This is a genomic window from Parabacteroides gordonii MS-1 = DSM 23371 (assembly GCF_000969825.1).
Classification (GTDB): Bacteria; Bacteroidota; Bacteroidia; order Bacteroidales; family Tannerellaceae; genus Parabacteroides; species Parabacteroides gordonii.
The window spans coordinates 896,873-1,127,558 of sequence record NZ_KQ033919.1 but is presented as its reverse complement, the minus strand read 5'-3'; the positions used below and the strand labels follow the sequence as shown (position 1 = coordinate 1,127,558).

Sequence of the window (230,686 nt, the reverse complement as noted above, 5' to 3'; positions counted from 1 at the left end):
GGCTTTCCAGTTGATGGTGCAGGTCAGTGGACGTGCGGGCAGGAGGGATAAGCGGGGTGTCGTCATTCTCCAGACTTCCCAGCCGGAGCATCCCCTGATACGGATGGTACAGCATTTTGCCTATAAGGAAATGGTCGCTTTACAGTTGAGCGAGCGCAGCATGTTCCGGTATCCACCCTATTACAGGTTGATCGTGCTGGTACTTCGCAGCCGGAACGAGACTATCCTGCAGGAAATGTCTGCCTTATATGCCGAGAAATTACGTGTTCGTCTGGGCGAACGAGTGTTGGGGCCTGTTACCCCTCCCGTAACCCGTGTACAAACGCTCCATATTAAAAAGATCATTATGAAGATCGAGATAGCCGCCGCCATAGCTCCTGTCAGGGAGATACTGGAAGCTGTCTATCTGGATATGCAGAATCAGATACCCTTTAAGCAGTTGATCGTACATTATGATGTAGATCCGGCTTAGTCGTTTAATTAAAAATAGAAAGGTTAGAGTTATGGAAAAGTATAAGGTTTTATTTGTTTGTCTGGGTAATATTTGTCGTTCTCCGTCGGCTGAGGCTGTCATGAAGAAACTGGTGAAAGACGCCGGGTTGGAGAAGTCGATATTTATAGACTCCGCCGGGATCATGGGATACCACGAAGGTGATCCGGCCGATCAGCGGATGAGGGCGCATGCTGCCCGCCGGGGATATGTATTGGATTCCATCTCCCGTCCTGTCCGCACGCAGGATTTTTATGATTTCGACTTGATCGTCGGCATGGACGACAGGAATATCGACGACCTGAAACGCAAGGCTCCGGATTTGGAGTCCGTAGCTAAGATACACCAGATGACCGAGTATAGCCGTAACAAGCTATACGATCACGTGCCCGATCCGTATTATGGAGGCGCCTCCGGTTTCGAGCTGGTACTCGATTTACTGGAAGATGCCTGTGGGGGACTATTGGAAACTATTTCTTCAGATCCGGATAACTGATCCGTGTATGGAACATCGTCTTTAGTTTATCAACGAAGACACTCTTTACTGTTTCCACATCCCGGAAAGTCAGCGGGGCACTCTTCAACAGGCCGTCTGCAATTTGCCCGTCAATGATCTTATCGACTAACTGCTTGATGCTCTCTTCCGTATGTTCTTTCAGGCTACGGGAGGCAGCTTCAACGGAGTCCGCCATCATTAATATGGCAGTCTCTTTGGAGAACGGGTTCGGCCCCGGATAGGTAAATGTTCCTTCGTCGATATCCTTTTCCGGATACTGGTTCTTGAATGAGTTATAGAAATATTTCGCTTTCCCCAGTCCGTGATGAGTACGGATAAAGTCGACAACGGCTTTAGGCAACAATGCCTTTTCTGCAATCCGTACCCCGTCCGTTACATGGTTGATGATCACTTTGGCACTCTGGTCGAAAGTGAGTTGGTTATGCGGGTTGACACTGCTCTGATTTTCAGTGAAGAAAGCAGGATTAGCCATCTTTCCTATATCATGGTACATCGCTCCTGTACGAACCAACTGGGCATTGGCCCCGATCTTGGCAGCCGCTTCCGAAGCCAGGATAGAAACCTGCAAGGAATGCTGGAAGGTTCCGGGCGCAGTCTCCGACAGCTTTTTCAAGACAGGTGTGTTGATATTGGAAAGCTCCACCAGGGTGATGCTCGACACGTAACCGAATGTCTTTTCCAGCATATATACCAGGATATAAGTAAACATCAGCAGGATGAAATTGATACCGAAATACAGGATCATCAACCAGTTGATCTTATTGAAATCGGCTTCCTGGTAGAGCGCCAGACTAATATAACATAATGTATAGGACATGAAGATTAGGAATGCGCAGCGGATCAGTTGCGAACGTTCCGACAGATCCCTCAGGCTGAATGTAACCACCATCCCGGCAATGATCTGCAACAGCAGGAACTCGTGCGGGAAAGGAACCATCAACGAACAGATCAGTACGATGACCAGATGGGTAAATAAAGCCGTGCGGGAGTCGAAGAAGGTACGCACAACGATCGGCACGATCGCGAAAGGCAGTATATACACATTAAACAAGCCATAAGTAACACAAAGTTCAGTCAGTACGCAACTGACGAATATGCACAGGATAAGGAAAAGCGCATTCCGCCTGTTATGCAGTATCTTTAACCGGAAAGACCACAGATACAACCAGAAACAGAAAATAAGACCCAATACCAGTACGAATTGTCCCCCCAAGATAATGCTCTGGCGTTGAGCACCTCCCGACTTGGTCTCGTGTACGATCTTAAGGGAGCGGAGTACATTGTAGGTATGGTTGTCGATAATCTCCCCCCTGTCGACAATACGTTCTCCGGCCTGTACCATCCCATTAGCCAGGGATACGCTGCGAAGTATATCCTCTTTGACTTTTTCCGACATGTCTTTGTCGTACGCAATGTTTTCAGTCAGGAAGTTATTGATGTCGCACGATTGCAGGACGGATTTATCCAGACGGGGCGGACAGTTGTTGATGATAAATTCGTAAGCCGTCTTGACCGTAAAGAAGTCGCTGGCATACCGGGAGTGGGCTACGTTGTTTTCCAACAGGTTGACCCGCTCGTATTTATCCTTTTTCAGATCGTCTAGCTCCTGCGATGAAATAATACCGTTCTTATATAGCTTGACAAGGCTGTTCTCGATATACTGCATATAAGCCGGTGTCGCTTTATGGCTCAAAGTGGTAGAGTAGGCCTCACGCAGTTTGTCTACTTCCGTGTTTTCGACGGTAGCATCCATCCGGAAGTAAGGTTCGAAATTCTTCAGTATGCTGTCTCTCTCCGCATCCACTTCCGCATCAGTCTTATAGATGGGGAAATCGCTCGGAGCGGTTAGTAATCCGTATCTCCAGGGCTTGCCTTCGTAGAACTGGTAGCGGAACTTTCCCTCACGCGGAAAAAAGTAGGCAATAAGCAGTGCCGCGACAATGAAATACACGGCAGGATGTATACTATAGTTTTTTAGCTTCATAAGTTTCTCATTTAAGGGCGAAATGTACGTAAAAAAGTTTATTAAGAGAAAAAAAAGGCCTACTTTTGCCGCATTATTATAGAATGAAAGAATTATGACTCAAAGGAAAGTTAGAGTCCGTTTTGCACCCAGCCCGACAGGGGCGCTGCATATCGGCGGTGTTCGTACAGCTTTATACAATTATTTATTTGCCAAACAGAATGGCGGAGATTTGATCTTACGTATTGAAGATACCGACTCACAACGGTTTGTTCCCGGTGCCGAAGCTTATATCATCGAAGCGCTGACCTGGTTAGGGATCAAGTTCGACGAAGGCGTGAACTTCGGCGGCGAATACGGCCCTTATCGCCAGAGCGAACGGAAAGCTATTTACAAAGAATATGTAGACCAGCTGTTGAACGACGGTCATGCTTATATCGCATTCGATACACCGGCGGAACTGGATGCCAAACGTCAGGAGATCGCCAATTTCCAGTATGACGCTTCGACACGCCTTCAGATGCGTAACTCGCTGACTCTTTCTGCTGAAGAAACAAAAGCGTTGATCGATGCCGGACATCAGTATGTAGTCCGTGTGAAGATCGAACCGAATGAAGATATCCATGTAAACGATATTATCCGCGGGGAAGTGGTGATCAACTCTTCTATCCTGGATGATAAAGTATTGTATAAATCGGCAGACCAACTGCCTACTTACCACCTGGCAAACATTGTGGACGACCATTTGATGGAAGTAACCCATGTGATCCGTGGTGAGGAATGGTTGCCCAGTGCTCCGCTCCACGTATTATTATACCGTTATTTCGGCTGGACGGAGACAATGCCGCAGTTTGCCCACCTGGCCCTGTTGCTGAAACCGGAAGGAAACGGTAAACTGAGCAAACGTGACGGCGACCGTTTAGGTTTCCCTGTCTTCCCGTTGGAATGGCACGATCCCAAGACCGGCGATATCTCTTCGGGATACCGCGAAAGTGGTTATCTGCCTGAAGCCGTTGTCAACTTCCTGGCTTTGCTAGGCTGGAACCCGGGCAACGACCAGGAAATGATGAGCATGGAGGAACTGATCAACTATTTCGACCTGACCCGTTGCAGCAAGGCCGGTGCCAAGTTCGATTATGAAAAGGGAAAATGGTTCAATCACCAGTATATCCAGAAAAAAGATAATAAGGAAGTAGCAGCCCTGTTCATGCCCATCCTGGTAAACCACGGCGTAAAAGCCGATCCGGGCTATGTGGAAAAGGTTGTCGGTATGATGAAAGACCGCGTATCCTTTATCAAAGACCTGTGGGAAGTATGTGCTTTCTTCTTTGTCGCTCCGACCGAATATGACGAAAAGACAACCAAGAAACGCTGGAAAGCAGACTCGGCAGCCCAACTGGCAGAATTAATCGAAGTGCTTCGCACCCGTGAACCGTTCGATATCGAAGGAACGGAAGAAGAGGTGAAAGCCTGGATTGAAAGCAAAGGATATCATTTAGGTAATATCATGAATGCAACCCGTCTGGCATTGGTTGGCGAAGGCAAAGGCCCTCATATTTTCGATATTACCGAAGCATTGGGAAAAGAAGAATCTATTCGTCGTATTCAAAGAGCGATTGAAGTGCTTAAATAAGTTATGTATAGTCTGGCAATCCACTTTTACGCATTTATTATTGCGTTGATATCTCCATTTCATAAGAAGGCCCGGATGATGCGTCTGGGGCAATGGAAGACGAATTCCGTTCTTCGCGAGAAGATCGACCGGAATGCAAAATATATCTGGTTCCATGCTTCTTCTCTGGGAGAATTCGAACAAGGCCGTCCGATGATGGAGAAAATCAAGGCGGAACATCCGGAGTATAAGATATTACTTACATTCTTTTCTCCTTCGGGATACGAGGTTCGTAAGAATTATAACGGGGCAGATGTCATTTGTTATCTGCCCTTCGATACGCCTTACCGGGTAAAGAAATTCCTGAACCTGGCCAATCCGGCTATCGCTGTATTTATTAAATATGAGTTTTGGGGGAACTACCTGCATGAGTTGAAGCACCGGAATATACCGGTGTATATCATTTCATCCATCTTCCGCCGCGACCAGTTGTTCTTCCAATGGTTCGGTTACCCGTACCGGAAAATGCTTTATTGCTTCACCCATCTTTTCGTGCAGGACGACCGTTCGGCTGAACTGTTGAAAGAGTTTGGTATTACGAATGTGACGGTTACGGGAGATACCCGCTTCGACCGGGTACTGGATGTACGCCGTCAGGCACGTGAAATACCGCAAGTAGAGCATTTCATATACGGTGAAAATGGCGAGAGGGCACAGACGCTTATTGCCGGAAGCTCCTGGCCGCAGGACGAGGAGATCCTGATCCCTTATTTCAATGAACATCCGGAAATGAAGCTGATCATTGCCCCGCATGAGATACATCGTGAACATCTGATGTATATCGAGTCGTTGCTGAAGCGTCCTTCCGTCCGTTTGTCGGATGTGATTCAGGATGAAAGCCTGCTTAAAGGCAAAGATTGTCTGATCGTGGACAGTTTCGGCCTTCTATCTTCCATCTACCGGTATGGCTCTATTGCTTATATCGGCGGCGGCTTTGGTGCCGGTATACATAATACGTTGGAAGCAGCCGTTTATGGCATCCCCGTCATATTCGGGCCTAAGTTCCAGAAGTTTAAGGAAGCCAAAGACCTGATCAAAGTCGGGGGAGGTTTTTCTGTCTCAGGTAAACAGGCTTTCTGCGATAAAATGGATGAGTTACTCACCTATCATGAAGTCCTGGAAGCTTCGGGCAGTGCTGCCGGACACTTCGTCGGTGACAATGCCGGAGCTACGGAGCAGGTGCTGAAGAAGCTCGGTTTGTAAAAGTAGTACCCACTAATATGTGTTCCCTATAAAATATAAAGCAGGCGTGTGAATTACCGCCTACTTTTAACACTAATCTATCGTCGTAAAATCTTTGGCTATCGAGTTGTGTAATACGCTATTTGGCAGTGTTGAGTCTGATGATAGTGTCGTAGGCGGGCTCGAAGAGTTCGAACTATGTTAACCCCCAGTGCAACTGGGGGTCATGTCGATCATCACCCGGTGAGCCTCGAAGAGGTTCAACCATAGCGTGTTGTTCGCCCCCCTTGGGGACGTACCATCCGGCATATATCCTAACCCCCAGTTGCACTGGGGGTTAATATTATTCGCCCCTTTCAGGGACGCTGCGTCACTAATTGGTTCAATATTTTCTATATATGAGTCTAATGATAATGTCGTAGGCGGAACAGGCATACATCCTGTCCCCAAACACTTCAACAAAAGTTTTTCAAAATAAATCCTTCAATCCTTCAGGATGAATGTATATATCTGATTATCTAATATTTACGGCTGAATGATTTTCTGCTATACGAAGGGAATTGTTTACATTTTCAAGCAAATACTTCATATTTCAGTCTAAAATTTATACTAGTTTTTAGTCCACTCTTTCAGGCAAAGAATAAGGATAGGATTAATAAGTAACAATGAGTTACATAACGACCTGTTAACATAAAGGATAGAACCTATTTGTTGTTTGTCAACTGTCATACGCTTGTATCACAGTTGTCGAACAAGCGTTTTACATATGTCAAACAAGCGTTCGAGAGCTGTCAAACAGAAAAGAAGAAAGGACTGTTGAACTAAAAGGCCAGCACTCATGTATTAGAATAGAATATGCAAACAGACAACCGACCGGTAGCTATTCGGTTTTTTTCTAATACAGGACACAACCTTCTATAAATGAAAAAATTTAAAATCCGGGATATATCCTTCATACAAATTATTTTCCTTCAGTCTTAGGATGATGATTATAAGCCATATAACAGTAAGGCTGAAGGATTGAAGGATTTATTTTGAAAAACTTTTGTTGTATGAATTGTTCGATTGGATAGAAGTTCAGTTCTTGACATACATGGTTTCTTTTTTCTATTCTCGCATGATTTTTTTACATTTGTCAAATTAAAACAGCAGGATTAGATGAAAAAACTATTTGAAACCGCCTTTCTTTGGAGTACTATATGTTGCCTTGTAATTGGTTTGTCCGCGTCTTCGCAAAAGAATGACTCGGAAGATACGATCGATGATTTAATCAGTAAAGCAGAAGAAATGCTTAAAATAGATCCTTCCAAAGCGATTTATTACTCTAATGTGGCGATAACCGAAGCACAGAAAAAGGGCGATAAGCGTCTTCTAGCCAAGGCACAGTCGACACTGGGAGAAGCTTATATGAATCAGGGTGATTTTGATATGGGTTTTGAATCGATGACCAATGCGCTGGAGAATGTTCCTTCTGACAGGCCTAACCTGAGTGCCTATATCTATGTGCGCCTTTCGGGTTGCTATACGAAGTTAGGGGACTTGGATGCTGCTTTTCAATATGTCGATAAGGCGATCGATATTTGTAAAGAAGCCAATGATCAGAAAAGTCTGGCAATGTGTTATAATGCTCGTGGACTGGTTTATATACTTGTGCCGGATAATAGAAAAGCGGAAGAGAACTTTAAGGCCGCTTTAGAGATAAACAGAGAACTGGGAGAAAGAAAGCTGGTGGCTGTAAACCTCAATAACCTCTGTTTATATGAAGGAGATACGAATGAAAAGATCCTGATGCTGCGGGAAGCGATTGCTATCAACGACTCGTTAGGTACTGTCTGGTCGTTGGGTGAAAATTATAATAATCTGGGGACACAGTATTTCTATGCCGGGGAGTATAAGAAAGGATTGGCTGCATTAGATACCGCAATGGTATATGCCCGTAAAATCAATGCGAAAGAATTGATTACCGATAATTATCGGTACGCTTCGTGGATCCACGAAGCGATGGGCGACTATATGCATGCCTATGCAAATCTGAAAGATCTCTATGATATGGAACAGAGCCTGTCTGCAAAAGATGAGATGAGACAGATAGAACTGAACCTCATTCAGAAACGTTTGAAAGCGAAAGAGCATGAAATGATAGTCCAGGAGCAGGCCTTTCAGATCAAGAGTCTGAGGATGCAGAGTTTTATAGCGATACTCATTGCCATTGCCGTATTACTTATATTATTATATGTAACTTTCCATACTCGCCAACAAAAGAAAATACAAATATTGGAAGCTTCCAGAAAACTGGAAGAGCAGGAGAGGGAACTGATTGCTTTGAAGCTGCAACAGGCAGAAGTGGAAACCCAGACCGCACAGCAGGAATTAGATTATAACCGGCACGAATTGACAAACTTCGCCTTTTTTGTACGTAGTCGCAATGACTTATTGGCCAACATTCAGTCGATGCTTAAAGAGAGTTATAAATTATCCGGCTCGGAAATGGATGCCCATCTAAGAAGTATCAATGCATATATATCCCAGTTCAACGCAAGGAATACTGAAACCGAATTATTAATAGATGAAGTGAATGCCCGCTTTATCGATAAACTATCCAAGCTCCATCCGGATTTATCGAAAAACGAACAACGCCTGGCCTCTTTACTTCGCATAGGCTTATCGACAAAAGAAATCGCATCCGTAATAGACTCGACCCCCAAGACCGTAAACATGGCCAGATACCGTTTGCGTAAGCATCTGAACCTGGAAACGGACGAGAGTCTGACTGAATATATGAAAAGTATATGATGTAGTATATCTGCATAGGTTAATATTCAGATAATCAGTATAGTTTAAAATGTGCTTGTAGATAAAAACAGACCGTTTTACAGTGATATGTAGAGATTAGATAGGCTGATAAAGTATTGACAGAAGAATCATAAACCGCTATTCTTGCAGCAAAACTTTATTAATTTAATCTAATTAAAACAGTCATGGGAATATCGCAATGTAAATCCCGGTTAACTACCGGTTCTTTCCTGAGGACATCGATTGTCTTGATGCTCCTTTCCCTTTTACCCTTTTTAGGTTTTGCTCAAAACGCAAATGTAAAAGGTATTGTTTATGATGAAACCGGAGCACCGGCCATCGGGGTGAACATCCTGAAAAAAGGAACAACTGAAGGGGCTACCACTGATATGGATGGTAATTTTGAGTTGTCTGTAAAGAAAGGGGATGTACTTCTTTTCTCTTATATCGGGTATACGACACAATCGGTGACCTATAACGGACAACCTCGTCTGGAAATCAGATTATCGGAAGATGCCGAAAAGCTTGATGAAGTTATTGTTGTCGGTTACGGTACAATGAAAAAGAGCGATTTAACGGGAGCTATTTCTTCGGTTAATGTAGATGAACTGACCAGTCGTGCAACCACTAATCCGGCAGAAGCGTTACAAGGCCAGGTGTCCGGTGTCAGTATCCAGAAGAAGGGGGGTAATGCCGGTGCAGGTATCTCGGTTAAGATACGTGGTGTGAAATCATTCGGAAACAATGAGCCTTTGTATATAATCGATGGCTTTCCCGGTGACATAAGTAATGTCAACCCACAGGATATTGCAGCTATGGAAGTGCTGAAGGATGGTGCGGCGGCTGCAATTTACGGTTCAACTGCTGCCAATGGCGTCATTATGGTGACTACCAAAAACGGAAAGAAAGGTGATTTGAAAGTGGATGTAAATGCTTATCTTAACTTTTCAAAAGTAGCCAACCAACTGGAACTGCTGAACTCCGACGGCTATGTGCAGGTACATAAGCAGATGTATGATAATTATAACCTGCAATATCCGAATAAGACTGTCGATTATCCGGCTTATATTACAAATTACCTGGCAAATCCTTCCTCTTATCCTAATACAAACTGGCAGGATGAGATGTTCCGTGGCGGGTTGACACAGAACTATCAGGTAAGTGTTCGCGGCGGAAGTGAAAAAGCCCGTTATTCCGTATCTTATAATCACTCGGATGATAAAGGTATCTTGTTGGGCAATAGTTTTAAACAGGATAATGCCCGTATGAAACTGGCCGTCACCAAGAATATATTTGATCTGGATGCCAACCTGTCTTTTATGGCTAAAGATGAAAAACAACCGCAGTACTCATTAAAAGAAGTATATGGTATTTCTCCGCTGGTATCGGTCTATGATGATACGAAAGAATATGGCTTCGGACTGACAGACCACGACGGTCTGCCCAGCAACCGTAACGTGATGGCTGATTACACTTATCGTCAGGGTGGCGGCAAGACATATAATATGGATGCAAATGCAGCATTGACGATCCATTTAGCTAAATGGCTGACTTTCAAGACGGCCTATTCTTATCGCGGCGAACATTATCGTTACAAACGTCATATGCCGGCTTATGTGGCAGACGTAAAGGCTAAGCAGGATTATCCTTCCCAATATGAAAAATCTTATTACTGGGAAGACCAGGTGATAGATAACGTCTTGACTTTTGATAAACAATTCAAAGATCACTCCCTGAATGTAATGGCCGGTAACTCTGTCCAGATACGTAAATATAACTGGAATGAAATACAGGTGGACGGTAAAACTACTGTGTATGAGGTAAAAGACGGGCAGTTGGTGACTTCTGAAAAACCGTCCGGATTTTTAGATCCTGATTTCGCCACTATCGGAGCGGGTAAAGGTGGAACTTATAGCGGAGACGGCTCATTGTACGATTATAACCGTGCCTCTTTCTTCGGCCGTGTGAATTATTCTTATGCCGGACGTTATATGCTTCAGGCTACGGTTCGTGCAGATGGTTCATCCAAGTTCGGTAAGGATAGCCGTTGGGGTGTTTTCCCGTCAGTTGCTTTAGGTTGGAGAATTACAGAGGAAGAATTTTTCCCGAAAGATGGTGTGATCAGCAATTTAAAACTGCGTGCCAGCTGGGGACGCTTGGGTAATGAGCAGGCTCTTGGTTACTATGATTTCCAGGCATTGATCACTAGCGGTAATGATATGTCGATGGGTAGTGTACAGGGAAATGGTTCAAGCCCTTGGCCGGGAAGTATTGCTACCGGGTTGGCTAACCGTAATCTGCAGTGGGAAACAACCGATACAAAGAACATCGGTTTCGACTATGGTCTGTTGAACGGTCGTTTGTCCGGTACATTGAACTATTATTATAACAAAACGGAGGATATGTTGATCACCAAGAAACTGGCTCCTTCTGTTGGATTGAATAATCCGGTTATGAACGTAGGAAAAATCCGTAACTCCGGTTTTGAAATGGAGATCAACTGGGCGGATAAAAAAGGTGACTGGGATTATAATGTAGGATTGAACCTGACAACAACAAGCAATAAAGTATTGGAACTTTCCGATCCGAAGCAGGCTTTATATGGCGATGGTTTGAAATGGGGTACGGAACACTTCCCGACTCAGACACTTGTTGGAGAACCTATTGCCAGCTTCTACCTGTATCGTGCGGATGGTATTTTCCAGAATGATGCTGAAGTATCAGCCCATGTTAATAAAGACGGTGAATTATTGCAGCCGAATGCCCGCCCGGGAGATATCCGTTTCCGTGATGTGAATGGTGACGGTCAGATCGACGAAGATGATAAGGAATCCTGTGGTTCCGGTATGCCGAAACTGGAAGCGAACCTGTCTGCCGGTTTCTCTTATAAAGGTATCGATTTCTCTTTCTTACTGGGAAGTGGCTGGGGACATAAACTGTATAATGGTAACCGTTATTTCTTTGAAGGAATGAGTTCGGGTACTAATATGCTGGCTTCTACGCTGGATGCATGGACAACGAATAATACAAATACGAATGTTCCCCGTGCGGTTTTGCAAGACCCGAATAATAACTCACGTGAAAGTGACCGTTTCCTGGAAAATGGAAACTTTGTTCGCCTTCGTCAATTGCAGATCGGATATACCTTGCCTGCTACAGTGCTGAAAAAACTTTTCGTCGATAAGTTAAGATTGTATGTAAGTGGCGAGAACCTGTTTACCATCACAAATTATAGCGGTATCGATCCGGAGTTCTCTACGGAAAAGATATTGAATACTGGTGTCGATAAAGAAATTTATCCGTTCACTCGTTCCTATATCGTTGGATTACAGCTTACATTCTAATTACAAATTATTTAAAATCACAAAGACAATGAAAAAGATAAAATATATCGTTGCTACTTTATTATTAATGGGAGCAATCACCGGTTGTGATGATTTCCTGACAGTGCAATCACCGGATCAACTGACAACCGATTCTTTCTGGCGTGATAAATCGGATGCGGAAGCAGGACTGGCTGCAGCCTATTCTCAACTGGAATCGTTTACCGATACCTGGAGCTTTGCAGAAGTAAAATGGCCGGTAGAGGCTTATCGTGAAGATATTGTGAACCTGGGTTCCGATGCCCTGAATTATCCGAACTGGGTAGAGCTGGCCAACTTTACTTATACGAATGGTAATTCCCAGTTCACTTATTACTGGCAGGATGCTTACAGGGGGGTAAACTACTGTAACCAGGTAATTGAAAATGTTCCGAATATTCCGGCAGATAAGATTACGGAAGAAGAACGGAATACGATTTTGAATGAGGCTCATTTCCTGCGTGGTTATTATCATATGAAACTTCTTTTGAACTGGAAGGAGATTGTTATTCGTGATGCTTATATCTCCTCGACCGACCAGTTGGATAAAGCGTTGGCTACACGTGAAGAAGCATGGGATTTTATTATCGGTGAATTGACCAAGGCTACTGCATTGCCGGAAACCCGTACTTCCGACCAGTTGGGACGTGCAACCAAAGGGGCTGCCTATGCTTATATCGGTTGGGCTCACCTGACAAGAGCTTATGAAGAATCTGCCAACAAAGACTCAGAATTAAAGGCTGCTGTAGATGCTTTCAATAATGTAAAAGGCTATGACCTGGTAAAGAACTTCAAATCTATGTTTGATGGTAGTAATAAGAATTCGCAGGAGGGTATTTTTGAGTTACAGATGTCGATGTCGGATGCGAATGGTGCCTGGTATAAAACACAGCTCCATCGCTGGATCGGCTGTTCCGAACTTTGGGGCTGGGATGAAATCCTTCCGAATAATATGTTGATGAATGAATACATGAAGGAAGGACAGATTGCAACGACAGGCCGTTACGACAGTCGTTTGTATGAAACGATTTTCTTCCAGTGCGATTATTTTAATGATCCGGAGGCCGGACGTGTATATGGATATACATATGATGAATGGTTTGAAGGTAAAAATAAGCCTGCATTCCGGAAATTTATGCCGACAGATTATGAAGGTATGGAAAACAATTACTTTGCACCGAATATTCCGCTGATGCGTTATGCAAATGTCCTGCTGATGAAAGCCGAAGCGTTGAATGAACTGGGACAAACAACTGAAGCTATTTCCCTGATCAATCAGGTGCGTGAACGGGCGGATATGCCGGATATGAAGGGAACGTCACAGGCACAGGTTCGTGAACAGATCGAACATGAACGACTACTGGAATTTCCGTTGGAAAACCTTCGTTTTTATGATCTTCGCCGTTGGGGTAAAACACAGGAAGCGTTGAAGGCGGTAGGACGTGACTTTAATCCTGATAAGAATAATTTCTATCCGATACCTATTCAGGAAATAAATACTAACAATGCGCTTCATTGATACAAGCCTGGTAAAAATAGCATAGACACAACTATAATTATAATCGGGTGTCTCTTCGCCTCATGCGGGAGGCACCCTTTCTTATTAAATCAATAATGTATGAAACATCTTTTTTATACGGCCAGTGCGCTTTTGGTGAGTCTCGCTTTGCAAGCCCAACCCAAAGAGTGGGAGAATCAACGGGTTAATCAGATCAACCGCGAACCGATACATGCTCATTTTGTCCCCTATTCTTCTGAAAAAGGGGCATTGCATAAGGATATATCGAAAGAACAGCGCTATTCCCTGAACGGAACCTGGAAATTTCATTATGCTAAAAATCCGGCCAGTCGTCCGGTTACTTTCTATGAAGAAGGTTACGATGTAACGGACTGGAAAGACATCGAAGTGCCCGGCAGCTGGGAACTTCAGGGCTTTGATGCTCCCATTTATACAGATACACGTTATCCGTTTCCGGCAGAGCCTCCTCATGTACCGACAGACTATAATCCGGTAGGTTCGTATGTCACGACCTTTACCGTACCGGCTGATTTTAAAGGGAAAGATATCTTACTCAATTTCGGGGGTGTCGAATCTGCCTATTATTGCTGGATAAACGGCCATTTTGTAGGGTATGCGGAAGACAGCCGCCTGCCTTCGGAGTTTCTGATTAATAAATATCTGAAGTCGGGAGAAAATACACTGGCTGTTGAAGTGTACCGATATAGCGACGGTTCTTATCTGGAAGGGCAGGACTATTGGAAATATAGCGGTATTGAGCGTGATGTAAGGCTGATCGCCCGTCCGCAGGAACGAATAAAAGATTTTGAACTATCTGCCGACCTGGTTAATGATTATCAGGATGGTCTCTTGAACGTAAAAGTGACGTTGGATAACCGGAAGATAAACAAAGGTACGGCTGTTCAGCTGAAAGTTCTTGACGGGATGAAGGAAATAGCATCCGAAAGATTTACCGTGAAAGCGAAAACAGACAGTCTTTTTGTCTTTACAGAACAATTCCCCGGTATCAAACATTGGACGGCAGAGACTCCTAATCTTTATTCGCTGGTTGTTAATACACTCGATAAACAAGGTAAAGTGACTGAATCTTTTGTACAGCGTTTTGGTTTCCGCAAGGTGGAGATGAAGAACGGAATGTTACAGGTGAACGGAACCCCGATCCTGATAAAAGGAGTGAACCGCCATGAACACGATATGCATAAAGGACGTTCTATCTCAGTGGAAAGCATGATTGAAGATATCCGTTTGATGAAACAGTTCAATATCAATGCGGTTCGTACCTGTCACTACCCGAACCATGAAGAATGGTACGACCTGTGTAATGAATATGGTCTTTACCTGGTGGATGAAGCAAACATCGAGTCACATGGTATGGAAGCTCATCCGGACGGAACACTTGCCAATATGGAGGGGTGGGATATTCCTTTTATGGAACGTATGGAGCGCATGGTGGAACGGGATAAGAATTTTACAGCCATTATAACCTGGAGCCTGGGTAATGAATCGGGATACGGCAAGCATTTTGAAACATTATACCATTGGACAAAGGAGCGTGATGCCAGCCGTCCGGTTCAGTATGAAGGTGGTGGTGTAAAAGGTTTGTCTGATATCTATTGTCCGATGTATGGTCGTATCTGGTTGCTTCGCCAGTGGGTGAATCAGCGGCAACCCCGTCCGCTTATCCTTTGTGAATATGCACATGCGATGGGGAATAGTGTCGGAAACCTGAACGATTACTGGGATCTGATTTATAAATACGATAACCTGCAAGGTGGTTTTATTTGGGATTGGGTCGACCAGACTTTCGCTATTAAAGATAAGAAAGGAAATGACATACAGGCTTACGGCGGTGATATGGGATTTGTCGGTATAGTAAACGACTCTAATTTCTGTGCGAATGGGCTGGTTGCTGCCGACCGTAGCTTGCATCCGCATATCTGGGAAGTGAAGAAAGTGTATCAGTATATGCATTTTGAAGGAGTGCCGTTCTCTGCCGGCCTGATTAAAGTGACCAACCGTCACGACTTCGTTTCTTCGGATGTGTATGATTATGTTTGGACTGTAAAAGCTGACGGAAAGATTATTTCTCAGGGAAAACTGGATGTTCCGGTTATTGCTCCGCATCAATCGGTAGAGGTGCCGGTTCAGATACCTGCTATAAAAGGAGAACCCGGAACAGAGTATTTCCTTCATATCTCAGCTTTGACAAAAGAAGAAACCCCTCTTGTCCTTAAAGGACATCTGGCAGCATCGGAACAATGGAAATTGCCGGTGGTATCTTCTTCGGTTTCTGTACCTGTATCTTCCGAAACATTGTCGACTATGGATGAGGCGGAAAATATGACAATCAAAGGGAAGGCCCTGTCGGTTGTCTTTTCAAAAAAGAATGGTGAGATAACCAGCTATGCTGTTGATGGTAATGATTATCTGTTGGAAGGACTCCGCCCGAATTTCTGGCGTCCGTTGACAGACAATGACGTTGCAAATAAATTGGGAAGCCGAAGCGAGACGTGGAAGAATGCCGGTAATGAATTAGTAGTAAAAGAATTCTCTGCCGATGTTTCTACAGATAAGAAGTCTGTGATCGTGAAAGTTTCGTATGATATGCCTTTGCAGGAGTCTTCCTGTTCCGTCATTTACACGGTATATGCCGACGGTATTATTAAGACGGCCTATTCTTTTGTTCCCGGTGAAAAACAACTCCCGGAAATACCCCGGGTAGGTATGCGTATGATCTTGAAAGGTGAATACGACCAGATGACCTGGTTTGGCCGTGGCCCACAGGAAAATTACTGGGATCGTAAATCGGGTGCCGATATAGATCTGTATAAAGCTTCTGTATGGGATCAGTATCATCCTTATGTACGTGCACAGGAGACAGCCAATAAATCGGATGTCCGCTGGGTGGCCCTTCAGAACCAGGCGGGAAATGGTATTCTGGTTAAATCCGCTTGCCTACCTTTGGGTATCAGTGCCTGGAACTTCCCGATGAAGGATATAGAATATATCCCATCCAGTATACAGCATATTCATGGTGGTAGCATTGAGAAGAAAGATATGGTCTGGTTAAATATCGACAAGCAGCAAATGGGTGTTGGCGGAGATAATACGTGGGGAGCCCAGACACATCCGGAATATACGATTACACCGGTCAGTCAGGAATATAGCTTCTTTATTATTCCTGTCGATAAACAAACAAACCTGGTTGAGATCTCTAAATTGAACAGATAATTTAAAGTAGTTGATATGAAACACAATTTGTTTATAGGTGCTTTATTGCTGGCTGTGATAGGATGGGGAGGTTGTTCTGTGCAGCAGCCAGCCTCTTCCGGAACAGCCGGTAAGTATAGTAACATATTAAACATACGTTATACGCCGGACTCCGTTTCTCGTTGTAGGGGATGGTTTACTGATGCCGGTGCATGGTATGGGTTTACTATACCGAAACAGGAGCAGTGGGTAAATGGTTTCTGTGGCCCTTTCCATCTGGATATGAATAAGCGACAGTGGCTTTCCGATGCTTTGGTGAAAGTCCGTTTCGACGGGGAGGAACCGGATGCCGTTTATACACCGGACTCGGTATCCTATTTTCCTGGAGAATTATATATGTCTTCTTCTTCCAAAACCGGACGCATAGAACAACGTCTGGTCTTTGTTGATAAATCGACGGCTTTGTTGACTTGTTCATCCGACCGGAAAACTTTACTCCGTTTTTCCGGAGAGGTCTTGCCTGGTGATGTTGTTTGTACGACAGATAAGAACAGGGTTTTGCTGACATGGCCTTCGGGTGAGGGAGTCGCTTTGACATTCAGTCCGGAAATGGGAATTCTTTCGTCGGAAAAGGGATATGAAACGTTGACACTTACCCCTGGGAGATCGGATGTCGTAATTTCTTTCTTTGAGAATGAAGCGTCTAGGCAATCTGTATTACACAGAGCTACTGTTGTGCAGGCTTCCCCTTCGGGATACCGTGAAGAGACGGCTCGTCGCTGGGAAGGTTACCTGGACAAAGTACTGCGTCCGGATATGCCGGAAGTTTATAACCGGATAGCCGTAAAAGCGGTTGTTACCTTGATAGCCAACTGGAAAAGTGCACGTGGAGATCTGTTTCATGATGGAGTTGCCCCCAGTCATGCGGTAGGTTACTTTATGGGCTTTTGGGGATGGGACTCCTGGAAACATGCAGTCGCTTTGGCACGTTTCGCTCCGGAACTGGCGAAGGATCAGGTTCATACCATGTTTGATTATCAGACACCTGAAGGGATGATTATTGACTGTATTTACAGTGATGCTTCTGAGAACAATGCTCGTGACAGCAAACCCCCTCTGGCTGCTTGGGCTGTGGATGAGATCTATAAAGCAACGGGTGATACTGCCTTTGTGAAAGAAATGTATCCTAAGTTACTTCATTACTATAAATGGTGGTTCACTCACCGTGACCATAATAATAACGGTATCTGCGAGTTTGGCTCTTGCGACGGAACCCTTGAAGCTGCTGCCTGGGAGAGTGGAATGGACAATGCAATCCGTTTCGATAATGCTGTTATGGTAAAGAATAGCGAGGGGGCATGGAGTATGGATCAGGAGTCTGTCGACCTGAACGCTTTCCTGGCACTTGAACATCGGTTGTTAACCAAACTGGCACCTGTTGCCGGAGCTGTTTTTGATGAACCGGATAAATTAGCACAGGTACAGGATTACTTCTTTGTTTCCGATCCGGGCTTCTTTTTTGATAAACGGCTGGATGGTACGTCTGTTATGGAGGAAGGAACGGAAGCTTGCATCCCGTTATGGGCAGAAATCGCATCGAAAGAACAAGCTGCTGCCGTAATGAAGATATTCAGTGATACGACGAAGTTTGCCACTTATATTCCTTTCCCGACAATTGCAGCAGATAATCCAAAGTTTATGCCGGCCGGTTATTGGAGGGGGCCTATCTGGTTGGATCAGGTTTATTTCGGAATATCCGGTATTCGCCGGTATGGATATAAAAAAGAGGCCGATGCCTTTACCGATCAGGTATTTACCCGTTTGCAAGGCCTGAAGGAAGACGCTCCTATTCATGAGAACTATGATACTCATAATGGGGGCCGTTTGAAAGCTCCTCATTTCAGTTGGAGTTCGGCACATTTGCTAATGCTGTATGAAGAATATGGTAAGTAAGATATAAATGTATAAAGGTGAAAAAGCTGTCTCATTATGAGGCAGCTTTTTTTATGAAATAGTATCTTTGCTTCCGTTCTTAATCTTTAATCAATAATAGTATGGTAAAAATAGTTCGTTTGTGTTTGGTTGTTCTCTGTGTTATTTCATCTTCCTGCAAGTCTGTGAAAGACCAGCCGGGAGACCAGCCTCTTTCCTCTTATGTAAATCCTTTTATCGGAGCGTCCACCAGTACGGAAGCTGGTGGTTCCTATCATGGACTGGGGAAGACTTTTCCGGGAGCTACGGCGCCTTACGGCATGGTACAGGTGAGCCCGAATACGATAACCGGAGGAGATAACGGGCCGGGGTATAGCTATGAACATACCTCTATCGAAGGATTCGCGTTTACGCAGATGAGTGGTATCGGCTGGTATGGCGACCTGGGGAACCTGTTGGTGATGCCGACTGTCGGCAAACTGCATACTTTTTCCGGAACCCAGGACGATCCAGATAACGGGTATCGTTCACGGTATGATAAAGCTTCGGAAAAAGCATCTGCCGGATATTATTCCGTTATGTTGACCGACTACCGGATTAAGGCGGAAGCTACAGCGCTGCCCCGCAGCGGTATGCTGCGTTTTACTTTTCCGGAAAGTAAAGAAGCACATATACAGATAGACCTGGCACGGAGAGTGGGAGGTACTTCTGTCTGGCAAGCTATAGAAATAGTGAATGATCATACCATCCGGGGTGAAATGAAATGTACGCCTGACGGTGGAGGTTGGGGAAATGGCGATGGAAAAGCAGATTACACCGTTTACTTCTACGCTGAATTTTCCCGCCCGTTTAAAACGCATGGGGTATGGTCGGCAGATATTCCTGACGGCTGGACACGCAAACGTCAGGATATTGAAAGCGACCGTTACCATGAAGTGGTGAAGAATGCCCGGATCATACCGGAGGTAACCTCTTTCGTCGGAAAGCACCTGGGTTTTTATGCCGATTTCGATACGGAGCAGAACGACCAGATCCTGATGAGAAGCGGTATCTCTTTTACGGGTATGATGAATGCGGAGGAAAATCTGCATTCGGAGATGAATAGCTGGGATTTTGACGATACATTGGCTAAATGTCAGTTACTCTGGGACGACGCCCTGGGTAAAGTGACCGTGTCGGGAGCTTCTGAAGATGAAAAGGCTATCTTTTATACGGCTCTTTATCATACTATGATCGATCCCAGGATATGCAGTGACGTGAATGGCGAATATACCGGAGCTGACAAGAAAGTACATGTCGCCAATAACTTCACGAAGCGGACTATCTTCAGCGGTTGGGATGTGTTCCGCAGCCAGATGCCTTTGCAGACGATTATCAATCCGGCTTTGGTAAGCGACCAGATCAATTCTCTGGTCGAGATAGCCGACCAGAGCGGGAATGAATATCTGGAACGCTGGGAGCTTCTGAACGCCTATTCCGGCTGTATGATCGGTAATCCGGCTATCTCTGTTTTATGTGATGCTTATTCAAAGGGAATTCGTTCCTATGACATAGATAAAGCCTATCGATATGCTTTGAATACTTCCCGTTTGTTCGGTAATAATGAAGCCGGATATACTCCGGGATCTATCTCCCATACATTGGAATATGCATATAGCGACTGGTGTATGGCTCGTTTGGCTGAATGGTTAGGAAAAGAGGAAGATAAAACTTATTTTGACAAGAGGGCAGCCACTTATTCGACGATTTACGATCCGGCGTATGGCTGGTTTCGTCAGCGGGATGATAAAGGTGTTTTTCAGGCCTTGCCGGAACAGGGACGCCTGGCGGAAGGATATGGTTGTGTGGAGAGCAATGCATATCAACAAGGCTGGTTTGTTCCCCATGATGTAGATGGTATGATAGAGCTGATGGGGGGACGTGAGAAAGTACTGGCAGACCTTACGGATATGTTTGAGAAGACACCGGACGGTTATTTATGGAATGAGTATTATAATCATGCCAACGAACCGGTACACCATGTGCCGTTCTTCTTTAACCGCTTGGGTGCTCCCGAACTGACGCAGAAGTGGACGCGCGATATTTGTAGGAATGCCTATAAAAACTCGGTACAGGGTTTGGTTGGGAATGAAGATGTCGGTCAGATGTCGGCCTGGTATGTGCTGGCAGCCAGTGGTATCCATCCGATCTGCCCGGGCGATCAACGGTATGAAATAACAAGTCCGGTATTTGAGAAGGTTCTCTTTAATCTCTCTCCGGAATATGCATCCGGGAAGACGTTTGTGATCGAGGCTCATAATAACAGTCCGGAAAATGTATATATACAAAGTGCCCGTCTGAATGGTAAGCCTTATGATAAATCCTACCTGATGCATGAAGATTTAGTAAAAGGGGGAGAGCTAGTTCTTGAAATGGGAAAAGCTCCTTCCGCATGGGGGCATGAATGAGTTGCTTCAGATAATAAAAGAGCCAATGGAACTTAAGTCCGTTGGCTCTTTTATTTATCGGGTATATATAAGATTATTCTTCGTTCTGGAACATCGGATCCCAAGCTGGCAGGCGGGTCGGTGTTTGTTTGAGAACATCTTTTACTTTATCTGTTATGAACTTCTTGTCAACCACCAGGCGGAACATATATTCGTTGAACCATTCGTCTGTCATGATCAGGTGTCCGTTATTGGCTCCCGGCCCCCAACTGTTTTCTACCATCCATTTCTTAGGCTTACCGTTAGCATCGAGGTCGACAGCCATTAATGTCATTGCGTGCGAAGAACCGCTGGCGAAAGTCTGGATACGCTGTTTCTTGTCCATGCCGAATGTAGTGCCCATCAATGAACCATAATCATAATAGTTGACATCCAGCAAGCCACGTTCGCGGTCGAAGAATTTGCCGACATCGCAGGAGAAATACATCATAGTGCTGTCCTTGATAGAGGCGATGGCCATTTCTTTGATATCTTCGATCGGAAGGTTTACGTATGTCCAGTTCTTTCCGTCGTAACGATGACGGTCGAAATCTATCTCATACAGTTTATAGTATTCGCGGCTCGGGTCGTTCATCAGCATGACATAATTGTTTGTCAGGTCTTTGCCTATGTATTCGTCGAAGAATGACTGGGGAGTATATTCTTTGGTTTCAACCGGATTGCCTTGTGCATCTTTTCGTGTCCAGGTAAATTTCGTAGGCGGTTCACCCAGGTTGAGTACCAGCATGCGGTAAATAGTACCCAGCATTTCCGTTTTGTTCTTTTCCAAAGCGGCTGGCTTGGTTCCTTTGGCTGACTGGTCACGTAGTTGCAAACCGAACTCTTTTAATTTGAGGCCGATTAGGTTTGCCATTCTTCCTGTGCTTTCGCTACTATTGGTTTCCACCATTACATCAGCAGGAACTACACCATATTTTCCCAGGATGTCGGATATTCCCGTGAACTGTCCGCCATCGCTAAGCGGGTTTTTGAATAACCATTCAACCATCTTGTCGTCCATCGGCTTTTCGCGTGTGTCGATGATACCTTGCAGGAACAGGTTGGCTTTTTCCAATTGATCCCAGAAGAAGGAGTAGTTTTGTGAAAACTGGAAATCTCCCATGTTGTATTTGGCTATAGCCTGTGCACGGAATACATTCAACCCGGTAAATAACCAGCAACGTCCGGATGATCTCTGGTTGGTGATGCCTTTGCTGTTTACTTTATTGGAGAAGTAAGTATCAAAGTTGTTTTTACTTTCAGCATTGACAGCTAACTTGTTGATGTCGTTATTGCTGATCGCATTGTGTATAGCCTTATCCGCCGCAGTCCCTTTGTAAGACTGTTTGATCTGTTGCAACATCTCTGTTGAAATACCTCCGTCGGGCTGTTGGCCATAGGCGGACAATGTGATCCCCAATGCCAGGGCTGTCATCCATAGGTTGTTTCGTTTCATGATATAGTTCGTTTATGTATTAAGTTTATTTGCAAATATAAGAAAAGTTGGCGGTAATCATTCAAAATCATGTATAGTAAACAGATATGTTGTCATTATTTGTGTTGAAGGAGATCGGAGAGAGGTTTATTCTGTTTGTGTGATAAAGTTAAGTATGTAATGAATAATATTTATTTGTATATTGATAATATTAAATATGTTGTTATATTTGTTGCGTAAAAGATAAATATAATGAATGAGCAAAAGAGAAGATTACCCTTGCAATGTCCTGCCTGCGACTCTCCGCTAAAAGTGGGCAGATTGTTTTGTGAGCAATGTGATACGGAAGTCTGTGGAAGTTTTGAACTTCCCGTTCTGGCAAAGCTGACGGAGAAGGAACAGCTTTTTGTGATTGACTTTATTAAATCCAGCGGTAGCCTGAAAGATATGGCTAAGAATATGGGGGTAAGTTATCCGACTGTCAGGAATGTATTGGATGATCTGATAGATAAACTAAATAAGATTGAATCATTATGAAAAAACAATGGATGAATTTTCTGATTAATCCGTTTGAGCGGATTGCCGGTTTTCAGGCATTAGGGTGGGGACTTTTAGGAATGGTCGTTTCTACCGTTATCTGTTATCTTTCCGGCTGGCATTATCACGGACTGTTACATTTTGGCCCGGCTCCTAATCCGGCTTGGTGGTGTTATGCTATCGAGCATTTGGTTGTCTGGCTCGTTCCGGCTTTGCTGTTTTATCTGGGCGGACTGATCTTGTCACGTTCACGGATAAGGGTGATTGATGTGTTGGGGACTGTCGCTTTTGCCCAATTGCCTTTTATTTTTATGAACTTGTTTAATATGTTGCCCCCTATACAAAATATGACCAAAGTGGATATGAATGTACCACCGACTGAACTTTTGGCTCAACCCGGCTTTCTGGCTGGTGTATGGTTGTCGCTGATCGGAGTGATATTTCTGGTGTGGGTATTGGTCTGGATGTTCAAAGCGTTAAAAGTTTCCTGTAATCTGAAAGGATATCCGTTAGGCATTCTTTATTGTGTGGCTGTGTTTGGCGGGGATATTCTTTGTCGCTATCTGATCGGTTTGTGTTATTAATATTTATAGGCATGGATCTTTTAGATAATTATATAGTTGGGATCATTTTGATTGTCACGGGTTTGATAGTTGTTAAATATCCGAGAATGCTTAATGTTATGACAAAAGAACGGCAGCGGAAAACTGATATGAATGCCGTTGGTCGTATGGCATGTAAATGTTTTTTGTGCATGGGACTTTGTCAGATCATAGGAGCTTTTTTCATGACAAAGTATGAGTTGTGGGCGTTTAATGGCTTGTTTAATCTTTTGCTTGTTATGATTGGGTCTGTTATTATAGTTGTAAAAGCAAACTCCCGTAAATATCGTAAATAATAATTTAGGCACGGATCACTATTCTTATATAAAGAATTATTTACGTAATCCGTGCCTGCATTATATTATTAATGTATAGTAATCCTTATTTCTTAGCCAGGAACTTCTTGCTCAGCCATTTTCTCACCGGTTCGTCATATAGTTTCAGGCATAGATAGGCGACTACTATATTTAAGGCAAGAACACCTAAGACCATCTGCCAGGTTTCTCCAAGAGTGAAAAGTTGTTTGTCGATCAACCAGGCATAGAACAGGTACATAAAAGGATAATGTATGATATAAAGCGGGAAAGAGATATCCCCTAAAAATTTACAAATCTTCGTAGACTTTATATCCGTTGTAGTTCCCGATGCTCCTAACCAAATGAGGATTGGGAAAACGATAATGATACAAAACGACTCGTAAAGTCCGTTTATGCAAATGGGATCAGTTCCTTCCAGGTAGGGTACGGAAAATAATCCCAGTAATATAATCGAACAAATCCAGAAAGCACCTCTTATCTTTATAGGCTTAAAGTTGCGGGATAAAAGCATACCCATAGAGAAGGGGAAAAGCATTCGCAATAATCCGCCTACAAAATTCACGCCGTCCAATGTCCAGCCCACTCCGATATTCCCATATCCGGAAACATTAAAGGAGGCAAACGCAGCCAGTGCCGCTCCCATCAAAAAGACTACTACCGTTAATGCTTTGGTAGACAAACGGCGAATAAACAAAGCGTAAAGAATATTACCGATGTACTCGAAGAATAAAGACCAACTGGGGCCGTTCAGCGGAAACATTTCGCCATTACCTCTGACGTCATAACTGGCCCCCGGTATAGCCGGAATGAAAAACAGGGAACAAAGCAGGGACAACATGACTGTGGAGATGGCTACATGTGTTCCGTCCCATTTTACACTGCCTTGAATGAGGAAAGTGATAAGACCCAGAACCGCTCCCATGATAACCATCGGATGGAGACGGATCAAACGGCGTTTAAAGAAATCTTTCAGGGTTAAACTTTTTGCCCAGCGGTCGTCGTAAGCGTAGCCGATAACGAAGCCGGATAGGATAAAGAAGAAATCCACGGCCAGATAGCCATGATTGATACCTCCGATCGTATCGCTGCCTCCGGCAAAAGCGTAGCCTTCGTACACATGGTACCATACGACTAAAAGGGCTGCCACCCCTCTTAATCCGTCGAGAAGGTCGTAATGAGGTTTAGTGTCTGTAAATGCAGCGGAAGAAATGTTTTGCATGATAAGAATTTGTTATTTAGATTATTATTGTTTGCTGTTACTTATGAAGTGCCAAAATTATAAAACTTATGCGTCTTAAAATTTGTCTTATGTCAAATTTTGCAGGTGAAGATTATTTCTGAGCTCTGAGGCGGCTGAGTGTAGACAATGTGATCCCCAGATAAGAGGCAATATATCCTAATTGTGCCCGCTGGCACACTTCCGGAAATTGTTGCTTAAACTCCTCGTACCTTTCTTTTGCAGACAAGGTAAGGTGTTCTTTGTGGGAACGGTGTAAACGTCTGTATTCGTTTTGATGAATAACCCTTCCCCAATTAGCTAATTCAATATTGGTTTGAAATAACCGGAGTAAATCAGTCAGTGATATTCTATATGCAATAACATCTTCAAGTGTCTCTACAAATTCTTCACTGGGCTTATTATAATATAATTCATCCATGCTGAAAACAATTCCACCTTCATCGGAGAAAGAGGTTGTTATTTCTTCTCCGTTTACCAACCAGAAAGAGCGGGTCATTCCTTTTTCTATGAAATAAGCTGATTTGCAAAACATATTAGCTTTGATCAGCTGGTGTTTTTTGGGGAAATGGCATAAGGTTACATTTTCTTTCAGTGTCCGTATGGTTTCATCAGAAATTGGATACGATGAGTTTATCTTGTTTATAATATTGATCATAAGTAAATCCTTAATTATTTTCCATTACTTACATTTACTTCTCCAATAGCAGTTTACGGAGTGCCGGAATATCTTCAACAATGTAGTCTGCTCCGGCTTCTGATAATTCTTTATAATCTCCGAAGCCATATAAAACGCCGATGGAGTCTATGCCAACGTTCTTTGCCCCGATAATATCGTGCTTCCTGTCGCCAATCATAACGACTGAACTCAAGTCTATGATCTTGTTCGATTGTAATATGTAGTCGATCACATCTGTTTTGGTGTGCAGGGAACCGTCCAGACCGCTTCCGGCCACAAAAGAGAAGTAATTGCTTAATTCGAAATAGTCCAGGATACGTTTGGCGAATATTTCAGGTTTGGAGGTCGCCAGTATTACTATTTTATCCTTTAGCCGGGCTTCTGCCAGGAATTCGCCGATCCCCGGATATAGCTTGTTTTCCAGGATTCCTTTCTTCTCATATCTTTCCCTGTATTTTTCAACGGCAATGGCGGCTTGCTCGTCTGTAAAATTGTAGAAGTCTTTGAATGAATCCAATAAAGGAGGGCCGATGAATGGTGATAATTCACGTAAATCATCAACCTGAATGCCAAAGTGATTTAACGCATATTCGACACAACGGGTAATCCCTGTTTCTGAGTCGGTGATTGTTCCGTCAAGATCTAAAAGGAGATATTTATATTGTTTCATTTATTGACAGATGTGAACCTATATGACAAGCCTGATAGGAGCGGTCATATAGGTTCATATTTTCTATTATTATTTATTTCTTTGTCGCCCAAACTAATCCATCCTGACGGATATGCCATGTGTTCCCGTCTGTTCCCGGTGCTGTTATTTCATACATGGAAGGAGTCTGGAAAAGCTGGATTTGCTTAGCCTGTTCAGCCGGGCAGAGCTCTTCCGGTTTGAGGGCCGCCACAGAAGGGGCATATCCTCCGAATGTAGCTGCATATTCATTCTGACGATAATACAAATTGCGAAGAAGCCATTTGATCTCATCGTTCGGATCTTTCACGAACGGAGTTTCTCCTGTACCGGCTACTTTATCCGAGATTTGTACAAATCCCCAGTACTCAGGCATGTGGATGTTGATTACACCTGTCGGGGCCCATACCCAGTTGTATTCGCGTATCTTGTCTTCCCCTTTGATGGGCACTTTCACGTATTTTCCATCCTGTACATCTGTTGTCCATTCCACGCGGGAGAAGTTTGTACGGATATGTTCACCGGCAGTAGGTTTATCCTTTCCTCTGGCTACCTGATAGATGGAAGACCACGGAATGAATACTTCCACGCTCCATGATTTGTCGGTATCTTTCGGATTATTCAATGTACCGTCTACATAAACAGCTGATTTCATCCCTGCAAACTCCCAGTTGTTCAGTACCTGTGGATTGTCACGGTACGGTTTAGTCAGATATAAATCCCACTCCGTACCCAGTGCGTTTACTTCATATTCCAGGTAATTGTGTGTGTCGTTTGTCGGGTTGAGGAATATTTCGAAATCGTTATCGTGATAGATAACGGCATCATGTTCTTTGATCGTAGCCCATACATGGGGTTCTTCCATCAGGACGGCAAAGTACATACCATTGTCGTCGTAAGTCATTTTTGCCCGTGTCTGCAAAAGCGGTTTAGGACGTTTGTCGCCTTCGATATCCACAAAGTCGTTTGTCCAGGGAATGGCATCCCATTCTTCCGGCGACAGCTTTCCATCTATTTTGATAGGAGACGGGGTTTTGTAACACACATAAGTCGGCGGATTGTAAGGCGCCTGTGGCGTGTAAGTAATCTCTTTCCCTTTATCTTGTGGTGCTTGTGCACAAGAAAGGAGTAATAATGCTGCGACAGGTGCAGTAAAGACTGTTTTCTTCATTTGTTGATTTAATTTAGAGTGTTTATTCTGATTTATTTTGAATCATTTCGACAGCCGCTCCCAGCCAGGTATCTATATCATCCGGATAATGTTGGTCGGAGCGTGTTTCGCTGCGTTTGTGACCGAGTCGTACGACAACGGCATTGAGGTCGGGGATGATGAAGATGTATTGTCCGAGGATACCACGCATATAGGGTATTTCCATGCCGTTGTATGTGAGGTGCCAGAACTGGAACCCGTAACAGTGGTTCGTCTCATTATATTCTTTGAACAGTAAACTGGTATCGGGAGTCGTTGCTTCCTTCAGGTAAGAAGAGGAGATAAGCTGCCTGCCGTTCCAGTCGCCCTCGTTCAGGATCAGCTGTCCGAAACGGGCAAAATCGCGGGCATTGCTATTGAAGCAACAATAAGCTTTTTCGATACCGTCTTTTTTATCCAGACTCCAGAGAGCGTCTTCTTCCGCATTCATCGGAGTCCAGAACTTGCGTGAAACATAGGAACTGATATTTTCCCCGGTCGCCTTTTCAACGATAAAAGCCAGTAGCTGTGTCACACCACTCTGGTAGATAAAGTTGACTCCCGGTTCCTCGATTTCTTTCATGCCGAATGCAATCTGTTGCAAATCATCGCCGTAATACAATTTTGTAGTAGGAGAGAAGGGGGAGGAATAGGCTTCGTCAAAGTCCACTCCCGCACTCATCGTAAGCAGATGGCGGAGAGTTAGAAGTTTCCCGTTGTATCCCTGGAACTCCGGGAAGAAGTCGCTGACCGGTTGGTCGACATCTTTTATGAAACCATCGTCAATGGCTGCTCCTATTGCCAACGAGACAATACTTTTTGCCATCGAGAAGGAGTTGCTGTGAGACTCCGGAGAGTAATCTTCCCAATATTGTTCAAAAAGCAACGTACTGTCTTTGATAATAACGTAAGCAACCGTTCCCAGTTGCTCGAAAACCGGCAGATACTTTTCCGGGATGGAAACAGTATTGTATGCCTCCGATTGTATCCAGGGCTGCGGATCACCGGCCTTTACCGTCCGGTTCTCAAATATCGGATACTGGTCGATCTTGGGAAGTAAATGCGTAAGGGCACGGCGCAGATAATAGTTGGAGGGCAATACCAGATAGCCTCCGATACAGCATACTATCAAAAGTATTGCCCATCCTGCTTTTTTCATTTATTCTGTTTCTTCTTTATACCAACTTGAATACATGTGGTAGTTTTTAGCAATTTTCTGATTGATCTCTTTGGCCTGTTCGGGATCTACCTTCTTGACGAACTTGGCAGGTACGCCGGCGTAAATGCTACCCGGTTCGACAATCGTTTTGCTCAATACTACCGAACCGGCGGCAACGATAGCCCCTTCACCGATCACGGCATGGTCGAGTACTACAGAACCCATTCCGATCAGGGCGCCGTTACAAATCTTGGCTCCGTGAATCGTTACGTTATGTCCTACCGAAACATCGTCGCCGATCTCTATCGTCGATTTCTCATACAATGTATGCAGTACGGAACCATCCTGGATATTCACTCCGTTACCGATACGGATCGAGTTTACGTCACCACGTAAAACCGTACCGAACCAGATACTGCAACCCTCTCCGATTTCAACATCGCCGATAATAGCGGCGTTGTCTGCTAAAAATGTGTCTTTACCGATCTTAGGGGTAAAGCCTCTTACTGATCTTATTATTGCCATTGTTTTTGTTTTAAATTTCTGCTGTTTTTTCTTTCAACCAGGCTTTTTCTTCTTCGTTCAGATGCGGGCTTAACAAGTCGTACACCATCTGGTGATATTTATTTATCCAGGCACGTTCCCTAACCGACAACATCGGTACCATGATCAATTTGGTATCGATATAGCATAAAGTCAGGGTGTCGAAACCATAGAACTTACCATATTCTGTTTCGCTGTCTTCGCGGATCAGGATCATATTTTCTGTACGGATGCCGTACTCACCGGTACGATACATGGCCGGTTCGTCGCTCATCACCATACCCGGTTTCAACGGAACAGGATTTTCTTCCATACGGATACTTTGCGGGCCTTCATGTACATTCAGGCAGTGTCCTATACCGTGGCAGGTGCCGTGAAGATAGTTGATACCTGCATCCCATAACGCTTTACGGGCAAGAACATCGAGCAGGCAACCACGAATGCCGGCCGGGAATTTGCATTTGGCAATTCCGATCATGCCTTTTAGCGTGCGGGTGAAATCTTTTTTCATCTGTTCGGTCGGTTCACCCAGTGCGACGGTACGGGTAATGTCCGTCGTCCCGTCCAGGTATTGTGCGCCCGAGTCCATCAGGAGCAGGCTTTCCGGTTTCAGTTCCACGTCGGTTTCGGGAGTAGGAGCATAGTGAACGATCGCACCGTGTCCGGCATATCCGGTGATCGACTCGAAGCTGTCCATGATATACTGCGGTTGCTCGGCACGCAAGGCTGTCAGGCGGGCGGAAGCATCCAGTTCTGTCACTTTTTCACCGGCAGCCAGTTTCTTTTCCAGCCAAATGTAGAAACGGGTCAATGCGATACCGTCTTTCACGGTAGCATTACGGAATCCTTTTATCTCTGTTTCGTTCTTGATACTTTTCAGATGGTTTGCCGGAGTGATGCCTTCGATGATCGTGCATCCTTTCGGCAGGGCATTGTAAAGGGAAATGTTCGTTTTGGCCGGATCGATAAATACACGACTGTTTTCCGGGAGACGGGAAAGATACTTTTGTATCATTGTGTAATCGGCCAGCACGACACCTTCCTTTTTCAGATTCTCAGAAGCTTCCGCCGTTATCTTTTTCGGGTCGATGAAAAGAACGCTTTCATCTTCGGAGATAAAGGCATAACTGATAACAACCGGGTTGTAAGTGACGTCCGTGCCACGGATATTGAATGTCCAGGCCACTTCATCGAGAGCTGCCAGTATTCCGCAATCAGCACCTTCTTTACGCAGGTGGTTGTTTATCTCATCCAGTTTTTCGTGGACGGCCTTACCGCTCAGTTCAACCGGCATTTCAAACAAGGGGTTACCGGGAACAGCCGGCCTGTCTTTCCAGATCAGGTCTATCAGGTCGTAAGCTGTCTCCAGCCTGATCTCTTTCCGTCTCAGTGCTTTTTCAAGTTTAGCGGCTTCGGCAACACTATAGGTCAGTCCGTCTGTGCCGACTGTTTGTCCGCTTTGCAATTCATGGAGCAGGAATTCCGGAATGGTCGGAGTTTCCGGCAATGCCAGTTTATATAATTCGATACCGGATCCTTCCAGTTGTATGCCGGCTTGCAGGAAATAACGGGAGTCAGTCCACAAACCTGCTTTATCAGCCGTAATCACCACTGTACCGGCCGATCCGTCGAAACCGGATATCCAGCCGCGTGACTTCCAGCGGTCGGCCGGATATTCACTCAGATGAGGATCGGAACTGGGAATGATATAAGCATCGATCTTTTTTTCTTTCATTACCTCCCTCAGGGCGGCAATACGTTCAGGGATATTTGTTTTCATCGCATTACTATTTAGTCAACGTTACTATTGGCAAAGTTAATAAATTATTGGGAAAGAAGGGCGTATTAAAGTAGGTAAATTCCCCTGACGATCTCACTGACGATCTTCGGACGATTGTTTGTGGCTGTATTTGGTTGATATATAGATGTTTGCTTTCGGTTTATTGAGCACTCGCTGACGATCTACTGACGATCTCACTGACGCTCTCTTAATATAATAAGAATATATATATAAAGACATAAAAGGAATTTTGATTTTGAAAAATTAGTGAATGGTCTTTTATAATAAATAATTGGCACAATAGTCTCAGCTTGCCGGGCTCGTTGTGCTGGCGTTTTGTCTTAGTAGTGCCGGGAGGGCGGGACAACTAAGGGAGTAACGTTGTTTTAGGGATAAAAAATTGTGTTATATCGAATTTTTCCGATCTTTGTAGGAATGAGTGAATATAAAGAGAGAATGAGTAAAAGTAATATTACAGATTTAAAAACAGTCCGTCTTAGTGAGGATGCTGACTCCGTAGTTCTTTTGGATCAGACCCAACTACCGGAGAAAGAGGTTTATTTGTCCCTTTCCAATGCGGAAGATATCTGGGATGCTATTTACAAACTGAAAGTTCGCGGTGCTCCTGCTATCGGGGTGGCAGCGGCCTATGGCATTTATGTTTGCAGCAAACAGATCGGGGCGGCTGGCTTTGACGACTTTTACCAGGAATTTAAACGGATAAAAGATTATCTGGCTTCTTCCCGGCCGACGGCTGTTAATCTGGTGGCTGCGTTGAACCGGATGGAGAAAGTCGTGTTGGATAACCGTCAGGAAGATATTCCGGCACTAGTCCGGCTGTTGCATGATGAGTCTGTGGCTATCCGGGAGGAAGATGCTGCGGCATGCCGTCGGATAGGAGAGAACTGTTTGGCTTTATTGAAACCGGGTATGGGGCTTCTGACGCATTGTAATGCCGGTCATTTGGCCGTCTCCGAGTATGGAACGGCTTTGGCTCCGGTTTATCTGGGGCAGGAGCGGGGGTATAACTTTAGGGTTTTCGCCGACGAAACACGTCCTTTGCTGCAGGGAGCCCGTCTTACGGCTTACGAACTTCAGCGTTCCGGAGTGGATGTTACGCTGATCTGCGATAATATGGCTTCTTCCGTTATGCAGAAAGGGTGGGTACAGGCTGTGATAGTCGGTTGCGACCGGGTGGCTATGAACGGTGACGTAGCCAATAAGATCGGAACATCCGGCGTTGCTATTCTGGCCCGTCATTACGGTATCCCGTTTTATGTGCTGGGACCGACCTCTACGATTGATAAGCAATGTCCTGACGGAAAGTCTATTGTAATAGAAGAACGAGCTCCGGAGGAAGTGTCGGAAATGTGGTATGCTCACCGGATGGCTCCCCGGGATGTTAAGATTTTCAATCCGGCTTTCGATGTTACACCTCATGAGTTGATAACTGCGATTATTACGGAAAAAGGAGTGGCCTATCCCCCATTTACGGATAGCCTTAGTGACTAGAAGGCAGAGCTTCTGACTGTTAAAGCATTCATAGAAAAAGAAAAAATACGAATTATTGTCGGAAAGTTTTGCTAATAACGAAAGAATCAGTAATTTTGCTGCCCATTTTGAGGATGTAATTAAAAACAATATAATAAATTAAATTATGATCGTAGTTCCATTGAAAGAAGGCGAAAACATCGAAAAAGCGCTGAAAAAGTTTAAAAGAAAGTTCGAAAAAACAGGAGTTGTAAAGGAATTGAGAAGCCGTCAGGCGTTCATCAAACCTTCTGTTGCCAAGAGAAAACAGAACATGCGTGCTGTTTACGTTCAGCAATTGCAGCAGATCGAAGAATAAATATCTTACCAAACTTGTTTTATTGAATTCTTATTCCTATTTTCGTTGCATAAAAGTTGATGCAACGCAGATATGTTGATAGATTCGTTTTTAGATTATCTTCGGTATGAGAGGAACTACTCCAATTATACGATAGGAGCTTATTCAAAAGATTTGCGCCAGTTTGAAGATTATGTAAAAAAGTATAAGGAAGGCATATTTGATCCGGTGGATGTCGATACGGATTTAGTGAGAAATTGGGTAGTCGTTTTAATGGACGAAAAGCTTTCTCCAGTGTCGGTCAACCGGAAATTAAGTTCTTTGAAGTCTTTTTTTAAATTCCTTATGAAGCAGGGAAGCATCTCTGTTAATCCATTAAGGTTAATAACCGGGCCGAAAACAAAGAAACCGTTACCTTATTTTATAAAAGACAAGGAAATGGAGTTTTTGCTGGACGGTGATGGATTTGGTGAGGATTTTGAAGGTGTAAGGAATCGTCTGATGCTTGAGATGCTTTACGATACAGGTATCCGCCGTTCGGAGTTGATAGGAATGCAAGATTCCGATGTAGACTGCGAATCGATGCAGATACGGGTAACAGGAAAGCGTAATAAGCAACGGTTGATCCCATTTGCAGAAGGATTAAAAAACTTAATACAAGCATACACTGAAGTTCGAAATCGTGAAGTTGGTTCGGAGAGCGGATGGTTTTTTGTAAGAAAAAACGGGGAACAATTATCGGCAGGTATCGTTTATACTATTGTAAAGGATAAATTGTCGGAAATCCCAACATTGGCGAAGCGTAGCCCTCATGTATTGAGACATTCGTTTGCAACAAGTATGTTGAATAATGGAGCAGAGTTGAATGCGGTGAAAGAGATACTCGGACACAGCAGTTTGGCTTCAACCAGCGTTTACACACATACAACCTTTGAGGAATTAAAAAAAGTGTATCATGCTCATCCAAGAGCGAAAAAAGAAGGAGGTTAATTATGGACATTAGAATTCAAGCAATCCATTTTGACGCAACAGCTCAGTTAGAAGCGTTTATTCAGAAGAAAGTTAGTAAGTTGGAGCAATACTTCGACGGCATAATATTAGCAGAGGTTACGCTGAAGGTTACAAAACCCGAATCAGCAAAGAATAAAGAAGCCGCTGTGCGTCTTATAATAAAGAATGGAGATTGTTTTGCAGAGAAAGTGAATGATACTTTCGAGGCGTCTATCGACGAATGTGTCGAAGCATTGGAAAAACAATTAGTTAAATTCAAGGAAAAAATCAGAGCCAAATAAAAAAAACGGTAGATAAATTTGGTATGTAAGAAATAATATCTAAATTTGCAGCCGTTTCGCCTACCCGACGAAACGGCTTCTTTTAGAAAAGAAGGTTCGCCTCTTTAGCTCAGTTGGCCAGAGCACGTGATTTGTAATCTCGGGGTCGTTGGTTCGAATCCGACAAGAGGCTCAAAAGAAAAGTTTTTGACATATTGGGCAGTTACCAGAGTGGCCAAATGGGGCTGACTGTAACTCAGCTGTCTTTCGACTTCGGTGGTTCGAATCCATCACTGCCCACTACTAAGAAACAATTCAAAACGAGAATTGGTTCGTGAAAGAATTAAAATTGCGGAAGTAGCTCAGTTGATAGAGCATTAGCCTTCCAAGCTGAGGGTCGCGGGTTTGAGCCCCGTCTTCCGCTCTTTTTATTTCGCCTGTGTAGCTCAGCGGTAGAGCACTTCCTTGGTAAGGAAGAGGTCCCGAGTTCAAGTCTCGGCACCGGCTCAAATGATGAATTTAGAACATGATCATTAATCAAATAAAGAACAATTAAGTTATGGCAAAAGAGAAATTTGACAGATCGAAACCACATGTGAACATTGGTACGATTGGTCACGTTGACCACGGTAAAACAACTTTGACAGCTGCTATCACAACAGTATTGGCAAAGAAAGGTCTTTCAGAACTGCGTTCATTCGATTCTATCGACAACGCTCCTGAAGAAAAAGAAAGAGGTATTACAATTAACACTTCTCACGTAGAGTATCAGACTGCAAATCGTCACTATGCTCACGTAGACTGTCCGGGTCACGCCGACTACGTAAAGAACATGGTAACTGGTGCTGCTCAGATGGACGGTGCTATCATCGTAGTTGCTGCAACTGATGGTCCTATGCCTCAGACTCGTGAACACATCCTTTTGGCTCGTCAGGTAAACGTACCGAGACTGGTTGTATTCATGAACAAATGTGACATGGTTGACGACGAAGAAATGTTGGAATTGGTTGAAATGGAAATGAGAGAACTTCTTTCATTCTATCAGTTCGACGGTGACAACACTCCTGTAATTCGTGGTTCTGCTTTAGGTGGTTTGAACGGTGACCCTGTTTGGGAAGATAAGATCATGGAGTTGATGGAAGCTGTTGACACTTGGATTCCGCTGCCTCCGCGTGATGTAGATAAACCTTTCTTGATGCCGGTTGAAGACGTGTTCTCTATCACTGGTCGTGGTACTGTTGCTACAGGTCGTATCGAAGCAGGTATCGTTAAGGTTGGTGAAGAAGTTCAGATCATCGGTCTGGGTGCTGACGGTAAGAAGTCTGTTGTAACAGGTGTGGAAATGTTCCGCAAACTGTTGGATCAGGGTGAAGCTGGTGACAACGTAGGTCTGTTGTTGCGTGGTATCGACAAGAACGAAATCAAACGTGGTATGGTTATTTGCCACCCGGGTAAAGTGAAAGAACACTCTCACTTCAAGGCTGAGGTTTATATCCTGAAGAAAGAAGAAGGTGGTCGTCACACTCCGTTCCACAACAAATACCGTCCTCAGTTCTATATCCGTACATTGGACGTAACAGGTGAAATTACTCTTCCGGAAGGAACTGAAATGGTTATGCCTGGTGATAACGTAACAATCGACGTTGAACTGATCTACCCGGTAGCTTGTAACGTAGGTCTTCGTTTCGCTATCCGCGAAGGTGGACGTACTGTAGGTGCTGGTCAGATTACAGAATTGATCGACTAATATTAAGACAATACTTATAGCCAGTCTTATTATGAGACTGGCTATTTTACGGAAGTAGCTCAGTTGGTAGAGCACTGGTCTCCAAAACCAGGTGTCGGGAGTTCGAGCCTCTCCTTCCGTGCTAAAAATCTATAGATTCGATGAAAAAGATAATTACTTATATTAAGGAATCTTATAACGAACTTGTTTATAAAGTTTCTTGGCCTACTAGAACAGAGCTTTCCAATAGTGCTGTGGTTGTTATGTTTGCTTCCCTTATAATTGCAGCAGTAATCTTTGTTGTAGACTTAGGCTTCGAAAGCGTAATGCGTTTCTTCTACGAGAAAATCTTTTAATCAGTTTTAGATATGTCTGATATCCAAAAGAAATTTTATGTTCTGCGTGCCATCAGTGGTAAGGAGAATAAAGTCAGAGAATATCTCGAGGCTGAGTTGAAGAACACAGATCTGAGTGAATATGTCAATCAGGTTCTGATACCTACGGAGAAGACTTTTACGGTGCGTAATGGTAAGAAAGTGATGAAAGAAAGAGCTTACTTACCGGGTTATGTATTAGTAGAGGCAGCATTGGTCGGAGAAGTCGCTCATCGATTGAGAAACATTCCCAATGTAATCGGATTTTTGGGCGGGTCTGATAACCCGGTTCCGTTGCGTCCTTCTGAAGTAAGCCGTATTTTAGGTACGGTCGACGAACTGCAGGATCAACAGGAAGAACTGGATATCCAATTTTATGTTGGCGAGAGTGTGAAAATCACTTTTGGACCGTTTAGCGGTTTCACGGGTGTGATCGAAGAAGTCAACGCCGAGAAAAAGAAACTTAAAGTGATGGTAAAAGTCTTCGGACGTAAAACACCGCTTGAGTTGGGCTATATGCAAGTTGAGAAGGAGTAACGCTTTTGTTACGAGAAGTGTTTTCTTTCTGTTATTGATGTTATATATCTAAATTTTAGAAAAATGGCTAAAGAAGTTGCTGGACAAATCAAATTGCAGATTAAAGGAGGAGCAGCAAACCCTTCTCCCCCAGTAGGACCGGCTTTAGGTTCTAAGGGTATTAATATTATGGAGTTTTGCAAGCAATTTAATGCCAGAACCCAAGACAAGGCTGGTAAAATATTACCTGTGGTAATTACTTACTATGCCGATAAGTCTTTCGACTTTGTCGTTAAAACCCCTCCTGTTGCTATCCAATTGCTGGAAGCATCTAAACAGAAGAGTGGTTCTGCAGAGCCGAATCGTAAGAAGATTGCTGAAATCTCTTGGGATCAGGTAAAAACTATCGCAGAAGACAAAATTGTCGACTTGAACTGCTTTACTGTTGAAGCTGCCATGAGAATGGTTGCCGGAACAGCCAGAAGTATGGGTATCACTGTTAAAGGGACATTCCCGGGTAATAATTAATAAACTTCAATTGAAATGAGTAAACTGACAAAAAATCAAAAGTTGGCTTTGGGCAAGATTGAAGCTGGGAAAGCATATACATTAAAGGAAGCATCAGCATTAGTAAAAGAAATTACTACTTCTAAGTTCGATGCATCTGTAGATGTGGATGTTCGTTTAGGTGTTGACCCCCGTAAGGCCAATCAAATGGTTAGAGGCGTTGTTTCATTGCCTCACGGAACTGGTAAACAAGTTAGGGTTCTCGCATTATGTACACCGGACAAGGAAGCTGAAGCAACTGCTGCTGGAGCTGACTATGTCGGCTTGGATGAGTATATAGACAAAATTAAAGGTGGTTGGACTGATATTGACGTGATCATCACTATGCCTTCTATCATGGGTAAAATCGGTGCTCTGGGTAGAGTATTAGGCCCTCGTGGTTTGATGCCTAACCCTAAAAGCGGTACGGTTACCAATGAAATCGGAAACGCAGTGAAGGAAGTTAAGCAGGGTAAGATCGACTTTAAGGTAGACAAAACCGGTATCGTTCATACATCAATCGGAAAGGTATCTTTCAATGCCGATCAGATTCGTGATAACGCGAAGGAATTTATTTCAACTCTTTTGAAGTTGAAACCGTCTGCTGCTAAAGGTACATATATAAAGAGCATTTATCTTTCTAGTACAATGAGCGCGGGTATTAAAATCGACCCGAAATCAGTTGAAGAAAACTAATTAAAATTATTGCACAATGAAAAAGGAAGATAAAGGCATAGTAATAAGCCAGCTTACAGAAACTGTAAAGGAATATCCTAACTTTTATTTGACTGATATCGAAGCATTGGATGCTGAGAAAACCAGCAAATTGAGAAGAGAATGTTTCAAGCAGGAAGTAAAGTTGGTTGTTGTTAAGAACAATTTGCTTAAAAAGGCTCTGGAAAATGTAGAAGGTGATTTTTCACCGCTGCAGATCGCTCTGAAAGGCAATACAGCTGTTATGTTTTCACAAGCAGCTAACGCTCCTGCTCGTCTGATCAAAGAATTTACCAAAGGTGCAAAAAAGGATGAAGTTGCAAAACCCGTGTTGAAAGCTGCCTACGTACAGGAAAGCTTCTACATTGGCGCTGAAAACCTGGAAGCCCTTGTAAATATCAAGAGCAAAAAAGAACTTATCGGCGACGTTATTGCATTGTTGCAATCTCCGGCGAAGAACGTTATTTCTGCTCTTCAGTCATCAGGACAAACTATCCACGGTCTGTTGAAGACTTTGGAAGAAAGATAATTTTTTAATTTACACAGATAATAATCATTTAAATATACAAAAAAATGGCAGATTTGAAAGCTTTTGCAGAACAATTAGTAAACCTGACCGTAAAAGAAGTTAGCGAACTGGCTACAATCCTTAAAGAAGAATATGGTATTGAACCTGCTGCTGCAGCTGTTGCTGTTGCTGGTCCTGCTGCTGGTGGCGCTGCTGCTGCAGAGGAAGAAAAGACTTCTTTCGATGTTGTATTGAAAGCAGCTGGTGCTAATAAATTGGCTGTTGTTAAGGCAGTAAAAGAATTAACTGGTCTTGGCTTGAAAGAAGCTAAAGATTTAGTTGATGGTGCTCCTAGCGCAATCAAAGAAGGTATTTCTAAAGCTGATGCTGAAGGATTAAAGAAGAGCTTGGAAGAAGCTGGAGCTGAAGTTGAGCTTAAATAGTATTTATAACCTGGTTGCCAGGTGATTTGGTTAAGAGTCTCCCTTAAGGAGATTCTTAACCTTTTTGTGTCTATAATTTCAATAAGTTCAATAAATTCCTTACTAGATGTCTTCAACAGCTGAAAACCAAAGAGTTAATTTTGCTTCGATTAAGAATCAGTTCCCTTATCCGGACTTTCTCGAAGTTCAATTGAAGTCATTCCAAGACTTTCTTCAACTTGACACACCTCCTGAAAAGAGAAAGAAGGAGGGATTGTATAAGGTGTTTGCAGAGAATTTCCCTATTGCAGATACCAGAAACAATTTTGTGTTGGAGTTCTTAGATTACTATATAGATCCGCCTCGTTATTGCATTGATGAATGTATTGCCCGCGGATTAACCTATAGTGTGCCTTTAAAAGCAAAGTTAAAACTATATTGTACGGATCCGGATCATGAAGATTTCGATACTGTTATCCAGGACGTATATTTAGGCCCGATCCCTTATATGACGGAACGTGGTACTTTCGTTATAAATGGTGCTGAGCGTGTTGTTGTTTCACAGTTGCACCGTTCTCCGGGTGTGTTCTTTGGTCAAAGTACACATGCCAACGGTACAAAATTGTATTCCGCACGTATCATTCCTTTTAAAGGCTCATGGATCGAATTTGCAACAGACATCAATAATGTGATGTATGCTTATATCGACCGTAAAAAGAAATTACCTGTAACCACCCTTTTAAGAGCTATTGGTTTTGAAGGCGATAGAGACATTCTTGAAATCTTTAATCTGGCAGAAGAAGTAAAAGTTTCGAAAGCAAACCTGAAGAAACTGATCGGCCGCAAGCTGGCTGCCCGTGTGTTGAAAACATGGGTGGAAGATTTCGTGGATGAAGATACCGGCGAAGTTGTTTCTATTGAACGTAATGACGTTATCATCGATCGTGAATCGGTTTTAGATAGCGATAATATTGAAGCTATTCTGGAATCTGGAACACAGAATGTATTATTACATCGTGAAGACCAGAATCTTTCAGATTATGCAATCATCTATAATACGCTTCAGAAAGACCCCAGTAACTCTGAAAAAGAGGCTGTTTTGTATATTTACCGTCAGTTGCGTAATGCAGAACCTGCAGATGAAGCAAGTGCCCGTGAAGTCATACAGAACCTTTTCTTCTCTGAAAAACGTTATGATTTAGGTGAAGTAGGCCGTTACAGAATTAACAAGAAGTTGAACCTTACTACCAGCGATGATGTAAAGGTTTTGACTAAAGAAGATATAATCGAGATCATCAAGTATCTGATTGAGTTGATCAACTCGAAAGCGATCGTGGATGATATCGACCACTTGAGTAACCGTCGTGTACGTACCGTAGGCGAACAATTGTACAACCAGTTCGGTATCGGTCTGGCCCGTATGTCTCGTACAGTACGTGAACGTATGAATGTTCGTGATAACGAAGTGTTTACTCCGATCGATTTGATTAACGCGAAGACTATCTCTTCTGTCGTTAACTCATTCTTCGGAACGAATGCTTTGTCACAGTTTATGGACCAGACAAACCCGTTGGCTGAAATTACTCATAAACGTCGTCTGTCTGCCCTTGGACCGGGCGGTCTGTCAAGAGAGCGTGCCGGATTTGAGGTTCGTGACGTTCACTATACGCACTATGGCCGTCTTTGTCCGATTGAAACACCTGAAGGACCGAACATCGGTTTGATTTCTTCTTTGTGTGTATATGCAAAGATCAATGACCTGGGATTCATTTCTACTCCGTACCGTAATGTGGTTGACGGTAAAGTAGACTTTTCTGAAGAAAGCCTGCAATACTATACTGCAGAGGAAGAAGAAGAAATGACAATTGCACAGGGTAATGCTCCGTTGGATGACGAGGGTAAATTTATTCTTGACAGAGTAAAAGCCCGTTTTGAAGCAGACTTCCCTGTTGTTCCGCCTTCAGAAATCGACTTGATGGACGTTGCTCCGCAACAGATTGCTTCTATCGCAGCTTCTTTGATCCCATTCCTGGAACATGACGATGCTAACCGTGCATTGATGGGATCTAACATGATGCGCCAGGCAGTTCCTTTGTTGCGTACGGATGCTCCGATTGTAGGTACAGGTATCGAGGCACAGGTTGCCCGCGATTCACGTACTCAGATCATGGCTGAACGTGACGGTGAAATTGTATTTGTTGATGCAACTTGTATCAAGATCAAATATGACCGTAGCGAAGACGAAGACTTTGTAAGCTTCGAAGATGCTATTAAGACATATGTTATCCCGAAATGGCGTAAAACAAACCAGAGCACCACTGTCGACCTTCGCCCGATCTGCCATCGTGGCCAGCGTGTGAAGACGGGTGATATCCTGACTGAAGGTTATTCAACTCAGATGGGTGAACTTGCTTTGGGACGTAATGTGAAAGTGGCTTACATGCCGTGGAAGGGTTACAACTATGAGGATGCTATCGTACTGAACGAACGTATGGTTCGTGAAGACTTCTTTACTTCTGTTCACGTGGATGAATATATCCTTGAAGTTCGTGAAACGAAACGTGGTATGGAAGAATTGACATCTGATATTCCTAACGTAAGCGAAGAGGCTACTAAGGATTTGGATGAAAGAGGTATCGTTCGCGTAGGTGCCCGTATCGAACCGGGTGATATCCTGATCGGTAAGATCACTCCGAAGGGTGAATCTGATCCTTCTCCGGAAGAAAAACTGCTGCGTGCCATCTTCGGTGACAAGGCTGGTGATGTGAAGGATGCTTCATTGAAAGCTACTCCGTCTCTTCGTGGTGTTGTTATCGATACGGCGTTATTCTCTAAAGCTGTTAAGAAACGTAAGTCCAGACTGACCGATAAGGCTATTCTTCCGAAATTGGATGAAGAATACGAAATGAAGATGGCCGACCTGAAAAATTTATTGGTGGATAAGTTATTGACTCTTACCAATGGTAAAGTTTCACAGGGTGTTAAGGACTATATGAATACAGAAGTAATTGCGAAGGGTGCTAAATTCTCCCGCAAGGCTCTGGAAGATTTGGATTATAATGCTGTTCAGGTTAGTAAATGGACTGCCGATGCTGATAAGAATGAACTTATCAAGCAGGTTATCCTGAACTATCTGAAGAAATATAAAGAACTGGATGCTGAACTGAGACGTAAGAAATTCGATCTTACTATCGGTGATGAACTGCCTACCGGTATTGTTCAGATGGCGAAAGTTTATATTGCTAAGAAACGTAAGATCCAGGTAGGTGATAAGATGGCCGGTCGCCACGGTAACAAGGGTATTGTTTCCAAGATCGTTCGTCAGGAAGATATGCCGTTCCTGGAAGACGGAACTCCGGTTGATATCTGTTTGAACCCGCTGGGTGTGCCTTCCCGTATGAACCTGGGACAGATCTTTGAAGCTGTATTAGGTTGGGCCGGTAGAACAATGGATGTTAAGTTTGCGACTCCGATCTTCGACGGTGCATCTCTGGATGACCTGAATGCAATGACTGATAAAGCGGGTATCCCTCGTTATGGTAAGTCTTATTTGTATGATGGTGGAACCGGTGAGCGTTTCGACCAGCCGGCAACAGTAGGTGTAACTTACTTCTTGAAGCTGGGTCACATGGTTGATGATAAGATGCACGCCCGTTCAATCGGTCCGTACTCTTTGATTACCCAACAGCCTCTGGGTGGTAAAGCTCAGTTTGGTGGTCAGCGTTTCGGAGAGATGGAAGTTTGGGCACTGGAAGCCTTCGGTGCCGCACATGTTCTTCAGGAAATCCTTACTATTAAGTCTGACGACGTTGTAGGACGTTCTAAAGCTTACGAGGCTATTGTAAAAGGTGATCCGATGCCACAACCGGGTATTCCGGAATCTCTGAATGTATTGCTTCATGAGCTGCGAGGTTTAGGTTTAAGCTTTACTCTGGATTAATTCAACAACAATATAAGTAGGTGAGTTTCGGCTCATCTACTTTATCTATTGATAACTCTTTATAAATAAACAATATGGCTTTTAGAAAAGAAAACAAGATAAAGAGTAACTTTTCAAAAATAACCATCGGTCTGGCTTCTCCTGAAGAGATTCTTGAAAACTCTAGCGGCGAAGTTCTGAAACCGGAAACGATTAACTATCGTACGTACAAACCTGAGCGTGACGGTCTTTTCTGCGAACGTATCTTCGGTCCGATCAAGGACTATGAGTGCCATTGCGGAAAATACAAACGTATCCGTTATAAAGGTATTGTCTGCGATCGTTGCGGGGTAGAAGTTACAGAGAAGAAAGTGCGTCGCGAACGTATGGGACATATCCATCTGGTGGTTCCGGTCGCTCATATCTGGTATTTCCGTTCTCTACCTAATAAAATCGGTTATCTGTTAGGCTTGCCTACCAAGAAACTGGATTCTATCATTTACTATGAACGTTATGTGGTTATTCAGCCGGGTTGTGTAGACACTGTTGCTGAATTAGACTTGCTTTCGGAAGAAGAATACTTGCAGATTCTGGATAACCTGCCTAAGGAAAACCAGATGCTGGAAGATACGGATCCTAATAAGTTCATTGCAAAGATCGGTGCTGAAGCCGTTTATGATTTGCTGGCTCGTCTGGATCTTGACTCTCTTTCTTACGAATTGCGTCACCGTGCAAGTACGGACGGTTCACAGCAGCGTAAGAACGAAGCGTTGAAACGTTTACAGGTTGTTGAATCTTTCCGTGCATCCAGAGGCCGTAACAAACCGGAATGGATGATCGTAAAGGTCGTTCCTGTTATTCCGCCGGAATTGCGTCCGTTGGTTCCGCTGGATGGTGGACGTTTCGCAACCTCCGACTTGAATGATTTGTATCGTCGTGTTATTATCCGTAATAACCGTCTGAAACGATTAATTGATATTAAGGCTCCGGAAGTTATCCTGCGTAATGAAAAGCGTATGCTTCAGGAAGCTGTGGACTCTCTGTTTGACAACTCTCGTAAATCGAGTGCTGTTAAGACAGATGCTAACCGTCCGTTGAAGTCATTGTCCGACAGTTTGAAAGGTAAACAAGGTCGTTTCCGTCAGAACTTGTTGGGTAAACGTGTTGACTACTCTGCCCGTTCGGTTATCGTTGTAGGTCCTGAATTAAAGATGCATGAGTGCGGTCTGCCGAAGAATATGGCTGCCGAACTTTATAAACCTTTCGTTATCCGTAAATTGATCGAACGCGGTATCGTTAAAACGGTTAAGTCTGCCAAGAAGATCGTTGACCGTAAGGAACCGGTTGTTTGGGATATCCTGGAATATGTAATGAAAGGTCACCCTGTGTTGCTGAACCGTGCACCGACACTGCACCGTTTGGGTATCCAGGCATTCCAGCCGAAACTGATCGAAGGTAAGGCTATCCAGTTGCACCCGTTGGCTTGTACGGCATTCAACGCCGACTTCGACGGTGACCAGATGGCTGTTCACTTGCCTTTAGGAAATGAGGCTGTACTCGAAGCACAGATGTTGATGCTTGCTTCTCATAACATTTTGAACCCGGCTAACGGTGCGCCTATTACCGTTCCTTCTCAGGACATGGTACTTGGTTTGTACTATATTACTAAAATGCGTCCTGGTACACTGGGAGAAGGTTTAGTATTCTACGGACCGGAAGAAGCTACAATCGCATACAATGAGAAGAAAGTGGACATCCACGCTCCGATCAAAGTGTATGTGAATGATGTAAATGAAAATGGTGAGATCGTTAAGGTGCTGACTGAAACATCGGTAGGTCGTTTGATGGTAAACGAATTCGTACCTGCTGAAGTTGGTTATATCAACGAAGTACTCGGAAAGAAATCTCTTCGTGATATCATTGGTAAGGTAATCAAGACTTGCGGCGTTGCCCGTACAGCCCAGTTCCTGGATGATATCAAGAACTTAGGATACTATATGGCATTTAAGGGAGGTCTGTCGTTCAACCTGGCCGACGTACTTATCCCGCCTGAAAAAGATGCACTGGTTAAGGAAGGTTATGATGAAGTGGAACAGATCCTGGCTAACTATAGCATGGGTTTCATTACCTTCAACGAACGTTACAACCAGATTATCGATACTTGGACACATGTCAACAGTAAGTTGTCTAATATCCTGATGAAGCAGTTGACTGCTGATAACGATGGATTCAACTCTGTATACATGATGATGGACTCCGGAGCCCGTGGTTCTAAAGAACAGATCCGTCAGCTGTCTGGTATGCGTGGTTTGATGGCAAAGCCGCAGAAGAGCGGTGCCGAAGGTGGTCAGATTATTGAAAACCCGATCCTTTCAAACTTTAAAGAAGGTTTGTCAGTGTTGGAGTACTTTATCTCTACCCACGGTGCTCGTAAAGGTTTGGCCGATACCGCGTTGAAGACTGCCGATGCTGGTTACCTGACTCGTCGTCTGGTAGACGTATCGCATGATGTGATTATCAATGAAGAAGACTGTGGAACATTGCGTGGTCTGATTTGTACAGAATTGAAGAATAACGAAGAAGTGATCGCTTCTCTGTACGAACGTATCCTGGGGCGTGTATCCGTACATGATATCCAGCATCCGCTTACCGGTGAACTGATTGTTGCTGCCGGTGAAGAGATCCGCGAAGATGCAGCTAAGATGATTCAGGATTCTCCGATCGAAAGTGTGGAAATCCGTTCCGTACTTACCTGTGAATCCAAGAAAGGTGTTTGTGCTAAGTGTTACGGACGTAACCTCGCAACAGGCCGTATGGTTCAGAAGGGTGAAGTCGTAGGGGTTATCGCTGCTCAGTCTATTGGTGAGCCGGGTACACAGTTGACACTGCGTACATTCCACGTCGGTGGTATCGCATCTAATATTGCAACAGAAAACAGTATTACATCTAAATATGACGGTATTCTGGAAATTGACGAACTCCGTGCTGTAGAAGCTACTGATGCGGCAACCGGAAAGAAACATCAGGTTGTTGTAAGCCGTCTGGCTGAAATGCGTATCGTTGATCCGAATACGAAGATCGTATTGCTGACTCACAATATCCCTTACGGTTCTAAATTATTCTTCAACAACGGAGATAAGATCAGCAAGGGTGACGTAATCATCGAATGGGACCCGTTCAATGCCGTTATCGTATCGGAAGTTTCCGGTAAGATCGAGTTCGAAAGCGTGGTAGAAGGTGTTACTTACAAAGTTGAAAGTGACGAAACTACAGGTTTGAAGGAAAAGATCATTATCGAATCTAAAGATAAGACAAAAGCTCCGGCTGCCCACATCGTAGATGAAAACGGAAACTACCTGAAGAACTACTCATTGCCGCTCGGCGCTCACGTTGTCAAAGAGAACGGTGATCCGGTTAAGGCTGGTGAGGTTTTGGTTAAGATCCCGCGTGCAGTTGGTAAGGCTGGTGATATCACCGGAGGTCTTCCCCGTGTTACTGAGTTGTTTGAAGCTCGTAACCCGTCTAACCCGGCTGTCGTTTCTGAAATCGACGGTGAAGTAGGTTTCGGTAAGATCAAACGTGGTAACCGTGAGATTACTGTAACTTCCAAACTGGGTGAAGTGAAGAAGTATATGGTACCTCTGTCAAAACAGCTTTTGGTTCAGGAAAATGACTATATCCGTGCTGGTATGCCGTTGTCCGATGGTGCAACAACTCCATCTGATATCCTTGCTATCAAGGGCCCGACAGCCGTACAGGAATATATTGTGAATGAAGTACAGGACGTTTACCGTCTGCAGGGTGTGAAGATCAACGACAAACACTTCGAAGTAATCGTTCGTCAGATGATGCGTAAGGTAGAAGTAGTCGATCCGGGTGATACTCGCTTCCTGGAACAACAGATTGTAGACAAACTGGAAGTAATGGATGAAAACGACCGTATCTGGGGTAAGAAAGTTGTTCTGGATGCAGGAGATTCTCAGACATTACAAGCAGGTCAGATTGTAACAGCCCGTAAGTTGAGAGATGAAAACAGTATGTTGAAACGTCGCGATATGAAACTTGTTGAAGTTCGTGATGCCGTTCCTGCTACTGCCAACCAGATCCTTCAGGGTATTACACGTGCTGCATTGCAGACAACAAGCTTTATGTCGGCTGCATCATTCCAGGAAACAACAAAGGTATTGAACGAAGCTGCTATCAACGGAAAGGTAGACCGTCTGGAAGGTTTGAAAGAAAACGTTATCTGCGGTCACTTGATCCCGGCTGGTACAGGCCAGAGAGACTTCGACAAACTGGTTGTTGGTGCTAAGGATGAATTCGAACGTATTTTTGCTAATCGTAAGAACGTAGTAGATTTCAACGCTATGGATAAAGACGACGAGTAAGAAATAAATATCGTACAATAGAAAAGGCTTCCGAATTGATTTTCGGAAGCCTTTTTGTTTTTAGTAATTTGGTTAATCAGGACATAAGCTTTACTTTTGTATGTAGGCTTTATAAATAAACATATTAAATATCATGAAAAAGATTTTGTTAAGTTTTCTGTCAGTGTTATTATCTGTCAGTTTTATGTCTGCCAAGCAACCGGAAGCACCTTTGCATGTGATGACATTTAATATCCGCATGGATACAAAAGAGGATGGAGCTAATCAATGGAGTAACCGTAAGGATCTGGCTGCCGATCTGGTAAAGTTCCATGAAGTCGATATCTTCGGTGCCCAGGAAGTTCTGAACCATCAGTTGAATGATCTTTTGGCACGTTTACCGGAGTATAGTTATGTGGGAGTAGGACGTGAAGACGGTAAGACAAAAGGAGAATATGCCCCGATATTTTATAAGAAGGATCGTTTCTCTCTTGAGGATAGCGGTAATTTCTGGTTGGCGGAAGATATGAATGCAGTGGGTAAGAAAGGCTGGGATGCCGCCTGTGAACGTGTTGCCACCTGGGGCGTATTTAAGGATAAGCTATCAGGTAAGAAGTTCTTTTTCCTGAACACTCATTTGGATCATATGGGAAAAGTGGCACGCCATGAAGGAGCTTCATTGGTTCTGGAAGAAGCCCATAAATTGGCTAAAGGACTTCCGGTTATTGTAACCGGTGACTTTAATGCCGCACCGGATGATGATCCTATCAAAGTGCTGACAGATAAGAATGATCCTCGCCATGTCACTCATTCGCGTGAAATAGCCTCTTTAAAATATGGCCCGGAATGGACATTCCACGATTACGGCCGTATACCGAACGAGAAGAGAGAATGGATCGATTATATTTTTGTAAAAGGAGACATTAAGGTATTACGTAACGGAGTGCTTACCGATACCTTGAATCATCTTTATCCTTCGGATCACTGCCCGGTCATGGCAACTTTGATCATTCAATAGAAGAGATTGATCTGTTGTAGGAATTGATCTTTATAATAATCACATTTACAACAGTTTTTAGATGTGTTTTAAATTGTTAATAATTGAAGTAATATTAGTTAATACGTAAATTGCGCTTGGAGTTTTTTTGTACAGTTTGTATCTTTGCATTGTTCAAAATGTAGTAATATGCATCTGGACAGAAAACCTTAGCCTAAAAGTCAGGATAATAAATATTAAACACAATAAGGTATTTTTTTTACATTGGTCTAAAGAATTGAGAATTAAAAACACAACTGGAAAAGGGTCGCCTGTGAAGGTGGCCCTTTTTATTTACAATATATTTCATGGAAACCTCTTATATCTGTATATTTGTATCCGATTAGTTAAACATAAAACATAAAAAGAAATGGAGAACGATAACAAACAATCTAATGAGATACAGGTAGAACTGTCTGAAGAAATGGCACAAGGCACTTATGCTAACCTGGCGATTATTTCACATTCAACTTCTGAATTCATACTTGACTTCATCCGCGTAGTTCCCGGTGCCCCTAAAGCACAGGTTAAGAGCCGTGTGATCCTGACTCCCGACAATGCAAAACGTTTATTCTTTGCTTTGCAGGATAACCTGGCCAAATATGAAGAGCAGATGAAAGGCGGAAGCGGTAATAAGACAGCCAACTTTGAAGATTTTATCCCGCCGATGGGAGGAGTTCAGGGAGAAGCTTAAATATCCCCTGCACTTTACGGGTAATAAAAAAGGATTGTTTCCAATACAGGGAACAATCCTTTTTTTAATTTCTAGACTTGTGTGTGTTACTCCATTTTCTTGTTGATAACAATGTGGCCGATGTAACCCAAAATAATAACTCCTAAACCAGCGATAAGGATGGTATTTGTTACGCCACCAGTAATAGCCGGTACTGCAAGAATGATTACACCGATCAAGAGTACGATTACCCCAAGATTTTTAATTAACTCGTTCATGGTTATAGATGTTTTTATAATTATTTTCTTTTCTACCGCAAATAAAGTAATAATAACCCGATTGCAAAAATATTTTAGAATAAAAATAATGAATCCATCGATTTTAGCTCCTATATTTGTAGGACTAACACAGTTATATATGATACGAATACTTTACTTGGTTTATTTATGGCTGTTTTTTGTACCTGTCTTTGTGGTGCTGACTATACTTACAGCCTTAACTGTTATCATCGGATGCCTGCTGGGAGGTGAGAAGATATTTGCCTATTATCCCGGGATGATCTGGTCGAGGCTGACCTGTTATCTGGCTCTCTGTCCGGTAAAAGTGAAAGGACGGGAGAATATAGACCGTAAACAATCTTATGTATTTGTGTCCAATCATCAGGGCGCCTTCGACATCTTTTTGATCTATGGTTTCCTGGGCGTTCCTATCAAATGGGTTATGAAAGCGGGGATAGGGAAGATACCTTTCGTCGGGGCTGCCTGCCGGGCTGCCGGTTTCATCTTTGTGGATAATTCAACACCTAAAGCGGCTGCCCGTAGTGTGGTGGAAGCTGAACGTTGTCTGAAGAACGGGGCTTCTGTTGTTGTCTTTCCGGAAGGTTCACGAACGTATGACGGTAAGATGATCCGTTTCAAGAAGGGAGCTTACCAGATGGCTTTGGATCAGCGTCTGCCAGTTGTTCCGATTACTTTGAATGGCCCTTTCGACGTGCTGCCGATCGGTTCGCTGGATATACACCGGCATAAGATGGAAATGATCATTCATCCGGCTATCTCGACGAATGATATGGATACCTCCCATAAAGGAATGCAACAGTTTGCGGATCATACGCAGGAGATCATTGCTTCCGCTTTATGGGATAAATATAAATAATTTCTTGTTACCAGGCTTTTAATATCCCCGTCTTGGTGACGCCCAGGCTGAAACCAACGCTTTTGCCTAACATGGTTCCTGTGTCTGCTGCGACCGATCCGGAGAATTTCCATCCCTGCAACTTAGGGTGGGTATAGTTGATATCAATCAAGCTGGATGTGCCGAATTTTTTATTCAGGAAAGGGAAATAAGAAGTCCCCCAACCATTCATCGCAGTAAATAAGACACGATAAGATAACTGTGTATTAATATCCCCTTCTGCTGCGAAATGCCAGCTTTTAACGCGGTTGTTTTTGAAACCTAAAGAACCGTCGGTATTATATTCCGGAGACGGGATCAGCGGAGAACCTATCCCTCTGTTGAAATAAGAAAAACCTGTCGTATACTCACCATTGTTATAATAATCGTCGTTTCCGCCTCCACGTCCGCCTTGCCATTTATCACGGTCGAACAGGATAAAATGCATAGGGCCGCTTTGATTCATTGTTACGAGATATTCGGCAACCACTTTGTTCAGCCAGGGAAGGAAAGGCAGGTCGAACTGTAATCCCCACAGCCCGTCTGTTTTATTGGCAAACTCCATGCCCGACTTATCGTTGAAATAATGCTGATAATAAATATGAGCTCCCCAGTCTTTCTCCGTGTAGCTTAATTTGAAGTCGTACGAACCGTAATGGCTTCCCAATACATTGATCTGATCGGACAATGTAGCATCACTACCACCTTTTTGTCCACATATCACCCGTATCATATCTTTAAAAGATTGAGGTTGTTTTCCGATCTTCGGATCGGTAGAAGTTCCTCCCCATTGGGCATAGTGTTGGACACCGGCTGTGAGAGACAAGGGAAAATCATTTTCCGTATCTTTAATTCGGAAGAAGAAAGACTTATGATGCCAAAGCACATTCTTGATATAGACTTGTTTGGAATTAGCGAAGTCTTTCAGATAGTCCGTATCGAATGACCTGCCGATAGCGAAATCACCTCTTACCTGCAACCAGCCTTTAGTCAGGGGAACCAAGGTAAACTCCGGCATACTCAGGTTGACTTCCGGTATGGGGCGCGCATTGGTGGATTGTACCATATCACCGGAGCTCAGATTCCGATCCCACAGTGAATTATATCTTTCCTTACTCCCCACACTGAACAACAAACTTTTATAACCTATCTCCGCATACGCCTGCTGAATGAATACATTACGATAGCGGGGCACGGCGGCTACAACATCCAGTCCGGCCCCCCAGCGAAAACCTTTGCCGAAATGTTGGTTATGGAATACGCCTGCATTCAGCAAACCGTTGCCTGCCTCTTGCGGAACAATGCCGTAACGGTTGCTAACCATCCAGAACGGCGTATTCGATCCGGTTGCAGCTGAACCAAACAATTCTGTTTTATAGATTGTAGCATCCTGGATATCGGTTGTCTGGGAATAACTGTCGTTCGATATGCCATATAAAATTATTCCTGCAAGTATAATGCGTAAGGCTTTCATTCAATTGATTTTTTGTTCGCAACAAAGGTAATGATTAAAATAATCTCTCTGCCGGGAGATTTAAAAAAGAAGCTTAAGCAATATAAAAATTCAAATATAATTGTACCTTTGTTTCCGTTCCTTGATTTACAACGTTTGATATGGATGAAAAACAGTTATTATTTGAATTTCTTGAAATCGAAAAGCGTAGACTTTCATTATCTTTGGGCGAATGCCAGCTCGACACCAAGCCTTTGGGCAAGAGCGAAACAGGCATAGTCTTCAAGGGCCGCATGAATGGGAACGACGTTGCCTTAAAGTTCTTTTTGTATAAAGGAGACGGTTCGGGAAAGGAGAAGTGGTTAAATAAGCTTAAAGCAAAGTATCTGACAATATCCCTGTTGGAGACAAGAAGTAATATTGTACAGTATGCAGACTTTGATACTGTGACCGTGCAGGGACAGGTAATCCCCGTGCTGGTTATGAAGTTGTACAGATGTTCGCTGGAAGAATATAGAAGTGTCCTGTCTGTGGACTCTTTTCTTAAGCTATTCCGTTTCCTTACTAATACGGTTCAGTTCCTGCATAGCATGGGCATTGTGCATGGAGCCATCAAACCCCGCAACATACTCGTAGACGACCATAATGATTTTGTGCTGACGGATATTGCAATGGCGGAGACTGCCGATCCGGACAATTCCGACATAACAGCGATAGGAGAAACCTTGCAGTGGTATGCATTCGGCAATACGAATAACGATACGGCTATCAGTAAGGTATTCCCCGCCCTGAAATTTTACGACCGCATAGTAGAACGCTGCCTGACGCAGGATACTCAGCAACGTTTCCATACGGTGGATGAGATGCTGGCTTTCGCAGAAATCCAGAAAGAACGGGATCCGAACGACTTGCTGAAGGAGTTCAGCCTGATCTGCCGTAAAAACTTTCCGAAAGAATTGCCGGAGTTTGTGCATTGCTCGGATCAGGCCAAGATTGTCAAGCTATTCTCGGAGTTTGTCGGGAAGAAAGAGTTTTTCGGAAGCAACCTTGTTTACTTTACCGATGTAGACAGGCATGTGTTTGCTCCTCAGATCTGTAAGAACGGCTATATCAAATTCGACAACTCGTCGCAGTTCCGGGTACTCGATATCTGGATCCACAGCGATAATGATATGCGGAACGACTATATCCTCGTACATCACTCCAACACGCTTCCGGAGAAGGTGAACGGCAAAGATGTCTACCGTTGGGCTGTTTATGAAGATCACATGCTTATCACCTGGGAAGAAGCGATGAACGGTTTTGCGGAATGTGAGGGCGACATCATCGCCTTAGACCGGAACAAGATCGAGTTCTACAACCGAATCCCCCGGGAAGGATATGTCTTTATCGCATTAAACCATCTGCATAGCCTGATCAGTCCGGCTAATATTTGTACGTTAAAGGATTACTTTTTCCGCTTTAGCTTTAACTACGTGAACCGTTACATTCTGGACGACATGAATAATATGACCAAGCTGCATGTGACGTCCCCAAGGAGAAAGTAAGATCATTGCCACCATTTTATCCACTCGAAGACTACATGGTAGGTTTGATCCCTGGCTGCCTTTTCGGAAAGGATCAGGTCGTGCATCCCGTTGGTTATAGTATCGCAAACGGTCAGGTAGCCTAATTGAGGCGCATATTCCTGGATATCGTGTACGTTCAGCACAATATCGGAAGACAGGTATTCATTATGCCATTCTGCGGTTTCCGGATAAGATTTGTCGGACGACATCACTAGGGTCGGCAATTCCAGTTTCAATCCCTTTTTCACCTGCCGCTGTCCTTCCTGGATGGCTTTTATCCAGCCGGCCTTTTTAGGATAGCCGTTGATCATCTTCCAGTTTGTATCATATTCCCATTCCCCTTTGAACTGTTTGAGCAGACTGTGCGCATAAGAGGCAATGCCATATCCCTGCACGGTCAGGTCGGGGAAAAATTTTCCGACAAATGCAACGACCGGGATCGCCACCTTTTCCATAAACCAACCGAAGTTCCAATCCAGGAAAGGGCTGTTCAAGATTAATCCGGTGACAGGGAGATTGTCTTTCTTACTTTCTAAATATAATGGCGTGATAAGTCCCCCGGTGGAGTGTGCCATCAACAGTATCTTTTTATTTCCTTCCGAACGGATGGTTGCCAGTGCCGTATCGATGTCTGCAAAATATTCCGTCAGGCTTTTGCAGTAGAACGGGGTTTGGTTCGGCAGGATGGAACGGCCGTACTTCCTGAGATCCATCGCATAGAAGTTGTAGCCATGTGCATTCACGCTGTCTCCCAATTGCTTCTGGAAGAAATAATCGTTGTAACCATGAATATATAGAACTGCTTTCTTTACATCCGGCAGTTGCGGCTTTTTTACAAGCGTGCAGACAACTTTCCCTTCATAATCATCCGGCATCTGAAAAGTACGGCGCACGTAATCATCACCGAGCACGTCGGGAACATATTGCGCGTAAATGCTTACTGCAAAGAGAAATACCAGGGAAGTAAGAAGTAACTTGCGTATCATAGCTGCTTTTCTTTTTATAACTATATCTTGTTTACCTTTGTTCAAGAGGCAAAGGTAGGAAACAACTAGTTGAAAAGTGCTTGTATTCTAATCTTTTTCTACCTTATAACTAACTCTTAATATCTATATTATTATTATTTTGAGCATGCCCAAATTTAATTTCGAGCTAGCATAAATTTAATTTTGAGCTAGCTCAAAATTGATTTTTAGCATGGGCAAAAGTATAAAAATATAGGAACAAAATATTAAAAGCATTTTATGTACAAACTAAAGAGTACCGTCCAGACAAATAAAATAATAAGAGGTACGCTTTGTTTCATAAAATAAAAGATTTGTGTACTTTTAGAACTTCATTGATAAATGATGCGAAAACAAACTCATTAGTGTTAATTAAACTCCTGTTATTATGATCAAAAGGTGGTTTATTGTTTTGGGAAGTATCCTGATTTTGTTGCCTGTGATTTCTTGTAGCACACGGGATAGTTCAAAGAAAGTTACCGAGAAAACGCTGGATGTGATCGATGGAATATCGGACGCGCTGAAAGACCGGGGGGAAGAAACCGGAGAGAAAGCTGCCGATGGTTTAGGAGAAGTAGGAAAAGGCGTCGGGAAATCTTTAAGTAAATTGCTGACGAAGAATGCCGACTCGATAGGGAAAGTTGCCGGGGAGATATTAGGGAAGGGGAGTGCCGGACTTATCGAAGGACTTCAAAATACGTTGTATTCTCCGGTGGAATTTGAGAACGGAAAGCAGAACTTCACGAAGGTTTCCTATCTGGGAGTATCTACGATAGATAAGAATGTCGTGATCTTTACGGATGATGTTATTGAGGTCGATAATCAAGTGGAGGTGGTTTGTTATAACGCAGATAATAAGCAGACCCAGGTTTTACAGGCGAGTTTTCCGTATTGTTCGCAGACGTGCGAAATTATCCTGACTTTAAAGGAGTTGAATCTGCTGAAAGAGGCACATCGACGGGTGGTTTCGATCAGACGCATTCAGGAAAAGTCGGTACAAGCCGCTGAATAGTCGTTTGTTTTTTTGTGGAATGAAAGAAATATGTATATTTAAGACTTTGTTAAATCAATAAGGGAAGATAGTTATGAGACGTTTTTATTATCTGTTGCTGGTTAGCTTGTGTTGTGCCGGTTTGTTCGCTAAGACCAAGAAAGCGGTGTATGTAATTGTCGATGGGGTTCCGGCCGATCAAATCGAAAGGCTTCATACGCCGGCCATATTCGATATAGCTTCGAAAGGCGCTTATAGCCGGGCATATACCGGAGGGGAGATAGGCGGATATTCACAGACGGCGACGATCTCGGCCATAGGTTATACCAATCTGCTGACATCGACCTGGTTCAATAAACATAATGTAGGCGGCAACTCCGACCTGCAACCGAATTATAACTACTGGACAATCTTCCGGATAGCCAAAGAGCAACCGAAAGAATATAAAACGGCCATCTATTCCAGCTGGACGGATAACCGGACTGTCCTGATCGGGGAGGGGAAAAAGGAGACAAACTATCTCAAGATCGACTACGTGAAAGACGGTTACGACCTGGACACCATCCGTTTCCCGAAGAAAGAGAAGGATTTGCATATCTTCGATATAGACGAACAAATCTCGAAAGATGCGGCAGAAGGTATCCGTAAGGATGCGCCCGACCTGAGCTGGGTATATCTGTGGTATACCGACGATGCGGGGCATATTGCCGGCAACGGAGCCTTTTTCGATGAATATGTACGGAAAGCGGACGATCAGGTTGCCCGTATCTGGGAAGCCGTGAAGTATCGCGAGGCCAATTTTGATGAAGAGTGGATGGTCGTAATCACTACGGATCACGGACGCGGAGAGAATGGTCACGGCCACGGGGGACAGTCCTGGCGCGAACGTACTACCTGGGTTTCAACGAATGTGCCGGTAAACAGCCATTTCACATCCGGCAGTTTGGCGATCACCGATATTGCGCCTTCCATTTGCCGGTTCATGGGTTTTGAGGTTCCGCAGCCTGTCTTGTGGGAGCAGGATGGCATGTCTTTTGTCGGGGATGCCGATATTTATGATTTGCAGACAATGCCTTATGACAATACGGTCGGGCTGTCCTGGAAATGTTATTCGGAAGATGCTCCGGTGAGTGTTTATGCCGCCGCCGCAAATAAATTCAAAGAGGGTGGGGAAGATGAATGGATCAAACTGGCGACGCTGCCGGCCGGGACGAAAAATTATACGGTCGACCTGCAAGCTTTGCCGGCATCGAAGTTCTATAAGTTTGTTGTCGCTGCTCCGGGTAATCATCTGAATCGCTGGTTGGAAAAATAGGTATATAAAATAAATAGTATGAAAAAAACTCTGTGTACTTCTGCATTATTGCTTTTAGCCGGACAGCCGCTTATGGCACAGGAACGTCCGAATGTTATTGTTTTTCTGGTCGATGATATGGGCCTGATGGATACCTCGTTGCCGTTTCTGACGGATGAGGCTGGTAATCCGGTTCGTTATCCGCTGAACGACTGGTATCAGACACCGAATATGGAGCGTATGGCTCGTCAGGGAATCCGCTTCTCTACTTTCTATGCGCAAAGTGTCAGCTCCCCTTCCCGTGCATCCATCATGACCGGACAAAACTCGACCCGTCACAGGACGACTAACTGGATCAATTCTGAAACGAATAACAAAACTCCTTTCGGCCCGACAGACTGGAACTGGAAAGGTATCTCGAAGAATGATGTAACATTGCCCCGTGTACTGCATGAGGCCGGATATAAAACGATCCATGTAGGCAAAGCGCATTTCGGTTGCCAGAACAGCGATGGGGAACTTCCGCAGAATATCGGTTTCGACGTGAATATAGCCGGTTCTTCTATCGGGCATCCGGGAAGTTATTACGGTGAGAACGGATATGGAAACATTAAAGGGCAAAAGGCCCGTGCCGTACCGGGATTAGAAAAGTATCATGGTACGGATACCTTCCTGAGTGAAGCCCTAACCTTGGAAGCGAATGAGCAGATCACCCAGGCTGTAGGGGAAAAGAAACCTTTCTTCTTATATATGTCTCACTATGCCGTTCATTCTCCTTTTGAGGCAGATAAACGTTTTGCCGGTCATTACAATGTTTCGGAGAAGCCTAAAGTGGCGGCTGATTTTGCTACCTTGATCGAAGGAATGGATAAATCGTTGGGCGATATTATGGATCATCTGGAAGAATTGGGCATTGCCGAGAATACGTTAATAATATTCCTGGGAGATAATGGTTCCGATGCTCCTCTGGGGGATGATAAAGGTTACACTTCTTCAGCTCCTTTGCGTGGAAAGAAAGGTTCCGAATTTGAAGGAGGAGTCCGCGTTCCGTTTATTGCCTGCTGGGGTAAGCCGGATATGAATAATTCGGTTCAGAAGCAATTACCGATTGAAGTGGGAGGAGTCCAGTTGCAGATGGGAACTGTAATGGATATTTACCCGACACTTGTCTCTTTGAGCGGAGCAAAAAATCCGAAGGGACATATTGTCGATGGCGTCGACCTGCGGGATCAATTGGAAGGGAAGAGAAACAATAGCCGTCCGGAGACTGTACTGATGCATTTCCCGCATAGCCACAGGGGAAGTTACTTTACAACTTATATAGAAGGAGATTGGAAACTGATCTATTATTATAATCCGGAAAATCCGTCTGAACCCCGTTGCCGTCTGTATAACTTGAAGAAAGATCCGGGCGAATCACTCGATGTATCGGAAAGAAATCCCAAATTACTGGTCAAGATGGTAAAAGCAATGACAACCCAACTCGATGCCGAAGGAGCACTTTACCCGGAAGATGCGAAGGGGAATGTGTTGAGGCCGGTTTATTAAAAGAGGGAGTAACAGAAACTTAGAGAAAAAATAACACGTAATGTGTTGTATACTCGGAAAAACTTCTTACCTTTGCCCCGCAAATTTTTAAGTACTAACAAATATAAAACAGCGTTTTATGAACAATTATGAAACCGTTTTCATTTTAACTCCCGTTTTGTCTGACGCACAGATGAAGGAAGCGGTAGAAAAATTCACGAACATCCTGAAAGAACAGGGTGCAGAAATCGTGAACGAAGAAAATTGGGGATTGCGCAAATTAGCTTATCCTATCGACAAGAAAACAACAGGCTTCTATCAGCTGGTTGAATTCAAGGCAAATCCGGAAACTATCGCTACTCTGGAAGTAAACTTCCGTCGTGACGAACGTGTAATCCGCTTCCTGACTTTCCGCCAGGATAAATATGCAGCAGAATATGCCGCTAAGAGAAGAAATCTGAAATCATCTAAAGAAACAGTAAAGGAGAATTAATCATGGCAGCAACTCAATCAGAAATCAGATATTTAACTCCGCCTTCAGTAGACGTTAAGAAAAAGAAATATTGCCGTTTCAAAAAGAACGGTATCAAGTATATCGATTACAAAGATCCTGAATTCCTGAAGAAATTCCTGAACGAACAGGGTAAAATTCTTCCGCGTCGTATCACTGGTACTTCTTTGAAATTCCAGCGTCGTATCGCTCAGGCTGTAAAAAGAGCTCGTCACTTGGCGTTGCTTCCTTACGTAACCGATTTAATGAAATAAAATAAAGAGAGGAGACAGAATATGCAAGTTATTTTGAAAGAAGATGTAATCAACTTAGGTTACAAAGACGATATCGTAACAGTAAAAGACGGTTACGGACGTAACTTTCTAATCCCCCAGGGTAAGGCAGTTATCGCTTCTGAGTCTGCAAAGAAAGTATTGGCTGAAAACATGAGACAACGTGCTCACAAATTGGCTAAGATCAAAGAAGATGCTCAGGCATTGGCTGCAAAGTTGGAAGGTGTTTCACTGACTATCGGTGCAAAGACCAGCTCAACAGGTACAATCTTTGGTTCTGTAACAAATATCCAGGTTGCTGAAGCTTTGGCAAAAGCTGGTCACGAAGTAGAACGTAAGATTATCTATATCAAAGAAGCTGTTAAAGAAGTTGGTAGCTACAAGGCTATCCTTAAACTTCACAAAGAAGTTTCTGTTGAAATTCCTTTCGAAGTGGTTTCTGAATAATTCAGTAACACAAGATAAAGTAAGAAAGCGAATCCTTTGGGGTTCGCTTTTTTTTGTTTTATGAACTATTAATCAGTAAAAAAACACTACATTTGCCCCAAATTTGCAATAAAACTTTAAGGTGGCAAAAATATCTTTTCTATATATAAATCTGCTGATAGCCTTGTTTCTGACTCTGCCTGTAGTTCAGGCCAGGGAGAAGACATTTACTGTTGTGATCGATGCCGGTCATGGTGGTAAAGACCCGGGCGCACGTGGTACTGTTATCGATGAAAAGGTGATCAATCTGTCTGTGGCTTTAAAGCTGGGAGATAAAATCTCGGCCAATCATGACGATGTAAAAGTTATCTATACCCGTAAAACGGATCGTTTTATCGAGTTGGATGAACGTGCTAATATTGCGAATAGGAATAAAGCTGATTTGTTTATATCGATACATACTAATTCCGTAAAAAAAGGAAGTACAGCTCGTGGTACGGAAACTTATACATTAGGTTTGGCCCGTACCGATGAAAACCTGGCTGTAGCTATGCGTGAGAACTCCGCTATTCTTCTGGAAGATAATTATCTTCAGAAATATGAAGGGTTCGACCCGAATTCCTCTGAGTCGTATATTATCTTCGAGTTTATGCAGAACAAGCATATGGAGCAAAGTATCAGCTTGGCTTCAGAGATACAGAAGTGTTTTACATCGGCCAACCGTGGCGACAGAGGTGTAAGGCAGGCCGGTTTCTTGGTATTGAGGAAAACAAGTATGCCGAGTGTCCTGGTCGAATTAGGGTATATCTCCAACCGGGAAGAAGAGCGCTTTATGAAATCGTCCGACGGGCAGAATAAACTGGCAAATGCGCTCAGTGATGCTTTTACCAAATATAAAAAGGAATACGACAGGAAACAGGGAGGAGTTTCTGCGGGAGCTAATACCCGGGTTGCTTCATCGCAGACACGCAGTGTCCCGGAAGTAAGCAGTGAACCGGAAACGCAGGATAACCTCTCCGATGCTCCGGTCGGTAGTGAGGAGTATATTCTTAACAGGAAAAAGAATACCTCAACCTCTTCGCAAAGAAAGCAATCGCAGCCTGCGGCATCGACTAAAGGAAAGTCGGATACGACAGGTAAAATAATCTATAAAGTGCAAATTCTTACGTCCGATAAAAAACTTTCTCCGGGGGCTAAAGTGTTTAAAGGATATAAGAATGTGAACTTCTTTGTAGAAAAAGGAATTTATAAATATACTTATGGCGAAACAACGGATTTTGATTCTATCAGAAAGTTGCGTCGACAGGTGGCTAAGGACTTTAAAGATGCGTTTATCGTAGCATTTAAAGATGACAAAAAGGTGAAATATTAAATAGAGAAACATATAATTTAAAGGAATGAAAAGTATACTGACCAAAGAGGCAAAGATCGGACTTGTAAGTATTATCAGTCTGGCATTGCTGTATTTCGGGATTAATTATCTGAAAGGGATAAATTTATTTAAACCGGTAAATCATTATTTCGTTACATTTCATAATGTAAAAGATGTGACTGTCTCCAGTCCTGTTTATATTGATGGTTTTAAAGTTGGATTGGTTAGGAGTATTGTCTATGATTATGAAAATACGGATAAAATAACGGTGGAGATCAGCCTGGATGATGAGATGAAACTGACATCCGGCAGTTATATTACGATTATTAAGACATTGCTGAGTGGAGGTGAGCTTCATATACATCTGAATAAATATGTAAAAGATTACCTGAAGCCCGGGGCAACCCTTGAAGGACGAATGGAAGAAGATATGATGCAGGCGGTGCAGGAGAAGATCTTGCCCGGTGTGGCAGAGCTTCTACCAAAGATCGATTCGATCCTGGGAGGCCTGCAAACGCTGATTACCCATCCGGCCATTGCTCAGTCATTGGATCATATTGAAAAGACAACGGGTAATCTGGAGGTATCTACCCGTCAGTTGAATACGCTCCTGAGTAAAGAGGTTCCGGGTATTGTTTCTGATCTGAAAGTGATAACAGGAAATTTTACTGAAGTAAGTTCCGGTTTGAAGGAGTTGGATCTGGCAACAACAGTAAATTCGATAAATGCTACTTTGGCTAACCTTCAGCTTACTACAGACAAGCTGAATAAGAAGGATAATAGTCTGGGCTTATTGTTGAATGACAGGAGTTTATATGATAATTTGGATAGTACGATGGTGAATGCATCCAATTTGTTGATAGACCTGAAGAAGAACCCGAAAAGATATGTTCATTTTTCTGTTTTTTAACTGAAAGGAATATTAAAACATCTAATGTTATTTAGAATTATTCCAATTAAAGAAAAAAATATACAACCCTGATTTCAGACTTGCTTAAGGCCTTTAGATAGAGGAGGATAACCTATTCTTGAGGTCTTTTTGCATGAGAAAGAGGAACGTAGTGTGGATAGCAAAAGTGTCCCAAAATAAAGGGCTCTTGATCGGAGTTGTGGATAAGTGCTTGCTAGTCAGGTGTGTTTTCATAACTGTCTGACACTAAATGGGATATTAAACATTCAAAAGAACCAAATAATTCGGAGCTTTTTTTTTCCGAATTAATTTCTAAACTTTGTAGTCGAAAAGAAATATAAAAGCTATAGTTGGGAGAGTAATAAATCATGCAGACTGAATATCAGACATTGTGGAATAAATGCCTCGCTGTTATAAAAGACATCGTGCCGGAGGCCGCTTTTAACACATGGTTCATGCCGATCATACCTCTATCGTATGAGGATAATAAATTTACGATTCAGGTACCGAGCCAGTTCTTTTACGAATATCTTGAAGAGAAATACGTAAATGTACTGAAGGTTACATTATATCGTGTTATCGGTCAGGGGACAATTCTTAACTACCGTGTTATGGTAGATAAGACGACTGGCGGTACAGTAGATTATCCGGCAGAGAATGGTTCAGTAGCAGTAAAGAAGATAACTCCCAAAGATGCAAACAAGGCTCCTAATCCATTTGTACAGACTGCACCTCAGGATTTAGATCCTCAGTTGAATCCCAAATATAACTTTGAGAACTATTTTGAAGGAACCAGTAATAAGTTGGTGCGTACTGCGGGTGAAGCCGTTGCCCAGAATCCCGGAAAGACAACATTTAATCCTTTATTCATATTCGGCCCTTCGGGAGTAGGCAAAACACACTTGTGTCATGCAATTGGTACCCGTATCCGTGAGCTTCATCCGGAAAAGAAGGTATTGTATGTTTCGTCTCATCTTTTCCGCGTACAGTTTACTGATGCGATCCGTAAAAATACAACGAATGACTTCCTGAACTTTTATCAGAATATCGATGTCCTGTTGCTGGATGATATCCAGGAATTGATCGGTATGGATAAAACTCAGAATACATTCTTCCATATATTCAACCATCTTCACCAATTAGGAAAACAGTTGATCCTTACATCCGATAAGGCTCCTGTCGACTTACAGGGGATGGAAGAACGTTTGATCACTCGTTTGAAATGGGGGTTGACTGCTGAGTTGAGCCGTCCGGATCTCGACCTGCGGAAGAAGATCCTTAAGAATAAGATCAATCATGACGGAATTGTTATTCCGGATGAAGTATTCAACTTTATTGCAAATAATGTAACAGAAAATGTTCGCGACCTGGAAGGTATTCTCGTATCCCTGATGGCGAATGCTGTTATCAATAATAAGGAAATAGACCTGCCTTTGACTAAACGTGTGGTTAGCCAGGCTGTTCGTCTTGAAAAGAAGCAACTGTCCGTTCAGATGATTCAGGAAATTGTATGTAATTACTTCAATCTCGATCAGGCGGTTATTCAGACGCGTTCCAGAAAGCGTGAAATTGTGCAGGCTCGTCAGATAACGATGTATCTTGCAAAAAAGTATACCGACTGTTCATTCTCCCATATCGGAAAGATTGTCGGAAAGAAAGATCATGCCACCGTTTTGCATGCCTGTAAAACGATCAAAGACCAGATGGAAACAAGCAAGTCTTTCCGTTCGTCTGTCGAAGAAATCGAAGTTAAGCTGAAGGGCTGAAAAAGCCTTAAAATATAGTAGAAAAGGATGCCATTTTATGTGGTGTCCTTTTCTGTTTTGGGAAACCATGAAATGTAAGAGGTTTTTATTTTGGAAAACTTTTTATGTGGCTTCGAAAGTTAATATGTTGATTTTCATAGGTGGTGTATTTTGAAACGGAAAACTTTCTATTATTTCCGATTTTAGTTGTTGAATAATTTGGCTAATAAATAAAGTATTCTTAAACTTGCACTATTATTAAATACAGTAATTATCGTGAACCATAAAACTTACACATTCGATGAAGCATTTAAGGCTTCACTGGACTACTTTACAGGCGACGAGCTTGCCGCTAAAGTATGGGTAAACAAGTATGCTTTGAAGGATGCATTCGGGAACATTTATGAGGAATCCCCTAATGATATGCATCGTCGGTTGGCAAGTGAAATTGCCCGTGTAGAGAAAAAGTATCCTAATCCGTTATCGGAACAGGAGCTTTTCGACCTATTTGATCATTTCCGCTATATCGTTCCGCAAGGAAGTCCGATGACGGGAATTGGCAATGACTACCAGATTGCCTCACTCTCTAATTGTTTTGTGATAGGGTTAGATGGAGAAGCCGATTCCTATGGCGCAATTATTCGGATCGATGAAGAACAGGTTCAGTTGATGAAACGTCGTGGAGGTGTAGGACATGATTTATCTCATATCCGCCCGAAAGGATCTCCCGTAAAGAATTCGGCTCTTACTTCAACCGGACTGGTGCCGTTCATGGAACGTTACTCTAATTCTACCCGTGAGGTAGCACAGGATGGACGTCGTGGGGCGTTAATGTTGAGTGTGTCGATCAAGCATCCGGATTCTGAATCCTTTATCGATGCAAAGATGACAGAAGGAAAAGTAACCGGTGCAAACGTGTCGGTGAAGATTGATGACGACTTTATGAACTCCGTAGTGAACGGTACTTCATATAAACAACAATATCCGATCGATTCGCAGGAACCTACTACGGTAAAAGAAATAGACGCTCCGGCTTTGTGGAAGAAGATCATTCACAATGCCTGGAAATCAGCCGAACCGGGCGTTCTGTTCTGGGATACTATTTTGCGTGAATCAGTTCCCGATTCGTATGCAGACCTGGGTTTCCGTACGGTTTCTACCAATCCTTGCGGTGAGATACCTCTTTGTCCGTATGATAGCTGTCGTTTGCTGGCTATTAATCTTTATTCATACGTGGTGAATCCGTTTACAAAGGATGCTTATTTTGATTTTGACCTGTTCAGAAAGCATGTAGCACTGGCACAGCGTATCATGGATGATATTATTGATCTTGAATCTGAAAAGATAGAAAAGATCCTCGAAAAAATAGACTCTGACCCTGAATCGATGGAAGTGAAGGAAACTGAACGTCATTTGTGGGAAAAGATACAGAAGAAAACATTGCAGGGACGTCGTACTGGTGTAGGTATCACGGCAGAAGGAGATATGATCGCTGCTTTAGGTCTGCGTTACGGTACGGAAGAAGCCACCGAATGTGCTGAAGAAATTCAGAAAACATTGGCGTTGGAAGCTTACCGTTCTTCTGTAATGATGGCTAAGGAACGCGGTGCTTTTGAAATTTACGATTCAAAACGTGAAGAAAAGAACCCGTTCATCAACCGTCTGCGTGAAGCTGATCCGGGACTATATGAAGAAATGTTGAAATACGGACGTCGCAACATTGCCTGTCTGACGATTGCACCTACAGGTACAACCAGTTTGATGACACAAACGACTTCCGGTATCGAACCGGTCTTCCTTCCGGTGTACAGACGTCGCCGTAAAGTAAACCCGAATGATGCTGATGCACGTGTCGACTTTGTTGACGAAACAGGCGATGCATTCGAGGAATATGTAGTATTCCACCATAAGTTCGTAACCTGGATGCAGGCTAACGGATATTCCGTTATCAAGAAATATACGCAGGAAGAGATTGACGAGTTGGTTGCTAAATCTCCGTATTATAAAGCGACCTCCAACGATGTGGACTGGTTGCAGAAAGTACGTATGCAGGGACGTATCCAGAAATGGGTAGACCATTCTATCAGCGTAACCATCAACCTGCCGGCTGATGTGTCGGAGGATCTGGTCGATTCTCTGTATGTGGAAGCATGGAAGTGCGGATGTAAAGGTTGTACCGTTTATCGTGACGGTTCGCGTTCAGGTGTATTGTTGTCGACTGAGAAGAAGGGCAAGAAAGACGATTGCAATTGCATGGAACCGCCTGTTATCGTAGCTACCCGTCCGCGTGAACTGGAAGCTGATGTTGTTAAATTCCAGAACAATCGCGAAAAATGGATTGCCTTTGTCGGCTTGCTGAATGGCCGTCCTTATGAGATCTTTACCGGTCTTGCAGATGACGACGAAGGTATCATGCTTCCGAAGAATGTATCGAAAGGATCGATCATCAAGAGCTATGATGAAGATGGACAGAAACATTATGACTTCCAGTTCAAGAATAAACGTGGTTACAAGATGACCATCGAAGGATTGGACGGTAAGTTCGACCCCGAATTCTGGAACTATGCAAAACTGATCTCCGGCGTGCTGCGTTATGGTATGCCTATTGATCAGGTTATCAAGCTGGTTCAGGGAATGGAACTGAACAACGAGTCTATCAATACCTGGAAGAACGGTGTGGAACGTGCATTGAAAAAGTACCTGCCGAACGGTACGGAACTGAAAGGACAGAAATGTCCGAACTGTGGACAGGAAACTCTTATCTATCAGGAAGGATGTTTGATTTGCACAAACTGCGGAGCATCAAAGTGTGGATAAGTGTAGTATAACAAATATTTTTAATGAATGCGGAGAGAAATTTCCGCATTTTTTATATCTTCGTGGCTGGAACTAAATTTGATACACATGAAAGTCACCTTTAATATAAACTTCCATACCGTTTGGGGGCAGAAGTTATGTGTAGTAGGATCTATTCCGGAGCTTGGCTCATGGGAGCCCGCTTTGGCTAAAGAAATGAACTACAAAGGGGATGGAAACTGGCAGCTTGAGCTGGATCTGGAACTTACATCGCCTCAACAGACTATAGAATATCGTTACTTTTTAAGTATAAATGACAAGCAGGTATTTGAAGAATGGGAGAAAAACCATCAGATAGTATTTGAAGGACATGCCAATCATTATACCTTGTATGACTACTGGCAGATACGTCCGGCTAATCTGGCTTTCTACTCTTCAGCTTTCACGAAAAGCCTGTTTGCTCATCCCTGTAACACCTATGAACGGGTGGTCAAAAGCGGGAAGAGGCTGACGATTAAGATATCGGCTCCCCGGGTGGAAAAGAATCAAAGCGTTGCCATCACCGGTAATCAGGAGTGTCTGGGAAACTGGCATCCTGACAAAGCGCTGATCCTCAGTTGCGACACCTTCCCTGACTGGCATATCGACCTGGATGCAAATGATATAGTCTATCCGTTGGAATACAAATTCCTGGTCTACGATAACGACAAACATCAGCCGTTATACTGGGAAGAAGATGAAAACAGAAAGCTCGAACTTCCCCCGCAGGATTTTGGAGAAACAGTTACTGTATCCGGACTCTATTTCCGCGACAACCTTCCTTTATGGAGATGTGCGGGAACCGTAATACCGGTATTCTCTCTCCGCTCCGAGCAAGGGTTCGGGGTAGGTGATCTTGGCGATCTCCGTATGCTGGTCGACTGGGCAAAGAAAACCCGCCAGCGTATCATACAAGTCTTGCCTATGAATGATACGACGATGAGCCATACGAAAGGAGACTCTTATCCATACAGTGCCATTTCTATTTATGCACTCCATCCGATGTATATCAGCTTGCCGTTGATGGGAGAGCTGAAAGATGCGGGAAGGACTGCCTTTTACAAGGCAAAGCAGGAAGAGTTGAATGCGAAAGATGCTGTCGACTACGAGGAAGCGGTAAAATATAAACTGGCTTATTGCCGGGAATTTTTCAGCCAGGAAGGTTCCGCTATCCTGTCCAGTCCGGAATATCAGGAGTTCTTTGCTCAAAGCCAGTCCTGGTTAGTCCCTTATGCCGCTTACAGCTATCTTCGTGATAAATATAAAACATCCGACTTTACCTGTTGGGGAAATAATGCGACCTATAATAAATCGCAGATACGTGAACTATGTTCGGAAGACAACGGAGCTTATCCGGAAATATCTTTCTATTATTTCCTGCAGTATATCCTGCATACACAATTCAAGTCAGTATCCGACTATGCACGTAAGAATGGCATTGTCCTGAAAGGTGATCTCCCGATCGGTGTGAACCGCACCAGTATTGATGCCTGGATAGAACCGCAATACTTCAATATGAACGGTCAGGCAGGAGCTCCCCCCGATGATTTCTCGGTGAACGGTCAGAACTGGATGTTCCCGACCTACAACTGGGAGGTGATGGAGAAAGATAATTACTCCTGGTGGAAGAGGCGTTTCCGCAAGATGAGCGATTACTTCGATAGTTTCCGTATCGACCACATCTTAGGCTTCTTCCGTATCTGGGAAGTGCCGCAGGATTATGTCCAGGGACTTTGCGGTCATTTCAATCCGGCGCTTCCCCTGACAAAAGAGGAGATAGAGCAATATGGTTTTACTTTCAATGAAGCCCGCTTTACGACTCCGCATATCAACCATAAATTCCTGCCGGAATTATTCGGTACCCTGTCGGAAGAAGTCGTAGGAACTTATTTGGCACAATCATCTTCCAATCATTTTGTGCTGAAATCATTCTGTGATACGCAGCGGAAGATCGAAGCCTTGTTTGCCGGAAAGACCGATGAAGCCTCTCTGCAGATAAAGGAAGGACTGTTCTCTATTGCTAATGAGGTTTTATTCCTTCGTGACCCGCAGGAAAAGGATAAATTCCATCCCCGTATTTCGGCCAGCCAGTCCTATATGTACAGTGAACTGAGTACATCCGACAGATATGCATTCGATCAATTATATTGGGAATTCTTCTATCATCGTCATAATGACTTCTGGAAAGCGCAGGCATTTAAACGTCTGACGCCTTTGGTGGCAAGTACCAATATGCTGGTATGCGGGGAAGACTTGGGAATGATCCCCGAATCAGTGCCCGATGTTATGAATAAACTTCAGATACTTAGCCTGGAGATCGAGCGGATGCCGAAGACCCCCCAGCGGGAGTTTACGGATATGTTCAACCTGCCCTACCATTCGGTTTGTACGACATCGACACACGATATGACTCCGCTCCGCAATTGGTGGAAGGAAGACCGTGAGAAGATACAGCGTTATTATAATAATGTATTGTTGCGCGAAGGACAGGCACCGGAAGAATGTACGGAAGATATAGCTACCCAGATCGTCACGAATCATCTGGCTACCAATTCCATGCTGACCATTATTCCGATACAGGACTGGTTTGCTATCGATGATGCGGTAAAGAGAAAAGATATCGAGTCCGAACGGATCAACATCCCGGCTATCCCCAATCATTACTGGCGTTACCGGATGCATATGCCTTTGGAGAAACTGATCGAGGCAGACAGCCTGAACAACAAAATTGCGGAACTAATTAGAAAGTCCGGAAGACGATAGATATCCGTTGGACATATAAGCGTCGGAAAACATCTCACAAAGGGCTGTGTCGAAAGTATTAAATAGCACTTTCGGCACAGTTTTTTTATTCTTAGTAAAATACCATAGTTCTGCATGAACTCTGGTTATTTTGGGCAAAGATAAGAATTATCGACAAATACTGCATTTATAATAGCTAATAATCAAGGTTTCTATAAAAAGAACAGTTATTTATCTGTTTTTCTCCCCTGTCGAAAGTACTGTTATGGTATCACGAGGCAAACCTTGTCATAGTTCTATGAATTGGTCTTTATTCATGTTCATGGGACTATCAAAAGATATTAATACTTCCAAAGATTAATTTTCATGGTTGATACCAGAGTTCATGCAGAACTCATTAAAACTAATAAAGCTTATGGCATTAAATGAACCCAAAAAACGCAGCATCGTCGCCACCCTCGTAGCTAACATGCTGACAGAGCGTGAAGACGACTTCACAGCCAACGTCACTTACGTGGCAAATCGCTCTATTGAAGACCTCTGTAATATTGCAGCAAACGGCAAAAGCAAGTTCACTGCATCCGAATTACTGGCCGCCCACAACGACCTGAAAGCAACTGCCAAAGAAGAATTATACTCAGGTTCTACCGTGGAATTCGGCTTGACAAATAACTCGCTTGGGATAGACGGCCCTTTCATCGGCCCGAATGCCAAATTCGATCCGGCAAAGAATAATGTGACCCTCCGCAGCACGCCTATTAAGGAAGTGAAAACGGATATGAAAGGTATCAATGTAATCGTAGGTGAAGTAGTGGAAGGCCTTCCGACCATCACTAAAGTGACTGATGTATTCTCCGGCTCTGTAAATGCTAAAATCACCCCGAGCAACACCCTCAACGGTGAAGGCAAGCGTGTCAAGATCGTGGGAGCTGAAGGTAACACCGTCGGTTTCTTCTTTGTCAACTCGGAAACCGAAGCGGAAACCGCTGTTCCAATGACAGCCGTTTCGCGTAACGATCCTTCTTATTTCTCTTTCATTATCCCGGCATTGGCCGATGGTAAATATTATTTGGAAATAGCTTCCCAATATGGCGGAAACACCAAACAATTGTTGAAAGACGTACGCCGTAACCGTTTCCCTTACCTGCTGACAGTGGGGGATGCTGGCGAGGACGATCGTCCTGTAATTGAATGATACTTTTTATACGATCACCGTATGCGCCCGTATACGATGATCGTATCCTCTCACATACGACCGTCGTATACGGGAACATACGATGTCCGTATACGAGCGCATACGACAATCGTATATGCACGGAACGAAACGGATCGATTTGCGTAACCTGCGCAAATATCAAAGAACTAGTACAATATAAACAAGCATTTATTTATGAAACAAATAATACAGAAATACCACCTCTGGCTGCTTTGCCTGATGGGGGCGATGATGCTTTTGCCGGATAGGGCATGGGGGAATGTTGAAATCCCTTCTTTTACCCGTGATGAGATAGGGTATACTATTGAAGTGAAAGGTGGAGATTATAGAGACGATGAGGATGTTCCTATTGTTTACAAAATGGACAAAGGGCTTGAATATTATTATTCGTATACAGGTGAATTGTTGTCTAAAGATGGTATTTATACTACAACAGTGAAAGCATCCCAATTTGATGAGGGGTTATTATCAATATCTCCCAGTATTTCTAAATCTATCAAAGATAATGAAACTCTGATTGCAGGTCTGAATTATGCAGCACAACTATTTAAAAGAACAGATAATATAGAGGTCGCTACGCTGCAAGATGGTGTTTGTGTAATAAGCGAAACGATAGGCTGTTATAATATATCAAACATAAATATAGAAGGATATGTTACCATCTGTTCTGAGGGAGGAGAAGAGATTAGCTTGTATAGTGTTCTCTTTGATGTTAAAAATGGCGGATGTTTGAACGTAAAAGACCTTGAGATTGATGGAAAAGTAATCGTAGCCGGAGGAACTGTTAATTTGGAAAATGTTAGCATTAAAGATTTAACAATGACCAATGGTGAACTTTTCGCAAAACGGGTCATGTTTAGCTCTACTTTGCTTATGTCGGGTGGAATGTCCACTATAACAGAAGGCCCTGGCGATGTTGCTGGTAACTTCTCTATTAATGGTGGAACTATGAATTTCAGCGGTAATGTGTCCCAATTGAATTTGCCTGAAGGGAGTACTGGTGTATTGAACATTACCGGAGGGAGCAATATCCTAGGAGTGGATGCAAAAGGTGGAACATTGAACATCTCGGATGGTATTATTGATAGGTTAAATGTTGGAGGTACTGCTGTGGTCTCTTTATCCGGCGGTAAATATCGCAGTATTAATATCTCGGATCCGATTGTGCCTGAAAATGTATTGGCCTCTGGTTTTGGCTATTATACGTGGGATAGAAGATTCCGCCCCGATTTACCTTTTTCAGCTTCTCTACTGAAAGATAATAAGATTAATTATCTCGTTGATGGTGTACAAGTGAAGAACAAAACGAATGCGGGTATTTACACGAATGCGATTTTTGAGGCTGCTAAAAAAGCAAATATCGGTCCCAACGGACGTGATGTCAGGGTAATTCGCAATGATGACTATTCTTATTCTACTGTTTATCGCTATGAAATAAATTCGGAAGTCGGCTTATGCTGGATGGCTATTGCTCTTAGCGGTTATGTTGGAATTTCCGGTGATAATGATTATAATGGAATAGAGTATTTGACTGTGGAGGGTGGCAGGCATAATGAAATCTCTCCATACTCGGACATCGTACTTACTAAAGATTTGGATATGTCTTCTTATGATTGGATTCCATTAGATTTGAATGTTACATTTGACGGGCAAGGACATAGAATAAACGGAGTGAAGGTAAAGCAAGCAGATGCAGCGTTTTTCTATAGTTGTCGTGATGTTTACAATTTGATTGTTTCCGGTACATTTGAGTATATCGAAGACGCTTATCCTTGGGGTGGTGGAGCTGTGGCTGGATTAGCGATATCTTGTCATGGTTGTATGATTAACTGTGGTGTTGAACAGAGTACTATTAATCTCTACGACGGAAAGGCATCACGTGATTATTATATTGGAGGTTTGATTGCTTCGTATGCTACATCTGTCCAAAACTGTTATGTGAATGCTGACATAAACGTTCGGTTAATATTGGATGAACACAAACTTCCAAACCCTATAGATCCGCGTAAAGGGTATATCGGTGGGCTTGTGGGATACAGTAGTAATACTTCCTATGAGACCAAATATGTAGGGAATTGTTATTTTAATGGATCTGTGAATGCTTCATGCCCAGAAGGTGTAAAGATAGTCAGAGATAATGATTTTATCGGAGGAAATTATGGGAAAGTCGATTGCAGTACTTGTTACATCGGAGATGAAGTTAGCGAAACTACCCTAAATGAAAATGTGGCTGCCCATAATGCAGCATTGCTTGAAGGTGAAATCGAGTGGAAAGAATGGGAGGTAGGAAGTAATGGTCCGGTTTATAAGAATAGCTTCTCCGTCATCGATTTTCCCCTCACCCTGAAAGCAGAAGGCCCCGGCACATTCGAGGGCTATTATCTGACGGGAGAAGAGGATGAGGAGGAAAAACATGATTTCCAGGCCGACACCACGATCATTTTTACAAATGCAAGAACTTTCCACGTTACGCCTAAGCCCGGCAAGGGAGCTACGTTGGTGGATGTCGTGGAAGTCGTGAAGAAACTGGAAGAGGGGGTGGAGAAGCTCGATTCCATTCCGCGGGAAGATATAAAGGCGAATGAAGAGCACAAGTTTCTGGCACAAAAATCCATCGAACTGGTTGCCCGGTTCCGTCTCGACACGTTGTATATCGAAAATGATACCACCGTATTGGGAGGATCGGATGAAATCACAAGCGTGGACAATGTGGAAATCTCCGCGCCCGGCTCGGAAGAAAATGAACCGGCAGTCGTGGAAATCGGTAACGTAACCGTCCAACCGAAAGAGGAGGGCGAAGGCGGCGAAACCCTCGAGGCCAAAACGACCATCACCGAAGAGGCAAACGTCATCCTCAAATTGTCGGGAACGAACAACCTCGGAACGCTCACCAACAATGGCAACGTGACCATCGAAAAGGGTGATAATGCCGCAGAAGTGTCATTGACAGCCAGGGTCATCAACACCGGTACATTAATCGACAACACCGGGTTGATCACGGAAGTGCTGGACGAAGACGAAACCCCGCTTCTTTCCGTGCTAAAAGAAGAAGATGCAGATAAAAATATCACACCAGGTGAAACCGCCTTTTTAAGTGCGAAAGCAACCGTTCCGGCCGGTGCAACCGTCACTTTCCAATGGCAACGCGGAAACGCAGGTACATGGACGAATATCGGAGAACCAACGGCCTACCCGGAACAGACTCCGGTGGTTACGCGAGCAATGAAGCTTGATACCGAGCCGGAAGCTGTTACTTATACGAATAGTTACAGCGAGCCATTGAACGCTCCCGGTACTTATGAGTATCGCTGCCGGATTAAGCGGGAAGTAACCGGTGGAACAGCGGTCTCTACCACGCTAAGCGTTTACGGCACGGTGACGGTAGAATCGAAAGCGGAGCCTGAACCTGATCCCACTCCCACGGTGGACAGTTACACGATCACCTTGCCGTCTGTGGTCGGTGCTACGACTGATCCGGTTGCCGGAGATTATACGGTAGAGGAGGGAAGCAGCTTCAGTTTCACGCTGACTTTGGATGCCGGATACAGCCAGTCCGCCCCGGTAGTGAAAGCCGGCAACGAGACGTTGCAGCCTGATGCCGACGGCCGCTACACGTTTGCGGATGTCTCTCGTGACCTGACGATCTCGATCACCGGCATCACGCCTGATCTTCCGACTTCGAATGCCAATATCAATATGCCCCTCCGGGTTTGGAGCCATGAGGGTGTGTTGAGGTTGTATTGCGAAACAAAGGAAGTAGCGCGGATCATCACGTTCGACGGCCGCCTCCATAAGACGTTGACCGTCTTAGGACACGTCACCGAAACGGATCTTCCGAAAGGCATCTATCTTGTACTGATCAAAGGAGAAGTTTTCAAACTTATGAATTAGGTGGGCTTCTAAACGAAGCAGCATGAAATAAGGAGGGTATGCCGGACGTCGGAAGGCGTTTTGAGCATACCCTTTTATTTTTGTAGATGTGATTGGTTCAGGCTTTTTCCCCTGACATATTGCAAACCCCGTTGAAACGAGCGTTCGGCTCGATTTCCAGCGATTGTGCAAATACATCCCCTTTAATATTGGCAGTAGCTTTCAGTACCAGTTTTTCACTGACACGTACGGAGCCTTCCACTTCTCCCAGCACCTCGGCATTGGCTGAAATAATATTACCGGTCACACGTCCTTTGGGGCCGATCACTATTTTCCCGTTGCAGTTGATATCTCCTTCTACCTGACCATCCAGTCTGAAATCGGTTTCTGTAATAATATTACCTTTAACGGTGGTTCCGGCGGCTAGGGTGTTATGTAGGCCACCGGCGGAATTTTCGTCTTTTTGTTTTATTCCCATCATATAAATACTTTGTTGCTTGTCTCGCAAATATAGGCTATTTTTTTTGCAGAGAGGACTTCTTTATCTACTTTTACAGATAAAATAACGTAAAATGACAGTACAAATAGAGCTGGAAACAATGAAATTCTATGCCTGGCATGGAGTATCCCCCCAGGAGACACGTGTCGGGAACACGTTTGTGGTGAACCTGATCCTGACTGCTCCCCTTGAAAACGCCGTTGCCAGCGATGATCTGGATGACACGATCAATTATGCCGAAGTGTATGCAATTGTCAAGGAAGAAATGGCTATCCCGTCGAAGTTACTGGAGCATGCAGCCGGACGAATCCTAAATGCGCTCAAAAGAGCATTTCCCCAACTGCTGGCTATCAGGCTGAAGCTCTCCAAGCTGAATCCCCCTTTTGGCGGGGATGTTTACAGTGCCTCTGTAATTCTGGAAGAAACCTACAGCTAGTATTTGAATAACTTTGTCTATCTTTGCATTTTTAAAGCACAAATAATATACACCATGGCATTTACCAATAACGTAATGATCGTTCGCCACGGCTTGATGGCGAAGTTAGTGAGACTTTGGAAAGAGAACCGTCTGCTCGATGAGATCGACCGTTTGCCCATAGAACTCAGTCCCCGTAAATCGAAAGTAATAGGCCGTTGCTGCGTACATAAGGAGCGTGCCGTGTGGAAATACAAAACACTTCCCCTGCTGGGATTTGACATGCAGGACGAGATAGATGAGCTGACGCCGCTATCGGAGTACGCTAAACGGGCTTTGTTGCGTCCGGAGAACAAGAAAGAGAACCTGATGTGTGTGGTCGACGAAGCCTGTTCTTCCTGTGTGCAGGTGAACTATGAGATCACCAACCTTTGCCGTGGTTGCGTGGCACGCAGCTGCTACATGAACTGTCCGAAAGATGCCATCCAGTTCAAGAAGAACGGGCAGGCACGGATCGACCATGATACCTGTATCAGCTGTGGTAAATGCCATCAGAACTGCCCTTACCATGCTATCGTCTATATTCCCATCCCTTGTGAAGAGGTGTGTCCGGTGAAAGCCATCAGCAAAGACGAGTATGGGGTGGAGCATATCGACGAGTCGAAATGTATCTACTGCGGTAAATGTATCAACGCCTGCCCGTTCGGAGCAATCTTCGAGATATCCCAGGTCTTCGATATCCTGCAACGCCTGCGTAACAAGGAACAGATGATCGCTATCGTGGCGCCTTCTATCCTGGCACAGTTCAGTGCTCCGGTCGAAAAAGTATACGGTGCGATCAAGGCGATGGGATTTGAAGAGATTGTGGAAGTCGCCCAGGGAGCGATGGAAACTACCCGCCGTGAAGCAGAAGAACTGAAAGAAAAACTAGAGGAAGGACAACCATTCATGACAACCAGTTGTTGTCCCTCATACGTACAGTTGGCCGAAAAGCATATTCCGGATCTGAAGAAGTATATCTCTTCCACAGGTTCTCCGATGTATTATACGGCACGCCTTGTCAAAGAGAAATATCCGGATTGCAAGGTCGTATTTATCGGCCCGTGCGTAGCCAAGCGCAAAGAGGTGAAAATGGATCCGGCTGTCGACTTTACGCTGACATTCGAGGAGATCGGTTCTATCCTGGAAGGACTCGATATCAAAGTGGAAGAGGCAAAACCATTCTCCATACTTTACAACTCCGTTCGCGAAGCACATGGTTTTGCCCAGAGCGGGGGAGTGATAAACGCCGTCAAGGTCTATCTGAAAGAGGCGGATGTAAACGCCGTACAGGTAGCCAACCTGACAAAAAAGAACGTCGCCCTGCTTCGTGCCTATGCCAAGACTGGCAAAGCGCCGGCACAGTTTATCGAAGTAATGGCCTGTGAGGGTGGTTGTGTGACCGGCCCTTGTACCCATACGGATAAGGTAACCGGACAGAAGCAGCTGGTAAAAGAACTTACTAAATACTAAACGACAATGACAAAGAAAATCTTATTCTCCTTTTCACTGGCGGGTGCTCTGCTGCTGACTGCATGCGGCCACCGGGAATTGCCGGCAATGGGGGATTACTCCGTGCAGGTATTCCACGATACGCCGGTGAAGTTTGCTCCCGACCAATACGAAGGGTATAACGAGGCAGGTGCAGACAGTATCTATCACCTGGTGAACGGGCGTATCATTCTGAAGAAGGTAACCTTGCCCGATTACAAACGCAACGTTTCCGTGAACCTGAAAGTGACGATCGCTTCCAACGGCGACCGCTGGGATAAATCAGGTTCCTGTTTCATCCTGCCGAAAGCGTCGGCGATCAATCTGCTGAATATCGCGAAAGGAGAGAAGCAATTCCCTGCTGTAGACAGTACGAAACTGGAAAATATGATCGGTATCGTTTCCGGTGAAGATTACGAGCCGACAGTCGAACTGATGCGTTTCATGACACCGTTCGGTGTAGGCCATTACAGCAGTGAGGACGATAGCCTGAGCCGTAAACGCAAGCCGGTTTATATCGACCAGTGGGCCGACAGTGTAAGTTGGGAACAGAACATCACCGACCTTTATCCTTTATTGGAAGGCGGCGCTTATGTGGGTATCTTTATCGACACATGGACTCCCGAAGGCTATATCGCTAGCGTGACGATCGATGTGGACGAGTCGGATATCTCTTGCGACGCATTGACAAAGAGACATGTCGAGCCGTTGATGAACACTGTTTACTACATCGGACAATCCTATCCCGATATCTTTGCCCGCAAAGACGTATCCACCGATTTCGTGATACCGGAAAGTGCGAAGAATGTACGTTTGAAATATATCGTAACCGGACATGGCGGGCATAACGGCGGTGACGAGTTCGTCCAGAAGCAAAATATTATCTCGGTGGATGGGAAGGAAGTGCTGGACTTTATCCCCTGGCGTAACGACTGTGCCTCTTTCCGCCGTTTCAACCCTGCTACGGGGGTGTGGCTGGAGAAACGTCTGGCTTCTTATATCGGTGAAAAAGGATATACGGAAAAAGAGGTGGAAGAACCTGTTGCTTCGTCCGACTTCTCCCGTTCCAACTGGTGTCCGGGTTCCGATGTCGTTCCTGAAGAGGTCGAACTGACCGATATCCAACCGGGTGAACATACGCTGACAGTCAGCATCCCCGAAGCCCAGCAAGTAGACGGTAATAAGCTGAACCATTGGCTGGTTTCCGCCTATCTGGTTTGGGATGAATGATTATGGTAGGGGCGGGGTCTGCCCGCCCTTTGCAACAATAATGTGACAATCCGGTGAGGGCGGGCCAACCCCGCCTCTACTATCAACCTGTTAAATCATTATTATTATGGATACATTATTACCTTTCGCCCTTTTGTGCTTCACCTCTTTTTTCACGTTGACAAACCCGTTAGGCACCATGCCCGTGTTCCTGACAATGACCAACGGCATGAGCGACGACGAACGCAAAACCATCGTACGCCGTGCCACCATCGTCTCCTTCATCACCCTGATGGTTTTTACCTTCTCCGGACAATTCCTGTTTAAATTCTTCGGTATTTCTACGAACGGTTTCCGTATTGCCGGAGGTATTATTATCTTTACCATCGGATTTGACATGCTTCAGGCACGTTATTCCAAGGCAAAACTCAAAGACGATGAGGTGAAAACCTATGTGAACGATATCTCCGTCACCCCGCTAGCCATCCCGATGCTTTGCGGCCCCGGTGCAATCGCCAACGGTATCATGCTGATGGAAGATGCGAATACGCTGATAAAGAAGATACTGCTAGTAAGCGTGATCGCTTCCGTCTACTTCATCACCTTCCTGATCCTTCGGGCATCGACCCGGCTGAACAAGTATATGGGGGAGACAGGCAACAACGTGATGATGCGTCTGATGGGGCTTATCCTGATGGTTATTGCCGTGGAATGCTTTGTAAGCGGTTTCAAGCCGATAATGGTCGATATATTGCAACAAGCTAACTTATGATAGAAGGAATACAGGTGATCGGCTTTGATGCCGACGACACACTTTGGATAAACGAAACTTATTTTCTGGAGACGGAGCAGAAGCTCCGTCTTTTGCTTGCCCCTTATGTAGACAGCGAAACTGTCTCGGCCGAACTTTTCCGTACGGAAAGCCGTAACATGCCTCTCTACGGCTATGGCGTGAAAGCCTATATCCTTTCTGTGATTGAAACGGCCATCCGCATCACCGACGGTAAAGTACCCGCCGGTATACTCGAACAGATCCTTATGCTCGGAAAAGAACAACTCACCAAACCTGTGGAGTTATTGGACGGGGTAGAAGACACCCTGAACGCCCTCGTTGGCCGCTACCGCCTGATCGTTGTAACCAAAGGCGACCTGCTCGACCAGGAGCAGAAACTACGCCGTTCCGGTATCGAACATCTGTTCCATCACGTCGAGATCATGAGCGATAAGACCGACCGCGAATACCGCGCCCTGCTCAACCACCTCGATATCCGCCCGGAAGAGTTCCTGATGATAGGCAACTCTGTACGTTCCGATATTATTCCCCCGCTAAATCTCGGTAGTTATGCCATCCATGTCCCTTATCATACCACCTGGGCACACGAATTAGTAGATGAACCGGTCGTAAGCCCGCGTTTTTATTCCGTAGACTCTTTGTGGGATGTAATTTCACTACTGTCTTAAAATATGGAAAGAAAATATTTTATGGCTCTGACCGAAGAATTACCGATTTACCGTGTGTCATATCGCCTATCATAAGTAAACCTGCCTGTCCCAGCCTTTGCCGCAGAACAGGCGAGTATAAGTTAAAACCTCCGCTCTTTTGCCTCTTTTGGATTTATTGGCTACCTTTGTCTCTTCCGATACTTGTCGGGTAAGAAATAAAGAGAAATGCATATTTGCTAAAAAATAGAAAGGAGAACAGTTATATGGATACTGCAATTAATAACACAAATAATTATTGGAGTGTGCTGAAAGATTTGAGCAAAGAGGCAAAACTTGATTTGATAGCTCGCTTAAGTAATTCTCTGCTTCATAAAGACAAGGAAAAAGTTGTTTCTGCTGATAGCTTTTATGGTGTATGGAAAGATGGTGATTCGGATGATGCCGATTTGCTGAATGAGACTATTAAATCGTCACGGAAGTTTAAGGATGATATAAAAGCATTCTGAAGTTATGAAGAAGTATTTACTTGATACAAATATTTGTATATTTCTTTTACGGGGAAAATACAATGTTAATAAGAAAATAGATACAGTAGGATTGGATAATTGTTATATATCCGAGATAACAGTTGCGGAGTTGAAGTATGGTGCCGAATTAGGACGTAGACAAGGATTACATCATCGGCAGCAGAGTTTGGACGAGTTTATATCTTCTATTCATGTTTTACCAATAACGGGTACTCTTAATTTGTTCGCATCTGAAAAGGTTCGGTTACGTTTGGCCGGTACTCCGGCAGAAGACAACTTTGATTTGTTGATAGGCTGTACTGCTATAGCTCATAAAATGATAATGGTAACAGAAAATTTGAAAGACTTTCAAAATCTATCCGGTATTCGTCTTGAAAACTGGATAATTAGGAATGGTTAAGTTTTACGATTATTAATATCTGCAAACTTCTTCTTCCCTTTTAAATAAAAACCAATAATCAAGCTATCATTTATCAACTCCGGGATAGTGCCGAGCGTCGTCTTAGCCAGATTCTCCCGGCGTTTCTCTGCATATTCAGGTTTCATATCGAAGAAAGCTTTTCTTGCTTCGTATACTGCTTTGGCATTCTGAACGTGGCCGCACAGCAGGAACTTCGTTGCAGCAATATAGTCGAGCCAGAAGCGGGCACGCATCACATGCTTCAAGTCTTTTTCCGGCAGATTCTTATAAAGCATCAACAGGTTGTTACGGAAGTTGAGGAAGGTCTTGCGCGGGCTTTCTACCTGCAGAGTGGCACCGCCAACGTGGTAAACGACCGACTGGGGCGTACATACCAGGCGATACCCCCGCGAACGCAGCCGCCAGCACATATCGATCTCTTCCTGGTGGGCGAAGAAGCCGGCATCGAGTCCGCCAACTTCCTTGTAGATAGTGGTACGGATAAACAGGCAGGCTCCGGTAGCCCAGAGGATATCTGCAGGTGTGTCGTACTGGCCTTCGTCTTTTTCTACAACATGCAACAGGCGTCCCCGGCAATAAGGGTATCCGTAGATATCCATATAGCCGCCGGCAGCTCCGGCATATTCGAAATAATCCTTGTTACGCTGTGCCCTGATCTTGGGTTGGGCGGCAACGATGGTAGAGTCGGCTTCCATTGCGGCCAGCGGGGCGTCGAGCCATCCCGGAGTTACTTCGACATCGCTGTTCAGCAGGACGGTGTATTCGTTGTTGATCTGCTTCAATGCCTGGTTATATCCTTCGGCAAATCCGTAGTTCTTGTCCAGTTGGATGATCCGTACGGCAGGAAATTTCTCTTTCAGCATATCGACGGACGCATCGGTAGAACCGTTGTCGGCAACGATTACTTCTGCCAGCTCGGCCGGGCTATAATCCATTACCGACGGCAGGAATTCTTCCATCAGCTTCGCTCCATTCCAGTTGAGGATGACGACGGCGACTTTTTTAGTATTACTCTGCATCTTCACGTTTGTATTTCCAGCGTTTATGTGTCCAGAGCCAGTAGGCCGGGTTGCGAAGGATCATCTTTTCAGTCATACGGGCGTATGATTCGGTGATCTCGTTTTCGGCAGTCTCTTTAGCGTGGGCGGTCATTAGCTTGAATTCGACTGTATAATAACCTCGTTTCACCTTCTGGACATCCAGGAAGATAACCGGGAGATCCAGCTTACGGGCGATGCGTTCGGCACCGTTCAGTATGGCGGTGTCCTGGTTGAGGAAAGTAGTCCAGTAATGCAAGTTGGCCTTGCTCGGTGTCTGGTCGGCTATGAAGATAACGATGTTCTTGCTGTTTTCACGTTTCAGCGTCATCATGTCGCGAACCGTGTCGTTCTTCTTCATCCCATACGAACCGAAGCGGGTGCGCAGGTAGATGAACAGGCGGTCGACTGCCTTATTGTTCAACGGGCGGTAGATCTGCCATAAACGGGAGTCGGTGAACACCAGGCTGGAGGCGCTGAACCATTCCCAGTTGCCGTAGTGTCCCATCAGCATCATGACCGTATTCTGTCCTTCAGCCTGCAGGCGGGTCGCCACTTCCGGGTTCTTGATGTGGGCACGGCGCAATACCTCTTCGGGGGAGATATGTGCCAGTTTGATGGTCTCGACAATGTAGTCGGCGAAATGATGATAGAAGGCTTTCTCCAATCGGCGCAGCTCTATTTCTGATTTGTCGGGGAAAGAGGCTTCCATATTACGGCGTACGACCCGTAACCTGTAACGGATCACTCTGTATATAAGTACGTACAGGATATCAGACAGTACATAAAGCACCGGCATCGGTAAGAATGCATGGAGCTTGGCCCATGCAAAGATCAATCCATATTGAATTTTATTCCACATATCAACCGATAGTTACTAGTTCGCAATTCAGTGCGGTACGGTCTTCATTCCATCCGGTCAGCGTCACCCGGCGGGTTTCGTTAACCAGTGAATTGTCGTAAGGTATCTCTACTTTAATATAGTTCTCAGTAAAGCCGTGCATCCGGCCGTCTTTGCGGGTATGCTCGAACAGGACTTCCGCCTGGCTACCGATATGGGCGTCATAAAAGGCATGTAGTTTCCTGTCGGAGATATCCAACAGTTGCTGGCTGCGGGCATGTTTCACTTTCGGGTCTACCGAATGGGCGATCTTCAGCGCCTGTGTGCCGGGACGTTCGGAATAGCTGAACACATGCAGCTGGCTTATATCCAGGCTGTCGATAAAGGTACGGGCATCTTCGAAGAACTCGTCTGTCTCGCCACGGGTACCGACAATCACATCCACGCCGATAAAGGCGTGCGGCATGATTTCTTTGATCTTTTCTATCTTATGACGGAACAGTTCGGTATCGTAACGGCGGCGCATCAGTTTCAGTACGTCGTCGCTTCCGCTTTGTAGAGGGATATGGAAATGCGGGGCGAAACGTTTGCTGGAAGCTACGAAGTCGATGGCCTCGTCCGTAATCAGGTTGGGCTCGATGGAAGAGATACGGTAGCGTACGATACCTTCCACTTCGTCGAGGGCGCGGATCAGGTCGATGAATGTTTCACCGGTAGACTTACCGAAGTCGCCGATATTGACTCCCGTCAATACGATCTCTTTTCCGCCTTTGCGGGCTACTTCCCGGGCCTGCTCCACCATGCTGGCGATAGTACCGTTGCGGCTTCGTCCGCGGGCAAAAGGTATGGTACAGTAGGAGCAGTAGTAGTCGCATCCGTCCTGTACTTTCAGGAAATGGCGGGTGCGGTCGTCTGCCGAGCAGGAAGGAGAGAAGCTACGGATATCTTTACTTTCGGAAGCGATGATGGCGCCATCACTTTCTTTCTTTTTCAGGTCGTCCAGATACATTAATATATCCAGCTTTTGTTCGGCGCCCAATACCAGGTCGACTCCTTCGATATGGGCTACTTCTTCGGGCTTGAGCTGCGCATAGCAACCGGTCACTACCATAAAGGCTCCGGGATGCTGCTTGCTGATCCGGCGGATGGCCTGGCGGCATTTCTTATCGGCCAGTTCCGTTACCGAGCAGGTATTTACAACACAAATATCTGCTTTTTCACCCGCACGGGCTTTGCGTACGCCCTGTTCTGCCAGTACCTTCCCGATGGTAGAGGTTTCTGCGAAATTGAGCTTACAGCCCAGGGTATAATAAGCAGCTATCTTATTTTCAAATACGGTTTTGTCTATCATTGCGATTGAATTATCGCGCAAATGTAGCGAAAATTATTGACATGTATGTTGTAGACGCTTTATGTGGGTTCAGTGCATGCCATTTAGATAACTAATAGCCAAGGAATGTTTTTCCCTATCATAAACTCCCCACATTTTTCACTTGCGTGGGGAACTTTCCCCACTACAATGGGGAATAATACCCATTATAATGGGGGAAAATACCCACTGTAATGGGGAAATACCTACTATAAGGAAGTTAAAACCAGGCTTCGCGATTAAATATAGAAAATAGTGAGGCTGAAATAGTGCGGAACCCTGACAAGGGTTTGAAGGCTCATCTCTGGCAAAAAACGAATCAGATTATAAATTCAAAACAATTTCTTAATAATAGGGGAATAGACCAATAAAGATTGTTAATAGTAGAGGGCGTAATGTCTATTTAGTTGTTTGTTTTTCTTATAGTACGTATATTTCGTACGAATTATTCGTATTTCAGTATGCGTTTGTAATAATGTATTCACAACAAACAAGAAGTCATGAAAAAATTAAATGCAAATCTGGCAATCATCCTTCTTACAATAGTAGGATGCACGGGATGCAATCAGTCCGGTTCCCAAACAGACGAGATTATCACGGTCGATGTCACCGCAAGTTATCCTGAAAAAGAACTGATCCTTCAGGACTTTATGGATGTAGAATACATTCCGCTGGAAACTTCCGACGAGTTTATTACCCACGGTATAGTGGAAGCGGTCGGTAAGCATGTCCTATTGATAAGAAACCGGAATGACGGGAATATCTTTGTTTTTGACCGGACAGGGAAAGGGGTAAGAAAGATAAACCGTCTGGGACAAGGTGCTGAGGAATATTCATCGGTTTCAAGGATTATTCTTGATGAGGATAACAACGAAATCTATGTCAAAGACCATTCTCCCAGAAAAATACTGGTGTATGACTTATCCGGTAACTTTAAGAGAAGTTTCAAATTTGCAGATACCGGTTATTATGATGACATTTTCAATTATGACCGGGATCATCTGATTTGCTATAAGAAATATTATACCCCGAAAGAAGACGAACAGGCCTGTCATCTGATTATCTCAAAGCAGGATGGAAGTGTCACCCATGAAATTCGTATTCCTTTTAAAGAATATGAAACACCGGTCATAACAAAGGATGAGTTGACTATTATGCCTGCATACTTCCTGACATCTCCCAGTCGTGGCAACTGGGCACTTGTAAATACGTCGTCCGATACGATATATAATTATTCGCCGGATAATAACCTGACTCCCTTTATTGTAAGAACTCCTTCTATACACGCTATGGAGACTAAGGTATTTCTGTTCCCGACTGTTATTACCGACCGTTATTGTTTCATGCGCGCTATGAAAAAGGAAGTAAACTTTACAACGTTCAAAGGATTCCCCAATACCGACCTGATGTATGACAAGCAGGAAAATGCTATTTTCCAATATACCGTCTACAATGATGATTATTCAAAAAAGAAACAAGTCTCATTAGGACAGGAAATAGAAGGAACCGTGGATCAGAAGATAGCTACCTGTTATTCTTTAGATGCCCCGGAGCTTGTTGAAGCCTACGAAAAGGGAGAGTTGAAAGGCAAGCTGAAAGAAATTGCGGCTGAGTTGGATGAAGAATCGAATCCGGTGGTCATGTTGGTGAAGTATAAGGGTTAAACTCAGTCTATCTGTTGTGTATCTGCCGGAGAGTCTTTATTTTTGCACAAAATATAAGCATTTGTGCTATGATACAAGAAAACTTCATTAAGATATACGAGAACAGTTTCAAAGAGAACTGGTCATTACCTGCTCTGACCGACTATAGTAAGAACGTTACTTTTACATTTGAAGATGTGGCGAAGGAAATTGCCCGCATCCATATTCTGTTTGAGGAATGTCAGATCCGCCGGGGCGACAAGATTGCTCTGATCGGGAAAGACAGTGCCCGTTGGTGCATTGTCTATATGGCGGCTGTTACGTATGGAGCGATTATTGTGCCTATCCTGCAGGACTTCAATCCGAATGATGTACATCATATAATCAACCATTCCGAATCTGTATTCCTTTTTGTCAGCGACCGTATCTGGGATTCACTGGAAGAAGATAAGATCGAGGAGATACGCGGTGTATTTTCCCTTTCCGATTTCCGTTGCCTGCATCAGCGTGACGGCGAGAGTATCCAGAAGCTGATGAAGTCGATGGATGAAAAAATGGCGGAGAAGTATCCGAAAGGATTTTCCAAAGAGGATATCAAATATGCCGAGCTGGATAATGACAAGGTGGTATTGCTGAACTATACTTCCGGAACCACCGGTTTCAGTAAAGGCGTCATGCTGACCGGTAATAACCTGGCAGGGAATGTGACGTATGCCATGACACTCGACCTGATGTATCGCGGCGACCGCGAATTATGTTTCCTTCCGTTGGCTCATGCTTATAGCTGTGCTTTCAACTTCCTTGTGCCGATGGCTGTGGGAGCCCATGTATATATGTTGGGTAAAGTTCCTTCCCCGAAGATCCTGTTGAAAGCATTTGAAGAGGTGAAGCCGAACCTGATCCTGACTGTCCCGTTGATCCTTGAAAAGATCTATAAGAAAATGATCCTTCCCCAGCTGAGCAAGACGACGATGAAGCTGGCCTTGAATATACCTTTGTTGGACTCACGTATCTATGCGCAGATACGCAAACATCTCGTGGATGCAATGGGAGGCCGTTTCCGTGAAGTGATTGTCGGTGGTGCCGCCATGAACCAGGAGGTGACGGATTTCCTTTATAAGATCAAATTCCCTTTTACGATCGGTTACGGAATGACAGAGTGCGGCCCGCTGATCAGCTACGATCATAACGATGAATACGTTCCGGGTTCTTGTGGACAGGTACTGAAAGGAATAATGGAAGTCCGCATCGATTCCGACGATCCATATAATAAGGTAGGGGAGATCCAGGTTCGCGGAGAGAATGTGATGAAAGGATATTATAAGAATGAAGAGGCAACGAAGAATGCCTTTACCGAAGACGGCTGGCTCCATACCGGCGACCTGGGTACGATCGATCATGATAACCGTATCTTTATCCGTGGCCGTAGCAAGACGATGATCCTGGGTGCAAGCGGACAGAATATCTATCCGGAAGAGATCGAGTCGAAGATAAACAACCTGCCTTTCGTGATGGAAAGTATCGTTATCGAGAAAAACGGCAAACTGGTGGCTTTGGTCTATCCCGATTATGACACTGTGGACGGTACCGGGATCTCGCATACCGACCTTCCGGTCATTATGGAGCAGAACCGGACTGAACTGAATAAACAGTTGGCTTCGTATGAATTTGTTTCGGAAATACAATTGTATCCTACAGAGTTTGAGAAAACACCGAAGAAGAGCATAAAGAGGTATTTATACAGTAATTACTGATAAATATTCAGGATAATCATACCAAACATATTCGTTTGGATTTATAGAAAAGAGAGTATGCTTAAAAAAACTTTTTGATATAGCATTTTAAGATACTCTCTTTTTATGTATTTACCTCTCTGTATTATCTGGGATTAGGCACGACACCGGGATTAATCAGTGTCTCGTCTCCGGATATCTGATGTGGTATTCGTAAGTCGGTTGGCTGGATAATCTCCCAGGGATGTGTACCGGCGTAACGACGATCCATCGGTTTATTATTGCGGAAAAGATCTTTCCAGCGGAAACCCTCATATGCTAGTTCAAGGCGACGTTCGTCAAGGACAACATCCAATATATCCGTATATCCCCGGGCTGTCATATTACTGGTTGTCATTAACTGCTCTCCGGAAAGACCGGCACGGCTACGAATAACATTCACGTCAGCTAATGCTGCTGTGGAATTGTTTAATTTTGCATAAGCTTCTGCTCGGTTTAAGATTATCTCTCCCCATCTGATCATCGGATAAGAACATAACATGGCATCCCCATCCTGATATGAGAACTTCGTGTTGAATATTTTTCTGTAGCTCATACGATTATTGGTTGCAGGGGTAATTGTTACGTTAATCTTATTCCCATTGTATGTGAAGAAGTATTTGGGATAAGTATTTATTATTTCTTCCTTAATATATATTTTAGCACTAGTGTTAGTGAAATAATCATCAGGGACAGGATTGTTTAATCCGGGATTATTACTGAAGATAATATATTTCCCCCCGGCATCTTCTGCGAGATAACGATATTGAGATCCGTAATACCTACTGGTGGGATTAGGAACCGGCCAATTAGCCATCCATTTGACATTTTCACCATTGAAAGTAACTCCAGGAGTAGGGATCGGCTGGAATAGATGGAAGTCTTTCCAACGTATATCATCGTCTGCATATCGGTTGAATAATTCGTACATAGGATCGGACGGATAAATCTCACCCCAACCAGCACCACTTGCTGGATCATTGAGATACATGGAGGCAACAGAACTATTCCCTTGAGTTTCGTTTGCAAGGTATCCAATGCACCAGAGTGTTTCCCGTGAGGTCTGTGTCCGTGTGAAGTAAGTGGCAAGATCAGGATCGAGAACGTCTTCCGGAGTTTTACCATTTAACATTTCATTTACGATATTTACAACATCTTGATTTCGGCCCATATAGAGGTATAATCTGGATAAAAGACCTTGGGCAGAACCTTTCCATGCGTAACTAGCATTGTCTGAACGACGATAATTACCCATTAGTTGAATTGCCTTATTAAGATCTTTTTCGATTTGGGCATAAACTTCTCCAATAGATGCCCTTGTTATTTCACCGGTTATAGATTCTTCAGTACGAAGTACGACTGCGGGATTGTCTGCGCCCTGGGAATATGGACGAGCAAACAGGTCGCAAAGATTCATATATACTAGGGCACGTAGAAAATAGTTTTCTCCAAGAATATGATCATTTTTTTCGGACAGTCCTTCAGTTCCTATTCTAATATTTGTATTTAAAATATTCAGTATAGAATAAGAAGAGTACCACATATAACGACATGTCGCTTCAGTATTCTGATCCGTATATTCATATGATTTCATAAAAGGGTCGGTGGTAACTCCGGCAATAAAAACGTTGTCACCCCGGAATTCGTTCATTTGAAACCAATTTCTTGCATAAACGTCTCTGCTGGATGAACCGCCGGCCATTCCCGAACGATTTGTTTTGAACCATCTGTAAGCTCCTATAGTAGCATATTCGATACCTGTTGGATCATTGGCCAATTGGTCTGAAGTCATAGTTGACTCAGGAGTCAAATCCATATCCACACAAGATGACAAGGATATGCCTAAAATAGTGGTTGCTAGTATTAAAAATTTATTTTTCATGATAAATGATCATTTTAGTTTATATTAGAAATTTAATTCAACACCGAGTGAAAAAGTTCGGTTAGACGGGTATATATAGTTAATAGAACCTGCGACATTGGAGATGCCACTTGCCGTAAGATCTGTTTCCGGATCAGGACCTGAGAATTTGCTGAATGTTAGCAGATTGTCACCACTGAGAAATACTCTGGCATTTTTGATATACAACTTGCTTAGCACCTTTTCCGGTATATTGTACCCAATATTGATATTACGTATACGTAAATAACTTCCATTTTCCAGGAAACGGGATGAAGGGTTTGTGGAATTTTTGTTACCACCATAAACCGGTAGCGGGTGAGTGGCAATATCTCCGGGTTTTTCCCATCTGCTCCATCCTAGACCATTATCTAATGACATCTGATTATATTGGGCCTGACGGCCGTCATTATCCATGGAAGCGCGTGCTCCGTTATAAATCTTATTTCCATATACGAATAAAATGTTCATACCGAAAGTGAAGCCTTTATAAGATAAGTTATTTAGTAAACCTCCTGAAAATTTAGGAGTAGGAGAAGAGCCCAGCCAATCGATTTTAGCTTTTGAATAGTCATTGGTTACGCCTCCGTCTTCTGAAGTCCAAAGGGGATCTCCGTTAGCCGGGTCTACTCCACGCCATTCCGGCATATACCAAGCATATAATTCATGCCCTTCTTCCAATCGTTGCCGTGCAGCGTCTGCCGCACCGACCATGATAGGTGTACCGGGTTTTCCTGGTTCACCTCCGGGTAATTTTTCCACTCGGTTTTTATTGAACCCGATATTGAATGAGGTTGTCCACTTTAGGTTTTTATTTTCAATATTTGTACTGGTTAATTGAACTTCAATACCCTTGTTACTGATCTTTCCGATATTTCTCAAGTAGCTGTAAAAACCGGTGCTGGGAGCTTCTGGAGCACTAAACAGAAGATCCGAGTTGAGGTTTCTGTAAAGATCGATACTACCTTCAAGCCAGTTGAAAAGCTTAAAATCTATACCTCCTGATGTCATTAAACATTTTTCCCATCCAAGGTCTGGGTTTGCAAGGCTCGAGGGTTGAGCTCCCGGATTACCTAGATAAGTAACACCTGAAAATGTGTAAGCGTCCATATAGGCAAAATCACCAATATCGGCATTACCTGTTAAACCAAAGCTTCCGCGAATTTTGAGGAATGTCAAAACTTTGTTTCCTTTAAGAAATTTTTCGTTGGAGGCTAGCCATCCGACACTCATAGAAGGAAAGAAACCTACACGATTATTGGGGGCAAAACGACTGCTTGCATCTGCGCGAAATGATGCTGTTGCGATGTATTTGTCGGAATAAGAGTAGTTTAACTGCGTAAAGGCAGACCAGGTCGCTCTCGGAGTTGCATAACCGCCTGTTGCACGCATAGTGGTTGCAGCACCGGCGGATACAATTTCCATTCCTATTGGTTGTTGATCGGCAGTTGCTCCAAATCTATAATCCCCTTTGTCTTCACTGAACTCATATCCTACAAGACCTCCCAAATCATGGTTCCCTATGCGATGTGAAGCTTTGAGGAGCGTTGTGTTTTTATAACCGCCTAGCGGATAGGAGGAGTTATCTTCTATATGACTTCCTTGAGTGATACCGTTCCAAGTCTGGCTGGCATCTCGTGAATCATAATAAACTTTTTCCCAACGTTGTGCCCGTTCTAAACGTACGGTATTGGTTGCTGTTAACCATGGGAGAATATGCCAATTAAGCACAAGATCAAGGTTCATGCGCGTGCCGCCTTCCTTATTATAATTATATTGGTAACCGTGCCAGGGATTCTGGCGGTTCGCATAAAACCATCTTTGGTCTGCTGTCGGTATCCCTGCAATATTGACAGGATCGCCGTTTTCGTCGAATGGGTTATCCCAGGGAATACCGCGATAAGCCATTTCACTGAATGTGTTTGACCAAAGGTTGTTTTTCTTGTTTTCACGCATGTTCATGCGAACGCTTAGATCAAGAGTACTGGAAAGTTGTGCGTTGAAATTTAAACGTATGTTGCTTCGTTTATAGGATGTACCGGGCATTGTCCCTTTTTGATTGTAATGGTTGAGACTGACCATATACGAGGTGTTTTTTGTTCCACCTGTAACTGAGGCATAGTAATCTTGGGCATTACCTGTTTTGAATGTGTTGCCTAACCAATCATAATTCCGTTGTTTGAGAGTTTGTGGAAAGTCTGCTTCGAAATTAGGTATCCCCCATGATTCCCATAGATTGTAGAGTTCTTCTCCATCCATGGGCTTGAATCTGCCGAAAAGAGCTTGAGTAAGGGCTGCATTCACTCTTACTGTTATTTTGGGTGCCTGATTCCGTTTTCCTTGTTTGGTGGTAATTACGATAACACCGTTTGCTCCTTCTGCTCCATAGATGGCAGTAGAACCGACATCTTTTAAGACTGTTACTGTTTCTACGTCGTTGGGATCGTAGGTACCCCCCGGGATACCGTCAACTACGAATAAGGGACTTTTCCCGGCGGTAATAGTTCCCACGCCGCGAATAACTAAATTAGCCTCCGAACCAGGGGCACCACTGCTGTTGGTTACCATCAATCCAGAGACTTTACCTTGAAGCATTGAGCCGAAGTCTGATGTAACGTTGTCAGTTATGGCTTCGCTGTTCAATGTGGTTGCCGAACTTGTCATTACAGCCTTTCTTACGCTTGTATATCCGATAACGACAACTTCATCCAGAACTTCACTGGACCCCATGACTACATTAATTGTAGTCCTGTCTCCTACGATTTCTTCGACTGTAGTGTATCCGACATATGAAAAGACTAATGTCGCATCAGAAGGTACATCGCTGAGTGTGTATCCTCCGTCAATATCTGTAACTGTTCCAGAAGAGGTTCCTTTAATTAAAATATTAACTCCGGGTAAGGTTTCGTTCCCATCGGACGAAGTTACCTTTCCTGTTACAGTTTTCTGGGCAAATGCAGTTCCGATTGTAAGGAAAAGAATTCCTATACAAATTAAATGCACTTTTCTGAATAATTGTAGATCCATGGTATTAAATTTAGATGGTTTATAAATAAAGTAAATAATTGATTCTCGGATTTTATGATAAGGATGTATTGTGTCAATATACTTCTATCAGGTAGTTTCTTGTGAAATAGGGGGTTATCACAGGATTTTCTCCGTCAATTTCGTAAGTTTTCTTTTCATCGGAAGTATATTCGCAAACGGTATATTTACGTTTTTCCAAACCACGTAATTCGATAGGCTCGCCATTCCATTGATCGGCATAAAATGCATAATACATTTTCCCGTCTTTATTAATTACATGGGTTTCCGGCTTATCATATGCAATATCATACAGGTTGATATAGTTTCCTGTAGAGATCATTTTGTCATTATAAATACTTACCCATTTTTTGTAAAGCTTTTCTTTTTCTGGTGTCAGAACGTAACTTTTACGAACATTGGGGTTATCTTTGGGATAGGTAAATTTTGAACCGATAACACCTCCGATTCCGATCTGGGTACCAAAATCATTTCCATTGTCACTCAATTCGACATGATCGGCATAATATGCCAGTTTATCAGAAATTGCTCTATAGGTCTTTGCTTTATGCCGTATTTGCCAACTGGATGTAGGATCTGATGATACTGCCTGATTCATAAATGGAATCATAAAGTAGTTGATTGCACAACCGCATGGACAAAATTGTACGACTGCATTGGGTTTGTATGTTCGTGCTTTTTCGTAAATGTTTTGGAAATATGTAGGCATTAGCTCAGACGATTGTTCCGGATATTCCAGTTTGCTGGTGCGATTGTAATCCGGTAAACAACAATTCATGTGCTGTCCATCGAGTTTAAGACCGTCAAAGTTCCATGTAACAATAAAACGTTCTAACAGATTGTTTGTATATTTCTCCGTTATAGGATTAATAGGAGATAAATAATAACTATCCCACCATGTGATATATTGTGGAGATCCCCATTGGGTTTTAAGTTTTATTCCCGGGTTTTCTTGTAAGACCTTTGTTCCCGGGTCTGCCGCCAAGGGAGCCCACCATAATTTGGCTTTCATTCCATACTGATGTATTGCATCGGTAATTTGACGCATGTCTTTGTCACCTCCGGGGAAACGAGAATTTGTTTCCCAGTCTCCTTCTGCTATCTGAAATCCGTCATCTACATCGACCCATTTGAATCCTAATTCCTTAACTTTAGGAAGAGTCCCGATTATTTCCTCAATAGTAAATGTGCGTTCATATCCCCATGCGCACCAAACAGCTTCATAAGCTTCAGGTTCGGGCTTGGGAAAGACTATGCCTTGAGTTTCCATATAACGGGAAAAACGATCCAGAGGTTCGTAAAAATCTCCGGTGTGAATGCCGATAAATGAATTGTAAGTCCGTAGGGTATCACCAGCAGCAAGTATTTCACGTCCTTCTTTTGATTCGTAAGTTAATGCAATAGATGCATGATTATCATGAGTGAGCCATTGGACAGGCATTGATATCATTTTCAATGTTTTCTCAGTCAGTCCAGTTACGATACCACCATCACGACGCCAGAGATCGATCATTGGTATACCACCTCCGTAATCAGAATCGTTCATTCCCAGGAAATTTTTTTTGTAATATCCGGGTTTTACTTCCAGAATCCAATCCATTCGACGACTGGTGGATGTCGGTTGGAACGACCAAACGGATGTATCGGCTACATCTATATGTAATTCATTCATTTTCCAGCCATTTACAGTAATATCTTTACTCCCTCTGTTTATGTAATAGGTTTCGATCAGGAGTATTTTTTCTAAATTTTCCGGAATAGTTATTTTTTGATGTTTTTCGATACAAAAGCCACCTTTGTTATAAGTTCCTGTTAATGAATAACCGGACGTATTTCCTTCTTTAAATTCTGATACATTTGTTAATTTAAAGAGTGAGGCTGTAAACTCTGTGGCTATTAAAGCATCTGATTCGATGAAATTATTATGAAAAGATGAGGTCGAATTATTGAGAGACGTTAACCTTGCTCTCATCATCTCATCTATCTCCAGTTGCAAGTCGCCGTTTTTTATTATTATGCCTTTACTGCATCCTGTACATAGCACTATTAATAATAAAAGCGATATAATGCTTCGTTGTTCTTTCATGATTTATTCTTTTTAATTTGTTTGCTTTATCTCTGTTTGTTCTCTTAAATACATCATCGGAGGACTAAAAAGCGCTTTATTCTATCGACATAGTAATCATCGCTAAAACAGCTAGCCCCATGCCAATCTGTGTGACGATATCCGGAACCACCGCATATATGATAAGTGACAATACCATGGTAAATAAAGGAGCCAATCCTTCCATTGGAGATACCAGAATGGCTTTTCCATATCGATAAGCATAAACTAGTGTTAACGCACCGACGGCATTGAGTAGCTGGATTAAAAAACTTTTTATTGCCCATTCCCAACTGAGATTAATCCCTTCTGCTTGCCAATTGGTCATATAATAAGCGACAGGAATTAGGCATATAGCAGTGAAGGCCATATAGACGAAGATACTTTCGGCTTGCATTTCGGTCTTATTCGCGAATTTCATTGTAAATCCCTGAATACCCCACATGATAAAGATCAATAAGGCAAAAAACAGCCATAGATAACCGGTTACGTGACTATCGGACTTGTCACCCTGCAACGAAAGGAAAAGGATCGCACAGAGTGCTGCTGCAATACCGAATAATTGTATACGGCCCGCCCGTTCTTTCAAGAAAACCATCGAAAGCGTGATCGTCACCACAGGAGCCATGGATATAAAAGGAAAGACAATATAAGCTGGACCGAAACGGAGTGCCTCGAAAAGAAGTAATTGCCCACCCGCACCGAGAAAACCGATCATACAGCCGAGTAGAATTGATCGGGCATTAAAATCGAATTTCCATTTAGCTGTACAGAGGGCACCAATGGCGCATGGGATCATGGCCAAAGCCCAGGCAATATAGGTAAAAGTAGCCGGAAATCCCGCTTTTTCAGGAATTTCGCTGAATGCTCCCCAGATACCCCATGTTATCATTGTGATACTGATGAATAACAACCATTTACGATTCTTCATATTATTAAAACTCTTGCTGTTGTTTTCGTTTTAATAGTTTAGCCGCATTCTCCCAATAGATCTTTTTCAAGACATCGTCGGGCAGATAAAAACCACTCAAAGGCCAGTAATAGCTGTTTCCAGGGCGGATGATGTGTTCATCAGCCGTTTCCAGTATCCGATAGACGGAGCGATACATGTTTACGCTCATTCCGTTGTCGGTACCGAACAAGATCCGGTCGGCATATTTCAGGATAAATGCGCGGGTTGCTCGCGGAGTTGCTGCCGATTCCGATACACGGGCCGCCAGATCGACATACAGGTTGGGATATTTATCGAGCAGTGTACTGAGGCGTGACAGATCGTGACTCATATTGAGATAATGGCAGGCAATAAAAGTTGTTTTCGGATTAGCTGCTACGGCACGTTCAAAACTTTGCATCAGTCCTTCGTATCCCAATTCTACCTGAGTCGTATCTACTTTCCACCGTGAAGCGTTCATTAAGCCGTCATTCGTTTTGTCGATTGGTAAGTACATCCAAATCGGATCAGCCATATGAATGCTGATTGGCATACCGAGCTCTCCACATTTTTCGAGCAAAGGTTTCAGTCGCGGATGGTCCAGATGAACGCCCTTCCCTTTTGTCGGAAAGGCATAAAGGTCGCCATCACCTTTGTCACCCATTTCTCCGATTCCGACAGCTCCCATACGATGGTTTCTTTCCAGTGCTTGTATAGCTCTTTTTTCCCAATCCGGTTCATCAAAACCTGTATAATCGAAACTGCACCATAATGCAAAGCGATCTTTGTAATCGCTATATTTTTCGACCAATACCTCGAATGCTTCCCCCTTGCTGTTATTGAGGATACTTGTAACTTGAACTCCCGCAGCATCCATGGATTTTACCCATTCCGCAACTTCTTTTTTATCTTTCGCATAATTGTGCGAATGCGCATCGAATACTGGATACTTGGCCTTTTGAGGAAAGGTTGCAGGAATATTGAATACGGAAATCGGTTTGTAGTCTTTCAACAACAAATGTTCCACATCCTGACCCGATATCTGGTTCAGGGAACCCCCTAATAGGGCACAGATAAATAACTTAATTGAAAGCTTTCTCATAATGATTTAATTTTAAAAAGTTTTTCAGCATTACTTCTGTAAATTTTCTTCAGTACATCGTCGGGCAGCTCGAAACCACTCAACGGCCAGTAATGGCTGTTGCCGGGAGTGATGATATGTTCGTCGTTACTTTCCAGTATTCGAAATACTGACCGATACATCTGTGCACGTCGGCCGTTATCCGTACCGAAAAGAATGCGGTCGGCATATCGGATAATGAATTCGCGCGTGGCACGAGGGGTTGCTGCCGATTCCGATACACGGGCCGAAATATCGAGGTAGAGATTGGGGTACTGGTCGAGTAGCCGTCCCAAACGTGGCAGATCATGATTCATATTCAGGTAATGACAGGCGATAAAGGTTGTTTTCGGGTTTGCTTTCAATGCATTTTCGAAATGTAACATTAAGCCGTCATATCCCAAGCAATTTGTTTTAGTAGTATCGATCCGCCAATTGGCAGAGTTCATTAATCCGTCGTTGTTTGCATCTATCGGCAGGTACATCCATATCGGTTCGCCCACATGAATATTGACTGGCATACCAAGGCTGGCACATTTTTCAAGCAATGGCTTCAATCGTGGATGGTCTATATGAATACCTCGCCCTTCTACAGGATAGCCATAAAGGTCGCCCTCTCCTTTATCTCCCATTTCTCCTACGCCGATCACTCCTAGTTTATGGTAGTGTACTAGTGAAGCTATTGCTCTTTTTTCCCAATCCGGTTCATCAAATCCTGTATAATCGAAACTACACCAAAAGCCGAAACGATCCGGATAATCACGATATCGTTCCATAAAAACATCGATCGGTTCACCTATCCAGTTGCAACTCATAATATGAGTAAATGCGATGCCTACCGAATCCATGGTATTGACCCATTCATCTACCTCTTCCTTACTCTTGGCATAATCATGCGAATGGGCATCTATCACCGGACATCGGGCTTTCTTTACTTCTACCTGTGGTATGCGGAATGCAGAAACCGGACGGTAATCTTTCAGTAGCAGATTCTCCACATTCTGTGCCCTTACTACCCCCTGGTGCACTATAATCAGCAGGTAAAAAATCCAAATAGTTTTATTCATAAAAAATCTGTATTTCATTTCTTGTTAATTATCGAAGGTTTACCATTTCGTATTTCTTTTTCAACATTTCGACTACCGGTGCTACTGCTGCAGGAAATACTTTGCGTAAATCTATTTCTTGACTGTCCGGTAAAATTCGCTTGAGTGCTTGCATGAAATGGTCTTTTATTTCGGTAGCCAGGTTTACTTTGCATATTCCGTGACGAATAGCCTCTCTTACCTGTACAGAAGGGATGCCGGAACTTCCGTGTAAAACCAGTGGAACTTCTGTCGCCTCACGGATTTCGGCTAATCTGTCGATTGCAAGCTGTGGTGTTTCTTTATAAAATCCATGCGCTGAACCAATCGCAACCGCCAGTGCATCAACTTTTGTAAGTGTTGCAAATTTCCGGGCCTCTTCGGGGGTAGTGAAGCCACCTTGTTGCGGTTGCCCGAGTTTAGCAATATACCCCAGTTCCGCCTCTACATTAGCACCATACGGCCGGGCCATTGCCACTACAGTCTTGGTAAGGGCTACATTTTCATCGAAATCTTTTTCACTGGCATCGATCATCACAGAATCGAATCCGGCATCAAGACATCTTTTTATAAAGGGAACGGAATTGGCATGGTCCAAATGTAACCATCCTTGCAAACCGAAATCGGCAAGTCCCTGGCGTCCCATCGTAACAGCCATCTCAAGTCCCATGTAGTCGATCGAGCTTTTAGTCAGTTGTAAAATAACAACTGACTGCGTTTGGGATGCCGCTTGCAGAATAGCCCACAATGTTTCGTAATTATAGAAATTGGTAGCCAAAACAGCTGATCGGTTTTGCCGGCATGTTTTCAGTGTTTCCTGTATGCTGCTTTTCATGTTTCTTTGTGGAAAATAAAAGTTATAACTGAATGGTTTGACCGAAGATTTCCAAAGCTCTTTTTTCGATCTCATTTTTATCGGTAAAGGCTCCAATGCCACCGGCTGCGGTTGTATTGATCGCTCCAGTCAGATTTCCCAGCCGCTGACATTCTGCCAGAGAGTATCCTTTTACATAACTGTAAACAAAGCCTGCATTGAAACTGTCGCCGGCACCGATCGTATCTATCACTTCTGTATTGAGGAAAGGAGATGCTTCTAGGGTTGTTCCATCTTTTTGGAACAGAATGGAACCTTGGCTACCACATTTTACAATACAGGCTTCTCCAATATATGGACGGATCTTTTCGATTGCTTCATGTAAGTCTGAAGTACCAGCCAAACCTTTCAATTCGGTTTCATTTGGCATAAAAAGTGTGACATAAGGCAAAATCTCAGTGTAATCAAGGTCCCATTTTTCCATTGGGTCCCATTGGGTATCGAGTGAAACAGTTATGCCGCGCTCTTTAGCTAGCTTGAGTATGCGAAGCAAATCGCGTTTGAGCCCTGATTGAATAAATATCGATGAGATATGGATATGTTTCGTGATTTCGAAAACCGATGGATCAATATCATTGAATCCCATTGTGTCCATACTACCTTGATAGGTAATATTGGCCCGGTCTTCTGCGTACGCCAAGACAATCGTCGCTCCGGTAGCGTATTGGTCTGTTTCGATTAAATAACGGGTGGAGACAGATCGTTTTTCTAGGCTTGTTTTTACCAGTTCGCCGAAGTTATCTTTCCCGATCATTCCCACAAAAGCTACTTTCATACCTAGGGAAGCAGCATTGGCTGCAAAAATCGCAGTGGAACTGCCCAGCGTAAGGAGCATATCGTCTGCAAATATTTCTTTGCCAATAACCGGCATGCTTTGGATATGATTCAGAATCAGATCAACATTGAGTTCACCAATCGCTATTATATCAAACTTTTTCATAACAATGAGTTATTTAGGTTTACCAGATTAAAAGCTTGAAAATATTTATCCATATCATGTTCAATACGGCAGGAGAGGGTCGTATGTGGGTCCATGCCAAGACGTGTCAAGTTATCGAAAAGAATTTGACGGGCCATAAAGGCTTCAGGGTGTTGCCAGATATATCGACAACAGGTTTTTATGATCCACGCGCGGCGGTCTGCTTGGAGCTCTTTAAAACTGCAGAGTTTTTCCTCGGGCTGAAGCCATTTTTGCCAACGACCGGATTCTCCAACCAAACGCTCGAGTGTTGAAGTTATATTGGATAATTGAGCGATCTGTCCCTCCTTATCCCGTGCTCTCTCTATTTGTTCCAGCTCTGCTAACCCTTCATATTCACTGATTGTAAATTCGGGTCCGACATTTGCAGCTCCGACCCCGGCTAATGGGTATGCTTCCGGGTTTGAAACTCCATCAGTATAATGTCCCTTTATATAGCTACCCAGCGGTCTTACTTTTTTTGTGAGTTTACGGGCTACGGACGTGTCAAAGGTTGTGGTGTGCAGATCTGTACCGACTTTGCCGACAATAAAACAGGGCCATACATCAGAAAGCCCACAAGAGTCCAGACCTGCTTTCAGATTTTCAAGAAAAGTATCGAAAACTGCTTCGTCTGCCAATCCTCCATGTACTTCTTCAGTTCCTACTTCGTACGATATTGCAGGTAAAGATCGGGCACGTCGGAATCGTTCCGTATGCTCAATAAGTTCCACTGTCCGTTCGACAACTACTTTTATATCGATCGTTTCTCCGTCCGGGAGAAAAATATCGACGGTAGGATCTACATGGATCAGATCGTAGCCGGCCAATATTGCATCTTCAAACGATTTTTTAACGCCATTCATCACTTTTTCCAAACTCCAGTGTTCTTTGGATTGGATATCCTTCAACCATGGACCTCCATGATCGATCGCTATAATATAGGTACCGTCGTAATCGACAGCAGCGGCTTCCTGTGCGAGAAGTTTTACAAATTGCTTTTGGGTTAGACCGGTATAACCTCCGTCACTATCTACTTGATTTAGGGTTGCAGCAAAATAGATTGGAGCATTATTTCGTTTGGCCGAGCGAAAAGAAGCTTTAATAACTGCTATTGAGTTTGGGCATACGGCGAAAATTGTTCGTTTAACTCCTGTCTGCTGTTCGAGTTTTGAAATCTGGTTTAATAAATGTTCTGTCTTTGTCATATTAGTTTTTATTATAGGTTGTCATACAAGATAACTCCTTCCACGATCCTTGAAATATTTCCGGAAACAGAGGGAGTGTCGGGGTTGAGGCCGATTTCAAGCGATTTGTAGAATCCCATCAGTTGTGCTACGATAACGTACGGAATACAGTCGTATATGGATGGACTATCGCCTTCACCGAAAATCACTTCGAGATCAGATTTTATACCTGTTGTCTTTACCGGTGTTTCCGAAACTATAATCTGTGCCGTCACTTTATTATTAGTGTTGATTTGTTTCACAAGGTCGGTTTCATACCGACGGATATGTTCATCTCCGGAAAATAGATAGACCAGGACCGTTTCTTTGTTAATAATAGCTTTTGGTCCATGACGGAAGCCAAGGAAAGAATCGAATTGGCAAACAATTTTTCCATCGGTTAATTCCTGTAGTTTCAGTCGTGATTCTTCTGCGATTCCTTTCAACTCTCCTGATCCTAAGAAGACTACACGTGAAAATTCACGTTTCATGATTTCCCGGATAATCGGAGCATAAGTGGACAGTATTTTTTGAGCTTTTAGGGTCAGTGACTGGATATAGGGCAATTGGGTATCTACATGTTGTATATTTGCGACTAGCAGGGCTGTGAGGAGCATACTTGAAAAGCTGCTGGTCATCGCTAAGCCCAAATCGTTTGTTTCGGGAGGTAACAACAGGAGCAAAGTATTCTCTTTGTCTGCATTCTTTGCAAGTTCCCCTTCTTTGTTACATGTAATGTAAATATGTGCCGTATGTTTACAGTATGTATTTACAATTTTGATCGCTCCTGCACTTTCCGGACTATTTCCTGATCTGGCAAATGAAATCAATAAAACCGGTTGATTTTCATTGATGTAAGCATGGTGGTTAGTGATAAGATCTGTGGTCGAAACTGATCTTGCTCCCCGAAAATTACTTTCCGACAAGACTATCTCTAAGATATTCCCGATATAGGCTGATGTTCCGGCACCAGTATAGATAATCTGGTAGTTCCGGTCGGTATATTGGGAAATAAAAGACTCGATCCTCACACGTTGTTGCAATACTAATTCATATACTTTCAACCACATTTCTGGTTGTTGCATAATTTCTTTGTAAGTAAAAAATTGATTGTCTTTCATCTTTTTATTATTGTTTTCTTTTGGGCAAAAATATTTCATTTCTTTACAGAAAAAGAGTCAAAACATTTGTTTTTTATTTCGAAAAATTAAACAATCCCTTTGGATTATATTGTAATATACTGTAAATGCGTGTGTTGTCTGTTTTTATGCGATGAAATAAAAACATTTCGAAATGTTTCGAAATTAATATTCTATTTGTTCTTTTTACTCAATAAAATTATTATTTTTGCAAATAATTCTTATTTCTAACAACAAAAATTGTAACAGTAATGAAATCAATAGGGTCGGCAAAAGAGCGTAGAGCTACTATTTTACAGGATTTGAATGAGAATCCAGAGATTTCTATCGAAAGTATGTGTAAGAAATTTAATGTTTCGGAAGTGACTATTCGAAAGGATTTGAATATTCTTCATGAACGAAATCTTTTGTTACGTACTCGAGGCGGTGCGATCCGGTTACCAAATACCAATGGGAAAAATAATGAAACATCCTTAAAATTAAAGGGCTTGTATAATTTTAAAGAGAAGTTGGCCATTGGAAAATTTGCAGCCTCTTTGATTCGTGATGGCGAGACTATTTTGCTTGATTCAGGAACCACAACTTTTGAAATTGCAAAAAATCTTCATCATTTAAAACATTTGACAGTTATTACGAATGCTCTTGATACTGCAATTGAACTTTTAAAGTATAAAAGATTTAATGTGATCTTGCTTGGAGGTCATTTACGCGAAGTATCGCATTCTACTGTCGGTCCTTTAGCAGAATCAAACCTGAAAGTTTTTTATTGTGACAAACTTTTTCTAGGTGTGGATAGTTTCAACATTGAATTTGGGTTATCTACACATGATATTGAAGAAGCTAATATTAATCAGACTATGTTTTCTATGTCAAAAGAGGTCATTGCAGTATTAGACTCAAGTAAATTCAATAAACGTAACTTTGTATTTATTGCTCCTGTAAACAAAATTCATACAGTTGTGACCGACAATAATATTCCATCAAATATCAAAACACAAATCAAATCGATGAATATAGCCTTATATACAGTGGAGCCATTTAGTATTCCATAGAATTTAGGTTAAGGTTCTATATGAATAAACTAGCTATGAGAATTATCTTGATACACAGATAGTTGCTCCTCTATCAAAAAATAGTTGAAAAAAAAATGTCTTATGTTGTACAACATATATAATTAATACATACATTTGCATCGTTTTACAACAAGAAGACATTATAGACCGTTTAAATTAAAGACAAAATGAAAAAGTTAGTTGCATTTGCTGCTATTGTTGCAGCCGTTTCTTTCACATCATGTGGTAACAAATCTGCAGAATCAAATGCTGAAGTTGCTGAAACTGAAACTACTGTAGAAGAAACTCCTGCAGTTGTAGAAGAAGAAACTGTAACAGAAGAAGTTGCTCCTGCTGAAGGTGATTCAACTGCTGTTGCTACTGAAACAGAAGCTGCTCCTGCTGAATAATATTCAGTAATCCAGTTAAAAGGACAGTCTGTATGCTTAAACATACAGACTTTTTTTGTTTATATACGGTATAACAATATGAAAAGAAATTTACTCATCTTTCCCGCAATAGCATTATTAAGTCATACTGTCGGTGCACAGACACCGGTCGATATGAACCTGTCATTACAGAATGTAGAGATACAAGGCAAACGTTTTGCCGGACTTAGCGGAGGAGAAGTCAAGCGCCTGCAGGTTGAAAACAATCTGAGTAGCCTGACCAATACGGTGTCGGATGCTTTTCGTCAGATGCCTTCGCTGGTTACGGATATCGAAGGAGGCGTAACCTACCGTGGTTCCAGTAAAGCCGGGATGCTTATCAACGGTATTCCGTATGGACTGCTGGAAGAATACAGCGGGGATGTTTTGATACAATTGCCGGCTTTATTCTTTAACCGGATTTCCATGTCAGCTTTGCCAGATATATCCTTTGTACCTGACGGGGATGCAGGGTTGTTGAATCTTGCGTCGGCAAACTATACGAAGGAAGATTCGCCGCTGACCGTTACGTTGGGAGCCGGATTGCAGGAACGCTATAATGCCGGAGCAATCGTCAATCTGCATCCGGGTAAGTTCCACATCGTGGGGAAATATAACTATCGGAAGGAATACCGCAAGCGTTCGTTCGATAAAACGACAAAGACGGAGACAGGGACAACCCTTATGAATAATAATGCTACCGCCCGCCCAGATGTACATCTGGCAGACCTGAGTGTCGGCTACGACCTGACTTCGAATGACCTGTTGACAGTATATGGTCTGTATCATCTGATGGATTACAGCCGTTACGGTGGTATCAATAATAAGGTTCTGAATCCGGATGGCAGCGTAAAGAACCAGATGACACGTCATCGTTATAATGACCAGCGCCAGGATGCCTATGCTTTGGAGGCACGTTGGAACCATCGTTTTGCCAATCCGCAGGATCAGTTGAATATCACATTCAACTATAACGATTTCGGATATGATGAGGATAACTATTATGAGAATGAGAAGCCGGGAACAGGTACAATTCTGAAAAAGGATAATATGTTCATCAACCAGGATAAGCATAATTACTTCCTGTCTGCCGCATTCAGTAAGTTATTTGCGGATGACTGGTACTTTAAAGCCGGCTATATCGGACGATTCAAAGATGAAAAGTATAACACGGAGACGAACGATATTAATATGAGTGATGATAGTTGGGTGCCTGTTGCCAATAAGTCATACGATTATTCATTCAACCGTAATACTCATTTATTGTATGCTTCCGTCGATAAACGTTGGCATCGTTTCTCCGCCGAAGCAGGTGTACAGGGGGAAGTCAATTCACAGGAACTGAAAGCAAATACGTTGAAAGAGGAAACTACCCGTTTCCATGTATATCCCCGTGTGAAGTTGTCGTTGCAGACCGGAAAGACCGGTAACCTGTCTTTAAGTTATCTGCAACGGGTGATCCGTCCTTATGGGGCTGACCTTAATCCTTTCATCCAGTACAGCGATCCTACTCATCTGGTGCAGGGGAATCCTGATCTGAAAGATGAGTTCGTCCATTCGTTGGAATTGTCTTATTTGCTGACTGCTGATCGCTTCCGTTTATCTCCGACAGTGTATTATCGTAATAAGTCGAACCGTATAATGGAAGTGGTGAATGACGAGTCTATTTGGCAAAAGACGAATGTCGGTCATAGTGAGGCGTTAGGTTTCGAACTTTCAGGGAACTGGGATCTGATCCGTCTTCTTTCTATCGGTTTTTCCGGTAATGTGTATCGGGATGAGATCGACGGTCGTACGGTAGGATATGACGCGAAGAAATCGATGGTTTGTACCGACCTGAAGGGGAGCATAACTTTCAATATCACTTCTACTACGGAATTACAGCTGGATGGTTTCTATATTTCAGATCAGCTGACACCGCAGGGGAAAGTGAAAAGCCACAGCAGTGTGAATGCCGGGCTTTCCCAGTATTTTATGAATCGTAAGTTACGTGCTAATTTAAGCATCAATAATATATTTGACGGCCTGGAAGAGACGACTATTATCGATACTGATAAAATGCAGATGGAACAGATCCGTAATCGTGATGCACGGGTTACGTGGCTGACATTGACATATAGCTTATAACAAGAAGTCCTCGTGCCAGGCACGGGGACTTCTTGTGTTTTACTCATCCTTTTTTCTTTTAGGGATATAAATTATCAGGCGGATGGACTGATCGTAAGTGAAGTAACTCCATACCCATTCTATCAGTACCATCAGTTTATTCTTGATTCCCAGGATGGAACGAAGATGTACCAGCATCCATACCATCCAGGCGATAAACCCTTGTAATTTTAACTTTTTCAGGTCGGCAACGGCTTTGTTACGTCCTACGGTTGCGAGTGTACCGAGGTTCACGTAATGGAAGGGCTTTAGTTTTTTACCGGCTTCCAGTTGTTTGAGATTCTCAGCCAGGAGGTTCCCTTGCTGGATAGCGACCTGGGCAACTTGTGGATGGCCGTTCGGATATTCTTCTTCTGTCTGGAAACAGACATCACCGATAGCGAATACATTCGTCTTTCCCTGCATCTGGTTGAACTCGTTTACGGTGATCCGACCGCCGCGGTTCAATAGTTCTTTATCGATATGGTCGAAGTGGGTGGCTGTTACACCGCTGACCCATACGAGTGTTTTTGTTGTGATAGTGGAGTTATCGTCCAATATGACTTTTCCGTCCTGGTAATCTATAACCCGCTTGTTGAGTATAATATTCACCCCCATTTCTTTCAGGAACTTTTCAGCGTTGGCAGAAGCCTCGGGTGACATTACTCCGAGCAATTTCGGGGAGCCTTCTATCAGATAGATATTCATATCCGATGGCTTCAAATCCGGATAATCTTTCGGCATGACGAACTTTTTCATTTCGGCCAGAACACCGGATACTTCAACTCCTGTTGCACCACCGCCTACAATAACGACATTCATCAGTGCCTGCCGTTCTTCCGGATCGGTGCAGATTGTCGCTTTCTCGAAGTTGGAAAGGAGTGTGTTTCTGAGTTCGAGAGCTTCCTGGATAGTCTTCATTGGCAATGCCTTTTCTTCAATGGTTTTGTTTCCAAAGAAGTTGGTGATGGTTCCGGAGGCGATTACCAGATAATCGTAGGTCAATTCGCCGATGGAAGTCTCGATCAGGTTACGTTCGGCGATAACGGCTTTCACTTCCGCCATCCGGAAATAGAAATCTTTTTGTTTCTGGAATATTTTACGGAAAGGAAATATGATCGATCCCGGTTCCAGTCCGGAAGATGCTACCTGATACAACAAAGGCGGGAACTGGTGGAAATTGTTTTTATCGATCAGGACAACCTGAAAGTTACTTCCTCTCAGCTTATTGGCCAACTTTAGCCCCCCGAAGCCACCCCCTATGATGACTACCCGTTTCTTATTTGTTTTTGCTATATTGAACCCCATATCTTTATGTTTTAGTTTATTGTAAAACAATTGAACAGAGGAATAAGTTGATAAATAAGAATGCTAAAGCCTTGATTTAAAAGATTGTTTCTTCGTCTTTTATTCTGTGGAAACAAGATACTGCCGGAAACCGTCGGAGTAGTCCGTGCGGTAATCCCCGTTCTCATCCGCATAGATGAAGAGATATTCCAGTTCGGGATGTTCCTGCTGGATTTTGCGGGCTTCCTCACGACCCATAGCCATAAAGGCGGTAGCGTAAGCATCGGCGGTCATGCAGTCGGGGGCAATGACGGTAGCGCTGAGGATGGGTTGGGCGGCTGGATAACCGGTACGCGGATCGATGGTGTGGGCATATTTCTTGCCATCTTTGATGTAGAAGTTACGGTAATCGCCTGAAGTGGCCAGGCCGTGACGACCACATAGGCGGACGATCTCCTGTAATTCCCGATTGGTTCCCATAGGATCGTCGGATGGTTTGGTAATGCCTATACGCCAGCATTCCCCTTTGGGGTTGACGCCTTTGGCTGTCGTTTCGCCACCAATGTCGATCAGGTAGTTTTCAATGCCTTTGCTATCGAAGAGACGGGCAATGACTTCACAACTGCAACCATCCCCCAAAGATGAACAATTCAGCAGAAGGCGGGGATCATCCTTTACAACCTTTTTCCCTTCCAGACGTACTTTCCGATAGCCGACAAACGAACGGACACTATCTATTATGGCGGGCGTGATATTGTCGCTTTTGCTGAAACCGAATCCCCAAAGATTTATCAGCGGGGCACAAGTGATGTCGTAAATACCGTTGGTCTGTTCGGATACTTCCATTGCTTTGTTGAATACTTCGACAAAGAGATCGTCCACTTCTATCTCTTTGTTCCTGTTCACCTGTGAGATAATGGAGGTAGAGTCGAATGTGTTCAGACAGTGGTAATAACGTTGAAGCTCAGCTTGTATTTCGTCTTCCAGCGATTCTGTGTACTCAAACTTGATAGTGTAGGGAGTATGGAGCATTCCTGCTACTTCAAAGTATTGTTTCGGTTGTTTGCAACTGTTCAGCAGGAGGATAATAAGGAAGGAGAAGGTGAGTGTAAGATGTCTGTGTTTCATATTATTTCGGATTGTAGACCGGTGATAAAGATTTGTGCATTCACTATGGCATAATTATGCCATAGTGAATGCACTTTTGTGCCACGCCGGATGCACATCTGTGCCAAGGCTATGGCACGATCGTGGCACAACTATATTCTTATAACCCCATAAGGATTTTCTTCAGGACAGTCTGTGCCGATATCTCACGGTTGGCGGCTTCCGGAATGACAATGCTTTGCGGGCTTTCGATCACGTCGTCGGTAACGATCATGTTACGGCGTACCGGCAGGCAGTGCATGAAATAAGCGTTGTTGGTTAGCGCCATCTTTTCCGTATCGACAGTCCAGGCACGGTCTTTGCTTAATACCTGACCGTAGTTCGGATCAGCATAAGCAGCCCAGTTCTTGGCGTAGATGAAGTCGGCACCTTCAAAGGCCTTCTTCTGGTCGTATTCCACGCGGGCGTTACCGACGAACTTCGGATCCAGCTCGTAACCTTCCGGGTGGGTGATAACGAACTCGTAGTCGGTAGCGTTCATCCATTCGGCGAAACTGTTGGGGACAGCCTGCGGCAATGCTTTCGGATGAGGAGCCCAAGTCATAACCACCTTCGGACGGGCAGTCTTTTTATATTCTTCGATGGTGATCAGGTCGGCGAAACTCTGCAACGGGTGGCGGGTGGCCGCTTCCATGCTGAATACTGGGCGACCGGAGTATTTGATGAACTCGGAGATAATCTTTTCGTTGTAGTCGTCTGCCTTGTTCTCAAAACGGGCGAAAGAACGTACGCCGATGATGTCGCAATAGCAGCCCATCACCGGAATGGCTTCAAGCAGGTGTTCGGGCTTGTCGCCGTCCATGATGACACCGCGTTCGGTTTCCAGTTTCCAGGCGCCCTGGTTCACGTCGAGTACCATCGTGTTCATCCCCAGGTTCATGGCAGCCTTCTGGGTAGAGAGGCGAGTACGCAGGCTGGAGTTGAAGAATATCATTAGCAGCGTCTTGTTCTTACCAAGAGCTGTGAACTGAAAGCGGTCTTTCTTAATCTCGAACGCTTCGTTAAGCGCCTGACGAAGGTCGCCTAAATCCTGTACACAAGTGAAATGTCTCATATCATTTATTTCTAATTTGTCCGTTACCGTTAATAATATATTTGTAAGTAGTCAATTCGGGTAATGCCATCGGCCCGCGTGCATGCAATTTCTGTGTACTGATACCGATCTCCGCCCCGAAGCCGAACTGGGCCCCATCGGTGAAAGCCGTCGACACATTGCTGTAAACACAGGCGGCATCTACTAGTTGCTGGAACAAAGATACGATTTCTTCCGACTCGCTTACGATACTTTCGCTATGTTTCGAACTGTATCGGGTGATGTGCTCCAGTGCCTCGTTGAGACTGGCAACCGTGCGGATGCTCATCTTATAGTCGAGGAACTCGGTACCGAAGCTGTCTTCCGTAGCCGGTTGAAGCAGTTCCGATGGATAAGAACCGACCAGAGAGTCGAATGCCGGTTGGTCGGCGTATATGATTACATGGCTGTCTTTTAGCTTATTGCAGATATAAGGCAGGTCGCCGAGACGATCTTGATGGATAATCAGACAGTCCAAAGCGTTACACACGCTGACACGGCGCGTCTTTGCATTGTTTACGATGGCTTGCCCTTTCTCCTTATCTCCTTCCTTGTCGAAGTAGGTATGGCAAATCCCGGCTCCCGTCTCGATCACCGGAACGCGGGCATTGTCGCGTACGAAGTTGATCAGCGAACTGCTGCCGCGTGGAATGATCAGGTCTACCAGTCCGACGGCATTTAACAGCTCGGTCGTAGCTTCCCGGTCAGGAGGCAATAGACAACAAACAGCCGGGTTAACGCCATGACGTTCCAGCACTTGGTGGATAATCCCGACCAATGCCCGGTTGGAATCGTCCGCATCTGAACCACCTTTCAACACGCAGGCGTTTCCACTTTTGAAACAAAGGGAGAATACGTCGAATGTCACGTTCGGACGTGCTTCATAGATCACACCTATTACTCCGAAAGGTACAGATACTTTGCGGATCACCATGCCGTTCGGACGGGTTAACTCACTCAGAACCTTGCCCAGCGGTGAGGGGAGTGTTGCTACATTCTTCATATCCCCGGCGATACCTTCCAAACGGTCGGCTGTCAGCTTCAGACGGTCGTATTTGGGATTAGCAGGATCCATACGGGCCAGGTCTTTCTCGTTGGCGGCTAGTACTTCCGCCTGTTGCTTTAGTAGCTCGTTGGCTGTATCGGTCAGGATGCTATTTCTAGCTTCATCGCTCAGTGTGATAAGCTGACGCGAAGCAGTAACACTTTGTTGTAATAGATGGTTGATTGCCATATTCTTTTCTTATTAACTGGTTCTAACTTTTCCTTCGGTAGCAATAGTCTCTGTCTAGTCCAAATACAGATAATCATAATGTACCAGCGGCTTGATGTCCCGTTGCCCGATCAGGGTCACTGCTTCCCGGCTATCGTATCCGGCACAGCCAACGCCTATCTGAATACCGTCTTCGCCGACTATCTTGACAATGTCGTTCTTCTCGAACTCACCTATGATGGCTGTCACGCCCACTAATAGCAGGCTTGTAGCCCGAGGGCCAGTCAACGCTTCTTCCGTCCCTTTGTTGATATGTATCTCTCCTTTGGCGAAACCTTCGGAGTGGGCGATCCATTTCTTTACGCTACTCACGGGTTTGGCAGCAGGAATAAACCGGGTGCAAACCTCCGTACTTCCCTTAACTAGTAGCCGGGGCAGAATGTTTTCCTTCTTTCCGTTACCGATGATGACGGTGATTCCTTCGTCGGCCACTTTCTGTGCGATACTGCATTTGGTGAGCATACCGCCCCTGCCGAATGACGACTTGCTGGTTTGTACATATTCCGACAGATCCTGTTTTCCGCCGTCGATTTCGCGGATCACCGTTGCTGCCGGATCGGAAGGATTGCCATTGTAAATACCGTCGATATTACTTAGGATAATAAGCGCATCCATCCCCATCATTGTTGCGATCAGGCCGGACAGCTCGTCATTATCCGTAAACATCAGTTCGGTTACGGAGATCGTATCGTTCTCATTGACGATCGGTATCACATTATTCTCAAGCATCACTTCCATACAATGCTTCTGGTTGAGATAATGCGTGCGGCTACCGAAGTTCTCCTTTGTCGTGAGCACCTGGCCACAGGCAATCTTATGCTCACGGAATAACTCGAAATAACGGTTTATCAGTTTAGCCTGTCCCACTGCCGAATAAAGCTGACGGGCTGAAACCGGATCGAGCTTCCTGCCGGGTTTCACCTCACTGCGTCCCGATGCGACCGCACCTGATGAGATCAGAACGACCTCTACACCATGTTGATGAAGTTCGGCAACCTGGTCGACCAGGGCCGACATGCGGGTGACATCTAATGAACCGTCTTTTCTTGTTAAGACGTTGCTGCCGATCTTTACAGCTATTCGTGTAAACTGATATGCCATTTTCATGTTCTTTAAGAATAGAAAGCTGCGTCTCTTTGTATAACAGGGAAACGCAGCTTGTATAAAGGAATGATATTATCTTATTTATTATCCTTGTCGCGTATTTCCACACGGCGGATTTTTCCGCTGATTGTCTTGGGTAGTTCATCTACGAATTCTACCACGCGGGGATATTTATAGGGGGCAGTGACACGTTTTACATGATCCTGCAACTCTTTGATAAGAGCTTCGCCTGCCCTGTCTTTATAATCTTTTGCCAGCACGATCGTAGCTTTGACCACCTGACCACGTATCTCGTCAGGCACACCGGTAATAGCGCATTCTACAACGGCGGGGTGTGTCATCAGGGCACTTTCTACTTCGAACGGGCCGATACGGTAACCGGAACTCTTGATCACATCGTCGGCACGTCCCACAAACCACAAGTAGCCGTCTTCATCACGCCAGGCTACGTCGCCGGTATAATACATGCCGTCGTGCCAAGCTTCGTGAGTCAGTTCGGCATCACGGTAGTATTCCTTGAACAGGCCTATCGGTTTCTTGTTGGTTGTATGGATTACGATCTGTCCTTGTTCACCGTCTTCTGCACGGCTTCCGTCAGGACGGATCAGGTCTACATCATATTGCGGGTTGGGAACACCCATAGAGCCGGGCTTCGGTTCCATCCAGGGGAAGGTGGCAACTGTAAGTGTTGTTTCCGTCTGTCCGAATCCTTCCATCAGCTTGATACCGGTGAGTTTATAGAAAGCATCGAACACAGCAGGGTTCAGCGCTTCGCCGGCAATCGTACAATATTGCAAGGAAGACAGATCGTACTTTGTCATGTCTTCGCGGATCAGAAAGCGGAAGATCGTAGGAGGTGCACACAAAGAAGTGATGCGGTAATCCTGGATCATCTGCAACATGTCGGCCGGCGTGAACTTCTCATGGTCGTAAACGAATACGGTAGCTCCCGCAATCCATTGTCCGTACAATTTTCCCCAGACAGCTTTTCCCCAACCTGTATCGGCAATGGTCAGATGCAGACTGTCGCGATGCAAGTTATGCCAGAAACTACCTGTTACGATATGTCCTAAAGGATAAGTGAAATCGTGTGCAACCATTTTGGGGTTACCGGTCGTTCCTGAGGTAAAATACATCAGTGAAATATCATCGTTGCTATTCGGATGGGACGGACGAACGAACGGAGACGCATCCGCTATTCCCTTGTGGAAATCTTCGAATCCTTCCGGTATCTCCGGGCCAACGGAAACCAATGTCTTGATACTCGGTGATTCCGGTAGGGCATCAACAATATGTTTGGTGATAACCTCTTCCCCGGCACAAACGATCATCTTGATATCGGCGGCATTATTACGGTAAATAATATCTTTCTTTGTTAAAAGGTGAGTAGCCGGAATAACAACCGCTCCCAGTTTATGTAATGCAATGATCGAGAACCAGAACTCATAGCGACGTTTCAAAATCAGCATCACCATATCACCCCGACCGATACCCAGCGACTGGAAGTAAGAAGCGGTCTGATCGGTATATTTTTTCAGGTCAGCAAATGTGAAGTCGATATGTTCACCCTGATCATTTGTCCAGCATAATGCTTTTTTATTCGGCTCTTCTGCAGCCCATGCATCTACTACGTCGTATCCGAAGTTGAAATTCTCGGGTACTTTTATTTTGAAGTTATTGATAAAATCTTCCTGCGACGCGAAAGTCGTCTGATCTAAGAATCTTTCTAACATAATTAAATTGTTCTTTTTAAAGTATTATAGCCAGAAAACTGACCTTTTCTCCGTCCAGAGCTTTCATGCCGTGTGGCAACTCGGAGTTGAAATATATACTGTCGCCTTCTTCGAGGATCAATTCTTTATTATTGATCTGCAGGAGCATGCGGCCTTTTAATACGAGGTTGTATTCCTGTCCCGGGTGCGAGTTCAGATAGATGGGCTCTTCTTCGGTTTTGGGATGAACGGTGACCATAAATGGATCGGCTTTACGTCCGGCAAAACCAGCTGCCAACGATTGATACTTGTAGGCTTTTGTACGCTCTACAGCGATACCTTTGCCTTTGCGTGTGATGAAATAAGAGCTCATTTTGGGTTCGTCGCCAAACATCAGGGTGGTGAGTTCCACTCCGTAGGCTTGTGATATCTGATGCAATATGCTAACTGAAATATCAACTGTGCCACTTTCCATCTGCAAATATTGCTCGGTGGTCAGGTTGCATACCTTAGCCATTTCTTCGGGGCTGATTTCCAGTGCATCCCGAAGTCCTGCCAGGCGTTCTGCTATTTGTTTTATCTGTTCGTTCATCTCCGTGGATTATTATTATATTTATGTTGCCCCAAAGTTATAAATAAAAAGCAAAATGACTAAGAAAATGTCGAATAGAATGTTATTTAGATATTTTCTTTGGAAATGAAAATGTTAAATCTTATATTTGTTTAAGTATGGGGCTTGAATTTGTTATCGCTAAACTTAAATCTAATATGTCGAAGTATGGTTTTTACTATAAGCTTTATTGAGTTTGCCCTTGAAATTGTAAGATTAATATAGTAAACGTATGAATGAAAAGATTGAATTTCTTTTTTTTGAAAATAAGCACCCGAACTTCTGTGTTTTTGTATTAATATTGAATTGGCATATACCTTGTTTTGAAATAGCTGAGTCTTCTGACAATACAGAATATGTAGAAATATATAATAAGATCCACCAATATGTTGTAACTGAAAAGCATTTTTTGGATAAAGATATATCTGTAAATATAATTGTTCATCAATGTGATGTTAAGAAAAAGTCATTGAATAAAATTCTTCGGTTAAAAGAAAACTTGGCTTTTCATGGCTACATAAACAAGCAGCGTGTTATTTATGCAACTAATATATTGCTGGATCCTTCTAACAAGTTGATTGAAGTAGTAGCAGAAGAAGCCAGTTTTAATAATTCCCGGACATTCGTGCGTAATTTCAAAGCTGTATATAATATGACTCCAAGCGAATATCGGAACCGTTATGGATTAAAGAAGTGCTGATTTTACTTATAAACAGTTCGTCGATAGGACAAAAACGATTTTGTCCTATGGTGGGTTGATAGTGTCTTCTGTATGCCTTGTATTTCCTTGGTCGGTGTCTTTTTTTGTCGTTTATTTGCATCAGAGAAAGAGATAAAAGTAAAAAGTGTTATAACGCATATTGAAATGACTAGGCATACCTTAATCTATGAAGAAAGAAAGAAGAAGGGATTCTTCTTTCAGGTAGTCTGGTAGAGACGTTTGTCAGACTACCTTTTCTAAGAAAGTTGTGCCTATGAAAAGGTTTACGTTTGATGTTAGTTGATCAACTGTTTTTTGTAATTTTCTCATAATAGTTGAATTTTGGTTAAATCGAAAAAGTCCCGGCTTGTGAAAGTCGGGACTTTTGTATACAAAAAAAGGATAACCTTTCGATTATCCTTTTCCTGAGAGCGGAAGACGGGGCTCAAACCCGCGACCCTCAGCTTGGAAGGCTAATGCTCTATCAACTGAGCTACTTCCGCAATTTTATTGGCTTTTGAAAAGTTAGTGGGCAGTGATGGATTCGAACCACCGAAGTCGAAAGACAGCTGAGTTACAGTCAGCCCCATTTGGCCACTCTGGTAACTGCCCCTATTATTTTCAATTGCAGTGCAAAGGTACGATTATTTTTGAAACCTGCAAGCGTTTACTCAGAAAAATGTATCATTTTTAGTGCAGTCACAGCAGCTTCATCCCCTTTATTTCCGTACTTACCGCCGGCACGATCTTCTGATTGTTGCATGTTGTCGGTAGTTAACAATCCGAAAATGAACGGGATATCATACATCAGGTTCAGTTCGGTAATACCCTGTGTAACGCCTGAACAAACGTAATCAAAATGTGGAGTATCACCTCTTACAACGCATCCTAAAACGATTACAGCATTCACATCTTTTGTTTCTGCCATACGTTTAGCACCGAAAGTCAGTTCGAAGCTGCCCGGAACACGTTTTACATAAATGTTTTCCGGTTTCACACCATGTTTCTCCAGTGTATTGCATGCACCTTCCAGTAATTTCTCTGTGATGTGCTTATTCCACTCTGCGACTACAATACCGAATGTCATTTCTGAACCGTCGGGTACACTGTTGAAGTCGTAGTCTGATAAATTTTGATAAGCTGTAGCCATAACTTTGTATTTAAAAAATAAAAGGATGCCTTTTTTGATGAGACATCCTCTTGTATAGTTTATATCGTACGATTCATATTATTTAGCAGCAGAAGCACGGGCGATATACTTATCGATATCAGCAGCTTCCATTGAGTTGAAATATTTTTCTTTGATCGTAGTGTATGCTTTAACAGCATCGCTGTATTGTTTCTGGTTTTCGTAAGCGATACCGGCTTTCTTCAGATAAACAGGGCTGATTACTTCATTGTCAGCGCTTTTTGCTGCTTTTTCGAAATAGCTGATACCTTCTTTGATGTTACCCATATTCACGTAGCAGTCACCGATCAAGCCGATAATAGCCGGAGATATCATGTTGTCGTCTCCGCTGAATGATTTCAACTTATCTAAAGCTTTTTCAGTTTCTCCCATTTTGAAGTAGCAGATACCGGCATAAGCTTTAGCCAGATTTCCGGAAGCTGTGCTACCATATTGGTCGATGATCCCTTCAAAGCCTTCGTAGTCGGCACCATTACCGTTCAATGCCAAAGCGAAAGAGTCCTTAGCGAAATATTGTTCTCCTTTAAATATAGCAGCGGCTGCTTTCTTTTGCTGAGGAATCATGTAACCGTGTTTAATTCCTAAAACAGCTCCAACAACGAGTGCGATAGCTATAATTCCGTAAATGATCTTTTTTGAATTGTTTTCAATAAACTGCTCCGATTTCGAAACAATTTCTTCTACTTCTAACTCCGTGTTGGTGTTTTTTTCCTTAGTAGCCATAATGTGTTATAGTTATTTATTATTTTATCCTGATTTATGCCAATGGCAATTCAAAGCGCAAAAGTAGTTTTTTTTACTGATATAATCTATACTTAGAAGTATATTTTTTAATTTTGTACGATTAATATGGTACAGATGATACTCAAAAAGCTTTCTATTCTTAATTACAAAAATATTCTTCAGTCGGAAGTATCTTTCTCACCCAAAATGAATTGTTTCTTTGGAAATAACGGGATGGGGAAGACGAATCTGTTGGATGTGATTCATTATCTTTCGTTTTGCAAGAGTCATGTAAATACTCCTGACAGTCAGATTATAAACAATGATCAGGATATGTGTGTGATCCAGGGTGAATATGATTATGAAGGAAGAGGGGAGGAGATCTTCTGCGCCATCCGCCGCCGTCAGCGGAAACAGTTCAAACGGAATAAGAAGGAATACGATAAGCTGTCGGAGCATATCGGCCTGTTGCCTTTGGTAATGGTTTCTCCGGCAGATTCGGATTTGATCCAAGGGGGGAGTGACGAGCGCCGTCGTTTTCTGGATTTGATTATTTCGCAGCAGGATAAACAATACCTGCATGCCTTGATCCAATATAATAAAGCGTTGCTTCAACGGAATATGCTACTGAAAAATCAAAGCATGGATGCTTCGCTCTATGAAGTATTGGAGATGCAATTGGGGATGTATGGGCGGATGGTCTTTGAAAAGCGCCAGTTGCTGGTGGAAAGCTTTATTCCGATCTTCAATGAGTATTATCAGACGATCTGTCGCTCTTCGGAAGTGGTCGGCTTGCGTTATATCTCCCAACTGGCAGGGAATGACCTGCCCGATTTACTGGCAGCCAACAGGGAGCGCGACCGTATTTTAGGCTATACATCCAACGGCATTCATAAAGATGAACTTGAAATGACTCTGAACGAACATCTGATCCGCAGGGTCGGATCGCAGGGACAGAATAAAACATACCTGATTGCTTTGAAGTTGGCTCAGTTTGCTTTCTTGGCAAGAAAGGGGCAGACTATCCCGATCTTGCTTCTGGATGATATCTTCGATAAACTGGATGCGGCACGTGTAGCGGAGATCATCAAGCTGGTGAGTGATGATAGCTTCGGTCAGATATTCATAACCGATACCAACCGGAAATATCTGGATGAGATCCTTTTGGCTATGGAGCATGATTATGCCTTGTTCAAAGTGGAGCAGGGAGAAGTTCAACCAATGGAGGATCCGGCATGAAGCGTAAAAATACACAAGCTATCGGCGAAGTCCTGAGAGATTTTTTCGAGGACAATACGGAATTATACGAAAAGATTCTGGAGATCCGTATCGAACGTGCCTGGAAGGAAGTGTTGGGGCCAATGGTTATGCAATATACCCGTAATATATATGTACGCGATCATATATTATATGTATCGCTTACTTCTTCGGTGCTGAGAAGTGAATTAACCTTGTGCCGCGATAGATTGGTGAAGAGTTTGAATGAATATGCCGGAGCAACCGTTATCCGGGATATTATTATCCGGTGATAATCTCGTTTTCCGTAATGATCATATCCATTTTCTTGTCGAACGGTTCGACCGGAACACTTTCCTGTAACTGAAAATCGAAACAAATACCGATCTTGGGTGCCTGTAAAGTCGATAACAGCCGGTCGTAATATCCTTTTCCCCGTCCCATACGGTTCAGTTGGCGATCGAAAGCGACACCGGGCACGATTATTAAATCTACATCTGATTCGGGGACTGTTGTTTCTGTGTCCTTCGGCTCAGGAATGCCGAAAGCTCCCGGAGTTAAGCTGTCGTAGCCTTTATAAGGTAAAAGACGGAGATCGTCGCCGACTACCAGCGGGAGAAGGAGTTGCTTTTTATCGAACCATTTTTCGAGTAATCCGGCTGTCTGGACTTCTCCGGGTATGGAGTAATATAAAGCAATACAAGAAGCCTGCCGGAAGAGTTCAGTCTCTTCCAGCCGCTTCCATATCTTTTCAGAGAAGTCAAGCAGTATAGTCTTCCCGTATGATTTCTTTAGCGAGGCTATATCTTTTCGGAGTTGTTGCTTGGCTGTCTGCAATTCCTTTGTCTGCATTTTCTTTCTCGATTGTAGGAACTGATTTCCCTTCGTTTATGATTTTGATCGCACGCAATAAAGTAGGGTCGTCCTTCAGGAAGATCGGATAAAATCCGGCTTCATCGAAGAAGTTACGTACGATGTATGCCTGCAACTGGTTCTCGATCAGCTTACCCGAAATATTAATCAGGTTCGGGCGTTTCTTGATGCCTTTGGTTGCTGCGAAGTTTGTAAAGTCATAAAGCAAAGGTTGCGACTGCAGGTACTTGTACAGATCCTGATAAGTAGCGAAAGAGGATAACTTCTCACGATTTCTGTCCGAATATTCAAGTGCATACAGATAAAGTGTTCCGCTGTTTACAATACTTGTGAAATAAGTTGTGATGCCACTGGTGTCGCGCGGAATAAAGATATCCGGCATGATGCCGCCGCCGCCATATACTGTTCTGCCGATCATGGTATGATATTTCTCCGTATGCGTATTCTTGATACTGTCGGCCGAGTCGAACTCACCATGAATGAAGCGGTTGTACAGATCCTGGTCATAATCGGCCGAGTCTCCCAGTTTGTAATCTTTCTGAATGCTTCGTCCCGAAGGAGTGTAATAACGGGCAATCGTCAGGCGTATTTCCGAACCGTCGCTCAGTTTGATTGGCGATTGAACCAGTCCTTTGCCATAAGTACGACGGCCAACGATCATTCCGCGGTCGTTATCCTGGATAGCACCCGAGAAAATCTCACTGGCGGAAGCCGAAAATTCGTCAGTCAGAACAACGATAGGAGTTTCCTTACAAGTCCCTGTTCCGTTAGTATAAACATCGTTACGCGGGAAAGCTTTCCCTTCCGTGTAAACGATCAGTCGTCCCTCCGGCATAAATTCGTTTACCATATTGATAGCCGCATCCATATATCCACCGGTGTTTCCACGCAGGTCGATAACGAATGAGTCACATCCCAATTCTTTCAGTTTGGCAATGGCCGTGATAAACTCGTTATAGGTTGTTCGTCCGAACTTGCTGACTTTGATGTAGCCGATCCCTTTGCTCACTTCGTAAGATACATCGACCGAGTTGACCGGTACGTCTCCGCGCGTTACATCGAAGTAAAGCAGATCCGGTGTGTCTCCACGTTTCACACCCAGCTTGACAGTACTGTTCTTTGCACCACGTAATGTGCGCATGATCTTAGCCTGGCTGGTACTGTTGCCGGAATAGATCGAGTCGTTAATCGTAATGATACGGTCGAACGGAAGCAGTCCAGCTTTTTCTGCCGGGCCTCCGGATATAACGCTGATCACGAGGATCGTATCAGTCTGCATATTGAAAGAGACCCCGATACCGCTGAATGAACCTTCCAGATCTTCGTTCACGATGGAGGCATCTTCGGCAGAAATATAAACGGAGTGCGGATCGAGTTCGCTGAATATTTTAGGAATAGTCCCTTCCACCAACGATTTCATATTTACAGTATCGACATATTGTTCGTCAATGATGTCGAGTATCGCATTTATTTTATTTCCGCTGGAAAACATCCGGCGTTTGCCGTTTTGTGTAAGAGAAAGATAATGGTTCCCGATAAAGATACCGAGAGCAATACTTGCTGCAATAATTACAGGCAACCAGATGGTCAGCCTTCTGTTCTTGTTCATAAAAACGTATATTTATTCGTTTATATCAATGTATTCTATACTAATTCCGGCACGATGCAATAAATTGCACCCGTCTTCCATCCGGTATTTTTCAGAATAGACAACACGTTTGATGCCCGATTGGATGATCAGCTTGGCACACTCTATACAAGGAGCCGAAGTGACATAGATCGTAGCACCCTTGCTGCTGTTTGATGATGCAGCCACCTTGGTTATAGCATTCGCCTCGGCATGTAACACATAAGGTTTGGTTACATTGTTCTCATCTTCACAGATATTCTCAAAACCGGCCGGTGTTCCGTTGTATCCATCGGAAATGATCATCTGGTCTTTAACTATCAGTGCTCCGACCTGACGTCGTTTGCAATACGAATTCTCTGCCCAGACTGCGGCCATCCGCAGGTAACGTTTATCCAGTTCGTATTGCTTTTCTGTTTTTTCGCACATTGTTTACCTGATTTTATCCTTAATTATTCAGCTAGCAAAGGTAAATATAATTGATTTAACTATTGTATGTTTAGCTATTTTTATATCAATTGCTATTTGCTTTCGGTTCAGCCTGTTTGATCCCGTTTCTGATGAGCAGGGCATCGATCGTCGGCTCCTGTCCGCGGAAGCGTTTATACAATATGGCCGGGTCTTCCGTTCCTCCTTTGGATAATATGTTTTCGCGGAACGAACGGGCTGTTTCCCGGTTGAATATCCCGGCTTCCTTGAATACAGAGAATGCATCGGCATCCAGCACTTCCGCCCATTTGTATCCATAGTATCCGGCTGCATAACCGCCGGAGAAGATATGTCCGAAGCTACTGCTCATCAATGTCCCGGGAACCTCCGGCACGATAACGGTCTGCGCCCAGGCCTGTTTCTCAAAAGTGATCACATCCCCTTCGAACGGGACGGTTTGTGTATGCCAGGCCATGTCGAGCAACCCGAAACTTAACTGGCGGCAACAGAAATAACCGGTGTTGAAATTAGATGCGTCCACCAGTTTACGGACGAGTTCCTGCGGGATCTTTTCCCCTGTTTCGTAATGTACGGCTATCTGATCCAGGAATTCTTTTTCCGTCAGCCAGTTTTCCATGAGTTGCGAGGGAAGTTCCACAAAATCGCGGTATACGTTCGTTCCGGAAAGGCTGGCGTATTTTTCTTCTGCAAACATTCCGTGCAGTGCATGTCCGAACTCGTGGAGTAATGTGTTTACTTCATCGAAAGTCAGCAATGATGGTTTCGTTTCGGTTGGCCGCGTAAAGTTCATCACGATAATGATTTGTGGGCGGCTGTCTTTTCCGTCAGCTTCGTGCTGTTGTTCCTTGATGCTGTTCATCCAGGCTCCCGACTGCTTTCCGTCGCGCGGATGGAAGTCGGTGTAGAGGATGGAGAGAAATTTGCCATCGGCATCATACACTTCGTAAGCATCGACTTCCGGATGATAGACCGATATCTCTTTGTTCTCCTTGAATGTGATACCGTATAGTTGCGTGGCAAGTCCGAAAACTCCCTTTTTAACATTGTTCAGTTCAAAATATGGACGTGTCATTTCATCGTTTACATCGAAACGGATATCTTTCAGCTTTTCCGAATAATAGCTCCAGTCCCAGGGCATGACGGTGATGTTTTCTTTTTCCGTTCCCATCGCGAATCCTTGTACGGCATTATATTCGTTGATGGCGACAGGCTTATAGGCAGCCAGCAATTGATCCAGCAGGTTATAGACGGTTGTCGGATTTTTAGCCATCGTATGCTTAAGCGAATATTCCGCATACGTGTTGTAACCCATCAGGCGGGCTATCTCCAACCGGATATTGACGATCTGGCGGATGATCTCTTTATTGTCATATTCATCTCCTTTGTTTCCGACGCTCATATATTCCCGGTACATCGCCTCACGCAGTTTGCGGGAATCGGCATAACGCATGAATGGAACGTAACTCGGTGCAGTCAGATTGAATAACCAGCCCTCTTTCCCTTTTTCTTTGGCACGGTGAGCGGCGGCTTCACGAATGCTTTCGGGCAGGCCGGACAAATCTTTCTCATCGGTTAGAAGCAGCTCGTACCTGTTTTTATCTTTCAATGCATTCTGGTCGAATGTCAGAGATAGGATACTCAGGTCTGTACTTAACTTGCGGTACTTCTCTTTGTCCTCCGGATTCAGGTTGGCACCACGAACAGAGAACGATTCAAATGTTTCTTCCAACAATTTGGCGTCTTCGGTAGAAAGGTTGAGCCTGTCTTTTTGTTCATACACGCTTTTGACACGTGCAAATAGCTTTTCATTCAAAAAGATATTATTGGAACTTTCCGACAGTTTGGGGGATATCCTTTGTGAGATCTCCATCATTTCGTCATCGGCTTCCGCATTCAGCACATTGAAAAAGGCTGAACTGACTTTGTTCAGCAGTTTGCCGCTTTGCTCCAGAGCAACGATTGTATTTTCGAAGGTTGCAGGCTGTGTTTCGTTGGCGATGGCCTGCACCTCGCTGTCGAGTTGCTTGATCCCTTCGTCGAAAGCCGGTTCGTAATGTTCGGTTTTTATCTCGTTGAAAGGAGGTGTATCGAATGGGGTGTTATAACTGAAGAAAAACGGATTATGAGTTGTTTGTGTCATATCTCTTATACATTATATATTATTATAGTCCATATTGCCGGAAACAACCTGTTTATTTCCCGGCACAAAGATGGAAAAAATAGCTGTGTTACTGAATAAATTCCCTTTATATTTCTAAATTCTGTTGCCAAACGGATCGCTTGCCGATAGTTATCTGCAGGCTTGTCGATAATTATCAACAAGCTTGCCGACAGTTATAAGCAGGCTTGCCGATAACTATCGGACAGTAATTTTGTTGGTGGAAAAGTCTGCCAGCATCAGCATTTGCCAACAATTGGTATACTTTAGCTTCCCGCTTTTGTTTTATAACTCCGGAAAGGGAGCTTTTGTTGTTTTCTTTACGGGTACATTTTTCTAAATGGTATACTTATCAGGCTTTTTTTTAGTCAGTCTAAGATATTCATACAGTAGCTTGTTTTGAGTTTTTAACAACTGTTCATGTGTTTGACAACACATTCATAGAAGTTCTTTATTTTCTAAGGGTTTATTTATCAATCATTTCGGAGTTGTAAAAAAAATCAGTTTCTAAATAAATATGAAAGCTGATTTGTTTTTTTTGTTTTTAAGTGATACATTTGATCTGTATATCATATCATTTTCATTATATGAGCATAAACTTAAAACCAAATACAATATGAGTTATCTTAAATTTGACAAGACTCTTATGACAAACCTGGAGGAGTCCCTGCCCAGGGAGATTCTCCGTACGAATCGTTCAGGAGCCTATCATTGTACCACTATCGCGGATTGTAACACGCGAAAGTATCATGGATTACTTGTCATTCCGGTGCCAGAACTAGATGATGAAAACCATGTGTTGTTATCTTCGTTGGATGAAACAGTTATACAGCATGGGGCTGAATTTAATTTAGGTCTTCATAAGTATCAGGGTGATAATTATAGTCCGAACGGACATAAATACATTCGTGAGTTTGAATGTGAGAAAGTTCCGACAACTATCTACAGGGTAGGTGGAGTTATTTTAAAAAAAGAAAAACTTTTTGTTCATCATGAAAACCGAATTTTGATTCGTTATACATTGCTGGATGCACATTCTGCTACAACGTTGCGTTTACGTCCGTTTTTGGCTTTTCGTAGTGTACGTCAGTATACGCACGAGAATGCACAGGCCAGTCGTGAATATCAGGTTGTCACAAATGGTATTAAGACATGTATGTATCCGGGATATCCTGAATTGTACATGCAGTTAAACAAAAAAAATGAATTCCATTTTCAGCCGGACTGGTATCGTGGTATCGAATATCCGAAAGAGCAGGAGAGAGGATATGATTTTAATGAAGACCTTTATGTTCCCGGATATTTTGAAGTAGATATAAAGAAAGGTGAAAGTGTTGTTTTCTCCGGAGGTGTTTCCGAGACGAATACACGTGCGCTAAAAAAGACATTTGAAGATGAAATGGAAGAGCGCACCCCACGTGATACATTCAAACATTGTCTCATCAATGCGGCTCATCAATTTTTGAATAAGCAGGGAGAGGAGTTTTATATTCTGGCAGGTTATCCTTGGTTTAAGTGTCGTGCTCGCGACATGTTTATATCCTTGCCGGGACTAACGCTGGCTATTGACGAAAAGTCTAAATTTGAAGTCGTGATGGAAACAGCCCGTAAAGCGGTGTATGCATACATGAATAATGAGACAAACGACCTGCGAGTTTATGAAATGGACCATCCTGATATCTTGCTTTGGGCTGTGTGGTGTATCCAGCAGTATGCCAAAATGGTGTCACGTGATGCATGTCGTGAGAAATATGGTGTATTGTTAGAGGATATCATGGCATTTCTTTGCAGCAACAAACATCCTAACCTGTCTCTGCTTGACAACGGTTTGCTGTATACTCGCGGAACAGAGAAGGCTGTTACATGGATGAATTCTACTGTTAACGGACGACCGGTAATACCTAGAACTGGTTTTGTTGTAGAAATTAATACTTTATGGTATAACGCTTTACGCTTTGTTGGCGAATTGCTGGGTGAGGCAGGAAATGAACAATTAAGTGCTGAATTATCTGTTTTGGCAGAAAGAAGCGGTAAGTCGTTTGTTGAAACATTTTTGAACGAGTATGGTTATCTGTTAGACTATGTGGATGGAAATATGATGGACTGGAGTGTCCGTCCTAATATGATATTTGCCGTAGCTTTTGATTATTCTCCTTTGAATGCCAGTCAGAAAAAAGGAGTGCTTGATATTGTAACGAAGGAATTGCTTACGCCAAAAGGTCTTCGTTCGTTGAGCCCGAAAAGTGGAGGTTATAATCCGAATTATGTAGGAGCTCAGATTCAGCGCGATTATGCTTATCATCAAGGCACTGCATGGCCATGGTTAGCCGGTTTTTATTTCGAAGCTTATCTTCGTATTTATAAAATGAGTGCTTTAGGCTTTATAGAACGCTATTTGATTGGTTATGAAGATGAAATGTCATCTCACTGTATCGGTTCGATTTCTGAACTGTTTGATGGTAATCCTCCTTTCAAAGGACGCGGTGCTGTTTCTTTTGCTATGAATGTGGCAGAAATATTGCGAGTGTTATATTTATTGAGTAAATACAATTATTAATAGGAGGAGCCAATATGAAAGTATTAATGTTTGGATGGGAATTTCCTCCCAAAATATATGGTGGTCTTGCTGTAGCATCTTATGGTATCACTAAAGGATTGAGTTTACAGGGAGATGTGGAAACGACTTTCTGTCTTCCGAAACCGACCGGAGAAGAAGAAGGTTTTTTAAACATCATAGGTATGAACCAGGTGCCTGTTGTGTGGCGTGATGTAGATTATGACTATCTTAAATCGCGGTTACCTCATTATATGACTCCGGAACAGTATTATGCTTTTCGCGATCATATTTATGCCGACTTTTCTCATATGCATGTCAATGATCTGGGATGTATGGAATTTGCCGGAGGTTATCCGGGAAATCTTCATGATGAGATCAATAATTTTTCTATTATAGCCGGAGTTATAGCCCGACAGCAGCAGTTTGATATAATTCATGCGCACGACTGGCTGACTTATCCGGCAGGAGTACATGCGAAACTGGTAAGTGGAAAACCATTATGTATCCATGTTCATGCTACCGATTTCGACCGTTCGCGTGGAAAGGTGAATCCAACCGTATATGGGATGGAGAAGAACGGTATGGATCATGCCGATTGTATCATGTGCGTATCGGAACTGACCCGTCAGACGGTTATCCGTGAATATCATCAGGATCCTCGTAAATGTTTCGCTATGCACAATGCCGTTTATCCACTTTCGCAGGAGTTGCTGGATATACCTCGTCCGGAGCATCCGAAAGAAAAAGTGGTTACGTTCCTGGGACGTATCACTATGCAGAAAGGACCGGAATATTTTGTGGAAGCAGCTGCATTGGTGTTGAAACGTTCACGCAATATTCGTTTTGTGATGGCAGGTTCGGGCGATATGTTGAACGCAATGATCAATATGGCAGCTGAACGTGGCATTGCCGACCGTTTTCATTTTCCGGGTTTCCAACGTGGACGCCAGGTGTATGAAGCATATAAAAACAGTGATGTGTTCGTAATGCCTTCCGTTTCCGAGCCATTCGGTATTGCTCCGTTGGAAGCTATGCAGTGCGGAACGCCTTCTATTATCTCAAAGCAGTCCGGATGCGGTGAAATTCTTGATAAAGTCATTAAGACGGATTATTGGGATATCAATGCAATGGCCGATGCTATTTATTCTCTTTGTACAAACGAGTCTCTTTTCAAATATCTTCAGGAAGAAGGAAAGAAGGAGGTCGATAGTATTACCTGGGAAAAAGTCGGTTTGCGAATCCGGGCACTTTATGAGGATGTTTTAAAGAATTACGGTAAATAATAAAACAATAACTAGATATGAAAACAATCTGTCTTTATTTTGAAATACATCAAATTATTCATCTGAAACGTTATCGTTGCTTTGATATAGGTACCGATCATTACTATTATGATGATTATGAAAATGAACGCAGTATCAGCGATATTGCAGAACGTTCGTATATTCCTGCTCTAACAACATTGCTTGAAATGGCAAAAGAGAATGGAGGGGCATTTAAAGTCGCATTTTCAATCTCAGGTGTGGCTATGGAGCAGTTGGAAGTGTATGCACCCAGAGTGATCGAACTGCTGCATCAGTTGAACGATACCGGTTGCTGTGAATTCTTGTGTGAACCTTATTCACACAGTTTGTCTTCATTGGCAAATGAGGAGTGTTTCCGGGAAGAAGTAGACCGTATGAAGAAAAAGATCAAACAGGTATTCGGACAAACTCCGAAAGTGTTCCGTAATTCAAGCTTGATCTATTCGAATGAAATTGGTGCTTTGGTTGCCAGCATGGGATTTAAGGGTATGCTGACGGAAGGTGCTAAACATGTTTTAGGCTGGAAGAGCGCTCATTATTTATATCATTGCGCATACAACCCGAATCTGAAGTTGTTGCTTCGTGATTTCAAATTATCGGATGATATCAGTTTGCGTTTCTCTAATTCAGATTGGAGTGAATATCCATTGTTTGCTGATAAGTATATGGATTGGATTGCTGCATTTCCTGAAGAAGAGCAGGTTATCAATATATTTATGGAACTTGGGGCTTTAGGAATTGCACAACCGCTATCTTCTAATATCTTGAGTTTCATCAAAGCATTGCCGGCTTGTGCAAAAGAAAGAGGAATTACTTTCTCTACACCGACGGAAATTGTTACTAAATTGAAATCGGTGGATCAGGTTGATGTTCCTTATCCAATGTCATGGATAGATGAAGAAAGAGATACCAGTTGCTGGTTGGGTAACGTGATGCAGCGTGAGGCATTCAATAAGCTTTATAGTGTAGCGGAACGTATTCACCTGTCTGACGACCGTCGTATCAAGCAGGACTGGGATTATTTGCAAGCAAGTAATAATTTCCGTTTCATGACTACAAAGAATACGGGGATTTGGTTGAATCGCGGTATCTATGATTCTCCTTATGATGCGTTTACGAACTATATGAATATCCTTGGGGATTTCATTAGCCGTGTCAATGCCTTGTATCCAATTGATGTAGATAATGAAGAATTAAACTCATTGTTGACTACAATTAAGAATCAGGGTATTGAGATCGAGACTCTTCAGAAAGAAGTAGATAAGTTAAAAAAGAAAGCTGCAAAAACTAAACAATAGCCTCTTCAATAATAAAAAAGCGCTGATAAACTAAAATTATCAGCGCTTTTTTATTTGTATGTATTCTTTTGAATGTTACTTATAGCTTGTTGTTGTAACAATAATCTTCATTGCTTCTGGCGTCTTGAGTAGCTTTACACCTGACGGAAGTAAGTAGTTGTTTATTGCAGCTGTGTAATAAGTTGTCTGACCATAATAGTTTTGTGACTCGCCAACAACACGATCTACCGGAACAAGAAGTAATACCATGTCTTTTTCCGGATTATTCTTTATATGTTCCTGCATCAGATTAGCTATATTACTAAAGTTATAAGAGCGGCTACTGTTTGAATATTCAGCACGGAAAGATGTATTACTATCTTCTATCTTATTGTTGACAAAGAAAGTAGCCAAAGAATCTTTGGGTAACAATAATAAGTTAGCCGGAGCACTCAATGCCCATTGCCAGTTTTCTTGCGGCAAAGCCTTTATTGTCAAAGGTATATTGTTGATTATACGATCATTGATTCTTTCTGCAATATCTTTAGCCGGAATAACCAACTGTGTATAAACACCAGCCGGAGTCTTCAGATAAGTAATTGAATCATTAGGTTGCAACAATGGACTCAAGTCGGTGGTATTCTCAAATCGATTTAACTGTAACACTTCTTTGGTTACGTTCAGCGTTTCACTGCTGTATACAGTCGAGTCCTGATTCTGGCTTCCTTTAACATTATATCTATAATAGATAGAAATAGAAGAATAGGTGATTTGAAGAATATTTCCGCTACCGTATGTATTGGTTATATATAATCCCGGGAAAAATTCGTTGAAATTCTCCTGGCTGCTGAATGTACCGCGATTATTAACCGTCTCATCATAAATCTTTTGTCCAAACGTTTTGGGCATCCGGATTGTGATGGTTGGAATATAAGTGTATTGATCATTATATTTATGGTTTCTTACACTATCAGGCACTGAATTATCATAAGCCGTATAAGTCTGCATCCCCAACGATTCCTGCATATTGCAATAATCTGTCGGATCGAAGTTGGTATAGAAATCTCTTTCCAGCTGTTTGGTTACCGGATATATCTGGGCACGCATAGGAGTTAATGAGTCACCAACCCATGCCTTATCCTGATACATAATTTTAAAATCGACAGAGTCAATCTGTCCGTTGATAGGTTCATGTTGGAATTTAAAATCATCCGGGCAGTAGAACTGACAGATATAATCAGACTTCACATTACCGTACAACGGATCATAAAACTCACCGAGTAGTCCATTAGTCGTTCTTGCATATACTGAATCCATCAGCAAGGTTGTCGCCTGCATCTGAAAAGTATCTACATATACGGGCATCTTGTCTCCGCCAGGCTGAATAGTCGAGCCAACCAGATTCAAATCATCACTACACCCACTCAGGATTGTTATTCCCAAGCCCAGGCCAATTAATAAAGGCTTGATCTTCATCATTTTTTTCTCTCACTTATTTAGAATCTAATACGACATCGTAAAATTCGTTGAATGCATCCATATAAGTTTCCGGCGACTGGTAAGGAAGGAACGGAGTATCCTTTTTGGTTGCAATATAGTCCAGAACATCCTGGTTGATCGTTTCACTACCTTGTATCACACCGTCGGCAAAGTCGATGGCCAGTTTAGTCAGGCCGGCGAAGCTGGTATCGGCTTTTATGCCTTTCAGATCGCTGTCTTTAGCCCCGTCTGTTTTTAGTTTGTTTGCAAACTCTTTTCTAAACGGTGTATTAAAGTCATCATTATAAATAGAATAGACTATTTTTGCATTTTTAAGACATGGATCGTCCGCGTACATTCTTTTTATGTATAATGCAGTCAGTGCAGAGATCCATCCGTGGCAATGGATCACATCCGGTATCCAGCGCAGTTTCTTTACGGTTTCCAATACGCCACGCACATAGAAGATTGAACGATCGTCGTTATCTTCGTACTCATTCCCATTGTCATCGCAGACAGTGTGTTTACGCTGAAAGAAGTCTTCATTATCAATGAAGTAAACCTGCATGCGTGCGGCCTGAATAGATGCTACCTTGATGATCAGAGGGTGATCTGTATCATCAATGATAAGGTTCATACCTGACAGTCGGATTACCTCGTGCAACTGATTACGTCGCTCGTTGATATTACCGAATTTAGGCATGAAAGTTCTGATTTCGCGACCACGCTCCTGAATGCCTTGCGGCAAGTTTCTGCATATTGTTGCAATCTCAGATTCGGGAAGGTAGGGTGTTATTTCTTGAGCTATAAACAAGATTTTTTTTGCATCCATTCTGTAAACTAGTTTTATAAAGACGGCACAAAGATAATAAATTTCTTTCATTTACGGTAATTATTTATTTGCTTTGCACCGTCAATAAGCATCTAAATGATGAAAATAGTAAACAGCATTCAAGAATTAAAGCGTTATCTAGCCGAAGAACGGCAGCATAACAAGCAAATAGGCTTTGTTCCTACTATGGGAGCATTACACAACGGACATCTGAGCCTGGTGAAGCGTTGCGTGGAAGAAAACGATGTATGCGTAGTAAGCATATTCGTAAATCCGACTCAGTTTAACGACAAAAATGACCTTGCCACTTACCCCCGGACATTGGATAAGGACAGTGCATTATTGGAACCGGTCGGTTGCGATTATGTATTTGCACCGACAGAAACGGAGATGTATCCCGAACCGGATACACGTACTTTTGATTTTGGAACAGTATCGGCTGTGATGGAAGGCGCGCGCCGTCCGGGACACTTCAATGGGGTTGCCCAGATCGTAAGCAAACTATTCTACGCCGTGGAACCCGACAATGCCTATTTCGGAGAAAAGGACTTTCAGCAGATCGCTGTTATCCGTGCTATGGTAAAACAGTTGAATATTCCGGTAAAAATTAACGCTTGCCCGATCCTGCGTGAGGATGACGGACTGGCATTAAGTAGCCGTAATGTACGTTTGACACCTGAACAACGTCAAAAAGCACCGTTAATAGCACGTACGTTAAAAGAAAGTACTAACTTTGCAGCCGGTAAAAGCGTGCAGGAGACGATTGATTATGTTGTGAATACGATTAATGCCGACCCTGTTATGCGCGTGGAATATTACGAAATCGTAGACGGGATCACGATGGAATCGATTAAAGACTGGTCGGATACCGAGTATGCAGTAGGCTGTATCACGGTTTATTGCGGTGAAGTCCGGTTGATCGATAACGTGAGGTATAAGTGATAATCAATTTATATAAAAAACGATGTTTATAGAGGTAGTTAAATCAAAGATTCACCGGGTGACGGTAACAGAAGCTAATCTGAATTATATCGGTAGTATTACTGTCGATGAGGATTTGCTGGATGCCGCTAACCTGATTGCGAATGAAAAGGTGGCTATTGTGAACAACAATAACGGTGAACGTTTTGAAACGTATATTATTAAAGGCGAACGTGGATCCGGTGTGATTTGTCTGAACGGTGCGGCAGCCCGTAAGGCACAGCCTGGCGATATCATTATCATCATGTCGTATGCCTTGATGGACTTTGAAGAAGCCAAAACATTTAAACCGGCTGTTGTATTTCCGGATACAGCAACAAATAAACTGATATAGAGCATCGGTAGCAGAATTTAGAATGTTTTTAAACAATAATAAAGAAGCTCGCCGGTCGTCGGCGGGCTTTTTTTGTGGCCTTGTGTTTTCTGTAGAATAAAGTTATAGAGTATGTACACTAATAAACAAATCTGGAATGTAAGTTATCCTATTTTCTTAAGCTTGTTGGCACAGAACATTATTAATGTGACCGATACGGCTTTTCTGGGTAGGGTAGGAGAAGTTGAGTTGGGAGCCTCTGCGATGGGTGGGCTCTATTATATCTGTGTGTTTACGATCGCTTTCGGGTTCAGTACCGGTTCGCAGATCGTGATGGCACGAAGGAATGGGGAACGGCGATACAGTGATGTAGGGCCGGTCATGATACAGGGCGTCTTCTTTTTGCTGGCATTGGCGGCTGTTATGTTCGCAGTGTCCCGTTTTTTTGCCGGGGATATTATGCGGTTCATGATTTCGTCGGATACAATCCTGAATGCTACGGAGGAGTTTCTGAACTGGCGTGTGTTCGGATTTTTCTTCTCTTTCGTAAATGTAATGTTCCGTGCCTTGTTTATCGGTATCACCCGGACGAAGGTGCTGACTTTGAATGCCATAGTGATGGCCCTGACGAATGTACTGCTGGATTACCTGTTGATATTCGGGAAAGGTGGTCTCCCTGAGATGGGAATCAAAGGAGCTGCAATTGCTTCGGTGGCTGCGGAAGCGGTCTCTATTTTGTTCTTTTTGATTTATACTTATTTGACGGTGGATATAAAGAAGTACGCTTTGAACCAGTTCCGTTCATTTGATGTCAAGCTGTTGAAGCGTGTACTGGATATCTCAGTTTTTACCATGCTCCAGTATTTTATTTCGCTCAGTACTTATTTCATGCTCTTTGTCGCTGTGGAACACCAGGGACAACGTGAGCTGGCTATTGCAAATATAGTAAGGAGTGTTTATATCGTTTTACTGATCCCTGTCAACTCCTTGTCGACGGCGACCAATACTTTTGTGAGTAACAGTATCGGTGCCGGTTATAAAAAACAAGTGATCCCGATCATTCGGAAAATTTCAAAAATATCTTTAGGTATTATGGCGGTGTTTGTGTGTATTGCATGCTTTTTCCCCTCAACGATACTGTCTGTCTATACGAATGATACATCTTTGATACAAGCTTCTATACCATCGCTTTATGTGATTTCGGGTGCTTTGCTGATCGCTGCCGTTGCTAATATTGTGTTCAATGGGGTGACAGGTACTGGTAATACACGTTCGGCTTTTGCGATAGAGGTCGTTGTGCTGGTCTTTTATTCCCTGTTCATTTATGTGGCAGGTATGCGTTTGGGGTTGCCTGTCGCCATTTGTTTCCTGACAGAAGTAATTTATTATACGGGTCTGTTGGTGGCAAGTGTAATTTATTTGAAAAAAGCAGCCTGGCAGAATAAAAAGATTTAGAGGTTTACATCCTTTTTCTTACCTTTGCACCCTATTACGTTAGAAATTAGAAAGAAAAAAATAAATACACATACAAATTATGTTTGAAAATTTAAGCGAAAGGTTAGACAGGTCGTTTAAACTGTTGAAAGGTGAAGGTAAGATCACCGAGATCAATGTGGCTGAAACACTGAAAGATGTGCGTAAAGCTTTGCTTGATGCCGACGTAAACTATAAAGTAGCCAAGTCGTTTACCGATACAGTAAAGGAAAAGGCGTTGGGACAGAATGTGCTTACATCTGTTAAGCCCAGTCAGTTGATGGTCAAGATTGTACATGACGAGTTGGCCAGTCTGATGGGTGGAACAGCTATCGATGTCGATCTGAAAGGATCGCCGGCTGTTATCCTGATGTCGGGTCTGCAAGGTTCCGGTAAGACTACTTTCTCCGGTAAACTGGCTAACTTGCTGAAAACGAAAAAGAATAAGAAGCCGTTACTGGCTGCTTGTGACGTCTATCGTCCGGCCGCTATCGAACAGTTGCGTGTGGTAGGTGAACAGGTAGGTGTACCTGTTTATATGGAACTGGAAAATAAGAATCCGGTAGAGATCGCAATGAATGCGATCCGTGAAGCCCGTGCGAAAGGCAACGACGTCGTGATTGTCGATACCGCCGGTCGTCTGGCTATCGACGAGCAGATGATGAATGAGATCGCTGCTATCAAGAGCGCTATCCAACCGGATGAAACCTTGTTTGTTGTTGACTCCATGACCGGACAGGATGCTGTCAATACGGCGAAGGAATTTAACGACCGTCTTGATTTCGATGGTGTAGTCCTGACTAAGCTGGATGGTGATACCCGCGGTGGTGCCGCCCTTTCTATCCGTACGGTAGTAGACAAGCCGATCAAGTTTGTCGGAACCGGTGAAAAGATGGATGCCCTCGATATCTTCCACCCTGAACGTATGGCCGACCGTATCCTCGGTATGGGTGATATCGTTTCGTTGGTAGAACGTGCCCAGGAACAGTACGACGAAGAAGAGGCAAAACGTTTGCAGAAGAAGATTGCCAAGAACCAGTTCGATTTCAACGACTTCATAGCCCAGATCCAGCAGATTAAGAAGATGGGTAACCTGAAAGAGTTGGCTTCTATGATTCCGGGTGTCGGTAAGGCATTGAAGGATATAGATATCGATGATAATGCATTCAAGAGTATCGAAGCGATCATCTACTCGATGACTCCGGATGAACGAACTAATCCGGCTATCCTGAATGGCACACGCCGCCAGCGTATCGCTAAAGGTAGCGGAACAACGATACAGGAAGTAAACAAACTGATCAAGCAGTTTGACGAAACCCGTAAGATGATGCGTATGCTTACAGCTGCTAAACCGGGAAGCAAGAAATTCCCTTCGTTTAAAAGATAAATATTAAAGATATATATTATGGAAGACAATCATTATCAATTACTGGACGGAAAAGCTGTTTCTGCACAAATGAAAAAAGAAATGGCAGAAGAAGTCGCCCGGATCAAAGCGGCAGGCGGTAAGATCCCTCACCTGGCTGCTATTCTGGTGGGTCATGACGGGGGTAGTGAAACCTATGTGGCCAGTAAAGTAAAGACTTGTGAAGAGATCGGTTTCAAATCGACTTTGATTCGCTATGAAGACGATGTGACTGAAGAAGAGTTGCTTCGCCGTGTAGACGAACTGAACAACGATCCGGATGTGGATGGTTTTATCGTACAGCTTCCGCTCCCGAAACACATTTCCGAACAAAAGATTATTGAGGCGATCGATTACCGTAAAGACGTCGACGGATTCCATCCGATCAATGTAGGACGTATGTCGATCGGTCTTCCTTGTTTTGTTTCTGCAACACCGGCAGGTATTCTGGAATTGTTGAAACGCTATGAAATAGAAACCAGCGGTAAGCATTGCGTGGTCTTAGGGCGCAGTAATATTGTCGGTAAGCCGATGGCTATGCTGATGATGCAGAAAAACTATCCGGGTAACTGTACGGTAACGGTTTGTCACAGTCGTTCCAATAACCTGAAAGAAATGTGTCTGAGTGCCGATATCATCATTGTAGCTTTGGGTGTTCCAGAATTCCTGAAAGCGGATATGGTGAAGGAAGGTGCTGTAATTGTTGACGTTGGTACTACCCGTATGCCGAGCAGCGTAACCAAGAGCGGTTATAAGCTGACTGGTGACGTGAAGTTTGATGAAGTGGCTCCGAAATGCTCTTATATTACGCCTGTACCGGGTGGAGTAGGGCCCATGACAATCATTTCATTGATGCGTAATACCCTGTTGGCTGGCAAAAAAGCAATTTATAAATAAATATTCTGCATATTTTTGCTCGAAAAGTTTGCAGAGTAAAAAAATACAGCTATCTTTGCAGCGTCTTAGAAAAAAAGATATACATGGTGGTTGTAGTTCAGTGGTAGAGCACCTGATTGTGGTTCAGGGTGTCGCGGGTTCGAATCCCGTCTTCCACCCGTAAAAACAAAAAAAGTCATTCCTTTTAGGAGTGACTTTTTTTTATTTCAGGTCAGGCTTACCTCTGATTGCCTATGTGAAATTCTGCTTTCTTCTCCACATGAACTATTTCTCCTGTTACCGGATGCTTGAACTCCAGGCTTTCGGCATGTAGATACAACCGGTCAGCCTTTTTTCCATATAATTCATCTCCAATGATAGGTGTATTCAGGCCTTCGGGATGGGCGGCATGCACACGCAGCTGATGGGTTCGTCCGGTAAGCGGGTAAAATACGATACGTGTATGATCCGGCTTACGTTCGAGTACCTGGTAGTTAGTCAAAGCCGGCTTTCCGTATTCTTTATTTACTACTTGGCGGGGGCGGTCTGTCGGGTCGGGGCATAGCGGCAAGTCGATGGTGCCTTCATCTGAGAGGACTGAACCGTCGAGCAGGGCAATATACCGTTTCTTTACTGTCCGGTTTTTGAATTGAGCCTGTAAGTTCTGATGAATGGTCTTTGTCTTGGCCACAAGGAGCAAGCCGGATGTAGCCATATCCAACCGATGCACGATCATGGGGCCGGTTGCGTCCGGGTAACGGGCGGCCAGTCGTTGGTAGACAGAGTCGAGATCCATCTTCCCCGGAACAGAGAGCATTCCGGCCGGCTTGTTGATCACCAACAGGTATTCGTCTTCCAGTAAGATTTCCAGTTCAGTATCACTGTGGATATTCTTGGAGAGCGGGTTGGACTCTACATCCAGCCCCTGCAACATGTGCTTCAGTATCGGTTCACACTTTCCTTTGCATGCCGGGTAGTAATAGCCATGTCGACGGATCTCTGTTTTCGGGGAATTTCCCCACCAGAACTCTGCCATCGCTATTGGTTTCAGGTGATGCTGGTAAGCGTATTGTAATAGCTTGGGAGCTGCGCATTCTCCTGCACCGGCAGGTGGAACCTTTTGTTCCGTTTCACTGAATATATCACATAGATCTCTGATTTCTTCCCGGGCATTCAATATACGGAACTGTTCGAAAAGCTGTTGTTGTAAAGTGGCGGAACGGTTTTTGCGTTCTGTTTTCAATTTCTCTATAACAGACTCGAACGCTTTTACTTTAGATTGTAAAGCTTCGATCCGGTCGTTCCATTGTTGCTTTAACCGCTTCAGTTCCGCTTTCTGAAATTGACTTTCGCGGATCATGTTCGCTAATTCGACTTCACTGGGATTGGTTTGCCGCTTACTTTCACGATCCTTTTGTGCCGCTTTCAGTTGTTCTTTCGCTTCGTTTACGGACTGTTCTGCCTGCCGGATTGTTTCCGTCAAATTGTTTTTGTTGTCGGTGTATTCCTTATCCGCCTGAAGTTGTTTGATCCGGGCATTGATTGCAGATATCCGGTCTTCTTCGAGACGAAAGAAACCCTGTGGTTGTTGCAGGTCATAGATCGGTGGAACGAAATAGCTGTGCAGGTTCTTTCCGGCCAGAATGCCGGAGAAGGCGGCCAGGAAACCAAGTTCGCCTGTTTCGGTCTGTACGGTCAGAACACCGAACATTTTTCCCTGTTCCAAATCATTCTCCCAATCCTTCCTGGACAAAAGATAAGCCTGCACTTCCTCTGCTGCAATTACAGAGAGGGGGTGAGGGGTATAATGGAATGGATAAGTGAATTGTTCCGGCAGGGGAATATTTGAAACTGAACGACCGAAAGAATGAAACTTATCCATTTTATCTGCGTGATCCTGCAAACATCTTACGAACTTTATCCTGACTTGACAGGAAATCGAGCGAATCGACAATATCTTCATAGTTTTCCCTGTCGGCTATCCGGGGAGCTACAATATCCAATACTTTCAGTTTGTCATCATCGAATGTATAGATAGACATCAACCGTATGCATTGCTGGCAGGAGAAATAGCGGTTGCCGACTCCGATACTTAACAATTCCAGTTGGTCGTCCTTGAAAGGCTTCGATTTGACTCTGTTATAGAGTTGCTGGAAGTCGTTGTTGCTGATCACTCTGCCGGGACGTACATGATTATTGTGAGGAGGCAATGGCCTGTCGTACTCGATCTCATTCGGTGGGTAAACGGCTACGGGAGGAACCGGAGTCTGGGGAGCATTATCTCCGTTGAACGAGTCCATGTTTGTCACCCTGTCATCCAGGAAATCAACTAAAATCACTGTCCGGGTTCCATAGAGAGGATCCACCTTGATAAATTCCCATTGTTCATATTCATGGTCGAAGCGACGGAAGTCCGGATTACCAAGTAAATTGGTTATCTCTCTCTTACTCATTCCTTTTTCTATTTTCAGGATGGCGTCTCTGGTCGTTTTGTAACTACCGCAACTACTAAAGAAAAAAGTTCCGATGAGCAGGGATAACGCTATTATTGCCTTCACTTTCATATTCTTTTTGTTTTATTTGGTGATAAGGTACCTTTTATTCGGGGATAAAGATAATCAATTCAATATATTCTTTTCGATATACCTACACCAATTGTGATGTTTTCCCCATTGATCGATCCGTTTTCTTCCTGACAGAGGAACAAACACATACGGGCAATGTCTTCCCCGAATGCCGGTGTTTGACCGGTAGTGATTGAATTGACTGTTATCTGCCATTCTTCCAGTGAAGCAGCAAGGGCGGATGTCAGCGAGAGGAGGCCTCCGGTTGTGACACTATTTGCCGATAGATTTATTATTCTTCCGTAAGGGTTTACTTCGCTTTGCGACCGGCGGTGAAGAGCGAGCAGGCGTGATGTGACGAAGGTCGATAGCAGATTGCCGGATAGTTGCTGTTCGAAATCATCCACGCTGGTTTCCGCGATCGGGCTCGTTTCGCAGGCGCATGCATTATTGACCAGTATATCCAGATCCCCCCAATCTTCCAGCATGTGTTGCAGGCAATTACCCAAAGATACCTTGTCGTTGATATTTGCGTGATAAAAGGTTGTGCCGGTCTTCTCGGCCAAGAGCTTTCCTGTCTCTTCATCCATACCGCCGAATGCAACCCGGTGACCTGCCATGCGGAATGCTTTTACAATCACTCTGCCGAGATCTCCGGTTCCTTCCGTAACAAAAACTCTTCTGGTTTTATGGAGTGTGTTTGCCTTTTTCTTACCGTAGCCGGTTGTTGTCCCGGCATTTTTTCTGGATCGGTATTCCTCATATTTCTTTTCCAGGTAGTTGTCTGCCATGATCTACTTACTTTTATAATATGTATGGCAAAGATACGTTTTTTATTTCTGAACCGATAAATCATTATCTTTGCAATAGGATGGATCTATTAATTTAAAAGAGAATATTATGCTTGCATATACATATAAAGAACACGGAAAATTCGAATTACAGGAGAAGCCAAAGCCCGAAATCCAGGATTCACGGGACGCGATCGTACGTGTGACGCTTGGCAGTATCTGTACCAGTGACCTTCATATCAAACACGGTAGTGTACCACGTGCAATACTGGGAATAACGGTAGGGCATGAGATGGTTGGTATTGTGGAAGAGGTCGGTTCTGATGTCACTTCAGTTAAGCCTGGTGACAGGGTGACTGTGAATGTCGAAACATTTTGTGGGGAGTGCTTCTTTTGTCAGAAGGGTTATGTCAACAATTGTACCGATCCTAATGGAGGTTGGGCTTTAGGATGCCGGATCGATGGTGGGCAGGCGGAATATGTTCGGGTTCCTTATGCTGACAGGGGTTTGAATTGCATTCCTGATACCGTTAGTGATGAGCAGGCATTGTTTGTCGGTGATGTACTTGCAACAGGTTTTTGGGCTGCACGCATCTCGGAAATTTCGGAGGATGACACTGTCCTTATTATTGGTGCCGGCCCTACCGGAATCTGTACTTTGCTTTGTGTGATGCTGAAGAAGCCAAAACGCATCATTGTCTGTGAGAAGTCGCCTGAAAGAATCCGGTTTGTCCGTGAGCGTTATCCTGAGGTTTTGATAACGGAGCCGGAAAACAGCAAAGAGTTCGTATTAAATAACAGCGATCATGGTGGAGCGGATGTTGTATTGGAAGTCGCGGGGAGTGCGGATACTTTTCGTTTGGCGTGGGAATGTGCCCGTCCTAATGCCATCGTCACTATCGTAGCTCTTTATGATAAACCTCAGCTCCTTCCTTTACCTGATATGTATGGCAAGAACCTGACTTTTAAAACTGGTGGAGTAGATGGTTGCGATTGTGCCGAGATTCTCAGCCTGATAGAAGAAGGTAAGATAGATACTACTCCTCTTATCACACATCGGTTTTCGCTGAATAAGATAGAGGAGGCTTACCGTATCTTTGAGAATCGATTGGACGGGGTTGTTAAGGTGGCGATATGTGAGCCGATTTGAATTCTCACTCTGCATCTTCCTCTAATGCCTCGATCAAAAAACTGACGGGGCGGAAGCCGTCATTGCATGAAATCATCGCAGACTTCTCATTTTTCATCCATCCATTATAAAAATTACCACCACCATGTGCCAAAGTCATAACAAAGGGAGACATGCTCTCCCACGCGCTATCACACATACCTTCAGGCTTCTTCCAACCGTTAGCAATAAAGACTCGCCCTTCCTTCATATCGCAAGCATGTTCCATCGGATTCTCATATTTCTCCATTAAATCTTGATAGCAAGCCATTCTTATAACGGTGATCTTACATTTTTTCATAACTTTTATTTATGTATTCTGCTGGTAGTATAACTATTTACTTACCGATGCAAAACCGCTCAAAAATATTCCCTAAAATCTCGTCATTACTGATCTGCCCCGTGATCTCGCCTAAATAATGCATGCACTCCCTGATATCCTGGCTTAGGAAATCGCCGGAGATATTCAGGGTGAGACCGTTTATCACACGCAGTATCGCTTCATGGGCCTTGGTCAGGGCTTCGTAATGGCGGATGTTTGTGACGATGACATCATTTTGCGAGAGCTCCGGCAAGGCGGCAGCCTGGATAAGGTGCTGCTTGAGGACTTCGGTATTTGCTTGCTGTTTAGCTGAAATATACAAGCGGTCGGCAGGTATCGTATTCAGTAACTGTTGCTTGGCTTCCAGTTCAGCAGGTGAGAGCAGGTCGGATTTGTTGAAAACAAGAATGACCTTTTTGTCTTCAGCTTTCGGGATGATTACTTTAGCTAGTTCTTCAATCTGTTCCGCAGGAGTGTTCAGGTCGATTACCCAAAGGACGATGGAGGCCTGGCTCAACTTTTGGAATGTACGTTCAATGCCGAGGCTCTCAATGGTGTCGTTGGTTTCACGGATACCGGCCGTATCGATAAATCGGAAGGTCACTCCCGAAAGATTGATCGTGTCCTCTATTACGTCACGTGTCGTACCGTGTATGTCGGAGACGATAGCCCGCTCTTCGCCAACGAGTAGGTTAAGAAGTGTCGATTTGCCGGCATTTGTCTCTCCGATAATAGCGACAGGGATCCCGTTTTTGATGGCGTTCCCGACACTAAATGAATCAGCCAGTTTATGGATCAGTTGCTCAATGGCGGTAGCCAGTTGCTTCAGGTTGTTACGGTTGGCAAACTCCACATCCTCTTCGCTGAAATCAAGCTCCAGTTCGATCAGGGAAGTGAAGTCGAGAAGCTGGCTGCGCAGCTTGGTCAGTTCGTTACTGAAACCTCCGCGCATCTGGTTGATGGCCAGTTTGTGCATTCCGGCAGAGGTGGATGCGATCAGGTCGGCTACAGCTTCCGCCTGGCTCAGATCCATTTTCCCGTTCAGGAAAGCCCGTTGTGTATATTCACCGGGAAGAGCAGAGCGGCATCCCTCTTCTATCAGTAACTGAAGGATCTGTTGCTGGATATAAACCGAACCATGACAAGTGATCTCGACGGTGTCTTCTCCTGTAAACGAATGAGGGGCGCGGAAGAGGGCGACAAGTACATCGTCGATCAACTCTTCCCCGCGACGGATACTACCGTAGCGTAAGGTATAAGCTTTCTGGCTCTGAAGATTCTTTCCTTCGACTTTGGGAACGAAGATCGTGTCACAAATTCTTATGGCGTCAGTGCCGGATACACGGATCACAGCTACTCCTCCGGCTCCGGGGGCTGTCGATACGGCACAGATAGTATCCTGATTGATCATAAAATTATATATCCTTATACGGTTATTAGTTCATATTCCTGAGTTCCGATTCCAATTTTTTCAGCATGTTCCAGTCCGGCCTGCCAGTTGGTTTCCGGGTGCATGATATGGAATTTGTCACAACCTTCCAAGTGATCATGATGAGGTGTTTCTGAAAGACGGTTGCCTGTTTCCAGGATCGGGGCTTTGATGACTATATCGGCACAAGCCTTGTCCAAAGCAACCGGATCGAATGAAGCTGCAATACCCAGATCCGGGACGATGGCCGCATCATTATGATTCCAACAATCACATTCGGGAGATACATTCATAATGAAACTGATATGGAAATGAGGCTTGTCCTGCAATACGGCTTGTGAGTATTCTGCTATTTTACAATTTAAGTTTACCGAAGTATCCCATGAACCGAGTACGGCACCGTCATATTGACAAAGGGCCACACATTGTCCGCAACCGACGCATTTGTCATAATCGATTACTGCTTTCCTGTTTTCATCCAGGCGGATAGCTTCGTGGCGGCAATGTTTTACACAGATATTGCAACCTTTACACATTTCCAGATCGATACGGGGTTGGGAGGCTCCGTGCAGTTCCAGCTTGCCCGCAACACTGGCACATCCCATTCCCAGGTTCTTCAGTGCACCTCCGAACCCGGTCTGTTCATGTCCTTTGAAGTGATTCATACTGATAATAATATCAGCGTCGGCAATAGCCGATCCGATCTTAGGAGCTTTACAGTATTCACCGTTTATTTCTATTTCACGGCATTCCGTTCCTTTCAGTCCGTCTGCGATGATTACATCACATTTGGCTGAAATAGGATTGAAACCATTTTCCATAGCACTTTCCAAATGATCCACGGCATTAGCACGCCGGCCCGAATACAATGTATTACAGTCCGTAAGAAAAGGTTTTGCCCCCAATGAGCGGAGCAAGGTTGCCATACGGGCGGCATAATTGGGACGAATGTAAGCCAGATTGCCCGGTTCTCCGAAATGGATCTTGATAGCCACGAACTGGTTCTGAAAATCAATATTTGTAATGCCGGCACGTTTTACAAGCCGTTCCATTTTATCCAGCAGGTTACTGGAGGGAGTCGTACGAAGATTCGTAAAGTAAACTTTCGATTTGTCCATTCTCTTATTGGTTTTATCATGCAAATGTACATGATTATCTCCATTCAACGAGTCCTTGAAAACATTATGTTTAAAAAAAATGTTTTTTATAAAGAACATTTTCTTACTATATCCGGTCTTCGTTTTTGGCATAATGTATTACATTTGTAACAAATAGTTTAGTTTATGGACATATACCAATTAAACCATCAGCAATTACTGAAGGGGATAAGATGCAATTTTCAGCGATATCTTTATAAGCAGATACAGTGGGATGATCGTCTGATTGGAATTTTTGGCTCACAGGGAGTAGGTAAAACAACATTATTGCTGCAACGGATCAAGCAGGTTTTCGATGATTCAGATAAGGCGTTATATTTAAATCTGGACAGTATTCTCTTTCAAAGGGAAAAGATGATCAATGTGGCCCTTCAGTTCCATAAGGCGGGGGGAACCCATCTTTTTATGGATGGCGTACATCGTTATCCGAATTGGCTCAGTGAAATGAAGAAATTGCAGGAGCGTTGCCCGAATCTGCATATCGTGTTTGCCGCGTCATCCTTGCTTCCTATTTCGAAAGTGACGAAAGGTTTGAAGGATGCATCCTGCTATACGTTGAATACGATGTCGTTCCGCGAGTATCTTTCCTATGAGTGTCTTTTGGATCTTTCTCCTATCCCGTTGGATGATCTATTGGAAAATCATGTAGAGATATCAAGGAATGTGAACGATCAGATTGTTGTCGCACCAGTGTTTCGTAATTATCTTGAACATGGTTGTTATCCGTTTTACTGGGATGACCCCGATGCCTATCCGTTCCTGTTGCAGGATCGGGTGAGGGATGCGATCGAAGTAGATGTACCGGCCGTTTATCCGATTGAGTATGCGGAGCTGAAAGATATTAAAAGAATGATGATGATGATATCCGACCTGGTACCGAATGTACCTCGTTTGGCTGATATGGCGGCTAAATTGAAGTTGGATGATACAGAGTCGAAGAAATATTTTGAATATCTGAAGGATGCGGTATGTATACGGCATTATCAGGCAACGGGAGGGGCGGTGCAGGATCGCCTCCAGAAAACTTATCTGGGAAATACAAATCTTTTGATCGCTTTTGAGGAAGGTTTGAACGATCGTGTGATACTGGGTGAGACATTCTTTGTCGATCAATTGTCTAACTTTGCATCCGTCCGTTTGCTTAATAACAATGACTTTTTCATAAATGATAAATACATATTCATGGTGGGCGACCCTTTGATGGATTACGAGCGGGTCAAAGACGTAGAGAATGCCTTTGCAGCTATCTATGGGCAACCTAAGAGTCAGAACAATAAGTTGCCGATCTGGTTGCTGGGACTTTGTTATTGATACGTTATAAAAAATAGATATGATAGATATAATGAAGAACAGGAGAACTATCCGCAAATATACGACACAGGATATCTCCGAACCGTTGTTGAATGAACTGCTGGAAGTGGCTGCCCGTGCATCCAATACCGGAAATATGCAGTTGTATAGTGTGGTCGTTACCCGTGAACAAGCAAATAAGGAGAAGTTGGCTCCGGCACATTTCAACCAGCCGATGATTACGACAGCTCCGGTCGTCCTGACTTTCTGTGCTGATGCCAACCGTTTTGTGAAATGGGCCGAACAACGCAATGCCGAAGCGGGCTTCGACAATCTGCAAACTTTTATTGCGGCAACGATCGATGCGATGCTGTTCGCCCAGAGTTTCTGTGATGCGGCAGAAGAGAGAGGTTTAGGTATCTGTTACTTGGGTACGACTGCTTATAATGCAGATAAGATTATTGATGCTTTGTCATTGCCCCGTCTGGTCGTTCCCATTGTAACGGTAACTGTCGGTTACCCGGCTCAACCGCTGCCGGAACAGGTAGAACGTTTGCCGTTGGCTGCTGTTGTCCATCAGGAGACATATATGGATTATACGCCGGCTTCGATAGATGAATTGTATTGTGCAAAGGAAGCTTTGGAAGTCAATAAGCAGTTTGTGAAGGAAAATAATAAGGAAACGCTGGCACAAGTGTTTACCGATATTCGTTATACAAAGAAGAATAATGAATATTTCTCGGAAGTCCTACTGAAAGTATTAAAGGATCAAGGATTTATGAAATAAGATACATAAGTAAAAAGAAACGCCTCTTGCAGACCGGATAAGTCTTTTGCAAGAGGCGTTTTGTTTTATAGGTTTTCGCTACTGAGTATCTGTACTTCATAATGCATGAAAAGTCCGCTTTCTATAACGCCTGTTATAGACTTGATCGAATTTTCCAGGTTGTCGGGAATATTGTCGAACCAGACATCCAGGATCAGATTTCCGTTTTCAGTGATGATAGGGCCGTCTTTCCCCTGTGCCATCCGGAGTTTCATTTCTTTCGGGGTGAGGGATTCGAGTGCCTGTGCGGCATGCGTCAGGGCATCCGGGTATATTTCAACCGGAACGGGAAAACGGGAACCCAGTTTGGAGACCATCTTTGACGGATCGGCAATAATATAAGTCCGCGGACTGGAACTTATGAGTAGCTTCTCTTTAAACATAGCCCCGCCACGCCCTTTTATCATATTATGATTAGAGTCTATTTCGTCCGCACCGTCAAATGTCCAGTCCGGCTTATGTTCCAACAGGCTCGTGAGGGGAACACCCAGTTGGGCGCAAGCCATTTTAATTTCCTGCGAAGTGGGGATTGCACGGATATGAAGCTGCTCTATCCGGATACGTTCGGCGATCTTCTGCAGGGCCAGATAAGCCGTAGAGCCTGAACCGACACCTATAATGTCCCCGTCCTTTACCATCGAAGCAATCTTAACGGCAACTTTCAGCTTTTCCTCTTTATTGGAAATAGCCTTTCCCCATTCCAATGAATCTATTATTGTTTTCTCCCGGTTCATAATCAGATACGTTCTAACACCGTTTCTATCAGCCCTGTTAAAGAGCCTTTGTAGTTTGTGTTCATATCCTTGTCGACACGGCCTGCGATGATGCAGCAGACAGTCATGGCACGGTGTCCCATGAGTGCGGCCAGACCGGCCAGGGATGAACTTTCCATTTCGAAATTGGTTATTTTCTGTCCGTTGTAGTCGAACGCTTCGATCTTCCCGTTTAGTTGCGGGTCGGCCAGCGGCAACCGGAGTTCACGGCCTTGCGGGCCATAGAAACCGTTGGCGGCAATAGTTACGCCACGGATGATATCATTTTTCGTGATCTGCTCTATCAGAGACGGATCGGCAGAGACCACATAAGGGGAGAGGCCTGATAGCTTCCAGTCCAGCTGCTTTTTCAATTCGGCTTCAAAACGGGTATCTCTGACACGTTCGGTATCGGCATAAAAATAAATAACCCCGTCAAAACCGATCGATTTTCCGGCAGCAACGTACGTGCCGACAGGTACAAACGGCTGAAGTCCGCCGGATGTACCGACGCGAACCAAGGTAAGCTGTTTGAACTCCGGCTTAACCGTGCGGGTTGCAAAGTCTATATTAGCCAATGCATCCAGCTCATTCAGTACGATATCGATATTATCCGTACCGATACCATGTGAAACAACGGTGATGCGCTTTCCTTTATACCTACCGGTAATAGAGTGGAATTCCCGGCTGGAAACCTCACACTCCTGTGTGTCGAAGTAAGAAGCTACGGTTGAAACCCTGTCGGGGTCACCAACCAGGACTACTCTGTCTGCCAGCTGCTCCGGCTTAAGATGCAGATGGAAAGCGCTTCCATCTGCATTTATGATTAATTCGGATTCAGGAATAACTCTCATTTTTTAGTCTTTAAGCGGTTTTGAAGGAGCATTGGCTGGCTTTGCTATGGCTTCGCGCATAGAAGTGTCCGCGTCGATGTTCTTCATTTTATAATAATCCATGATACCCAGATTTCCTGAACGGAAAGCTTCCGCCATTGCTTTTGGTACTTCTGCTTCTGCTTCGATCACCTTTGCACGGGCTTCCTGGGCTTTCGCTTTCATTTCCTGTTCAAGGGCAACAGCCATAGCACGACGTTCTTCAGCCTTAGCCTGGGCGATGTTTTTGTCGGCCTGCGCCTGATCCATCTGAAGGAATGCACCGATATTCTTACCTATATCGATATCCGCGATGTCGATGGACAGAATCTCGAATGCCGTACCGGCATCCAGCCCTTTACGTAATACTAGTTTAGAGATAGAGTCCGGATTTTCCAATACGGTCTTATGACTTTCCGACGAACCGATCGATGATACGATACCTTCACCGACACGCGCCAGGATTGTTTCTTCACCGGCACCACCCACCAATTGTTTGATGTTAGCACGAACGGTAACACGGGCTTTGGCGATCAACTGGATACCGTCTTTCGCAACGGCAGTCACAGGAGGTGTGTCGATCACTTTCGGGTTAACCGACATCTGAACGGCTTCGAATACATCACGGCCGGCCAGGTCGATAGCAGTAGCCATCTGGAAAGGCAGGTCGATGTTTGCTTTGGAAGCAGACACCAGCGCATGAACCACTTTCTCAACATGTCCGCCAGCCAGGTAGTGCGCTTCCAGTTCATCACGAGTCAATGTTTTGAGACCGGCTTTGTGCGCTTCGATCATAGCACGGGCAATAACATAGGGAGGAACATTACGGATACGCATCAGGAACAGCTGTATCAGCGAAATGTTAACACCCGAAACCTTGGCCGAGATCCAGAGCAGGAACGGCACATAGTAAAAGAAAATTGCCAGCAGCAAGACCGCTGCACCCAGTAGGATAAAAGGCAAATAGTTCAATTCTTCCATATAAATATAATTAAGCGTGAATATCTGATTGTTCTTTTTTCTTTACCAATACATTATAACCGTCTACACGTACGACTTCGATTTCCGTGTTCTCGTCTATCAACTCGTCCATCGACTTCGCTTCAACCGTAATTCCCTTGAAGCGGGCTTTACCGATGGGAGCGAGGCGGGAGAGCGTGACGCCTTCATCACCGGGTTCGATACCCAAGTCGCGGCTGGAGGTCAGTTTCGAGTCGACATCCGTTTTCAGGGCCACCCTGTTAAACGACCGGGAACGTAATAACCATACAAATGCTCCGCCGAAAGTTGCCAGTGACAGGAATAATGTGATATGTCCTGCCGTTTCACCGACCGAATAAGCATAAATAACACCGGCGGCGGCAAAAAGGAATCCTCCGATTCCGGCAATCGTTATACCCGGTAGAAGGAATATCTCCAACAGGATAAGCACGATGGCTACGAGCATTAAAAAAACAATAATGGTTACTTCCCAAATCATAATAGTAGTGGTTGAATTATCTGTTACTCTTTAAATAATTTATCTCCGTGTTACGGGCTTTCTTTTCCAAACCTTCAGGTTGGCTGAGCAAGTCGTTCAGCTGCTCTTCCGCATTGAGGATTGTCGGCTTCAACTGTTCTTTCTTGGCACTATTCCCGGAAGAATAGGAGGCTCTGAGATCGGCCAGCTTATCGTTCAGTTCTTTTATCTGTTTGTTCAGCGAAACAACTTTTTCGTAATAACTTCTTGCTTCCGGGCTCTTGATCTGATCCAGTTTATAATAAACCAGACTATTGTTTATCACAAACTCGAAATCTTTGTCTATCTTCACTTCTCCATAGGGTATTTCCTTGTGAGCCAGTTCGATGAGGTTCGTGTAATCGCTTCCTGCTTTCCATGAATCCTGTATGGAGGTGATGGCGGCACGGGCGCGTTTCACTTCGATGTCGTCGCTTTCCACGCGGCTGTGTTCGTTGTTGGGAATGAAGAGGTAGACACATACTTTGTCTTCCGGTTGGAAGCGGTCGGAAACAAACCATCCCAGTTCTTTCGTCTCGTCGTACACCATCATGTAGTCGTTGAACGGCGAATTGAACGGCATACTCAACTGTTCCGGAGCCAGATAGGTATCTGAGTTGATGTTATAGCGGGTGACGAACAGGTCGTATCCGCCTAACGAACCGTTTCCTTTGGAGGCGTAATAGATCGTTACGCCGTCAGACAGGACGAACGGATAGTTGTCGTCATCATTGCTGTTGATGTTCATCGGCAATTGTTTTTCGTCTCCCCATTTATCCATTAATCTGGATTGGGTGAAGAGACAATAACGATCGTTGTCCGTGGCATGTGCATAATATATCTTATCCCCCTTCTGGTTCATGTAGACCGTGGAGGATTCCGGTTCGTTTGTCTGGAAGAAATCTTTGAATGAAGTCAGTGTTCCGCTTTCTTCACTCAGTGTGTAGGCTGCGAGGAAATTCTCTTTATCCATTACCAGGCTGTCGATTATCTGGACATCTTCGGTCTTTTCCATCATGCGGTGGGCGTTCTCTGCCAGCGACAGTTGGTTGTCGAATGCCTGCGTGTCTTGTTTCTTTTTAGTCAGCAGTTCGATGTATTCCTCCAGCATCTCGGCGGCTTCGTCAAAGCGATAGGTCTGATAGTAAACATCCGCCAGATAGCGGTAAGCATCCTGTACTTTTCGTTTTACTGCCACTTTCAGGTGTTTTTCCGCACCGGCCAGGTCGCCCGTTTCAAAACAGCAAACACCATACCAATGATTGTAGGACGAGTTGCTCGGGGCTTGTTTCACCAGCTTTTCAAATGCTGGTTTAGCTTCGGCGTATTGTCCGTCATTGTATAGTTTTTTAGCCTGGTCCAGGCTTTGTGCCTGCAGGCTGCAGCAAAGTAATGTAATTCCAATTGTGTAAAACAGTTTCTTAGATAACCGGCTCATTTTCTCTAGTTGTAATATAATTATACTGATTCAAAGATAATAATATTTTTAGTTAGGCATACAATTCATTGGATAAATATCTATTTTTGTGCCCGATTTAGAATAAATATGGCAAAGTTGACTGCAGAAGAGCTCCTGTTCCGGAAAGTAGAGGAGAAGGTGAAAAAGGCTATTTATGAGTATGGCCTGATTGCCGATGGCGACCGTATCCTGATCGGATTGTCGGGCGGGAAGGACTCTTTAGCCCTGGTCGATCTGCTGGGACGGCGTTCTAAAATATACCATCCACGCTTTGAAGTGGTTGTTGCTCATATTGTGATGACCAATATACCTTATAGTTCGGATATGGAATATCTGAAGAGCTGTGCCGATGAACACGGCTTGCCGTTTATTGTGCACGAAACGAGCTTCGATGCATCGACCGACACCCGCAAGTCTCCTTGTTTCCTTTGTTCCTGGACACGTAGGAAAGCGCTGTTCGATATAGCCAAAAAGCATAACTGCAACAAGATCGCTCTCGGTCATCATCAGGATGATATTATTGAAACGTTACTGATGAATATGACGCATCAGGGAGCTTTCGGGACGATGCCTGCCCGCCTGAAGATGGATAAGTTCGAGATGGAGATTATCCGTCCGATGTGTCTGGTGGAAGAAAAGGAACTGATCCGTATTGCAGCCTGGAAAGGCTACCGCAAACAGATCAAGAATTGCCCTTACGAATCCGGTTCCAGCCGTTCGGATATGAAAGAGGTACTGGCACGGCTGGAAGCGATTAATCCGGAGGCTCGTTACAGTATCTGGAACAGCATGTCGAATATACAACACGATTATCTTCCTCAAAAAAAGAAATAAATTATGCAGGGATTTTATGCTATTCTGTTATTAGTCGTATCGAATGTCTTTATGACATTGGCATGGTACGGTCATCTGAAGATGAAACAGCAGTTCAGTTGGTTTGAGAGTCTGCCGTTGATCGGTGTTATCTTGTTTAGCTGGGGGATTGCTTTCTTTGAATATTGTTTTCAGGTTCCCGCTAACCGGATGGGATTCCGTGAGAATGGTGGCCCGTTCAACCTGATACAACTAAAAGTGATTCAGGAGGTTATTACGTTAGTCGTCTTTATCGCTTTCAGCACGATCGCTTTTAAGGGAGAATCCTTTAAGTGGAATCATGCGCTGGCTTGTTTGCTGTTGGTTGCAGCTGTCTATTTGGTGTTTAAGAAATAAAAGGTAATCGAAGAAAAATAAACCCACCTTCGGAATCCATTCATTGGGTGAATGGATTTCTGAAGGTGGGTTTGTTGTATGGATTATCTGACTATTACTTTAACTGTAACAGCCTTTTCTTTGTTCGACAAACGAACCAGATATACGCCTTCGGATACAGGAATTTGCATCTTCTCTGTAAGCCGGCCATGATAGAAGATTCGTCCCATCATATCAGTAACCAGCGTTTCAATAGTGGCCATCGGTTCGATCATGATATAGCCATCGCAACCCAGAACACGGGTAGATGCTATCAGCTCGTCGATACCGGTTGCAACGCTGACGGTTACTTCGCATTCAGCATAATGTGTGTCGTCGGAAGCAGTAGCGGTGATGGTTGCTTTACCTGCTTTCAATGCTTTCACTGTTCCTTTCTTTACGGTGGCAACCGTTTCATCACTGCTCGACCAAGTGACAGATTGATCAGCATCGGCCGGTTTCACTGAAGCTGTCAGCTTAAACTCTTCGCCTACGGCCAGAGTTTTAGAAGATGAATCGAGTACGACGTCGGTAATTGTTACAACACCCGGTTCGTCATCGCCGCCATCATCATCGCCCGGGGTAGACTTCTGAGTAAAGGTTACTTTTACTTCTACATTGCCCGCATCGCCTACGGTATAGACTCCTCCTACGTTCGTTGCACCGGTGACAGACACTGTTGAGGTGTAGTTGCTGTTCGGGGATGTTTCGACCGTGATCTTATCATCTTTTGTTATTGTTGCACCGGAAGCGACTTCCTGATCGTTCAGTTTCATCGTAACAGTTCCGCCATCCGGATTTGTAACGGTGAGGTTGAGTGTACGAAGCGTTAAACCTTTTACTTCAGTAACTTCTACTGAGGTTGAAAGACCGGTTAACTCCTCGTAATTCGTACTTGTCGGAACAAACTTGATGGGCTGCTTATTCTGTGTTCCTGCCGTTGTAATCGGAGTGTTTTTCGTATCCGTATTCCATTCAAATGTACCGTCGGCATCAGCAGTACCGGTAATGATGGATTGTGCCAACGATTGTCCTTGCAGGATAGAGGAAGCAGCCGTAACAGTGGCTGTCACCTTTTTCGGTTTGATGGTAAACGTTCCGATATTTTTATCGGTAACCGCTTTATAGTTGGCATCTCCCGGATAACTGGCTATAACATCGTAATCACCTGCATCGGTTGGATTCTGGATTATCTGACCACCTTGTTTGAATGTAATCTGCCAGTCTGAACCACCGGTGATAGTTGGAACTTGTATGCTACCGTTGTAGGTTAGCTCACCACTGATGGTTGGATTTGTTGGTTCTCCTTTAGGGGCAAAAGTCGCTGTTACGATATTATCGCCTGTGCCTAGTGTTAGAGTAACTTCATTACCTACTGTCTTGTCTAGTTCCCCTCCACTAACCGTCCAGGTTACATTTGCAGAAGCATTTGCTCCGGGGATAGCTCTCAAACGGATCTTTTGTGTTGCGTAAAGATCGCCACTATTGAGCTGACTATTTCCGTTCAGAATGACAATGGAACCTTCTGCTCCGTTTGCTGTAATACTTAGACTTCCTGCAGCTTCTGGTTCATTGCGTAATGCAGAGCGAGTGGGTAAACTTTCCCACTCGAAAGAAACTTTCTTTGCTTCTCCTTTTCCTGTTGGAATGGAGAAAGTAATTGGTGCATAGTTCTTGTTATTCGGGGTGAAGATGGCATCATAAACAGTTTCCGTATTTCCTATGGTCTGTCCATTTTTCCATGCATATGCACCATCTGCACTTGTCGTCTTAATAGTTCCATTCTCCGCTGTCGGAATAGCAACCCCCTTCATTTCAGCTTGAGCAATAACTAATCCACCGGAGATTGTCTTATTGATAGCTGCGTATGTATCATCGGCACCACGGCTGATTGTTACATCGTATGAACCTACTTCTGTATGCGTACCGCTGCAAGTAACCGTAAATCCACCAATTCCAGCCGGCGTAGTCTTTACAACAAACGCTTTTTCCGTGCCATCGTAAACGTATGTTTGAGCTGTTTCATCGATTGTGATTGTTGCCAGTTTGCGCATGACCGCCTTTACAGTAGTTGCCGCTTTAACAGTGAAGCTACCGCCGTTAGGTATTTCTTTGCCGTTGACAAGCAGAGTGAGGAGTTTGTAACCATCAGCAGGGGTAACAGTTGCTTTCATCATTTGTCCATAATCTACATTTCCAGATGTAAAATTTCCACTTTGACCTTTTGTTAAAGTGATGGAACCTTCGTTTGATGGAATAGATGATTTAACCTCGAACTGCTGTATATTAAACTCCGCTGTAATAACTGCATTTGCTGTTACGGAGATAGAGCCGTTTGTTATTTCCGTACTGTTATTCTTCAAAGAGTTTGCTTGCAGTTGATACCCTTCGTCAGCAACAGCCAAAACACTTACTTTTGAATTTGCTGTAACAGAAGAGCCTGCGGCAATTGCATTACCTTTATCGTCGAACAGTAATATCTTGCCATGTTCGGGAGAAGTTACTTGAACACTGTATTCCTGTGGTGGCAATGCTTTGAATTTAGCTGTAATAGTAAAATCTTTATCAACCGTAACGGCATCCTTACTGATTACTTTTCCTCCTGTACATGAAAGAGATTCTAAGACATAACCACTGCTAGGAATAGCTTGTACGACTATTTCTTTTCCTTGTTGTACAGTGACAGAACCACTGTGATCAGTTTTGCCGTTCACGGAAATACTTCCATTGCCACCATCGACCCTTAGCGTTACAGTCTGTTGGATTGCTTCAAATTCTGCCGTAATTACCTTATCCTCGGTAACAGTCATTTTACCGGCTAAAGAACCTGCTTTCAGCTGATAGCCGGCATCCGGTGTGTTTGTCAGGGTTAATTCTGTTCCTTCTGCATAACGGTTATTGATATTTCCGTTTGTAATCGAGACTTTACCGTTCTGACATACTCCGGTCGTCACAGTATAATACTGTTTGGCTTCGATAGATACTTCGCACTCAGTGATAGCATACTTTATCAGGTCGGAAGGTGTAAAGAGTACTTTATAGTTGTTGTTTCCTGCTTTAATTACTTCTGCCGGATTGTTCCAACTGAACGTACCCGCAACTGCTACATTATTATATTGAGCAACTCCTTTAACAAGGAGTACCGACGATAAAGTCTGTCCTGCTTCAAGCATATTGACTTTTATCTCCGGGATAGCTGTTATTGTAGGAACAAAAGCATCTATTTTCCAGATAGTTTTCTTATTATCTCCCTGGTTCGCATGTTTCGTCCATCCGCTATTGGCTGGAGCAACAACGTAGGAAAGCGGAGCATCTGCCAAATCAGAATAGATTGCAACTGCTTCACCGAACGAACTGTTAGAGAAGGTAAATATCGGTTCACTGGTTACATTTTGTCCTTTATCAACATTTACACCAGCTTTCCAACCATTGCCATTGGTTGTCAGATTAGTAGCGGTTACTTCCGAGCTGTTTACCGTCAGTCCGACACTGGCGTTGTTGCGGGATACAATGTTTTCCAGTATTACGCCGGTAACTCCGGTTACATTAATACCGCTGCGGAAAGCTTTTTCTACGGTTAGATTACGGATTACGACGTCATTGGATGTTATATCCAAAAGATGCTTAAGAGCCGTTCCTCCACCTTCGGTATATGTTCCGGACAGTGTATAGCCATTTCCTTCCAGTGTAATCGCTTTTTTTATTTCAATCGGAAGGTCGCTTTCTGTAATGCCGGTTATATCATTGCTTAAATGGATTGTGCTGCCATCAGAAGCACTGGCTATAGCAGATTTTAATGAGGCCAGGTCTTTTACCTGAGAGATTACCTTGCCATTATCATCTACGAATTTTCCATTTTTATCTACCTGATACAGTTTCAATACATTTCCTGCATTAACAGAATAAGCAGTACCGTTGATGGTTAAAGCATCATACTGTTGATTAATATCGCGACGGAAAGTAGTTACCAGATACTTTTCTCCTTCTTTGGCTTTCAGTTCGCAGTTTCTTAACGCTATCGTGTTTTGCGATGGAGTCGATACATCATCCCCTTTAAAGTCGGCATCATGCCATCCTAACTGAATAACGGAGGCATGTATTTTACTGTTTATGCCGGCAATATTATTTTCTGCATAGGTAGCAGACAGCTTGCCGCCGCTAAAGTTAAGCGTATTCCCATAAGAACGAACACATAAAGCAGACATTTGCTTTTCTGCATTTTTCCCATTATCGATACCTGGCACTGTTTCTATTGCACAATTCGTAAACTCTCCCTTTACGCCATTGTATTTCTCCTGAAGAACAATCGTACCATAGCTTTCGCCTTCTCCCTGAGCTATTGTTTTTCCGATGAAGGTAGTTCCCGTTGCTGTAATAGATGTTCCGGTGGGATCTAAATATCCTCCTAAGTTGCCAGCAGATGTCATAATTGCAGCGCGGCCGGTTATGGAGCCGCCATTTATTGTTACTTTTTGGTTCTTTTCGCGTAGCCCTAATCCGTAATAATAAACATTGATATCCGTATTCTTCATTGTTAATTCCGCTCCGGCAGATTCCATACGGACACCGACTGCGGCTGTTTGTCCTTTCAATGCACCTCCTGATATCTTACAGTCGGTAAGACCCACTTTTCCTGTACCATTACCGGTAATACCGATAATACCATGTCCAAAATTATTATTATTCCCTTCTAATGTAAGACCTTTAGCGGTAAGAGTAGCTGTTTCACCTTGTTTCGGATTAACTTCGATATGACCTTTGATAGTTGTCTTATCTTTGCCAGCACCTTCTATTGTCAGGGATTTATCGAGAGTGAATGTTTGAGGTAATTCGAAAGTACCTTCGGGAATAGTCATTCTGCTTACATCTTTGAAAGAAATGATACCTTGATTTGATAAACTTTTCCAATCAATTATAGCATTCATCAAAGAGCCGTCAGCCTTATATGCAATCATACAGCTTTCTTTATCATTAGCCAAAACGTCATTCTGATTTGCTTTTGTCAGTGGCTTGTTTGTTGTATTATAGGAGAATACATTGCCATTCCCCTCTAATAGGACGTTATTATTAGCATTAAAACGGTAAACCATAGCAGGCGTCTGGTTTGAAGTAAGCCGTAAGCGGCTATCTTTTAGTGTTACCGTATTATTGGCTGCTTTATCACCAAAATCAATTGGATACATACAGGCTGAAGCTGTATTAATATGTTCATTTGTGATAATTGAATTGTTGATCGTCACTGTATTGTTCGTTGGATCAACCCCATATTCAAAAACAAGTGCTCCATAACCGTCCGACTCTCCACTATAATTCTGGCGTCCTGTCAAAATGGAATTTTCAATTTTTATTGTCATTCCGGCTTCCCTGATAGCTAATGCAGCAAAACCTCTTATCTCTGAATTATCAATAGTTATTTTACTGTTTGCACACTCTGCACTAATGGCATACCCATGCTCATTTAATAAGATTTTGCTATCTATTATTTCAGTTTCTGATCCTTCATTATACAGAGCAAGAGGGCGGCATTGTGTATTTGTTCCAATTCCTATAATTTGAGACTTTTTTACCTTAATCTTTGCTCCTACTGAAGCACGGTTTGTTATTGCCCGTTGATAAGCACCGTCCATATATAAATCAGAATTAGTTAAATTCACTGTAGCTCCTGAAGCACTACTACCAATTGTTATGAAATGATTAGTTCCTCCGCCTGTATTTTCTGATCCCGATTTACTATTTATCATACAGCAATTGTCTACAGTTAAAGTAACATTAGCCACAATCATTTCAATCATCCCATTTCCATTTCCATAGGATGTATTTGCAGCCCGAACCATCTTTACATTTTCAATGGTTGTCGATCCTGCTTTTGTGATTTGTATTTTTCCCGTCAGATAAGCATCATTCTCCGATGTAGATTCTTTAGTCGGTTTATTAGTTCCTGAACCAATCAGACTTAACGGTTTACTAATTTCTATGTTTTCTGTATATTCACCGGCAGCCACATATATTGTACCGCCATCACTAACCAGTGTTATAGCTTTTGCTATTGTCTTAACAGGACTAACGTCGGTACCTGAATTGTTGGTATCGTTTCCGGAGCTTCCATTTACATATATAGTTGAAGTTTCCGCCCACCCTACACTTGTTGCCGCTAATATAGCAGCCAAGATTGTTAGTAATCTTATTTTCATATCTTGTTATGTTTAATATTAATACTGAGAAATTTTACCTCTTAGGCAAGAAGCCTTGCCTTTCCTTTTTTAATAGAGTATTGGTTCTTTCTGTAATTAGCCCATAAGCGACAGATTTAGGTATCCATCAATTCCCGGAGTGGATGTTATAAAAATAAAGAAGGCGTAGGAACTGTTGATATATCTATTGTTGAGGCCTTCGACTGCCCTTCATTCCGATATAAACAACAACCCACGCCCTTTATCTTGATATGTATAGACATATAAAATGCCTACGAGCATATACAACAAGAAAAGGAACGTGAGCGTTCTGTTGTCTATTATCCGGAATGAATGAAAGTGTCGAAGTTTCAACAATAGGATAATATCTTTAAAACGCTTCTCGTTATCAATAAGATGCACTGAACGGCAACGCTTCGCCGGAGTACAAGGGCAAAAGTAGAGAGAAGTGTTTGGAAATGCAAATAAAAGAGAAAGTAAATGAGCTATTAATTGAAAATAAAGAATTAAGCTTTACGATTCTGTGTCAGACTTGGGATAGCTTAGCTCAAATCATACAACAAAAGTTTTTCAAAATAAATCCTTCAATCCTTCAGTATTGCGAATATATACCTGGTAATCATTAATATATGGCTGAAGGAAAGTTGTTTGGCTGAAGGAATTATCTTGATTTTTGAGTTTTTTTATTCATAAACGGTAGCTTCCAGTATTACGGAAAAGGCGAGTAGCCCCCGGCCGGTTATCTGTTTACATATTTTATTCTAACGCATGAGTGCAGAGCTTTTAGTTCAATTGTCTTTTCTTCTTTTCTGTTTGTCAACTGTCGAACGCTTGTACGACATCTGTCGGACGCTTGTTTCACAGTAGTCGAACAAGCGTTCGACAGATGACAAACAATAAAAAGGTGCTAACTTTCACAATAAGAAGCCATTATCTATCCAACTATTATCTACTGGCCCTGACTTACCTTTTCTTGAAGGAATGAACTAAAACAGATGTTGATATTAGGCATGAATATGAAGTATTATTTTAAAAGTAGAACCATTTCCTTCATGTTGCTTATAAATCCTTCAGCCATAAATGTTATATAATCAGTTGTTTAGCGTATAGCTGAAGGATTGAAGGATTTATTTTAAAAAACTTTTGTTGATATGATCCTGGATAATTCTCCTACCAGGTAAAAAGGTAAATTAATTAGTCGGAATTGTTTCCCCTGAACAGTCTTTACTTCATTGACCGAATAAGGTTGCGACCATACCCGGAAAGCAACAGCCTTGCTCCACGCAGGATAAGTGGCTTTCGGTGGCTGTCTGTTGCCCATTCTTCCAGGTTTGTTAAGATATCTCTTTTGAACATGATTGTCTATCTGGTTGGTATACAGATGCAAATATACTTATTTGTTTCAAATCGGAGGCAAGTTTGAGCTGAATTTGTTTCAAACCGGAGGCAAAATGGCTGATTTTTTGTTTCAAACCGGAGGCAAGTTGGTTTTTTAGTAAACAGATTCGTCTTTCGTCAAGAGCAGAACTTCTTTCTAATAGAATAGTTACGCTGAAGTTCCATATAAGAATATTATTTATTCAAAACACGGAGCTTCAGCGTAATTTGTTGAGATGTAATCACTTTACGTTGAAAAGTGATTTTCTCGTTCGAGTCTTTATCATATAATTTAGTTCAGTATCACACCACTGTTATTCGTTGGGTTTTGTGTCAACGTGCTACCACTTGGGTAGGAGTTAATGGCATCCTGCGAGATATAGAACGTAACGCGGTAGTCGGTAGCCGGTATATCTTTCGTTGCTTCGTGAGGACCGGGATAACGGCGGTACAATGTATCGCCGTTGCGGAATACATCAAAACTGCGTTCGGCCTGATAAGCCAATTCAAGTTGACGCTCTTTGTCAATCAACGTGGAGGCATTGTTTGCATCCAGAGATGAATAACCGGCACCGGGGATAGAACGCTCGCGGATAGTGTTCAGATCGGCTAATGCTTCGCCGTAACGTCCCAGTTTTGCATACGCTTCTGCACGGTTCAGATAGATTTCACCCAGGCGTGAGATGATCGGAGAGTGCAGGTGAGAGTCTTCTCCTTCACGTGAACATTTTGTAATATAGAACTCCGGATAGACACGGTTCAAAGTCATTTGATAATCGATTACACCGGTATAGGTTTCCCCGTCGGAGTATTTGATCGAGTAGATTTGTTGTGATTCGTCTACCGCTGTCATCGGATAGATCGTTTCTGCTCCGTCGACAGTTTCGGAACAACTGTATTGGTTGTCGTTTTTGTTTAATGTGGCCTGTACGTAGTTGAAGTTTGTATGTTCTCCGCTAGTATTGTAAACCTTCTTAATGAAGCGGAACACTTCTGTGTAGTTGCCGCTATCATCTACTACATATTGCGGTTCGATAAAGTTTGCACGTGCATCTACAATCTTCTTCCGATCCGGACGCCAGTCGTTACGGCCTGTTTCGTTCAGCAAGTCAATATATTTGGCACTGGCGAACATTTCACCCCAACCCATACCGCCGATATTGGCATACATACCACCGATCCCATAATAATGATCGAAGCCGGAGAATTCGGATGCTACCCGTTTAACCACGAAGATAGATTCTTTATTGTTTTCTGGTACATAAGTGTTGTAGTTCAGATATTCTTCACGTGGCAATAATTGATAATCTCCTGAATTGATAACTTGTGTCGCATAGTAGACAGCAGAGTCGGCATATTGCGTGTTTGGATTTGAGTATGTACCACTCATATACAGGTAGATACGTGATAGCATAGCCTGGGCTGCACCTTTCGATGCGTATGCCGGACCATCGTTGATGCTCAGCATACTTTCAGCTTTACGCAAGTCGGCAATAGCTTGGGCATAACTTTGTGTTACGGTAGCACGGTCGGGCAATTGCAGATTGTTCAGATCGTCAGGAGTTCCATTAACGATGGGGACACCCAGGTTTTTGTCTGGCGCTTGGTAGTAAGGGCGGGCGAAAGCACGGGTCAGATAGAAATACATCATTCCGCGGATGTAGTAACATTCCCCTAGTTTGTTATCAATTTCTGCACTTTGTCCTTCTTCGATCATTTTGATGATGTTAGAGGTTTGGGCAACTGCTTTGTAACCATAGTCCCAGAAGTTTTGTAATCGATAGTTGTTGGCCGTACGTGCATAAGAAATGAATTCATAAAAAGCATCGGTAGAAGAACCGCGGATCATCATATTGTCACCGGCATATTCACCGAGTCGGTGCATCGGGTCAGACCATGTTTTCAGTTGGGCATACGCACCACGCACTAAACCATCGAGGGCAGTATTCGGATCCGAAGTAATATCTTCGGCTGCCATGCTTCCGTTTGGCAAACGTTCGACATCGCAAGAGGTCAACAGTGTTCCTATGCAGATGGTTGCCAGAAAGAATTTCTTTATATTATTTTTCATATATACTTTGCTTGTTTAGAATGTTAAATTAAGACCGAACATAAATTTACGAGTAGAAGGATAAACCGAAGGGCCGGCAGAACCGATAGCAGAAATTGTTCCGTCGTCGTTAGTTTTAGCCGGAATTTCCGGATCTACACCTGAATAGCCAGTAACCGTGAACAGGTTTTCGCCAGCAAAGAAGATACGCATATTCTGGATGTAGTATTTCGGAAGGCTGAGGTTGTAGCCTATTGTCAATGAACGCAACTTAAGGAAGTCGCTGTCTTCCAGGTAGCGGGTGGAAGCACTGTTTGCTTTTGATTGGTTGTTGTAAGAAGCAACAGGGTGTGTAGCGATATCTCCCGGTTTTTCCCAGCGACTCCAACCGTCTTTCAGCTTCATCTGGTTACGGTCGGTATAGGTACCATCAGCATCATATTCCTGACGGGAATAGTTATAAATCTTACCTCCGATAGAGAAGCCGAACACGGCACTCAGGTCAATATTCTTCCAGCTTAATGAGGTATTGAATCCACCGAATAGTTTCGGGGTAGATGGTTTGCAGATTACCTGGTCGGCTTCTGCATATTGTTCTGTAATGACACGGCTACCGTCTTCTGCAGTAGTATACCATTGCGGAGCACCTGTTTCCGAATTGACACCTGCCCATTCTTTCATGTAGAAAGCGTCACTACTGTAACCTACCTTCAAAATTTTATCTGCTTCACCGGCAATACCGATACCGCCCCCTACAATGATTTCCATATCCGGATCGTCTCCATACAGTTTTTCTACGGTATTTTTGTTATGTCCTAGATTAGCTTCAAGGCTCCAGTTCCAGTCTTTAGTACGGATGATATCACCACCGATTGTTAACTCGATACCTTTGTTGCTGATTTCGCCCACATTTTGCCAGCGGCTGGTTACGCCGGTAAGACCGGATAGCGGTGTTTTATAAAGCACATCACTTGTATACTTATTATAGTAGTCGAATACGATACGCAGACGATTGTCGAACAGGTTGGCATCTACACCGATACCGAATGTTCCTGTTTCTTCCCAAGTTAGATTCGGGTTACCGACTTGACTGATTAAAGTAGCTGGTATTCCGTCGTAATTTGCAGAAATGGAATAAAGTGCATATTGCGGATAATATTCACCCGGACGGTTACCCATGATACCATATGAAGCACGCAGCTTCAATGCATCTATCCAATTAACCTTAAACCAGTTCTCCCGGTGGATATTCCAGCCGGCACTGACAGAATAGAAGTTTCCGTAGCGGGCGTCGGTTCCGAAGTTGGACGCACCGTCACGTCGGAGAGAAAGTTCGGCTACGTAGCGGTTGTCATACGCATAGTTACCACGGAAGAAATAGGATTGAACGGCCGATTCAGTCAGGCTTCCTCCTACCTTTTCCGGTAAGGCTGTTACATCCAAAAACTCAAAACTTGGAGCAAATCCTGTACCTATTGCTTTAGTAGCTTTTCCTTGATAGTCTTTGAATTCGTAAGCTAACACAGCATCAACCGAGTGTTTGCCGAACATTTTGTTGAAGTTCAATAATTGGTTGGTGTAGCGTCGAGTCGTATTACTTTGGTATTCCTCAATACGACCGTTTACGCCGGATGCTCCGTTACTGCGCGGATCGCTATAGGAATGGTAGTAGTAATTGGTGTATTGGTAGCTGTTTACAGAACGGAATGTCAACCAATCGGTAAATTTGATATCAAAGTCCAGATTTCCAAGGAACTCATAGGTCTTGTAATCCGTATGATTACCATACGAAAGATCGTTCAGGTAGTTTGTTTGCTGGCTGTTGACCCATCCCTGGTAACGGTCGGGTACCAATTCGCCCTTCTCATTGTAAGGACTATCCCACGGAAGCATGGAGTACATGGCTGTAACAGAATATTGTGCATCTTCTACCGTACGCATGGCCCCGGATAAAGATGGTTTTACAGTTAACCATTTGAAAGGCTTATAGTTGGTGCGATAGCGGATAGTGTAGCGTGAATAGTCATATCCTTTCACTGCTCCCTCTTCGTCATAGTATCCGATAGAAAAAAACGAATTTAACTGGTCGTTACCTCCGGCAAGTGAGATATTATAATCCTGTGTAAAACCGGATTGTGTGGCCAGATCCCACCAATCAAAATTGGAGTTACGCAATTCCGAGTTCCAGCGAGGGAAAGCAACCATTTCCGGATTGTTGAAAGAGGCGTAGTAGTCATATAGTTCCGCTCCATTCATCATTTCCAGTTTCCCGTTGTTCAACGTGCTGATACCTAGTTTGGCAGAAGCGTTTATCTGTATCTTGCCGCTTTTGGCCGCTTTGGTTGTAATAAGGATAACACCGTTTGCCCCTTCCGAACCATAGATGGCGGTAGAAGCAGCATCTTTCAGGATAGTCATAGTTTCAATGTCCGAAGGATTCAGTAATCCGGCACCGTCTCCAACGATCACACCGTCGATTACCCAAAGTGGAGCTGTCGAACCACTTAATGTCGCTTTACCGCGTACCACAACTGCACCGCTTGAACCCGGTTGGCCGGAACCCGGTGCTACGTACACTCCTGAAACTTTACCGTTCAGCATGTTTTCAACCGAAGGCGTTGTGATGTCAGTCAACTTTTCTTCTTTCAAAGTCTGTAAAGCACCCGTTAGACTCTCTTTACGCTGTACTCCATAACCTACGATTACTACTTCTTCCAAAGCTTTAGAATCTTCTTTCAGGTCGATCTTGATATTTGCCTGTCCGGTATAAGGAATCTCTTGCGTGATGTAACCGACGAAAGATACCTGGATGATGTCTCCGCGTTTTAGGCCTTCTAAAACAACCTTACCGTCAGTGTCGGATACATTGCCTGTTGTTGTCCCCTTCACGATCACAGATGCTCCGGTTACAGGGCCTAGGGCATCTTCCACAACACATGTTACTCTTCTCGTTTGTTGGGAAATACTGGTATTAGGCTCTGCCGGTGTAGTCCCGGCAAAAGTTGTTCCTGGGGAAGCTAATGTTCCCACCAGTAGAATAAAGCTAACTAAGTTTAATTTTTTTCGCATGGAAATTTAGATTAAAAATAATATTTGATGTTTAAATATTCCCATCCCATGAACCAAAACGGTGTTTACCTTTTAGATTTGGCGTTTAGGATTTATGTAAACCACAGTTCTTATGGAACTATGGCAAAACTTTTCTTTTAGATGGGATTTATCTAGCTAGAGCCAATGAATATTGAGTTGAGGAGAGAAATAATAGGGCTTTTTCAGAGTTATAAATAAGAATGTGTTAAAAAACATTCCTGTCTATATGTATATTTTTCAATAATGAAACATGATTAAATAAATATTTCATATATTTGCCACAAATAAACCATAGTTCCATAAGAACTTACTCCTGGATTATTATTTATTCACTAAAATATCAAACAGTTTTTTGCCTTTGGTGAAGAAGGAAAGCAGAGACTTGGTATAAGTATGGATGTGTCAGATGTTGAAGTCTGATTTTATAACTTTTTTTCGATAGAATTCAGGATCTCTGTTTCATCTTCCGGATGGAACCATTCAATCTCTTCATCCCGTTTGAACCAGGTCATTTGTTTGCGAGCGTAAACGCGGGAGTTGCGTCTGATTTTTTCTACGGCAAAGTCAAGCGACCATTCTCCGTCGAAATAGTTGAACAGTTCTTTGTAGCCGACTGTGTTGAGTGAGTTAAGGTGGCGGTAAGGATATACTTTGCGGGCTTCTTCCAGTAATCCGTCGGCCATCATCTGGTCGACACGGCGGTTGATGCGGTCGCATAACTCGTCGCGGTTGCGGGTCAATCCTATTTTGATGATTTTAAAGGGACGCTCTTTCTTTATATTGGTACGGAAAGAAGAATAAGGCTTTCCGGTCATGCGGCAGATTTCGACGGCATGAATTACCCGTTTGTAGTTCATGCGGTCTACTTCGTCGTAATGTATCGGATCTGCTTCTTTCAGTTCGGCAAGGATCGGCTCCAGGCCTTCGCATTCGAACTGGGTGTAAATGGCTTCACGTATTTCAGGGGTAACGGTCGGAATGTCGTCAATCCCTTTGCATACGGCATCGATATACATCATGGAGCCACCGGTCATGACAACCGTAGGGGTCGTCTGGTGAAGTGTGTTTAGTAGGGAGATAACGTCTTCTTCAAAGTTGCTGGCACTGTAATAGTCCGTCAGGTCGAGTGTGCCGACCATATAGTGTTTAACTCTTGCCATTTGCTCCGGAGTGGGGGCAGCTGTACCGATAGGCAGGTCTTTATATAGCTGACGGGAGTCGGAGGAAATGATAGGCGAACCGAAATGTTCTGCTATGCGCAGGCTCAGTTCCGTCTTTCCGACTCCTGTCGGCCCTAGTAATATGACAAGGGAATTCATTAATTAAAAACGCTCGTCGTCGTACGGATTTTCCATCGGCCCGTCGCCTAAGCCTTCGAAACCGCCTTTATCCAGTTCGTCGATGTCGTATTCAGAATCACCGTAGAAATCTTCGCCGATATCAGTCGTCGCACTTTTAGCGTCAAACTCGTCGAAGTCGACAGTCTGAGTGGGAGGTAGGCCGATCGATTTGCTGACAATTGCCTGGTCGAGGTCTTTACCCGGCTCGATTTCACGAAGTTCCATGAAGAAAGCGCGTTCGGTCATATAGTCGAAAACGAACATAAGTTTCTGGTGTTCGTCCTCAAGGAGTTCTTCCAGACGGGTATCACCCATTATATAATTATCCACTTCTGAAGTGGTGTCCATTTCAACCAATGTAATTTCCGTATTCTTGCTCCAGTCGTCGTCACAAATAAAGAAAGAGCACATTTGATCTTTCGTGTAACCAACCGAATCCAGGATGGCGTCGTGGAGATCGAGGAAGGTAGCTTCCGCGTCAATCTTGATCTCGCGTTTGAAGTCATCTACTTCGTCTGATAGAATGAGGAATCTAAATACCATAGTCTTTTTAGTTTTTTGTTGGTTCAAAAGTAGTAAAAAATATCAAAACCAACATATAACGATATAAAAAAAGAAGTTTGCAAATTGAGTAATGTAAAACAAAAGGGCTGTTAACCCCGCAAGGAGTTAACAGCCCTCTGAAATCGTTTGTTTTTCCTATCGTTTATTCGTCGATGGAACCTCTTACGATACCACGGTCGGAGGTCTTGATAAAGTTGAGTATCAGATCTCTTTCCATGCTGGGTTCGTATTCCGTTTCGATCGCTTTCAATGCTTCCGTGTTGTTCAGTCCGCGGGTATATAATGTACGATAGATATCCTGGATGAGGAAGACCTGTTCGTTGGTAAATCCGCGGCGACGTAATCCTACGATATTGATACCGCAGTAAACGATCGGGTCGCGGCCGATCAGGGTATAAGGCGGAATGTCTTTTCCGATGCGGGAACCGCCCTGAACCATCACATGCTTGGATATGCGGGTAAACTGGTGAACCAGGCTACCGCCGCTGACAATAGCAAAATCGTCAATCTCCACTTCTCCGGCTATCTGGGAAGCATTCCCGATGATGATATGATCTTTCAGTACGCAGTCGTGAGCGATATGAGAGTATGCCATGATCAGGCAATCGTTTCCGACTACGGTTTTACCCTTCGACGCTGTTCCACGGTTGATCGTAACGCACTCGCGGATAGTGGTATTGTTACCTACTTCTGCGGTTGTTTGCTCTCCGTTGAACTTCAGGTCTTGTGGAATACCGGCAATTACAGCTCCCGGGAAGATGGAACAACCGTTTCCTATTCTGGCCCCGTCGAGAATGACTGCGTGTGAATAAATGTGACAATTGTCGCCTATTACTACATCCTTTTCAATCACTGCAAAAGGATCTATCGTTACATTCTGACCGATCTTTGCTTCGGGATGTACGACTGCTAAAGGGGATTGATTCATTGCCTTCTTCTTTCTATTATTATTTATTTTTGATAATCTGAGCCATAAATTCAGCTTCGCAAACCAGCTTGTCGCCCACGAAGATGTAACCCTTCATTGTGGAGATACCGCGGCGGATAGGAGCCAGCAGTTCCAGACGCAGGATCAATGTATCTCCCGGCACTACCTTCTGGCGGAACTTCACGCCATCTATCTTCATGAAATAAGTAGAATAACGTTCCGGTTCGTCAACAGAATTCAATACAAGCAAACCACCTGTCTGTGCCATTGCTTCAACCAGCAGTACGCCCGGTGTAACGGGTTCCTGAGGGAAGTGTCCGGTAAAGAACGGTTCGTTCGTTGTGATATTTTTAATTCCGACGATATAGTCACCGCCAATCTCGATGATCTTATCGACCAGCAGGAACGGATAACGGTGGGGAAGCAGTTCGCGGATACGGTTAATATCCATGATCGGTTCTGCATTCGGATCGTAGATCGGAGCCTGTACTTCGTTTAATTTGATGTCTTTGCGGATCATACGCGCCAACTGGTTGTTGATCTTATGACCCGGGCGGGTGGCAATGATGCGTCCGCGGATAGGTTTGCCGATCAAAGCCAGGTCGCCCAGTACGTCGATCAGTTTGTGGCGTGCCGGCTCGTTGTCGAATACCAAAGGTTTGTTGTTGATATACCCCAACTCGTGCACGTCTTTATGAGGAATGCCCAGTTCGTCAGCCAGTTTGTCCAACGTTTCCTGCGGCATCTTCTGGTCGTAGATAACGATTGCATTGTCGAGGTCGCCTCCTTTGATCAGGTTGTTCTGACGGAGCATTTCCACTTCGCGTACAAAGACAAATGTACGTGAAGCAGCCAGTTCGGTCGGGAACTCGCTCAGGTCGTTCAGGGTGGCGAACTGATTGGACAATACAGGAGAGTCGAAGGAGATCAGTACGTTTACACTGAACTTTTCGTCCGGAAGGATGATAAGTGAAGAACCTGTCTCTTCGTCTTTTACTTCGATCTTATGTTTTACGATGTAATAATCTTTCGGCGCGTTCTGTTCAACGATGCCGGCCTTCTGAATTTCTTCGGTGAAGAAACGTGAGCTACCGTCCAGGATAGGGAATTCGGGAGCGTTTACTTCGATCAGGCAGTTGTCGATTTCGTAGGCATATAAAGCTGCCATTGCGTGTTCAACAGTGCTGATCTGGATACCGTTCTTAGAGAGAACAGTGCCTCGTTGTGTACTGGCCACGTTTTCTGCCAGTGCATCGATAACAGGTTGTCCTTCCAGGTCAACACGTTTAATTTTGTACCCGTGGTTTTCCGGTGCCGGATTGAACGTTATCTGGATATCCAGTCCGGTATGCAAGCCTTTACCTTGCATCGAGAAACTCTTGGCTAGCGTCTTTTGTTTCTGCATACGTATATTATTTATTGATTTCTTTCTTTAATTGTTCGATCTCGCGTTGCAACTGTCCGAGTGTGCGGTACATATCCGGCAGGCGGTTGAATACGGCACTCGAGCGCATGAAGTTTTTCGCGTCGATGGCCGGGGCACCTAATACCGTTTTGGCTTCCTTGATGTCGCTGATCACACCCGATTGCGCACCGAATACCACATGGTCGGCAATATGGATATGTCCTGCCAGGCCGACCTGTCCGCCAAACATGCAATGGCTGCCGATCTTTACCGATCCGGCGATACCTACCTGGGCTGCCATTACTGTATTTTCGCCTACTTCAACGTTGTGGGCAATCTGAACCAGGTTGTCCAGTTTCACGCCACGATGAATGATGGTCGAGCCCATTACGGCACGGTCGATGGTCGTATTGGCTCCCACTTCGACATTGTCTTCCAGGACAACATTACCCAACTGCGGGATCTTCTTGTAATTCTCTCCTTCGGGAGCAAAACCGAAACCGTCCGAACCGATCACCGAACCGGCATGCAGGATACAGTTGTTCCCGATTTTACATCCGTTGTATATGGTTGTATGCGGGTAGAGGATGCAGTTATCTCCAATGGTAACACCATCACCGATGTATGCGTTAGGAAATACCTGGCAGTTCTTACCCAGCTTTACGTTTTCTCCGATATAGGCAAAATTGCCGACATAGCAATCTTCTCCCAATGTAGCCGAGGCTGCAATAAAGGCAGCCGAAGATACTCCGGCTTTTTTCGGTTTCGACTGTTCTACCAGGTTGAGTAACATGGCAAGAGCAGCGTATGCATTTTCAACTTTAACCAAAGTTGCTGTAATTTGTTCAGCCGGAGAAAAGTCGTTATTCACCAGTACAATGCTAGCTTCCGTATTATAGATATATTGTTCATACTTAGGATTGGCCAGGAATGATAATGTTCCGGGTTGTCCTTCTTCTATTTTTGAGAAGTTGCTGACTTTCACTTCTGGATTGCCTTCCACGGTTCCGCCAAGAAAGTCCGCTATTTGTTGGGCTGATAACTCCATTACTTATTTTGTTAATTGTATTTGAATTGAGACTGCTCCACTAAGAATAAAGCAGTTTGCAAAAATGGTGAAAATAATTGGGATAGCCTATGCTTTGCAGGGAATAATTCCCTTATCATGCAGATATCCTGCCATTTCACGCTGTACTTCCTCTGCTGCTTTGCGGGCAAATGAGGCAAAATTTTCTGATTTATCAGCATAAATGATCGCACGGGAAGAGTTGACCAACAGGCCACATTCGTCGTTCATCCCGTATTGAGCCACTTCGTGAAGGCTGCCTCCCTGTGCTCCGACACCCGGAACCAGCAGGAAATGATTGGGGGCATACTTACGGATATCAAGGAACATTTTTCCCTGCGTAGCACCGACAACATACATCATTTGTTCGTCGGTAGCCCAATCCTGCGACTTCTTCAGTACTTTTTCGAACAGACGTTCGCCGTTGGCATCTTCTGTCATCTGGAAATCCTGTGAGCCTTTGTTCGATGTCAAAGCCAGCAGGATCACCCAGGCTTCCGGATAGATCAGGAACGGTTTCACGCTGTCTTCACCCATATAAGGAGCAACCGTTACGGCATCTACCTTGATATGATCGAAGAAAGAGCGGGCATACATTTCGGATGTGTTACCGATATCACCGCGTTTTGCATCGGCAATAATGAACTGATCCGGATAGTTCTCGCGCAGGTAAGCTACAGTCTTTTCGAAAGAAAGCATACCAGTTACGCCCAGACTTTCGTAGAAAGCCAGGTTCGGTTTGTAAGCTACGCAATAATCGGCGGTAGCATCGATGATCGCTTTGTTGAAAGCAAAGATCGGATCTTCTTCAGAAAGTAAATGCTGCGGGATCTTTTTTATATCTGTATCCAATCCGACGCAAAGGAAGGATTGTTTCTTTTTGATGTTCTCGAATAATTGTTGCTTGTTCATCTTGTTTCGTGTCAAATAATGAAATTGTTATAATTCGGCTTCTTTCAGGCGTTCTGCATTTTCGGCAACAGTCAGTTGGTCGATGCAGGCTTGTATATCGCCGTCCATGAAAGCAGACAGATTGTAAATCGTGTAGTTAATACGATGATCTGTAATACGTCCCTGCGGGTAATTGTATGTACGGATCTTCGCGGATCGGTCGCCCGACGAAACCATTGTCTTACGTTTGTTGGCAATATCGTCGAGGTATTTCTGATGTTCTTTGTCATATATGAAAGAACGCAGGCGTGTAAGGGCCCGTTCTTTATTTTTCGGTTGGTCGCGCGTTTCCGTACATTCGATCAGGATCTCTTCGCTTACGCCGGTGTTCGGATTTTTCCAGACATACCTCAAACGTACGCCCGACTCAACCTTGTTCACATTCTGTCCACCGGCACCACCTGAACGGAAAGTATCCCACTTAATTTCACCTTCGTTGATTTCAACATCAAATTCATCCGCTTCGGGAAGTACTGCTACCGTGGCGGCAGATGTATGAACACGTCCCTGGGTTTCGGTACTGGGCACACGTTGAACACGGTGCACGCCCGATTCATATTTAAGTGTGCCATATGCTTTCTCACCGCTAACGGTGAAAATGATTTCTTTGTATCCGCCCGATGAACCTTCGCTACAACTCGACAAGGCGACTTTCCAACCTTTGGTTTCGCAGTATTTCATGTACATGCGATAGAGGTCGCCGGCAAAAAGGGCGGCTTCATCGCCTCCCGTTCCGCCACGTATTTCAACGATCGCATTCTTGTCGTCTTCGGGATCGCTCGGAACAAGCAGCAGTTTGATCTCTTCTTCCAGTTCCGGGATACGGGCATTGCAGGCTTCGAGCTCTTCGCGCGCAATCTCCCTCATTTCGGGATCCTGCTCCGTGTCAAGCATCTGCCGTGCTTCTTTTATGCCATTCAATGTATTGACATATTCGTTTCGGGTAGCCACGATCTTCTCCAGATCGCGGTACTCTTTATTGAGTTTAACAAACCGTTTCATATCGGCAATCACTGCCGGGTCGGTAATAAGTGTTCCGACCTCTTCAAAACGGCTTACCAGTCCGTCTAGTCTTCCTAATATATTATCAGCCATTTATCAGATTAATATACGAAGCGACCTTTTTCGCTTTCAATAATCAATTCATTCTTATCCGCTTCTTCTACGAAGCCTACAATTTGTGCATCAATGTTGAAGCTTTTGGCAATCGCGATCACTTCTTCTGCATGTTCGGGCGACAGGTATATTTCCATGCGGTGTCCCATGTTGAACACTTTATACATTTCGCTCCAGTCGGTTCCGCTTTGTTCCTGAATGATACGGAAAAGGGGTGGGACAGGGAACAGGTTGTTCTTTGTCACACGCTTGTTTTCTACGAAATGCATTACTTTGGTTTGTGCACCGCCTGAGCAATGTACCATTCCGTGAATCTCAGAACGCAACTTGTCCAGTAACACTTTGATTACCGGAGCGTATGTGCGGGTGGGAGATAATACCAGTTTACCGGCATCGATACCCAGTTCTTCGATCTTGTCGGTCAGCTTCAGCCCGCCCGAATAAACTAATTCGTCGGGAACGGCAGAATCATAGCTTTCCGGATATTTCTCTGCCAGATATTTGGCAAATACGTCGTGACGGGCAGAGGTCAAACCGTTGCTGCCTGTTCCGCCGTTATATTCTTTTTCATAAGAGGCTTGTCCATAAGAGGCCATGCCGACAATGACGTCGCCACCCTTTATTCGGCTGTTGTCAACAACGTCTGCCCGTTTCATGCGGCAGGTCACGGTACTGTCTACAATGATTGTGCGAACCAGGTCGCCTACATCGGCAGTCTCGCCGCCGGTAGCATAGCAGCCAACGCCCATTTCACGCAATTCGGCCAACAGTTCGTCCGTGCCGTTGATGATTGCCGAGATAACTTCTCCGGGAATTAAGAGCTTGTTACGTCCGATGGTGGATGAAACAAGGATATTATCGACTGCGCCCACGCACAGCAGGTCGTCGATGTTCATGATCAGTGCATCCTGTGCAATACCTTTCCACACAGACAAGTCACCGGTTTCTTTCCAGTACATGTAAGCCAGGGATGATTTTGTTCCGGCTCCGTCAGCGTGCATAATGTTGCAATATTCAGGATCACCGCCTAATATATCGGGGATGATCTTACAAAATGCTTTAGGGAATATTCCCTTGTCGATGTTCTTTATTGCATTGTGAACATCTTCTTTTGAAGCGGATACACCGCGCAGGTTGTAACGTTGGTCACTCATTGTTTTTACGTATTTGGCCGCAAAGATACTATTTTTTTGTCTTACTTATCTAAGTTTTAGTACATCTCCTTCTTCAGGAATGTAATCTTTGTCTTTTTTATTTATCTTATACAGGCTCTTGATTTGTATTCCGTATTTCTGGGAGATACTATGCATAGATTCTCCGATCTGTACAACATGGTCGTAATAAGGCTTGTCGGCCTTCTTTTTCTTCTTTTCCAGATAGACGATATCGCCTTTCTGCAACGGGAAGTCTTCGGGTACTTCATTGAACTTCTTCAGGTCTTTGACCTTAAAGTCCAGGCTTTGTGCGATCCGGTCGAAGCTGTCGTTCTCCTTGGCATATACATACAACAGGCCGAATGTCCTGTATATGGTGTATCTCAGTTTAGGATATTTCTGTTTTTCTCTTTCTTTTTGTGATATTTTATGCCCTTTACCCGTGTCATAACGATAGAGTTCGTAATCTTCGATCACTTTGATTAATTTGTTGGCATAAGCGCGATCGGTAGCATAACCGCATTTTTGCAGACCTCTGGCCCAGCCTTTATAGTCTGTTATTTTCAGATCGAACAACCGTTCGTAGCGCGAACGTAGCAGGAACTTGGAATGGTCTTCGTATGAATCTTCCACCCGTTTGTATTTGCGAAAGCATTCGCCGCGCAGGTCGTCGTCATGGTAAACGCGTCCACCCCGCCAGTCGGAATGACATTTGATGCCGAAATGGTTGTTCGAACGCCGTGCCAGGTCGCTTTGTCCGGCTCCGGATTCGAGAAGCCCCTGTGCCAGTGTGATACTGGCGGGGATTTTATATTTCTTTTGGTGTTGTACGGCCAAGTCGCTATAGGTTTTTATATACTTTTCGTAGGAAGGTACTTTGCGCTGGGTAGCAGCTTCCGCGAATGTTGTAATAAAAAATAACAGGCAAAAAATCCGTATCGTTAATTTCATAAAATGAGTCCTCTAAAGTATTTATTTTCGCAAAGATAATGAAGCTGGGGATATATTACTTCAAAATAATCTATAAAATACTAGTCTATATCCGGTGGATTTTGGCCAGATAGTCAAAATGTTCCCCCTCTTTTATCATCTCCGCTTTAAACCCATTGTTGGCAGCATGAAGGCTGAGCGTTTGAAAATCTATGTACAGCCAGTCGAAGCTATCGCCTTTGATGTTTTTGTATTGCATACGGAAATCTACTTCGCCGTAATAATCGTCTTCAGGGTCGATATCGAGGTTTCCGTCTTCGTCTTCGAACAGGTAGCGCAGGTCTGAAGAGTCCATCAGAACGCATCCACCCGGAGCAAGCAGTCTTTTTATCGTTTGAAAGAAGATCGGAAGATTTGCGATCCTGCCGACAATTCCCGAACCGTTCATCAATAACAGGATCGTATCGAACGAACCGGTAAATTGTTGGCTGAAGAAGTTTTGCAGGGCAACGTCTTTCACACCTCTTTTCTGCATGGTTTCTATTGAAAGCGGGGATATGTCGATAGCTTTTACCTCTTTTCCCATTTCCTGCAGGGCTAGCGAGTGGCATCCGCTACCGGCTCCCACGTCCAGGATTTTACCCGTACTTATGCGGAGCGCTTCTCGCTCTGCCTCCGGCATTTCATCGAAGTTACGGAATAATTGTTTCACCGGAATCTCATCTTCATCGAACATAGAAGAGAATACACGGAGTTTAGTTGCTTTTCCGTTTGCATAATAATCGGCAATAGCCGCGCCCATCGGGTCTTTATCGGGTGTGAGTAAAGAGATTTGCATATCCTGAGATGGATTTATTTGTAATTTATCCGGCAAAGATACAAATTTACTATCTTTGTTTATCTAATAATTGATCCTATGAAAGAAATCAGACTGGAAACTAAGATCACTGTTTATCCCCTGAATGAAGTGCCGGATGAAGAACTACCTTTGGTTCATGCCGCATTGAAAGCGACGGAACAATCGTATGCGCCTTACTCCAAATTCCATGTCGGTGCCGCGGCTTTGCTGGCTGACGGTACGATTGTGACGGGAAGTAACCAGGAAAATGCCGCTTATCCTTCCGGATTGTGTGCCGAGCGGGTTACTTTATTCCATGCCGGACACCAGTATCCGGATATTCCGGTCGTTGCTCTGGCAATAGCTGCGGCAACGGGAGGGAAGCAGGTGGAAAGTATTTCGCCTTGCGGTGCTTGCCGGCAGGTATTGCTCGAAACGGAACAACGATATGGAAAACCTGTAAAAGTATTGCTTTGCGGGACGAAGGATGTGATGGTGGCCCCGAGTGCGGCTTCCCTTTTACCCCTTTGCTTTGGAAAGGATAATCTTTAGAAAAAAGAAACGGGGCAAGAAGTAATACTTCCTGCCCCGTTATATTTTAAATCAACTCTCTGATCAGATGCCCAGAGATACTTTGATCTGGTTGATCTTTTCTTCAGCCGCTTTTTCTGCTTCAGGCAGATCTTCCAGGCTTTTCACCTTAGAGTGAACTTCGCAGTAGAATTTGATCTTCGGCTCTGTTCCGGAAGGACGGATGGAAACTTTCGTGTTGTCTTCTGTGAAATATTGCAGCACATTGGAAGTTGTCGGCATATCCAAAGTGATTGTTTCCTTGTCAATATAGCTGTAACCTTTCAGTGAAGCGTAATCGTAGAACAAAGACACTTTAGAACCTGCAATTTCCTGCAACGGGTTTTCACGGAAGTTCTTCATCATTGCTTCGATTTCTTCAGCACCGCTCTTGCCTTTCTTTACAACAGAGATACCTTTTTCTTTTGAGAAACCGTATTGTACGTAGATGTTCTGTAATAATTGATACATTGTGATGCCCTGGTCTTTGGCCCATGCGGCAATTTCAGCCAGGATAGCACATGCAGAAACAGCATCTTTGTCGCGAACGAAGTCTTCACAAAGGAAACCGTAGCTTTCTTCACCGCCACCGATATAGTTCTTCTTGCCTTCGTTTTTCTTCATTACGTCGGCAATCCATTTGAAACCGGTGTAAACGTCGTATAATTCAACGCCGTTGCGTTCTGCTATTGTGCGGATCAGTTCGGTTGTAACAATTGTTTTTACAATGTATTCCTTGCCGTTTACTTTGCCTAGTTCTTTCCAGCGTGTGATTAGGTAATAAACGAACATCAGGGCTGTCTGGTTACCGTTCAGCAATACCCATTCGCCGTCATTATTCTTAACGGCAGCACCTACACGGTCGGCATCCGGGTCGGAAGCCAGTACCAGGTCGGCATCTGTTTCTTTTGCTTTTTCAACAGCCATTGCCAAAGCAGCCGGTTCTTCCGGGTTCGGAGAAATAACAGTAGGGAAATCACCGCTTACCACATCCTGTTCAGGAACATGGATTACGTTTGTGAATCCGAATGCTTTCAATGTATCCGGAATGATCTGTACACCTGTTCCGTGGATCGGAGTGTAAACGATCTTCATATCGTGATGACGTTTGATTGCTTCCGGTGAAAGGGAAATTGTAGTCAAAGCGTCGATATACAGATTATCTATTTCTTTACCGATAATTTCGATCAGTTCCTTATTGCCTTTGAATTTGATATCGCTGGCATTACGGATCTTGTTTACTTCGGCTATTGTGTTACGATCGTGCGGAGCGATCATCTGTGCGCCGTCGTCCCAGTAAGCTTTATAGCCGTTATATTCTTTCGGGTTGTGGGAAGCTGTCAGGATAATACCGCTCTGACATCCCAGTTTACGGATTGCAAAAGACATTTCCGGAGTCGGACGAAGATCTTCGAACATGTACACTTTGATACCGTTGGCAGAGAAGATATCAGCCGATATTTCGGCAAACTTGCGGCTGTTGTTACGGCAGTCATGGCCGATAACGACTTTGATCTGGTCAAGTCCTGAAAATTCTTTTTTCAGGTAGTTTGACAGTCCCTGAGTGGCAGCACCTACAGTATAGATGTTCATACGGTTGGTACCTACTCCCATAATACCTCTTAAGCCTCCAGTTCCGAATTCAAGGTCTTTGTAGAACGATTCGATCAGTTCTGTCGGGTCTTCGTTGTCCAGCAGAGCCTGAACTTGTGCTTTTGTTTCGGCATCATAACTTTTAGTAAGCCAGCTTTGCGCTTTGCTTCTTACCATTTCTAACAGTTCGTTGTTTTCCATACCCAAATATCTTGCATTTATTATATATGTTATTTCTTAAGTTATCGAGAAAACAAAGATACAAATTAATTGATTTAAACAATGGCTCGTGTCCTTATTTTCAAGAAAAAAGAAAAGTTCTTTTTTACCACGTAAACGGATATGTATAAGATGATTGATTTCCGCAGGCATCTGTTACATCCAGTTTCAATGTGTGTTTTCCTCTTGTCAGGCGCTCTTTGTCGAAGTGGTAAGTGATGACGGAACGGCTATTCATCTCAAAAAGAACGTATTGTCCGTCTATTTCTCCCCGATAGGTTTGTACGCCGCTCAGATTGTCGGATAGCCTGAACGAAATGGCTTGTTTACTAACCCATGTCGCCGGATTGAGAGGGGTAATGGTAGGAGGTACAATGTCTTGTCCGAGTGAGTAAGTTCCCAGTTCTTTGATGTCGGCATCGATCCATCCGTTGCGGTAAACTCCTCCTGTCCACGATCTGCGCCCGTTCAGTATGCGTACGACTCCATATTGTTGTTTGTTTTCAAGCGTATCGGTTTGTAACCGTAAGGATAACTTGGCCGATTTATGCAAGGCGACCGGTTTGTTGTGTAATGTATGTGTTGCTCCTAAAGCGGTGCTGTCTTCTTTGACCGTGTAACGGAAATACAGGTCGTCATAAAGATTTCCCTTGGGGATTGCCAGCCGGATTCCTTTAGCTCCGAAACGGTTGTCGCTCCACCAATGGAATAATTCCGTGTTGTCTGTATCAATTTCAGGAATGGGCTGTTCTTTCCCTTCTATCCGGATGGATAGTTGCGTCGTGTTGCCGAAGGCATCCGCCAGGCGGTAGGTCAGATGATAGGTGCGCGGTTCGTCGATTGTCAGGATTCCCCGTTTGACGCTTTCGATAAAGCGGAGACGGTTGCCCGGATCGACAAAGCTCTTTATATAGAACGAACGGTGCTCTTTCCATTCTTCAAAGTCGGTAAAACTGTTCAGGTACCGGGTTTCATCGAAGGCAAAACGATTCAGGTCGCTTCGGAAGATAACCTGGCTGTCGGCCATAAGTGTAATATCCCTGATACCATATATATTAGTGGTGTTGTCCATGTAATCGTATCCTTTTACGGCAAGGCCGATTTCACCCCATGCTTCGATTTTGCCGGTCAGTGTTTGTTTGCCGTTTTTTGCCATTACCGGTTTAAGTTCCAGTTTCCGCCGGCTACCGTTTACTACACCTTTTCCTGGCATAGGGTAGACCATGATTCCCTGTATTTGCGGAGGACGGGTGTCTTGTATTAAATTTTTATAATAATCGATCGGGTCCATCGGCTCTTCTGTTTCCGTGTCGCGTACTTCAAAGTGAAGATGCGGGCCGCCGGAGCTTCCTGTATTTCCACTCAAGGCAACTAGCTCACCCTCTTTTACTGGTAGTTCTTCCGGTGTGAGCGTCAGGTTTACATTGAAACTTTCCTGTTCGTATTGCTTTTCTTTGACGTAAGCCGCTATTTTGCCGGAGAATTTTTGCAAATGGCCATAAACGGTCGTCGTTCCGTCCGGATGGGTGATATATAAACCGTTTCCATATCCCCATGGGCTGACCGAGATACGCGAGACATATCCGTCTTGTACGGAATGGATCGGTTTCCCTTCTACGCCCTGTGTTTTGAAGTCTATTCCGGAATGGAAATGGTTGCTTCTCAGTTCTCCGAAATTCCCACTTAAAAGAATAGGAATATCCATTGGCTTTCTAAGTTGTTGAGCTTTCGCTGTGACGGTTGTAATTCCGGTTAAAAAGCAGAATCCTACCAATATATGATGTATCTTCATATCTTCTTTTTATTCAATCTTCGATAGGCAAAGATAGTAAAAAGTCGGTAATAAGGGGTAAATGATCGCTATAGCCTCCTTCATATTTGAAACCGTAGTAGGTGCGTGCCGGACGATTGCCGTGCCAGGTTTTGTCTTTGGTGAATAGAAATTCGGGAGTAAATATCCGGATACTTTCGGGGATGACGTACATACGTGATTCTTTATCGATCAGATTTCCGGAGACGATGATCTGGTCGAGCTGGCTCCATTCTCCCTGGTATTTATGAGTTCCCGGGAAATTTAGCGTATGGCGGTCTGCAAAAAGATTATAAAGGGAAGATGCGTCGGGGGCTGTGCTAACGGGGTGTGCGGATAGAATCCGGGTGATACTGCTGTTTTCGGGCGTATCGTTAAAGTCTCCCATGATAAGTAATTGCGGAGTCGCACGGATTTGCATCAGCGAATCGCAAAGGTTTCGCAAAGTACGGGCGGCATCAAAGCGGTCTGCTTCGCTTTCTTTTTCTCCACCGTAGCGGGAGGGAAGGTGACAGACGAAGATATCTAATGTATCCAAAGTCAAAACTTTTCCCCATACATGGAGGATATTGCGGGTGTGTTTATGTTGTTTGCGGGTAAAGATTACCGGATGCTCCTGATGTCCTATATATCCGAATTTATCCCGTTGGTAAAGGAGAGCCGTGTTGATACCTCTGGTGTCGGAGCCGTGTGTCATACAATAGTGATAATGTTGCATCTTTAGCGGTGTCCGGTTAAGAAGGTGAATCAACACAGAGTCGTTTTCCACTTCGCAGAGTCCGACCAAAGCGGGAGTGCTCCATTCGCCGGCAGCACTGATTACTTTGGCTATCTGTTGAAGTTTGTGATAATAACGTCCGCGTGTCCAGTGGCGATTTCCGGTTGGAAGGAAATCATTATCGTTTTTATCCGGATTATCGTTGGTGTCGAACAGGTTCTCGACATTATAGCTCATCACTCTGAAATCAAGCTGGGCACTTATGGGCAGCGTGATGAATGATAAAACATAAATAATGATAGTTAAGGTTTTGATCATATCTGATTGTTTTTATTTGTCTTCTTCTTCGTTGGGTACATATTCGTAAGCCCCGATATCGGGGCCGTCGTTTGTGAGGCGGTTAACGCCATAACGGTCGATAGGATACTTCTGTGTAACAAAGAGATCTGCTTTGCCGACACCGGGCGTTGTCTCTTTGTCGGGACGGAAATCATACATATATTTATTCTTATCTCCGCCTGTCATTCTGTATTCCATCTTTTTGTCCCCTTTTTTCGTGATAAAGATAATATCTTTGAACTTGTCATCTTTCTTTTCCTGCAATTTTATGACGCAGTGATTAAACAGGTAGTTCTGATTGCCACTTTGTAAAGAACTTTCAAGATCAATTTGCAGTTCGTCATCGTGGCCACCGTCAATTATGCAGTTATCAAAATAGGCTTGTTCCAGATTGTAAGATATTGAATTATTAGTAAAAGGATATTTATTAACTATATTCAGAGCAAGACTTTCTTCTCCATCCTGCGCAAGCGAATGGCGTTTCTTTAAGCTCATGTAGTTTGCAATCGTACAATGAGTAAAGTTGTATTTTCCACCGGCTAACAAAACAACGTCGACCGTTGCGTTTGAAAATTCAGTGTTCGTAGCCTCTATATTACAATTTATTGCTCTGAATGCGCTGCCGTCCATATTGGTAATCTGTGAATTGTTGATCTTCAGTTTTGACTTTTCCGGATCAGAAGGTTCACAATAAATGCCGTTGTTTCCGTTGCGTACTATTACATTATTAAATACATTGTCAAAACTTTCCTGTTTGAATATAATACCTTCCCATTGTCCGGGTGTCCGGTCGTAGGGTAACAGATCATTCAATATGAAATCAAGACGGTCGCCACGGAAAACGATCGGTTTATCCATCGTGCCATTGGCTATGATAGTTCCTTTTGAAATTATTTTAGCTTTGTCATGCATGTAGAAACCTGCTCCTTCTTCAATCTCTACGGTTACACCTTCGTCGATAGTCAGACTGTCATATATAAGGTAGGGACGTTCGGCAGTAAGTTTAGTATCTTCCGTCAATACTTTTCCCCCCTTGATCAGGTTGACATCCTGTCCGCATGCTTCCAGCAGAACGGATTGTTTTACTCCGTTAAAGAAGAATACAATCGAGTCCTGAACCAATAGCGGCTGATCTTTTCCGTTCGGATTGACAGTTACTTCTACAAAGATGTACAGACTGTCTTTGGCTGCTATCCGGACGTTATCGAAATTATCTCCTTTACGTCCGTCTACATTAATGCGGAACCCACTGGTAGCAGGTGATGCTTGAATAACTCTCTCAATGTTTAGTGGTTGGTCGTTTCTGTTGTAAACCATGAATTGTTTCGTTGCTGAACCAATAGTTGTGAAAACAGTATCGAATGATAATGTATCCGTAGAGAAACTCAACCGATGATTCGGATTGGTCGAATAGTTTTCGTCCAGCCCGTCGCATCCAGCCAACAGGTTGAGTAATATGGTAAATACTATGAGCAACGGCGCGGTAATCTTTTTCATTTTCTCTGAATGTTAAAATATATGCCTTTGTGTTCTTGTTTCTCAATAAACAAACTATTTATAAAGAAAGTTTTCAGGCATTAACATAAAAAAAGAGGAAAAACACGGTCAAAGTGTTAATCCTCTTTCTATAACGTGAAATATTAAAGTTTATTTTGCCGGGATGCTTTTTAATAATTCCAAAAGATGAGCCCACCATAAACCTACGGTCTTAATTTCGATACGTTCGTTCGGAGAGTGAACGTCTCTTAATGTCGGCCCGAAAGAAATCATATCCAGATTAGGATATTTTTCGAGGAATAAACCACATTCCAGTCCGGCGTGGATAGCCATGATCTTGGCATCCTTGTTGAATAGACGTTTGTAAGATTCCTGTGCTACTTTCAGAATTTTAGAATCCGGGTTCGGCGCCCATCCCGGATAGCCATCGCCATGAGTTACTTTAGCTCCTGCCAGCAGGAAAGTGGCAGCAACCTGGTTTGCAACTGCGATCTTGCATGATTCAATGGAACTGCGTTGGCTGGTTCCGACCACGATTGTGTTGCCTTCTTTCATTTTAACTGAAGCCAGATTAGTGGAGGTTTCCACCAATCCTTCGATATCGTGGCTCATACCGATCACACCGTGTGGGCAGGCATGCAGCGAGTAGATCAGTTTTTGAGTAATCTCAGTATCGATGCGTGTTGCAGGCTGATCGGCCGATTCCATTACCAACTGTACATTCGGATCTACATGTTTCAGCTCATTTTCAACGTCAGCAGCAAAATGATTCAGCATAACGCGTACTTTCTCTTTATCTTCCGGGTGCAAACCGACTACAGCATGTGCTTCGCGGGCAATCGCATTGCGCAGGTTTCCTCCGTCAATAGAACAAAGAGCAAAATCAAACTGCTGCTGCATTAAGAATAAGAAACGAACCAGTATCTTATTGGCATTACCCAGTCCTTTATGGATCTCGCCACCGGAGTGACCGCCATTCAGGCCTTTCACATCAATACGGAAATATTGCATGTTGGGGGAAGTGGCAAGCGGTTCATAATGGAAAACAGCTTGTGTATCTTTTCCACCGGCACAACCCATAAAGATTTCGCCTTCATCTTCGCTATCCAGGTTTAACAGGATTTCGCCTGTCATAAACCCTTTTTCAAGCGCTTTAGCTCCTGTCAGGCCTGTTTCTTCATCAACCGTAAACAGGCATTCTATCGGCCCGTGTTCGATATCATCGGAAGCCAGGATAGCGAGTTCGGCAGCTACACCGATACCATTGTCGGCACCGAGTGTTGTTCCGTTTGCACGCAACCAGTCACCGTCAACAATTGTTTCGATCGGATCGTTGTCAAAATCATGTGCAGTACCGTTATTTTTCTCGCAAACCATATCCATATGCGACTGAAGCACAACAACCGGGAGGTTTTCTTTTCCGGGCGTTGCAGGCTTCGACATCAGGATATTTCCTGCAGCATCTTTCTTTATAGCGATTTTATACTCTTTTGCGAACGTTTCCAGAAACTGGATCATTTTGCCTTCCTTCTTTGAAGGGCGGGGCACTTGTGTTACCTGGTGGAAGAACTTCCAAACGATTTCAGGCTTTAAGTCAGTAATCTTCATAATGTTACAATATATTATAGTTGTTACTATATAGTTAATAATGTGATCGTTTTCCGAGTTGTGTATGAAAAAAAGTAGAATTAAATACCAAAAAGATACTTTATAATCACTTAAACTCTTATATTTGCGTCCACAAATATAGAGAAAATGCTTACAACGATATTGCTTACGGTCATAATTCTTGTTATTTGTGTTGTGTTGCTTGCAATAAAAGTGATATTCAAGAAGGGAGGAAGATTCCCGAATACACATGTAGGAGGCAACAGAGCACTGGGTAAAAAAGGTATACATTGTGCCAAGACACAAGACCGCGAACAGGCGAAGCAAAAGAATCTATATGATAGAGTAAAAGAAATAGAAGAATAAAATAAGGATTTAATTTACACTTTATGAAGAACATTAACTACGTAATTAATGGTGTGCTCGCGGTGGCTGTCGTGATATTGTTCGTTATGCAATTCTCCGACAAGAAAGAATCAACAGTTACAAAAACATTTGCATCAGGAGAAGGTGATTCCATAAACTTACTTCCTATTGCTTATGTCAATGTAGATTCGCTTTTGCTTAATTATAACTACTTCAAGGACTTGAATGAACAGCTCCTGAAAAAAGAAGAAAATTCACGTGCTAATGTAACACAGCAGGCACGGACTTTACAGACCGAAGTACAGGAATTTTATCGTAAAATGGAAAATAACGCATTCCTTACTCGCGAAAGAGCTCAGCAGGAGCAGGAACGTCTGATGAAAAAAGAACAGGAATTAAAAGACTTGGATGCAAAACTGTCACAAGATTTGCTGATGGAACGTCAGAAGTTGAACGAACAACTGCGTGACACTGTAGTTTCTAAATTAAAAGTGTACAATAAAGAAAAAGGATATCAGGTGATTTTCAGCAATACAGCTGAAGATAATATTCTGTTAGCCGGTGACTCTTATGATATTACCAACGAGCTGATCGACTTATTGAATAAAAGCTATTCAACCGGAAAATAAGCAGTATCTAACGATATACAAAAAAGCCGTTGCAATATAATGCAACGGCTTTTTTTATGTCATTCTGTTTTTTTTATAGTTATGTAGAGAATAATACCCACTTAGGTGGGTAAAGTTCCCCACTACAATGGGATTATCTCCCCATATAGGTGGGTGAAATTCCCCACATTATAAAACAGAGTGGGGAAAAATGGAAGGGATTATTTTTGTTGCTTTCCGGAAACGAATGATGAATAGAGCTGCAGTACCGCTGCAATTGTCAGGCAGATAATCCACTCTTTCATATCTTTGAACATCAGACCGGATGCACAGATCATCAGGACGGAGGCAATCACGTTGAAACGGTGTAACCTGCGTTCGCGAAACTCCATATCTTTAGTGGAGAGAGTCAGGTGGCAGACTGCCATACCTGCCGCTCCAACGGCAAACAGATAAGGAGCCAAAAACCATTTGGTCAGGAATAGGATTGCACCTGCCAGTATCAGTAATCCGGCAATACTGAAAATGATTGTTCTTGCTTTTTGATTCATTATTTCTTTTTAATGATATAGACGTCTTCATTCGGCTTCTTCATGAAATACTCTTCACGGGCGAAGCGTTCCAGACCCTCTTTGTCGGTATGAAGATCGTTCAGTTTCTTACTGTTTATCTCGATTTCTTTCTGATAATGTTTGATCTCTTTTTCCAGGCTGCGTATCTTTTCATCGTACGTATAGCGTTTATACAAGTTGCTGTCGCCCACTGTGAAAGTAAGGATCAAGAATCCGATGATAACCAGCCAGTAGGCGTTTATCCTGGAAAGATACTTGTTGTAAAAGTCTTTTATGCGTGACATGGAACTTCGTTTTTGCAAAGGTAAATGAATTATTTTGTATATCTTTGTGTTGTCAAAAAAAAAGCAAAGAATGGACAATTATATTGTATCGGCAAGAAAATACCGCCCCTCTACTTTCCGTAGTGTCGTAGGGCAAAAGTCTCTTACCACTACACTAAAAAATGCAATACAAAGTAACAAGCTCGCCCATGCCTATCTGTTTTGCGGACCGCGTGGTGTCGGAAAAACTTCGTGTGCACGAATCTTTGCGAAGACGATCAACTGTCTGACTCCGACAGCCGATGGAGAAGCCTGCAACGAGTGCGAATCCTGTCAGGCTTTCAACGAACAACGTTCCTATAACATTCATGAACTGGATGCAGCCTCCAACAACTCGGTAGACGATATCCGTTCGCTGATCGATCAGGTGCGTATTCCGCCGGCTATCGGTAAATATAAAGTATTCATCATCGATGAGGTGCACATGTTGAGTTCGGCCGCTTTCAATGCGTTCCTGAAAACGCTGGAAGAACCGCCTCACCATGCCTTGTTTATTTTGGCAACTACCGAGAAACATAAAGTTCTTCCGACTATTCTGTCGCGTTGCCAGATATATGATTTTTCCCGCATATCGATTGCCGATATGGTGGAACATCTGGAATATGTCGCTTCCCGGGAGAATGTAACGGCAGAACCGGAAGCATTGAACGTTATTGCCCAGAAAGCTGATGGCGGTATGCGCGATGCTTTGTCTATTTTTGACCAGGTGGTCAGCTTTACCAATGGTAATATCACTTATCAGGCTGTAATCGATAACCTGAATGTACTGGACTATGAATATTATTTCCGCCTGACAGATTCGATCTTGGCCGGAAATGTTCGTTCGTCTATCCTGACGCTGAATGAAATATTGAGCAAAGGGTTCGATGGGCAGAATATCATTACCGGTCTGGCAGCTCATTTCCGTGACCTGCTGGTCTGCAAGGATGAAGCTACGCTAATTTTGTTTGAGGTGGGCGCTTCCATCCGTGAGCGTTATAAAGAGATGGCAAAACGTTGTCCGGATCAATTGCTGTTTAAGGCGATCGAATTGGCTAATACTTGTGATCTGAACTATCGGGCCAGTCGTAACAAACGGCTGCTGCTTGAATTGACCCTTATCCAGCTATGCCAGCTTAGTAATGCCGGGCAAGCGGTAGATGATAAAAAAAAAGGACTGATTGAACCTATCGCTTCCGGCTCTCCGGGACAAGCTGTTAGTCAAGGTGCGCAGCCTGTTAATCAGGGACAACCTGCCCGTCAGCCGGTTCAACCCGGTCAGCCTTATCCGCAACAACCGGTTAATCAGGGTAACGATAATGGCCGTGTGATAGCAACAAACATGCCTTCTTCGGCAACCGTCATTCCACAGAGCCCTTCGGCTGCACCGCCTAAAAAAGTGAATCGTCCTCCTCATTTGGGGACATCGTTGAAGGAGATCGGTGTGGAAAAACCTAAAAATCAAACAGTACAACAAAATACGCAGGCTGTTCAGGAAGTGGTAACACCTTTCGGTGAGGACGAGTTGGTTCGTGTTTGGGATGCTTATGCCGCAAGTATAGATAAGAAGGTGTATCTGAAAAATACGATGATAAATTGCAAGCCGGTTTTGCAGGAAAATTACTTTTTCGAGGTGGGTGTGCATAATCCGGGACAGCAGGATGAGTTAAGTAACGGCTGTGTCGATCTACTTAACTATTTGCGTGTACAGCTTAAAAATACACGGATTCAGATGCGTGTCCGTATCATTGAGGCAAACGAAAAACATCTGGCTTATACTTCTACTGAGAAGTTTGAACATTTGCTCAGTGTCAATCCTGTTCTGGGAAAACTGAAAGATGAATTTAACCTGACGTTGGATTGATCCCGTTTGTTATATCATTTTTTATCTGTTTAGACGAATCTTATAACGTTTTTGATCAGGCTTATTCGCTAAATGTTTGTAATTTAGCGGATAAGTAAACTGGTTATGATTATGAGAATAAAGAATTGGCTCCTGTTTCTGATGATACCTGTGATTGGAACAGGGTGTGCAACGATGGATCCGGCATCACGAACGATTGTTGGTTCGCAGGTTGGGATGTTGGCCGGAACGGTTACCGGTGCAGTAATCGGACACTCTATTGGTGGATATCGGGGTGAAGCGATCGGCTCTTTTGTCGGTTCCGTCGGAGGAACGGTTGTTGGTGCTGCTGCGGCCTCTTCTCAAAACCAGCGTAATAACGGTTATACCCAAAGGAATGAGGGAAGGATTTACCAAAGTTCTTACGTTGTGATTGAAGATATATACCTGGAAGACCGTAACGGCAATCAGATGATCGATGCCGGAGAGACCTGTCGTATCTCCTTCATTATACGTAATGATGGTCAGAAAACAGTTTATAGTATTGAACCTGTCGTAAAGGCTGAAAGTGGAACTAAATATCTGAAATTATCGAATCCGGCCATAATCCGTGAGATCCGTCCGAACGGGCGTGTAAGTTATACTATAACCGTTTATGCCGGGCCAAAATTGAAAAGTGGAGAGGCTGCCTTCTCCATCCGTCTCAAGGATTCAAACGGCTATTTGACAGAAAAGGAAACTTTCAGGGTTCCGACACGGGCAAGTTATAAATGAAAAGAGCGATACCACGATATACTTTCTATAAAAATAAGTATGGCAGCGAGCTGTTAGTCGATGTCGTTGACTTGAAAAGTATCAAAAAGTATTTGGAAAAGACCCCGGTGCATACATTGACTTATTATGATATCACATTTATAACTGAAGGCACCGGAAGTTTTTCTATCGATAATCAAGTCTATAAAGCCTGCCCCGGTGATGTGATCTTTTCAAAACCCGGTGAAATACGTACTTGGGATAAGGATGGTATAACCAATGGATATGCACTTATTTTTGAAGAAGAATTTTTATCCTCATTCTTTAAGGATGATCAGTTTGTCCGGCACCTTTCTTTTTTTGATTCCGGAAAGACTGCATCCAGGTTACATCCGGCAGACTTCCTTTTCATACGACTTCTGCAGCAGATACACAATATAAAGGAAGAAATCAGTCTCTATGGACGACATGGAGATCATATACTTAGAGCACAACTATATGAAATACTGATGCTTCTCGACAGAGTCTATACGGAGGACGGTATACCATTTGCATCTCCCAAAGAAGGGCGAAGTCTCCATATCGATAATTTTGTCTACTGGGTGGATACGTCTTTTAAAGAACAACATGCCGTGGCTTATTATGCGGATAAGTTATGTCTCACTCCGAATTATCTGAATGAGCTTGTGACATTATCCATGCAGATAAGTGCCAAACAGTATATTTGTAACAAAATAATAGGAGAGGCCAAACGATTGTTGACCTATACCGACTTACCCGTTTCTGAGATCGCAGCAATACTAACCTATGAAACTGTATCTTATTTTATTCGCTTTTTCCGGATGCATACCGGACAAACCCCTTTGGCATACCGGAAAGCTCATAAACCGTAAAAAGTGATATTTCTCCCATTCTTTTTATTCTGTCCCCGGTCAGGCTTTTCCTTATCTTCGCCGATGTAAATATATAATAATTCAATTATGAGAGATTCAGCGAAGACAATAGGAAATATTGTCGATAAACAAACTGTAGCTTTCCTCGGCTCGATCGACCAGGAAGGGTTTCCGAATATTAAAGCTATGCTGCAACCCCGTAATCGGGAAGGTATCCGTACGTTTTATTTTAGCACTAACACCTCTTCGATGCGGGTTGCACAGTTCAAGGAGAATAACCGTGCTTGTGTTTACTTTTGTGACAGGCGATTTTTCAAAGGTGTAATGCTGAAAGGTACTATCGAAGTCCTGACTGATCCTGCCAGTAAAGAAATGATATGGATGCCCGGAGATACAATGTATTATAAAGAAGGGGTTACTGATCCGGATTATTGTGTGCTGAGGTTCACAGCCTTTTCGGGAAGGTTCTATAGCGGATTTAAGTCTGAAGATTTTAGTGTTGAATAATGCCGGTTTCCTCCTTAAGAAGCTTCAGCTTCCTAGGGAGGAAATTGGGAAGAGATAAATATCATGTGTTATTATGCAATAGTTCGCTTTTTCTTCCACTATAAGTTAGTGTTAACTTATGCATTGCTCTTGTTGTCGCCACGTAAAGCATGCTTCTGTCGATTTCTGAATGATAGTTTTTATTATCGGTTTGAGGTATGATTACTTCATCAAACTCTAACCCTTTGGCCATGTGGGCTGAGGTTATGATAATACCTTTTACAAATGCTGTACTTTGGTTTGATAAGAAATAAACTTCGTCCGTATATTTTTTCAGTTGCAGGTCTGTCTCTTTTGCCTGTAGTTCTGTTTTACAAACGATCCCCAGCGATTTATAGCCGGACTTTTTGAAAGTCGAAATTAAATTGGCAATCCCGGCAACCTCTTTTTCAGGATTGGTAAACCTGTATATTTCCGGTTTCTCCCCATGTCGTTCCACCGGTTCCAGTTCATCGTTTGAACGGATTCGCTGGGCGAAATCCGTGATTTCATAAGTAGAACGATAGCTTTTACAAAGTTTCATCACTTCTCCTGTAACGAATGTTTTCGAGATCATCCCGGCTGTGGATGATCCGTAAGGATTGACAGACTGACTAGCATCTCCTAATACTGTTTTTCGACAAGGGTAGAGCTTTGAGATCACTTTATATTGGATGGGAGAATAATCCTGCATCTCATCGATCAGCAGATGCTTTACCGGAGATTGAATGGTATTCCCTTCCAGAGAGAGATGTAAATATGCCAATGGTGCCAGGTCAGTGTATTCAAGCATACGGTTTTTGCGTAGCTTCAATAACTCCGGTTTGCCGATCCAATCGAAGAAGTCTTTATAAACTTGCATATCGTTATTCCCGGCAAACATCTTTTTTATTCCCTTTTTCAATGTGTTGCGTTCGGCTGTTGTTGCGGTAAACCCATATTGGACTTTCATCATTTCGAGTATGTAATCGGTCATTGTCTCGAAACGCTGGCGCATGGGATAACGGTTGAATCGTCTGAACTGTTCATCGATAAATTCGGCGGGAATGATGATATGCTTATTCAAATGTACATCCGATGCTTTGAAATAATTATTCTCGATATATAGGACGAACTTATCGAGCTGTGAAATGAAATCAAGAGAAGACTTATATTGTATCCTCTCGATGAATTCCGGGGTTGGCTTGCCTAGTAATTCGGTTACCTGTCCGAAGAAATTCTGATAATTGTACTTGTTATCCAATATGCCTGAAAGTATTTGTTCCATACTGGTTTCCGGGACGGTTTCTTCTCCCAGTTCAGGAAGTACGTTCGATATATAATCTGCGAAAACCTTGTTAGGAGATATGATCAGTATGTCTTTTGATGAAATGCTACCTTTAAAGGCGTAAAGCAGATAGGCGATACGATGCAAGGCTATTGAAGTTTTACCCGATCCGGCAACACCTTGTATGATAAGTACATGTGCATCTTCGTTACGGATAATCCGGTTTTGTTCGTGCTGAATGGTGGCAACGATGTTTTTCATCTTTTCGTCGGCATTGGCACTGAGTTCCTTTTGCAGGATATCATCATGGACGGTCAGGGAACTTTCTATCATATATTCCATTTTACCATTCCTGATGCGGTATTGCCGTTTCAGGGAAATCTCCCCTTTTATCTCTCCGGCCGGAGAGATATAGGAAGCTGCTCCTAATTCATGATCGTAGAACATTCCTGAAATAGGAGCTCTCCAATCGTAAATCAGATTCATTTTGGTATTGATATCATAGAAAGTATGTATTCCTATATATATAGGTAAGGGACTATTCTTTTCTTCTTTTGTCTCTGAAAAATCTATTCGCCCGAAATAAGGGATATTCAGTATCTTACTTAACCGTTTGCGTTTATCTATGACCTTTTCGCCCAGTGCAAAATGATTGAGGATACTTTCACGCATGGAGCGGATCTCGTGCGGGTCGATATCTTTGTTTGACCATATATAGCTTTTGTACTCTTGTAATGTTTCGACATGTTCCCTGACTGATGTATCGGTATTATTGATCGAATCTTTTAGAATACTAACCACTTGATGTAAATACTCTTTTTCCTGTTTTTCCGTTTGATTAAATACCATCATGCAATACTTATTGTTAAGTCGGCAAAGTTACTTGGGTATTCTGACGTAATAAATAGCTATTTATAGCCATATTTCTGCTCGTTTTTGTATTTTCGTAATCCAAAAATCAATCAAAATGGATATTATAGCACTCTCAGAACATAATCAGCAACTTGCTTGGAATATATTGAAGAATACCCGTATCATTCCGGTTTGGGAAGGTATTGGAGCCAGGGTTAATATTGTAGGTTCACTCAAGACTGGCCTGATGATGAAAAATAAAGATATTGACATGCATATTTATACAGATAAGCTGGCTATAGCCGATAGCTTTTCTGTGATGAGCGAACTGGCGGAGAAACTTTCTTTGAAGGAGATTCAATATAAGAACCTGATCGATACGGAGGAGGAATGTATTGAATGGCATGCTTTGTATGAAGATGAAGGGAGTAACCGATGGAAGTTTGATATGATCCATCTTCGAAGTGGCTCAAAGTATGACGGTGTGGTGGAGAAGGTAACGGAGGCTATTATTCGTTGTTTGACTCCCGAAATCAAGAGAACGATTCTTCAAATCAAGTATGATATGCCGGATAATATAAATATCCCGGGTATAGAAATCTATCATGCAGTCTTTACCGGAGGAGTGCAAAACTATGAGGAGCTTATGCAATACCGCATTGGTAATCCTTTGAAAAATAGTCTGGAGTGGACTCCCTGATAACTGAATTTATTTAATAAAAAGTGTATGAATATAAAAAATACAAGGCCTACCTTATTTGAGAAGTCTGCATGTAATATATGGACTGATCCTTATATACAACAACAAATGCTGAAGGCACATCTGGATCAAAGTACGGATGGAGCAAGCCGGAAAATGGATTCTATTTATAAAGTGGTCGATTATATAAAAGGTATTGTTTGTCCGGGTACTCATATACTCGATTTGGGGTGTGGCCCCGGATTGTATGCCGGAATACTCCGGGATGCCGGATATCAAATAACGGGTATTGACTTTAATAAGGCATCAATAGACTACGCAGTCAGTTGCAGTAAGGATATAAACTATATTCAGGGTGATTATATCCGGGAATATCCGGAAGGTCATTTTGATGCAGTAATGATGATTTATTGTGATATGGGAACGCATTCCGATCAGGAACGCGATGTATTACTGGATAAAATCTATCACTCTTTGGTTGACGGAGGTAAACTGATCTTTGATGTCTTTACCGAAAAACTGATAGAAGACAGAACCGAAAATCAACATTGGGAATATGTTTCATCCGGTGGTTTCTGGAGTGAAAGCGACTATCTTTTGTTAAGTCAGACTTTTCATTATCCGGAAGAAAAGTGTTTCGCCTGTCAGTATAATTTGTTGACGGATAATGAAACGAAACATATTATCGTATGGGATCGGTATTATGGAGAAGGGGAAATATGCGAATTGTTGGGGAAGATCGGCTTTAAAGATATAAAGATATCAACAGGTGTATTAGGTGATAATGATTTCACTTCCAGTAATGAAATGTTTGTTATTGCGGAGAAATGACAGTGAAAGCAGGTATCGTATTGCACACCTGGGCGATATGATACCTTTAACGTTTGGCGCTGAAAGGAGAGAAGCGATAGGTTCTTTTAATGATGTTATTCTTCTTTATTCTTTAGTTGCTTCCATTTCTCCTGGATATTTTCTTCCCCGTCAAAATAGTTGACTTGAGTGTCTTTATTGAATATCTCATATGACGGAACAAGAAATATTTTGTTTGAGTCCGGATATTCGCAGACATCATATCCGATGAAAGTTCTTATATCCAGGTATATGCAAGGAGCTTCCGTGTGATTATACAATTGGTGTGCTCCTGTTTCCCCTTTCTCAAAGAATATCAAGTCTCCGCTATTGACTATTTCCAATCCTTTGGGTGTTCTTAGTGTTGCCGAACCGCTAATGATCATAAATAGCTCTTCTGCATATCGGTGGAAATGATAAGCTGCGCAATATTGGCCAGGATTTAGTTGCCGCAGATCAAAATTCAGATTTTGAGGGTTTATTCCTTTTTTGATCCTGGAGATATCTGAGAAAACTCTGAAGTTGTCAATCTTGTTGGGATTTTCTTTAAATTCTCTCTCGTTTGATTTTAATACTGTCGCCATAATTTTTTAATTAAAAGGTTTATTATTACTATCTGATATTGATTTGTTTCTTCAAAAGAATACTCTACAATATTAGTGATTTATTGAATATCTTTGTCACAAATCAGATGAGTATAAGTATGAGAGAAAGTAAAATCTTATATCCCTCGCCATTACTTTCCCAATATATTAAATATTATTGGGTACTAAAGACTGATGAAACAGAACCAATGGTTATTCAAACGATTCCATCGGGATGTGTGCATCTTGTTTTTCATCGAGGTAATAACTTACATATCCAATCAAAAGGTCTACTACAACCTAAGAATTTTATTCGGGGGCAGTTCTCATGCTATGGAAGCTTGGTTTCAGAGGGTAGTATCGATATGATTGCTATTATATTTCATCCGTTAGGTATGAATCCTTTTTTACGATGCTCTATGAACGATCTGTATAACCGTTACATAGATGTGGAAGACATAGAGGATGTAGAATTGAATCACCTTAGAGACTCTATTATAAGTGAAAGAAATGCTCAAACCTGCATTCGGTTGATCGAGCTCTTTTGCATGAAGCGCTTGATTGATGCTGACCATAATTATAAAAGGATAGAAAATTCAATCAGGCAAATTATTCGGCATCCACAAATAGATGTGGATACTTTGGCGGGAAATGCCTGTTTGGGATATAGACAGTTTAAAAGAGTGTTTACAAATTATGTAGGAATGAATCCCAAAGAATATTACAGAGTTGTCCGTTTCCAACGGATCTTATATGTATTGCAGAATAATCCCGAAATGGAGATCGTTGATTTATCGTACATTTGTGGCTTTTATGATCCTTCTCATTTAGTAAAAGATTTTAGAGAGTTCTCTGGCTGTACGCCAACTCAATATCTTTCTTCCCGCTCTCCCTATTCTACGTTCTTTTCTGAAGATTGCAGGCTGAATATTATTAAATATCATTGATTGGTATAGCCGTTATCAAACAAAGTCAGTTTTTTACAAGTAGAAGATTCGTAAAGAATTTATTTTTGTGGAAGTATTTAAAACTATATGTTATGCACGGAAATAATTTTATTCATATAACTGACGGTATTGCAAAAGTTCTTGAAACAGAAGAGAGTTTATTAAATGGTTTATCTGTGGAAGTCATTACGCAGAGACGAAACAGGCAGAATCGTACAATCAAACAAATACTCGGTCATTTGATTGATTCGGCTTCAAATAATCATCAACGAATGGTTCGTTTACAATATAGTAAAGACTTGCTTTTCTTTCCGGATTATCGGCAGGATAATGACTTATGGATAGCTCTACAAGATTATCAAAATGCGGATTGGGTAAATTTGATCCAGTTATGGAAGTTTTATAACCTACATATTGTTCAGGTGATTAAATCTGTGGATATAACAAAGCTGGATAGTTACTGGTGCGATTTTGAAGGGACAAAAGTGACACTGAAAGAAATGATAGAAGGTTATTTGGATCATTTGCATCTCCACATTCAAGAAATTCATGAATTACTGGATTGATAATCCTATTTTCTATACTTTTGCATAGTATCAACTAACGAAAGTATTCACCTCTTATGAAACTCTGTATATAGCTACTCTCCTCTGGATAGTCCTGCGAATAAAGCTATTCAGCTATCTGACAAATAACGATTTATTTGCCACAGAGATTTTATATCCTTTTTTATCAATTTTCGTGATAGCAGACTACTCTGATGTAGTATGTACGGTTTGCTATCCTTTTAAAAAGATATTATGATGACAAAAATATATCCACGTACAGGAGACAAGCAAACGGTGTATCTGAACGCCGTAGTGAAAGATCCTCAAATAGAGATTGGCGACTATACTATTTACAATGATTTTGTGACTGATCCATTGTTATTTGAAAAGAACAATGTGCTTTATCATTATCCTATCCACCGGGAGAGGCTGATTATAGGCAAGTTCTGCTCTATCGCTTGTGGTGTGAAGTTTCTGTTTAATTGTGCTAACCATACGTTGAAGTCTTTATCGACTTATACTTTTCCTTTGTTCTATGAAGAGTGGGATTTAGAAAAATCAAATGTTACTGCTGCATGGGATAATAAAGGAGATATTGTCATAGGTAATGATGTTTGGATTGGCTATGAAGCTGTGATTATGGCGGGAGTCCATATAGGAGACGGAGCGGTTATTGCTGCACGTGCTGTTGTGGCAAAAGATGTTCCACCTTATACTATCGTTGGTGGAACTCCGGCCAAAGAAATTCGGAAACGTTTTGAAGCAGATGTGATAGAGCGATTATCAATGCTGAAATGGTGGGATTGGCCTATTGACAAAATACGCCGGTGTTTGCCATATATGACAAAAGGTGATCTGGATGGCTTACTGGCAGAAATCGGCTCCGGGATAGAACCCCAATAAATTTATCTCTATTATGTAGACAGATATAGATTGAAAAATGTAATTTTACCGATATAACAAAAGAGAGTATATCGTTACTTCGAATATTAAAACAAAGAAGATATGGATTTTTTAGAGCTTACCAAGAAACGCTTTTCAGTAAGGAATTATAAATCAGATAAGGTCGAGCAGGATAAGATTGACTATATCATTGAGTGTGCCCGATTAGCACCTTCTGCAGTAAATTATCAACCGTGGCATTTCTTGGTTGTAATAAGTGAAGAACAGAAACAGAAGGTGCGTCAATGCTATAATAGAGACTGGTTTGCAAAAGCGCCTCTCTATATAGCTGTATGTGTAGATGAATCTGAAGCATGGGTACGGAAATCAGATAATAAAAATCATGCTGATATTGATGCTGCTATCGCTACAGAACATATTTGCCTTGCTGCTACAGAGATGGGATTAGGCAGTTGTTGGGTATGTAATTTCGATTTGGATTTATTCAGATCCAATTTTCAGTTGCCATCTGAAAAATATCCGGTAGCTATTATATCACTGGGTTATATCGAGAAGCAGCCAGAGCATTTCTCTACCCGAAAAGAGAAAGCTGAGATAGTAACGATTTTATAAATATCTATGCTTGAAAGTTTTCAATTTATAGTGGGAGCAGATTGAGTTAAACAAAAAAGCAGTTACTTTTAAAGTAACTGCTTGATTTTCTGTGGTGCCACCAGCAAGAGAACTATTATGTTTTCTCTATTGATTATCACCGTTTTATAGTTTCTTCCATTTGGAAATCCACATGATTTAGTACACGATTATGTTTTATCATTTTGCTTGCTATATGAACGATTCTATTTTCAAATATCTCATTGTTTTAACATCGCCTGAAATTCTCTTATTAGAGCTACTGCGCTGATATTTAAAACTTTATATTTTTAGCTTCAAGCATATCCCATGATTTATCCTACTAATTTGCTACGTGCTTTTGCAGTAGTTTGCTCATGGAGAATATTAAGACAAAAATAAACCGTATTCTTGAATTTACAAAATCCAGAAAACTATTTTAATATATTTTTACTAAAAAGGATATTATTTTTTTTCTGCTGTAGTAATTCAATAAGAATAAATAATACTTTTACTCCATTTTGTTTCTTAGTGAAAATATTATATTGAATAAATTATAAATCAAAGTCAAACTCATTAATTATTAAATGATAAGCAAACTGGGCACTAGTATATGCACAATACTCTTGATAGTCATCGTCTTTTTCTTCATCTGCATAATCTGAAGCTGATTTTATAGAGAGAAATATTGGCTTTGGTTCAATTGTATGATTTGCAGCATAGTATACACCATACCCTTCCATTTCCAACCCCATGAGTTTACGACAATGCTCCTTTAACTTTCCAACTTCCTCTTTGCTTTGAATTACAGCAGGCATGGAGGAAACTGGGCCACAATGTACCTTTAATGTATAAGGTGGTTTGCCATTAGTTGTTGGATATCCAGACGCGATGTTGAAAAAAAGACGCTCGTCTGTTTTTAACTTATTTACACAGTTTATGATTTGTGCATTAAGAACTTCATGCCTATAATCGGGAAGGAATAATTTTCCTTTATCTTTTACATCCTTAATCTTGCCGCTGGCTCCATTCCAAGCTTCAGATGCCACAATTATATCACCGTAATGAATATCTTTACTTGTTGCAGCACATATACCTGTCATGATTATATATCTAGGCCTAAAAGTATATATTAATTTAGAAGTTAAAGTTGCAGATGCGCACATTCCCATTTGTTCTGAATGTGCAGCTACACAACGAATAGTTTTTCCACGTGAATTCTTGAATGTTGTAATATAATATGTATTTGTTTTGTCATTTATAATATTTTTATATTCTTGCCATTCTTGTTCTCCTAATTTAAGGACTTGCGCAAATTCAGGGAATTGTAATGCAGTAATAAATGCAACGTCATAATCATATTGTTTACTATATTTGATTTTATGTTCAATACTTATTAAATATTCAATTTTATCTTTGAGCTTAATTTTCCAGTCATCAGCCATTTCATCATAGTTTAAAATATGATATAGATGCTTCTCAAAATCACGTCTATTAGATTGAGGAATATCCTTATATTTAGTAACGCCTATTACAAAATATGGTTTATAGATATCTTCTTCAATTCTCAAATAACCTAGAAATGATGCTGCATTATCAGGATCAGGAGTATTACCATATCTTTCTGGAATGTATAAATCCAATAGAATTAAATCGTATTGACTCCTTGATAATTTCATTCTTGCAGTTTCTATATCTGATGCGGTCTCTATTTTATTAACATCAAGCTCTGCTATTTCGTTTAAGACTTCTTTTATTTTTCCTATTTTTTCATAGGAATCATCAATTATTAATATTCTAAACATATATTTTTTTTATTATTTTTTTTAATTCCTGTTTCCAATTATCATTTATAGTGGCATAACTGACGTATCCACAATAAATATCTGGACAAAAATTCATTAATCTGCGATTTATATCATCTATAGTCTCATTGCCAATAGTTTCATACTGTGTAAAAATGGTAAAATTAATTCTAATATTTTCACTTGTTAATTCACGAATAATCATTTCCCCTCCATTATCAATTACAGATTTATCTGGATCATTTCTTTCATATACAGGGATATTCATATCAAGCAATAAGAAATCATATAATATAGAATAACATAGCTCTGTAGCTTTGTTATATGAAACAGCTTCATCAATTTGGATATTAGGAAAATTATCGTTGATGAATTTCTTTACATCTGCTAGTTTGTTGGAATCATCCTCTACTACTAATATTTTCATAAGGCATTAAATATGTTGCATCAATTTTTATATCAACTGAAAAATAGTTATCTTTTATATTTAGATCAAAAGCAGAATCATCATATCGCAAAATATTGCGTACGATATTATATGCTTTTATAAGCCCTGAATTTTTCTCATTGCGCGTCATATTCATAGCTTCAGGGTTTAAAAAATCACTTTTTTTAATTTTCAACTTCTCCTCTAGCGAAGGTAGATCATTCTCTTGGATTTTGTTTTTGACTTCGATTGCAATAATATTTGAAGACTCCTTAATTTCAATAATCGGAGAAGTGCTATATCCTGATGCTAATTCATAGTCAATAATGTTATTTAAGAAAATTTGAATTAGATCTCCCAGCTTTTTAAAGAATTCACCTCTAAAAACAATAAAGCTACAACCTATCACTTCTGGAGTGAAATTGCCTACATTTCTATGTATTGCTACACTTTGGATACATGCATCAATTAAATCATTTATAGTAAAATCACTCTCATCACCTTTACTTCTATAGAACCATTTTTTTACTATGTCTATATCTGTTTGCACTCCAGTACGACAAGTTGCTATTAGATCTGAAAAATATGTTATATTACACTCTTTTTCGGCAATACTAGCTACATCCACTTCTAATTTATTTAATTTTAAAATAAATTGTTTTTTTAATATTTCAAGATAATCTCTCATTTTTTCTAGTAATATATCTGTGCATTCCCATAGATGTATAAAAATTGAATCTATAAACTCATTATAGTCTTTAATTTTCGAAATTTCTTCGACGAATCGATAACTTAAATCAAACTCAAACCTTAAATGGTCATAGTTGAATATTGCATCAGCGTGTTGTTTGTCTAGATCATAAGCTTGTACCTGTACAATATCATTCTTTAATGAAAGAATTAAATTATCAATTTCTTTTGTAAATGATAGTAGTATATCCTGAATTGCTTCCTTTTTTACATCTTCAAGTCTTAAAATATTATTGGTTATAAACATATCTCGTGCATACTCTCCTTCACTTGTTATATTGGTCACTAAGTGAGAATTATCAAATTGTCTACGTAATTGATTTATTAAAGTACCATGTCTAATTCTAGTACTTAAGTAGAAATCAAGTCCATTTTTATAACTAACCAAAAATTTACGTCTTATTGTTATGAATATTTGCCGAAAAAGTATGTATTTATATTGTACTTGTTTTATTTTTATATTTAAATCTTGTTCTCCGTCAAAGGCTTGATTAAAATCCAATTCCTCTAATGATTCAATGGATACTTCCTTCGTTTTTATATTTTCATCAATATTTATATAACTTTGGTAAAGTTTGTAAACCTCATCCATTTCCAGTTCTTTTAGAGCTTTTTCATCAACGTAAATCATACTTTGGTCTAATGATTGCACACGTTTACGAATAGTCTTTGTTCTGGTGATTTCTGTCAATTCTGTTAAGTATTTATTATTATTATCAATACCACTAAGTTGTTTTAATATCCTCAATCTCTCATCAAGAACATCGGATGAAGTTGGAAATTGTCGAGTATATAAAGAAAGAATGTTAGGAGTACAAACATGTAATAAAAAGAATTCTACTTCTTTCGATATTTTCTTTGATGGAAATTTTATGTCAGACGGTTTTTTCTCATTTATACTGAATAGATATTTTTTGAAATAATAATAAATAATATAATTAGGAGCATCTACCAACGAAAAAAATATACTGAATTCTAAAGGAATACATTCTTGAGTTAATATTTTCTCTTCTACTTTTTTTACAATATTTTTTGTTTCAATATTACGTACAAATTGTTTGTTTTCGAAGTATGCAGTCACGTATATTTTTATTGCATCAATGATATTATCTACCTCTACAAAGTTATAAAATAAATGAGAAAACGCTTGTTCCCGTATAAAAGATGGCACTTTTTGTGAAAGTATCGTTTGATAATCACTTTCACTAATATCAATGTCTGAGAATTTAATATTTGGTGTCCATAGTGAATAATGTAATAAAGAGACACCATATTTCTCATAAAAGCTCAGTTTGCAAAAAAGTTGTTTCCCAATCCTTAAATGGCTTAAAGTATTTAATTGTATATTAAGTTCATTATAAGATACGGTATAATTAGAATCTCTCTTTAAGTAAGAAAAAAGATTGAGAGCCATTTTTTTGAGCAAACAATTTTCTTCTAAAAAAGCCAAGTCAATATTGTTATATTCCATATATAAATGCGCCTTGATATAAATATCTAAAATATCAATATCACATGGATTATTTTGAATGTAATTAGCAGCTTTTTCTATTAAATAGCTATATTGCTTAGTTCTAAATAAATTCATTAGTAAAATATGTTCAAGAGAGTCTTCTTGTATATTTGACCCTATGCTATAATTAGCATATAATTTGCCTAAAGTAGAATCTTGAACATTATTATTTAAATCCTTAATACATGCTTTTATATCTTCTAAATCACAGTCGTCAAAATCTGAATTTATTAAAATCTCTAATAAAAATTCATATACATCAATTATAGACATTCTTAAGATATTCCAAAAAAGATGTTCATATTTATAAGATGATTGAAATTTTAGAAATTCATATCTAAAAACATCAGAGATTTCATCACTAGAGTTAGACAATCTTATTAACATATTAAGCTCTTGCTTAATCCCTGCTAATGAATATTTTACATCTGCATTTTTCCAAAAGAAAGAAATGAATATAGATAGAAGAGATTTTACTTTAGAATTTAGTTCATCCTTAAAGTCAATAGCTCCCTTAGTACCATATTTCAACTTACTTAGTAATATTCTATTTTCTAAAGACCACATTGAAACACAAATACAGTCAATATCATCAAGTATGGTATAACATCTATCATAATTTCCCAGCAGTATATGCTTTTCAAAATCTTTCCTCTTTTCGAGATAACTATTTATCTCATTTGAAAAATGTATGCATTGTGTGGTGAGACAACCTACCCCGTTGCATAAGTTGGATACCGTAAAATTAATTTTACCCAATAGGTCATTATAATTTTGAGGCAAGAGTGTTTTCAAGTAAATACAAGACTTAAATATAGGAGATATTCTAGTAATAATACGTTTTTGTTCTTTATATTTTAAGTTGGAATATAGCATATTAGCTGAAATATCCTTCTGAACACGTCTATCAAAGAAAGAGTTATAAATAATATCAATATTCTTTTTTTGTCTCATTGCTAATAATAAATATATGTAAATAACAATATTAGATATATCCTTTTAATTGTTTTATAAAAAGGAACTAGATTAGATTTTGAAAAGAAGTGTGTACAATAGATTAGTGGAAGTCCAACCATACACAGTATTCTCTACATAAATTCATATAGTCCTCTAACACAAAGGTAGATAATGTTTTTGATGGACACAAGTTAATCAAAGCATATTTTGTAAGGGATTGGCACAAATTGTAATAGCTTAGATCAGATATGGTAATTCAGGATTTCACAAATGCATTTAATATAGGTTTTCTAAGACATAACTTTTTAGTATATTCTAAGTTGTGATTTCATCAATCTAATCTTGTTTTTTTCTTTAGGTGGTAATAATGTTATCCACTGTCAGTCTTATAAGCGATTTTCGATATTTGAACCACTCCATTGGGTAATGGATTATTTCAGTTCTTAGTTTTTCATTTTCAATCATTTTCTTATCTCTTTCTTCTTTTTGCGCTTCTGTGCCTGTATATCTTCTACCGATGTTGCATCGTAATTATTACCCTCTCCCAATGAAAAGATAGACAAAAGAGGATCTCCACCATTGTTCTTTTGCTGATTGTAAATGTGTTTTGTATCTACCTTACTATTAAGATTGCAAGAAATCATGTTATCTTTTTCACTGGATTGGAATATTCTTATTTTATTTTCGCCAACAAGATATTGTTTTGGTTCTTGTAATTTTTGTTCCTGCATTTTCAGTTTATCATTTATGCTGCCGTTCTTCATGGTATTGGCATACTCAAAGGATTCTGATAATTGACGGTTATAGCCGAATAGCTTGTCAAAACCTTGCTCCGCTTCTTGGAACAGATTCACACGGTCGAAGCCGCCTTTTATTACTCCATTCTTGGTGTCCTTATGATTAGTAAGCGGAGATAGTTTTTTCTTATTGGATTGATCTTTCCGGCCTACAATCAAATGACAGTGCATATTCAAATTGTTATCTGAACGGTTGCGATCAAAATGAATCTTCCCATAAAACTTTATATCTGTTTCGGATAGCCCTTTGTTGAAATTCTTGGCATATTCAGGAATAAATACTTCACGAATATAGCGTTTCATTGCTTCGGTTTGTTCCTGCTCCGTACTACCCATTACTCGGAGCTCCTTTTCCGATGGGCTGACATGAATAGCATAAAACTTAGCATCTGTTTTTAGGAGTTGCCCTATATTACTATCTATATCCTTTATAACCTTTGACTTATAAATGTTATCATCTGTCAGATTGAAAAAGCCTTCGGTATAGATACCTTTTTCCATCCGTTCCAAATCTTCATGTTCCATATAATTAGCTAATTGTCGGCTACTGCCAGCATTATTATATGTTCCGTTTGATGGTGGAGCAAAGTCTATGTGCATAACTACGTATTTATCAGATTGAAGATTTCAGCTTTCAAGTTCTCTTTCCTTTTGCTATCCATCACACCGCAAGAAGATAGTTCTGAATAGAGTTGTATCAGTTGAAGCAACTTTTTATAATCCCGTTGGTGTATCTGGTAAAGTGCATTTATCTGTTTGGACTGATTGTTTATCACATCGGCATGATTGCAGAACTGCTCACTTAGTTTTTTAAGTACGGCTGTTTGTTTCTCCTGACTGGCTTCCAGTTGAGAGAGAATAAAAGTTTCTAATGTTTTGCCGATAGTCTCGAAGCGCAAAGCGATAGAATTTGTTGCTCGTATCATGGGATTCAGTTGTTCTTCCTCGTAGTGACGGATGAAACGGATAATATCATCCTGCCTCTTATTTATTTTTGCCAGTTCCGATTTTACGGATTCAGGTGCTTCGGATGGGTTGATATGTGCCTTATCAATATATCCGAACGCCAACTTTACAACTTCGCTCTTTTTCAGTGAATAGCGTTTGCATATTTTTTCTACCAAAGCTGCCGTTTCTTTGTCTATGGAAATGGTAGTGAATATCGTTTTTCGACTGTTATTTGGCATGGTAATTACTTTTTTATAGAAATATGAATAGATAAATACCTGATAATAAACATTGCAAAGAAAATGCTTATTACAGGTGTCATTACAGCATGTTTTTGTAACACGCTAAAGCCGAAGGCTTTGCCCCGCAGGGCAAGAGGGAGAACAGGACAAAGTCCAGTTTCCTCTTGCTCGATTTAGCGAAACGGGCTGAACCGATAGGTGAAGCAGTTTTTGCTAAATCGGGGTGGTAGCACAGAGAAATAGCCTAAACACAGACTTCTTTCTCTTGCTACCTTTTGCTTTCAAGGCTGATTCTCTAATTGATTGGCTTTTTCAAACTGTTTGTAGGTTTGGAAATCGGCACGTTCACGAACGAAAGACCGAATATCACCAGCACGATAATAAGTTTTCTTTCCGATGGTAAAGAAAGGTAGTTGACCGCTTACCCTATAACGTTGAAGAGTTCGGAAAGATACTTTCAGAAGAAAGGCTAAATTCTGATTATCGAGTATCTTTTCATTATCATCTAATACTTTATCAGTATTGATTAGGGATTTTAAGTCTTTCCCTATTTCAGTAAGTTTCTTGGATAGCTTCTCCATCCATTTCTCAAAGTTTTCGTTGTCTATATACATTTTGCTTCATTTTTTAGTGATACATTATGAATGTCAATCGATTGATGATGCAAAAATCGGCAGAATGGAGAACTAGAAAAAGAGGAGTAGTTACCTACTCCCCTAAAAATAAAATTCAAATAGTTGTAAATAAGAGAATTATAAAACCATTTTGTCTAATGTTTATTAGCTCGTTTACGGGCTTCTTTGTTAATTGCATTCTTTAAAGCATCTAATGTTTTGGTCAGATTGAATGGTTTACGCATAAAAATAGCATCCAGTTTATCGTATATACTTCCAAATTTTAAATTGAAAAGGACTTCAAAACCGTGAGCTAAACGAACTAATGGGACGGGTTTTCCGTCTTTTCCGACTACTTCGCCTAAAAAAGATAACCCTATTACTATTTCAGCAATACCAATAATCCCCAAGTCCTTTGACTTAGGGGTTACATATAGATCTGATTCGAATGTTGGTAAGGTGGGAGAATCAAATGATTCAGGATGCTTAATTTTTAGACTTAATAGTTCCAATTCTACATTGATAATAGCCAGCACTTTATGTAAATAAGAATTTTTAAGCGCATTTTTCCCCCTGCCCGTACTGATATAGCTCTTTTAAGGGTGCTATCTCAATACGAGTGAGATTCAGCATCCGAAAGATATTGGAGTTATCTTTTGAACTGCCAATTATTGCTATGCACCTGATAAATTCGTCATAAGCGTCTTGCATTTCTGTGTCAGTTACTTTTTGTGAGGAATCAGTCAATAAGATGATAATCCTCGTTTTTGATAAATCATTCATAGGCACGAGTGTTTAATAATTAATGAGTATTAATAATCAGACTAAAGTCTGTTACATGTTGCTGAATGATTTCTTTATGTCTTTAAAACATGAATCCAATCTTTATTGAAATAACATGATGGCTTAACTTCTCTGCAAACTCGGCTGTAAACAATGATTGTTTTTGCGTTTTCAGCCGTTCAAGTTTTTGGGATTCATATCCTAAAGCCAAGAATAACTTCTTACTTTTACAAATTGAATATTCTACCCCAACAGACGGATTCAAATAAAAACCTCCATTAGCATTTTTATCCGGTGCAAAACTATACCCAACGCCACATTCTATATAAGGAGTGAATTTTCTAGGCTTTATGATTAACAATTTTGCATCGGCAAATAGCGGAATCAGAGTTTTCTCATAAATAGATAATCCTGTCCCGATACCGACCGATATCCGTTTGTTGATAGCATAATAGCCAAGAGCTTGCCACGTAAACGGAGTGGTTGCCGGCTCGTTCATATCAACCCCTGTTCCTACACTTGTAGCAAGAGTGAAGCGTTCTGTTTGTTGCGCTGTTGCAATGGTAGCAGCGCAACAAACTATAATAATAAGTAGAATAATCTTTTTCATTGGATAATTACAGTTATACGTTTCACAATATGTAAAGCAGTTGTCAGCCCCGATGTATCTTTATTGACTTCTCCGGAACTACCGTCAGGGCTGCTATGCCCCACCAGATTTGCTTCAAATGATTTTTCACCTGACAATAAATCTACATTGGCAGCATATACGATTGCAGGTTGTCCGCTTCCTTCTTTACCTCCTGAATAGTTGGCTTCTCCATCTTTGGCTGATTTAGGGAAGGCTTCATTGAAATCAGTGGAATGATTTATTTCTATTTTTACTACGAACTTCTTTAATGCTGTTGCCAGATTTAATTTTATATCAAAGTTTTCGTGTGGGGTCGCTCCTGATATGCCATCTATTAATGGCTCTTTCTTTGTTGGCAAATAAAGTCCATCATCGTATTTAACTCCACGTGAATAACACCAATGAGGTAGAGCTTCTTTTCGTCGGTTTCCTCCCGATGCTTGCCAAGATTGAGTGGCGATTTTATGAGTTACATAAACCGTTGAAAGATAATTCCCTTGTGTATCTTCCAACCAAATAGCAATTTGAGGTGGGTTCTTTTTATTAATACCCAAAAACAAAGGAAAATCATGCAGCCAATGCTCACCCTGTTCTATGCAGATTTTTACATCTCCTTTCTCATATTCAATTAGTTCCTTTTGGCAGGAACAAAGGCTAATGAGCCATAAATAAATGAATGTCAATCCCATTTTCTTCATGTTAGTTTTATTAAATTGTTATTATATCATTTGTTACTTATCGGGAACATTTCAAGCAAAAAAAAGATTATCTTAATAATGTTTCAATATTCTTACGAGGAGAATAGGGCACTGGATTTGCATAACCTATTCTCAATATCAAGGTAGGATATTCCTTATTAATAGGTGACTCTTTCCGTAGAGCAATCGACAATGTGGTAACTTCACATGGTTGGTTCAGGAAAGCGTAAGAAATTCCTATTTCACTAGTTTTTAATAAAAAGCGTTGAAGGCTTCTCCCTAAATTAAGCCATTCTTCAATGGTATTATTCTGCGTGGTATATATAACGAAATGTGAGGAAGAACCGATTTTCTTCCTATCCGATTTATTTTGCATATTGGATTTTAGGAATAAGCGAACTATGGGGCGTGCAAATATTCCGGGCAATGGCGGGTTTCCGAAAACGAGATAACTTAATCCGTTTTGTGTCTCTGTAACCTGTTTCTTATTAAATCTCATCCACGAAAGTAATTCATTTTTGAAAGCAGCATCATTCATTTGAATTTCATTCCCTTTTAGTATGTATTTGATTATTGTGTCGGCAAATGGTGTACCTATTTCGGCAAAGTAGAATTGAACAGCATCTTCTTTTTGAATGGATTGAAGCTGTTGCAGCATTTCATTCGATACTTTATTACCATTATAGACACTACGGTTTGTTTGCCGTTTTTCTATTTGATGGAATAGAGGATTTTCAACCATGAGGTCATTCTTTGTTAATTCAAGAATGATTCCTTTGATGCTATATTCAACTATTTGAGTTGTATAGCCGAAATGGTTAGCCGCAATACATAGGTTTTCGACTGCACAACCTAAACTAATGAATAACTCCCGGTTATTTCCATCAACGACAGGTAATGCAACCTCGAAGTTTGGAATAACCGTAATTGTATTATCAGCAATGTGAAATTTCCAAGGTTGCGTGTTATGTCCCGAAGGAGCCTTAGAAGCATAGCTGGCTATTTGTATGAAATCAGTGTTCATTTTGAAATATCTTATTGATAAAGACCTCAATTCCTTCGTTTATTTGTTCCCAACCGGAGTTTTCATTTAGGGGGATGCCGTTATATACCGGACAGAAATCTTCCAGCATCACCAGATAAGTAATAGATGCAGTCAAGAGGGAAGCCATTACCGCTATCTCCTTCTGCGGATGTCCTGTTAGTTCACTCACTTTTTTAATAAGGTCTATTCCAACTTTCTCCCGCTGCTCTCTTAGCTTTACGATCATATCATTATTGCAAGATAGTTCCCAGCGATAAAGCCTTTTTAAAGTAGGATTATTCCTTAATTGCTCAATCTGTCCTTGAAACATGCCTTTCACGAATGTAGGTAGTTCTTTACGGCTGGGATATTCAAGTGGGAAATTGAGCCAAAAATCATGTTGCCGTATGTAAGCAGCCATAAGTCCCTCTACCGAGCCAAAATAGCGGTATATCAATATCTTTGAAACACCTGATTGGGTAGCTATAGCGTTAATGCCGATTTTCTCGAAGCCATCTTCGGCAATCATTTTACCGATAGTATCCAGCAACCGTTTTTCAGTAGCTTCCCGATCTCTTTCTCCTGTTATGCTTTTTCCTGCCATTTTATATGTTGTTACTATTTGGGAATAAATATATGTTACTTATCGGAAACATACAAATAATTTGCTTGGTAAATTTGCAGTGGAAGATAGTTTTTTGCTATCAAGCCAATGCTGAACTTACTATGCCATCCCTAGACAGTTTTTAAAACGGCTCTTGATTCTTCTTTCATTTGCCGATGAAAATAGAATCAACACGTTTTATAAACCATTTAAAATTAAAAGAGTATGGAAGTAGTAACCATCGAAAGAAGAACATTTTCGTATGTCTGCGAACGGTTCACCGAGTTTGCCAAACGGATAGAAAGTTTGTGTAGCCCTCATACACAGAAAGTAGAAAATTGGCTGGATAGTCAGGAAGTGTGCCTGTTATTAGGCTTTAGCAAACGAACGTTACAATATTACCGGAGTAGCGGACGATTGGCTTATTCTCAAATAGGCAGTAAGATTTATTATAAATCTGCTGATATTGAAAGAATTATAGCAGACAGTGAAACACAGAATCAATCACCCAAACAAATTACGCCTTATGAAAAGAACTAAAGAAGATTATCCGACCTTCAATTTGTTTTCCATTGTCGGAACATGGGAAAGCATTAATCTGAATCCTACGGTTATTATCTACCGGAACGACAAAGATTATCTTCTTTCTATTATATATGTATCGGAAACCACCAAACAGGCTTCTCCTGCTACGTATGAGATACAAAAAGATAGTAGTCAGTATTTTATTGCCACTGCATCCAAATGGCTCTATATAGATTATGATCCGGCAAAAGATGTACTTAGCATTTCATCACTGGGTGACTATCTGCGTAACTAACTTATCAACCAGCTAATCATATAACTGATTAGCCATCTGGTAATCTTGAAATCAATATTTCAATAAAACAATCTTTCAATCATGGAACTAATAAATAAAGATACACCACAAGTCAAAGAATTTATTTCTTCGCTCGATTCAATGCTGAACGGCATTGAATCTATTGTCAAGCATTACAAACCTCACCTGAACGGGGAATGCTTTCTTTCTAACCATGAAGTTTCCAAGAAACTGAATGTCAGTTTGCGAACCTTGCAAGAATGGCGAGATACAGGATTAATCCCCTTTATCCAGATAAAAGGCAAAATCATCTACCGCCAAAGTGATATTGACAAACTGCTCCAAAAGCACTACTTTGAAAGTTGGAAAGAATAGCCTATCAGCCCCGAAAACATTGTTTTTCGGAATTTAATTTGAATCATTGACTTTTCCAGTGAAGTATTTAGTCTGTGCAAGTCTTTAGATGAAAATACGCTCGAACATAGTGAGAGGAAGATTTTCTTCTAAACCGAAGGCTTGGACTTGAACAGGCTAAATACAGAACATTACCTTTGTCAATGCTTCATATTGAGTTCTGAAAAACTTACTTTAAAAGAAAAGGATTGAGAAAATGAATTTTGAAAAGTAATTTATATATGGATATAGTAGCAATAGAAAGAGTTTCCTTCGATTCTTTTAGAAAGAAGCTGGAACAGATTATATCATTAGCAGATAATACTTCTTTATCTTCCTCTGATATGTGTATTGAGAAAGAATGGATAGAGGGCAAGACATTGGCAGCTTCCTTAAATATTTCTTTGAGAACATTACAGTCTCTACGGGAGAGTGGCAAACTTTCTTTTTCGGCTGTTGGCAAGAAAGTATATTATAAGGTTGCCGAAGTACAAAAATTATTGGATTCAGGTAGAATAAAAGTAACCATTAAAGAATAATTGCTTATGGATTTGTACACGAATGAGGATAGCCAAGAATTATTGCAATCGTTGGATAGGGCTTTACCTTATATAGAATATGCATTGAAGAATAATAAGCCCATGTTTGAGGGTGAACGGTATCTGACAAGTGAAGAACTTTGTTCCATTCTCAAAATCAGCCGTAGGACTTTACAGCATTATCGGGATGATGGCATTTTCCCTTTTATTCAACTTCCGGGCAAAGTGCTGTTTCGTGAATCGGATATTAGGAAGGTTTTGGAAGATAGGTTTCGTTCTGCCTATAATATAGAAGATTATTCTCTTTAGCTTTTAATATAATGAAGATAGATAAACGGCTACCGTCCGAATGGATTAGGTAGCCGTTTTCATCTTTAGGTCGTTTTAGTAGAGAAGTTCTCCCGTACATTCTGCATATCCCGGAGAATACTCTGATCTAATACTTTAGCGTATCGCTGTGTCATTTTCGTATTGGTATGACCGAGCATCTTAGATACATTTTCCAATGAAACATTGTTAGCTAGCGTAACAACAGTCGAAAAAGTATGACGCCCTGTATGAGTGGTTAGGTTCTTCTTAATTCCGCAGAAATCAGCTATTTCCTTTAAATAACTGTTTGCCTTTTGGTTGCATGGAACGGGCAATAATGTACCTTTCTTTTCGCAAAGCGGATAGCCTTTGTACTTATCCAATATCGCTAACGGAATATCCAAAAGTGGAATGTTACACATGATTTTTGTCTTTTGGCGGGCTTTTCTTATCCAGACGTTCCCTTGATTGTCTGTTACCAAATGTTCGGGTTTCAATTCCGATACATCTATGAACGCTAATCCAGTCCAACACTGGAATAAGAAAATATCACGTACCAATTCCAAGCGTGGTACATTGAAAACTTTAGTTCGTAAAATCTCTAATTCTTCTTTGGTTAGAAACTCCTTATGTACTTCCTGCTCATGGAAATGGATATTCATAAACGGATTTTTATCTATCCAGTCATTTGCAAGAGCCATGTTAGTAATCTTCTTGACTACTTTCATGTAGCGAATAACGGTATTCTCTTGCAGATTCTTTTTTGATTTCAAGAAATGAATATAGTCCTGAATGATGGCATTATTTATTTCTTTCATCGGAATATCCTTTAGATGGTACTGTTTTAGAAGCATTTCTCTAAAATACTTCAAGCATGTATCAAAACGGGAGATAGTGACCTTTGCGTAATCCTTGCCTATCAGTTCCCTGCATTTGTCGTTATGTTCTTGGAATACTTCAAAGAACATTTTATGCTTTTCATCCAGTCCAAGAAAACGTTTTTTGATTTCCATCGGATTAATAAGTTTGTTTTCATCTTCCAAAGTCCGATGAATCTCATACAAGCGTAATTTTACCGATTCCAGATAACGGTTTACTTCTACTGATTTAGAATCTTTACCTGTACACCGTTCTTTGGCTTGTGACCAGAGTTCAGGCTTAACGGTTCGTTTTAGCTGCATTTCAGCTAATTGGCCTTGAATAGTTATCCGCAACATGATAGGTGTTTCACCTGATTTTACTGTTCTTGTTTTGCGGATGAAGAACAGCACGTTGAAAGTCTGTCGTTTCATACTCTAAAAATTAATGTTTAAAGTTACTGAATCGTGCAGAATAGCAAGAATCAAAAGATAAGACAATCAACGACTTACGGTACAATTCGTGGACATTTTTTTCGAGACTAAAATTGTCCACGATTTAGCACTACGGAAGTGCGTTATTTTGCCGAAAATATGCGGATTAGGAGAAAAAGAAAATCCCTGAAATGTTTAATTTTCAGGGATTTACCAAATTTGAAGTCTTTTAAAAGTGGTGCCACCAGCAACTGAAACCGGGTTGATATAGCACTATCTTTCAGTAAGTTATATCTTTGCTACGATGTAAGTCCCTTGAATAAGGTTTTCACAGCTTTGCACCGTTCAACACAAGTTTGTATCTTGGGTACGATTTCTGAATGCAAAGATAGAGATTTATTCATAAAGTTAAAGGAAATCACATCTTTTGTTGATTAGTATTTGTATATTCATCTATTATCCTATTAAAATTATCATTTTCTTTTTGTAAATAGTCTGCACATTTCTCATTAATCAGATTGAATGCTGATAATTCTTCTGCAAGAAACAATTCATTATGAATTACAATTACATTCTCGTTTTTAAATTTGAAACGGGAAATAAATCCTCCTTTGTATGGTTGGTTTATATCATGTTCTTTGAAATAATTATCATATATTCCTTCTCCATATGTAATAGATTTATCATCTCCTTTAAAAACAATATTGGATGTAAAGTTAAAAAGACCATTACCAAATATGATATTTGTTATATGTTCTGAGAATGTTATAAATAATACTGCAATTCTTTCTTTAATGTCTAATAGATGAATTTGCTTATAAATATCATCAAGGTTATTTCTATTTATACATTGATAATGAATAAGATAAAATACAGCTTCGTTCTGTTCCTCATACTGATTGAAATATTGGTAATATTCTTTATAGAGAGTTGATTGCTTATATAACTCAAATATATCATTTCCTATATATGTTTCGATAAATTCATCACTGTATGGTTCTGTAATCATTTCACGTGTTTTTCGAAAAATAGTCTCATCGTTTAATAATGCAGGCATTGGGTCTATAACAATTCTCCATATAGCAACAGCACCAATACAAGCCTTTAAACAATAGGTGAAAAATTTTATCAATTGTTCTTCTTTATATATTTTACGCCCTTCAAAACTATATCTCATAGTATACATTGTAGAAAATCCCTGTTTATGGATATATTTATTCATTTTTTCCATAATAGAACGTAGTTTCTCAAAATATGGTTTGAGTAATCCTTCTCTTAGTTCCTTGTAATCTTCTAATTGTTCTTTTAAGGATTTAACCATAGTGTGTTGCTCAAACCCACTTTGTTTTTTATTCCATTTATCTATGATAGATTTATTTTCATTCAAATATAAAGAAGTTACTGATATTTCAAAAGACTGGCGTAAACTGTAAAAAGCACAATCAAAATATCCATCACAAAATAAGTTAATAGCGTTAATCAACATTCTTCCTGCTTCTTGAAAGAACATATTTGTTTGTCTTGCATCCAATAGTCCTGTATCTGCATAAAAAATATTGTCAACATCATATATGTATTTTTCTGCGAATGGTAACTTTATTGGATGAACTTTTCTGAAATCAAATTCATTAAATTCAATTTGAGCCATATTTTTTTATACTAAATAATATCCACCTGTTTTCTGTGCCCCCCTAAACTCTATTAATCCTAATTTTACCAAAGAATTTAAGTAGCGTTTAGCAGTCGGAACACTTTTGCCTATTAATCCTGCAATCTTAGACGAATTAAGTCCCGGATATTGCTTGATGATATTTAGTACTTCTTGTTCTTTTGAGTTTACAGTATCATTTACAGTATCATTTACAGTATCATTCTTGATACTGATACCTCTTTTGAATATAACCGTAAACATCCCGTCCGTATGAAATTCAGGCTCAGGAAGATTGGCTTCTTTCATGGCTTCCTGCATACGGGGAATACCGGATGCGACCCTTTCAACCAAATGCATGCGGGTAAATAATCCAAAGATTAACGGGTTACGTGTCATACTCTTGTGTCCGAAATCTTTAGCTACAATAGGCAAAAGCCCTCCGGGATTGGAAACCTCTACCCGGTCATCAAACATTTCTATTGTAATGGTTGCTCCCTGTTCGTAATAATCACGATGTGAGAGAGCGTTAATAATGGCTTCTTTAAACACAGTAAGAGGAATTTCCCAAATTTCTTCTCTTGGTCCTGCTCCCTCAATTTTATAAGCTACTTGCAGTTTACTTTCCAGCCATGCCATAGCCTGCAAATATTGTTGGTATAGTGGACCGCCAAAGGTTTTATCATCAATGATATATACTTTGGTTGTTCCTTTGAAAAGGATACATCTTGTTACTGCGTGTGGAAACTTTCGTTCAGGTTGTTTCCCAAAGAACATGGCTGCTCCATTCTTGGCTACTCCTTTATCCGTAAACAGTTCTAAATTCTCAAATATCTGTTTGTTGGCAGTCGATGGACTTAGCTTTGCTTCCGTGCGGAAGTCTTTTATCGCTTGTTCGTCTGAATCAGTGTAGATGTTGAACCATGAGCAGGGAATAGCATCAAAGAATATCTTGTTGCATTCCTGAAAGAAGCTGCGCATTTCTTCAACAGTACGAAGTTTCTGCGAGTTTGCACCCTCACGCACAAAGATAGAACCGGAAAATATATAAGGTTTATCTTTCCCTGACGGAACATCAATTACCCAAACTGTCTTATCTTCGATATTTACCGCATACATATCACAATGAAGAACCGGAGATATTTCACTGATAGAGCCTTGAATGGCTGAACGTTTGTCATTCTCTAAATCTGTGCCAATAATCTTCCCGTTATCATCTACACCGATGAGTAAATATCCTCCGTCGGCATTAGCAAAAGCGCAAATTTCCTCTGTTAGTTCACGAACCTTTGAAGGAACACGAACTTTGAACTCTACATTATAGCCTTCTCCGCTATCGATGAGTGATTGTATGGTTTCTGTATTTGTCATAGACATCTATAAATATAATGCAAAAATAGTCATTTCTATTGTTTCAATAACTCTAAGAACAAGGATATGTATATGATTTACTTCAATTTGTTCTTTCTGAAATTAGAGGGGCTGCATCCTCTATACTTTTTGAAAAACTTATTAAGATGGCTCTCATCGGTAAACCCCAATTCTTCAACGATTTCACAAATTCTCATTTGACTATGCAATAATCTATTTTCTACTAACTTTAGTTTGTAGTTTAAAATGTATTGCTGCATAGTTTCATTAGTATGTTTTTTGATATATCGTCCTAAATAATTCTCCGAAATGCCAAAATGTTGGCTTATATCTTTTGCTCTGATTTTACCTGTTTTATAGATGTTTGCTTGAATATACTGCAATATGTCAAGCGATTTGTCCTCAGAGCATTCATCCACCTGTTCAGGCAAGAACATTGCGATATTGCGTGCTACCACAATAATAATCGTATTAATTATTTGTGTTATAATCTCCTTGCTGTATAAATTTCGGTTAATATATTCCCTGATAATCGCTTCAATCATGGGTTTCACCAGTAACTTATCTACTTTATTTCTTAGTATACAACCGGGTTGATGATTAGCATGTTGAAGAATAAACTCCAGTCTTTGGATATTTTCAGCACCGAAAACAGAAGAATGTATATATATGTCGTTAAACTTGATGTCGACAAACTTAGTTGTTGTATGGATTTCGAAAGAATGCGTATCTCCGGGAGTAATCATGAACAAATGTCCGTCATGATAAGGAAACATATTGTTGTTAATCCATTGGATGCCTGTTCCTGAAAGAATATATACTAATTCAAAAAAGGTATGTTCATGCTCTTTTAGCAAGGATTCGTCAAGCTCGCTAAAACTAATTTCGAATGGTTGATGTAGGTTTTCTCTTTTCATGCCATAAATATAGCCCTAAAAAACGGATTAATACCAAAATAACGAAAAATAATACCTAAAATTAGCCGAAAAATCGGTATAACTTTGCAGTATATTTAAAATCATAGCTTATGAAAACTGAAATGGAAAAATGTTTGGCTGGTGAATGGTATGATTGCCACGACCCATTTTTTATGAATTTGAAGAGTAAAGCTCATCACTTGTTGATGAAATACAATTCTTTGCCGTATGAACAAAAGACTGAAAAACATGCCGTACTAAAGGAAATGTTTGGAAGCATAGGTGCAAATGTTTCTGTCGGTCATTCGTTTATATGTGATTATGGATGCAATATACACATCGGTGATAATGTCACCGTAAATACCGGTTGTACATTTGTCGATTGCAATAAGATTACCATAGGGAACAATGTGCTGGTAGCACCTAATGTACAAATCTATACGGCAACTCACCCGGTAGAGTTTAATGAACGGCTTGTATTGACAGAAACCCCGGATGGCTGTAAGTATGTCCGTCGAACTTTTGCCCTCCCTGTCATGATAGAGGATGGCTGCTGGATTGGTGGTGGAGTAATTATTTTACCGGGAGTGACAATAGGGCAAAAATGTGTGATTGGTGCAGGAAGTGTTGTAACTAAAGATATTCCGGCAAATAGCTTGGCGGTAGGAAATCCTTGCCGGGTGATACGGAAAATCAATCAAATGTAAGGTTATGATTAAATTAGTAGCCTTTGATTTAGATGGTACAATCGGAGATACAATTCCCATGTGCCTCAAAGCCTTAAAAAAGGCAGTAACTCCCTATGTTACTCTTAATGATATATCCGAAAATGATATTTTAGAAACTTTTGGGTTAAATGAAAAAGGGATGATAAAAAAACTTGTTGGTTATAATTGGGAAAATGCTTTGGATGACTTCTACGTGATATACGAACAAATGCATATAATGTGCCCTCGTCCTTTTGACGGTATAACAGAACTGATTGAGAAGTTAAAAAAGAAATCTATTCTTATTGCTTTGGTTACAGGAAAAGGAGAAAAGAGCTGTGCGATAACATTACGTCAATTTAATATGGACACGTGTTTTGATAAAGTAAAAACTGGAAATCCTTTCAAAAATAATAAAGCAGAGAATTTTAGGGAACTGCTCGCAGATTATAAATTACAACCGGATGAAATGATATATATAGGTGATACAGTTTCAGATATTGTGTCTTGTAGGGAAGTTAGAATACGATGTTTATCTGCTTCATGGGTAACTTCTTGCTTAGATGCACAAAAATTAGAAGCTCACAATGCTGGGAATGTTTTTTATTCAATAGCTTCACTTGAATGCTATTTAATGGGATGACAAATATATGTGCTTAATAAAAAAACATTTAGTATTTCTATTGTATGAACAAAATATCAGATTTGAGTTTCTTTCGATTATTATCGGAATGCTCACAACGTAAAGTTTCCGTATCAGAGTTTACAGAAGCTATTGAAGAATTGGCTATTCATTTGGCTGATTTCAGTATCAGCGAACAGGATAATAGCGTTTTATTACGCTATTTTTCATTCGGATTGCATAGACTTAAATCGTATCATGTACGGTTTGAGCAAGAAAAAAATGCCTTATTTGTATCTTGTTGATGAAGCGATAGGATTACTGAACAATGAAATACGCCTTGTTGAATGGCACATCAAGTACCCGGAACAATTCAAATCACACTTTAACAAACAACCTTTTTCCCCTCTTTATTTGGCAGACAAAACAAACCTGATTGATATAATGGAAATTATCAGCGGTTTATTCCTTTCCAAACGTATCGTCTATAAAAATGGCAAACCTGCTTTCTTGTCCGACTTGTCTAAAGCCTTTGAATGGGTATTTAACATTCAACTGAAAGACTATCACCAAAAGCATGAGGACGTAATAAAGCGCAAGCCGGGAAAAATAACCGGATTTCTTAATGGACTATCTGACCTTATCCGAAACGAACATGATAAAAAAGGATATAGATAATCAATGACTTAGCTTTAATTTATAGGGGATTCCATGTGCTACCCCGTAATTTCTTTGCACTGGTTTTCCGAACTTTGCTTCATCAATCGATTGACAATCATTAATGTATAATCTGAAAAATGAAGCAAATATGTATATAGAAAACTATGATTTCAAGGAATGGATGCAAAAGCTATTTGACAAATTGGATGAGCTTTGCAAGGATGTACGAATATTGCGCAATGCCGATAAAGTGCTGTCCGAAGATGATAACCTACTGGATAATCAAGATTTATGCCTATTGTTCAAAATTAGCATCAGAACTTTGCAACGGCTACGAAGCAAAAACGAGCTTCCCTATATGTTGATTAGCGGAAAAGTCTATTACCGGGCTTCGGATGTCCGGAAGTTCATCAAGGAACGGTTTAATGCGGTCATGCTCTGTAACTTTGAAAAGCAGTTCGGGGAAAAGAAGTAAGACAGATAAGCCGGAGTGGTGGGTATCACTTACTCCGGCTCTTTCTTTTCTATGGTTTTTCTAACTTATCCGCTTCCTTTTTTAACTGTTTGGCTTGCTCGTCCAACAGCCTTGCACGTTCCAACGCTTCCGCTTGCTTACGGCTACGATATTCAAAATCTATAACCGTATCTGTTACGCTTTGAATAAAAGCATTATCCCGTTTCCGGCTGAAATTCATTTCCAGCAAATCTAAACTGTTACCGTCTGTCTTTCCTTTCATCAGGAGATAACGGTATTTTATATCATTGTCCTGTAACTGCTGCATCCGTTCAGCAAAACGGATATTCAGGACTAACGATACAAGGCAAATGAGTATTCCTGCTGAAAAAAGAAAGTATTTAGGTTTTAAGTAGGGAGTAATTCGGTTTAGAAATTTGTCATATAAAGAACTGGGTTCTATCTTTTCCAATTGTTGTGTGTCAGCTGGAAACAATATCTTTACTTTCTCCTTGAAATATCTGTGTGAAGCTACGATAAGCCCCTTTATATCTTCAAGGTCTTGTTTTTGGTTCTCGGACTGTCCTTGCTTAATACTGGCGATTTGACTTAAAATCTCCTGCACTATGTTTTCAGGAATGGCAGGCTTTCCCTGTAATTCCAAAATACGCTGCTCGATAACATCCAGTCGGTTTATCGTTTCCTCCCGACTGGCTGGTGTCACCTGTTGCTCCTGCTTCTCTTTCAGTTCCGTAATTATAGAGAGAAGCCCCTCTAAAATCAAATTTTCTTCCATACGCTTATAACTTTAATTGTCGTTTCTTTTTCTTCTTCTTTCTCAAATCGGGATTGTCAGGCGTTTCATCAACCGGAGAGGACGAAACAGAAAACAGACCACCTAAACCTGCCAGTAGCGAATTATCACTTTTGTTTATTGCTGGCTCCTGTGTTTGTATGGTAATTGTCTGTTTGTTGCTTCCGGCTGTTGTCAACCCTGCATCCCCGAAATATTTATCCAGTTTGGAAAAACTGAAACTGCGGTCAATCTCCGAGCCTTTGAACGTGTATTCACCTTTGGAAAAGGAAATACCCTGTATCTCATCCGTCTGACCTTTGTGTTTGAACTGAATGCTGATACCTTTTTCCGTTAACTGCTCCTGTAACTGCTGCCAGTTCCTTGATTTTTTGATTTCATTCTTTACAGCCGTGTAAATCTCATATTTCGTTTTGTCCGGCTCTTTTAGACGATGTTGTTTCACCTGTTCTTTCCCTTTGGCAAAATACAGTCCGTGTTTTTCTTTCAGCTTCTTGCAAACTTGCTCGTTCCGGTACATATCGTTACTGTCTGAAATGGTTTTACCGTTATTATCTATCCGGTTGAATACGATATGCACATGCGGATGCTCCCGGTCTTGATGCCGCACGATGATATACTGCGTATCGGTGATTTTCATTTCACGCATGTACTCCTGTGCCAACTGTATCATTTTCTCGTCTGTTAGTTTTGGGGCATCCACTACCGAATAACTTAGCGCAATATGTCCGACTGGCTTCTTCAAACCGGGATTCATTTCTGTTTGCATACAGAAACTACGGATAATGTCCTGCTTGCTTTCGGCTAACACTCCCTCCGCATGAAGCAAAGCTGCCTGTTCCTTGCCGAGTACATAGTTCACACAACCTTTAAATCCGCTTCCCTTTTTTATTTTTCCAATCATCCGATAACTGGTTTATGATTTCAATAATCCTGTTTTTCAGTTTCACAAGCTCCACTGCCACGAGCGCAAAACCTCCTGCATTGGCACGGTGCGCAAGCTGGTTGAGGTTGTTGGCTTCTCCGGCTAACTTGCGGATACTGTCTGCGTCCTGCTTGTTCAGTCGGGGTGTTACCTCTGTCGAAATAATCGCTTGCCGGACGTATTCGCTAATAGGCAGACCGGATTCTCCGGCTCGCTTCTTGATAGCGTAATACTGTAACTCTGTCAGCTTCGTACTGACTACCCGTTTTTGTTTGTCTATCCGGTTCTTTGCCGGTCGACCTCCTGATTTGTTTCTTATCTCTGTCATACGTTTTTGCTTTTTAGGTGGTATCTTAGAAATTGCGACCAACGGGAGAAATTTCCCTTTGCGATGAGCAAAGCACGGTGTTTCGGTCTACCGAAACATAACCTTGCTCCCCTAAATCATACCGCTTGCCGTTGGTATGCTTTGCCTGTTCTACTAATTACAACCGCCTGCCCCTTTTTCTTTTTTCATCGGGAGTTTGTCTATTTTTATCTTCCTGCTGTTGTTGCTTGGCAGACTGTTTTTGTTTCTCCGACTGCGTTTGTTGGGTTGACTGTTGCATCCTATTCTCTGCTTGGTTGAACTTCTTCCCACACAGGTAATCGTTCAAGTCCTTGTATTCATTGTACAGATGTGATGAATCACGTACATGCCAACAATATTCTTTTTGTATGGCTTGGGTAGCTTTACGCCCTGCATCGTCATTATCCAAAAGGCAGTGGATATGTTCGTATTCGGCTAACGGGTATAAGGCTTTATCTACATTTGTGGTTGAGTTCAGGATAACATAATCCTGCCAGTCAAGACAAGGATAGGTAGGATTTGTTTTCTGCCGGATGGCGATAAAAGAAAGATAGTCCATAACTCCCTCGAAAACAAAACAGCTATCGTTCTTTTTGCCTGACTGCCGTATGTGTGTGATGTCTTTGGGTGATGTACTGCCCTTGAAACGTGGATTGCGAAGCTCGTAACCTCCGGCATCGTTCTTGAAAGCGAGTGCAAAATAAGGTTTGTCGCCGATACGGTAATACATTTCCTGCACATAGTGTACTGCCATTTGAGGTGGAATGTTCCTGCTTCTCAAATAATCTATGAGTGCTGGATTCTGCAACGGCTGGATTTTACGGATTTCTATCGGGCTGGTCGGTTGTTTCCTTTCATGCTGATTCTTTTCTGAAACCTCTTTTCCTTGAAAAGAAAAAGAATTTCCGGATGAATACTGTTCCAGCCGACAGATAGCATCGTAGGCGTTGTACCCGTGCTGCTTCATTACAAGGTCGATGAGCGAGCCACCCTCGCCTGTCCCGAAGTCACACCACAGGTTTACACCGTAATCCACCTTGAAACTGGGCGTATCATCCTGACGGAACGGACTATGGTACATGCCGTAATAATATTTATCCACTGCGGGCAGAATGCCCAATGATTTCAGATAGTCTTTGATACTGATATGATTAGCTTCCTGATAAGTCATAATCTTTATTTTTGAATGTTTGTAAATTGCAGTAATGAAGTAAGAAGCGAGTAAGAAGAAAAATAGTCAACTTTTTGCACCTATCTCTTTTTCTTTCAACGGATTATACTCTATGCAGTAAGATAAGTAAGTTATTCTATACAAAAGAGATCGAAATATTACCTATGTTGTTTTCTGACTTTTCTTTTTTTTTAATTTCCTGAAAGTTCAGGGTTTTATCTTACTTCTTTACTGCGTATTGTATAAATGATTGGTATTCAATGAATAAAACACAGTAAGATGTTTTGCGGTAGTTACTACATGGGAGTAACTGTGCCAATTATAAAACGGCTGTGTTAACCGTAATCGTTATCGGTGTAGGGTATGGAAACAGGCTTTATTCTGTACCCATATACTGAATAGTTGCAGTTGCTGATACGCTTTTGTACCCGTTTAAATCCGGCTTTCCGCAATGCTTCCCCCAACCGTTTTTCAGATAACTGCATAGGGCAGACATCCCGTAAACAAGTGAGAATTTGCGCTGTTGTCATAAAGAAAAGGCTTTCTTCTTCCTCTGTGGGCTTCTCAAAATACTGCATCAGCATTTCAAACTCAACCGTTTGCACCTCAAATTCCGCATTTGTCAGGTGCAGTTCTTCAATCTCCGCATCATTAAACCAATAGCGTACACCTTGCCGATACAAGTACATGATTTCGGAGTAGACATTATCCATGTTGATACTTTCTGCTGTCGGTTTATCAATGTGCAGGACTTCAAAAGGCAGAAATCGTCTGTTCCCTGTCGGGTCTGTCAAGAACTCGTTACCGTTCACCGAAGCCATGAAGCTGGCTAAATGCGGATATTCCTCTATGTAAATATCATACGGTCTGCGGTATTTAACTGCCGGGGTGGTTATCAGGTTCTTTAATGCGTTTTCATTCTGCTTGTTGAGTTCCTTTAGCTGGTCGTCGATGTTGATAAACAGATATTCGGCTATCAGTGTCAGAATATCTTTGCTTTGTGGGTCTATCTTCCCGGTAAATAGATAATTTTTTAGCGATGACGGGCAAAGGTTATCCAGCCACCATGTTTTGAACTGTCCCTGATTGTCGCCAGTAAGGACTAAACAAGTATGGTTTTGACAGCCTGTATCATTCATGGCATTAGCTACCACACCGACAAGCCATTTCGTAAAATACTCCTCCCACTTGCCGGGATTGGCTACTTGCACCGTGTTCAACAGTTTTTTGATATATCCATGTCCGGCAGGATTCAACAAGGGTAGGGCAGTAAGGTATTCCCGTATGGGATGCACCTTATTTGCGAAATCGCTTTCCAATATCATACGGATGTTTTCGGCAGAGGTGGTAATACCTGCGGTAACATCCAGTTTGCGCCTGAAAGAGTTCAAAGCAAACTTTGTGACTGGCTGATACAAACCGGAAGTATTTGCAGCCCGGTATTCTGTCCTGCTTTTCACAATATTAAACCGGAAGTCGTACAAGGAATTAAGCTGCCTTTCGATGCGCTCGTTCTTGGATAACCTACCCTCGGTGTGTTCCGCTTCGTTATCCCTTTTCTCTTTCATCGGATAGTTTGCTGGAAGCTGGTACATATTGTTGCTGCATCCACCGCTGCAACTCGTCCACATCGAAACGTAAGGAGCGTCCACGTTTGACACATGGTATTGCTCCGCTGCTGGCTAAGTGGTAGAGGTAATTAACTGAATATCCGGTTATCCGGCTGGCTACGGATATTTTGACTAAAACGGATTGCTTGCTGTCCGGTTCTTTGGATGAAGAACTGACTATGGGGGAAATCATCTTTTCGATGTTTTCCAGCTGCTTGAAAATTTCTTCAAAAGGATTGTTCATGGTGCTTTGTTTTTTGAATTAGCACCACAAATAAAATAAGAAAAAATGGTAAAAAACAAAGCGTCAGGCATTTGGAATTGCTTTGCTCGGCTCTGCTTCAAAATACTATCAGACTGTGAAAGTTCGCTTGTGTTCTTTACCTTATTATAATAGGGAATGAAATGTGAACGAAGTTCTTTATATCGCTTACCTTTTTGGGTTTTTCTTATACTTTTCTCTATGCAAGTGGGACAAATGAGGACATATAAGGACATCTGCGGACAGTCTGAAACAAGCTATTATTCAAGGCTATATATTTGCATCAAACAAGAAAAAAGAAGTAATATCAAAACATAATGAAATATGGAAATAGTAACCATTGAAAAGAAAACATTCGAGCTTTGGCAGGAAAAATTTAACCACTTTATCAATCGTATGGATGCCCTGTGTATTCCTTTGCGGAGAAAACAGGATAAGTGGTTGGATAACTGCGAAACCTGCCGTTTGCTGAACGTGTCTGCCCGGACGATGCAAACCTATCGTGATACGGGTAAATTACCTTATTCGCAAATCAATAACAAGATTTATTATAAGGTTTCGGATGTGGAAACCTTTATGCAAAATCACGTGAAGAATAACTCTAAAAAATAGAACCTATGGATTTGATAACGAAAGATTCCAATATAACACAAGTCTTGTTTTCATCCCTTGACCGGATGTTGGAGAATGTGGAATACATGGTAACGAATTATCATCCGGTACTGGGTGGCGAACATTACCTGACAGGTGAGGAAGTCTGTCAAAAGCTGTGTATCAGCAAGCGAACTTTGCAGGATTACAGAGATACAGGACTGTTGGGATATGTACAGCTTCCAGGAAAGATAATTTATAAAGAATCAGAAATTTGTGTCCTTTTAGAAAATCATTATCGAAGAAGTTATTAACACATTTCTTTTATGATCGTATAAAATAGGCTAAAGAGTTTGATTATTATGTGCAGAAAAAGAGCTACATTTGTCTTATGTTACTTAAATATAAATGCTTATGAACATTAGAAAGGCTTTTCTGCACCATATTGAACAAAGTTTGAATACAATCGATGCTGTAGATCTAACAGAACATTATAGTGATATTGAGCCAATAGTGCAATCAATTCTAAATGAGATATTCTCAGGTAAGAATAAGAGAGCTTGTTTGATTCCTCCTGATAATAGACTCTTGAGTGCTATTGTTGAAGGAATTGAGAATGATATTGTAGAAATACAAAATTCATCTGTTACCATTAGTGCCGAAAGATTGCTTCGTAAAGAAAAAGATGCTCAAGAACTATATGGCTCTATTACACAAATACCTAAAGGTAGTTTGTTTCATTTGTTGGTAGAGGACGATGGTAAGACTTATTTCATAATAACTAAAACTGACCATGATAAATTTCTCGATGAGAGAGAGCTGTTGACTAGAAGAGGCATTCCATTGAATAAGAAAACGTATAAATCATTCTTTTGTGAGATAGTTGATAATCAGTTAATCAATGCTTTTATCTATGATCCTTCAGGACGCTCGGCTAGATATTGGTGGGAAGGATATTTGGATGTACAGCTTTGTAATTCTGATGCAAAGAATACTGAGAAAGTATTGACGCATTTGATCGATAAGATTATCTTTTCGGTGAAAGTGAAAAGTCCAGATGATTATAGAGTACTACGGGACAATACAATTTATTATTTTAGAAGTCATGAGGAGTTTAATTTATCTGAATATCTGCAACATGTTTGGGAGCATTATACTCCAATTCTTGAAGGGCTCTCTCTTGACAGGTGTAAGGACAAGGTAAACAAAATGTCTGAAAATAAAAATTTCGATACATCTTTTTCTATTATACCTGCAAGTATAAATCGTAGAGTTAAAAGAAATATTCCATTAAGTCCAAAGTTGAAATTGCAAATAGATGATATGAGTTTTCAAGAAGAGAAAAGTCTTATTATTCCATTAAAGAATGAAGATGGAAAATGGATTCAGATAAAAACAGATTCTGGATATGATTATTTTAAACGCAATGAAACTGATTAATCTTATTTCGACAACATTTGGGATTGGTGTACAAGATCTCTTATTGAAAGAATCATTTAATGAAGTTGAGGTATGCTTTCGATTACCTCGTCCATTTTGTGTGATAGCTGATGATATAAACTTATTTTATGCGCAAATACTGGATGATTGTCAGTTTGATTTTTTGTATTGTGGCAATTCTGAAATAACCATTAATTCTTTGCATAGTATAACTGATGTAGAAAACTTTGTAAGTCATATTAGTGATAAACTTGCAAGTTTAGATTTAAATGATCCTGATGATATAGAAGTTGTAAACTCTTTCTCTATTCTAGTAAAAATTAGAAAAGAAATTAGAGAAAGGGTATTGAATATTTATGATTTTATAGCTTTATGTAATTATTGGAATGACTTGACATGGGAAAACCGATTATTTGTTTTATCAAAAGAAGAGTTGAAGAGGGGGATAGTCTTTTATCTTTTGGAGGATGATATATGTTCTTTTAAAACAGAGGGGTTCTATTTCTCCCACAACAGGGAAGAAAAGCCTCATATAGTAAATTGTTTAGAGGATATTAGAGAAAATGTGTATTGGGGAAATCTTGATGTATACAAATTGACCCCTCTATATTTTCATATAACTCAAAGAAGTAATGTGGAAAATATATTTCAAGAAACATTTGATGTTCTATCGGCTGTTTTTTCATTGTGCTCTATTTTAGATATAGTATCATTGAATGCAAAGGATGGAAAACTGGTTTACAAACTTTGTGGTTATAAGAATATTAATGGAGAGTTGAATATTGATAATTCATTTTCATTACTAAAAAATACCGAAAACGAGTATTTTAAAATATTTAGATGGATTTATATTGGAGAAGGTAATAAAACAGATAAGATCGGTATTGCAAGAAATGTATTAAGCCTTTTTATTGCAAATGATAATATTGCTATTGAAGATAATGTTTTTATTTCTATTCAGTCTTCATTTAAGACCTATTTAAAAGAAAATCTAGATAAATATGTTGCTATTAGAAATCAGATTTATCAAGAACTTGATGCTATAATCTCTTTGTCTTCTGCTGTTAAAAAAGATTTTTTAGAAGGGTTTAAACACAATCTTCTTGCCTGTATTACGTTCTTTTTTAGTACTATCGTTTTAGAAGTATTAGGTGGTAATTCTAAGTCTTATTTTTTATTTACAAAGGAAGTTTGCATATTGTGTTATGCCGTCTTTTTTATTTCATTTTTATATTTACTTTGGATGCGAGGTGATATTGAAGTAGAGAAGAAAAACATAAGCAATCGATATGTTGTTTTAAAAAAACGATATTCAGATTTACTGATCCCTAAAGAGATTGATATAATATTAAGAAATGGAGAAGAACTAAAAGAACAAATGGGATATATTGATTTGGTAAAGAAAAAATATACAGCTTTATGGATTTGTTCTTTGTTGACTTTATGTGTTATCGTAACAGTTCTGTCTCCTATTGGAAATATGTTTGCTGGAATGATATTTGCTTTTAAATCAATAATAGTAATATTCGGACTATTGATTTTTTTACTTGTGAGATTGGGTTCGTTTATTTTGTAATTATTGCTATACTGTAGGGAGAAGATGAACTTCATCTTCTCCCTAATATGTTACAGTAGTAATAGATTTTCAACATTTTGCATATCTTTCAAAATACTTAGGTCTAATACCTTTGCGTAATGCTGTGTCATTCTCGTAGAAGAATGTCCCAACATTTTAGACACATTTGGAAGTGATACATTGTTAGCCAGTGCAATGACGCTTGCGAAGCTGTGTCGGGCGGTGTGCGTGGTTAGATTTTTTCTAATTCCGCACAGGTCGGCAATTTCTTTCAAATAACTGTTCATCTTTTGATTACAGGGAACTGGCAACATAACGCCTTTGTCAAGGCAATACGGATTGTCCTTGTATTTGTCAAGTATCTGTTTCGGAATACTCAGAAGTGGAATATTACAAAGATTGTTTGTCTTTTCACGAGCTTTTACTATCCACAAGTTGCCGTTGCTATCCTCTGAAATATGTTCGGGACGTAAATTATATACGTCTATAAACGCCAGTCCCGTGTACACACAGAAGATAAATACATCCCGTACCAGTTCCAGCCGTTCTATTTTGAACTCTTTCTGCCATATCTTATTTATTTCGGCTTGGCTAAGGAACTGTTTGTTTACTTCTATCTCGTGAAACTTGATTCCGGCAAATGGATTTTTTGTTATCCATTCATTTGCAATGGCAAGGTTTATCACTTTCTTGAAACACTTCATATAACGGATAACAGTATTTTGTGCGCAATGCTTTTCCGTTTTCAGGTATAAATCAAAGTTACGCACCAATTCCCCGTTTACTTCACGTAGTAGAATATCATCTACCTTATAATCTCGTTTCACCAGTTCCATAAGATATTTAAGGCAATTATCGTAACGTCTTACGGTAATGTCGGCATAATCCGTTCCGATTAGCTTCCGGCAGTTGTCGTTATGCTCCTTGAATACATTATATAATGTCTTGAAAGTTTCGTCCTTTCCCTGATAGCGGTTTACTATGGCATGGGCAGAAATAATCTTTCCCTCCAGTTCTAAATCTTGATAGATTTGATAGAATTTCACACGTAAGGCATCAATGTAATGGTTTAGTTCTATGGAATTGCGGTCTTTGCCTATTGATTTCTCTTTGTCCTGCGACCAAAGTGGGACTTTTACGCTTCGTTTTAGTTGAAGTTCCACATACAAGCGGTCATAAGTAACACGCACACGCACGGGAGCTTCCCCGTTTTTTAACAGTTTGCTTCTCTTGATGAAGAACAAAACACTGAATCTTTTTCTTTCCATACAGCTCAATTTTTAATGATACAAAGTTAGGAAATCGAACCGAGGACTCTGTTGTGTAAAAAAGCGCAGCGTGCTGTAAAAGAATGAAGTAGCTATTGTGCAGTGGAACATTCAAGGCTTTCTAAAACTGTCCCCCGAATAAGGACGTATAGTCTGCTTCAATCCCACTTATTTTACCTATTCTTGGAAATGAGAAATCCCTGAACTTCTTTGAAATTCAGGGATTTACATCGTTTTTCTTTCTTAAAAAGTGGTGCCACCAGGAATCGAACCGGGGACACAAGGATTTTCAGTCCTTTGCTCTACCAACTGAGCTATGGCACCGTTGTTTTGTTTAACGGGTGCAAAGATACGGACTTTTTTTAAATATGCAATAGTTTGGTGAAAATTTTGCCTAAATTTATTCACTAAGTGAATTCCATCCTTGAGCTTTCAATTCAACTTCTCCACCATCACGGCCTATCAGATAGCTGCCAAGTTCCGGTTTTGTAATATGGCCTATCACTTTAACACCTTTCATATCAGATACTTTATCGTGCTCTGTCAAAGGAACGGTGAACAATAGTTCATAATCTTCACCACCATTCAAGGCTGCTGTTACCAGGTTCATATTGAATTGCTCGGCCATGGCAGCTGTTTGATAATCGATAGGGATACGGTCTTCGTAAATGTGACAACCAACATTGCTTTCTTTCGATATATGTAATAACTCGGAAGAAAGACCATCGGAAACATCCATCATGGCGGTAGGAACGATACCTGCTTTTTCCAAAGCTTCAACAATATCTTTGCGTGCTTCCGGTTTTAGTTGGCGTTCTAATAAATATTCTTTCCCTGAGAAATCAGGAGTGAAATCCTTTTCTCCTTTGAATACGCTCTTCTCACGCTCCAGTAACTGCAGACCCATGTAGGCTGCTCCTAAATCACCTGATATGCATATCAGGTCGGTTTCTTTGGCACCACTGCGGGTTACCACTTTTCCTTTTTCCCCTTCGCCAATGCAAGTAATGCTGATGCACATGCCGGTTAATGAAGAAGATGTATCACCACCTACGATATCGACACCGTATATGTCGCATGCGAGTTGCAATCCCGAATAGAATTCTTCCAGGTCTTCTACAGAGAAACGTTTGGAGATACCGATTGAAACGGTGATCTGTTTCGGTTTGCCGTTCATCGCATAAATATCGGAGAAATTGACTACTGCCGATTTGTACCCCAGATGTTTCAGAGGAACGTATGTCAGGTCGAAATGAACGCCTTCCAGCAGAAGGTCGGTCGTAACCAGGACTTGCTTCTCTTTATAGTCAAGCACTGCGGCATCATCGCCGACACCTTTTATGGTGCTTTCGTTCTTTAACTCTATTTTCTCTGTCAGGTGGCGGATTAAACCAAACTCGCCTAATGTTGCTATTTCTGTTCTTTTGCTCATTTTATTTAACGTAAAATGTTATTTCTATGAAAGGTTGTAATATGTTTTTTTATCTCATCGTCGAAACTTTTCTCCAGGCAGAACTCGATGGTGATCGGTAGATAATACATACATGTTTTCCATTCTTCAGGGATATGCGGATTATCTAATAACCGGGCTGCATCTTTTTCTGTTGTCAGTATACGCTTTCCGGATGGCTTCATCTGATCGAATGTACTTTTTATCCGTTTTATATCAGCTTTTCCAAAATCGTGATGATCCGGGAAGACGAGGGGAGTCACTTTATCAGATAGTTTTTTGGCTTCTTTAATAAAGCTTCCGGGAGACGCGATGCCTGATAATACCAGAAGCTCATCCTCTTTCCGTATCTCTTGCCGCATGAGAGGTTTTGCCTGTGAAGCAAATACCGGCTCAATCTCACCATAAGCGATATGGGTAAAGTGAATGGATTGATGCGCCAGAAGTTTCATATTCTCTTCAATGATGCGGTACTCGATCGGCTTCATGTCTTCCTCACACTTGGTTACGATAACCATGTCTGCGCGACGTATTCCACTGGCAGGTTCACGTAGCAAGCCTGCAGGCAGCAGTTTATCGTTGTAGAACAGGCGATGATAGTCTGTCAGTACGATCGATAGTGAAGGGCTGACATAACGGTGTTGATAGGCATCGTCGAGCAGGATGACTTCCGGACGCTGCTCTTCAGAAAGTGCCAGCAGGTTGCGGATCCCCCGGCGGCGATTGGCATCTACTGCGACAAGTATATCGGGAAACTTACGTTTCATCTGATAAGGTTCATCACCAATATCAGAACTTGTGCTTTGCTTGTCCGCCAGGATAAAGCCGGATGTTTTCCGTTTATATCCCCGGCTGAGTACGGCAATCCTATGATTGCCCTTTAGCAGTCGGATGATATATTCGGTATGAGGGGTTTTTCCTGTTCCCCCGACAGCCAGATTCCCGATACAAATGACAGGTATCGGGTATGACTCTTTTGGAAATGCCCCCCAATCAAACAGTTGATTCCGGAATCTGACTCCCAATCCGTATAAGAAAGAGACAGGGGAGAGCAGCGTGTGTATTTTTATATTGTTTTCTGTCGGCATCTCGGATTACAGGGGTTTAACATCATAAGGAAGTCGCGCCTGGACGCCGGTTGTTGATTTAACATTGTTCAGAGTTTTGAAATATTCGTATTCATCACCCAAAACACTTTTAACGATGGATACTTTTACTTCACCCAGCTGTTTTTCGATGAATTCTTTCCAGAAATCTTTTGTTCCTGAGACATAAGTCAGGCTGTAATCGCTCAGGTTGGCTAAAGATGCTGCTGTTTCGATTGCTTTGTTAATACCGCCTAACTCGTCTACCAAGCCACGTTCTTTAGCTTGTTCACCAGTCCAAACACGTCCCTGTCCGATTTCATTGATTGCTTCCTTACTCATATCGCGGCCATCGGCACAACGGGTAAGGAAAGTATCATATCCTCTTTCGACAAAAGATTGAATAAGAACTTTTTCATCTTCGCGCATCGGGCGACTCATGTCTCCCAGGTCGGCGTATGTATTGGTCTTGACAATGTCGGTTGTTAATGATAGCTTATCAAATAAGCCGGTCACATTAGGAAATATACCGAAAATACCGATTGACCCGGTTAGTGTATTCGGTTCGGCTACGATTTTGTTGGCAGCGCATGATATATAGTAGCCACCTGAGGCTGCAACATCACCCATCGATACGACGATAGGCTTTACTTTTTTCAGTTCAACGACCTGGCGCCAGATCTGTTCGGAAACGAAGGCACTTCCTCCCGGTGAATTTACACGGAAAACGACGGCCTTAACATTGTCATCATTTTTCAGTTTTATCAGTTCGGAGGCCACTTTTTCAGTGATTGCCTGCTCTACATTATAAGGAGAAGAAGAAACTTCCGGTTTGATCTCGCCTTCAGCGTACAGGATTGCTATACGATCTGCCTTGTCACGATTGACTGTTTTGATACTTTTAATTTTAGTTATATCGGCTGTTTGCAGGCGTTTGTCGCTTTGTCCGGCCAGCTCTTTAACATATTCTTCTGCTTCCGGGCGATATTTTAATTCGTCGATCAATCCGCATTCAACCGTTTTTTCAGCGGAAGCGAAGGCATACCCCTGGTTAGCAAAGTTGTTGATGTCTTCTACGGGGATACGTCTTGATTCTGCAATACCACTGGTAACATTGTCCCAAATCGTACTCATGTATGACTGGATCTGCTCACGGTTTGCATCACTTAATTTATCCAACATAAAGGGTTCTACGGCTCCTTTGTATGTTCCGACTTTAAAGATCATCATGTCAACACCTATTTTCTTAAGTAATTCCTTATAGAACATGGTTTGTGAGGCCATTCCGACTAATCCTAATGTTCCTTGGGGATTAAGAAATACTTTGTCGGCAACAGAACAGAGGTAGTAACATCCCTGGCTGTAGTTATCAGAATAAGCGACAACGAATTTACCGCTTTCTTTAAAATCAGTCAGCGCTCTGCGGATCGCTTCAAGGCTGGCAGAACCGGCACTGAGTGATTTTGCTTCTATATATATACCATTGATGCTTTTGTTCTCTTTGGCCGTCTGAATGGTTGAAAGTATATCTTTTAAAGAAAGAGCTTTATCTGTTTCCCCCATCAGCATGGCAAGAGGATTTTCCTCTGTGTTGTCTGATAAACTCCCGTCGAGTGTTAATTTATAGACAGTATTACTTTTCGGACTGTAATCGGGAGTACTGCTCATACTACTGGCAATACCGATTAAAGTAAAGACAAATGCGATGGAAATCAGGCCTGCAGCAATAAATACGCCTAGTGCTGAGGCAAACATCATTTTAAAAAATTGTTTCATATCTATGTTTTGTAAGTTTTTATCAGACAGCAAATATAGTTAACATCTTGATACTAACCATTCTTTTGCGTTGATTAATTTGGGCTATAAAGGCATCTCTCTATTAAATAACACTTTTGTGTGGTTTTTGTTATTATATACTGTAATAAATCAGTTGGGTACTCTTGTCGTAATTTTAGTATAGAAAGTTATTATTCAATTCAACCTTGTTATGTAAAAATTTTGTCTTATATATTTAATCATTTGATAATTGTTTTCTATTCATTTGATATCTGTTCTTTAATTATTCGACATATGTCAAACGAATAAAGAACAGATATCAAATGATTAAATATATGAGATGAAAATATAATTTTTATCGGTGGTAAACTTTATTCATAGAGATAGAAAGATAAAGTCCTATGCTTTTTTTCTTCTCTTTTATGCGTACATTATAATACAGTGCCTGCCGTGAAAAAATAAATAAAAAATAATTGGTGAAAAGTTTGGAGTGTATGTAGTAATCGACTACTTTTGCACCCGCATTCGAGAGAGAACGGCGCA

General features: G+C 42.3%; 200 protein-coding genes, 9 tRNA genes and 1 other annotated feature (2 of these 210 cut by a window edge). Of the genes, 104 read left to right on the top strand and 105 right to left on the bottom strand.

Annotated elements, in window-relative coordinates:
* Positions 1 to 472, top strand: the 3' end of a protein-coding gene (gene priA, locus HMPREF1536_RS04555) for a replication restart helicase PriA (RefSeq protein ID WP_028726899.1). It extends 1,991 nt beyond the left edge of the window; 472 of the gene's 2,463 nt are visible here — the last part of the coding sequence; its start codon lies off the left edge, out of view; it ends in the stop codon at positions 470 to 472.
* A 31-nt stretch (positions 473 to 503) separates the two neighbouring features.
* Positions 504 to 986 (top strand): low molecular weight protein-tyrosine-phosphatase, encoded by a 483-nt coding sequence (locus HMPREF1536_RS04550; protein ID WP_028726900.1) that lies wholly within the window; start codon positions 504 to 506, stop codon positions 984 to 986.
* On the opposite strand, the gene HMPREF1536_RS04545 is transcribed toward HMPREF1536_RS04550, so the two are convergent.
* Positions 961 to 2,991 carry an HD family phosphohydrolase gene (locus HMPREF1536_RS04545; RefSeq protein ID WP_028726901.1) on the bottom strand — a complete coding sequence of 677 codons (2,031 nt, stop codon included), beginning with the start codon at positions 2,989 to 2,991 and terminating at the stop codon, positions 961 to 963. The two genes, HMPREF1536_RS04550 and HMPREF1536_RS04545, sit on opposite strands and share 26 nt — an antisense overlap.
* 94 nt (positions 2,992 to 3,085) lie before the next feature.
* Between HMPREF1536_RS04545 and gltX the strand changes: the two genes are divergently transcribed.
* The 8 genes from gltX to HMPREF1536_RS04500 all read left to right on the top strand — a co-directional run bounded on the left by gltX (position 3,086) and on the right by HMPREF1536_RS04500 (position 21,087).
* Entirely contained in the window at positions 3,086 to 4,603 is a 1,518-nt protein-coding gene (gene gltX, locus HMPREF1536_RS04540) for a glutamate--tRNA ligase (RefSeq protein ID WP_028726902.1), read from the top strand.
* 3 nt (positions 4,604 to 4,606) lie between these two features.
* Entirely contained in the window at positions 4,607 to 5,845 is a 1,239-nt protein-coding gene (locus tag HMPREF1536_RS04535; protein WP_028726903.1) for a 3-deoxy-D-manno-octulosonic acid transferase, read from the top strand.
* 1,137 nt (positions 5,846 to 6,982) lie between these two features.
* Complete coding sequence (locus HMPREF1536_RS04525; protein ID WP_028726905.1) at positions 6,983 to 8,617, top strand: tetratricopeptide repeat protein; 1,635 nt, start codon at positions 6,983 to 6,985, stop codon at positions 8,615 to 8,617.
* A gap of 185 nt (positions 8,618 to 8,802) precedes the next feature.
* Complete coding sequence (locus HMPREF1536_RS04520) at positions 8,803 to 11,961, top strand: SusC/RagA family TonB-linked outer membrane protein (protein WP_044191692.1); 3,159 nt, start codon at positions 8,803 to 8,805, stop codon at positions 11,959 to 11,961.
* A gap of 28 nt (positions 11,962 to 11,989) precedes the next feature.
* Positions 11,990 to 13,498: a RagB/SusD family nutrient uptake outer membrane protein gene (locus HMPREF1536_RS04515; protein WP_028726907.1), complete on the top strand. Its 1,509-nt coding sequence runs from the start codon at positions 11,990 to 11,992 to the stop codon at positions 13,496 to 13,498.
* Between the two features lie 99 nt (positions 13,499 to 13,597).
* Positions 13,598 to 16,729, top strand: a complete 3,132-nt coding sequence (locus HMPREF1536_RS04510; RefSeq protein ID WP_028726908.1) for a beta-galactosidase, LacZ type — start codon at positions 13,598 to 13,600, stop codon at positions 16,727 to 16,729.
* A gap of 15 nt (positions 16,730 to 16,744) precedes the next feature.
* Entirely contained in the window at positions 16,745 to 18,661 is a 1,917-nt protein-coding gene (locus tag HMPREF1536_RS04505) for an MGH1-like glycoside hydrolase domain-containing protein (protein ID WP_028726909.1), read from the top strand.
* A 101-nt stretch (positions 18,662 to 18,762) separates the two neighbouring features.
* Positions 18,763 to 21,087, top strand: a complete 2,325-nt coding sequence (locus HMPREF1536_RS04500) for a GH92 family glycosyl hydrolase (protein WP_028726910.1) — start codon at positions 18,763 to 18,765, stop codon at positions 21,085 to 21,087.
* A 73-nt stretch (positions 21,088 to 21,160) separates the two neighbouring features.
* Here the strand turns inward: HMPREF1536_RS04500 and HMPREF1536_RS04495 are convergent, their stop codons facing one another.
* On the bottom strand, positions 21,161 to 22,561 hold the full coding sequence (locus HMPREF1536_RS04495; protein ID WP_028726911.1) for a C1 family peptidase: 1,401 nt from the start codon (positions 22,559 to 22,561) through the stop codon (positions 21,161 to 21,163).
* Positions 22,562 to 22,792: 231 nt separating this feature from the next.
* Here HMPREF1536_RS04495 and HMPREF1536_RS04490 point away from each other — a divergent pair, with 231 nt between their 5' ends.
* The 3 genes from HMPREF1536_RS04490 to HMPREF1536_RS04480 are packed head-to-tail and all read left to right on the top strand — an operon-like array spanning position 22,793 to position 23,975.
* Positions 22,793 to 23,077 carry a DUF2089 family protein gene (locus HMPREF1536_RS04490; RefSeq protein WP_028726912.1) on the top strand — a complete coding sequence of 95 codons (285 nt, stop codon included), beginning with the start codon at positions 22,793 to 22,795 and terminating at the stop codon, positions 23,075 to 23,077.
* A complete protein-coding gene (locus HMPREF1536_RS04485; RefSeq protein WP_028726913.1) occupies positions 23,074 to 23,661 on the top strand; it encodes a YIP1 family protein in 588 nt (195 codons plus the stop codon). Before HMPREF1536_RS04490 ends, HMPREF1536_RS04485 begins: the two co-directional genes overlap by 4 nt.
* Positions 23,662 to 23,672: 11 nt before the next feature.
* On the top strand, positions 23,673 to 23,975 hold the full coding sequence (locus HMPREF1536_RS04480) for a DUF3784 domain-containing protein (protein WP_028726914.1): 303 nt from the start codon (positions 23,673 to 23,675) through the stop codon (positions 23,973 to 23,975).
* 85 nt (positions 23,976 to 24,060) lie between these two features.
* Here the strand turns inward: HMPREF1536_RS04480 and HMPREF1536_RS04475 are convergent, their stop codons facing one another.
* From HMPREF1536_RS04475 to HMPREF1536_RS04445, 7 genes are all read right to left on the bottom strand, one after another.
* Positions 24,061 to 25,215 carry an acyltransferase family protein gene (locus HMPREF1536_RS04475; protein WP_028726915.1) on the bottom strand — a complete coding sequence of 385 codons (1,155 nt, stop codon included), beginning with the start codon at positions 25,213 to 25,215 and terminating at the stop codon, positions 24,061 to 24,063.
* Positions 25,216 to 25,327: 112 nt separating this feature from the next.
* Positions 25,328 to 25,891 (bottom strand): Crp/Fnr family transcriptional regulator, encoded by a 564-nt coding sequence (locus HMPREF1536_RS04470; protein ID WP_028726916.1) that lies wholly within the window; start codon positions 25,889 to 25,891, stop codon positions 25,328 to 25,330.
* 34 nt (positions 25,892 to 25,925) lie between these two features.
* Entirely contained in the window at positions 25,926 to 26,582 is a 657-nt protein-coding gene (locus tag HMPREF1536_RS04465; protein WP_028726917.1) for an HAD-IA family hydrolase, read from the bottom strand.
* Between the two features lie 73 nt (positions 26,583 to 26,655).
* Positions 26,656 to 27,771, bottom strand: a complete 1,116-nt coding sequence (locus tag HMPREF1536_RS04460) for a carbohydrate-binding family 9-like protein (protein ID WP_028726918.1) — start codon at positions 27,769 to 27,771, stop codon at positions 26,656 to 26,658.
* Positions 27,772 to 27,793: 22 nt separating this feature from the next.
* On the bottom strand, positions 27,794 to 28,948 hold the full coding sequence (locus HMPREF1536_RS04455; RefSeq protein WP_028726919.1) for a serine hydrolase domain-containing protein: 1,155 nt from the start codon (positions 28,946 to 28,948) through the stop codon (positions 27,794 to 27,796).
* Complete coding sequence (locus HMPREF1536_RS04450) at positions 28,949 to 29,473, bottom strand: gamma carbonic anhydrase family protein (RefSeq protein WP_028726920.1); 525 nt, start codon at positions 29,471 to 29,473, stop codon at positions 28,949 to 28,951. It abuts the gene before it with no gap.
* A 10-nt stretch (positions 29,474 to 29,483) separates the two neighbouring features.
* Positions 29,484 to 31,271, bottom strand: a complete 1,788-nt coding sequence (locus HMPREF1536_RS04445) for an aminopeptidase P family protein (protein ID WP_028726921.1) — start codon at positions 31,269 to 31,271, stop codon at positions 29,484 to 29,486.
* 456 nt (positions 31,272 to 31,727) lie between these two features.
* Here HMPREF1536_RS04445 and mtnA point away from each other — a divergent pair, with 456 nt between their 5' ends.
* The 20 genes from mtnA to HMPREF1536_RS04345 all read left to right on the top strand — a co-directional run bounded on the left by mtnA (position 31,728) and on the right by HMPREF1536_RS04345 (position 49,192).
* Positions 31,728 to 32,783: an S-methyl-5-thioribose-1-phosphate isomerase gene (mtnA, locus tag HMPREF1536_RS04440; protein WP_028726922.1), complete on the top strand. Its 1,056-nt coding sequence runs from the start codon at positions 31,728 to 31,730 to the stop codon at positions 32,781 to 32,783.
* Between the two features lie 145 nt (positions 32,784 to 32,928).
* On the top strand, positions 32,929 to 33,120 hold the full coding sequence (gene rpsU / locus HMPREF1536_RS04435; protein WP_028726923.1) for a 30S ribosomal protein S21: 192 nt from the start codon (positions 32,929 to 32,931) through the stop codon (positions 33,118 to 33,120).
* 72 nt (positions 33,121 to 33,192) lie between these two features.
* Complete coding sequence (locus tag HMPREF1536_RS04430; RefSeq protein ID WP_028726924.1) at positions 33,193 to 34,089, top strand: tyrosine-type recombinase/integrase; 897 nt, start codon at positions 33,193 to 33,195, stop codon at positions 34,087 to 34,089.
* A gap of 2 nt (positions 34,090 to 34,091) precedes the next feature.
* Positions 34,092 to 34,391: a ribosome hibernation-promoting factor, HPF/YfiA family gene (hpf, locus tag HMPREF1536_RS04425; RefSeq protein WP_028726925.1), complete on the top strand. Its 300-nt coding sequence runs from the start codon at positions 34,092 to 34,094 to the stop codon at positions 34,389 to 34,391.
* Between the two features lie 98 nt (positions 34,392 to 34,489).
* Positions 34,490 to 34,563: transfer RNA gene (locus tag HMPREF1536_RS04420), tRNA-Thr, on the top strand.
* 24 nt (positions 34,564 to 34,587) lie between these two features.
* A tRNA-Tyr gene (locus HMPREF1536_RS04415) sits at positions 34,588 to 34,670 on the top strand.
* Between the two features lie 51 nt (positions 34,671 to 34,721).
* Positions 34,722 to 34,794 (top strand) — tRNA-Gly (locus HMPREF1536_RS04410).
* Positions 34,795 to 34,805: 11 nt separating this feature from the next.
* A tRNA-Thr gene (locus HMPREF1536_RS04405) sits at positions 34,806 to 34,877 on the top strand.
* A 52-nt stretch (positions 34,878 to 34,929) separates the two neighbouring features.
* Positions 34,930 to 36,117 carry an elongation factor Tu gene (tuf, locus tag HMPREF1536_RS04400; protein ID WP_028726926.1) on the top strand — a complete coding sequence of 396 codons (1,188 nt, stop codon included), beginning with the start codon at positions 34,930 to 34,932 and terminating at the stop codon, positions 36,115 to 36,117.
* 48 nt (positions 36,118 to 36,165) lie between these two features.
* Positions 36,166 to 36,238 (top strand) — tRNA-Trp (locus tag HMPREF1536_RS04395).
* 19 nt (positions 36,239 to 36,257) lie between these two features.
* Entirely contained in the window at positions 36,258 to 36,452 is a 195-nt protein-coding gene (secE, locus tag HMPREF1536_RS04390; protein WP_007654183.1) for a preprotein translocase subunit SecE, read from the top strand.
* 12 nt (positions 36,453 to 36,464) lie between these two features.
* Positions 36,465 to 37,007 carry a transcription termination/antitermination protein NusG gene (gene nusG, locus HMPREF1536_RS04385; RefSeq protein ID WP_028726927.1) on the top strand — a complete coding sequence of 181 codons (543 nt, stop codon included), beginning with the start codon at positions 36,465 to 36,467 and terminating at the stop codon, positions 37,005 to 37,007.
* A 63-nt stretch (positions 37,008 to 37,070) separates the two neighbouring features.
* Complete coding sequence (gene rplK, locus HMPREF1536_RS04380; protein ID WP_028726928.1) at positions 37,071 to 37,514, top strand: 50S ribosomal protein L11; 444 nt, start codon at positions 37,071 to 37,073, stop codon at positions 37,512 to 37,514.
* A 15-nt stretch (positions 37,515 to 37,529) separates the two neighbouring features.
* Positions 37,530 to 38,228, top strand: coding sequence for a 50S ribosomal protein L1 (gene rplA, locus HMPREF1536_RS04375; protein WP_028726929.1), 699 nt, complete (start codon positions 37,530 to 37,532; stop codon positions 38,226 to 38,228).
* A 16-nt stretch (positions 38,229 to 38,244) separates the two neighbouring features.
* Complete coding sequence (gene rplJ, locus HMPREF1536_RS04370) at positions 38,245 to 38,775, top strand: 50S ribosomal protein L10 (protein WP_028726930.1); 531 nt, start codon at positions 38,245 to 38,247, stop codon at positions 38,773 to 38,775.
* Between the two features lie 44 nt (positions 38,776 to 38,819).
* Positions 38,820 to 39,197, top strand: coding sequence for a 50S ribosomal protein L7/L12 (gene rplL / locus HMPREF1536_RS04365; protein WP_028726931.1), 378 nt, complete (start codon positions 38,820 to 38,822; stop codon positions 39,195 to 39,197).
* Between the two features lie 106 nt (positions 39,198 to 39,303).
* Entirely contained in the window at positions 39,304 to 43,116 is a 3,813-nt protein-coding gene (gene rpoB, locus HMPREF1536_RS04360; RefSeq protein WP_028726932.1) for a DNA-directed RNA polymerase subunit beta, read from the top strand.
* A 74-nt stretch (positions 43,117 to 43,190) separates the two neighbouring features.
* The gene (gene rpoC, locus HMPREF1536_RS04355) at positions 43,191 to 47,483 is read left to right on the top strand and encodes a DNA-directed RNA polymerase subunit beta' (protein ID WP_028726933.1); all 4,293 of its coding nucleotides are present in this window, start codon (positions 43,191 to 43,193) and stop codon (positions 47,481 to 47,483) included.
* A gap of 133 nt (positions 47,484 to 47,616) precedes the next feature.
* Positions 47,617 to 48,480 carry an endonuclease/exonuclease/phosphatase family protein gene (locus HMPREF1536_RS04350; protein WP_028726934.1) on the top strand — a complete coding sequence of 288 codons (864 nt, stop codon included), beginning with the start codon at positions 47,617 to 47,619 and terminating at the stop codon, positions 48,478 to 48,480.
* A gap of 388 nt (positions 48,481 to 48,868) precedes the next feature.
* Positions 48,869 to 49,192, top strand: coding sequence for a DUF3467 domain-containing protein (locus HMPREF1536_RS04345; RefSeq protein WP_028726935.1), 324 nt, complete (start codon positions 48,869 to 48,871; stop codon positions 49,190 to 49,192).
* Between the two features lie 86 nt (positions 49,193 to 49,278).
* Here the strand turns inward: HMPREF1536_RS04345 and HMPREF1536_RS27820 are convergent, their stop codons facing one another.
* Positions 49,279 to 49,449, bottom strand: a complete 171-nt coding sequence (locus HMPREF1536_RS27820; RefSeq protein WP_167331494.1) for a hypothetical protein — start codon at positions 49,447 to 49,449, stop codon at positions 49,279 to 49,281.
* 139 nt (positions 49,450 to 49,588) lie between these two features.
* Between HMPREF1536_RS27820 and HMPREF1536_RS04340 the strand changes: the two genes are divergently transcribed.
* The gene (locus tag HMPREF1536_RS04340; RefSeq protein ID WP_028726936.1) at positions 49,589 to 50,326 is read left to right on the top strand and encodes a lysophospholipid acyltransferase family protein; all 738 of its coding nucleotides are present in this window, start codon (positions 49,589 to 49,591) and stop codon (positions 50,324 to 50,326) included.
* Positions 50,327 to 50,333: 7 nt separating this feature from the next.
* On the opposite strand, the gene HMPREF1536_RS04335 is transcribed toward HMPREF1536_RS04340, so the two are convergent.
* Positions 50,334 to 51,818 (bottom strand): capsule assembly Wzi family protein, encoded by a 1,485-nt coding sequence (locus tag HMPREF1536_RS04335; protein WP_028726937.1) that lies wholly within the window; start codon positions 51,816 to 51,818, stop codon positions 50,334 to 50,336.
* A gap of 140 nt (positions 51,819 to 51,958) precedes the next feature.
* Here HMPREF1536_RS04335 and HMPREF1536_RS04330 point away from each other — a divergent pair, with 140 nt between their 5' ends.
* Complete coding sequence (locus HMPREF1536_RS04330) at positions 51,959 to 53,344, top strand: protein kinase domain-containing protein (RefSeq protein ID WP_028726938.1); 1,386 nt, start codon at positions 51,959 to 51,961, stop codon at positions 53,342 to 53,344.
* A 2-nt stretch (positions 53,345 to 53,346) separates the two neighbouring features.
* Here the strand turns inward: HMPREF1536_RS04330 and HMPREF1536_RS04325 are convergent, their stop codons facing one another.
* Positions 53,347 to 54,351, bottom strand: a complete 1,005-nt coding sequence (locus HMPREF1536_RS04325) for an alpha/beta hydrolase (protein ID WP_028726939.1) — start codon at positions 54,349 to 54,351, stop codon at positions 53,347 to 53,349.
* Positions 54,352 to 54,757: 406 nt separating this feature from the next.
* On the opposite strand from HMPREF1536_RS04325, the gene HMPREF1536_RS04320 reads away from it, so the two are divergent.
* The 13 genes from HMPREF1536_RS04320 to HMPREF1536_RS26540 all read left to right on the top strand — a co-directional run bounded on the left by HMPREF1536_RS04320 (position 54,758) and on the right by HMPREF1536_RS26540 (position 74,101).
* The gene (locus tag HMPREF1536_RS04320) at positions 54,758 to 55,381 is read left to right on the top strand and encodes a hypothetical protein (protein ID WP_028726940.1); all 624 of its coding nucleotides are present in this window, start codon (positions 54,758 to 54,760) and stop codon (positions 55,379 to 55,381) included.
* 73 nt (positions 55,382 to 55,454) lie between these two features.
* Positions 55,455 to 56,675 carry an alkaline phosphatase family protein gene (locus HMPREF1536_RS04315; RefSeq protein ID WP_028726941.1) on the top strand — a complete coding sequence of 407 codons (1,221 nt, stop codon included), beginning with the start codon at positions 55,455 to 55,457 and terminating at the stop codon, positions 56,673 to 56,675.
* Between the two features lie 18 nt (positions 56,676 to 56,693).
* Positions 56,694 to 58,202, top strand: coding sequence for a sulfatase (locus HMPREF1536_RS04310; protein ID WP_044191705.1), 1,509 nt, complete (start codon positions 56,694 to 56,696; stop codon positions 58,200 to 58,202).
* Between the two features lie 118 nt (positions 58,203 to 58,320).
* Positions 58,321 to 58,674: a 30S ribosomal protein S6 gene (gene rpsF, locus HMPREF1536_RS04305; RefSeq protein WP_028726943.1), complete on the top strand. Its 354-nt coding sequence runs from the start codon at positions 58,321 to 58,323 to the stop codon at positions 58,672 to 58,674.
* Between the two features lie 2 nt (positions 58,675 to 58,676).
* On the top strand, positions 58,677 to 58,946 hold the full coding sequence (gene rpsR, locus HMPREF1536_RS04300; RefSeq protein ID WP_007654155.1) for a 30S ribosomal protein S18: 270 nt from the start codon (positions 58,677 to 58,679) through the stop codon (positions 58,944 to 58,946).
* A gap of 21 nt (positions 58,947 to 58,967) precedes the next feature.
* Positions 58,968 to 59,411 carry a 50S ribosomal protein L9 gene (gene rplI / locus HMPREF1536_RS04295; RefSeq protein WP_028726944.1) on the top strand — a complete coding sequence of 148 codons (444 nt, stop codon included), beginning with the start codon at positions 58,968 to 58,970 and terminating at the stop codon, positions 59,409 to 59,411.
* Between the two features lie 121 nt (positions 59,412 to 59,532).
* Positions 59,533 to 60,762 carry an N-acetylmuramoyl-L-alanine amidase family protein gene (locus HMPREF1536_RS04290; protein WP_028726945.1) on the top strand — a complete coding sequence of 410 codons (1,230 nt, stop codon included), beginning with the start codon at positions 59,533 to 59,535 and terminating at the stop codon, positions 60,760 to 60,762.
* A gap of 25 nt (positions 60,763 to 60,787) precedes the next feature.
* Complete coding sequence (locus tag HMPREF1536_RS04285; RefSeq protein ID WP_028726946.1) at positions 60,788 to 61,672, top strand: MlaD family protein; 885 nt, start codon at positions 60,788 to 60,790, stop codon at positions 61,670 to 61,672.
* Between the two features lie 368 nt (positions 61,673 to 62,040).
* Positions 62,041 to 63,438 (top strand): chromosomal replication initiator protein DnaA, encoded by a 1,398-nt coding sequence (dnaA, locus tag HMPREF1536_RS04280; RefSeq protein ID WP_028726947.1) that lies wholly within the window; start codon positions 62,041 to 62,043, stop codon positions 63,436 to 63,438.
* A 255-nt stretch (positions 63,439 to 63,693) separates the two neighbouring features.
* The gene (locus HMPREF1536_RS04275; protein WP_028726948.1) at positions 63,694 to 66,234 is read left to right on the top strand and encodes an adenosylcobalamin-dependent ribonucleoside-diphosphate reductase; all 2,541 of its coding nucleotides are present in this window, start codon (positions 63,694 to 63,696) and stop codon (positions 66,232 to 66,234) included.
* Between the two features lie 87 nt (positions 66,235 to 66,321).
* Complete coding sequence (locus HMPREF1536_RS04270) at positions 66,322 to 69,015, top strand: 4-alpha-glucanotransferase (RefSeq protein ID WP_028726949.1); 2,694 nt, start codon at positions 66,322 to 66,324, stop codon at positions 69,013 to 69,015.
* Positions 69,016 to 69,409: 394 nt separating this feature from the next.
* On the top strand, positions 69,410 to 70,189 hold the full coding sequence (locus HMPREF1536_RS04265) for a DUF4469 domain-containing protein (RefSeq protein WP_028726950.1): 780 nt from the start codon (positions 69,410 to 69,412) through the stop codon (positions 70,187 to 70,189).
* 195 nt (positions 70,190 to 70,384) lie between these two features.
* Positions 70,385 to 74,101: a hypothetical protein gene (locus HMPREF1536_RS26540; protein ID WP_028726951.1), complete on the top strand. Its 3,717-nt coding sequence runs from the start codon at positions 70,385 to 70,387 to the stop codon at positions 74,099 to 74,101.
* A 97-nt stretch (positions 74,102 to 74,198) separates the two neighbouring features.
* On the opposite strand, the gene HMPREF1536_RS04255 is transcribed toward HMPREF1536_RS26540, so the two are convergent.
* Complete coding sequence (locus HMPREF1536_RS04255) at positions 74,199 to 74,558, bottom strand: bactofilin family protein (RefSeq protein WP_028726952.1); 360 nt, start codon at positions 74,556 to 74,558, stop codon at positions 74,199 to 74,201.
* A gap of 94 nt (positions 74,559 to 74,652) precedes the next feature.
* On the opposite strand from HMPREF1536_RS04255, the gene folB reads away from it, so the two are divergent.
* From folB to HMPREF1536_RS04220, 7 genes are all read left to right on the top strand, one after another.
* Positions 74,653 to 75,015: a dihydroneopterin aldolase gene (gene folB / locus HMPREF1536_RS04250; RefSeq protein ID WP_028726953.1), complete on the top strand. Its 363-nt coding sequence runs from the start codon at positions 74,653 to 74,655 to the stop codon at positions 75,013 to 75,015.
* 54 nt (positions 75,016 to 75,069) lie between these two features.
* Positions 75,070 to 76,506 carry a monomeric [FeFe] hydrogenase gene (locus HMPREF1536_RS04245; protein ID WP_028726954.1) on the top strand — a complete coding sequence of 479 codons (1,437 nt, stop codon included), beginning with the start codon at positions 75,070 to 75,072 and terminating at the stop codon, positions 76,504 to 76,506.
* A gap of 6 nt (positions 76,507 to 76,512) precedes the next feature.
* Complete coding sequence (locus HMPREF1536_RS04240) at positions 76,513 to 77,754, top strand: PNGase F N-terminal domain-containing protein (RefSeq protein ID WP_028726955.1); 1,242 nt, start codon at positions 76,513 to 76,515, stop codon at positions 77,752 to 77,754.
* A 106-nt stretch (positions 77,755 to 77,860) separates the two neighbouring features.
* The gene (locus tag HMPREF1536_RS04235) at positions 77,861 to 78,505 is read left to right on the top strand and encodes a MarC family protein (protein ID WP_028726956.1); all 645 of its coding nucleotides are present in this window, start codon (positions 77,861 to 77,863) and stop codon (positions 78,503 to 78,505) included.
* The gene (locus HMPREF1536_RS04230; RefSeq protein ID WP_028726957.1) at positions 78,505 to 79,194 is read left to right on the top strand and encodes an HAD family hydrolase; all 690 of its coding nucleotides are present in this window, start codon (positions 78,505 to 78,507) and stop codon (positions 79,192 to 79,194) included. The genes HMPREF1536_RS04235 and HMPREF1536_RS04230 overlap by 1 nt, the downstream gene beginning before the upstream one ends.
* A gap of 245 nt (positions 79,195 to 79,439) precedes the next feature.
* Positions 79,440 to 79,682, top strand: a complete 243-nt coding sequence (locus HMPREF1536_RS04225; RefSeq protein WP_028726958.1) for a hypothetical protein — start codon at positions 79,440 to 79,442, stop codon at positions 79,680 to 79,682.
* A 4-nt stretch (positions 79,683 to 79,686) separates the two neighbouring features.
* On the top strand, positions 79,687 to 80,103 hold the full coding sequence (locus tag HMPREF1536_RS04220; RefSeq protein WP_028726959.1) for a type II toxin-antitoxin system VapC family toxin: 417 nt from the start codon (positions 79,687 to 79,689) through the stop codon (positions 80,101 to 80,103).
* Here the strand turns inward: HMPREF1536_RS04220 and HMPREF1536_RS04215 are convergent.
* The 3 genes from HMPREF1536_RS04215 to mtaB are packed head-to-tail and all read right to left on the bottom strand — an operon-like array spanning position 80,100 to position 83,353.
* Entirely contained in the window at positions 80,100 to 81,143 is a 1,044-nt protein-coding gene (locus tag HMPREF1536_RS04215; RefSeq protein WP_044191712.1) for a glycosyltransferase family 2 protein, read from the bottom strand. The two genes, HMPREF1536_RS04220 and HMPREF1536_RS04215, sit on opposite strands and share 4 nt — an antisense overlap.
* On the bottom strand, positions 81,133 to 82,023 hold the full coding sequence (locus tag HMPREF1536_RS04210; protein ID WP_028726961.1) for a lysophospholipid acyltransferase family protein: 891 nt from the start codon (positions 82,021 to 82,023) through the stop codon (positions 81,133 to 81,135). Before HMPREF1536_RS04210 ends, HMPREF1536_RS04215 begins: the two co-directional genes overlap by 11 nt.
* 1 nt (position 82,024) lies before the next feature.
* Positions 82,025 to 83,353, bottom strand: coding sequence for a tRNA (N(6)-L-threonylcarbamoyladenosine(37)-C(2))-methylthiotransferase MtaB (mtaB, locus tag HMPREF1536_RS04205; protein WP_028726962.1), 1,329 nt, complete (start codon positions 83,351 to 83,353; stop codon positions 82,025 to 82,027).
* Positions 83,354 to 83,871: 518 nt separating this feature from the next.
* Between mtaB and HMPREF1536_RS04200 the strand changes: the two genes are divergently transcribed.
* Both HMPREF1536_RS04200 and HMPREF1536_RS04195 read left to right on the top strand, forming a co-directional pair.
* On the top strand, positions 83,872 to 85,035 hold the full coding sequence (locus tag HMPREF1536_RS04200; RefSeq protein WP_028726963.1) for a 6-bladed beta-propeller: 1,164 nt from the start codon (positions 83,872 to 83,874) through the stop codon (positions 85,033 to 85,035).
* A gap of 68 nt (positions 85,036 to 85,103) precedes the next feature.
* Positions 85,104 to 86,768, top strand: a complete 1,665-nt coding sequence (locus HMPREF1536_RS04195; protein WP_028726964.1) for an AMP-binding protein — start codon at positions 85,104 to 85,106, stop codon at positions 86,766 to 86,768.
* Between the two features lie 124 nt (positions 86,769 to 86,892).
* Here the strand turns inward: HMPREF1536_RS04195 and HMPREF1536_RS04190 are convergent, their stop codons facing one another.
* The 10 genes from HMPREF1536_RS04190 to HMPREF1536_RS04145 form a co-directional block, all read right to left on the bottom strand.
* A complete protein-coding gene (locus HMPREF1536_RS04190) occupies positions 86,893 to 88,668 on the bottom strand; it encodes a RagB/SusD family nutrient uptake outer membrane protein (protein WP_081693278.1) in 1,776 nt (591 codons plus the stop codon).
* A gap of 24 nt (positions 88,669 to 88,692) precedes the next feature.
* Positions 88,693 to 91,713, bottom strand: a complete 3,021-nt coding sequence (locus tag HMPREF1536_RS04185) for a SusC/RagA family TonB-linked outer membrane protein (RefSeq protein WP_028726966.1) — start codon at positions 91,711 to 91,713, stop codon at positions 88,693 to 88,695.
* Positions 91,714 to 91,786: 73 nt separating this feature from the next.
* The gene (locus tag HMPREF1536_RS04180) at positions 91,787 to 93,817 is read right to left on the bottom strand and encodes a glycoside hydrolase family 36 protein (protein WP_044191715.1); all 2,031 of its coding nucleotides are present in this window, start codon (positions 93,815 to 93,817) and stop codon (positions 91,787 to 91,789) included.
* A 76-nt stretch (positions 93,818 to 93,893) separates the two neighbouring features.
* Complete coding sequence (locus HMPREF1536_RS04175; protein ID WP_028726968.1) at positions 93,894 to 94,766, bottom strand: DMT family transporter; 873 nt, start codon at positions 94,764 to 94,766, stop codon at positions 93,894 to 93,896.
* Between the two features lie 4 nt (positions 94,767 to 94,770).
* Entirely contained in the window at positions 94,771 to 95,868 is a 1,098-nt protein-coding gene (locus tag HMPREF1536_RS04170) for an amidohydrolase family protein (RefSeq protein ID WP_044191717.1), read from the bottom strand.
* Positions 95,865 to 96,953 carry an amidohydrolase family protein gene (locus tag HMPREF1536_RS04165; RefSeq protein WP_052349799.1) on the bottom strand — a complete coding sequence of 363 codons (1,089 nt, stop codon included), beginning with the start codon at positions 96,951 to 96,953 and terminating at the stop codon, positions 95,865 to 95,867. The genes HMPREF1536_RS04170 and HMPREF1536_RS04165 overlap by 4 nt, the downstream gene beginning before the upstream one ends.
* 28 nt (positions 96,954 to 96,981) lie before the next feature.
* Positions 96,982 to 97,881 carry a class II fructose-bisphosphate aldolase gene (locus HMPREF1536_RS04160; protein WP_225607987.1) on the bottom strand — a complete coding sequence of 300 codons (900 nt, stop codon included), beginning with the start codon at positions 97,879 to 97,881 and terminating at the stop codon, positions 96,982 to 96,984.
* Positions 97,829 to 98,785 (bottom strand): carbohydrate kinase family protein, encoded by a 957-nt coding sequence (locus HMPREF1536_RS04155; protein ID WP_028726972.1) that lies wholly within the window; start codon positions 98,783 to 98,785, stop codon positions 97,829 to 97,831. The genes HMPREF1536_RS04160 and HMPREF1536_RS04155 overlap by 53 nt, the downstream gene beginning before the upstream one ends.
* Positions 98,782 to 100,011, bottom strand: coding sequence for a class II D-tagatose-bisphosphate aldolase non-catalytic subunit (locus HMPREF1536_RS04150; RefSeq protein WP_044191722.1), 1,230 nt, complete (start codon positions 100,009 to 100,011; stop codon positions 98,782 to 98,784). Before HMPREF1536_RS04150 ends, HMPREF1536_RS04155 begins: the two co-directional genes overlap by 4 nt.
* Positions 100,012 to 100,022: 11 nt before the next feature.
* Positions 100,023 to 101,150: an SIS domain-containing protein gene (locus tag HMPREF1536_RS04145; protein ID WP_157317125.1), complete on the bottom strand. Its 1,128-nt coding sequence runs from the start codon at positions 101,148 to 101,150 to the stop codon at positions 100,023 to 100,025.
* A gap of 269 nt (positions 101,151 to 101,419) precedes the next feature.
* Here HMPREF1536_RS04145 and HMPREF1536_RS04140 point away from each other — a divergent pair, with 269 nt between their 5' ends.
* The 3 genes from HMPREF1536_RS04140 (at position 101,420) to HMPREF1536_RS04130 (ending at position 104,775) form a co-directional block, all read left to right on the top strand.
* Positions 101,420 to 102,220: a DeoR/GlpR family DNA-binding transcription regulator gene (locus HMPREF1536_RS04140; RefSeq protein ID WP_044191724.1), complete on the top strand. Its 801-nt coding sequence runs from the start codon at positions 101,420 to 101,422 to the stop codon at positions 102,218 to 102,220.
* Between the two features lie 188 nt (positions 102,221 to 102,408).
* Entirely contained in the window at positions 102,409 to 102,630 is a 222-nt protein-coding gene (locus HMPREF1536_RS04135; protein ID WP_028726975.1) for a hypothetical protein, read from the top strand.
* A gap of 78 nt (positions 102,631 to 102,708) precedes the next feature.
* Positions 102,709 to 104,775: an outer membrane beta-barrel family protein gene (locus HMPREF1536_RS04130; protein WP_028726976.1), complete on the top strand. Its 2,067-nt coding sequence runs from the start codon at positions 102,709 to 102,711 to the stop codon at positions 104,773 to 104,775.
* Between the two features lie 39 nt (positions 104,776 to 104,814).
* Here HMPREF1536_RS04130 and HMPREF1536_RS04125 read toward each other — a convergent pair whose 3' ends face one another.
* The 7 genes from HMPREF1536_RS04125 to HMPREF1536_RS04095 all read right to left on the bottom strand — a co-directional run bounded on the left by HMPREF1536_RS04125 (position 104,815) and on the right by HMPREF1536_RS04095 (position 113,000).
* Entirely contained in the window at positions 104,815 to 106,101 is a 1,287-nt protein-coding gene (locus HMPREF1536_RS04125; protein ID WP_028726977.1) for an NAD(P)/FAD-dependent oxidoreductase, read from the bottom strand.
* 99 nt (positions 106,102 to 106,200) lie between these two features.
* Positions 106,201 to 107,208: an FAD:protein FMN transferase gene (locus tag HMPREF1536_RS04120; protein ID WP_028726978.1), complete on the bottom strand. Its 1,008-nt coding sequence runs from the start codon at positions 107,206 to 107,208 to the stop codon at positions 106,201 to 106,203.
* A gap of 139 nt (positions 107,209 to 107,347) precedes the next feature.
* Positions 107,348 to 108,301 (bottom strand): N-acetylornithine carbamoyltransferase, encoded by a 954-nt coding sequence (locus tag HMPREF1536_RS04115; RefSeq protein WP_028726979.1) that lies wholly within the window; start codon positions 108,299 to 108,301, stop codon positions 107,348 to 107,350.
* Between the two features lies 1 nt (position 108,302).
* Positions 108,303 to 109,553, bottom strand: coding sequence for a glutamate-5-semialdehyde dehydrogenase (locus tag HMPREF1536_RS04110; RefSeq protein ID WP_044191726.1), 1,251 nt, complete (start codon positions 109,551 to 109,553; stop codon positions 108,303 to 108,305).
* 54 nt (positions 109,554 to 109,607) lie between these two features.
* Positions 109,608 to 110,693, bottom strand: coding sequence for a glutamate 5-kinase (proB, locus tag HMPREF1536_RS04105; RefSeq protein WP_028726981.1), 1,086 nt, complete (start codon positions 110,691 to 110,693; stop codon positions 109,608 to 109,610).
* An 80-nt stretch (positions 110,694 to 110,773) separates the two neighbouring features.
* On the bottom strand, positions 110,774 to 112,429 hold the full coding sequence (locus tag HMPREF1536_RS04100; protein ID WP_028726982.1) for an AMP-binding protein: 1,656 nt from the start codon (positions 112,427 to 112,429) through the stop codon (positions 110,774 to 110,776).
* Positions 112,430 to 112,445: 16 nt separating this feature from the next.
* A complete protein-coding gene (locus HMPREF1536_RS04095) occupies positions 112,446 to 113,000 on the bottom strand; it encodes a helix-turn-helix domain-containing protein (protein ID WP_028726983.1) in 555 nt (184 codons plus the stop codon).
* Between the two features lie 250 nt (positions 113,001 to 113,250).
* On the opposite strand from HMPREF1536_RS04095, the gene HMPREF1536_RS04090 reads away from it, so the two are divergent.
* Positions 113,251 to 113,718, top strand: coding sequence for a helix-turn-helix domain-containing protein (locus HMPREF1536_RS04090; RefSeq protein ID WP_028726984.1), 468 nt, complete (start codon positions 113,251 to 113,253; stop codon positions 113,716 to 113,718).
* A 430-nt stretch (positions 113,719 to 114,148) separates the two neighbouring features.
* On the opposite strand, the gene HMPREF1536_RS04085 is transcribed toward HMPREF1536_RS04090, so the two are convergent.
* The 4 genes from HMPREF1536_RS04085 to HMPREF1536_RS04070 form a co-directional block, all read right to left on the bottom strand.
* Positions 114,149 to 114,221, bottom strand: a tRNA-Gly gene (locus HMPREF1536_RS04085).
* A 26-nt stretch (positions 114,222 to 114,247) separates the two neighbouring features.
* Positions 114,248 to 114,330: transfer RNA gene (locus HMPREF1536_RS04080), tRNA-Tyr, on the bottom strand.
* Between the two features lie 55 nt (positions 114,331 to 114,385).
* Positions 114,386 to 114,868 (bottom strand): 6,7-dimethyl-8-ribityllumazine synthase, encoded by a 483-nt coding sequence (ribH, locus tag HMPREF1536_RS04075; protein WP_028726985.1) that lies wholly within the window; start codon positions 114,866 to 114,868, stop codon positions 114,386 to 114,388.
* Positions 114,869 to 114,946: 78 nt separating this feature from the next.
* Positions 114,947 to 115,630 (bottom strand): tetratricopeptide repeat protein, encoded by a 684-nt coding sequence (locus HMPREF1536_RS04070; protein ID WP_028726986.1) that lies wholly within the window; start codon positions 115,628 to 115,630, stop codon positions 114,947 to 114,949.
* A gap of 135 nt (positions 115,631 to 115,765) precedes the next feature.
* On the opposite strand from HMPREF1536_RS04070, the gene recF reads away from it, so the two are divergent.
* Together recF and HMPREF1536_RS04060 are read left to right on the top strand one after the other, a co-directional pair.
* Complete coding sequence (gene recF, locus HMPREF1536_RS04065) at positions 115,766 to 116,869, top strand: DNA replication/repair protein RecF (protein ID WP_028726987.1); 1,104 nt, start codon at positions 115,766 to 115,768, stop codon at positions 116,867 to 116,869.
* The gene (locus HMPREF1536_RS04060; RefSeq protein ID WP_028726988.1) at positions 116,866 to 117,159 is read left to right on the top strand and encodes a DciA family protein; all 294 of its coding nucleotides are present in this window, start codon (positions 116,866 to 116,868) and stop codon (positions 117,157 to 117,159) included. The genes recF and HMPREF1536_RS04060 overlap by 4 nt, the downstream gene beginning before the upstream one ends.
* On the opposite strand, the gene HMPREF1536_RS04055 is transcribed toward HMPREF1536_RS04060, so the two are convergent.
* The 4 genes from HMPREF1536_RS04055 to HMPREF1536_RS04040 all read right to left on the bottom strand — a co-directional run bounded on the left by HMPREF1536_RS04055 (position 117,149) and on the right by HMPREF1536_RS04040 (position 121,956).
* Positions 117,149 to 117,718 carry a 5-formyltetrahydrofolate cyclo-ligase gene (locus HMPREF1536_RS04055; RefSeq protein ID WP_081693279.1) on the bottom strand — a complete coding sequence of 190 codons (570 nt, stop codon included), beginning with the start codon at positions 117,716 to 117,718 and terminating at the stop codon, positions 117,149 to 117,151. The genes HMPREF1536_RS04060 and HMPREF1536_RS04055 overlap by 11 nt on opposite strands.
* A complete protein-coding gene (locus HMPREF1536_RS04050; RefSeq protein ID WP_028726990.1) occupies positions 117,627 to 119,348 on the bottom strand; it encodes a S41 family peptidase in 1,722 nt (573 codons plus the stop codon). The genes HMPREF1536_RS04055 and HMPREF1536_RS04050 overlap by 92 nt, the downstream gene beginning before the upstream one ends.
* Before the next feature lie 12 nt (positions 119,349 to 119,360).
* Positions 119,361 to 119,795, bottom strand: a complete 435-nt coding sequence (locus tag HMPREF1536_RS04045; RefSeq protein WP_028726991.1) for a dCMP deaminase family protein — start codon at positions 119,793 to 119,795, stop codon at positions 119,361 to 119,363.
* A gap of 85 nt (positions 119,796 to 119,880) precedes the next feature.
* A complete protein-coding gene (locus tag HMPREF1536_RS04040; protein ID WP_028726992.1) occupies positions 119,881 to 121,956 on the bottom strand; it encodes a M3 family metallopeptidase in 2,076 nt (691 codons plus the stop codon).
* A 634-nt stretch (positions 121,957 to 122,590) separates the two neighbouring features.
* Between HMPREF1536_RS04040 and HMPREF1536_RS04035 the strand changes: the two genes are divergently transcribed.
* Genes HMPREF1536_RS04035 through HMPREF1536_RS04025 form a run of 3 tightly spaced genes read left to right on the top strand, consistent with a single transcriptional unit; the run spans position 122,591 to position 127,133 of the window.
* Entirely contained in the window at positions 122,591 to 124,531 is a 1,941-nt protein-coding gene (locus HMPREF1536_RS04035; protein ID WP_028726993.1) for a glycogen debranching enzyme N-terminal domain-containing protein, read from the top strand.
* 14 nt (positions 124,532 to 124,545) lie between these two features.
* Positions 124,546 to 125,814, top strand: a complete 1,269-nt coding sequence (locus tag HMPREF1536_RS04030) for a glycosyltransferase family 4 protein (protein ID WP_028726994.1) — start codon at positions 124,546 to 124,548, stop codon at positions 125,812 to 125,814.
* Positions 125,815 to 125,831: 17 nt separating this feature from the next.
* Positions 125,832 to 127,133, top strand: a complete 1,302-nt coding sequence (locus tag HMPREF1536_RS04025) for a glycoside hydrolase family 57 protein (protein ID WP_028726995.1) — start codon at positions 125,832 to 125,834, stop codon at positions 127,131 to 127,133.
* Positions 127,134 to 127,208: 75 nt separating this feature from the next.
* Here HMPREF1536_RS04025 and HMPREF1536_RS04020 read toward each other — a convergent pair whose 3' ends face one another.
* Positions 127,209 to 128,588: a DUF4270 domain-containing protein gene (locus HMPREF1536_RS04020; RefSeq protein WP_028726996.1), complete on the bottom strand. Its 1,380-nt coding sequence runs from the start codon at positions 128,586 to 128,588 to the stop codon at positions 127,209 to 127,211.
* A gap of 16 nt (positions 128,589 to 128,604) precedes the next feature.
* The gene (locus HMPREF1536_RS04015; RefSeq protein WP_028726997.1) at positions 128,605 to 129,423 is read right to left on the bottom strand and encodes a glycogen/starch synthase; all 819 of its coding nucleotides are present in this window, start codon (positions 129,421 to 129,423) and stop codon (positions 128,605 to 128,607) included.
* Positions 129,424 to 129,522: 99 nt separating this feature from the next.
* On the opposite strand from HMPREF1536_RS04015, the gene panC reads away from it, so the two are divergent.
* The 6 genes from panC (at position 129,523) to HMPREF1536_RS03985 (ending at position 134,651) form a co-directional block, all read left to right on the top strand.
* Positions 129,523 to 130,365, top strand: coding sequence for a pantoate--beta-alanine ligase (gene panC / locus HMPREF1536_RS04010; protein ID WP_028726998.1), 843 nt, complete (start codon positions 129,523 to 129,525; stop codon positions 130,363 to 130,365).
* Between the two features lie 22 nt (positions 130,366 to 130,387).
* Positions 130,388 to 130,738 carry an aspartate 1-decarboxylase gene (panD, locus tag HMPREF1536_RS04005; RefSeq protein WP_028726999.1) on the top strand — a complete coding sequence of 117 codons (351 nt, stop codon included), beginning with the start codon at positions 130,388 to 130,390 and terminating at the stop codon, positions 130,736 to 130,738.
* Between the two features lie 111 nt (positions 130,739 to 130,849).
* Positions 130,850 to 132,172, top strand: coding sequence for an MATE family efflux transporter (locus HMPREF1536_RS04000; RefSeq protein WP_028727000.1), 1,323 nt, complete (start codon positions 130,850 to 130,852; stop codon positions 132,170 to 132,172).
* A gap of 79 nt (positions 132,173 to 132,251) precedes the next feature.
* Positions 132,252 to 133,577 (top strand): signal recognition particle protein, encoded by a 1,326-nt coding sequence (ffh, locus tag HMPREF1536_RS03995; protein WP_028727001.1) that lies wholly within the window; start codon positions 132,252 to 132,254, stop codon positions 133,575 to 133,577.
* 18 nt (positions 133,578 to 133,595) lie between these two features.
* On the top strand, positions 133,596 to 134,492 hold the full coding sequence (folD, locus tag HMPREF1536_RS03990; protein WP_028727002.1) for a bifunctional methylenetetrahydrofolate dehydrogenase/methenyltetrahydrofolate cyclohydrolase FolD: 897 nt from the start codon (positions 133,596 to 133,598) through the stop codon (positions 134,490 to 134,492).
* Between the two features lie 85 nt (positions 134,493 to 134,577).
* Positions 134,578 to 134,651: transfer RNA gene (locus HMPREF1536_RS03985), tRNA-His, on the top strand.
* A 58-nt stretch (positions 134,652 to 134,709) separates the two neighbouring features.
* Here the strand turns inward: HMPREF1536_RS03985 and HMPREF1536_RS03980 are convergent.
* From HMPREF1536_RS03980 to HMPREF1536_RS03970, 3 genes are read right to left on the bottom strand one after another with little or no spacing between them, the layout of a single operon-like run.
* Positions 134,710 to 136,353 carry an RluA family pseudouridine synthase gene (locus tag HMPREF1536_RS03980; RefSeq protein WP_028727003.1) on the bottom strand — a complete coding sequence of 548 codons (1,644 nt, stop codon included), beginning with the start codon at positions 136,351 to 136,353 and terminating at the stop codon, positions 134,710 to 134,712.
* A 1-nt stretch (position 136,354) separates the two neighbouring features.
* On the bottom strand, positions 136,355 to 137,035 hold the full coding sequence (locus HMPREF1536_RS03975; protein WP_028727004.1) for a DUF4476 domain-containing protein: 681 nt from the start codon (positions 137,033 to 137,035) through the stop codon (positions 136,355 to 136,357).
* A gap of 59 nt (positions 137,036 to 137,094) precedes the next feature.
* On the bottom strand, positions 137,095 to 137,826 hold the full coding sequence (locus tag HMPREF1536_RS03970; RefSeq protein ID WP_028727005.1) for an SDR family NAD(P)-dependent oxidoreductase: 732 nt from the start codon (positions 137,824 to 137,826) through the stop codon (positions 137,095 to 137,097).
* A gap of 109 nt (positions 137,827 to 137,935) precedes the next feature.
* On the opposite strand from HMPREF1536_RS03970, the gene HMPREF1536_RS03965 reads away from it, so the two are divergent.
* Positions 137,936 to 138,976, top strand: coding sequence for an alcohol dehydrogenase (locus HMPREF1536_RS03965; protein ID WP_028727006.1), 1,041 nt, complete (start codon positions 137,936 to 137,938; stop codon positions 138,974 to 138,976).
* 4 nt (positions 138,977 to 138,980) lie between these two features.
* Here HMPREF1536_RS03965 and HMPREF1536_RS03960 read toward each other — a convergent pair whose 3' ends face one another.
* From HMPREF1536_RS03960 to HMPREF1536_RS03950, 3 genes are read right to left on the bottom strand one after another with little or no spacing between them, the layout of a single operon-like run.
* On the bottom strand, positions 138,981 to 139,295 hold the full coding sequence (locus tag HMPREF1536_RS03960; protein ID WP_028727007.1) for a TIGR04076 family protein: 315 nt from the start codon (positions 139,293 to 139,295) through the stop codon (positions 138,981 to 138,983).
* Positions 139,296 to 139,332: 37 nt separating this feature from the next.
* Positions 139,333 to 140,724 carry a tRNA uridine-5-carboxymethylaminomethyl(34) synthesis GTPase MnmE gene (gene mnmE, locus HMPREF1536_RS03955; RefSeq protein ID WP_028727008.1) on the bottom strand — a complete coding sequence of 464 codons (1,392 nt, stop codon included), beginning with the start codon at positions 140,722 to 140,724 and terminating at the stop codon, positions 139,333 to 139,335.
* Positions 140,725 to 140,741: 17 nt separating this feature from the next.
* Entirely contained in the window at positions 140,742 to 141,863 is a 1,122-nt protein-coding gene (locus HMPREF1536_RS03950) for a DUF362 domain-containing protein (protein ID WP_028727009.1), read from the bottom strand.
* 165 nt (positions 141,864 to 142,028) lie between these two features.
* Here HMPREF1536_RS03950 and HMPREF1536_RS03945 point away from each other — a divergent pair, with 165 nt between their 5' ends.
* Together HMPREF1536_RS03945 and HMPREF1536_RS03940 are read left to right on the top strand one after the other, a co-directional pair.
* Entirely contained in the window at positions 142,029 to 143,213 is a 1,185-nt protein-coding gene (locus HMPREF1536_RS03945; RefSeq protein WP_028727010.1) for an AAA family ATPase, read from the top strand.
* Positions 143,214 to 143,232: 19 nt separating this feature from the next.
* Positions 143,233 to 143,979 (top strand): nitroreductase family protein, encoded by a 747-nt coding sequence (locus HMPREF1536_RS03940; RefSeq protein WP_028727011.1) that lies wholly within the window; start codon positions 143,233 to 143,235, stop codon positions 143,977 to 143,979.
* Between the two features lie 65 nt (positions 143,980 to 144,044).
* On the opposite strand, the gene rpiA is transcribed toward HMPREF1536_RS03940, so the two are convergent.
* The 5 genes from rpiA to HMPREF1536_RS03915 are packed head-to-tail and all read right to left on the bottom strand — an operon-like array spanning position 144,045 to position 148,578.
* The gene (rpiA, locus tag HMPREF1536_RS03935) at positions 144,045 to 144,752 is read right to left on the bottom strand and encodes a ribose 5-phosphate isomerase A (RefSeq protein WP_028727012.1); all 708 of its coding nucleotides are present in this window, start codon (positions 144,750 to 144,752) and stop codon (positions 144,045 to 144,047) included.
* Between the two features lie 2 nt (positions 144,753 to 144,754).
* Positions 144,755 to 145,624 carry a nucleoside phosphorylase gene (locus HMPREF1536_RS03930; RefSeq protein ID WP_028727013.1) on the bottom strand — a complete coding sequence of 290 codons (870 nt, stop codon included), beginning with the start codon at positions 145,622 to 145,624 and terminating at the stop codon, positions 144,755 to 144,757.
* A gap of 3 nt (positions 145,625 to 145,627) precedes the next feature.
* Positions 145,628 to 146,623, bottom strand: coding sequence for a flotillin-like protein FloA (gene floA, locus HMPREF1536_RS03925; RefSeq protein ID WP_028727014.1), 996 nt, complete (start codon positions 146,621 to 146,623; stop codon positions 145,628 to 145,630).
* 10 nt (positions 146,624 to 146,633) lie between these two features.
* The gene (locus tag HMPREF1536_RS03920) at positions 146,634 to 147,122 is read right to left on the bottom strand and encodes an NfeD family protein (RefSeq protein WP_028727015.1); all 489 of its coding nucleotides are present in this window, start codon (positions 147,120 to 147,122) and stop codon (positions 146,634 to 146,636) included.
* Between the two features lie 16 nt (positions 147,123 to 147,138).
* Complete coding sequence (locus HMPREF1536_RS03915) at positions 147,139 to 148,578, bottom strand: tetratricopeptide repeat protein (protein WP_028727016.1); 1,440 nt, start codon at positions 148,576 to 148,578, stop codon at positions 147,139 to 147,141.
* 108 nt (positions 148,579 to 148,686) lie between these two features.
* On the opposite strand from HMPREF1536_RS03915, the gene HMPREF1536_RS03910 reads away from it, so the two are divergent.
* Together HMPREF1536_RS03910 and HMPREF1536_RS03905 are read left to right on the top strand one after the other, a co-directional pair.
* On the top strand, positions 148,687 to 149,433 hold the full coding sequence (locus HMPREF1536_RS03910; protein ID WP_028727017.1) for a tRNA 2-thiocytidine biosynthesis TtcA family protein: 747 nt from the start codon (positions 148,687 to 148,689) through the stop codon (positions 149,431 to 149,433).
* 3 nt (positions 149,434 to 149,436) lie between these two features.
* Positions 149,437 to 149,808: a DMT family protein gene (locus tag HMPREF1536_RS03905; protein ID WP_028727018.1), complete on the top strand. Its 372-nt coding sequence runs from the start codon at positions 149,437 to 149,439 to the stop codon at positions 149,806 to 149,808.
* A gap of 83 nt (positions 149,809 to 149,891) precedes the next feature.
* Here HMPREF1536_RS03905 and HMPREF1536_RS03900 read toward each other — a convergent pair whose 3' ends face one another.
* The 14 genes from HMPREF1536_RS03900 to HMPREF1536_RS03835 form a co-directional block, all read right to left on the bottom strand.
* Positions 149,892 to 156,017 carry an InlB B-repeat-containing protein gene (locus HMPREF1536_RS03900; RefSeq protein WP_081693281.1) on the bottom strand — a complete coding sequence of 2,042 codons (6,126 nt, stop codon included), beginning with the start codon at positions 156,015 to 156,017 and terminating at the stop codon, positions 149,892 to 149,894.
* Positions 156,018 to 157,149: 1,132 nt separating this feature from the next.
* Complete coding sequence (locus HMPREF1536_RS28095) at positions 157,150 to 157,338, bottom strand: hypothetical protein (protein ID WP_150115601.1); 189 nt, start codon at positions 157,336 to 157,338, stop codon at positions 157,150 to 157,152.
* A gap of 348 nt (positions 157,339 to 157,686) precedes the next feature.
* On the bottom strand, positions 157,687 to 159,465 hold the full coding sequence (locus HMPREF1536_RS03890; RefSeq protein ID WP_044191736.1) for a RagB/SusD family nutrient uptake outer membrane protein: 1,779 nt from the start codon (positions 159,463 to 159,465) through the stop codon (positions 157,687 to 157,689).
* 15 nt (positions 159,466 to 159,480) lie between these two features.
* Positions 159,481 to 162,513, bottom strand: a complete 3,033-nt coding sequence (locus HMPREF1536_RS03885) for a SusC/RagA family TonB-linked outer membrane protein (protein WP_044191737.1) — start codon at positions 162,511 to 162,513, stop codon at positions 159,481 to 159,483.
* Positions 162,514 to 162,956: 443 nt separating this feature from the next.
* Positions 162,957 to 163,853 (bottom strand): tRNA (adenosine(37)-N6)-dimethylallyltransferase MiaA, encoded by an 897-nt coding sequence (gene miaA / locus HMPREF1536_RS03880; protein WP_028727022.1) that lies wholly within the window; start codon positions 163,851 to 163,853, stop codon positions 162,957 to 162,959.
* A 3-nt stretch (positions 163,854 to 163,856) separates the two neighbouring features.
* Complete coding sequence (locus HMPREF1536_RS03875; RefSeq protein WP_028727023.1) at positions 163,857 to 164,417, bottom strand: IS1096 element passenger TnpR family protein; 561 nt, start codon at positions 164,415 to 164,417, stop codon at positions 163,857 to 163,859.
* A gap of 163 nt (positions 164,418 to 164,580) precedes the next feature.
* Positions 164,581 to 165,366: an acyl-ACP--UDP-N-acetylglucosamine O-acyltransferase gene (gene lpxA / locus HMPREF1536_RS03870; protein WP_028727024.1), complete on the bottom strand. Its 786-nt coding sequence runs from the start codon at positions 165,364 to 165,366 to the stop codon at positions 164,581 to 164,583.
* Between the two features lie 19 nt (positions 165,367 to 165,385).
* On the bottom strand, positions 165,386 to 166,771 hold the full coding sequence (locus HMPREF1536_RS03865) for a bifunctional UDP-3-O-[3-hydroxymyristoyl] N-acetylglucosamine deacetylase/3-hydroxyacyl-ACP dehydratase (protein ID WP_028727025.1): 1,386 nt from the start codon (positions 166,769 to 166,771) through the stop codon (positions 165,386 to 165,388).
* Positions 166,772 to 166,778: 7 nt separating this feature from the next.
* On the bottom strand, positions 166,779 to 167,819 hold the full coding sequence (gene lpxD, locus HMPREF1536_RS03860) for a UDP-3-O-(3-hydroxymyristoyl)glucosamine N-acyltransferase (RefSeq protein WP_028727026.1): 1,041 nt from the start codon (positions 167,817 to 167,819) through the stop codon (positions 166,779 to 166,781).
* An 87-nt stretch (positions 167,820 to 167,906) separates the two neighbouring features.
* A complete protein-coding gene (gene pyrF, locus HMPREF1536_RS03855; protein WP_028727027.1) occupies positions 167,907 to 168,749 on the bottom strand; it encodes an orotidine-5'-phosphate decarboxylase in 843 nt (280 codons plus the stop codon).
* Between the two features lie 27 nt (positions 168,750 to 168,776).
* On the bottom strand, positions 168,777 to 169,883 hold the full coding sequence (prfA, locus tag HMPREF1536_RS03850) for a peptide chain release factor 1 (RefSeq protein ID WP_028727028.1): 1,107 nt from the start codon (positions 169,881 to 169,883) through the stop codon (positions 168,777 to 168,779).
* Between the two features lie 8 nt (positions 169,884 to 169,891).
* Complete coding sequence (locus HMPREF1536_RS03845; protein WP_028727029.1) at positions 169,892 to 171,058, bottom strand: AIR synthase related protein; 1,167 nt, start codon at positions 171,056 to 171,058, stop codon at positions 169,892 to 169,894.
* 45 nt (positions 171,059 to 171,103) lie between these two features.
* A complete protein-coding gene (locus tag HMPREF1536_RS03840; protein ID WP_028727030.1) occupies positions 171,104 to 172,009 on the bottom strand; it encodes a glucosaminidase domain-containing protein in 906 nt (301 codons plus the stop codon).
* 85 nt (positions 172,010 to 172,094) lie between these two features.
* Complete coding sequence (locus tag HMPREF1536_RS03835; protein WP_028727031.1) at positions 172,095 to 172,826, bottom strand: class I SAM-dependent methyltransferase; 732 nt, start codon at positions 172,824 to 172,826, stop codon at positions 172,095 to 172,097.
* A gap of 78 nt (positions 172,827 to 172,904) precedes the next feature.
* On the opposite strand from HMPREF1536_RS03835, the gene HMPREF1536_RS03830 reads away from it, so the two are divergent.
* Positions 172,905 to 173,378 carry a cytidine deaminase gene (locus tag HMPREF1536_RS03830; RefSeq protein WP_028727032.1) on the top strand — a complete coding sequence of 158 codons (474 nt, stop codon included), beginning with the start codon at positions 172,905 to 172,907 and terminating at the stop codon, positions 173,376 to 173,378.
* A 63-nt stretch (positions 173,379 to 173,441) separates the two neighbouring features.
* On the opposite strand, the gene HMPREF1536_RS03825 is transcribed toward HMPREF1536_RS03830, so the two are convergent.
* From HMPREF1536_RS03825 to HMPREF1536_RS03805, 5 genes are all read right to left on the bottom strand, one after another.
* On the bottom strand, positions 173,442 to 175,190 hold the full coding sequence (locus HMPREF1536_RS03825) for a phospho-sugar mutase (RefSeq protein ID WP_028727033.1): 1,749 nt from the start codon (positions 175,188 to 175,190) through the stop codon (positions 173,442 to 173,444).
* 124 nt (positions 175,191 to 175,314) lie between these two features.
* A complete protein-coding gene (locus tag HMPREF1536_RS03820; RefSeq protein WP_028727034.1) occupies positions 175,315 to 177,000 on the bottom strand; it encodes a M23 family metallopeptidase in 1,686 nt (561 codons plus the stop codon).
* A gap of 13 nt (positions 177,001 to 177,013) precedes the next feature.
* A complete protein-coding gene (locus HMPREF1536_RS03815; protein WP_028727035.1) occupies positions 177,014 to 178,054 on the bottom strand; it encodes an endonuclease/exonuclease/phosphatase family protein in 1,041 nt (346 codons plus the stop codon).
* Positions 178,055 to 178,066: 12 nt separating this feature from the next.
* Positions 178,067 to 179,572 (bottom strand): hypothetical protein, encoded by a 1,506-nt coding sequence (locus tag HMPREF1536_RS03810; RefSeq protein WP_028727036.1) that lies wholly within the window; start codon positions 179,570 to 179,572, stop codon positions 178,067 to 178,069.
* 150 nt (positions 179,573 to 179,722) lie between these two features.
* Complete coding sequence (locus tag HMPREF1536_RS03805; RefSeq protein ID WP_028727037.1) at positions 179,723 to 181,180, bottom strand: aminoacyl-histidine dipeptidase; 1,458 nt, start codon at positions 181,178 to 181,180, stop codon at positions 179,723 to 179,725.
* Positions 181,181 to 181,327: 147 nt separating this feature from the next.
* Here HMPREF1536_RS03805 and HMPREF1536_RS03800 point away from each other — a divergent pair, with 147 nt between their 5' ends.
* Together HMPREF1536_RS03800 and HMPREF1536_RS03795 are read left to right on the top strand one after the other, a co-directional pair.
* Positions 181,328 to 181,546: a hypothetical protein gene (locus HMPREF1536_RS03800; protein ID WP_028727038.1), complete on the top strand. Its 219-nt coding sequence runs from the start codon at positions 181,328 to 181,330 to the stop codon at positions 181,544 to 181,546.
* Between the two features lie 23 nt (positions 181,547 to 181,569).
* Positions 181,570 to 182,175, top strand: coding sequence for an OmpH/Skp family outer membrane protein (locus HMPREF1536_RS03795; protein ID WP_028727039.1), 606 nt, complete (start codon positions 181,570 to 181,572; stop codon positions 182,173 to 182,175).
* 200 nt (positions 182,176 to 182,375) lie between these two features.
* On the opposite strand, the gene HMPREF1536_RS03790 is transcribed toward HMPREF1536_RS03795, so the two are convergent.
* Both HMPREF1536_RS03790 and HMPREF1536_RS03785 read right to left on the bottom strand, forming a co-directional pair.
* Positions 182,376 to 182,705, bottom strand: a complete 330-nt coding sequence (locus HMPREF1536_RS03790) for a hypothetical protein (RefSeq protein ID WP_028727040.1) — start codon at positions 182,703 to 182,705, stop codon at positions 182,376 to 182,378.
* Positions 182,705 to 183,010: an FtsB family cell division protein gene (locus HMPREF1536_RS03785; protein ID WP_028727041.1), complete on the bottom strand. Its 306-nt coding sequence runs from the start codon at positions 183,008 to 183,010 to the stop codon at positions 182,705 to 182,707. Before HMPREF1536_RS03785 ends, HMPREF1536_RS03790 begins: the two co-directional genes overlap by 1 nt.
* 70 nt (positions 183,011 to 183,080) lie before the next feature.
* Here HMPREF1536_RS03785 and HMPREF1536_RS03780 point away from each other — a divergent pair, with 70 nt between their 5' ends.
* The 4 genes from HMPREF1536_RS03780 (at position 183,081) to HMPREF1536_RS03765 (ending at position 187,024) form a co-directional block, all read left to right on the top strand.
* The gene (locus HMPREF1536_RS03780; protein WP_028727042.1) at positions 183,081 to 184,892 is read left to right on the top strand and encodes a DNA polymerase III subunit gamma/tau; all 1,812 of its coding nucleotides are present in this window, start codon (positions 183,081 to 183,083) and stop codon (positions 184,890 to 184,892) included.
* A gap of 111 nt (positions 184,893 to 185,003) precedes the next feature.
* Positions 185,004 to 185,645, top strand: a complete 642-nt coding sequence (locus HMPREF1536_RS03775) for a COG1361 family protein (RefSeq protein ID WP_028727043.1) — start codon at positions 185,004 to 185,006, stop codon at positions 185,643 to 185,645.
* Positions 185,642 to 186,517 (top strand): helix-turn-helix domain-containing protein, encoded by an 876-nt coding sequence (locus HMPREF1536_RS03770; RefSeq protein WP_028727044.1) that lies wholly within the window; start codon positions 185,642 to 185,644, stop codon positions 186,515 to 186,517. The genes HMPREF1536_RS03775 and HMPREF1536_RS03770 overlap by 4 nt, the downstream gene beginning before the upstream one ends.
* 87 nt (positions 186,518 to 186,604) lie before the next feature.
* Complete coding sequence (locus HMPREF1536_RS03765; RefSeq protein WP_028727045.1) at positions 186,605 to 187,024, top strand: pyridoxamine 5'-phosphate oxidase family protein; 420 nt, start codon at positions 186,605 to 186,607, stop codon at positions 187,022 to 187,024.
* Positions 187,025 to 187,085: 61 nt separating this feature from the next.
* Here HMPREF1536_RS03765 and HMPREF1536_RS03760 read toward each other — a convergent pair whose 3' ends face one another.
* A complete protein-coding gene (locus tag HMPREF1536_RS03760) occupies positions 187,086 to 189,158 on the bottom strand; it encodes a HelD family protein (protein WP_028727046.1) in 2,073 nt (690 codons plus the stop codon).
* Positions 189,159 to 189,276: 118 nt separating this feature from the next.
* Here HMPREF1536_RS03760 and HMPREF1536_RS03755 point away from each other — a divergent pair, with 118 nt between their 5' ends.
* Both HMPREF1536_RS03755 and HMPREF1536_RS03750 read left to right on the top strand, forming a co-directional pair.
* Positions 189,277 to 189,861, top strand: coding sequence for a hypothetical protein (locus HMPREF1536_RS03755; protein ID WP_028727047.1), 585 nt, complete (start codon positions 189,277 to 189,279; stop codon positions 189,859 to 189,861).
* Positions 189,862 to 189,888: 27 nt separating this feature from the next.
* Positions 189,889 to 190,692: a class I SAM-dependent methyltransferase gene (locus HMPREF1536_RS03750; protein WP_028727048.1), complete on the top strand. Its 804-nt coding sequence runs from the start codon at positions 189,889 to 189,891 to the stop codon at positions 190,690 to 190,692.
* A gap of 95 nt (positions 190,693 to 190,787) precedes the next feature.
* On the opposite strand, the gene HMPREF1536_RS03745 is transcribed toward HMPREF1536_RS03750, so the two are convergent.
* Positions 190,788 to 191,294, bottom strand: coding sequence for a cupin domain-containing protein (locus HMPREF1536_RS03745; RefSeq protein ID WP_028727049.1), 507 nt, complete (start codon positions 191,292 to 191,294; stop codon positions 190,788 to 190,790).
* A gap of 119 nt (positions 191,295 to 191,413) precedes the next feature.
* On the opposite strand from HMPREF1536_RS03745, the gene HMPREF1536_RS03740 reads away from it, so the two are divergent.
* From HMPREF1536_RS03740 to HMPREF1536_RS03725, 4 genes are all read left to right on the top strand, one after another.
* On the top strand, positions 191,414 to 192,241 hold the full coding sequence (locus HMPREF1536_RS03740) for a helix-turn-helix domain-containing protein (protein ID WP_028727050.1): 828 nt from the start codon (positions 191,414 to 191,416) through the stop codon (positions 192,239 to 192,241).
* Positions 192,242 to 192,333: 92 nt separating this feature from the next.
* Positions 192,334 to 192,807 (top strand): DinB family protein, encoded by a 474-nt coding sequence (locus HMPREF1536_RS03735; RefSeq protein WP_028727051.1) that lies wholly within the window; start codon positions 192,334 to 192,336, stop codon positions 192,805 to 192,807.
* A gap of 234 nt (positions 192,808 to 193,041) precedes the next feature.
* A complete protein-coding gene (locus HMPREF1536_RS03730; protein WP_028727052.1) occupies positions 193,042 to 193,692 on the top strand; it encodes a CatB-related O-acetyltransferase in 651 nt (216 codons plus the stop codon).
* A gap of 102 nt (positions 193,693 to 193,794) precedes the next feature.
* Positions 193,795 to 194,304 carry a nitroreductase family protein gene (locus HMPREF1536_RS03725; protein WP_028727053.1) on the top strand — a complete coding sequence of 170 codons (510 nt, stop codon included), beginning with the start codon at positions 193,795 to 193,797 and terminating at the stop codon, positions 194,302 to 194,304.
* Positions 194,305 to 194,855: 551 nt separating this feature from the next.
* Here the strand turns inward: HMPREF1536_RS03725 and HMPREF1536_RS03720 are convergent.
* From HMPREF1536_RS03720 to HMPREF1536_RS03665, 12 genes are all read right to left on the bottom strand, one after another.
* Positions 194,856 to 196,106: a phosphorylase family protein gene (locus tag HMPREF1536_RS03720; protein ID WP_028727054.1), complete on the bottom strand. Its 1,251-nt coding sequence runs from the start codon at positions 196,104 to 196,106 to the stop codon at positions 194,856 to 194,858.
* Positions 196,099 to 196,533 carry a response regulator gene (locus HMPREF1536_RS03715; protein WP_028727055.1) on the bottom strand — a complete coding sequence of 145 codons (435 nt, stop codon included), beginning with the start codon at positions 196,531 to 196,533 and terminating at the stop codon, positions 196,099 to 196,101. The genes HMPREF1536_RS03720 and HMPREF1536_RS03715 overlap by 8 nt, the downstream gene beginning before the upstream one ends.
* Positions 196,508 to 199,750, bottom strand: coding sequence for a hypothetical protein (locus HMPREF1536_RS03710; RefSeq protein ID WP_028727056.1), 3,243 nt, complete (start codon positions 199,748 to 199,750; stop codon positions 196,508 to 196,510). Before HMPREF1536_RS03710 ends, HMPREF1536_RS03715 begins: the two co-directional genes overlap by 26 nt.
* 464 nt (positions 199,751 to 200,214) lie before the next feature.
* The gene (locus HMPREF1536_RS03705; RefSeq protein ID WP_028727057.1) at positions 200,215 to 201,150 is read right to left on the bottom strand and encodes a DUF5712 family protein; all 936 of its coding nucleotides are present in this window, start codon (positions 201,148 to 201,150) and stop codon (positions 200,215 to 200,217) included.
* A gap of 2 nt (positions 201,151 to 201,152) precedes the next feature.
* Positions 201,153 to 201,737 carry a BfmA/BtgA family mobilization protein gene (locus HMPREF1536_RS03700; RefSeq protein WP_028727058.1) on the bottom strand — a complete coding sequence of 195 codons (585 nt, stop codon included), beginning with the start codon at positions 201,735 to 201,737 and terminating at the stop codon, positions 201,153 to 201,155.
* 284 nt (positions 201,738 to 202,021) lie between these two features.
* Entirely contained in the window at positions 202,022 to 202,354 is a 333-nt protein-coding gene (locus HMPREF1536_RS03695) for a helix-turn-helix domain-containing protein (protein WP_028727059.1), read from the bottom strand.
* A gap of 155 nt (positions 202,355 to 202,509) precedes the next feature.
* On the bottom strand, positions 202,510 to 202,890 hold the full coding sequence (locus HMPREF1536_RS03690) for a hypothetical protein (protein WP_028727060.1): 381 nt from the start codon (positions 202,888 to 202,890) through the stop codon (positions 202,510 to 202,512).
* A 19-nt stretch (positions 202,891 to 202,909) separates the two neighbouring features.
* Positions 202,910 to 203,137: a hypothetical protein gene (locus HMPREF1536_RS03685; protein WP_044191744.1), complete on the bottom strand. Its 228-nt coding sequence runs from the start codon at positions 203,135 to 203,137 to the stop codon at positions 202,910 to 202,912.
* 82 nt (positions 203,138 to 203,219) lie between these two features.
* On the bottom strand, positions 203,220 to 203,747 hold the full coding sequence (locus tag HMPREF1536_RS03680; RefSeq protein WP_028727062.1) for a hypothetical protein: 528 nt from the start codon (positions 203,745 to 203,747) through the stop codon (positions 203,220 to 203,222).
* The gene (locus HMPREF1536_RS03675; protein ID WP_028727063.1) at positions 203,744 to 204,466 is read right to left on the bottom strand and encodes a T9SS type B sorting domain-containing protein; all 723 of its coding nucleotides are present in this window, start codon (positions 204,464 to 204,466) and stop codon (positions 203,744 to 203,746) included. Before HMPREF1536_RS03675 ends, HMPREF1536_RS03680 begins: the two co-directional genes overlap by 4 nt.
* Positions 204,467 to 204,533: 67 nt before the next feature.
* Positions 204,534 to 205,490: an Acg family FMN-binding oxidoreductase gene (locus HMPREF1536_RS03670; RefSeq protein WP_028727064.1), complete on the bottom strand. Its 957-nt coding sequence runs from the start codon at positions 205,488 to 205,490 to the stop codon at positions 204,534 to 204,536.
* Positions 205,480 to 206,094 (bottom strand): TetR/AcrR family transcriptional regulator, encoded by a 615-nt coding sequence (locus tag HMPREF1536_RS03665; protein ID WP_028727065.1) that lies wholly within the window; start codon positions 206,092 to 206,094, stop codon positions 205,480 to 205,482. The genes HMPREF1536_RS03670 and HMPREF1536_RS03665 overlap by 11 nt, the downstream gene beginning before the upstream one ends.
* A gap of 225 nt (positions 206,095 to 206,319) precedes the next feature.
* Between HMPREF1536_RS03665 and HMPREF1536_RS03660 the strand changes: the two genes are divergently transcribed.
* From HMPREF1536_RS03660 to HMPREF1536_RS03640, 5 genes are all read left to right on the top strand, one after another.
* A complete protein-coding gene (locus tag HMPREF1536_RS03660; RefSeq protein ID WP_028727066.1) occupies positions 206,320 to 206,634 on the top strand; it encodes a helix-turn-helix domain-containing protein in 315 nt (104 codons plus the stop codon).
* Positions 206,621 to 206,914 (top strand): DUF3876 domain-containing protein, encoded by a 294-nt coding sequence (locus tag HMPREF1536_RS03655; RefSeq protein WP_028727067.1) that lies wholly within the window; start codon positions 206,621 to 206,623, stop codon positions 206,912 to 206,914. The genes HMPREF1536_RS03660 and HMPREF1536_RS03655 overlap by 14 nt, the downstream gene beginning before the upstream one ends.
* 81 nt (positions 206,915 to 206,995) lie before the next feature.
* Positions 206,996 to 207,289: a helix-turn-helix domain-containing protein gene (locus tag HMPREF1536_RS03650; RefSeq protein ID WP_028727068.1), complete on the top strand. Its 294-nt coding sequence runs from the start codon at positions 206,996 to 206,998 to the stop codon at positions 207,287 to 207,289.
* 260 nt (positions 207,290 to 207,549) lie between these two features.
* Positions 207,550 to 207,846, top strand: coding sequence for a helix-turn-helix domain-containing protein (locus tag HMPREF1536_RS03645; RefSeq protein WP_008779419.1), 297 nt, complete (start codon positions 207,550 to 207,552; stop codon positions 207,844 to 207,846).
* A gap of 6 nt (positions 207,847 to 207,852) precedes the next feature.
* Positions 207,853 to 208,155, top strand: a complete 303-nt coding sequence (locus tag HMPREF1536_RS03640; RefSeq protein ID WP_028727069.1) for a helix-turn-helix domain-containing protein — start codon at positions 207,853 to 207,855, stop codon at positions 208,153 to 208,155.
* A 65-nt stretch (positions 208,156 to 208,220) separates the two neighbouring features.
* Here HMPREF1536_RS03640 and HMPREF1536_RS03635 read toward each other — a convergent pair whose 3' ends face one another.
* The 4 genes from HMPREF1536_RS03635 to HMPREF1536_RS03620 all read right to left on the bottom strand — a co-directional run bounded on the left by HMPREF1536_RS03635 (position 208,221) and on the right by HMPREF1536_RS03620 (position 213,383).
* On the bottom strand, positions 208,221 to 209,447 hold the full coding sequence (locus HMPREF1536_RS03635; protein WP_028727070.1) for a site-specific integrase: 1,227 nt from the start codon (positions 209,445 to 209,447) through the stop codon (positions 208,221 to 208,223).
* 418 nt (positions 209,448 to 209,865) lie between these two features.
* Positions 209,866 to 211,095, bottom strand: coding sequence for a hypothetical protein (locus HMPREF1536_RS03630; protein WP_052349800.1), 1,230 nt, complete (start codon positions 211,093 to 211,095; stop codon positions 209,866 to 209,868).
* 6 nt (positions 211,096 to 211,101) lie between these two features.
* Complete coding sequence (locus tag HMPREF1536_RS03625; RefSeq protein ID WP_028727071.1) at positions 211,102 to 212,466, bottom strand: AlbA family DNA-binding domain-containing protein; 1,365 nt, start codon at positions 212,464 to 212,466, stop codon at positions 211,102 to 211,104.
* A gap of 77 nt (positions 212,467 to 212,543) precedes the next feature.
* Entirely contained in the window at positions 212,544 to 213,383 is an 840-nt protein-coding gene (locus HMPREF1536_RS03620) for an AraC family transcriptional regulator (RefSeq protein ID WP_028727072.1), read from the bottom strand.
* Between the two features lie 110 nt (positions 213,384 to 213,493).
* Between HMPREF1536_RS03620 and HMPREF1536_RS03615 the strand changes: the two genes are divergently transcribed.
* The 5 genes from HMPREF1536_RS03615 (at position 213,494) to HMPREF1536_RS03600 (ending at position 215,847) form a co-directional block, all read left to right on the top strand.
* Positions 213,494 to 214,090 carry a sugar O-acetyltransferase gene (locus HMPREF1536_RS03615; RefSeq protein ID WP_028727073.1) on the top strand — a complete coding sequence of 199 codons (597 nt, stop codon included), beginning with the start codon at positions 213,494 to 213,496 and terminating at the stop codon, positions 214,088 to 214,090.
* A gap of 4 nt (positions 214,091 to 214,094) precedes the next feature.
* The gene (locus HMPREF1536_RS03610) at positions 214,095 to 214,733 is read left to right on the top strand and encodes an HAD family hydrolase (RefSeq protein WP_028727074.1); all 639 of its coding nucleotides are present in this window, start codon (positions 214,095 to 214,097) and stop codon (positions 214,731 to 214,733) included.
* A gap of 44 nt (positions 214,734 to 214,777) precedes the next feature.
* On the top strand, positions 214,778 to 215,017 hold the full coding sequence (locus HMPREF1536_RS28085) for a hypothetical protein (RefSeq protein WP_081693282.1): 240 nt from the start codon (positions 214,778 to 214,780) through the stop codon (positions 215,015 to 215,017).
* Positions 214,971 to 215,390 (top strand): RteC domain-containing protein, encoded by a 420-nt coding sequence (locus tag HMPREF1536_RS03605; protein WP_028727075.1) that lies wholly within the window; start codon positions 214,971 to 214,973, stop codon positions 215,388 to 215,390. The genes HMPREF1536_RS28085 and HMPREF1536_RS03605 overlap by 47 nt, the downstream gene beginning before the upstream one ends.
* Before the next feature lie 130 nt (positions 215,391 to 215,520).
* A complete protein-coding gene (locus tag HMPREF1536_RS03600) occupies positions 215,521 to 215,847 on the top strand; it encodes a helix-turn-helix domain-containing protein (RefSeq protein ID WP_028727076.1) in 327 nt (108 codons plus the stop codon).
* Positions 215,848 to 215,896: 49 nt separating this feature from the next.
* Here HMPREF1536_RS03600 and HMPREF1536_RS03595 read toward each other — a convergent pair whose 3' ends face one another.
* From HMPREF1536_RS03595 to HMPREF1536_RS03570, 6 genes are all read right to left on the bottom strand, one after another.
* Positions 215,897 to 216,622 carry a hypothetical protein gene (locus tag HMPREF1536_RS03595; RefSeq protein WP_028727077.1) on the bottom strand — a complete coding sequence of 242 codons (726 nt, stop codon included), beginning with the start codon at positions 216,620 to 216,622 and terminating at the stop codon, positions 215,897 to 215,899.
* Between the two features lie 4 nt (positions 216,623 to 216,626).
* Complete coding sequence (locus HMPREF1536_RS03590) at positions 216,627 to 217,544, bottom strand: relaxase/mobilization nuclease domain-containing protein (protein WP_028727078.1); 918 nt, start codon at positions 217,542 to 217,544, stop codon at positions 216,627 to 216,629.
* The gene (locus HMPREF1536_RS03585; protein WP_010993345.1) at positions 217,510 to 217,893 is read right to left on the bottom strand and encodes a MobC family plasmid mobilization relaxosome protein; all 384 of its coding nucleotides are present in this window, start codon (positions 217,891 to 217,893) and stop codon (positions 217,510 to 217,512) included. The genes HMPREF1536_RS03590 and HMPREF1536_RS03585 overlap by 35 nt, the downstream gene beginning before the upstream one ends.
* Before the next feature lie 157 nt (positions 217,894 to 218,050).
* Positions 218,051 to 219,085, bottom strand: coding sequence for a toprim domain-containing protein (locus HMPREF1536_RS03580; RefSeq protein WP_010993344.1), 1,035 nt, complete (start codon positions 219,083 to 219,085; stop codon positions 218,051 to 218,053).
* 335 nt (positions 219,086 to 219,420) lie between these two features.
* On the bottom strand, positions 219,421 to 220,653 hold the full coding sequence (locus HMPREF1536_RS03575) for a VapE domain-containing protein (protein ID WP_028727079.1): 1,233 nt from the start codon (positions 220,651 to 220,653) through the stop codon (positions 219,421 to 219,423).
* The gene (locus HMPREF1536_RS03570) at positions 220,634 to 220,939 is read right to left on the bottom strand and encodes a helix-turn-helix domain-containing protein (RefSeq protein WP_028727080.1); all 306 of its coding nucleotides are present in this window, start codon (positions 220,937 to 220,939) and stop codon (positions 220,634 to 220,636) included. Before HMPREF1536_RS03570 ends, HMPREF1536_RS03575 begins: the two co-directional genes overlap by 20 nt.
* A 342-nt stretch (positions 220,940 to 221,281) precedes the next feature.
* On the opposite strand from HMPREF1536_RS03570, the gene HMPREF1536_RS03560 reads away from it, so the two are divergent.
* The 4 genes from HMPREF1536_RS03560 (at position 221,282) to HMPREF1536_RS03545 (ending at position 224,564) form a co-directional block, all read left to right on the top strand.
* Entirely contained in the window at positions 221,282 to 221,569 is a 288-nt protein-coding gene (locus HMPREF1536_RS03560) for a helix-turn-helix domain-containing protein (RefSeq protein WP_010993342.1), read from the top strand.
* Positions 221,570 to 221,574: 5 nt separating this feature from the next.
* On the top strand, positions 221,575 to 221,862 hold the full coding sequence (locus HMPREF1536_RS03555) for a helix-turn-helix domain-containing protein (protein ID WP_010993341.1): 288 nt from the start codon (positions 221,575 to 221,577) through the stop codon (positions 221,860 to 221,862).
* A 100-nt stretch (positions 221,863 to 221,962) separates the two neighbouring features.
* Positions 221,963 to 222,988 carry a nucleoid-associated protein gene (locus HMPREF1536_RS03550; RefSeq protein WP_157395710.1) on the top strand — a complete coding sequence of 342 codons (1,026 nt, stop codon included), beginning with the start codon at positions 221,963 to 221,965 and terminating at the stop codon, positions 222,986 to 222,988.
* Positions 222,975 to 224,564 (top strand): hypothetical protein, encoded by a 1,590-nt coding sequence (locus HMPREF1536_RS03545; RefSeq protein WP_061430061.1) that lies wholly within the window; start codon positions 222,975 to 222,977, stop codon positions 224,562 to 224,564. The genes HMPREF1536_RS03550 and HMPREF1536_RS03545 overlap by 14 nt, the downstream gene beginning before the upstream one ends.
* 50 nt (positions 224,565 to 224,614) lie before the next feature.
* On the opposite strand, the gene HMPREF1536_RS03540 is transcribed toward HMPREF1536_RS03545, so the two are convergent.
* The 6 genes from HMPREF1536_RS03540 to HMPREF1536_RS28080 all read right to left on the bottom strand — a co-directional run.
* The gene (locus HMPREF1536_RS03540; RefSeq protein ID WP_028727082.1) at positions 224,615 to 225,832 is read right to left on the bottom strand and encodes a site-specific integrase; all 1,218 of its coding nucleotides are present in this window, start codon (positions 225,830 to 225,832) and stop codon (positions 224,615 to 224,617) included.
* A 251-nt stretch (positions 225,833 to 226,083) separates the two neighbouring features.
* Positions 226,084 to 226,156 (bottom strand) — tRNA-Phe (locus HMPREF1536_RS03535).
* Between the two features lie 76 nt (positions 226,157 to 226,232).
* Positions 226,233 to 227,264 (bottom strand): thiamine-phosphate kinase, encoded by a 1,032-nt coding sequence (thiL, locus tag HMPREF1536_RS03530; RefSeq protein WP_028727083.1) that lies wholly within the window; start codon positions 227,262 to 227,264, stop codon positions 226,233 to 226,235.
* Positions 227,265 to 227,269: 5 nt separating this feature from the next.
* Entirely contained in the window at positions 227,270 to 228,370 is a 1,101-nt protein-coding gene (lpxK, locus tag HMPREF1536_RS03525; protein WP_028727084.1) for a tetraacyldisaccharide 4'-kinase, read from the bottom strand.
* Positions 228,371 to 228,376: 6 nt separating this feature from the next.
* Positions 228,377 to 230,143 carry a signal peptide peptidase SppA gene (gene sppA, locus HMPREF1536_RS03520; RefSeq protein ID WP_028727085.1) on the bottom strand — a complete coding sequence of 589 codons (1,767 nt, stop codon included), beginning with the start codon at positions 230,141 to 230,143 and terminating at the stop codon, positions 228,377 to 228,379.
* Between the two features lie 355 nt (positions 230,144 to 230,498).
* On the bottom strand, positions 230,499 to 230,686 hold a 188-nt coding region (locus HMPREF1536_RS28080; protein ID WP_233426395.1), incomplete at its 5' end, for a hypothetical protein.
* Positions 230,629 to 230,686: a sequence feature (most likely nonfunctional fraction of RNA operon), on the top strand (it continues 2,822 nt past the right edge of the window). Its footprint overlaps the gene before it by 58 nt.

Bases quoted from the DNA above. Each gene is read 5' to 3' on its own strand.
- HMPREF1536_RS04025 (WP_028726995.1), top strand. From the start codon at position 125,832: ATGAAAACAATCTGTCTTTATTTTGAAATACATCAAATTATTCATCTG.
- HMPREF1536_RS28095 (WP_150115601.1), bottom strand. From the start codon at position 157,338: ATGGGCAACAGACAGCCACCGAAAGCCACTTATCCTGCGTGGAGCAAG.
- HMPREF1536_RS04270 (WP_028726949.1), top strand. From the start codon at position 66,322: ATGAAAGTCACCTTTAATATAAACTTCCATACCGTTTGGGGGCAGAAG.
- panC (WP_028726998.1), top strand. From the start codon at position 129,523: ATGAAAATAGTAAACAGCATTCAAGAATTAAAGCGTTATCTAGCCGAA.
- HMPREF1536_RS03695 (WP_028727059.1), bottom strand. From the start codon at position 202,354: ATGTATATAGACAACGAAAACTTTGAGAAATGGATGGAGAAGCTATCC.
- HMPREF1536_RS04125 (WP_028726977.1), bottom strand. From the start codon at position 106,101: ATGGGGTTCAATATAGCAAAAACAAATAAGAAACGGGTAGTCATCATA.
- HMPREF1536_RS03570 (WP_028727080.1), bottom strand. From the start codon at position 220,939: ATGAACAATCCTTTTGAAGAAATTTTCAAGCAGCTGGAAAACATCGAA.
- HMPREF1536_RS03905 (WP_028727018.1), top strand. From the start codon at position 149,437: ATGCAGGGATTTTATGCTATTCTGTTATTAGTCGTATCGAATGTCTTT.
- HMPREF1536_RS03970 (WP_028727005.1), bottom strand. From the start codon at position 137,826: ATGGCAGACAACTACCTGGAAAAGAAATATGAGGAATACCGATCCAGA.
- HMPREF1536_RS04235 (WP_028726956.1), top strand. From the start codon at position 77,861: ATGGATACATTATTACCTTTCGCCCTTTTGTGCTTCACCTCTTTTTTC.
- HMPREF1536_RS03605 (WP_028727075.1), top strand. From the start codon at position 214,971: ATGTACGGTTTGAGCAAGAAAAAAATGCCTTATTTGTATCTTGTTGAT.
- panD (WP_028726999.1), top strand. From the start codon at position 130,388: ATGTTTATAGAGGTAGTTAAATCAAAGATTCACCGGGTGACGGTAACA.
- floA (WP_028727014.1), bottom strand. From the start codon at position 146,623: ATGGAAGAATTGAACTATTTGCCTTTTATCCTACTGGGTGCAGCGGTC.
- HMPREF1536_RS04160 (WP_225607987.1), bottom strand. From the start codon at position 97,881: ATGAGATCGAAAAAAGAGCTTTGGAAATCTTCGGTCAAACCATTCAGT.
- HMPREF1536_RS03600 (WP_028727076.1), top strand. From the start codon at position 215,521: ATGTATATAGAAAACTATGATTTCAAGGAATGGATGCAAAAGCTATTT.
- HMPREF1536_RS03575 (WP_028727079.1), bottom strand. From the start codon at position 220,653: ATGAAAGAGAAAAGGGATAACGAAGCGGAACACACCGAGGGTAGGTTA.
- HMPREF1536_RS03775 (WP_028727043.1), top strand. From the start codon at position 185,004: ATGAGAATAAAGAATTGGCTCCTGTTTCTGATGATACCTGTGATTGGA.
- HMPREF1536_RS04040 (WP_028726992.1), bottom strand. From the start codon at position 121,956: ATGACACAAACAACTCATAATCCGTTTTTCTTCAGTTATAACACCCCA.
- HMPREF1536_RS04140 (WP_044191724.1), top strand. From the start codon at position 101,420: ATGAAATCAATAGGGTCGGCAAAAGAGCGTAGAGCTACTATTTTACAG.
- rplA (WP_028726929.1), top strand. From the start codon at position 37,530: ATGAGTAAACTGACAAAAAATCAAAAGTTGGCTTTGGGCAAGATTGAA.
- HMPREF1536_RS04210 (WP_028726961.1), bottom strand. From the start codon at position 82,023: ATGTGGAATAAAATTCAATATGGATTGATCTTTGCATGGGCCAAGCTC.
- HMPREF1536_RS03625 (WP_028727071.1), bottom strand. From the start codon at position 212,466: ATGACAAATACAGAAACCATACAATCACTCATCGATAGCGGAGAAGGC.
- HMPREF1536_RS04240 (WP_028726955.1), top strand. From the start codon at position 76,513: ATGACAAAGAAAATCTTATTCTCCTTTTCACTGGCGGGTGCTCTGCTG.
- HMPREF1536_RS04120 (WP_028726978.1), bottom strand. From the start codon at position 107,208: ATGAAACACAGACATCTTACACTCACCTTCTCCTTCCTTATTATCCTC.
- HMPREF1536_RS03765 (WP_028727045.1), top strand. From the start codon at position 186,605: ATGAGAGATTCAGCGAAGACAATAGGAAATATTGTCGATAAACAAACT.
- HMPREF1536_RS03975 (WP_028727004.1), bottom strand. From the start codon at position 137,035: ATGAAAGTGAAGGCAATAATAGCGTTATCCCTGCTCATCGGAACTTTT.
- ffh (WP_028727001.1), top strand. From the start codon at position 132,252: ATGTTTGAAAATTTAAGCGAAAGGTTAGACAGGTCGTTTAAACTGTTG.
- HMPREF1536_RS04550 (WP_028726900.1), top strand. From the start codon at position 504: ATGGAAAAGTATAAGGTTTTATTTGTTTGTCTGGGTAATATTTGTCGT.
- rpoC (WP_028726933.1), top strand. From the start codon at position 43,191: ATGGCTTTTAGAAAAGAAAACAAGATAAAGAGTAACTTTTCAAAAATA.
- dnaA (WP_028726947.1), top strand. From the start codon at position 62,041: ATGCAGACTGAATATCAGACATTGTGGAATAAATGCCTCGCTGTTATA.
- HMPREF1536_RS04095 (WP_028726983.1), bottom strand. From the start codon at position 113,000: ATGAACGAACAGATAAAACAAATAGCAGAACGCCTGGCAGGACTTCGG.
- HMPREF1536_RS04145 (WP_157317125.1), bottom strand. From the start codon at position 101,150: ATGAAAGACAATCAATTTTTTACTTACAAAGAAATTATGCAACAACCA.
- HMPREF1536_RS03700 (WP_028727058.1), bottom strand. From the start codon at position 201,737: ATGCCAAATAACAGTCGAAAAACGATATTCACTACCATTTCCATAGAC.
- secE (WP_007654183.1), top strand. From the start codon at position 36,258: ATGAAAAAGATAATTACTTATATTAAGGAATCTTATAACGAACTTGTT.
- ribH (WP_028726985.1), bottom strand. From the start codon at position 114,868: ATGGCTACAGCTTATCAAAATTTATCAGACTACGACTTCAACAGTGTA.
- HMPREF1536_RS03885 (WP_044191737.1), bottom strand. From the start codon at position 162,513: ATGCGAAAAAAATTAAACTTAGTTAGCTTTATTCTACTGGTGGGAACA.
- HMPREF1536_RS04330 (WP_028726938.1), top strand. From the start codon at position 51,959: ATGGATGAAAAACAGTTATTATTTGAATTTCTTGAAATCGAAAAGCGT.
- HMPREF1536_RS04515 (WP_028726907.1), top strand. From the start codon at position 11,990: ATGAAAAAGATAAAATATATCGTTGCTACTTTATTATTAATGGGAGCA.
- HMPREF1536_RS03785 (WP_028727041.1), bottom strand. From the start codon at position 183,010: ATGTCACGCATAAAAGACTTTTACAACAAGTATCTTTCCAGGATAAAC.
- rplK (WP_028726928.1), top strand. From the start codon at position 37,071: ATGGCTAAAGAAGTTGCTGGACAAATCAAATTGCAGATTAAAGGAGGA.
- HMPREF1536_RS03950 (WP_028727009.1), bottom strand. From the start codon at position 141,863: ATGGACAAATCGAAAGTTTACTTTACGAATCTTCGTACGACTCCCTCC.
- HMPREF1536_RS03805 (WP_028727037.1), bottom strand. From the start codon at position 181,180: ATGAAGATTACTGACTTAAAGCCTGAAATCGTTTGGAAGTTCTTCCAC.
- HMPREF1536_RS04055 (WP_081693279.1), bottom strand. From the start codon at position 117,718: ATGCAGACAAAGGAATTGCAGACAGCCAAGCAACAACTCCGAAAAGAT.
- HMPREF1536_RS04180 (WP_044191715.1), bottom strand. From the start codon at position 93,817: ATGAAAGAACAACGAAGCATTATATCGCTTTTATTATTAATAGTGCTA.
- HMPREF1536_RS04045 (WP_028726991.1), bottom strand. From the start codon at position 119,795: ATGTGCGAAAAAACAGAAAAGCAATACGAACTGGATAAACGTTACCTG.
- HMPREF1536_RS03650 (WP_028727068.1), top strand. From the start codon at position 206,996: ATGGAACTAATAAATAAAGATACACCACAAGTCAAAGAATTTATTTCT.
- HMPREF1536_RS03550 (WP_157395710.1), top strand. From the start codon at position 221,963: ATGAACATTAGAAAGGCTTTTCTGCACCATATTGAACAAAGTTTGAAT.
- HMPREF1536_RS03830 (WP_028727032.1), top strand. From the start codon at position 172,905: ATGAAAGAAATCAGACTGGAAACTAAGATCACTGTTTATCCCCTGAAT.
- HMPREF1536_RS03790 (WP_028727040.1), bottom strand. From the start codon at position 182,705: ATGAATCAAAAAGCAAGAACAATCATTTTCAGTATTGCCGGATTACTG.
- HMPREF1536_RS03750 (WP_028727048.1), top strand. From the start codon at position 189,889: ATGAATATAAAAAATACAAGGCCTACCTTATTTGAGAAGTCTGCATGT.
- HMPREF1536_RS03545 (WP_061430061.1), top strand. From the start codon at position 222,975: ATGAAACTGATTAATCTTATTTCGACAACATTTGGGATTGGTGTACAA.
- HMPREF1536_RS04060 (WP_028726988.1), top strand. From the start codon at position 116,866: ATGAAGCGTAAAAATACACAAGCTATCGGCGAAGTCCTGAGAGATTTT.
- HMPREF1536_RS03660 (WP_028727066.1), top strand. From the start codon at position 206,320: ATGGAAGTAGTAACCATCGAAAGAAGAACATTTTCGTATGTCTGCGAA.
- HMPREF1536_RS03900 (WP_081693281.1), bottom strand. From the start codon at position 156,017: ATGAAAATAAGATTACTAACAATCTTGGCTGCTATATTAGCGGCAACA.
- hpf (WP_028726925.1), top strand. From the start codon at position 34,092: ATGGACATTAGAATTCAAGCAATCCATTTTGACGCAACAGCTCAGTTA.
- HMPREF1536_RS04255 (WP_028726952.1), bottom strand. From the start codon at position 74,558: ATGGGAATAAAACAAAAAGACGAAAATTCCGCCGGTGGCCTACATAAC.
- HMPREF1536_RS04020 (WP_028726996.1), bottom strand. From the start codon at position 128,588: ATGAAGATCAAGCCTTTATTAATTGGCCTGGGCTTGGGAATAACAATC.
- HMPREF1536_RS04325 (WP_028726939.1), bottom strand. From the start codon at position 54,351: ATGATACGCAAGTTACTTCTTACTTCCCTGGTATTTCTCTTTGCAGTA.
- HMPREF1536_RS03760 (WP_028727046.1), bottom strand. From the start codon at position 189,158: ATGGTATTTAATCAAACGGAAAAACAGGAAAAAGAGTATTTACATCAA.
- HMPREF1536_RS03930 (WP_028727013.1), bottom strand. From the start codon at position 145,624: ATGAGAGTTATTCCTGAATCCGAATTAATCATAAATGCAGATGGAAGC.
- HMPREF1536_RS03960 (WP_028727007.1), bottom strand. From the start codon at position 139,295: ATGAAAAAATGTAAGATCACCGTTATAAGAATGGCTTGCTATCAAGAT.
- HMPREF1536_RS03635 (WP_028727070.1), bottom strand. From the start codon at position 209,447: ATGAAACGACAGACTTTCAACGTGCTGTTCTTCATCCGCAAAACAAGA.
- HMPREF1536_RS04315 (WP_028726941.1), top strand. From the start codon at position 55,455: ATGAGACGTTTTTATTATCTGTTGCTGGTTAGCTTGTGTTGTGCCGGT.
- HMPREF1536_RS04460 (WP_028726918.1), bottom strand. From the start codon at position 27,771: ATGAAGAAAACAGTCTTTACTGCACCTGTCGCAGCATTATTACTCCTT.
- HMPREF1536_RS04335 (WP_028726937.1), bottom strand. From the start codon at position 51,818: ATGAAAGCCTTACGCATTATACTTGCAGGAATAATTTTATATGGCATA.
- HMPREF1536_RS04480 (WP_028726914.1), top strand. From the start codon at position 23,673: ATGGATCTTTTAGATAATTATATAGTTGGGATCATTTTGATTGTCACG.
- HMPREF1536_RS04310 (WP_044191705.1), top strand. From the start codon at position 56,694: ATGAAAAAAACTCTGTGTACTTCTGCATTATTGCTTTTAGCCGGACAG.
- HMPREF1536_RS04220 (WP_028726959.1), top strand. From the start codon at position 79,687: ATGAAGAAGTATTTACTTGATACAAATATTTGTATATTTCTTTTACGG.
- HMPREF1536_RS03745 (WP_028727049.1), bottom strand. From the start codon at position 191,294: ATGGCGACAGTATTAAAATCAAACGAGAGAGAATTTAAAGAAAATCCC.
- HMPREF1536_RS04070 (WP_028726986.1), bottom strand. From the start codon at position 115,630: ATGGCTACTAAGGAAAAAAACACCAACACGGAGTTAGAAGTAGAAGAA.
- HMPREF1536_RS03665 (WP_028727065.1), bottom strand. From the start codon at position 206,094: ATGGCAGGAAAAAGCATAACAGGAGAAAGAGATCGGGAAGCTACTGAA.
- HMPREF1536_RS03890 (WP_044191736.1), bottom strand. From the start codon at position 159,465: ATGAAAAATAATATAAAGAAATTCTTTCTGGCAACCATCTGCATAGGA.
- gltX (WP_028726902.1), top strand. From the start codon at position 3,086: ATGACTCAAAGGAAAGTTAGAGTCCGTTTTGCACCCAGCCCGACAGGG.
- HMPREF1536_RS27820 (WP_167331494.1), bottom strand. From the start codon at position 49,449: ATGAACGAGTTAATTAAAAATCTTGGGGTAATCGTACTCTTGATCGGT.
- rpiA (WP_028727012.1), bottom strand. From the start codon at position 144,752: ATGAACCGGGAGAAAACAATAATAGATTCATTGGAATGGGGAAAGGCT.
- HMPREF1536_RS03645 (WP_008779419.1), top strand. From the start codon at position 207,550: ATGGATATAGTAGCAATAGAAAGAGTTTCCTTCGATTCTTTTAGAAAG.
- rpoB (WP_028726932.1), top strand. From the start codon at position 39,304: ATGTCTTCAACAGCTGAAAACCAAAGAGTTAATTTTGCTTCGATTAAG.
- HMPREF1536_RS04110 (WP_044191726.1), bottom strand. From the start codon at position 109,553: ATGGCAATCAACCATCTATTACAACAAAGTGTTACTGCTTCGCGTCAG.
- HMPREF1536_RS03705 (WP_028727057.1), bottom strand. From the start codon at position 201,150: ATGCACATAGACTTTGCTCCACCATCAAACGGAACATATAATAATGCT.
- prfA (WP_028727028.1), bottom strand. From the start codon at position 169,883: ATGGCTGATAATATATTAGGAAGACTAGACGGACTGGTAAGCCGTTTT.
- HMPREF1536_RS03555 (WP_010993341.1), top strand. From the start codon at position 221,575: ATGGATTTGATAACGAAAGATTCCAATATAACACAAGTCTTGTTTTCA.
- HMPREF1536_RS03590 (WP_028727078.1), bottom strand. From the start codon at position 217,544: ATGATTGGAAAAATAAAAAAGGGAAGCGGATTTAAAGGTTGTGTGAAC.
- proB (WP_028726981.1), bottom strand. From the start codon at position 110,693: ATGGCATATCAGTTTACACGAATAGCTGTAAAGATCGGCAGCAACGTC.
- HMPREF1536_RS04170 (WP_044191717.1), bottom strand. From the start codon at position 95,868: ATGAGAAAGCTTTCAATTAAGTTATTTATCTGTGCCCTATTAGGGGGT.
- HMPREF1536_RS04485 (WP_028726913.1), top strand. From the start codon at position 23,074: ATGAAAAAACAATGGATGAATTTTCTGATTAATCCGTTTGAGCGGATT.
- HMPREF1536_RS04035 (WP_028726993.1), top strand. From the start codon at position 122,591: ATGAGTTATCTTAAATTTGACAAGACTCTTATGACAAACCTGGAGGAG.
- pyrF (WP_028727027.1), bottom strand. From the start codon at position 168,749: ATGAACAAGCAACAATTATTCGAGAACATCAAAAAGAAACAATCCTTC.
- HMPREF1536_RS04320 (WP_028726940.1), top strand. From the start codon at position 54,758: ATGATCAAAAGGTGGTTTATTGTTTTGGGAAGTATCCTGATTTTGTTG.
- HMPREF1536_RS04185 (WP_028726966.1), bottom strand. From the start codon at position 91,713: ATGGATCTACAATTATTCAGAAAAGTGCATTTAATTTGTATAGGAATT.
- HMPREF1536_RS28085 (WP_081693282.1), top strand. From the start codon at position 214,778: ATGAACAAAATATCAGATTTGAGTTTCTTTCGATTATTATCGGAATGC.
- HMPREF1536_RS04510 (WP_028726908.1), top strand. From the start codon at position 13,598: ATGAAACATCTTTTTTATACGGCCAGTGCGCTTTTGGTGAGTCTCGCT.
- HMPREF1536_RS04445 (WP_028726921.1), bottom strand. From the start codon at position 31,271: ATGAAAACAAATATCCCTGAACGTATTGCCGCCCTGAGGGAGGTAATG.
- HMPREF1536_RS03615 (WP_028727073.1), top strand. From the start codon at position 213,494: ATGAAAACTGAAATGGAAAAATGTTTGGCTGGTGAATGGTATGATTGC.
- HMPREF1536_RS04265 (WP_028726950.1), top strand. From the start codon at position 69,410: ATGGCATTAAATGAACCCAAAAAACGCAGCATCGTCGCCACCCTCGTA.
- HMPREF1536_RS04115 (WP_028726979.1), bottom strand. From the start codon at position 108,301: ATGAGACATTTCACTTGTGTACAGGATTTAGGCGACCTTCGTCAGGCG.
- HMPREF1536_RS03735 (WP_028727051.1), top strand. From the start codon at position 192,334: ATGCACGGAAATAATTTTATTCATATAACTGACGGTATTGCAAAAGTT.
- HMPREF1536_RS04495 (WP_028726911.1), bottom strand. From the start codon at position 22,561: ATGAAACGAAACAACCTATGGATGACAGCCCTGGCATTGGGGATCACA.
- HMPREF1536_RS03640 (WP_028727069.1), top strand. From the start codon at position 207,853: ATGGATTTGTACACGAATGAGGATAGCCAAGAATTATTGCAATCGTTG.
- HMPREF1536_RS03865 (WP_028727025.1), bottom strand. From the start codon at position 166,771: ATGCAGAAACAAAAGACGCTAGCCAAGAGTTTCTCGATGCAAGGTAAA.
- HMPREF1536_RS04015 (WP_028726997.1), bottom strand. From the start codon at position 129,423: ATGGATGCAAAAAAAATCTTGTTTATAGCTCAAGAAATAACACCCTAC.
- HMPREF1536_RS03920 (WP_028727015.1), bottom strand. From the start codon at position 147,122: ATGATTTGGGAAGTAACCATTATTGTTTTTTTAATGCTCGTAGCCATC.
- HMPREF1536_RS03815 (WP_028727035.1), bottom strand. From the start codon at position 178,054: ATGATCAAAACCTTAACTATCATTATTTATGTTTTATCATTCATCACG.
- HMPREF1536_RS04470 (WP_028726916.1), bottom strand. From the start codon at position 25,891: ATGATCAATATTATAAACAAGATAAACTCATCGTATCCAATTTCTGAT.
- HMPREF1536_RS04545 (WP_028726901.1), bottom strand. From the start codon at position 2,991: ATGAAGCTAAAAAACTATAGTATACATCCTGCCGTGTATTTCATTGTC.
- HMPREF1536_RS04100 (WP_028726982.1), bottom strand. From the start codon at position 112,429: ATGTTAGAAAGATTCTTAGATCAGACGACTTTCGCGTCGCAGGAAGAT.
- HMPREF1536_RS04150 (WP_044191722.1), bottom strand. From the start codon at position 100,011: ATGACAAAGACAGAACATTTATTAAACCAGATTTCAAAACTCGAACAG.
- HMPREF1536_RS03915 (WP_028727016.1), bottom strand. From the start codon at position 148,578: ATGAGCCGGTTATCTAAGAAACTGTTTTACACAATTGGAATTACATTA.
- HMPREF1536_RS03840 (WP_028727030.1), bottom strand. From the start codon at position 172,009: ATGAAATTAACGATACGGATTTTTTGCCTGTTATTTTTTATTACAACA.
- sppA (WP_028727085.1), bottom strand. From the start codon at position 230,143: ATGAAACAATTTTTTAAAATGATGTTTGCCTCAGCACTAGGCGTATTT.
- HMPREF1536_RS03845 (WP_028727029.1), bottom strand. From the start codon at position 171,058: ATGAGTGACCAACGTTACAACCTGCGCGGTGTATCCGCTTCAAAAGAA.
- lpxD (WP_028727026.1), bottom strand. From the start codon at position 167,819: ATGGAGTTATCAGCCCAACAAATAGCGGACTTTCTTGGCGGAACCGTG.
- HMPREF1536_RS03965 (WP_028727006.1), top strand. From the start codon at position 137,936: ATGCTTGCATATACATATAAAGAACACGGAAAATTCGAATTACAGGAG.
- HMPREF1536_RS04505 (WP_028726909.1), top strand. From the start codon at position 16,745: ATGAAACACAATTTGTTTATAGGTGCTTTATTGCTGGCTGTGATAGGA.
- HMPREF1536_RS03730 (WP_028727052.1), top strand. From the start codon at position 193,042: ATGATGACAAAAATATATCCACGTACAGGAGACAAGCAAACGGTGTAT.
- HMPREF1536_RS03585 (WP_010993345.1), bottom strand. From the start codon at position 217,893: ATGACAGAGATAAGAAACAAATCAGGAGGTCGACCGGCAAAGAACCGG.
- tuf (WP_028726926.1), top strand. From the start codon at position 34,930: ATGGCAAAAGAGAAATTTGACAGATCGAAACCACATGTGAACATTGGT.
- HMPREF1536_RS03720 (WP_028727054.1), bottom strand. From the start codon at position 196,106: ATGTTTAGAATATTAATAATTGATGATTCCTATGAAAAAATAGGAAAA.
- HMPREF1536_RS04465 (WP_028726917.1), bottom strand. From the start codon at position 26,582: ATGAAACAATATAAATATCTCCTTTTAGATCTTGACGGAACAATCACC.
- HMPREF1536_RS03755 (WP_028727047.1), top strand. From the start codon at position 189,277: ATGGATATTATAGCACTCTCAGAACATAATCAGCAACTTGCTTGGAAT.
- HMPREF1536_RS03770 (WP_028727044.1), top strand. From the start codon at position 185,642: ATGAAAAGAGCGATACCACGATATACTTTCTATAAAAATAAGTATGGC.
- HMPREF1536_RS03610 (WP_028727074.1), top strand. From the start codon at position 214,095: ATGATTAAATTAGTAGCCTTTGATTTAGATGGTACAATCGGAGATACA.
- HMPREF1536_RS04350 (WP_028726934.1), top strand. From the start codon at position 47,617: ATGAAAAAGATTTTGTTAAGTTTTCTGTCAGTGTTATTATCTGTCAGT.
- HMPREF1536_RS03800 (WP_028727038.1), top strand. From the start codon at position 181,328: ATGCTTACAACGATATTGCTTACGGTCATAATTCTTGTTATTTGTGTT.
- HMPREF1536_RS03710 (WP_028727056.1), bottom strand. From the start codon at position 199,750: ATGAGACAAAAAAAGAATATTGATATTATTTATAACTCTTTCTTTGAT.
- HMPREF1536_RS04000 (WP_028727000.1), top strand. From the start codon at position 130,850: ATGTACACTAATAAACAAATCTGGAATGTAAGTTATCCTATTTTCTTA.
- mtaB (WP_028726962.1), bottom strand. From the start codon at position 83,353: ATGATAGACAAAACCGTATTTGAAAATAAGATAGCTGCTTATTATACC.
- HMPREF1536_RS03940 (WP_028727011.1), top strand. From the start codon at position 143,233: ATGATAGATATAATGAAGAACAGGAGAACTATCCGCAAATATACGACA.
- HMPREF1536_RS03595 (WP_028727077.1), bottom strand. From the start codon at position 216,622: ATGGAAGAAAATTTGATTTTAGAGGGGCTTCTCTCTATAATTACGGAA.
- HMPREF1536_RS04450 (WP_028726920.1), bottom strand. From the start codon at position 29,473: ATGGCAATAATAAGATCAGTAAGAGGCTTTACCCCTAAGATCGGTAAA.
- HMPREF1536_RS03655 (WP_028727067.1), top strand. From the start codon at position 206,621: ATGAAAAGAACTAAAGAAGATTATCCGACCTTCAATTTGTTTTCCATT.
- HMPREF1536_RS04135 (WP_028726975.1), top strand. From the start codon at position 102,409: ATGAAAAAGTTAGTTGCATTTGCTGCTATTGTTGCAGCCGTTTCTTTC.
- rpsR (WP_007654155.1), top strand. From the start codon at position 58,677: ATGGCAGCAACTCAATCAGAAATCAGATATTTAACTCCGCCTTCAGTA.
- HMPREF1536_RS04195 (WP_028726964.1), top strand. From the start codon at position 85,104: ATGATACAAGAAAACTTCATTAAGATATACGAGAACAGTTTCAAAGAG.
- HMPREF1536_RS04500 (WP_028726910.1), top strand. From the start codon at position 18,763: ATGGTAAAAATAGTTCGTTTGTGTTTGGTTGTTCTCTGTGTTATTTCA.
- recF (WP_028726987.1), top strand. From the start codon at position 115,766: ATGATACTCAAAAAGCTTTCTATTCTTAATTACAAAAATATTCTTCAG.
- rplJ (WP_028726930.1), top strand. From the start codon at position 38,245: ATGAAAAAGGAAGATAAAGGCATAGTAATAAGCCAGCTTACAGAAACT.
- HMPREF1536_RS04455 (WP_028726919.1), bottom strand. From the start codon at position 28,948: ATGAAAAAAGCAGGATGGGCAATACTTTTGATAGTATGCTGTATCGGA.
- HMPREF1536_RS04200 (WP_028726963.1), top strand. From the start codon at position 83,872: ATGAAAAAATTAAATGCAAATCTGGCAATCATCCTTCTTACAATAGTA.
- HMPREF1536_RS03820 (WP_028727034.1), bottom strand. From the start codon at position 177,000: ATGAAGATACATCATATATTGGTAGGATTCTGCTTTTTAACCGGAATT.
- thiL (WP_028727083.1), bottom strand. From the start codon at position 227,264: ATGAGCAAAAGAACAGAAATAGCAACATTAGGCGAGTTTGGTTTAATC.
- HMPREF1536_RS03620 (WP_028727072.1), bottom strand. From the start codon at position 213,383: ATGAAAAGAGAAAACCTACATCAACCATTCGAAATTAGTTTTAGCGAG.
- HMPREF1536_RS04225 (WP_028726958.1), top strand. From the start codon at position 79,440: ATGGATACTGCAATTAATAACACAAATAATTATTGGAGTGTGCTGAAA.
- folD (WP_028727002.1), top strand. From the start codon at position 133,596: ATGGAAGACAATCATTATCAATTACTGGACGGAAAAGCTGTTTCTGCA.
- HMPREF1536_RS04030 (WP_028726994.1), top strand. From the start codon at position 124,546: ATGAAAGTATTAATGTTTGGATGGGAATTTCCTCCCAAAATATATGGT.
- HMPREF1536_RS04490 (WP_028726912.1), top strand. From the start codon at position 22,793: ATGAATGAGCAAAAGAGAAGATTACCCTTGCAATGTCCTGCCTGCGAC.
- HMPREF1536_RS03675 (WP_028727063.1), bottom strand. From the start codon at position 204,466: ATGAAGAAAATGGGATTGACATTCATTTATTTATGGCTCATTAGCCTT.
- HMPREF1536_RS03670 (WP_028727064.1), bottom strand. From the start codon at position 205,490: ATGAACACTGATTTCATACAAATAGCCAGCTATGCTTCTAAGGCTCCT.
- HMPREF1536_RS04155 (WP_028726972.1), bottom strand. From the start codon at position 98,785: ATGAAAAAGTTTGATATAATAGCGATTGGTGAACTCAATGTTGATCTG.
- HMPREF1536_RS04175 (WP_028726968.1), bottom strand. From the start codon at position 94,766: ATGAAGAATCGTAAATGGTTGTTATTCATCAGTATCACAATGATAACA.
- HMPREF1536_RS03835 (WP_028727031.1), bottom strand. From the start codon at position 172,826: ATGCAAATCTCTTTACTCACACCCGATAAAGACCCGATGGGCGCGGCT.
- HMPREF1536_RS03680 (WP_028727062.1), bottom strand. From the start codon at position 203,747: ATGAAAAAGATTATTCTACTTATTATTATAGTTTGTTGCGCTGCTACC.
- HMPREF1536_RS04285 (WP_028726946.1), top strand. From the start codon at position 60,788: ATGAAAAGTATACTGACCAAAGAGGCAAAGATCGGACTTGTAAGTATT.
- folB (WP_028726953.1), top strand. From the start codon at position 74,653: ATGACAGTACAAATAGAGCTGGAAACAATGAAATTCTATGCCTGGCAT.
- lpxK (WP_028727084.1), bottom strand. From the start codon at position 228,370: ATGCCGACAGAAAACAATATAAAAATACACACGCTGCTCTCCCCTGTC.
- rplI (WP_028726944.1), top strand. From the start codon at position 58,968: ATGCAAGTTATTTTGAAAGAAGATGTAATCAACTTAGGTTACAAAGAC.
- rpsF (WP_028726943.1), top strand. From the start codon at position 58,321: ATGAACAATTATGAAACCGTTTTCATTTTAACTCCCGTTTTGTCTGAC.
- HMPREF1536_RS03580 (WP_010993344.1), bottom strand. From the start codon at position 219,085: ATGACTTATCAGGAAGCTAATCATATCAGTATCAAAGACTATCTGAAA.
- HMPREF1536_RS03715 (WP_028727055.1), bottom strand. From the start codon at position 196,533: ATGAAAATATTAGTAGTAGAGGATGATTCCAACAAACTAGCAGATGTA.
- HMPREF1536_RS04520 (WP_044191692.1), top strand. From the start codon at position 8,803: ATGGGAATATCGCAATGTAAATCCCGGTTAACTACCGGTTCTTTCCTG.
- HMPREF1536_RS04165 (WP_052349799.1), bottom strand. From the start codon at position 96,953: ATGAATAAAACTATTTGGATTTTTTACCTGCTGATTATAGTGCACCAG.
- HMPREF1536_RS03810 (WP_028727036.1), bottom strand. From the start codon at position 179,572: ATGAAAAAGATTACCGCGCCGTTGCTCATAGTATTTACCATATTACTC.
- HMPREF1536_RS03980 (WP_028727003.1), bottom strand. From the start codon at position 136,353: ATGGATAAGTTTCATTCTTTCGGTCGTTCAGTTTCAAATATTCCCCTG.
- HMPREF1536_RS04430 (WP_028726924.1), top strand. From the start codon at position 33,193: ATGTTGATAGATTCGTTTTTAGATTATCTTCGGTATGAGAGGAACTAC.
- HMPREF1536_RS04190 (WP_081693278.1), bottom strand. From the start codon at position 88,668: ATGAAAAATAAATTTTTAATACTAGCAACCACTATTTTAGGCATATCC.
- HMPREF1536_RS03725 (WP_028727053.1), top strand. From the start codon at position 193,795: ATGGATTTTTTAGAGCTTACCAAGAAACGCTTTTCAGTAAGGAATTAT.
- HMPREF1536_RS04525 (WP_028726905.1), top strand. From the start codon at position 6,983: ATGAAAAAACTATTTGAAACCGCCTTTCTTTGGAGTACTATATGTTGC.
- HMPREF1536_RS03630 (WP_052349800.1), bottom strand. From the start codon at position 211,095: ATGGCTCAAATTGAATTTAATGAATTTGATTTCAGAAAAGTTCATCCA.
- HMPREF1536_RS03945 (WP_028727010.1), top strand. From the start codon at position 142,029: ATGGACATATACCAATTAAACCATCAGCAATTACTGAAGGGGATAAGA.
- rpsU (WP_028726923.1), top strand. From the start codon at position 32,929: ATGATCGTAGTTCCATTGAAAGAAGGCGAAAACATCGAAAAAGCGCTG.
- mtnA (WP_028726922.1), top strand. From the start codon at position 31,728: ATGAGTAAAAGTAATATTACAGATTTAAAAACAGTCCGTCTTAGTGAG.
- HMPREF1536_RS26540 (WP_028726951.1), top strand. From the start codon at position 70,385: ATGAAACAAATAATACAGAAATACCACCTCTGGCTGCTTTGCCTGATG.
- HMPREF1536_RS03910 (WP_028727017.1), top strand. From the start codon at position 148,687: ATGGCAAAGTTGACTGCAGAAGAGCTCCTGTTCCGGAAAGTAGAGGAG.
- HMPREF1536_RS03875 (WP_028727023.1), bottom strand. From the start codon at position 164,417: ATGGTATTTAGATTCCTCATTCTATCAGACGAAGTAGATGACTTCAAA.
- HMPREF1536_RS04475 (WP_028726915.1), bottom strand. From the start codon at position 25,215: ATGCAAAACATTTCTTCCGCTGCATTTACAGACACTAAACCTCATTAC.
- HMPREF1536_RS03795 (WP_028727039.1), top strand. From the start codon at position 181,570: ATGAAGAACATTAACTACGTAATTAATGGTGTGCTCGCGGTGGCTGTC.
- HMPREF1536_RS03825 (WP_028727033.1), bottom strand. From the start codon at position 175,190: ATGGAAAACAACGAACTGTTAGAAATGGTAAGAAGCAAAGCGCAAAGC.
- HMPREF1536_RS03540 (WP_028727082.1), bottom strand. From the start codon at position 225,832: ATGGAAAGAAAAAGATTCAGTGTTTTGTTCTTCATCAAGAGAAGCAAA.
- nusG (WP_028726927.1), top strand. From the start codon at position 36,465: ATGTCTGATATCCAAAAGAAATTTTATGTTCTGCGTGCCATCAGTGGT.
- miaA (WP_028727022.1), bottom strand. From the start codon at position 163,853: ATGAATTCCCTTGTCATATTACTAGGGCCGACAGGAGTCGGAAAGACG.
- rplL (WP_028726931.1), top strand. From the start codon at position 38,820: ATGGCAGATTTGAAAGCTTTTGCAGAACAATTAGTAAACCTGACCGTA.
- HMPREF1536_RS04345 (WP_028726935.1), top strand. From the start codon at position 48,869: ATGGAGAACGATAACAAACAATCTAATGAGATACAGGTAGAACTGTCT.
- HMPREF1536_RS04050 (WP_028726990.1), bottom strand. From the start codon at position 119,348: ATGAACAAGAACAGAAGGCTGACCATCTGGTTGCCTGTAATTATTGCA.
- HMPREF1536_RS04535 (WP_028726903.1), top strand. From the start codon at position 4,607: ATGTATAGTCTGGCAATCCACTTTTACGCATTTATTATTGCGTTGATA.
- HMPREF1536_RS04215 (WP_044191712.1), bottom strand. From the start codon at position 81,143: ATGCAGAGTAATACTAAAAAAGTCGCCGTCGTCATCCTCAACTGGAAT.
- HMPREF1536_RS03560 (WP_010993342.1), top strand. From the start codon at position 221,282: ATGGAAATAGTAACCATTGAAAAGAAAACATTCGAGCTTTGGCAGGAA.
- HMPREF1536_RS03740 (WP_028727050.1), top strand. From the start codon at position 191,414: ATGAGAGAAAGTAAAATCTTATATCCCTCGCCATTACTTTCCCAATAT.
- lpxA (WP_028727024.1), bottom strand. From the start codon at position 165,366: ATGAATCAATCCCCTTTAGCAGTCGTACATCCCGAAGCAAAGATCGGT.
- HMPREF1536_RS03780 (WP_028727042.1), top strand. From the start codon at position 183,081: ATGGACAATTATATTGTATCGGCAAGAAAATACCGCCCCTCTACTTTC.
- HMPREF1536_RS04245 (WP_028726954.1), top strand. From the start codon at position 75,070: ATGGCATTTACCAATAACGTAATGATCGTTCGCCACGGCTTGATGGCG.
- HMPREF1536_RS04340 (WP_028726936.1), top strand. From the start codon at position 49,589: ATGATACGAATACTTTACTTGGTTTATTTATGGCTGTTTTTTGTACCT.
- HMPREF1536_RS04090 (WP_028726984.1), top strand. From the start codon at position 113,251: ATGAATGAAAAGATTGAATTTCTTTTTTTTGAAAATAAGCACCCGAAC.
- HMPREF1536_RS03685 (WP_044191744.1), bottom strand. From the start codon at position 203,137: ATGAATGATTTATCAAAAACGAGGATTATCATCTTATTGACTGATTCC.
- HMPREF1536_RS04130 (WP_028726976.1), top strand. From the start codon at position 102,709: ATGAAAAGAAATTTACTCATCTTTCCCGCAATAGCATTATTAAGTCAT.